This is a genomic window from Streptomyces cinerochromogenes, assembly GCF_014648635.1.
Lineage (GTDB): Bacteria > Actinomycetota > Actinomycetes > Streptomycetales > Streptomycetaceae > Streptomyces > Streptomyces cinerochromogenes.
Genome location: NZ_BMRM01000017.1, coordinates 1 through 216,451, shown reverse-complemented (window position 1 = coordinate 216,451; position 216,451 = coordinate 1). Strand labels below are relative to the sequence as shown.

At 72.1% G+C, this 216,451-nt stretch carries 181 protein-coding genes, 5 tRNA genes and 2 pseudogenes; 129 read left to right on the top strand and 59 right to left on the bottom strand.

Going from position 1 to position 216,451, the window contains the following annotated elements; translation table 11 throughout:
* The 4 genes and pseudogenes from IEZ20_RS29765 to IEZ20_RS29750 all read right to left on the bottom strand — a co-directional run.
* A pseudogene (locus IEZ20_RS29765) lies at positions 1-89 on the bottom strand (ATP-binding protein); the annotation flags it as partial.
* A complete protein-coding gene (locus tag IEZ20_RS29760; protein ID WP_009190816.1) occupies positions 70-468 on the bottom strand; it encodes a DUF742 domain-containing protein in 399 nt (132 codons plus the stop codon). The gene IEZ20_RS29760 and the pseudogene IEZ20_RS29765, both read right to left, overlap by 20 nt.
* A gap of 111 nt (positions 469-579) precedes the next feature.
* Entirely contained in the window at positions 580-993 is a 414-nt protein-coding gene (locus IEZ20_RS29755) for a roadblock/LC7 domain-containing protein (RefSeq protein WP_030346561.1), read from the bottom strand.
* A 9-nt stretch (positions 994-1,002) separates the two neighbouring features.
* Positions 1,003-4,884, bottom strand: a complete 3,882-nt coding sequence (locus IEZ20_RS29750; protein ID WP_189304354.1) for a sensor histidine kinase — start codon at positions 4,882-4,884, stop codon at positions 1,003-1,005.
* Positions 4,885-5,454: 570 nt separating this feature from the next.
* On the opposite strand from IEZ20_RS29750, the gene IEZ20_RS29745 reads away from it, so the two are divergent.
* From IEZ20_RS29745 to gltX, 3 genes are all read left to right on the top strand, one after another.
* Positions 5,455-5,649: a hypothetical protein gene (locus tag IEZ20_RS29745; RefSeq protein WP_189304352.1), complete on the top strand. Its 195-nt coding sequence runs from the start codon at positions 5,455-5,457 to the stop codon at positions 5,647-5,649.
* A gap of 226 nt (positions 5,650-5,875) precedes the next feature.
* On the top strand, positions 5,876-6,661 hold the full coding sequence (locus IEZ20_RS29740) for a fumarylacetoacetate hydrolase family protein (RefSeq protein WP_189304350.1): 786 nt from the start codon (positions 5,876-5,878) through the stop codon (positions 6,659-6,661).
* On the top strand, positions 6,645-8,129 hold the full coding sequence (gene gltX, locus IEZ20_RS29735) for a glutamate--tRNA ligase (protein WP_189304348.1): 1,485 nt from the start codon (positions 6,645-6,647) through the stop codon (positions 8,127-8,129). Before IEZ20_RS29740 ends, gltX begins: the two co-directional genes overlap by 17 nt.
* 62 nt (positions 8,130-8,191) lie before the next feature.
* Here gltX and IEZ20_RS29730 read toward each other — a convergent pair whose 3' ends face one another.
* Positions 8,192-8,476, bottom strand: a complete 285-nt coding sequence (locus tag IEZ20_RS29730; protein ID WP_189304347.1) for a type II toxin-antitoxin system RelE family toxin — start codon at positions 8,474-8,476, stop codon at positions 8,192-8,194.
* A 42-nt stretch (positions 8,477-8,518) separates the two neighbouring features.
* On the opposite strand from IEZ20_RS29730, the gene IEZ20_RS29725 reads away from it, so the two are divergent.
* The 6 genes from IEZ20_RS29725 to IEZ20_RS29700 all read left to right on the top strand — a co-directional run bounded on the left by IEZ20_RS29725 (position 8,519) and on the right by IEZ20_RS29700 (position 9,802).
* Positions 8,519-9,250 (top strand): HAD family hydrolase, encoded by a 732-nt coding sequence (locus tag IEZ20_RS29725; RefSeq protein WP_189304345.1) that lies wholly within the window; start codon positions 8,519-8,521, stop codon positions 9,248-9,250.
* Positions 9,251-9,340: 90 nt separating this feature from the next.
* Positions 9,341-9,412, top strand: a tRNA-Gln gene (locus IEZ20_RS29720).
* A 21-nt stretch (positions 9,413-9,433) separates the two neighbouring features.
* A tRNA-Glu gene (locus IEZ20_RS29715) sits at positions 9,434-9,506 on the top strand.
* Between the two features lie 29 nt (positions 9,507-9,535).
* A tRNA-Glu gene (locus IEZ20_RS29710) sits at positions 9,536-9,608 on the top strand.
* 21 nt (positions 9,609-9,629) lie between these two features.
* Positions 9,630-9,701 (top strand) — tRNA-Gln (locus IEZ20_RS29705).
* 28 nt (positions 9,702-9,729) lie between these two features.
* Positions 9,730-9,802, top strand: a tRNA-Glu gene (locus IEZ20_RS29700).
* Positions 9,803-9,855: 53 nt separating this feature from the next.
* Here the strand turns inward: IEZ20_RS29700 and IEZ20_RS29695 are convergent.
* A complete protein-coding gene (locus tag IEZ20_RS29695) occupies positions 9,856-10,500 on the bottom strand; it encodes a MerR family transcriptional regulator (RefSeq protein ID WP_189304343.1) in 645 nt (214 codons plus the stop codon).
* Positions 10,501-10,581: 81 nt separating this feature from the next.
* Here IEZ20_RS29695 and IEZ20_RS29690 point away from each other — a divergent pair, with 81 nt between their 5' ends.
* Positions 10,582-11,091 carry a DUF4188 domain-containing protein gene (locus IEZ20_RS29690; protein WP_189304340.1) on the top strand — a complete coding sequence of 170 codons (510 nt, stop codon included), beginning with the start codon at positions 10,582-10,584 and terminating at the stop codon, positions 11,089-11,091.
* A 91-nt stretch (positions 11,092-11,182) separates the two neighbouring features.
* Here the strand turns inward: IEZ20_RS29690 and ndgR are convergent, their stop codons facing one another.
* Positions 11,183-11,899, bottom strand: coding sequence for an IclR family transcriptional regulator NdgR (ndgR, locus tag IEZ20_RS29685; RefSeq protein ID WP_023546516.1), 717 nt, complete (start codon positions 11,897-11,899; stop codon positions 11,183-11,185).
* Positions 11,900-12,106: 207 nt separating this feature from the next.
* Between ndgR and leuC the strand changes: the two genes are divergently transcribed.
* From leuC to IEZ20_RS29665, 4 genes are all read left to right on the top strand, one after another.
* On the top strand, positions 12,107-13,531 hold the full coding sequence (leuC, locus tag IEZ20_RS29680; protein ID WP_189304339.1) for a 3-isopropylmalate dehydratase large subunit: 1,425 nt from the start codon (positions 12,107-12,109) through the stop codon (positions 13,529-13,531).
* Between the two features lie 5 nt (positions 13,532-13,536).
* Positions 13,537-14,130, top strand: coding sequence for a 3-isopropylmalate dehydratase small subunit (gene leuD / locus IEZ20_RS29675; protein ID WP_189304337.1), 594 nt, complete (start codon positions 13,537-13,539; stop codon positions 14,128-14,130).
* 274 nt (positions 14,131-14,404) lie between these two features.
* Positions 14,405-14,635: an SCO5555 family protein gene (locus IEZ20_RS29670; protein ID WP_189304335.1), complete on the top strand. Its 231-nt coding sequence runs from the start codon at positions 14,405-14,407 to the stop codon at positions 14,633-14,635.
* 136 nt (positions 14,636-14,771) lie between these two features.
* Complete coding sequence (locus tag IEZ20_RS29665) at positions 14,772-15,434, top strand: HU family DNA-binding protein (RefSeq protein WP_189304333.1); 663 nt, start codon at positions 14,772-14,774, stop codon at positions 15,432-15,434.
* A 70-nt stretch (positions 15,435-15,504) separates the two neighbouring features.
* Here IEZ20_RS29665 and IEZ20_RS29660 read toward each other — a convergent pair whose 3' ends face one another.
* Both IEZ20_RS29660 and cofC read right to left on the bottom strand, forming a co-directional pair.
* Positions 15,505-15,708: a hypothetical protein gene (locus IEZ20_RS29660; protein ID WP_189304331.1), complete on the bottom strand. Its 204-nt coding sequence runs from the start codon at positions 15,706-15,708 to the stop codon at positions 15,505-15,507.
* Between the two features lie 150 nt (positions 15,709-15,858).
* Entirely contained in the window at positions 15,859-16,497 is a 639-nt protein-coding gene (gene cofC, locus IEZ20_RS29655) for a 2-phospho-L-lactate guanylyltransferase (protein ID WP_189304329.1), read from the bottom strand.
* 153 nt (positions 16,498-16,650) lie between these two features.
* On the opposite strand from cofC, the gene IEZ20_RS29650 reads away from it, so the two are divergent.
* From IEZ20_RS29650 to IEZ20_RS29640, 3 genes are all read left to right on the top strand, one after another.
* The gene (locus IEZ20_RS29650) at positions 16,651-17,457 is read left to right on the top strand and encodes a lysophospholipid acyltransferase family protein (RefSeq protein WP_189304327.1); all 807 of its coding nucleotides are present in this window, start codon (positions 16,651-16,653) and stop codon (positions 17,455-17,457) included.
* Positions 17,454-18,464 carry an NAD(P)H-dependent glycerol-3-phosphate dehydrogenase gene (locus tag IEZ20_RS29645; RefSeq protein ID WP_189304325.1) on the top strand — a complete coding sequence of 337 codons (1,011 nt, stop codon included), beginning with the start codon at positions 17,454-17,456 and terminating at the stop codon, positions 18,462-18,464. Before IEZ20_RS29650 ends, IEZ20_RS29645 begins: the two co-directional genes overlap by 4 nt.
* Before the next feature lie 117 nt (positions 18,465-18,581).
* On the top strand, positions 18,582-19,739 hold the full coding sequence (locus tag IEZ20_RS29640) for a D-alanine--D-alanine ligase family protein (RefSeq protein ID WP_189304323.1): 1,158 nt from the start codon (positions 18,582-18,584) through the stop codon (positions 19,737-19,739).
* 124 nt (positions 19,740-19,863) lie between these two features.
* On the opposite strand, the gene IEZ20_RS29635 is transcribed toward IEZ20_RS29640, so the two are convergent.
* Positions 19,864-20,382, bottom strand: a complete 519-nt coding sequence (locus IEZ20_RS29635) for a DUF3515 domain-containing protein (RefSeq protein ID WP_189304321.1) — start codon at positions 20,380-20,382, stop codon at positions 19,864-19,866.
* A 20-nt stretch (positions 20,383-20,402) separates the two neighbouring features.
* Complete coding sequence (locus tag IEZ20_RS29630) at positions 20,403-20,636, bottom strand: Lrp/AsnC family transcriptional regulator (protein ID WP_189304319.1); 234 nt, start codon at positions 20,634-20,636, stop codon at positions 20,403-20,405.
* Between the two features lie 293 nt (positions 20,637-20,929).
* Here IEZ20_RS29630 and IEZ20_RS29625 point away from each other — a divergent pair, with 293 nt between their 5' ends.
* Both IEZ20_RS29625 and thiD read left to right on the top strand, forming a co-directional pair.
* The gene (locus tag IEZ20_RS29625) at positions 20,930-21,895 is read left to right on the top strand and encodes a thiamine-phosphate kinase (RefSeq protein ID WP_030649164.1); all 966 of its coding nucleotides are present in this window, start codon (positions 20,930-20,932) and stop codon (positions 21,893-21,895) included.
* On the top strand, positions 21,892-22,701 hold the full coding sequence (gene thiD / locus IEZ20_RS29620; RefSeq protein ID WP_189304317.1) for a bifunctional hydroxymethylpyrimidine kinase/phosphomethylpyrimidine kinase: 810 nt from the start codon (positions 21,892-21,894) through the stop codon (positions 22,699-22,701). Before IEZ20_RS29625 ends, thiD begins: the two co-directional genes overlap by 4 nt.
* 33 nt (positions 22,702-22,734) lie before the next feature.
* Here thiD and IEZ20_RS29615 read toward each other — a convergent pair whose 3' ends face one another.
* From IEZ20_RS29615 to rpmB, 3 genes are all read right to left on the bottom strand, one after another.
* Entirely contained in the window at positions 22,735-23,937 is a 1,203-nt protein-coding gene (locus tag IEZ20_RS29615) for an FAD-dependent monooxygenase (RefSeq protein WP_189304315.1), read from the bottom strand.
* A 35-nt stretch (positions 23,938-23,972) separates the two neighbouring features.
* Positions 23,973-27,038, bottom strand: coding sequence for an ATP-binding protein (locus IEZ20_RS29610; RefSeq protein WP_189304313.1), 3,066 nt, complete (start codon positions 27,036-27,038; stop codon positions 23,973-23,975).
* Positions 27,039-27,220: 182 nt separating this feature from the next.
* Positions 27,221-27,406: a 50S ribosomal protein L28 gene (rpmB, locus tag IEZ20_RS29605; protein ID WP_003993230.1), complete on the bottom strand. Its 186-nt coding sequence runs from the start codon at positions 27,404-27,406 to the stop codon at positions 27,221-27,223.
* Between the two features lie 258 nt (positions 27,407-27,664).
* Here rpmB and fakA point away from each other — a divergent pair, with 258 nt between their 5' ends.
* On the top strand, positions 27,665-29,491 hold the full coding sequence (gene fakA / locus IEZ20_RS29600; RefSeq protein WP_189304311.1) for a DAK2 domain-containing protein: 1,827 nt from the start codon (positions 27,665-27,667) through the stop codon (positions 29,489-29,491).
* Positions 29,492-29,561: 70 nt separating this feature from the next.
* Here fakA and IEZ20_RS29595 read toward each other — a convergent pair whose 3' ends face one another.
* Together IEZ20_RS29595 and IEZ20_RS29590 are read right to left on the bottom strand one after the other, a co-directional pair.
* The gene (locus IEZ20_RS29595) at positions 29,562-32,525 is read right to left on the bottom strand and encodes a tetratricopeptide repeat protein (RefSeq protein ID WP_189304309.1); all 2,964 of its coding nucleotides are present in this window, start codon (positions 32,523-32,525) and stop codon (positions 29,562-29,564) included.
* Entirely contained in the window at positions 32,522-34,363 is a 1,842-nt protein-coding gene (locus tag IEZ20_RS29590; RefSeq protein ID WP_189304307.1) for an HSP90 family protein, read from the bottom strand. Before IEZ20_RS29590 ends, IEZ20_RS29595 begins: the two co-directional genes overlap by 4 nt.
* A 198-nt stretch (positions 34,364-34,561) precedes the next feature.
* Between IEZ20_RS29590 and recG the strand changes: the two genes are divergently transcribed.
* The 8 genes from recG to mutM all read left to right on the top strand — a co-directional run bounded on the left by recG (position 34,562) and on the right by mutM (position 42,034).
* Entirely contained in the window at positions 34,562-36,784 is a 2,223-nt protein-coding gene (gene recG, locus IEZ20_RS29585) for an ATP-dependent DNA helicase RecG (protein WP_189304304.1), read from the top strand.
* A 110-nt stretch (positions 36,785-36,894) separates the two neighbouring features.
* Positions 36,895-37,482 carry a 16S rRNA (guanine(966)-N(2))-methyltransferase RsmD gene (rsmD, locus tag IEZ20_RS29580; RefSeq protein ID WP_189304302.1) on the top strand — a complete coding sequence of 196 codons (588 nt, stop codon included), beginning with the start codon at positions 36,895-36,897 and terminating at the stop codon, positions 37,480-37,482.
* A gap of 26 nt (positions 37,483-37,508) precedes the next feature.
* The gene (gene coaD, locus IEZ20_RS29575; protein ID WP_189304383.1) at positions 37,509-37,988 is read left to right on the top strand and encodes a pantetheine-phosphate adenylyltransferase; all 480 of its coding nucleotides are present in this window, start codon (positions 37,509-37,511) and stop codon (positions 37,986-37,988) included.
* A 57-nt stretch (positions 37,989-38,045) separates the two neighbouring features.
* Positions 38,046-39,173 carry a F0F1 ATP synthase subunit B gene (locus IEZ20_RS29570; RefSeq protein WP_189304300.1) on the top strand — a complete coding sequence of 376 codons (1,128 nt, stop codon included), beginning with the start codon at positions 38,046-38,048 and terminating at the stop codon, positions 39,171-39,173.
* 130 nt (positions 39,174-39,303) lie between these two features.
* Entirely contained in the window at positions 39,304-39,948 is a 645-nt protein-coding gene (locus IEZ20_RS29565; RefSeq protein WP_189304381.1) for a YceD family protein, read from the top strand.
* Positions 39,949-39,950: 2 nt separating this feature from the next.
* Positions 39,951-40,124: a 50S ribosomal protein L32 gene (rpmF, locus tag IEZ20_RS29560; protein WP_003951102.1), complete on the top strand. Its 174-nt coding sequence runs from the start codon at positions 39,951-39,953 to the stop codon at positions 40,122-40,124.
* A 19-nt stretch (positions 40,125-40,143) separates the two neighbouring features.
* On the top strand, positions 40,144-40,965 hold the full coding sequence (gene rnc, locus IEZ20_RS29555) for a ribonuclease III (RefSeq protein WP_189304298.1): 822 nt from the start codon (positions 40,144-40,146) through the stop codon (positions 40,963-40,965).
* Positions 40,966-41,173: 208 nt separating this feature from the next.
* Positions 41,174-42,034, top strand: coding sequence for a bifunctional DNA-formamidopyrimidine glycosylase/DNA-(apurinic or apyrimidinic site) lyase (gene mutM / locus IEZ20_RS29550; protein ID WP_189304296.1), 861 nt, complete (start codon positions 41,174-41,176; stop codon positions 42,032-42,034).
* Here mutM and IEZ20_RS29545 read toward each other — a convergent pair.
* Complete coding sequence (locus IEZ20_RS29545; protein WP_189304294.1) at positions 42,007-42,402, bottom strand: winged helix-turn-helix transcriptional regulator; 396 nt, start codon at positions 42,400-42,402, stop codon at positions 42,007-42,009. The genes mutM and IEZ20_RS29545 overlap by 28 nt on opposite strands.
* A 135-nt stretch (positions 42,403-42,537) precedes the next feature.
* Between IEZ20_RS29545 and IEZ20_RS29540 the strand changes: the two genes are divergently transcribed.
* Positions 42,538-43,122, top strand: coding sequence for a flavodoxin family protein (locus tag IEZ20_RS29540; RefSeq protein ID WP_189304292.1), 585 nt, complete (start codon positions 42,538-42,540; stop codon positions 43,120-43,122).
* Between the two features lie 18 nt (positions 43,123-43,140).
* Here IEZ20_RS29540 and IEZ20_RS29535 read toward each other — a convergent pair whose 3' ends face one another.
* On the bottom strand, positions 43,141-44,376 hold the full coding sequence (locus IEZ20_RS29535; protein ID WP_189304289.1) for a CAP domain-containing protein: 1,236 nt from the start codon (positions 44,374-44,376) through the stop codon (positions 43,141-43,143).
* Positions 44,377-44,630: 254 nt separating this feature from the next.
* On the opposite strand from IEZ20_RS29535, the gene IEZ20_RS29530 reads away from it, so the two are divergent.
* The 4 genes from IEZ20_RS29530 (at position 44,631) to IEZ20_RS29515 (ending at position 51,113) form a co-directional block, all read left to right on the top strand.
* Positions 44,631-44,912 (top strand): acylphosphatase, encoded by a 282-nt coding sequence (locus tag IEZ20_RS29530; protein WP_189304287.1) that lies wholly within the window; start codon positions 44,631-44,633, stop codon positions 44,910-44,912.
* Between the two features lie 379 nt (positions 44,913-45,291).
* Entirely contained in the window at positions 45,292-45,495 is a 204-nt protein-coding gene (locus tag IEZ20_RS29525) for a hypothetical protein (protein ID WP_023546484.1), read from the top strand.
* 246 nt (positions 45,496-45,741) lie between these two features.
* Entirely contained in the window at positions 45,742-49,494 is a 3,753-nt protein-coding gene (locus IEZ20_RS29520) for an AAA family ATPase (protein WP_189304285.1), read from the top strand.
* Between the two features lie 200 nt (positions 49,495-49,694).
* Complete coding sequence (locus tag IEZ20_RS29515; RefSeq protein WP_189304283.1) at positions 49,695-51,113, top strand: sugar porter family MFS transporter; 1,419 nt, start codon at positions 49,695-49,697, stop codon at positions 51,111-51,113.
* Between the two features lie 223 nt (positions 51,114-51,336).
* Here the strand turns inward: IEZ20_RS29515 and IEZ20_RS29510 are convergent, their stop codons facing one another.
* Both IEZ20_RS29510 and IEZ20_RS29505 read right to left on the bottom strand, forming a co-directional pair.
* The gene (locus tag IEZ20_RS29510; protein ID WP_189304281.1) at positions 51,337-52,308 is read right to left on the bottom strand and encodes an LLM class flavin-dependent oxidoreductase; all 972 of its coding nucleotides are present in this window, start codon (positions 52,306-52,308) and stop codon (positions 51,337-51,339) included.
* Between the two features lie 54 nt (positions 52,309-52,362).
* Positions 52,363-53,811, bottom strand: coding sequence for a cytosine permease (locus tag IEZ20_RS29505; protein ID WP_189304379.1), 1,449 nt, complete (start codon positions 53,809-53,811; stop codon positions 52,363-52,365).
* A gap of 170 nt (positions 53,812-53,981) precedes the next feature.
* Here IEZ20_RS29505 and ftsY point away from each other — a divergent pair, with 170 nt between their 5' ends.
* Positions 53,982-55,184, top strand: a complete 1,203-nt coding sequence (gene ftsY, locus IEZ20_RS29500; RefSeq protein WP_189304278.1) for a signal recognition particle-docking protein FtsY — start codon at positions 53,982-53,984, stop codon at positions 55,182-55,184.
* A gap of 87 nt (positions 55,185-55,271) precedes the next feature.
* Here the strand turns inward: ftsY and IEZ20_RS29495 are convergent, their stop codons facing one another.
* Positions 55,272-55,928: a bifunctional DNA primase/polymerase gene (locus IEZ20_RS29495; RefSeq protein ID WP_189304276.1), complete on the bottom strand. Its 657-nt coding sequence runs from the start codon at positions 55,926-55,928 to the stop codon at positions 55,272-55,274.
* A gap of 475 nt (positions 55,929-56,403) precedes the next feature.
* Between IEZ20_RS29495 and nsdA the strand changes: the two genes are divergently transcribed.
* The 6 genes from nsdA to ftsH all read left to right on the top strand — a co-directional run bounded on the left by nsdA (position 56,404) and on the right by ftsH (position 66,354).
* Positions 56,404-57,882 carry a transcriptional repressor NsdA gene (gene nsdA, locus IEZ20_RS29490; protein WP_189304274.1) on the top strand — a complete coding sequence of 493 codons (1,479 nt, stop codon included), beginning with the start codon at positions 56,404-56,406 and terminating at the stop codon, positions 57,880-57,882.
* Between the two features lie 389 nt (positions 57,883-58,271).
* On the top strand, positions 58,272-59,609 hold the full coding sequence (locus IEZ20_RS29485; RefSeq protein ID WP_189304272.1) for an ammonium transporter: 1,338 nt from the start codon (positions 58,272-58,274) through the stop codon (positions 59,607-59,609).
* Positions 59,606-59,944 carry a P-II family nitrogen regulator gene (locus IEZ20_RS29480; RefSeq protein WP_030990174.1) on the top strand — a complete coding sequence of 113 codons (339 nt, stop codon included), beginning with the start codon at positions 59,606-59,608 and terminating at the stop codon, positions 59,942-59,944. Before IEZ20_RS29485 ends, IEZ20_RS29480 begins: the two co-directional genes overlap by 4 nt.
* Positions 59,945-60,014: 70 nt before the next feature.
* On the top strand, positions 60,015-62,522 hold the full coding sequence (locus IEZ20_RS29475; RefSeq protein ID WP_189304270.1) for a [protein-PII] uridylyltransferase: 2,508 nt from the start codon (positions 60,015-60,017) through the stop codon (positions 62,520-62,522).
* A 220-nt stretch (positions 62,523-62,742) separates the two neighbouring features.
* Entirely contained in the window at positions 62,743-64,290 is a 1,548-nt protein-coding gene (ffh, locus tag IEZ20_RS29470) for a signal recognition particle protein (protein WP_189304267.1), read from the top strand.
* A gap of 129 nt (positions 64,291-64,419) precedes the next feature.
* Complete coding sequence (gene ftsH, locus IEZ20_RS29465) at positions 64,420-66,354, top strand: ATP-dependent zinc metalloprotease FtsH (RefSeq protein ID WP_189304265.1); 1,935 nt, start codon at positions 64,420-64,422, stop codon at positions 66,352-66,354.
* A 3-nt stretch (positions 66,355-66,357) separates the two neighbouring features.
* Here ftsH and IEZ20_RS29460 read toward each other — a convergent pair whose 3' ends face one another.
* Complete coding sequence (locus IEZ20_RS29460; RefSeq protein WP_189304263.1) at positions 66,358-67,245, bottom strand: class I SAM-dependent methyltransferase; 888 nt, start codon at positions 67,243-67,245, stop codon at positions 66,358-66,360.
* Between the two features lie 556 nt (positions 67,246-67,801).
* Here IEZ20_RS29460 and IEZ20_RS29455 point away from each other — a divergent pair.
* From IEZ20_RS29455 to IEZ20_RS29375, 17 genes are all read left to right on the top strand, one after another.
* Positions 67,802-68,398, top strand: coding sequence for a hypothetical protein (locus IEZ20_RS29455; RefSeq protein WP_184970376.1), 597 nt, complete (start codon positions 67,802-67,804; stop codon positions 68,396-68,398).
* Positions 68,399-68,705: 307 nt separating this feature from the next.
* Positions 68,706-69,125, top strand: coding sequence for a 30S ribosomal protein S16 (gene rpsP, locus IEZ20_RS29450; RefSeq protein WP_189304261.1), 420 nt, complete (start codon positions 68,706-68,708; stop codon positions 69,123-69,125).
* Between the two features lie 5 nt (positions 69,126-69,130).
* Positions 69,131-69,370, top strand: coding sequence for an RNA-binding protein (locus tag IEZ20_RS29445; protein ID WP_003973401.1), 240 nt, complete (start codon positions 69,131-69,133; stop codon positions 69,368-69,370).
* Between the two features lie 103 nt (positions 69,371-69,473).
* On the top strand, positions 69,474-70,019 hold the full coding sequence (gene rimM / locus IEZ20_RS29440) for a ribosome maturation factor RimM (RefSeq protein WP_189304259.1): 546 nt from the start codon (positions 69,474-69,476) through the stop codon (positions 70,017-70,019).
* On the top strand, positions 70,016-70,849 hold the full coding sequence (gene trmD / locus IEZ20_RS29435) for a tRNA (guanosine(37)-N1)-methyltransferase TrmD (RefSeq protein ID WP_189304257.1): 834 nt from the start codon (positions 70,016-70,018) through the stop codon (positions 70,847-70,849). The genes rimM and trmD overlap by 4 nt, the downstream gene beginning before the upstream one ends.
* 136 nt (positions 70,850-70,985) lie before the next feature.
* Positions 70,986-71,336, top strand: a complete 351-nt coding sequence (rplS, locus tag IEZ20_RS29430) for a 50S ribosomal protein L19 (RefSeq protein WP_189304255.1) — start codon at positions 70,986-70,988, stop codon at positions 71,334-71,336.
* 45 nt (positions 71,337-71,381) lie between these two features.
* A complete protein-coding gene (gene lepB / locus IEZ20_RS29425; protein WP_189304253.1) occupies positions 71,382-72,083 on the top strand; it encodes a signal peptidase I in 702 nt (233 codons plus the stop codon).
* Complete coding sequence (lepB, locus tag IEZ20_RS29420; protein ID WP_189304251.1) at positions 72,076-73,167, top strand: signal peptidase I; 1,092 nt, start codon at positions 72,076-72,078, stop codon at positions 73,165-73,167. Before lepB (IEZ20_RS29425) ends, lepB (IEZ20_RS29420) begins: the two co-directional genes overlap by 8 nt.
* Positions 73,055-74,032: a signal peptidase I gene (gene lepB, locus IEZ20_RS29415; protein ID WP_189304249.1), complete on the top strand. Its 978-nt coding sequence runs from the start codon at positions 73,055-73,057 to the stop codon at positions 74,030-74,032. The genes lepB (IEZ20_RS29420) and lepB (IEZ20_RS29415) overlap by 113 nt, the downstream gene beginning before the upstream one ends.
* Positions 74,033-74,097: 65 nt before the next feature.
* Positions 74,098-74,883 (top strand): signal peptidase I, encoded by a 786-nt coding sequence (gene lepB, locus IEZ20_RS29410; protein ID WP_189304247.1) that lies wholly within the window; start codon positions 74,098-74,100, stop codon positions 74,881-74,883.
* A gap of 49 nt (positions 74,884-74,932) precedes the next feature.
* On the top strand, positions 74,933-75,469 hold the full coding sequence (locus IEZ20_RS29405; RefSeq protein WP_189304377.1) for an NUDIX hydrolase: 537 nt from the start codon (positions 74,933-74,935) through the stop codon (positions 75,467-75,469).
* Between the two features lie 56 nt (positions 75,470-75,525).
* The gene (locus IEZ20_RS29400) at positions 75,526-75,834 is read left to right on the top strand and encodes a DUF2469 domain-containing protein (RefSeq protein ID WP_014675276.1); all 309 of its coding nucleotides are present in this window, start codon (positions 75,526-75,528) and stop codon (positions 75,832-75,834) included.
* A gap of 106 nt (positions 75,835-75,940) precedes the next feature.
* Positions 75,941-76,303: a YraN family protein gene (locus IEZ20_RS29395; protein ID WP_189304246.1), complete on the top strand. Its 363-nt coding sequence runs from the start codon at positions 75,941-75,943 to the stop codon at positions 76,301-76,303.
* Positions 76,304-77,929 carry a YifB family Mg chelatase-like AAA ATPase gene (locus IEZ20_RS29390; RefSeq protein ID WP_189304244.1) on the top strand — a complete coding sequence of 542 codons (1,626 nt, stop codon included), beginning with the start codon at positions 76,304-76,306 and terminating at the stop codon, positions 77,927-77,929. It abuts the gene before it with no gap.
* Complete coding sequence (gene dprA, locus IEZ20_RS29385) at positions 77,926-79,086, top strand: DNA-processing protein DprA (RefSeq protein ID WP_189304241.1); 1,161 nt, start codon at positions 77,926-77,928, stop codon at positions 79,084-79,086. Before IEZ20_RS29390 ends, dprA begins: the two co-directional genes overlap by 4 nt.
* A gap of 345 nt (positions 79,087-79,431) precedes the next feature.
* Complete coding sequence (gene whiG, locus IEZ20_RS29380) at positions 79,432-80,274, top strand: RNA polymerase sigma factor WhiG (RefSeq protein ID WP_103811160.1); 843 nt, start codon at positions 79,432-79,434, stop codon at positions 80,272-80,274.
* Between the two features lie 64 nt (positions 80,275-80,338).
* Positions 80,339-80,896 (top strand): TetR/AcrR family transcriptional regulator, encoded by a 558-nt coding sequence (locus tag IEZ20_RS29375; RefSeq protein WP_189304375.1) that lies wholly within the window; start codon positions 80,339-80,341, stop codon positions 80,894-80,896.
* A gap of 38 nt (positions 80,897-80,934) precedes the next feature.
* On the opposite strand, the gene IEZ20_RS29370 is transcribed toward IEZ20_RS29375, so the two are convergent.
* Positions 80,935-81,492, bottom strand: a complete 558-nt coding sequence (locus IEZ20_RS29370) for a M23 family metallopeptidase (RefSeq protein WP_229896305.1) — start codon at positions 81,490-81,492, stop codon at positions 80,935-80,937.
* Positions 81,493-81,766: 274 nt separating this feature from the next.
* Here IEZ20_RS29370 and rpsB point away from each other — a divergent pair, with 274 nt between their 5' ends.
* From rpsB to IEZ20_RS29305, 13 genes are all read left to right on the top strand, one after another.
* Positions 81,767-82,663: a 30S ribosomal protein S2 gene (rpsB, locus tag IEZ20_RS29365; protein WP_189304239.1), complete on the top strand. Its 897-nt coding sequence runs from the start codon at positions 81,767-81,769 to the stop codon at positions 82,661-82,663.
* 159 nt (positions 82,664-82,822) lie between these two features.
* Positions 82,823-83,659, top strand: coding sequence for a translation elongation factor Ts (gene tsf / locus IEZ20_RS29360; RefSeq protein ID WP_189304237.1), 837 nt, complete (start codon positions 82,823-82,825; stop codon positions 83,657-83,659).
* Positions 83,660-83,862: 203 nt separating this feature from the next.
* Entirely contained in the window at positions 83,863-84,621 is a 759-nt protein-coding gene (pyrH, locus tag IEZ20_RS29355; RefSeq protein WP_189304235.1) for a UMP kinase, read from the top strand.
* A gap of 187 nt (positions 84,622-84,808) precedes the next feature.
* Positions 84,809-85,366 (top strand): ribosome recycling factor, encoded by a 558-nt coding sequence (frr, locus tag IEZ20_RS29350; protein WP_014675285.1) that lies wholly within the window; start codon positions 84,809-84,811, stop codon positions 85,364-85,366.
* Positions 85,366-86,508: a phosphatidate cytidylyltransferase gene (locus IEZ20_RS29345; protein WP_189304233.1), complete on the top strand. Its 1,143-nt coding sequence runs from the start codon at positions 85,366-85,368 to the stop codon at positions 86,506-86,508. Before frr ends, IEZ20_RS29345 begins: the two co-directional genes overlap by 1 nt.
* A 216-nt stretch (positions 86,509-86,724) precedes the next feature.
* Positions 86,725-88,014: a cytochrome P450 gene (locus IEZ20_RS29340; RefSeq protein WP_189304231.1), complete on the top strand. Its 1,290-nt coding sequence runs from the start codon at positions 86,725-86,727 to the stop codon at positions 88,012-88,014.
* A gap of 41 nt (positions 88,015-88,055) precedes the next feature.
* Complete coding sequence (locus tag IEZ20_RS29335; RefSeq protein WP_189304229.1) at positions 88,056-88,253, top strand: hypothetical protein; 198 nt, start codon at positions 88,056-88,058, stop codon at positions 88,251-88,253.
* A gap of 273 nt (positions 88,254-88,526) precedes the next feature.
* The gene (locus tag IEZ20_RS29330; RefSeq protein WP_189304227.1) at positions 88,527-88,961 is read left to right on the top strand and encodes a hypothetical protein; all 435 of its coding nucleotides are present in this window, start codon (positions 88,527-88,529) and stop codon (positions 88,959-88,961) included.
* A 143-nt stretch (positions 88,962-89,104) separates the two neighbouring features.
* A complete protein-coding gene (gene rlmN, locus IEZ20_RS29325) occupies positions 89,105-90,211 on the top strand; it encodes a dual-specificity RNA methyltransferase RlmN (RefSeq protein ID WP_189304225.1) in 1,107 nt (368 codons plus the stop codon).
* 200 nt (positions 90,212-90,411) lie between these two features.
* Positions 90,412-91,485, top strand: a complete 1,074-nt coding sequence (locus tag IEZ20_RS29320) for a thiamine ABC transporter substrate-binding protein (protein WP_189304223.1) — start codon at positions 90,412-90,414, stop codon at positions 91,483-91,485.
* Between the two features lie 53 nt (positions 91,486-91,538).
* Positions 91,539-93,140: an ABC transporter permease gene (locus tag IEZ20_RS29315; RefSeq protein WP_189304371.1), complete on the top strand. Its 1,602-nt coding sequence runs from the start codon at positions 91,539-91,541 to the stop codon at positions 93,138-93,140.
* The gene (locus IEZ20_RS29310; RefSeq protein WP_189304221.1) at positions 93,141-94,160 is read left to right on the top strand and encodes an ABC transporter ATP-binding protein; all 1,020 of its coding nucleotides are present in this window, start codon (positions 93,141-93,143) and stop codon (positions 94,158-94,160) included. It begins immediately after the preceding gene.
* A gap of 24 nt (positions 94,161-94,184) precedes the next feature.
* Positions 94,185-94,979: a maleylpyruvate isomerase family mycothiol-dependent enzyme gene (locus IEZ20_RS29305; protein ID WP_189304220.1), complete on the top strand. Its 795-nt coding sequence runs from the start codon at positions 94,185-94,187 to the stop codon at positions 94,977-94,979.
* Between the two features lie 93 nt (positions 94,980-95,072).
* Here IEZ20_RS29305 and IEZ20_RS29300 read toward each other — a convergent pair whose 3' ends face one another.
* The 7 genes from IEZ20_RS29300 to IEZ20_RS29270 all read right to left on the bottom strand — a co-directional run bounded on the left by IEZ20_RS29300 (position 95,073) and on the right by IEZ20_RS29270 (position 101,807).
* Positions 95,073-95,771 (bottom strand): LAETG motif-containing sortase-dependent surface protein, encoded by a 699-nt coding sequence (locus IEZ20_RS29300; protein ID WP_189304218.1) that lies wholly within the window; start codon positions 95,769-95,771, stop codon positions 95,073-95,075.
* A gap of 163 nt (positions 95,772-95,934) precedes the next feature.
* Positions 95,935-97,059, bottom strand: a complete 1,125-nt coding sequence (locus tag IEZ20_RS29295; RefSeq protein WP_189304216.1) for an LOG family protein — start codon at positions 97,057-97,059, stop codon at positions 95,935-95,937.
* A gap of 36 nt (positions 97,060-97,095) precedes the next feature.
* Positions 97,096-97,503: a VOC family protein gene (locus IEZ20_RS29290; RefSeq protein ID WP_189304214.1), complete on the bottom strand. Its 408-nt coding sequence runs from the start codon at positions 97,501-97,503 to the stop codon at positions 97,096-97,098.
* 125 nt (positions 97,504-97,628) lie between these two features.
* On the bottom strand, positions 97,629-98,990 hold the full coding sequence (locus IEZ20_RS29285; protein WP_189304212.1) for a hypothetical protein: 1,362 nt from the start codon (positions 98,988-98,990) through the stop codon (positions 97,629-97,631).
* The gene (locus tag IEZ20_RS29280; protein WP_189304210.1) at positions 98,972-99,712 is read right to left on the bottom strand and encodes an ABC transporter ATP-binding protein; all 741 of its coding nucleotides are present in this window, start codon (positions 99,710-99,712) and stop codon (positions 98,972-98,974) included. Before IEZ20_RS29280 ends, IEZ20_RS29285 begins: the two co-directional genes overlap by 19 nt.
* 189 nt (positions 99,713-99,901) lie before the next feature.
* Entirely contained in the window at positions 99,902-101,266 is a 1,365-nt protein-coding gene (locus IEZ20_RS29275) for an aspartate aminotransferase family protein (RefSeq protein WP_189304208.1), read from the bottom strand.
* Positions 101,267-101,285: 19 nt separating this feature from the next.
* Positions 101,286-101,807, bottom strand: a complete 522-nt coding sequence (locus tag IEZ20_RS29270) for an Lrp/AsnC family transcriptional regulator (RefSeq protein WP_189304206.1) — start codon at positions 101,805-101,807, stop codon at positions 101,286-101,288.
* A gap of 170 nt (positions 101,808-101,977) precedes the next feature.
* Between IEZ20_RS29270 and IEZ20_RS29265 the strand changes: the two genes are divergently transcribed.
* Both IEZ20_RS29265 and IEZ20_RS29260 read left to right on the top strand, forming a co-directional pair.
* The gene (locus IEZ20_RS29265) at positions 101,978-103,417 is read left to right on the top strand and encodes a gamma-aminobutyraldehyde dehydrogenase (RefSeq protein WP_189304204.1); all 1,440 of its coding nucleotides are present in this window, start codon (positions 101,978-101,980) and stop codon (positions 103,415-103,417) included.
* A 187-nt stretch (positions 103,418-103,604) separates the two neighbouring features.
* Complete coding sequence (locus IEZ20_RS29260; protein ID WP_189304202.1) at positions 103,605-104,798, top strand: ABC transporter substrate-binding protein; 1,194 nt, start codon at positions 103,605-103,607, stop codon at positions 104,796-104,798.
* A 12-nt stretch (positions 104,799-104,810) separates the two neighbouring features.
* On the opposite strand, the gene IEZ20_RS29255 is transcribed toward IEZ20_RS29260, so the two are convergent.
* The 5 genes from IEZ20_RS29255 to IEZ20_RS29235 all read right to left on the bottom strand — a co-directional run bounded on the left by IEZ20_RS29255 (position 104,811) and on the right by IEZ20_RS29235 (position 110,267).
* The gene (locus IEZ20_RS29255) at positions 104,811-105,680 is read right to left on the bottom strand and encodes a carbohydrate ABC transporter permease (protein WP_189304200.1); all 870 of its coding nucleotides are present in this window, start codon (positions 105,678-105,680) and stop codon (positions 104,811-104,813) included.
* A 14-nt stretch (positions 105,681-105,694) separates the two neighbouring features.
* Complete coding sequence (locus IEZ20_RS29250) at positions 105,695-106,675, bottom strand: carbohydrate ABC transporter permease (protein WP_189304198.1); 981 nt, start codon at positions 106,673-106,675, stop codon at positions 105,695-105,697.
* Positions 106,669-108,000 (bottom strand): ABC transporter substrate-binding protein, encoded by a 1,332-nt coding sequence (locus IEZ20_RS29245; RefSeq protein WP_229896304.1) that lies wholly within the window; start codon positions 107,998-108,000, stop codon positions 106,669-106,671. Before IEZ20_RS29245 ends, IEZ20_RS29250 begins: the two co-directional genes overlap by 7 nt.
* Positions 107,997-108,977: a GNAT family N-acetyltransferase gene (locus IEZ20_RS29240; protein WP_229896303.1), complete on the bottom strand. Its 981-nt coding sequence runs from the start codon at positions 108,975-108,977 to the stop codon at positions 107,997-107,999. Before IEZ20_RS29240 ends, IEZ20_RS29245 begins: the two co-directional genes overlap by 4 nt.
* Before the next feature lie 93 nt (positions 108,978-109,070).
* On the bottom strand, positions 109,071-110,267 hold the full coding sequence (locus IEZ20_RS29235) for an exo-beta-N-acetylmuramidase NamZ family protein (protein WP_189304194.1): 1,197 nt from the start codon (positions 110,265-110,267) through the stop codon (positions 109,071-109,073).
* 143 nt (positions 110,268-110,410) lie between these two features.
* Here IEZ20_RS29235 and IEZ20_RS29230 point away from each other — a divergent pair, with 143 nt between their 5' ends.
* Entirely contained in the window at positions 110,411-110,944 is a 534-nt protein-coding gene (locus tag IEZ20_RS29230; RefSeq protein WP_189304192.1) for a hypothetical protein, read from the top strand.
* Here the strand turns inward: IEZ20_RS29230 and IEZ20_RS29225 are convergent.
* The 3 genes from IEZ20_RS29225 to IEZ20_RS29215 form a co-directional block, all read right to left on the bottom strand.
* On the bottom strand, positions 110,934-112,070 hold the full coding sequence (locus IEZ20_RS29225; RefSeq protein ID WP_189304190.1) for a serine hydrolase domain-containing protein: 1,137 nt from the start codon (positions 112,068-112,070) through the stop codon (positions 110,934-110,936). The genes IEZ20_RS29230 and IEZ20_RS29225 overlap by 11 nt on opposite strands.
* Before the next feature lie 384 nt (positions 112,071-112,454).
* On the bottom strand, positions 112,455-113,165 hold the full coding sequence (locus IEZ20_RS29220) for a glycerophosphodiester phosphodiesterase (protein ID WP_189304188.1): 711 nt from the start codon (positions 113,163-113,165) through the stop codon (positions 112,455-112,457).
* Between the two features lie 19 nt (positions 113,166-113,184).
* Positions 113,185-114,252, bottom strand: coding sequence for an adenosine deaminase (locus tag IEZ20_RS29215; protein ID WP_189304186.1), 1,068 nt, complete (start codon positions 114,250-114,252; stop codon positions 113,185-113,187).
* Positions 114,253-114,380: 128 nt separating this feature from the next.
* Here IEZ20_RS29215 and IEZ20_RS39920 point away from each other — a divergent pair, with 128 nt between their 5' ends.
* Both IEZ20_RS39920 and IEZ20_RS29205 read left to right on the top strand, forming a co-directional pair.
* Complete coding sequence (locus IEZ20_RS39920) at positions 114,381-115,187, top strand: DUF4190 domain-containing protein (RefSeq protein ID WP_229896302.1); 807 nt, start codon at positions 114,381-114,383, stop codon at positions 115,185-115,187.
* Positions 115,188-115,216: 29 nt separating this feature from the next.
* On the top strand, positions 115,217-116,164 hold the full coding sequence (locus IEZ20_RS29205; protein ID WP_189304184.1) for a hypothetical protein: 948 nt from the start codon (positions 115,217-115,219) through the stop codon (positions 116,162-116,164).
* Between the two features lie 185 nt (positions 116,165-116,349).
* On the opposite strand, the gene ybiA is transcribed toward IEZ20_RS29205, so the two are convergent.
* Positions 116,350-116,913, bottom strand: coding sequence for a riboflavin biosynthesis intermediates N-glycosidase (gene ybiA, locus IEZ20_RS29200; RefSeq protein ID WP_189304182.1), 564 nt, complete (start codon positions 116,911-116,913; stop codon positions 116,350-116,352).
* Positions 116,914-117,121: 208 nt separating this feature from the next.
* Here ybiA and IEZ20_RS29195 point away from each other — a divergent pair, with 208 nt between their 5' ends.
* The 8 genes from IEZ20_RS29195 to IEZ20_RS29160 all read left to right on the top strand — a co-directional run bounded on the left by IEZ20_RS29195 (position 117,122) and on the right by IEZ20_RS29160 (position 126,820).
* The gene (locus IEZ20_RS29195; RefSeq protein ID WP_189304180.1) at positions 117,122-118,657 is read left to right on the top strand and encodes a gamma-aminobutyraldehyde dehydrogenase; all 1,536 of its coding nucleotides are present in this window, start codon (positions 117,122-117,124) and stop codon (positions 118,655-118,657) included.
* 53 nt (positions 118,658-118,710) lie between these two features.
* Positions 118,711-119,958 carry a polyamine ABC transporter substrate-binding protein gene (locus IEZ20_RS29190; RefSeq protein WP_189304178.1) on the top strand — a complete coding sequence of 416 codons (1,248 nt, stop codon included), beginning with the start codon at positions 118,711-118,713 and terminating at the stop codon, positions 119,956-119,958.
* Positions 119,955-121,115 (top strand): ABC transporter ATP-binding protein, encoded by a 1,161-nt coding sequence (locus IEZ20_RS29185; protein ID WP_189304176.1) that lies wholly within the window; start codon positions 119,955-119,957, stop codon positions 121,113-121,115. Before IEZ20_RS29190 ends, IEZ20_RS29185 begins: the two co-directional genes overlap by 4 nt.
* The gene (locus IEZ20_RS29180; protein ID WP_189304174.1) at positions 121,115-122,044 is read left to right on the top strand and encodes an ABC transporter permease; all 930 of its coding nucleotides are present in this window, start codon (positions 121,115-121,117) and stop codon (positions 122,042-122,044) included. The genes IEZ20_RS29185 and IEZ20_RS29180 overlap by 1 nt, the downstream gene beginning before the upstream one ends.
* Positions 122,045-122,845 (top strand): ABC transporter permease, encoded by an 801-nt coding sequence (locus IEZ20_RS29175; protein ID WP_189304172.1) that lies wholly within the window; start codon positions 122,045-122,047, stop codon positions 122,843-122,845. It begins immediately after the preceding gene.
* Positions 122,846-122,878: 33 nt separating this feature from the next.
* The gene (locus IEZ20_RS29170) at positions 122,879-124,309 is read left to right on the top strand and encodes an NAD(P)/FAD-dependent oxidoreductase (protein ID WP_189304170.1); all 1,431 of its coding nucleotides are present in this window, start codon (positions 122,879-122,881) and stop codon (positions 124,307-124,309) included.
* 146 nt (positions 124,310-124,455) lie between these two features.
* Positions 124,456-124,914, top strand: a complete 459-nt coding sequence (locus IEZ20_RS29165) for a hypothetical protein (protein WP_189304168.1) — start codon at positions 124,456-124,458, stop codon at positions 124,912-124,914.
* A gap of 85 nt (positions 124,915-124,999) precedes the next feature.
* Positions 125,000-126,820, top strand: coding sequence for a chitinase (locus IEZ20_RS29160; RefSeq protein WP_189304166.1), 1,821 nt, complete (start codon positions 125,000-125,002; stop codon positions 126,818-126,820).
* Here the strand turns inward: IEZ20_RS29160 and IEZ20_RS40770 are convergent.
* Both IEZ20_RS40770 and gabT read right to left on the bottom strand, forming a co-directional pair.
* A pseudogene (locus tag IEZ20_RS40770) lies at positions 126,783-127,656 on the bottom strand (phosphatase PAP2 family protein); the annotation flags it as partial. The gene IEZ20_RS29160 and the pseudogene IEZ20_RS40770 sit on opposite strands and share 38 nt — an antisense overlap.
* Positions 127,657-127,777: 121 nt before the next feature.
* Positions 127,778-129,112, bottom strand: a complete 1,335-nt coding sequence (gabT, locus tag IEZ20_RS29150; protein ID WP_189304164.1) for a 4-aminobutyrate--2-oxoglutarate transaminase — start codon at positions 129,110-129,112, stop codon at positions 127,778-127,780.
* 290 nt (positions 129,113-129,402) lie between these two features.
* Between gabT and IEZ20_RS29145 the strand changes: the two genes are divergently transcribed.
* From IEZ20_RS29145 to IEZ20_RS29130, 4 genes are all read left to right on the top strand, one after another.
* On the top strand, positions 129,403-131,835 hold the full coding sequence (locus IEZ20_RS29145; protein WP_189304163.1) for a type IV secretory system conjugative DNA transfer family protein: 2,433 nt from the start codon (positions 129,403-129,405) through the stop codon (positions 131,833-131,835).
* Positions 131,836-131,942: 107 nt separating this feature from the next.
* Entirely contained in the window at positions 131,943-133,544 is a 1,602-nt protein-coding gene (locus tag IEZ20_RS29140) for a PucR family transcriptional regulator (RefSeq protein ID WP_189304162.1), read from the top strand.
* A 149-nt stretch (positions 133,545-133,693) separates the two neighbouring features.
* Positions 133,694-135,139: an aldehyde dehydrogenase family protein gene (locus IEZ20_RS29135; protein WP_189304161.1), complete on the top strand. Its 1,446-nt coding sequence runs from the start codon at positions 133,694-133,696 to the stop codon at positions 135,137-135,139.
* A 157-nt stretch (positions 135,140-135,296) separates the two neighbouring features.
* Positions 135,297-135,617: a hypothetical protein gene (locus tag IEZ20_RS29130; RefSeq protein ID WP_189304160.1), complete on the top strand. Its 321-nt coding sequence runs from the start codon at positions 135,297-135,299 to the stop codon at positions 135,615-135,617.
* A 57-nt stretch (positions 135,618-135,674) separates the two neighbouring features.
* On the opposite strand, the gene IEZ20_RS29125 is transcribed toward IEZ20_RS29130, so the two are convergent.
* Entirely contained in the window at positions 135,675-138,509 is a 2,835-nt protein-coding gene (locus IEZ20_RS29125) for a glycoside hydrolase family 3 C-terminal domain-containing protein (RefSeq protein ID WP_189304159.1), read from the bottom strand.
* A 349-nt stretch (positions 138,510-138,858) separates the two neighbouring features.
* On the opposite strand from IEZ20_RS29125, the gene IEZ20_RS29120 reads away from it, so the two are divergent.
* Genes IEZ20_RS29120 through IEZ20_RS29095 form a run of 6 tightly spaced genes read left to right on the top strand, consistent with a single transcriptional unit; the run spans position 138,859 to position 147,482 of the window.
* Positions 138,859-140,571, top strand: coding sequence for an extracellular solute-binding protein (locus IEZ20_RS29120; RefSeq protein WP_189304158.1), 1,713 nt, complete (start codon positions 138,859-138,861; stop codon positions 140,569-140,571).
* Between the two features lie 27 nt (positions 140,572-140,598).
* Positions 140,599-141,633 (top strand): ABC transporter permease, encoded by a 1,035-nt coding sequence (locus IEZ20_RS29115; RefSeq protein ID WP_189304157.1) that lies wholly within the window; start codon positions 140,599-140,601, stop codon positions 141,631-141,633.
* Positions 141,630-142,565 carry a carbohydrate ABC transporter permease gene (locus IEZ20_RS29110; protein WP_189304156.1) on the top strand — a complete coding sequence of 312 codons (936 nt, stop codon included), beginning with the start codon at positions 141,630-141,632 and terminating at the stop codon, positions 142,563-142,565. The genes IEZ20_RS29115 and IEZ20_RS29110 overlap by 4 nt, the downstream gene beginning before the upstream one ends.
* Positions 142,562-144,541 carry a beta-galactosidase gene (locus IEZ20_RS29105; RefSeq protein ID WP_189304155.1) on the top strand — a complete coding sequence of 660 codons (1,980 nt, stop codon included), beginning with the start codon at positions 142,562-142,564 and terminating at the stop codon, positions 144,539-144,541. Before IEZ20_RS29110 ends, IEZ20_RS29105 begins: the two co-directional genes overlap by 4 nt.
* A complete protein-coding gene (locus IEZ20_RS29100) occupies positions 144,538-146,733 on the top strand; it encodes a glycosyl hydrolase family 95 catalytic domain-containing protein (protein ID WP_189304153.1) in 2,196 nt (731 codons plus the stop codon). Before IEZ20_RS29105 ends, IEZ20_RS29100 begins: the two co-directional genes overlap by 4 nt.
* A 35-nt stretch (positions 146,734-146,768) precedes the next feature.
* The gene (locus tag IEZ20_RS29095; RefSeq protein WP_189304151.1) at positions 146,769-147,482 is read left to right on the top strand and encodes a glycoside hydrolase family 12 protein; all 714 of its coding nucleotides are present in this window, start codon (positions 146,769-146,771) and stop codon (positions 147,480-147,482) included.
* A gap of 48 nt (positions 147,483-147,530) precedes the next feature.
* On the opposite strand, the gene IEZ20_RS29090 is transcribed toward IEZ20_RS29095, so the two are convergent.
* A complete protein-coding gene (locus IEZ20_RS29090; RefSeq protein ID WP_189304149.1) occupies positions 147,531-148,544 on the bottom strand; it encodes a LacI family DNA-binding transcriptional regulator in 1,014 nt (337 codons plus the stop codon).
* Between the two features lie 408 nt (positions 148,545-148,952).
* On the opposite strand from IEZ20_RS29090, the gene IEZ20_RS29085 reads away from it, so the two are divergent.
* Positions 148,953-150,920 (top strand): acyl-CoA dehydrogenase family protein, encoded by a 1,968-nt coding sequence (locus tag IEZ20_RS29085; RefSeq protein ID WP_189304147.1) that lies wholly within the window; start codon positions 148,953-148,955, stop codon positions 150,918-150,920.
* On the opposite strand, the gene IEZ20_RS29080 is transcribed toward IEZ20_RS29085, so the two are convergent.
* The gene (locus tag IEZ20_RS29080; protein ID WP_189304145.1) at positions 150,917-151,375 is read right to left on the bottom strand and encodes a lamin tail domain-containing protein; all 459 of its coding nucleotides are present in this window, start codon (positions 151,373-151,375) and stop codon (positions 150,917-150,919) included. The two genes, IEZ20_RS29085 and IEZ20_RS29080, sit on opposite strands and share 4 nt — an antisense overlap.
* A 148-nt stretch (positions 151,376-151,523) precedes the next feature.
* On the opposite strand from IEZ20_RS29080, the gene dxr reads away from it, so the two are divergent.
* The 6 genes from dxr to IEZ20_RS29050 all read left to right on the top strand — a co-directional run bounded on the left by dxr (position 151,524) and on the right by IEZ20_RS29050 (position 158,824).
* Complete coding sequence (gene dxr / locus IEZ20_RS29075) at positions 151,524-152,795, top strand: 1-deoxy-D-xylulose-5-phosphate reductoisomerase (protein ID WP_189304143.1); 1,272 nt, start codon at positions 151,524-151,526, stop codon at positions 152,793-152,795.
* Positions 152,792-154,096 (top strand): M50 family metallopeptidase, encoded by a 1,305-nt coding sequence (locus tag IEZ20_RS29070; protein ID WP_189304141.1) that lies wholly within the window; start codon positions 152,792-152,794, stop codon positions 154,094-154,096. The genes dxr and IEZ20_RS29070 overlap by 4 nt, the downstream gene beginning before the upstream one ends.
* A 169-nt stretch (positions 154,097-154,265) precedes the next feature.
* Positions 154,266-155,423 (top strand): flavodoxin-dependent (E)-4-hydroxy-3-methylbut-2-enyl-diphosphate synthase, encoded by a 1,158-nt coding sequence (gene ispG, locus IEZ20_RS29065; protein ID WP_189304139.1) that lies wholly within the window; start codon positions 154,266-154,268, stop codon positions 155,421-155,423.
* A 223-nt stretch (positions 155,424-155,646) separates the two neighbouring features.
* Positions 155,647-156,495 (top strand): GNAT family N-acetyltransferase, encoded by an 849-nt coding sequence (locus IEZ20_RS29060; protein ID WP_189304137.1) that lies wholly within the window; start codon positions 155,647-155,649, stop codon positions 156,493-156,495.
* Between the two features lie 20 nt (positions 156,496-156,515).
* Positions 156,516-157,046 (top strand): GNAT family N-acetyltransferase, encoded by a 531-nt coding sequence (locus tag IEZ20_RS29055; protein ID WP_189304135.1) that lies wholly within the window; start codon positions 156,516-156,518, stop codon positions 157,044-157,046.
* Between the two features lie 74 nt (positions 157,047-157,120).
* Entirely contained in the window at positions 157,121-158,824 is a 1,704-nt protein-coding gene (locus tag IEZ20_RS29050; RefSeq protein WP_189304132.1) for a proline--tRNA ligase, read from the top strand.
* A 614-nt stretch (positions 158,825-159,438) separates the two neighbouring features.
* Here IEZ20_RS29050 and IEZ20_RS29045 read toward each other — a convergent pair.
* The 3 genes from IEZ20_RS29045 to IEZ20_RS29035 form a co-directional block, all read right to left on the bottom strand.
* Complete coding sequence (locus tag IEZ20_RS29045) at positions 159,439-160,338, bottom strand: aminoglycoside phosphotransferase family protein (RefSeq protein ID WP_189304131.1); 900 nt, start codon at positions 160,336-160,338, stop codon at positions 159,439-159,441.
* A gap of 396 nt (positions 160,339-160,734) precedes the next feature.
* On the bottom strand, positions 160,735-161,247 hold the full coding sequence (locus tag IEZ20_RS29040; RefSeq protein WP_189304129.1) for a ferritin-like domain-containing protein: 513 nt from the start codon (positions 161,245-161,247) through the stop codon (positions 160,735-160,737).
* Entirely contained in the window at positions 161,244-161,744 is a 501-nt protein-coding gene (locus IEZ20_RS29035; RefSeq protein WP_189304127.1) for a hypothetical protein, read from the bottom strand. Before IEZ20_RS29035 ends, IEZ20_RS29040 begins: the two co-directional genes overlap by 4 nt.
* 218 nt (positions 161,745-161,962) lie before the next feature.
* On the opposite strand from IEZ20_RS29035, the gene rimP reads away from it, so the two are divergent.
* The 9 genes from rimP to IEZ20_RS28990 all read left to right on the top strand — a co-directional run bounded on the left by rimP (position 161,963) and on the right by IEZ20_RS28990 (position 174,502).
* Entirely contained in the window at positions 161,963-162,493 is a 531-nt protein-coding gene (gene rimP, locus IEZ20_RS29030) for a ribosome maturation factor RimP (protein ID WP_189304125.1), read from the top strand.
* Between the two features lie 2 nt (positions 162,494-162,495).
* Positions 162,496-163,482, top strand: coding sequence for a transcription termination factor NusA (nusA, locus tag IEZ20_RS29025; RefSeq protein WP_189304122.1), 987 nt, complete (start codon positions 162,496-162,498; stop codon positions 163,480-163,482).
* Positions 163,483-163,604: 122 nt separating this feature from the next.
* Positions 163,605-163,901 carry a YlxR family protein gene (locus tag IEZ20_RS29020; protein WP_189304120.1) on the top strand — a complete coding sequence of 99 codons (297 nt, stop codon included), beginning with the start codon at positions 163,605-163,607 and terminating at the stop codon, positions 163,899-163,901.
* A gap of 145 nt (positions 163,902-164,046) precedes the next feature.
* The gene (gene infB / locus IEZ20_RS29015; protein ID WP_189304118.1) at positions 164,047-167,121 is read left to right on the top strand and encodes a translation initiation factor IF-2; all 3,075 of its coding nucleotides are present in this window, start codon (positions 164,047-164,049) and stop codon (positions 167,119-167,121) included.
* Between the two features lie 164 nt (positions 167,122-167,285).
* The gene (locus tag IEZ20_RS29010; RefSeq protein ID WP_059252917.1) at positions 167,286-167,579 is read left to right on the top strand and encodes a DUF503 domain-containing protein; all 294 of its coding nucleotides are present in this window, start codon (positions 167,286-167,288) and stop codon (positions 167,577-167,579) included.
* Between the two features lie 54 nt (positions 167,580-167,633).
* The gene (gene rbfA / locus IEZ20_RS29005) at positions 167,634-168,089 is read left to right on the top strand and encodes a 30S ribosome-binding factor RbfA (RefSeq protein ID WP_189304115.1); all 456 of its coding nucleotides are present in this window, start codon (positions 167,634-167,636) and stop codon (positions 168,087-168,089) included.
* Entirely contained in the window at positions 168,086-168,991 is a 906-nt protein-coding gene (gene truB, locus IEZ20_RS29000; RefSeq protein ID WP_189304113.1) for a tRNA pseudouridine(55) synthase TruB, read from the top strand. The genes rbfA and truB overlap by 4 nt, the downstream gene beginning before the upstream one ends.
* Before the next feature lie 281 nt (positions 168,992-169,272).
* Complete coding sequence (locus IEZ20_RS28995; protein ID WP_229896301.1) at positions 169,273-173,424, top strand: trypsin-like peptidase domain-containing protein; 4,152 nt, start codon at positions 169,273-169,275, stop codon at positions 173,422-173,424.
* A gap of 130 nt (positions 173,425-173,554) precedes the next feature.
* Positions 173,555-174,502 carry a bifunctional riboflavin kinase/FAD synthetase gene (locus IEZ20_RS28990; protein WP_189304111.1) on the top strand — a complete coding sequence of 316 codons (948 nt, stop codon included), beginning with the start codon at positions 173,555-173,557 and terminating at the stop codon, positions 174,500-174,502.
* A gap of 79 nt (positions 174,503-174,581) precedes the next feature.
* On the opposite strand, the gene IEZ20_RS28985 is transcribed toward IEZ20_RS28990, so the two are convergent.
* The 3 genes from IEZ20_RS28985 to eccE form a co-directional block, all read right to left on the bottom strand.
* Positions 174,582-178,046, bottom strand: coding sequence for an SCO5717 family growth-regulating ATPase (locus IEZ20_RS28985; RefSeq protein WP_229896300.1), 3,465 nt, complete (start codon positions 178,044-178,046; stop codon positions 174,582-174,584).
* Positions 178,047-178,347: 301 nt separating this feature from the next.
* Positions 178,348-179,118, bottom strand: coding sequence for a hypothetical protein (locus tag IEZ20_RS28980; RefSeq protein ID WP_189304109.1), 771 nt, complete (start codon positions 179,116-179,118; stop codon positions 178,348-178,350).
* A gap of 23 nt (positions 179,119-179,141) precedes the next feature.
* Positions 179,142-180,479: a type VII secretion protein EccE gene (gene eccE / locus IEZ20_RS28975; protein ID WP_189304107.1), complete on the bottom strand. Its 1,338-nt coding sequence runs from the start codon at positions 180,477-180,479 to the stop codon at positions 179,142-179,144.
* Positions 180,480-180,676: 197 nt separating this feature from the next.
* Here eccE and eccB point away from each other — a divergent pair, with 197 nt between their 5' ends.
* From eccB to IEZ20_RS28960, 3 genes are all read left to right on the top strand, one after another.
* Positions 180,677-182,206, top strand: coding sequence for a type VII secretion protein EccB (eccB, locus tag IEZ20_RS28970; RefSeq protein ID WP_189304105.1), 1,530 nt, complete (start codon positions 180,677-180,679; stop codon positions 182,204-182,206).
* Positions 182,207-182,325: 119 nt separating this feature from the next.
* Positions 182,326-183,531 carry a type VII secretion-associated serine protease mycosin gene (gene mycP, locus IEZ20_RS28965; RefSeq protein WP_229896306.1) on the top strand — a complete coding sequence of 402 codons (1,206 nt, stop codon included), beginning with the start codon at positions 182,326-182,328 and terminating at the stop codon, positions 183,529-183,531.
* Entirely contained in the window at positions 183,519-184,124 is a 606-nt protein-coding gene (locus tag IEZ20_RS28960; protein WP_189304100.1) for a hypothetical protein, read from the top strand. The genes mycP and IEZ20_RS28960 overlap by 13 nt, the downstream gene beginning before the upstream one ends.
* Positions 184,125-184,184: 60 nt before the next feature.
* Here the strand turns inward: IEZ20_RS28960 and IEZ20_RS28955 are convergent, their stop codons facing one another.
* From IEZ20_RS28955 to IEZ20_RS28935, 5 genes are all read right to left on the bottom strand, one after another.
* Positions 184,185-184,718, bottom strand: coding sequence for a hypothetical protein (locus IEZ20_RS28955; protein ID WP_189304098.1), 534 nt, complete (start codon positions 184,716-184,718; stop codon positions 184,185-184,187).
* 100 nt (positions 184,719-184,818) lie between these two features.
* On the bottom strand, positions 184,819-185,127 hold the full coding sequence (locus tag IEZ20_RS28950; RefSeq protein ID WP_189304096.1) for a hypothetical protein: 309 nt from the start codon (positions 185,125-185,127) through the stop codon (positions 184,819-184,821).
* A 293-nt stretch (positions 185,128-185,420) separates the two neighbouring features.
* Positions 185,421-186,047 carry a hypothetical protein gene (locus tag IEZ20_RS28945; RefSeq protein WP_229896298.1) on the bottom strand — a complete coding sequence of 209 codons (627 nt, stop codon included), beginning with the start codon at positions 186,045-186,047 and terminating at the stop codon, positions 185,421-185,423.
* 4 nt (positions 186,048-186,051) lie between these two features.
* Positions 186,052-188,379, bottom strand: a complete 2,328-nt coding sequence (locus tag IEZ20_RS28940; protein ID WP_189304094.1) for a DUF6571 family protein — start codon at positions 188,377-188,379, stop codon at positions 186,052-186,054.
* 67 nt (positions 188,380-188,446) lie between these two features.
* A complete protein-coding gene (locus IEZ20_RS28935; RefSeq protein WP_189304092.1) occupies positions 188,447-188,965 on the bottom strand; it encodes a hypothetical protein in 519 nt (172 codons plus the stop codon).
* Positions 188,966-189,436: 471 nt separating this feature from the next.
* Between IEZ20_RS28935 and IEZ20_RS28930 the strand changes: the two genes are divergently transcribed.
* From IEZ20_RS28930 to IEZ20_RS28895, 8 genes are all read left to right on the top strand, one after another.
* Positions 189,437-189,904 carry a DUF2563 family protein gene (locus tag IEZ20_RS28930; RefSeq protein WP_229896297.1) on the top strand — a complete coding sequence of 156 codons (468 nt, stop codon included), beginning with the start codon at positions 189,437-189,439 and terminating at the stop codon, positions 189,902-189,904.
* A complete protein-coding gene (locus IEZ20_RS28925) occupies positions 189,897-191,711 on the top strand; it encodes a WXG100 family type VII secretion target (protein ID WP_189304090.1) in 1,815 nt (604 codons plus the stop codon). The genes IEZ20_RS28930 and IEZ20_RS28925 overlap by 8 nt, the downstream gene beginning before the upstream one ends.
* Before the next feature lie 67 nt (positions 191,712-191,778).
* Positions 191,779-193,047 carry a S8 family serine peptidase gene (locus IEZ20_RS28920; protein WP_373303986.1) on the top strand — a complete coding sequence of 423 codons (1,269 nt, stop codon included), beginning with the start codon at positions 191,779-191,781 and terminating at the stop codon, positions 193,045-193,047.
* A gap of 114 nt (positions 193,048-193,161) precedes the next feature.
* Positions 193,162-193,503, top strand: a complete 342-nt coding sequence (locus IEZ20_RS28915; protein ID WP_189304088.1) for a WXG100 family type VII secretion target — start codon at positions 193,162-193,164, stop codon at positions 193,501-193,503.
* 37 nt (positions 193,504-193,540) lie between these two features.
* The gene (locus IEZ20_RS28910; protein ID WP_189304086.1) at positions 193,541-193,843 is read left to right on the top strand and encodes a WXG100 family type VII secretion target; all 303 of its coding nucleotides are present in this window, start codon (positions 193,541-193,543) and stop codon (positions 193,841-193,843) included.
* A 107-nt stretch (positions 193,844-193,950) separates the two neighbouring features.
* The gene (locus IEZ20_RS28905; protein WP_189304084.1) at positions 193,951-194,901 is read left to right on the top strand and encodes a protein kinase family protein; all 951 of its coding nucleotides are present in this window, start codon (positions 193,951-193,953) and stop codon (positions 194,899-194,901) included.
* Between the two features lie 8 nt (positions 194,902-194,909).
* Positions 194,910-197,120, top strand: coding sequence for a serine/threonine-protein kinase (locus IEZ20_RS28900; RefSeq protein ID WP_189304082.1), 2,211 nt, complete (start codon positions 194,910-194,912; stop codon positions 197,118-197,120).
* Positions 197,121-197,172: 52 nt separating this feature from the next.
* Complete coding sequence (locus IEZ20_RS28895; RefSeq protein ID WP_189304080.1) at positions 197,173-199,296, top strand: serine/threonine-protein kinase; 2,124 nt, start codon at positions 197,173-197,175, stop codon at positions 199,294-199,296.
* 118 nt (positions 199,297-199,414) lie between these two features.
* Here the strand turns inward: IEZ20_RS28895 and eccCa are convergent, their stop codons facing one another.
* Positions 199,415-203,380: a type VII secretion protein EccCa gene (gene eccCa / locus IEZ20_RS28890; RefSeq protein WP_189304078.1), complete on the bottom strand. Its 3,966-nt coding sequence runs from the start codon at positions 203,378-203,380 to the stop codon at positions 199,415-199,417.
* Between the two features lie 300 nt (positions 203,381-203,680).
* Here eccCa and eccD point away from each other — a divergent pair, with 300 nt between their 5' ends.
* Positions 203,681-205,183, top strand: a complete 1,503-nt coding sequence (eccD, locus tag IEZ20_RS28885) for a type VII secretion integral membrane protein EccD (protein WP_189304356.1) — start codon at positions 203,681-203,683, stop codon at positions 205,181-205,183.
* 82 nt (positions 205,184-205,265) lie between these two features.
* Here eccD and IEZ20_RS28880 read toward each other — a convergent pair whose 3' ends face one another.
* Positions 205,266-205,559, bottom strand: coding sequence for a DUF397 domain-containing protein (locus IEZ20_RS28880; RefSeq protein ID WP_030657600.1), 294 nt, complete (start codon positions 205,557-205,559; stop codon positions 205,266-205,268).
* A gap of 265 nt (positions 205,560-205,824) precedes the next feature.
* Here IEZ20_RS28880 and rpsO point away from each other — a divergent pair, with 265 nt between their 5' ends.
* The 5 genes from rpsO to IEZ20_RS28855 all read left to right on the top strand — a co-directional run bounded on the left by rpsO (position 205,825) and on the right by IEZ20_RS28855 (position 211,319).
* The gene (rpsO, locus tag IEZ20_RS28875; RefSeq protein ID WP_030177470.1) at positions 205,825-206,112 is read left to right on the top strand and encodes a 30S ribosomal protein S15; all 288 of its coding nucleotides are present in this window, start codon (positions 205,825-205,827) and stop codon (positions 206,110-206,112) included.
* Between the two features lie 366 nt (positions 206,113-206,478).
* A complete protein-coding gene (locus IEZ20_RS28870; protein WP_189304076.1) occupies positions 206,479-208,698 on the top strand; it encodes a polyribonucleotide nucleotidyltransferase in 2,220 nt (739 codons plus the stop codon).
* The gene (locus tag IEZ20_RS28865; RefSeq protein ID WP_189304074.1) at positions 208,695-210,074 is read left to right on the top strand and encodes a M16 family metallopeptidase; all 1,380 of its coding nucleotides are present in this window, start codon (positions 208,695-208,697) and stop codon (positions 210,072-210,074) included. Before IEZ20_RS28870 ends, IEZ20_RS28865 begins: the two co-directional genes overlap by 4 nt.
* Positions 210,075-210,100: 26 nt before the next feature.
* A complete protein-coding gene (gene dapB / locus IEZ20_RS28860; protein ID WP_189304072.1) occupies positions 210,101-210,853 on the top strand; it encodes a 4-hydroxy-tetrahydrodipicolinate reductase in 753 nt (250 codons plus the stop codon).
* Between the two features lie 13 nt (positions 210,854-210,866).
* Entirely contained in the window at positions 210,867-211,319 is a 453-nt protein-coding gene (locus tag IEZ20_RS28855; RefSeq protein WP_189304070.1) for a tetratricopeptide repeat protein, read from the top strand.
* Between the two features lie 84 nt (positions 211,320-211,403).
* Here the strand turns inward: IEZ20_RS28855 and IEZ20_RS28850 are convergent, their stop codons facing one another.
* Together IEZ20_RS28850 and IEZ20_RS28845 are read right to left on the bottom strand one after the other, a co-directional pair.
* Positions 211,404-211,958 carry an SCO5741 family PH domain-containing membrane protein gene (locus IEZ20_RS28850; RefSeq protein ID WP_189304068.1) on the bottom strand — a complete coding sequence of 185 codons (555 nt, stop codon included), beginning with the start codon at positions 211,956-211,958 and terminating at the stop codon, positions 211,404-211,406.
* 102 nt (positions 211,959-212,060) lie between these two features.
* Entirely contained in the window at positions 212,061-212,297 is a 237-nt protein-coding gene (locus IEZ20_RS28845) for a hypothetical protein (protein ID WP_189304066.1), read from the bottom strand.
* Positions 212,298-212,482: 185 nt separating this feature from the next.
* Here IEZ20_RS28845 and thyX point away from each other — a divergent pair, with 185 nt between their 5' ends.
* The 3 genes from thyX to IEZ20_RS28830 all read left to right on the top strand — a co-directional run bounded on the left by thyX (position 212,483) and on the right by IEZ20_RS28830 (position 216,183).
* Positions 212,483-213,232 carry an FAD-dependent thymidylate synthase gene (gene thyX, locus IEZ20_RS28840; RefSeq protein WP_189304064.1) on the top strand — a complete coding sequence of 250 codons (750 nt, stop codon included), beginning with the start codon at positions 212,483-212,485 and terminating at the stop codon, positions 213,230-213,232.
* 209 nt (positions 213,233-213,441) lie between these two features.
* Entirely contained in the window at positions 213,442-214,341 is a 900-nt protein-coding gene (gene dapA / locus IEZ20_RS28835) for a 4-hydroxy-tetrahydrodipicolinate synthase (protein WP_189304062.1), read from the top strand.
* A 156-nt stretch (positions 214,342-214,497) separates the two neighbouring features.
* Positions 214,498-216,183, top strand: coding sequence for a ribonuclease J (locus IEZ20_RS28830; protein ID WP_189304059.1), 1,686 nt, complete (start codon positions 214,498-214,500; stop codon positions 216,181-216,183).
* Positions 216,184-216,451 lie beyond the last annotated feature (268 nt).

Below are 216,451 nucleotides of genomic sequence, written 5' to 3'. Positions count from 1 at the left end.
AACGTGGTCTTGCCCACGCCGAAGCCGCCCGCCACCACGATCTTCGCGGAGGTGGTGGCCCGGCCCGCGTCAGAGCTTGCGAAGTCCACTGAGCACCCTTTCGAGCAGCGTCACATCCGGAGCGCCGCCGTTGTTCTCGTCGCCACCAGGCTGGTGGATGGCGACCAGGCCGGCCTCGGCGAGGTCGGCCACCAGGATCCGGGCCACACCGAGCGGCATGGCCAGCAGAGCCGAGACCTCCGCGACCGACTTGACCTCGCGGCACAGGTGGCAGATGCGCTGGTGCTCGGGAAGCAGCCCCATGAGCGCTGCCGGGTCGGCCGTGGTGCTGATCAGCGCCTCGATGGCGAGCTGGTAGCGGGGCCTGGTCCGGCCGCCGGTCATGGCGTAGGGCCTCACCAGCGGCTGGTCGCCCTCGTCCCCGTACGGCTCCGCGTACGGATCATGATGGGCGGTGGGCGGGGTCATGAATCCTCCGGGCGGGACAGCAAGTCGGTCAGTCAAGCCGTCTGACGGGGCCGGTGGGGGGATTGTGGCGGCCGGACGGTGTTTTCGTGAGGTGGGTGGTGCCGGGGGCGGTCAGTGGAGCAGACTGCCCTGGAGTTCGGCGCGCAGGTCGGGAGTGAGTACCGCCCCCGCGCGGTCGACGAGCAGTGCCATCTCGTAGCCGACGAGACCGATGTCCGCATCGGGGTGGGCCAGGACCGCGAGGGACGACCCGTCCGAGATGGACATGAGGAAGAGGAAGCCGCGCTCCATCTCGACGACCGTCTGCGCCACCGTGCCGCCCTCGAAGATCCGGGACGCCCCGGCCGTCAGGGAGGTCAGTCCGGACGCGACGGCCGCCAGCTGGTCGGCGCGGTCCCGCGGGAAACCTTCGGACATCGCCAGCAGAAGGCCGTCGGCGGAGACCACCACGGTGTGGGACACCCCGGGGGTGTTGTCCACAAAGTTGGTGATCAACCAGTTCAGGTTCTGTGCCGCCTGGCTCATCGGACTCAACTAACGCTCCTGCTGGTGAGTGGGGCTCGGGAAGCTGCCGGTCTGGCCGCTGCCGGCCTGACGGCCCTGAGCGATGCCCCGACGAAGATTGGTCAGCCGTCCGCGCACGTCGTCAGGCGCACGCGAGACCTGCGGACCGGTTTGGTGCTGTTGCTGCTGGGCGGTGCCGGGCACGAGGTTGGCCCGGGGCACCCGGCGCGGGAGGCCGGAGGTGGTGACCCCGCCCGCCGCGGGCTGCCGGACGCGCTCCGCCTGCCGGACGAGTTCGTCGTTCGGCGAGGTGCGCCAGGAGCCGGTGTTGTTGGACGTGGACCGCTGCGGAGCAGCCGGCGCGGGCGCCTGCGGCTGCCGCGGCGCCGGCGCGCCCTCCTGCTGCTGACCGTGGAACCAGTTGGTCTCCAGCGTGTCGTACAGCGGGGTACGGCCGTCACCCGGACCGCTGGCCGGCGGCAGGGCCTCCGGCTGCTGGCGGGCCGGACGCTGTTGCGGCGCCTGCGGGCGCGGGGCGCCGAAGTCGTCGCGGGCGGGCAGCTGCGGGCGCTCGAACTGACCGGTGTGGCCGGGGTCCTGGCGGCCGGGCAGGGCGTGCTGCCCCGTGGAGCCGCTGTCGTAACCGCCGTTGTAACCGTTGTCGCCGTACGCCTGCGGGGCCTGGGGGGCCTGCGGGGCCGGGAACTGGCCGGTGTTCCGGTCGCCGCCGTCCTGCTGTCCGGGCCCCTGCGTGCCGAACACGTCGGAGCGGACGAAGGAGCCGGTGTCCTGCTGGCCGCCGGGACCGTCGAAGCGGCCCTGCTGCTGGGCGAGGTCGGGCTGCGCGAACTGGCCGGTCTGCTGGCCGTTGTCGGGCTGCGCGAACTGGCCGGTCTGCTGGCTGTTGTCGAGGTGCGCGAACTGACCGGTCTGCTGGCCGTTGTCGAGGTGCGCGAACTGGCCCGTGTGCTGGGCGTTGTCCGGGCGGGCGAACTGGCCCGTGTGCGAGGCGCCGTTCAGCTCGGCGCGCGGGAACTCACCCGTCGCGGCCGGTCCCTGGGCGTCGATCCGGGGCATCTCCGCGGTAGAGCCCGGACCCTGCCGGTCGTCCACGCGCGGCATGTGCGCGGTCCGCGCCGGGTCCTGCTCGTCGTGGCCGCGCGGGGTGTCCATCGAGGCACGCGACAGCGGGGCCCGGGCGTCGCTCCAGTCCGGGGTGCGGGACTGCGGGTCACCGCCGGGCAGCTCGGCCCGCGGGCCGCCGCGCGGCGGCAGCTGGGGCTGGCGGCCCTGGTCCGCGGAGGCGCCGGGCCGCTTGCGGCCGCGGCCGCCGCCGAAGGCGTCCTGCTGCGGCCCGCCCTGCTGGGCGGCCTGCTGCAGGCCCTGCGGGGCGCCGGGCGCCTGACCGCCGAAGCCGGCCGGTGCGGGACGGTTCTGCTGGAGGCCGCCGAGGCCGCCGGTACCGCCCTGCGGCCCGCGCGCTCCGCCCGGCGCGCCGGGACGGCCGCCCTGGCCCGTGCCGGGCAGCGCGGCCCGGGGACCCTGGCCGGAGCCGACCTGGCCGCGCGGGCCCGGGCCGGAACCGAGCAGACCGCCGCCGGCCGGACCGGCACCGGGACCACCGGCGTTGTTGCCGTTCTGCCGCCTGGCCGCGGCCGCACCGGCGGCGGCCTGCGCGGCGGCGGGGCCACCGGTCATGCCGGGCCCGCCGGGCTTGCCCGGAGCGGGCTTCTTGCCGCCCTGGGCGACGTCGACGGGCAGCATGACCAGCGCGGTCGTACCACCGGAGTCGGACGGGCGCAGCTGGATGCGGATGCCGTGCCGCTGCGAGAGGCGGCCGACCACGAAGAGGCCCATGCGGCGGGAGACGGAGACGTCCACGGTGGGCGGCGAGGCGAGCCGCTCGTTGATCGCCGCGAGGTCCTCGGGGGAGAGGCCGATACCGGTGTCGTGGATCTCGATCAGCACCCGGCCGTCGGGCAGCGCGTGACCGGTGACCTTGACCTTGGTCTGCGGCGAGGAGAACGACGTCGCGTTCTCCAGCAGCTCGGCGAGCAGGTGCACGAGGTCGTTGACGACCCGGCCGGCGACCTCGGTGGTGGGCACGGCGGCCAGCTCGATGCGCTCGTACTGCTCCACCTCGGACGCGGCGGCGCGGAGCACGTCGACCAGCGGGACCGGGCGGGTCCAGCGGCGGCCGGGCTCTTCACCCGCGAGAACCAGGAGGTTCTCACCGTTACGGCGCATACGGGTGGCGAGGTGGTCGAGCTTGAACAGCGAGGACAGCTGGTCCGGGTCGGCCTCGCGGGACTCCAGCTCGGAGATCAGCGACAGCTGGCGCTGGATCAGACCCTGGGAGCGGCGCGAGAGGTTGGTGAACATCGCGTTGACGTTGCCCCGCAGCAGGGCCTGCTCGGCGGCGAGGCGGACCGCCTCGCGGTGCACGTCGTCGAAGGCCGCGGCCACCTGGCCGATCTCGTCCCGGGAGTGCACACCGACCGACTCCACGGAGGTGTCGACGTCCTGCGGGTCCGACTCCGACAGCTGCTTGACCAGCTCGGGCAGACGGTCCTGGGCGACCTTGGTCGCGGTCTCCTGGAGCCGGCGCAGCGAGCGGATCATGGACCGGGCCACGACGAACGCGCCGACCAGCGACACACCGAGCACGAGGAGGATCAGCGCACCGGAGATGACGGCGTCGCGCTGCGTCTCGCTCTTCAGCTCGCGCGCCTTCTGCTCCATCTCCTCGAGCAGCGTGCGCTCGATCTTCTTCATCTGCTCGATCTTGGTCGAGCTGTCGTCCATCCAGTCCTTGTACGACCGCGCGGGCAGCTGCTGCAGGCCGTCCGGGGAGTCGAAGGAACGCTTGGCGTAGGTGTCCGCGGACTGGATCGTCGCGTTGTTCTCGGTGATCGGCTTGAGCAGGTCCTCGGCGTCGTGGTTGGCGTAGATCTTCCGGAAGATCGCCAGCTCGGAGCCTTCGCTCTCGTACGCCGACTGGCCGTAGAGGCGGTCGTTCTCGGAGAGGTCGCCCTTGGTGTCCGTGGTCGCGGGGAGCGCGGCGGCGATCAGGGCGCGCTGCTCGGAGGCGTACTCCTTGGCGGTGGAGAAGGCCGCCAGGGCACGGGTACGGGAGATCATCTCCGGGTTGCTGGACGCCTCGGCCATGTCCTGGGAGAGGCCGATCAGCTGGGTGATGAGCCGGTGGTACGACTCGACCGTCTGGGTCGAGTTGTCCTTCGACGTGTACGCGGACTTGCGGATCTTGGCCAGGTCGTCGAGCTGGTTGGCGAGACCGACCAGCGCGTCGCGGACACCCTGGAGGTTGCCGTCCTTGCTGGCCGCGTCGATCTGCTCGGAGGCGTCCAGGAAGTTCTCGCGGGCCCGGTCGGTCTTCTCCTGGTAGCCCTTGATCGTGTAGTCGCTGGCCTTCAGGCCGTGCGCCATGGGGCCGGCCGACTGGTCGCGCTCGTCCTGGAGCGCGTGGGCCAGCTCGGTGGCCTGCTTGGTCATGTCCGTCAGCAGCTTCATGTTGTCGAGCTGCTGGATGTCGTCCATGTTCTCGTTGATGCGCAGCGCGCCCAGCGAGGTCGCCGCGACCACGGGCAGCGCGAGCAGCGAGACCAGACGGGTGGAGATGCGCCAGTTGCGCAGGGCCAGTCGCGAACCGGTGGCGGTCGGGCCCTGGGAGGACTTCACCGTGGGCGTGGGGTTGCCCGCGGGCGTCGCGGTCGTGGAGGCCGTCGCGCCGGACGCGCCCGGACGTCCGCCGCGCTCACCGCCGTCTCCGGCCGGGGCCTGGCCCGGGTTCTGGGCGTGCTGGGGCGAGGAGCTGACGGCCATGGGGCCAGTCCCGCCGTGCGGCTCCGGCTCCGCCGAAGCGCTGCCATCCCTCTTGAAACGTCCCTGCACTAGCGTCGCAACCTCTGGACCAGGCGCCCCTCCGCATGAACGGAGGGACACGGTGTCGGCGTCTTGGAGAGCGCCCTGAATACGCCCCCCGTGGTCTGGAGTGACCGGCGCTGGTTCCCCCCTATCTCGCCGCCACTCGGCGCTGCGTTGCGCCCCCTGCGCGCCGGCTCGATCCTGCGGCGGTCCGTGGAATTCCAGCACAGTGCAGGATCTCCAACAAGGGCAGTGCGCCGAGCTGTGACCTCCGTGACGGCGCGTGAGGGGTGGATTACCGGCCGTCTAACCGGTTCTGGGGCATAACGGGCGCATCTCTGCGAGTCGCCGCTCGGTGCCGCGTGTCTGAGTCGCCATGATCAGGAGCGGAATGATGGCTTCAGGGGGTCAATGTCCGTTTCCTCGACGCTGGTTGTCGGCCGGAATTGACCGGTTTGCCCGTGAGTTCGTGAGCAAACTCACATGCTCATCGTGCGGAGTTGGCGGCTCGGCCGGGGAATCGGATGTTTAGCCTGACGCTTTACAGGACGGATGACTCTGCCAACCCGCTCGATCAGAGGGCACAGGACGACAACGGTGAAGACGACGATGATGTTCCGCAAGATAGCCAACCCGCGACGCACGACCCTGGCGCACCTGAAGGACGCCGGCGAGCTGCACACGCCCGAGCTGCCGGAGCACTCCGTCGACCTCCCCGCCCAGACGGCCAACCCCCGCCGCACCGTCCTCATGGACGTCCCGGCCGGCGTGGGTGCCGCGGCGGGCGAGTGACCGACGCTCGAAGCGGGCGCGGCCGGGAGGATCACCTGAGCGGTCCTCCCGGCCGCGCCCGTTCCGTTTCCCCGCGCGGGGAGGCACGCTCTCCGCGCAGAAGGCGCACGATTCCGGTGACCCGCCCCCGACCTGCGGCGATGCCCCCAGAAGCGAACAACTTCGCATAGCTCCGATAACCTGAGGCGTCAGTACGCCGGTTCTCAGTGAGGGGCGCAAGGATCCCGTGCGCATCGCCAGGTTCTCCATCGACGGGAACGTAGCCTTCGGCGCGGTCGAGGGCGACAAGCAGGACGAACTCGTCCTCGACATCATCAAGGGCATCCCGTTCGCGGACTACGAACTGTCCGGGACGAAGGTGCCGCTCAGCAAGGTCAGGCTGCTCCCGCCGGTGCTCCCCAACAAGGTCGTGGCCTTCGCCCGCACCTACCGCGAGCACGCCCAGGAGCTGGGCAACGCGGTCCCCGAGGAGCCGTTCGCCTTCTTCAAGCCCTCCACCTCCGTGATCGGCCCCGGTGACGAGATCCAGTACCCCTCGTTCAGCGAGGAACTGCACCACGAGGCCGAGCTGGCCGTCGTCATCGGCCGCATGTGCCGCGAGGTCCCGCGCGAGCGGGTCAAGGACGTGATCTTCGGCTACACCTGCGCCAACGACATCACCGCCCGCGACGTGCAGAAGCGCGAGAAGCAGTGGGCCCGGGCCAAGGGCTTCGACACCTCCTGCCCGCTCGGCCCCTGGGTGGAGACGGACCTCTCGCTGGAGGCCGCGAACGACCTCACCATCCAGCTCACGGTCAACGGCGAACAGCGCCAGCTGGGCCGCACGAGCGAGATGCTCCAGCCCATCGAGGACCTGATCGTCAACATCTCCGAGGCCATGACGCTGCTCCCCGGCGACGTCATCCTCACCGGCACCCCCGCGGGGGTCGGCCCCCTCGGCGTCGGCGACGAGGTCGCCGTCACCATCGAAGGCATCGGCACTCTCACCAACAAGGTTGTCAAGCGTGGCTAGCGCACCCGTACGCGTCCGTTTCTGTCCCTCGCCCACCGGTAACCCCCACGTGGGCCTGGTCCGCACCGCCCTGTTCAACTGGGCGTTCGCCCGGCACCACCAGGGCACCCTGGTGTTCCGCATCGAGGACACCGACGCGGCCCGCGACTCGGAGGAGTCGTACAACCAGCTGCTGGACGCGATGCGCTGGCTCGGCTTCGACTGGGACGAGGGCCCGGAGGTCGGCGGCCCGCACGCGCCGTACCGCCAGTCGCAGCGCATGGACCTCTACAAGGACGTCGCGCGGAAGCTCCTCGACGGCGGCTACGCCTACCACTGCTACTGCTCCCAGGAGGAGCTGGACACCCGCCGCGAGGCCGCCCGCGCCGCCGGCAAGCCCTCCGGCTACGACGGCCACTGCCGCGAGCTGACCGCCGGGCAGATCGAGGAGTACCAGGCCCAGGGCCGCACCCCGATCGTCCGCTTCCGGATGCCGGACGAGACGATCACCTTCACCGACCTGGTCCGCGGCGAGCTGACCTTCACGCCGGAGAACGTGCCCGACTACGGCATCGTCCGCGCGAACGGCGCCCCGCTGTACACGCTGGTCAACCCGGTCGACGACGCCCTGATGGAGATCACCCACGTCCTGCGCGGCGAGGACCTGCTCTCCTCCACCCCGCGCCAGATCGCCCTGTACAAGGCGCTGATCGAACTGGGCGTCGCGCAGCAGATCCCGCAGTTCGGTCACCTGCCGTACGTCATGGGCGAGGGCAACAAGAAGCTCTCCAAGCGCGACCCGCAGTCCTCCCTCAACCTCTACCGGGAGCGGGGCTTCCTGCCCGAGGGCCTGCTCAACTACCTGTCCCTGCTGGGCTGGTCGCTCTCGGCGGACCAGGACATCTTCACGATCGAGGAGATGGTCGCGGCCTTCGACGTCTCCGACGTGAACCCCAACCCGGCGCGCTTCGACCTGAAGAAGTGCGAGGCGATCAACGGCGACCACATCCGCATGCTGGATGTGAAGGAGTTCACCGAGCGCTGCCGCCCGTGGCTGAAGGCCCCGTTCGCCCCCTGGGCGCCGGAGGACTTCGACGAGGCGCGGTGGCAGTCGATCGCCCCGCACGCCCAGACCCGCCTCAAGGTCCTGTCGGAGATCACCGACAACGTCGACTTCCTCTTCCTCCCGGAGCCGGTCTTCGACGAGGCGTCGTGGACGAAGGCCATGAAGGAGGGCAGCGACGCCCTGCTCCGCACGGCCCGGGAGAAGCTGGAGGCGGCCGACTGGACCTCCGCCGAGTCCCTCAAGGAGGCCGTCCTGGCCGCCGGCGAGGCGCACGGCCTCAAGCTCGGCAAGGCCCAGGCCCCGGTCCGCGTGGCCGTCACCGGCCGCACCGTCGGCCTGCCCCTCTTCGAGTCCCTGGAGATCCTGGGCAAGGAGAAGACGCTGGCCCGCATCGACGCGGCGCTGGCGAAGCTCGCCGCGTAACCCGTTCACCACGCCGACAGGGGCGGCACCCGGAACTCCGGGTGCCGCCCCTGTCGCGTCGGTCACTGGGCGTCGGGCTCGTCGATCAAGTAGTGGCTCTCGTCGAAGATCTCCAGCACGACGATGACCATGATCGCGCCGGCCACCATGTACTCCAGCACCACACCGGGGGCCACGTACGCCTTGCGCAGATGCTCGTCCGGGCCGAGCTGGGCGGTCGAGGTCTTGCGGAACGGGTCGCGGGCCAGTATCCGCAGGGCCCTGTCCAACTGGGCCTGGCGCGAGCCGGGCAGGGTGTCGTACGTCGCACGGGCCTCGACGGTGAACTGGACGCGGTACTCGCTCATGGCCGCCGGTTTGCCAGCCTGCCGGCCGCTACCGTCGTGGGTATGACGATCAGAGCCGTGGTCTGGGACGTGGACGACACGCTGTTCGACTACACGACCGCCGACCGTGAGGGCATGCGGGCGCACCTGGCGGCCGAGGGGCTGCTCGCGGGGTACGACAGCCCCGGGCAGGCCCTCGCGCGGTGGCGGGAGATCACCGAGCGGCAGTGGGCGCGGTACGCGGCGGGGGAGTGCTCCTTCCAGGACCAGCGGCGCGACCGCGTGCGTGTGTTCCTCGGCAGGGACCTGACCGACGCCGAGGCCGACGCCTGGTTCCAGCGGTACGTCGGGCACTACGAGGCCGCCTGGAGCCTCTTCCCGGACGTCCTGCCCGCCCTGGAGGCCCTCTCCGCCAGCCACCGGCACGCGGTGCTGTCCAACTCCAGCATCACCGTCCAGGAGCACAAGCTGCGCACCCTCGGCCTGCTGGACCGCTTCGAGTCCGTGCTGTGCGCCGCCGAGCTGGGCGTCTCCAAGCCGGAGCCGGGCGCCTTCCTGGCGTCCTGCGAGGCCCTGGGCCTGCCGCCGCACGAGGTGGCGTACGTCGGCGACCACCCCGAGATCGACGGGCGGGGCGCCGCCGAGGCCGGACTGCTGTCGGTGTGGATCGACCGCGGGACGGGCGTCGTACAGGCCGTCGGGGAGGTCGTCTGCCGCCGGATCTCGACCCTCGCCGAACTCCCGGCGCTCGTCCGCGCGGATACCCGTTTTGGAGCCCCGTCCACCTTCGGGTAATGTTCTTTCTGCGCCGAGGGGAACGGGCCGAAAGGCCGGAACCCCAAGGAGCAGACTAGAACGAGAACCCCGCAGGGGGTTGAGTTCCAGTGGCCTATGGTGTAATTGGCAGCACGACTGATTCTGGTTCAGTTAGTCTTGGTTCGAGTCCAGGTAGGCCAGCTCGCAGAGCTCATCTGCAAAGCCCCCGTTGTGTAGCGGCCTAGCACGCTGCCCTCTCAAGGCAGTAGCGCCGGTTCGAATCCGGTCGGGGGTACTGATCTCGATCTTGTCGGGATCGCTAGGGCCCCCGTTGTGTAGCGGCCTAGCACGCCGCCCTCTCAAGGCGGTAGCGCCGGTTCGAATCCGGTCGGGGGTACTGACTGGTCTAAACCATCATTGGTCTATGGTGTAATTGGCAGCACGACTGATTCTGGTTCAGTTAGTCTTGGTTCGAGTCCAGGTAGACCAGCTCGGACCTGCGGAAACGCAGTGTCCACGCCCCCGTTGTGTAGCGGCCTAGCACGCCGCCCTCTCAAGGCGGTAGCGCCGGTTCGAATCCGGTCGGGGGTACATCGGGAAGGCCCTCCGCTTCGGCGGAGGGCCTTCGTCGTGCCCGGCTCCGGCTACTCGAAGCCGTACCGCCGGGTCGACTCCTCCTCCTGGGCCAGCCGGCGCAGCGCCTGCAGCATCGGCTCGGTCAGCACCGCGCCGAGCACCGCCGTCTCCACCTTCTCCGCCTCCGACGGATGCGTCTCCACGAAGTCCAGGTCGAGCCTGGCCACCTCGTGCATCAACCGGGCGTACGAGGCGAGCAGTTCGAACCCCCACGCGTAACCGAGCCGGCGGAACGCGGCCACCGCCACCACCAGCGAGCGGTACGCGGGGGAGACGGTCGCCAGCAGCTTGGCGTTCTGCCAGCCGAGCCGGTCCAGGAGCGCGGCGACCTCCCGCTGCGCGGTCCGGACGTACTCGTCCTCCTCGTCCGGCTCCTGCACCTGCGGCAGGGCCCACAGGGCCGCGCCCAGGCGCATCGAGCGGCCCAGGGAGTCGTCGTCCACGTGCCCGAGCACCTCCCGGACCGTGGCCACCGGGAGCCCCCCGACCTGGATCATCGCCCGCACCAGCCGCAGCCTGCGCAAGTGCTCCTCGTCGTACTCCGCCGTCGTCGTGTTGACCTGGCGGCCCGGCGGCAACAGCCCCTCGCGCAGGTAGTACTTGATCGTCGCGGTGGCCACACCGCTGCGTCTGCTCAGCTCGGCAAGCCGCATCCCTTGCGCTCCTCCTTGGATAACGGCACTATCCAAGCATGCGCGCCTTGGATAGCGCCGCTCACCGACGAGGGGGAACTCATGGTGTCCCGAACGACCGCTGACGTGCAGGGCGAGGTCGTCGTTCTGCTGATCGGCATGCGCATCCACCGCTTCCGGGCGGTGCGCCTGTGGCTGCCCGTGATGCTGGCGATGTTCCGCATGCTGCGGGAACTGGAGAAGGACCCGGCGCGGGGGCTGCGCGCCAAGGTGCTGCTGACGGCGTCGCCGCGGAGCTACTACGTCGTCCAGTACTGGGAGTCCAAGGAGAAGCTCTACGCCTACGCGACCGCGCCGGACGCCTTCCACCACAAGGCCTGGGCGCGGCTCAACCGCCAGGAGCGCACCGGGAGGCTGCGCGGGCAGGTGGGGATCTGGCACGAGACGTACGTCGTGCCGGAGGGGTCGTACGAGGCGATCTACGGGGACATGCCCGCGTTCGGGCTCGCGGAGGCGTACGGGCAGGTGCCGCTGGAGAAGCGGGGCCGGTACGCGAAGGACCGGTTCTCGTACCGCTCGCAGCGGGGGCCGGTGGCGGAGAGGACCGGCTGAACCGGGGGATCGGGGAGGGGATCGGGGGAGCAGAGGAGGGCCTGCCGCGGCGTTGGGGCAGGCCCTCCTCGGTGTCCTCGTGCGGCGGAGGTCAGCCGGAGCGGCGCAGCGCCTCCGAGAGGCGGGCCGCGGCGTCGATGACCGCCTGGGCGTGCATACGGCCCGGGTGGCGGGTCAGGCGCTCGATGGGGCCGGAGACGGACACGGCGGCCACCACGCGGTTGGAGGGGCCGCGTACGGGCGCGGAGACGGACGCGACGCCCGGCTCCCGCTCGCCGATGGACTGGGCCCAGCCGCGCCGCCGTACGCCCGACAGCGCCGTCGCGGTGAAGCGGGCGCCCTGCAGGCCCCGGTGCAGGCGCTCGGGCTCCTCCCAGGCCAGGAGGATCTGCGCCGAGGAGCCGGCCTTCATCGTCAGCGTGGAGCCCACCGGGACGGTGTCCCGCAGGCCGGACAGGCGCTCCGCCGCGGCCACGCAGATCCGCATGTCGCCCTGGCGCCGGTAGAGCTGCGCGCTCTCGCCGGTGACATCACGGAGGTGGGTGAGCACGGGGCCCGCCGTCGCGAGCAGGCGGTCCTCGCCCGCCGCCGCCGCGAGCTCCGCGAGGCGCGGTCCGAGGATGAACCGGCCCTGCATGTCGCGTGCCACCATGCGGTGGTGTTCCAGGGCCACGGCCAGGCGGTGGGCCGTGGGTCGTGCCAGTCCGGTCGCTCCGACCAGACCCGCGAGGGTGGCCGGACCCGACTCCAGAGCGCTCAGGACGAGGGCCGCCTTGTCCAGAACGCCGACGCCGCTACTGTTGTCCATGCAACGATACTCACGTCTCACTCTGTGAAACGCAAGTTCAATTTTCCGTGGAACGCGCCACCCTGGAATCACACAGCGGCCCGCAGACCAACGGGCCTGGCGGTGGACGCCCGGAATCACGACGTTCAGGGGCCCCGAGAAGGGCAGCCACCGCTCCTCAAGATCTCTAGTTGGGTCGGTGGACGCTTGCCGGCCGGAGGGAAAGCGATGGGTAGGACACTCGCGGAGAAGGTCTGGGACGACCATGTCGTCCGGCGCGCCGAGGGCGAGCCCGACCTCCTCTACATCGATCTGCACCTGCTGCACGAGGTGACCAGCCCCCAGGCCTTCGACGGGCTCCGCAAGAGCGGCCGCCAGGTGCGCCGTCTCGACCTCACCATCGCGACCGAGGACCACAACACCCCGACCCTCGACATCGACAAGCCCATCGCCGACCCCGTCTCCCGCGCCCAGCTGGAGACCCTGCGCAAGAACTGCGCCGAGTTCGGCGTGCGGCTGCACCCGCTGGGCGACGTCGAGCAGGGCGTCGTGCACGTCGTCGGCCCGCAGCTGGGCCTGACCCAGCCCGGCACGACCGTCGTCTGCGGCGACTCGCACACCTCCACGCACGGCGCCTTCGGCGCGCTGGCGTTCGGCATCGGCACCTCCCAGGTCGAGCACGTGCTGGCCACCCAGACGCTGCCGATGGCGCGCCCCAAGACCATGGCGATCACGGTCGACGGCGAGCTGCCCGACGGCGTCACCGCCAAGGACCTGATCCTGGCGATCATCGCGAAGATCGGCACCGGCGGCGGCCAGGGCTACGTCCTGGAGTACCGCGGCTCCGCCATCGAGAAGCTCTCGATGGAGGCCCGGATGACCATCTGCAACATGTCGATCGAGGCCGGCGCCCGCGCGGGCATGATCGCCCCCGACGAGACCACCTTCGCGTACCTCAAGGGCCGCCCGCACGCCCCCGAGGGCGCCGACTGGGACGCGGCCGTCGCGTACTGGAAGACCCTGAGGACCGACGAGGACGCCGTCTTCGACGCCGAGGTCCGCATCGACGCCGCGTCGCTGTCCCCCTTCGTCACCTGGGGCACCAACCCCGGCCAGGGCGCGCCGCTTTCGGCGGACGTCCCCGACCCGGCTTCGTACGAAGACGCTTCGGAGCGCTTCGCCGCCGAAAAGGCCCTGGAGTACATGGGGTTGGAGGCCGGGCAGCCGCTGCGCTCCATCAAGGTGGACACCGTCTTCGTAGGCTCCTGCACCAACGGCCGCATCGAGGACCTGCGCGCCGCCGCGGACCTGCTGCGGGGCCGCAAAGTCGCCGACGGCGTACGGATGCTGGTCGTCCCGGGCTCCGCGCGGGTGGGCCTCCAGGCCGTCTCGGAGGGCCTGGACGTGGTCTTCAAGGAGGCCGGTGCCGAATGGCGGCACGCCGGCTGCTCGATGTGCCTCGGCATGAACCCCGACCAGCTGGCCCCGGGCGAGCGCTCCGCCTCCACCTCCAACCGCAACTTCGAGGGCCGGCAGGGCAAGGGCGGCCGTACGCACCTGGTGTCGCCGCAGGTCGCGGCCGCGACCGCCGTCCTGGGCCACCTGGCCTCGCCCGCCGACCTGACCGACGCCCCCGCGCCCGCTGGAGTCTGAGAATCATGGAAGCCTTCACCACCCACACCGGCCGGGCCGTCCCGCTGCGCCGCAGCAACGTCGACACCGACCAGATCATCCCTGCTCACTGGCTCAAGAAGGTCACCCGGGACGGCTTCGAGGACGGTCTGTTCGAGGCCTGGCGCAAGGACCCCGAGTTCGTCCTCAACCGCTCCGAGCGGCAGGGCGCCACCGTCCTGGTCGCCGGCCCCGACTTCGGCACCGGCTCCTCCCGCGAGCACGCCGTCTGGGCGCTGCAGAACTACGGCTTCAAGGCCGTGATCTCCTCCCGCTTCGCCGACATCTTCCGGGGCAACTCGCTGAAGAACGGCCTGCTCACGGTGGTCCTGGACCAGAAGATCGTGGACGCGCTGTGGGAGCTGACGGAAGCGGACCCCACGGCTGAGGTCACTGTGGACCTTGAGGCGCGTGAGGTGCGTGCGGAGGGCATCACCGCCTCCTTCGAGCTGGACGAGAACTCCCGCTGGCGGCTGCTGAACGGCCTGGACGACATCTCCATCACGCTCCAGAACGAGGCCGACATCGCCGCCTACGAGGCCGAGCGCCCCGCCTACAAGCCGCGCACCCTCCCGGTCTGATCGATTCGGCCCGGACCCCCTGAACGGGTCGGGTTTCGGCCACCGCGACACCCCGTCTGTACCCCCGATCGCCACGATCGGGGGTACAGCCATGTCTGCACCCGAACGGCCCTGTGCTCCCGCCCAGCTCAGCTCAACTTCCCATGTTAGGGAGGCTGTTGGCCGGGTACGTGAGTGCTGTGTTCGCGTCCGCCGCAAGTGCCTGGAAGGCCATTCGAGGCGGCAGTTACCCCCTGCGCAGGCGACAACTCGCCCCAGATGGCACAATCTGTGCATGGAACACGACGGCCAACTCCAGCTCTACACGGCGGTCGCGAACCAACTCAAGGAAGCGCACGCAAGGGTGCGCGCACTGCAAGTCCCGGAGGGCGTACGGATGGCGCTGACCCGGAAGCTGCTGGTCATTACGGCCGCGGCCAAGCACGATCTCGCCGGTGCGGCAAGGCGGCTCGATCGGTTCACGGCGGATCTCGACGCGGGTCGGATCCCTGACGAGGACCGCTGAACCGTCCGGGACGGCCGAGTCCGCTGCGGCACAAGGGTGATAAGCCCGTTTCGTGTTTGATTTGCGGTATATATCTGCCTAACGTGCGAAAAAGCTTGAACACTTTCGTTCTGGCGATGTCTCCGAAGGGGAAGACGTGAACAAGGCGCAGCTCGTAGAAGCGATTGCCGACAAGGTGGGTGGCCGCCAGCAGGCCGCCGATGCTGTCGATCATGTCCTGGACGCCATCGTCCGCGCGGTCGTCGCGGGCGAGCGGGTCTCGGTCACCGGCTTCGGGTCCTTCGAGAAGGTGGACCGCCCCGCCCGCTACGCCCGCAACCCCCAGACGGGCGAGCGGGTTCGCGTGAAGAAGACCTCCGTCCCGCGCTTCCGTGCCGGTCAGGGCTTCAAGGACCTGGTGAGCGGCTCGAAGAAGCTGCCGCGCGGGGGCGAGGTCTCGGTCAAGAAGGCGCCCAAGGGCAGCCTGTCCGGCGCGCCGGCCACCATCGCCAAGGCCGTCGGCAAGAAGGCCGCCGCGAAGAAGACGGCCGCCGCGGCGAAGAAGACCACCGCGAAGAAGGCGGCTCCGGCGAAGAAGACCACGGCCGCCGCCAAGAAGACCACGGCGAAGAAGGCGCCCGCCGCCAAGAAGACGACCGCGGCGACCGCCAAGGCCGCCGCGACGAAGACCGCCGCGAAGAAGACGACGGCGAAGAAGGCCCCGGCGAAGAAGGTGACCGCCAAGAAGGCCCCGGCCAAGAAGTCGACGGCCCGCAAGACCACCGCCAAGAAGACCACCGCCCGCAAGGCGACGTCGTAGGACCGCCAGGGCATTCACGCGCCGGGCCGGACTCCCCAGGGAGCCCGGCCCGCGGTGTGTACAGGGGCGGTTACAGGGTCTGAAGGGTGACGAGGGTGATCCGCACGGCGCCGCCCTCGCCCTCGGTCTCGATCCGCACGCGCTGTCCGGGGCGCAGCAGCCGCAGGCCTCCGGCGTCGAACGCGGCGGTGTCGAAGGGCACCGGGGTGCCGTCGTCGAGGAGCACCTGCCCGCTGCGGGTCTCGGGGTCGTAGGTGTATGCGGTGGCCTGCATGGCAGCAGCCTACTGGTCGCTCCGGATCCCGCTTCCGCCGTGGGCGCGCAGGGCCGTGGAGCCGGGCGGCCGTGCGACGGTGGGGCGGTGGGGGCGTAAATCCGGAGACCCGTGGGGCCGTGGAGAGTCCTGGGGCCCGCGGGGGTGCCCTCAGGAGCCCGGGATCAGTAAGCCCGCCGATGCCGCCGCCGTGTGCCGGCCCACCCCCAGCCGCAGTGCCGCCCGCAGATCGTCGCCGGTGTCCACGTCCTGGCGCACCGAGTCGACCCCCGTGAGCGCGAGTTCCGCCGCACCGGAGGCGCGGTGGCGGGCGCGGGAATCGATGCCGAACGACGGCTGCAATTCCCGGCCGGGACCCGCGGCCAGCAGTGTCGTACCCCGTTCCGCCGCATCCGCCAGAAATGCCCGGGGGAATTCCGCGGCGGCGGACAGCACCCGGGACAATTCCGCCGGCCGCAGGGCCGGCAGATCGGCGTTCAGGGCCGCCAGCGGCGCACCCGGGCGCAGCGACCGCACGACGGCCGCGCCGTGCGCCAGGGCGGCGTTCAGGCCGCTGCGGGGGGTGTCCGGGACGATGCGCGCGCCCAGCGCGGCCAGCTCCCGGCCGGCCAGCTCGTCGTCCGTGACGACCGCCACATCCGACACCGCCGGGCATGCCAGTGCCGCGCCGACGGTGTCCTGCGCGAACGCCAGTGCCAGCCCAGGGCGCACCCCGTCGTCGGCGGTGTCCGCGAGCCTGCTCTTGGCCCGTGTCAGGGGCTTCAGGGGGATGACCAAGGTCCACTGCACCGGCGTACCGTCCCTCTCTCGTCGCGCTCATTGTCCCCCGCGCCATCTGGCGCGTTCGGCGGCGGGGCGTACGGTGTTCTCGACAGACCGGCGGCCCGGGGCCACACTTGTGCGGCCCCCGCCGGGGTGGCAGTCCTAGAGGAAGGTGTCCTTGTGCCCCGCCGCAGAATCGGCTTCTGGTACCGCTTCGCCGCGGTGATCTGCAAACCGCCGCTGGTGGTTCTGATCAAGCGGGACTGGCGCGGAATGGAGCACATTCCGGCCGAGGGCGGATTTATCACCGTGGTGAACCACAATTCCCACGTGGACCCCTTCGCGTACGCGCACTATCAGTACAACGCCGGACGGGTGCCGCGATTCCTGGCGAAGAGCGGGCTTTTCAAGAAGGGATTCGTCGGTGCCGCGATGCGCGGCACCGGGCAGATCCCCGTCTACCGCGAGTCCACGGACGCCCTGAGCGCCTTCCGGGCCGCGATCGACGCCGTGGAGCGCGGCGAGTGCGTGGCCTTCTACCCCGAGGGCACCCTCACCCGCGACCCGAACGGCTGGCCCATGACCGGCAAGACCGGTGCCGCCCGGGTCGCCCTGCAGACCAAGTGCCCGGTGATCCCGGTCGCCCAGTGGGGTGCCAACGAACTGCTGCCGCCGTACGCCAAGAAGCCGAACCTCTTCCCGCGCAAGACGCACCACGTGCTCGCGGGCCCGCCCGTGGACCTCTCCCGCTTCTACGGCCTGGAGATGACCCCGGAGGTGCTCAAGGAGGCCACCGAGGTCATCATGGCCGCCATCACCCGCCAGCTGGAGCAGATCCGCGGCGAGAAGGCGCCGGAGACGCCGTACGACCCGCGCCGTGAGCGGATCGAGCAGCGGCGCCGCACCCAGGCGCAGACGAAGGCGCAGGCGCAGGTACAGGTGCAGGCGCAGACCGAGGGCCGGCAGGCGGAAGGGCAGAGCAAGTGAGCAAGCCTGTGCGGGCGGCCGTCATGGGCACCGGTTCGTGGGGCACCGCCTTCGGCATGGTCCTCGCCGACGCCGGCTGCGACGTGACCCTGTGGGCCCGCCGCCCGGAGCTGGCCGAAGCGGTCAACTCCACCCGGACCAACCCGGACTACCTGCCCGGCGTGGAACTCCCGGAGACCGTGCGCGCCACCGCGGACGCGGCCGAGGCCCTCAGGGACGCGGACTTCACCGTGCTCGCCGTCCCCTCCCAGACGCTGCGCGCCAACCTCACCGAGTGGGCGCCGCTGCTCGCGCCGGACACCGTGCTCGTCTCCCTGATGAAGGGCGTCGAACTCGGCTCGACCATGCGGATGAGCGAGGTGATCGAGGACGTCGCCAAGGTCGGCGCCGACCGGATCGCGGTCGTCACCGGTCCCAACCTGGCCCGTGAGATCGCCGCCCGTATGCCCGCCCTGGCCGTCGTGGCCTGCACCGACGAGCGGGTCGCCCAGCGTCTCCAGGCGGCCTGCCACACGCCGTACTTCCGGCCGTACACCAACACCGACGTGGTCGGCTGCGAACTCGCCGGTGCGGTCAAGAACGTCATCGGGCTCGCGGTCGGTATCGCCGACGGCATGGGACTCGGCGACAACGCCAAGGGCTCGCTCATCACGCGCGGTCTCGCCGAGACCACCCGGCTCGGCCTCGCGATGGGCGCCGACCCGCTGACCTTCTCCGGACTCGCGGGCCTGGGCGACCTGGTGGCCACCTGCTCCTCGCCGCTGTCCCGCAACCACACCTTCGGCACCAACCTCGGCAAGGGCATGACCCTGGAGGAGACCATCGCGGTCACCCGGCAGACCGCCGAGGGCGTCAAGTCCTGCGAGTCCGTGCTGGATCTGGCCCGCCGGCACGGCGTCGACATGCCCATCACCGAGACGGTCGTCGGCATCGTCCACGAGGGCAAGTCGCCGGTCGTCGCGCTCAAGGAGCTGATGGCCCGCAGCGCCAAGCCCGAAAGGCGCTGAGCCCGACAGGCGCCGGACCCCCGCGCGCGACGCTGAGCGACCGCCCGGGGGACACGCAGTCACCGCCGCCGAGCGGGCGCTGACTCGGGGAATACCAACGGGTACTCTCAACCCGATATGAGCACCGAGAACCTTCCCCAGAGCCCTGAGCAGCCGTCGCGCAAGCCGCGCGTCGCCGTCGTGTTCGGCGGCCGCAGCTCCGAACACGGGATCTCCGTGGTCACCGCCGGCGCCGTCCTCAAGGCCATCGACCGGACGAAGTACGACGTCCTGCCGATCGGCATCACCGCGGACGGCCGCTGGGCGCTGACGGCCGACGAGCCGGAGCGGATGGCCATCACCGACCGCCGTACCCCCAGCGTGGAGGAGCTGGCGGAGTCGCACGAGGGCGGCGTGGTGCTCCCCGTCGACCCCGCGAACCGCGAGGTCGTCTACAGCGAGCCCGGCTCCGTGCCCAAGGCGCTCGGCGAGGTCGACGTGGTCTTCCCGGTGCTCCACGGCCCCTACGGCGAGGACGGCACCCTCCAGGGCCTGCTGGAGCTGTCCGGTGTCCCGTACGTCGGCTCGGGTGTACTCGCCTCGGCCGTCGGCCAGGACAAGGAGTACATGAAGCGGGTGTTCACCTCCTTCGGGCTCAAGGTCGGCCCGTACCTGGTGATCCGGCCCCGCGAGTGGGCGCAGGACGAGTCCGCCGCCCGCAGGAGGATCATCGACTTCGCCGGTGAGCACGGCTGGCCGCTGTTCGTGAAGCCCGCGCGCGCGGGTTCGTCCATCGGCATCACCAAGGTCGACGACCTGTCCGCTCTCGACGAGGCGATCGCCGAGGCGCAGGCGCACGACCCGAAGATCCTCATCGAGGCGGCCGTACGGGGCCGTGAGATCGAGTGCGGCGTCCTGGAGTTCGAGGACGGCCCGCGCGCCTCCGTCCCGGCCGAGATCCCGCCGCCGGACGCGCACGCGTACTACGACTTCGAGGCCAAGTACATCGACTCCACGCCCGGTGTCGTCCCGGCCCCGCTCACCGAGGAGCAGACCGCCGAGGTGCGCCGGCTCGCGGTCAAGGCGTTCGACGCGGCCTCCTGCGAGGGCCTGGTCCGCGCGGACTTCTTCCTCACCGAGGACGGCGAGTTCGTGATCAACGAGATCAACACCATGCCCGGCTTCACGCCGATCTCGATGTACCCGAAGATGTGGCAGGAGACCGGGATCAGCTACCCGGAGCTGGTGGACCGCCTGGTGCAGGCGGCACTGCGCCGCCCGACCGGGCTGCGCTAGCCGCTCGGTCCCCTCCTGGCGTGCGCGCCGGGCGGCGGCCCCCGCAGGACGGCCGGTACGCACGTGCCGGCCGGTCGTGGCCGGTCGCGTGGTTCCCCGCGCCCCCCCGGGCGCGGTCGCACCCTCAGTGCCTCATGGAGGCCATTCCCTCCGGGACCGCCTTCTTGACGGCCGGCGCCAGGTCCATCAGCACCTGGGCGCTGTCGTCCGACCCGGACAGCTCCTTCGGCAGGGTCACCTGCACGTACGCCCGACGCTCGGACGTGGTGAACCGCCACGTCCCGTCGTCCTCCTTCTCCATCAGCCACTCCACCCCGTTGACCCCGCCGCCGATCGCGTCCGGGTCCTGGCCCAGGGCCACCTTGGGGTCGACCATCTTCGGCGGCCGGACGATGCCGCAGCGCAGTATGATCGCCGGGCTTCCCCAGCCCGCCGTGTAGGCGGACCGGGGTTCGGGGTCCTGGCGGCTTCGCCCGTCCACCTTCCGTGGCAGCACCTTGTCCAGCTCACGGCAGAACGGGGCGGTCTTCGCGTCGGGGGTGGGGGCCGCGACGCTGCCGTCGTCCGCGGTGGAGCAGCCCGCGACGGCGATGAGCAGGGCGGGCGCGAACAGGCCGAGAGGCCGGTGACGGAGGAAGTTCACCGGCCCAGCGTAGACGGGGGCTACAGATGGACGACCGGACAGGTCAGGGTGCGCGTGATGCCGTCCACCTGCTGGACCTTCGCGACCACCATGCGGCCGAGTTCGTCGACGGTGTCGGCCTGGGCGCGCACGATCACGTCGTACGGTCCCGTCACGTCCTCCGCCTGGATCACTCCAGGGATCTTGCGGATCGTCTCGGCGACGGTCGACGCCTTGCCGACCTCCGTCTGAATCAGGATGTACGCCTGTACCACGGAACCTCCAGGGCGGCCACGAGGATCATGTGGGGGAAAGGAACGCCACGGTATCGCGTCGCCGCTCCCCGCGGGGAGACCTGCGGGAACCGGGCTTGCGCGCCAGGGTGCGGGCACGACGGACATTGACGGTCACCCGGACCGTACCGACCGTCGTCGACGACCGTACCGACGGTCATCGCCGACCGGGCCGGCGGTCACTCGGGACCGCGACTTACGGTCCTCTCGACCGTATCGGGGACACTGATGACGCGCGACCGGTGCAGGGCACGGCACAGAAGGGGCTTGAGGCAATGAAGGGCACAGTGGGTGAGCTAGGTGAGTTCGGGCTCATCAGGGAGCTGACCTCCCGTCTCACCACCACCCCGGCGGTCCGGGTCGGCCCCGGCGACGACGCCGCGGTGGTGGCCGCCCCCGACCGCCGGGTGGTGGCCAGCACCGACATCCTGCTGGAGGGCCGGCACTTCCGCCGCGACTGGTCCACGGCCTACGACGTCGGCCGCAAGGCCGCCGCGCAGAACCTCGCCGACATCGCCGCCATGGGCGCCGTGCCCACCGCGCTGCTGCTCGGCCTGGTCGTCCCGGCCGAGCTGCCGGTCACCTGGCCCACCGAGCTGATGGACGGACTGCGCGACGAGTGCCAGGTCGCCGGCGCCTCCGTGGTCGGCGGGGACGTCGTACGCGGCGATACGATCATGGTGTCGATCACCGCGCTCGGCGACCTGCGCAACCAGGAGCCCGTCACGCGCGCCGGTGCCCAGCCCGGCGACCTCGTGGCCGTCACCGGCTGGCTGGGCTGGTCCGCGGCCGGGTACGCGGTGCTCGCCCGCGGTTTCCGCTCGCCGCGCGCCTTCGTGGAGGCCCACCGGCGCCCCGAGCCGCCGTACCACGCGGGCCCGGCCGCCGCCGCGCTCGGCGCCACCGCGATGTGCGACGTCAGCGACGGCCTGATCGCCGACCTCGGGCACATCGCCGAGGCCAGCAAGGTCCGCATCGACATCCGCTCCGGCGCGATCGACATCCCCACGCAGATGAACGACATCGGGCAGGCCGTCGGCGTGGATCCGCTCCAGTGGGTGCTGACCGGCGGAGAGGACCACGCGATCGTGGCCACCTTCCCGCCGGACGCCAAGCTCCCGGCCCGGTGGAAGGTCATCGGCGAGGTCCTCAACCCCTCCGCGCTGCCCCAGGTGACGGTCGACGGGGCGCCCTGGACCAGCAAGGGCGGCTGGGACCACTTCGGGGACATCGAGTCATGAGCACCTCCGCGGCGCCGCCCAGGGTGCTCACGGTGGCCGGCTCGGACTCCGGCGGCGGCGCCGGAATCCAGGCCGACCTGAAGACGATGCTCGCGCTCGGCGTGCACGGCATGAGCGTGCTCACCGCGGTGACCGCGCAGAACTCCCTGGGCGTGCAGGGCGCCTGGGAGCTGCCGGTGGAGGCGGTGCGGGCGCAGTACCGCAGCGTCGTGGACGACATCGGCGTCCAGGCCGTGAAGACCGGCATGCTCGCCTCCGCCGAACTGGTCGAGGCGGTCGCCGAGTTGATCTCCGGCACGGACGCGCCGGCCGTGGTCGACCCGGTCGGCGTCTCCAAGCACGGCGACCCGCTGCTGGCCGCCTCCGCGCTGGACTCCGTCCGCACGAAACTGCTCCCGGCCGCCACCGTCGCCACGCCGAACCTGGACGAGGTCGCCCAACTCACCGGCGTCCGCGTCCGGTCGGAGGACGATCTGCGACGGGCCGCCGCGGCCGTGCTGGAGTTCGGTCCGCGGTGGGTGCTGATCAAGGGCGGCCACCTGGCGGGCGACGCCGTGGACCTGCTCACCGACGGCACCGAGGAGCATCTGCTCCGGGCGCCCCGCCACGACAACCGGCACACCCACGGCACCGGCTGCACCCTCGCCTCCGCGATCGCCTGCGGCCTGGCCGGGGGGCGGTCCGTGCCGGAGGCGGTCGCGGCGGCCAAGGAGTACGTCACCGGCGCCATCGCCGCCGGGTTCGCCCTGGGCGCGGGGATCGGGCCCGTGGACCACGGCTGGGCGCTGGGGCGGGACACCCGCTGACCGGGGCCGTCTTCCGGCGGCGTCGGCCGGGGATCAGACCGGGTACTTCCCGAGGTCGACGGCGGTCGCCGCCTTCTCCGTCATCCGCTTGAAGAACCCCGCCAGCATCCGGGAGCCGAGCAGCCGGTACATCCGGTCCCGGTTGCGGATGCGCCGCTCGGTGGCCGGAGCGAAGAACGGTCCCGCGTTGCCGGAGATCTTCTGGCAGCCCTTGGCGAAGTCCCGGATCCGGCTCTCGTAGGCCGGCAGCGCCACCCGGTGGTCGCCGCCCGCCAGGGCCAGTTCACCGGCGAGGACGTGGGCGGCGACGATCGCCACGCCCGTGCCCATGCCGCCCATCGTCGCCCCGTACCCGGCGTCCCCGAGCAGCGCCACCCGCCCCCGGGTGAGACGGTCGATGTGGATCTGCGCGATGGCGTCGAAGTACAGGTCGTCCGTCTCCGCGAGCCCCTCCAGCACGGCCGGTGTCTCCCAGCCCATCCCGGCGAACCGCTCGGTGAGGATCCGCTTCTGCGCCGCGACGTCCCGGCGGTCGTACGCCAGCCGCCCGGACCGGAACACCAGCAGCGCGCCGGCCCGCTCCGGGTCGCCGTCGTAGTTGTTGAGGCCGACACAGCGGCCGGGCTCGCTGTACAGCAGGCCGGTGCGGTTCAGGCCCAGGTGGTTGGGGAGGCTGAAGCCGGCCACGTAGTGGTCGAGGAAGCGCAGGTAGCGGGACTCGTCCCCGAACACCAGGCGGCGGGTGTTCGAGTGCAGGCCGTCGGCGCCGACGACGAGGTCGAAGCGGCGGGGCGCACCCCGCTCGAACGCGACCTCCACGCCCCGCGGGGTGTCGGTCAGCGCCGTGACGGAGTCGCCGAAGACGTACTCCGCCGAGTCCTTCGTCCGCTCGTACATGATCCGCGCGAGGTCGCCGCGGAAGATCTCCACGTCGCCGCTCATCATCTCCGCGGGCAGGTCCACCCGAGGGGTGCCGTCGGCGGCGACGACGCTCTGCGGGCCCATGCGGGTCTGGTGGGCGTGGACGTCGTCCCAGATGCCCATCGCGGTGAGCACCGTACGGTGCACGTGCCCCCGGAAGTCGACCGCGAAGCCGCCGGCGCGCAGGGCGGGCGCCTTCTCCACGACCGTGACCCGGGCGCCGTAGCGGGCCAGGTTCAGGGCGAGGGCGGGGCCGGCGACGCTGGCGCCGGAGATGAGGACGGACAGGTGGCCGAGGTCGTGTGTCTTCGTCATGCCGGCCACGCTCGCGGACGCCGCTTACCGTCCGCCTACCGTTCGCTGACCGCCGCCGACCGCAGCCCGTGGCCCCGCTCGTAGGCCGTGGCGTACGCCTCGGCCGACAGGTACGCGCGCGTGTGCTCCGTCGTCCGCGCGACGTCCGGGTCCCCGTGCAGGGGCGCGCCGCGCAGGGCGGCGGCGGCGCCGAGGAGTTCGGCCGCCCGCTCCGGCCGCGGGGCGGCGGCCGCGAGGGCGTACGCGACGTCGGCGAGCAGGAGCGGGTCGGGCGGGTCCAGGGCCTGCGCGCGGGCCTGGGCGAGCCAGTCCCCGGCGGTGTCCGGGTCGCCCTCGGCGAGGGACGCGCGTCCCAGACCGACGAGGATGCGGGCCGTCTCCCCGACGCTGAACCAGGTGGCCGCGCACGCCTCCAGGGCGTTCTCGTAGTGCACGCGCGCGCGTGCCGCGTCCCCGGCCAGCCGGGCCACGTCCCCCAGGCCGCGCAGCGCCCCGGCCACCTTGTCCGTCGCCCCGGCGGTACGGGCCAGCTCACCGGAGCGCGTGAAGTGCGCGGCGGCCTCCCGCGACGCCCCCTGGGCCAGCAGCACCACCGCCCGGCTGCGCAGCAGGTCGGCGGTCTCCTCCGGCGCGTCCAGCTCGCGGACGTGCACCAGACCCTCGTCCAGCAGGGCCAGCGCCCGCGCGTACTCAGCCCGGCCGTACGCGAAACCGCCCAGCGGATCGAGGCAGTTGGCCATGCCCCAGCGGTCCCCCGTTTCCCGGAAACCCTTCCACGCGCGCGTGAAGCCCGTCTCCGCGGCCGCCGCGCGCCCGGCGAGCAGGTCCTGGTAGGCGAGGCCCAGGTCCAGCAGGGCGAGGCCCCACGGCTCCCGGTCCAACTGCACGCGCACGCGTGTGTCCACGTTCAACCGGGGGCCGCCCGTGAGGGACCACAGGATCACCGTGAACGGCAGCCGCAGCGGACCGTCCAGCGAGGCCATCAGGGCGCCCGCGCGTGCGGTCAGTCCGGCGTCCTCCGGGTCGTCGCCCCGCCCGGAGACCGCGTTCATCACGCACAGCGCGTACTCCTCGGCCAGACCGGGAGGCGGCTCGGCCCCGGCCGCCGCGAGCAGCGCACGGGCGCCGGGCACACGGTCGCCGTGCAGGCCGCGCAGCCGCCGGAACCAGGTCAGCGCGGCCGTCAGCCGCAGCGCGTCCCGCGGCGCGGTCTCCGTCAGGCACCGCAGGGCCGCGTCCAGGTTCTCCTGCTCGGCCGCCAGCCGCTCCAGCCAGGGCAGCTGGTCACCGCCGCGCAGCAGCGGCTCCGCCTGCTCGGCCAGCCGCAGGAAGTACGCGGCGTGGGCGGCCCGCAGCTCCCGCGGCTCCCGGGGGCCGGTGAGGGCCTCGGCGGCGAAGGCGCGGATCGTCTCCAGCATCCGGTAGCGCCCGTCGGACACCTCCAGGAAGGACTTCTCCACCAGGGACGCCAGCGGGTCCTCCGGGTACGGCACCCCGCACACCGCCGCCACGGCGTCCAGGGTGGCCCCGCCCGCGAACACGGTCAGCCTGCTCGCCAGGTCCCGCTCCTGCGCGTCCAGCAGCTCCCAGCTCCACTCCACCACCGCGCGCAGCGTGCGGTGCCGGGGAGCCTTGGCGCGGTCCCCGCGCGCGAGCAGCCGGAACCGGTCGTGCAGCCGGTCCGCCAGCTCGTCCACGGAGAGCGTACGCAGCCGGGCCGCCGCCAGCTCGATCGCCAGCGGCAGCCCGTCCAGCGCCCGGCAGATCTCCGGCACGCGCGCGTGGCCGTCGAAATCGGGCCGCACCGCCCGCGCCCGGTCCAGCAGCAGCCGCACGGCCGGCTCCACGGGCAGCGGCGGCACCGGCACCAGCACCTCGCCCGTGACGCCCAGCGACTCCCGGCTGGTCGCCAGCACGCGCACGTCCGGGCAGGCGCCCAGGAGCAGCGCGACCGTACGCGCGGCGGCCTCGACCAGGTGCTCGCAGTTGTCGAGCACCAGCAGCACCTCACGGTCCGCCAGCGCCTCCAGCAACCGGTCCAGGGCGTCCGTGGCCGGACTCCGGAACCCGTCCCGCACCCCCAGCGCCGCCAGCACCGCGTACGGGATCCGCGAACCGTCGGCGACCGGCGCCAGCTCGACCAGACAGACGTCCGGGACGGCACCCGGGCGGGGCCCGGTGCGGGCGTGGACCGCGACAGAGCCGGTGCGGGCGCGGGCCGCCTCCAGGGCCAGGCGGGTCTTGCCGACGCCGCCGGGGCCGGTCAGGGTGACCAGGCGGGAGTCGGACAGGGCGCGGTCGATCCGGGCCAGTTCCGCCTCGTGGCCCACGAACCGGGTCAGCTGGGCCGGCAGCCGGGGCCGGGCCGGGGGCTCGGTGCCGTCCCGGAGCAGATCGAGGTGGAGCGCGGACAGCTCCGGCGAGGGGTCCGCGCCCAGCTCGTCGGCGAGCGTGCGCCGCGCGTCCTCGAACACCGCCAGCGCCTCGGCGGGCCGCCCGGCCGCGTACAGGGCCCGCATCAGCTGCCCGTACAGCCGCTCGTCCAGCGGGTGCCCCCGGAGCAGCGCCCGCAGCTCGGGCACCAGCTCCGGGCCGCCCCCGGCCCCCAGTTCGGCCTCGATCCGGTCCTGGACGACGGTCAGCCGCTGCTCCTCCAGCCGGGCCCGGTCGGCGTGCGCGTCCGGCAGGTCGGGCAGCGCCGGCCCCCGCCACAGCGCGAGGGCGTCGCGCAGGAGGGCTGCCGCCCGCGGATGGTCGCCGGCGGTGAGCGCCGTACGGCCCTCGGCGGCCAGCCGAGCGAAACGGTGGGCGTCGACCGCGTCAGGGGCGACGGCGAGCACGTATCCGGCGGGGACGGCGTCGACGCCGGCGTGCGGCGCGAGCCGCCGGCGCAGGCGGGAGATCTGCGACTGCAGCGCGCTCACGGCCCCGGCGGGCGGCTCGACGCCGTACAGGCCGTCGAGGAGCCGCTCCACCGGCACGGGGCGGCCGGCGTCGAGCAGCAGCAGCGTGAGCAGGGCCCGGGGCCGGGGCCCGCCGGGGTCGAGCGGGGTGCCGTCGTCGGTGTGGATCTCGACCGGGCCCAGGATGCCGAAGCGCATTCCGTGGATTCTGGCAGGCCACGGCCGGTCATGGGTACGGCCGTGAGCACGGCCCGCGGGCTACGCCGTGGGTACGGCCCGCGGGAACGGTCCGTGGGTACGGCAAAAAGCCGGCCCACCCGGAGGTGGACCGGCTCAGTGCAGCGAACCAGCAGGCAGTGGCCGCGCGCTCAGCTGAAGCGTCAGCGCGAGACCTTGCCGGCCTTGATGCACGAGGTGCAAGCGTTCACGCGCTTCGGCGTCCCGCCGACCACAGTACGCACACGCTGGATGTTCGGGTTCCAGCGACGGGACGTACGGCGGTGCGAGTGCGAGATGTTGTTGCCGAAGCCCGGCCCCTTGCCGCAGACGTCGCAGTTGGCAGCCACGGGTCACTCCAAAGACTTCAGATGCACTTACGGTTAATCCCGGCATGCCGGGATCGAGATCCTAAGACCTGAGATCTTGAGTGGCGTTGCCAGGGGGAATGGCCCGATCGGATCGGGCAACCGGAGCAGCATACAACGGCTGCGTCCGTACAACGAAACTACCATGGCAGATCGGGCCCCCGCCCCGGCCCTCTTCCGGAGTACACCGGTCCGGGGTCTACGCTGCGTCCCACGTACGGCCGGCTCAGGGAGGCGCAGGTGGCGCAGGTGCCGCAGACATTCTTCGATGCTCTCGCGGTGCGCACCTGGTGCGGTCTGGCGCTCCGGGCACTGGGCCGGGCCCGTGAGGAGATCGACGCGATCAACGTCTATCCGGTGGCCGACGGCGACACCGGGACCAATCTCTATCTGACCGTGGAGTCGGCGGCGACGGCCGTGGAGGCGGTGTTCGCCGGGCACGGCACCGGTGCCGGCGAGCCCGCCCTGGCCGACGCCGTGCGGGCCATGGCCCACGGGGCGCTGATCGGGGCCCGGGGCAACTCCGGGACGATCCTCGCGCAACTGCTGCGCGGCATGGCCCAGGTGCTCGCGGATGCCGGTGACTCCCCTCACACCGACGGTTCGGCGCTGCGGCTGGCCCTGCGCCGGGCCGCGGACTCCGCCCGGCAGGCCGTGGCCCACCCCGTCGAGGGCACGGTGCTCACGGTCGCCTCGGCCGCCGCCGACGCCGCCGAGGGGGCCGAGGGCGACTGCGGGACGGTCGCCCGGGCCGCCTACGAGGGCGCGCTGGCGGCGCTGGCCGCGACCCCGGGCCAGCTGGCCGTGCTGGAGCGGGCCGGCGTGGTCGACGCGGGCGGCCGGGGGCTGGTGGCGGTCCTGGGGGCGCTGGTGGAGGCGTTCACGGGGGAGGCGGCGCGCGAGGCTCCGCTGCGTGCCCTCCACGCGCGCGTGGAGGCGCCCGACGCGCACGCGCGCGACGAGGCAGCCGGGACAGGCGCGGGGACGGGCGAAGGGACGCGCGGAGAGACGGGCAAGGGGACGGGCATAGCGGCGGACGAAGAGACGGGCCCGGAGACGGCCGTGGACACGGGCATCGGGACGGCCGTGGACACGGGGATGGGGACGGTCGTGGAGACGGCCCCGGAATGTCCGACCGACGCCGGCGGCCCCGCCTTCGAGGTGATCTACCTCCTGGAGGCCGAGGACGCGGCCGTGGCCCGGCTGCGGGCGCGGCTCGACGCCCTCGGGGACTCCCTCGTCGTGGTCGGCGGCGACGGGCTGTGGAACGTCCATGTGCACGTGGACGACGCGGGCGCCGCCGTGGAGGCGGGTGTGGAGGCGGGGCGGCCGTACCGGATCCGGATCACCCACTTCGGGCTCGGCGACGTGCACACCGGGCGCGAGCGCCCGCCGCGCGAGCGTGCCCAGCGCGCGGTCGTCGCCGTCGTACCGGGCGAGGGACTGGCCGGGCTGTACACCGAGGCGGGCGCGACCACCGTCCTCGCGCGCCCCGGGGAGCCGCCCGCCAGCGGGGAGCTGGTGCAGGCGGTACGGCGCGCCCACGCGCGCGAGGTCGTGCTGCTGCCCAACGACGCCGACCTGCACCACACGGCCGCCGCCGCGGCCGAGCAGGCCCGCACCGAGGGCATTCGCGTCGCCCTGATCCCGACCCGCTCGGCGGTCCAGGGCATCGCCGCGCTCGCGGTGCACGAGCCGGAGCGCCGGTTCGACGAGGACGTGGTCCGGATGACCTCGGCGGCGGGCGCCACCCGCTACGCCGAGGTCGTCGTCGCCGAGCACGAGTCCTGGACCACCGCCGGCATCTGCCAGGCCGGGGACGTGCTCGGCCTGATCGACGGCGACGTCGCGGTGATCGGCGCGGACGTCACCGCCACCGCCCGGACCGTCCTGGACCGCATGCTCCAGGCCGGCGGCGAACTGGTCACGCTCGTCGTCGGCGACGAGGCGCCCGGGGCCGTCGCCGGGCACCTGGAGACCCATGTACGGGAGTCGTACCTGGCGGTGGACACGGTCGCCTACCGCGGCGGGCGGCAGGGCGCGCTGCTGCTCATCGGCGTGGAGTGAGGCGACCGCCGCCCAGTCGCGTGGGAGCGGCGCCTGCGCCGCTCGGTCGCGGCGAGGGAGTGACCGCCGGTCAGTCCCGCTCGGCGTCCTCCCCTTCCCGCGCCGCCTCCAGCATCTGCGCGGCCTCCTCCCGGCGGGCCAGCACGGTCTCGTCGCCGTCGTCCGCGCCCTCGTAGGCCGCGAGCACCGCACGCGCGCGTGCCGCCGCCCCCGCCGGACGGCCCAGGTCGGCCTCCAGCCAGCCCGCGCCCAGTTCGGCGCCGGTACGGCTGTGCAGCCCGGCCGCGCCGAGCCCGGCGAACACCGCCACGGCCCGGGTCATCTGCTCCAGCGCCGCCTCGAACGCGGCCCGGATCGCCGCGTCCTCGGCCTCCTCGGACGCCGAGCGGGCCAGCAGCTCCGCGTACTGCCGGTGGGTGCCGCCGAGTTCCTCGGCCAGTTCCTCCCGGTCCGCCCCCTCGGCCGCCGCCAGCGCCGACGCGCACTCCCGTATCGCCTCCGCCATCAGCGCCCGGGCGTCCGCCGCACCGGACTCCCCGCCCAGCGCCAGCCAGGCCCGGGCGCGCAGCGAGCGGACCAGGAACGGGGCGTTGCCGAGCGCCCGCCACAGCTCGCCCGCGCGCGCGTAGGCCCGGTCCGCCTCCGCCGCCAGCCCCGCGTTGCCCAGCGACTCGGCGGCGAGGTGGGCGAGCGTGGCGTGGTCCTGCTGCTCGGGCCAGTGCCGGGCCAGGTCGGCCGCCTTGAGCCGCTCCTCGGCGGCGGCCCGGTGCTCGCCCAGCTCGCCCAGGCAGTCCCCGAGCCACCAGTGCGCCTGTACGACCACCCCGTCCCCGTGCGTCTCGGCGCTCAGGTCGGCGAGCGCGGACTCCAGCACCTCGGCGGCCTCCGCGTACCGGCCCCGGCGCAGCAGGAAGCCGCCCAGCTGCTGCCGCGCCCAGGCGCCCAGCGTGCCGCTCTCCCCGGCCTCGTCGGCCCAGTGCGCGGCCTGGAGCGCGTGCTCGGCCGCCTCGCCGGGCGCGTCCCGGCCGCCGAGCACCTCCGCCAGCTGGAGGTGCAGCTGGGCCCGCCCCACCGGCTCCACGTACGGGCCGCCGTGCTCCAGGGCCGCCCGCAGCGCCTGCTCGGCCCCGGCCAGGTCACCGGCCTGGTGGGCGAGGGCGGCGACCTGCACCTCGTACTCCACCGCGAACCAGGGCAGCCCGGCCGCCACGTACGCGTCGGCGGAGCACCGGAACAGCTCCGCCGCCCGCTCCGCGTCCCCGGTGAGCGCGGCCAGCTCGGCGAGCATCGCCCGTGCCTCGGCGGCCCGTGCCGCCAGCCGTACGTCGTCCCCGCCGCACCCCTCGACGAGCGCCGGCACCTCCCGCACGGCCGCCTCGGCCTCGGCGACGGCCCGCACGGCGTCCTGACCGCCGCCCGCGGCCGCCTCGTGCACCCGCCGCATCAGCACCCGCGCCCGGCTCATCACCACCGACGCCGTCTGCCGCACCCCGGTGCCCTCGTCGGCGTACAGCGCGAGCACCTCGTCGTACAGCTCCGTGACCGCGGCGAGGGCCGCGTCCACCTCGCCCGCCAGCGCGCGGATGTACGCCGCACGCGCGCGTGCGGCCAGCGCCTCGCCGGGGTCGCCGGCCTCCGCGTACAAGTCAGCCGCCCGCTCGAACAGGGGGAGGCCCTCCGGACCGCGGGCCATCGCCTCGTGGTCGGCGATCTCCGCGCGGTCGCGCGGTTCCAGGCCGGCACCGTCCCCGGCGGCCCGCGCGACCGCCGCCCACGCCTGAAGGGCGTGCGGCCGCAGGGTCTGCGACAGCCGCCGCGCCTCCGCGAGCAGGGCGGGCAGGTCGGGCAGGCCGGGCTCGCCCGGGACGTCCGGGACGTCCGCCACCGGGGCCGCGGCCGGCGCGGGCGCCGGCGCGGGGCGCACCGTACGCACGCCCAGCGGCAGCCGCTCCTCCAGCGGGCGCTGGGCCATCCGCGCCCGGATCCGGTCGCCCACGGCGGACGTGCCGTTGCGGCGGTCGAACCGCTCGGCCAGGTCCGTCGCCTCCGCGCGCGCGTGCGCGGCGAGTTCCCGCGCGGTCCAGGTCCGCCCGGCCGGCCCCGGCACCCGCTGCGCGCCCAGGCCCAGCTCGATCAGCCGGTCCATGAGCAGCGCCACCACGGCCAGGAAGTCCAGCCGGCTGCGCGGATGCCCGGTGTCCGTGAAGTACGCCGGCCGCTCCGCCAGCAGCTCCAGACCGCGCGCCTCGTTCCCGGTCAGCGCGCAGAACTCCACGTGGTCGGCGTACGCGCCCCGCATGCTCTCCATGGACCGCACCAGCCGGAAGCCGCGCAGGTGGTGGGCCCGCGCCTCCTCCAGGCGGCCGAGGCGCAGCAGCGGGGCCAGCGAGGAGGCGAGCACCGTGTGCGGCTCGTGCGCGCAGGTGAACTCGCCCTCCAGCACCGGACGCCACAGCTGGAGCGCCTCCGCGTCCCGCCCGCACCGCACCTGCCAGACGCCCTGCCCGTGCAGCTCGCAGGCGTGGCAGTCGGCCATCGCGTCCCGGTCGGCGGCCAGCCACGCGGCGTACGCCCGCTCCGCGCGCGCGAGGTCCCCGATGTGCGCGGCCACACTGAACTCGGCGCTGCGCACGGCCCGTTCCGAGTGGCCCGCGAGCCGGTAGCGGTGCTCCATCTCGCCGAGCCACTTCTCGATCGAGGCCAGCGGGATGTGCGGCTGGTCCAGCATGCCCGCCGACATCCACTTGAAGACCCAGTGCAGCGAGTGCGTCTCGTACTCGTCGAAGTCCTCCGGCCGTTCGTCCCACATGCGCAGCAGCCGCGCGAACGGGACGAACATCCTGTCCTTCTCGCTGCTGTAGTTGTAGACCTTCAGCTGGTGCCCGAGCGCCTCGATCACGGCCAGCGGGATGTTCAGCTTCTCGGCCTCGGCGAGCAGCTGTTCCGCGCGCGCGTTGCGGGCCGGGCCCTCCGGTTCCTCGGCGTTCTCCGCGAGCGCCCGGCGCAGCGCGTCGAAGTCGGTGATCTCGCTCATCGTCCGTCCCCCTCCCCGTGGGTCGCCCATGCGAGCAGCCCGATGAACGCCCGGTTGAGCAGCGCCGAGTCGGCCGGGCGCAGCGGGCGCTGCGCCATCAGCAGGGCCTGCCCGTACAGTGACTCGGTCGCCGTGCCGATCAGCTCCGGATCGCGGAGCGCGCCGATCCGCCGGACCAGCGGGTTGAGGTGGTTGAGCACCAGACGCGCGCGCGGGGCGCTGCCGCGCAGCGAGCCCAGGATGCCCGCCCACAGGTCGTCGGCCTGCTCCTCGGCCGCCGCCCGGGCCTGCTCGTGCCGGGCGGCCCGGTCGTCCAGGTGCAGCGCGGGCACGGACAGCGGGTGGAAGGCCCGCAGGACGACGTCACAGCCCAGCGGGTCGAGCCGGTCCCGCGCGGCGGCCAGGAAACCGGCCAGCGCCAGCTCCTCGCCCGGGTCGACCGCGTCCAGGTGCGCGGTCACGGTGTCCGCGTCCAGCTCGGCCACGACCGTGCCCGGCCGCACCCGCGGCAGCGCCTCGACCAGCTCGCTGTCGTAGGTGTAGCCGCCGTTGACCACCCCGACGCCCTGCGCCGAGGCGATCGGCGCGACCTGCCGGTACTCCTCGACCGTCCGCGTGAAGTGCACCACCGGGTGCCGTCGCGCGAACTCCTCCAGGGACAGCTGCCCGTCGGTCGTCTCGAACGGCAGCCACGGCAGCATCGTGCGCAGCATCTCCGGGTCGTGCCGGGCCAGGGACTTCACGCCCAGATGGTGCACGGCGAGAAAGGCCGACAGGCGCTCCGGGTCACCGGCCGCGAGCCCGGTCAGCCAGGACCGGATCCTCTGTCCGAGGGCGTCCCGTACGGCGGCGAGGGTCTCGTCCTCGTACAGCGACTCGCGCGAGGCGGTGGGCCGCAGGCTGTCGGTGTCCAGGACGCAGCGCACGAAGAACGCCCAGTCCGGCAGCAGCTGTTCGGCCCGCTCGGTGAGCAGCATGCCCTTCAGGTGCACCCGGTGGGTCGCCCGCTGGGCCGGGCTGACCGCCGACGGCAGCACGTACGCCACCCCGCGGACCCCGGCCAGCGGCACGTCCAGGTCGATCGAGTCCAGCGGGGCGAAACCGAACAGCTCCTGGCAGTGCCGGGCCAGCGCCACCCGCCGGCCGGAGGGACTCGGGTAGGTGCGGTCCCAGGGGGCGGGCAGGTCGGTGACCGGTTCGCCGCCGACCCGGACGTCGTACGGCAGCAGCGAGCCGAAGTCCCGGGCCAGCTCGCGGACCCGCTCCGGCGCCAGCCATTCGGCCGAGCCGGCCCGCGCCGTCAGGTACACGGTCGTACCCGGCTCGGGCCGCTCGGCGTCGGGGAGGGTGCGCACGGTGTACGAGCCGTCGTCGCGCGCCGTCCACTCCACCGGCGGGGCCTTCGGTGTACGGGCGCTGCGGCTGACCACCCGGATCCGCTCGGCGACCACGAAGCAGGCCAGCAGCCCGATGCCGAACTGGCCGAGGAAGTCCGCCCGGGCCTCCTGCAGGCCCTCGGCCCGCTTGGAGCTGCGGCCGATGGTCGCCAGCAGGCTGTGCACGTCCGGCTCGGTGAGCCCGATGCCGGTGTCCTCCACCCGCAGGGCGCCGTCCGCCGCGTGCAGCCGGATCCGCGCCGGGGCGTCCGGCTCGACGGCCCGCCGGGCGGTGACGGCGTCCACGGCGTTCTGCAGCAGCTCGCGCAGGTAGACCCGGGGACTGGAGTAGAGGTGATGGGAGAGCAGGTCCACCAGACCGCGCAGGTCGACCTGGAAAGTGTGAGGTGGATGGGGTGACCGGGATGCCTGGGATGCCTGAGAGGTCTGGGAGGAGTCCATCGTCACTGCGCCGGAGGGGGGAGTGCGCGGCGCGGGGTCGGGCGGTCCCGGCGGGGCGGTGACCGCGAAGGATGGCCGGAGCGCGTCATCCTAGGCCCGGAACAGCCCGCCTGACCAGGAGTTTCCCTGATGTTTACAGCGTCCGGCCCGGAACCTTCCAGGGCGGCGTCTACGGCATTGTCAGTGCCGTGGTGTGCAATGGATCGCGTGCCCGCACTGCAAGAACCGCTCAAGAAGGTGCTCGGCCCCGCCACCGCGAAGGTGATGGCCGAGCACCTCGGCCTGCACACCGTCGGCGACCTGCTGCACCACTACCCCCGCAGATACGAGGAGCGCGGCCAGCTCACCCACCTCGCCGACCTCCCGATGGACGAGCACGTCACGGTGGTCGCCCAGGTCGCCGACGCCCGCCTGCACACCTTCGCCTCGTCCAGGGCCCCGCGCGGCAAGGGCCAGCGCCTCGAGGTCACCATCACCGACGGCAGCGGCCGGCTCCAGCTGGTCTTCTTCGGCAACGGCGTCCACAAACCGCACAAGGAACTGCTGCCGGGCACCCGCGCGATGTTCGCGGGCAAGGTCTCCGTCTTCAACCGCCGCCTCCAACTCGCCCACCCGGCCTACGAGCTGCTCCGAGACGACGGCGAGGAGACGGTCGAGAGCTGGGCCGGCGCGCTGATCCCCCTCTACCCGGCCACCGCCAAGCTGGAGTCCTGGAAGATCGGCAAGGCGGTGCAGACGGTCCTGCCGAGCGTCCAGGAAGCCCTCGACCCGCTGCCCGAGACCCTCCGCGAGGGCCGGGGCCTGCTCCCGCTCCCCGAGGCCCTGCTCAAGATCCACCGCCCGCACACCAAGGCGGACATCGCCGACGCCCGGGCCCGCCTGAAGTGGGACGAGGCCTTCGTCCTCCAGGTCGCCCTGGCCCGCCGCCGGCACGCCGACACCCAGCTCGCCGCCGTCCCCCGCGTCCCCCGGCCGGACGGCCTCCTCGCCGCCTTCGACGACCGCCTCCCCTTCACCCTCACCGAGGGCCAGCGGAAGGTCTCCCAGGAGATCTTCACCGACCTGGCCACCGCCCACCCGATGCACCGCCTGCTGCAGGGGGAGGTCGGCAGTGGAAAGACGATGGTCGCCCTGCGCGCCATGCTCGCCGTGGTCGACGCGGGCGGGCAGGCGGCCATGCTGGCGCCCACCGAGGTCCTCGCCCAGCAGCACCACCGCTCGGTCACCGAGATGATGGGCGAGCTGGCCGAGGGCGGCATGCTGGGCGGTGCCGAGCACGCCACCAAGGTCGTCCTGCTCACCGGCTCCATGGGCGCGGCGGCCCGCCGCCAGGCCCTGCTGGACCTGGTCACCGGCGAGGCGGGCATCGTCATCGGCACCCACGCCCTCATCGAGGACAAGGTCCAGTTCCACGACCTGGGCCTGGTCGTGGTGGACGAACAGCACCGCTTCGGCGTGGAGCAGCGCGACGCCCTGCGCGGCAAGGCGCACTCCCAGGGGGAGAAGCGGTCCCCGCACCTCCTCGTCATGACGGCCACCCCCATCCCGCGCACGGTCGCCATGACCGTCTTCGGCGACCTGGAGACCTCGGTCCTCGACCAGCTCCCGGCCGGCCGCTCCCCGATCGCCACCCATGTCGTCCCGGCCGCCGACAAGCCCCACTTCCTGGCCCGCGCCTGGGAACGCGTCCGCGAGGAGGTCGAGGCCGGCCACCAGGCGTACGTCGTCTGCCCGCGCATCGGGGACGAGGAGGACGACCCGAAGAAGGCGGGCCGGAAGAAGTCCCCGGAGGACGAGGCGGACAAGCGCCCCCCGCTGGCCGTGCTCGACGTCGCCGACCAGCTCGCCCGCGGCCCCCTGAAGGGCCTCGGGGTGGAGGCGCTGCACGGCCGTATGCACCCCGACGACAAGGACGCCGTGATGCGCCGCTTCGCCGCCGGCGAGACGGACGTCCTGGTCGCCACCACCGTCATCGAGGTCGGCGTCAACGTCCCCAACGCCACGGCCATGGTCATCATGGACGCCGACCGCTTCGGTGTCTCCCAGCTCCACCAGCTGCGCGGCCGGGTCGGCCGGGGCTCCGCCCCCGGCCTGTGCCTGCTGGTCACCGAGATGCCCGAGGCCAGCCCCGCCCGCCAGCGCCTGGCCGCCGTCGCCTCCACCCTCGACGGCTTCGAGTTGTCCCGCATCGACCTCGAACAGCGCCGCGAGGGCGACGTCCTCGGCCAGGCACAGTCCGGCGCCCGCTCCAGCCTGCGGGTCCTGGCGGTCATCGAGGACGAGGAGGTCATCGCGGAGGCGAGGGAGGAAGCGGCGGCGGTGGTGGCGGCGGATCCCGAGCTGACCGGCCTCCCGGCCCTGCGGACGGCCCTGGACGCCCTTCTGGACGAGGAGAGAGAGCAGTACCTGGAGAAGGGGTGAGAAGAGCGGTACGTGGACAAGAGGTGAGGCGTCCCGCCCGGGGGCGGCGCACGGAAGTCCGCGAGCAGCCACAATGAACCCGTAAAGCCGCCCACTGAGAAGGACCCCACATGACCCGCGTGATCGCCGGCCGGGCCGGCGGACGGCGCCTGGCAGTACCCCCCGGCACCGGCACCCGCCCCACCTCGGACCGCGCGCGCGAGGGCCTCTTCTCCACCTGGCAGTCCCTCCTCGGCGGTCCGCTGGACGGCGAACGGGTCCTGGACCTCTACGCCGGCTCGGGCGCCGTGGGCCTGGAGGCCCTGTCCCGGGGTGCGAGCCACACCCTGCTGGTCGAGGCGGACGCCCGGGCCGCGCGGATCGTCCGCGAGAACGTGAAGAACCTGGGCCTTCCCGGCGCCGAGGTCAGAACGGGCAAAGCGGAACAGGTGATCAGGCAGCCCGCCCCGGAAGAGCCGTACGACCTGGTCTTCCTCGACCCCCCGTACGCCGTCTCGGACGACGATCTTCGGGAGATTCTGCTCACACTCCGCTCGGAACGCTGGCTCGCTGAGCAAGCGCTCGTCACCGTGGAGCGCAGCACCAGAGGCGGCGAATTCCGCTGGCCGGACGGCTTCGAGGCGATCCGGTCCCGTCGCTACGGCGAGGGAACGTTTTGGTACGGTCGCGCCGCCTCTACGTGCGAAGACGCACGATGACCGGACCGGAGAGCGAGGGATCACAAGTGCGCCGCGCCGTCTGTCCCGGGTCGTTCGACCCGATCACCAACGGACATCTCGACATCATCGCCCGAGCCTCCCGTCTGTACGACGAGGTCTACGTCGCGGTGATGATCAACAAGTCCAAGAAGGGCCTGTTCGACATCGAGGAGCGGATCGACCTGATCCGCCGGGTCACCGCCGAGTACGCCAACGTCCGCGTGGAGGCGCACCACGGCCTCCTCGTCGACTTCTGCAAGCAGCGCGACATCCCCGCCATCGTCAAGGGCCTGCGCGCCGTCAGCGACTTCGACTACGAACTCCAGATGGCCCAGATGAACAACGGCCTGACCGGCGTGGAAACGCTGTTCGTGCCCACCAACCCCACCTACAGCTTCCTCTCCTCCTCCCTCGTCAAGGAGGTCGCGGCCTGGGGCGGCGACGTCTCCCACCTGGTGCCCGCCGAGGTCGTCGAGGCACTGAACAAGCGCTTCGCCAAGGGCTGATGGGGCTACAGTCGTCCCGTCCGTCTCCAACCCGGCTGTAGAGAGTGGCGAGCACAGGTGGACGTGCAGAAGAAGCTCGACGAGATCGTCTCCACGGTCTCCGGCGCCCGGTCCATGCCCATGTCGGCATCGTGCGTGGTCAACCGCGCCGAGCTGCTCGCGATGCTCGAAGAGGTGCGCCAGGCGCTGCCCGGCTCCCTCGCCCAGGCGCAGGAGCTGATCGGCGACCGCGAGCAGATGGTCGAGCAGGCCCGGCTGGAGGCCGAGCGGATCATCGAGAACGCGCACGCCGAGCGCGGCTCGCTGGTCTCCGACACCGAGATCGCCCGCCGCTCCCAGGCCGAGGCCGACCGGATCCTCGCCGAGGCCCGCCAGGAGGCCGAGGAGATCCGCGCCGAGGCCGACGACTACGTCGACTCCAAGCTCGCCAACTTCGAGGTCGTCCTCACCAAGACCCTCGGCTCGGTGGGCCGGGGCCGCGAGAAGCTCCTCGGCACCGGGTCCGGCCTGGACGAGAACGGCTACGAGGACGAGGACGCCCCCGAGCGCAGCCAGGACCCGGAGACCCTGCGCCACAACGCCGACGCCTACGTGGACGCCAAGCTCGGCGCCTTCGAGGCGGTCCTCGCCAAGACCCTGGAGGCCGTCGGCCGGGGCCGGCAGAAGCTGCACGGCCGGATCGCCACCGACGACCTCGGCGCCCTCGCCGACGACACCACGACCTTCCAGCACTCCAGCGACGCCGACTACCTCGCCGACCTCGCGGCCCTCGCTGACAGCGACCGCGCGGACCGGCGGCAGACCGAGCCCCGGGAGCAGGCGCAGCCGCCGCAGCCGTCGTACGAACCGCAGCCGGCCTACCCCTCCGCCCCCGGCTACGTCCCGGCGGGAGGCGCCCCCCTCCAGCAGCAGGACCCGTACGCGGGCTTCCCGCAGCAGCCCGGCTACGCCCCCCAGCAGGACCCGTACGGCTACCAGCAGGCCGACCCCTACGCCTACCAGGGCTACGACGCCCGGCAGAGCGGCTACGACCCCGGGCAGCCCCAGTCCCAGCCCCAGCACCAGCCGCAGCAGCCCGAGCCCCAGGGGCAGCAGGGCTACGCTCTGGACGAGACCAGCCTCTTCGACACCAGCATGATCAGCGCGGAGCAGCTGAGGGCGTACGAGCAGGGCCGGGGCCTGTAGGCACACCGGATTGGGCGCAGAGCGAAAGGTCCAGTATCCTGGCTCTTCGGTCGCGCGTATGTCCGCGATCACCGCTGCCCCGGGACACCGACGGGCGGCGTCCCTCCGAGTTCGTAGATCGAAAGCAGGAATGGCTTCCAACGCCCGCCTCGACCACCGCAACCCCCTCGTGTTCGACACGCACGAGCTGGGTCGGCGTCCTGGCGCGCTCCAGCGCCTGACCCGCACGATCGACGCTCCCGCCGATCTCGGCATCCAGGGGGTCATCGGAGTGCCGGAAGGCGCCCCGGTCGAACTCGAACTCCGGCTGGAGTCGGTCTTGGAAGGGGTGCTCGTCACAGGCACCGCCCGTGCACAGGCCGAGGGGGAGTGCGTAAGGTGTCTGGAGCCGGTCGAGCTGGAGCTCGAAGCGGACTTCCAGGAACTGTTCTCGTACCCTGACGCCGACGACCGGGGCCGTGTGATCGCGGAACCGGGCGACGACGCCGAGGACGACGAGGACAGGTTCTTCCTCGAGGACGGACTCTTCGACCTCGAACCTCTGCTGCGTGATGCGGTGGTGCTCGCACTGCCGATGCAGCCGGTGTGCCAGGAAGGCTGCCCGGGCCTGTGCTCCGAGTGCGGAGCGCGGCTCGCGGACGACCCGGACCACCACCATGACGCCGTCGACATCCGTTGGGCGGCATTGCAGGGACTCGCCGGTTCGATGACGGACGGCGAGAAGGACGAGATGAGCGGCGCCGAAGCGGGCGTCGACGAGAAGCAGGAGAAGTAGCCGTGGCTGTTCCGAAGCGGAAGATGTCGCGCAGCAACACGCGCCACCGCCGGTCGCAGTGGAAGGCTGCGGTCCCCACCCTGGTTGCGTGCGAGCGCTGCCACGAGCCCAAGCAGCAGCACATCGCGTGCCCGTCGTGCGGCACCTACAACAAGCGCCAGGTCCTCGAAGTCTGAGCGGCTGGTGAGAGGCCCGATGACTGACGCGAAAGCAGCTGGTCCCCGCCAGCGCGGGGGTAGTCCGCAGGCCTCGTCCCACACGCTTCTGGAAGGGCGGCTCGGCTACCAGGTCGAGTCCGCCCTTCTGGTGCGAGCGCTGACCCACCGTTCCTACGCGTACGAGAACGGCGGTCTGCCGACGAACGAGCGGCTGGAGTTCCTTGGGGACTCCGTGCTGGGCCTCGTCGTCACGGACACGCTGTACCGCACCCACCCCGACCTGCCCGAAGGCCAGCTGGCCAAGCTGCGGGCCGCGGTGGTCAACTCGCGTGCGCTGGCGGAGGTCGGCCGTGGCCTCGACCTGGGCGCCTTCATCCGGCTCGGCCGTGGTGAAGAGGGCACGGGCGGCCGGGACAAGGCATCCATCCTCGCCGACACCCTGGAAGCGGTGATCGGCGCGGTCTATCTCGACCAGGGCCTCGACGCGGCCTCCGAACTGGTGCACCGCCTGTTCGACCCGCTGATCGAGAAGTCCTCCAACCTCGGTGCCGGCCTGGACTGGAAGACCTCCCTCCAGGAGCTGACCGCGATCGAGGGACTCGGCGTGCCCGAGTACCTGGTCACGGAGACCGGCCCCGACCACGAGAAGACCTTCACTGCTGCCGCCCGCGTCGGAGGCGTCTCGTACGGCACCGGCACCGGCCGCAGCAAGAAGGAGGCGGAGCAGCAGGCCGCCGAGTCCGCCTGGCGTTCCATCCGCGCAGCCGCGGACGAGCGCGCCAAGGTGGCCAAGGAGCCTGTGAAGGAGACGGCCGACGAGGCCGTCAAGGGCGGCGACACGTCGTCCGCCACCGCCTGACCGGAAAAGCACCACCCGAGCGCCCGTCCCGCCCCCGGCGGAGGCGGGCGCTCGGTCCGTTCCCGGGCCGTTCACGGCTCCGTCCACGGGAGCGCGCCGTGGCGGCCGGCCCGGTGGGCCGAGTGGGCCTCGACCGGCCGGGCGGGCCCCGGGATACCCTGCCCTCAGCTTTCCGCAGCCGTCCTCCGCAGTCGCCCGAAGGAGTACCGTGCCCGAGTTGCCCGAGGTCGAGGTCGTCCGGCGGGGCCTGGAGCGCTGGGTCGCCCACCGGACCGTCGCCGAGACCGAGGTGCTGCACCCGCGTGCCGTGCGCCGGCATGTCGCCGGGCCCGACGACTTCGCGCACCGGCTCAAGGGCCACCACATCGGCACGCCCCGCCGGCGCGGCAAGTACCTGTGGCTGCCGCTGGAGGAGACGAACCAGTCCGTCCTCGCCCACCTCGGGATGAGCGGGCAACTGCTGGTCCAGCCGCACGACGCGCCGGACGAGAAGCACCTGCGCATCCGCGTCCGGTTCGCCGACGGCCTCGGCACCGAACTCCGCTTCGTGGACCAGCGCACCTTCGGCGGCCTGTCGCTGCACGACAACACCCTCGACGGCCTGCCCGACGTCATCGCGCACATCGCGCGCGACCCGCTGGACCCGCTCTTCGACGACGACGCCTTCCACCGGGCGCTGCGCCGCAAGCGGACCACCATCAAGCGGGCCCTGCTGGACCAGTCGCTGATCAGCGGGGTCGGCAACATCTACGCGGACGAGGCCCTGTGGCGCACCCGCGTCCACTACGAGCGCCCGACGGCGAACTTCACCCGCTCGGTCACGGCGGAACTCCTCGGCCACGTCCGGGACGTGATGAACGAGGCCCTCGCCGTCGGCGGCACCAGCTTCGACAGCCTGTACGTCAACGTCAACGGCGAGTCCGGCTACTTCGACCGCTCCCTGGACGCGTACGGGCGCGAGGGCCTGCCCTGCAAGCGCTGCGGCACCCCCATGCGCCGCCGCCCCTGGATGAACCGGTCCAGCTACTTCTGCCCGAAGTGTCAGCGGGCGCCGCGCGTCTCGTCGTAACGCGCGCGGGACGCGAGGACGTCGTCCATCGCACCCTCCACGCAGTGGATGAGCGCCAGCAGCCGCTCGGCGACCTGCCGGCCGAGGGGCGTCAGCTCGTAGTCCACGCGGGGCGGGTTGGTCGGCTGGGCATCGCGGAACACCAGGCCGTCGCGCTCCAGCGCGTGCAGCGTCTGGGACAGCATCTTCTCGCTCACCCCGTCCACGCGTCGGCGCAGCTCGTTGAAGCGCAGCGAGCCCTCGTACAGCGCGCCGAGCGTCAGCCCGCCCCAGCGGCCCGTGACGTGCTCCAGCGTGGCACGCGACGGGCATGCCTTGGCGAAGACGTTGTACGCGAGGTCGTCGTGGTCCTGGGTGGTGGCGCTCATAGCAGCAGGGTACGCCCGCACAGCGCTCACTGCCAGGTTGCACTAACCAGAAGTTAGTGCTTTCCTTTGGTTACCGCTTGCGAGCTGCTCGCTCCGTCGAGCCGCCGCCTTCTGCTGCCTTTTCAAGGAGTCCGCATGACCACGCCCGTCGTCTCCATCGCCTACCACTCCGGCTACGGCCACACCGCCGTGCTCGCCGAGGCCGTGCGCGCCGGTGCCCTCGACGCGGGTGCCGAGGTGCACCTGATCAAGGTCGACGAGATCACCGACGAGCAGTGGGAGACGCTGGACCGCTCCGACGCCATCGTCTTCGGCTCGCCCACCTACATGGGCACCGCCTCCGGCGCCTTCCACGCCTTCGCCGAGGCGTCCTCCAAGCGCTGGTTCGGCCAGGACTGGAAGGACAAGCTGGCCGCCGGCTTCACCAACTCCGCCTCCAAGAGCGGCGACAAGCTGCACACCCTGCAGTTCTTCCAGACGCTCGCCGCCCAGCACGGCATGCACTGGGTCAACCTCGGCCTGCTCCCCGGCTGGAACAGCAGCACCGCCTCCGAGAACGACCTCAACCGCCTCGGCTTCTTCGCCGGCGCCGCCGCCCAGAGCAACAACGACCAGGGCCCCGAGGGCGTCCACAAGGCCGACATAGCCACCGCCGAGCACCTGGGCCGCCGGGTGGCCCGGACGGCCACGGTCTTCGCGCGCGGACGCGCCGCGGCGTAAGGCTCCCGCCGGCCGGCCTCAGTACCCGAAGTCCTGCGTCCACCAAGGCCCGCCCGGACCGAAGTGGACACCGACGCCGAGGGTCTTGAAGTCGGCGTTCAGGATGTTGGCGCGGTGGCCGGGGCTGCTCATCCAGGCCTGCACGACGGCCGCCGCGTCGGCCTGGCCACGGGCGATGTTCTCGCCGCCCAGGTCGGTGACACCGGCCGTCGCGGCCCGGTCCCACGGCGACCTGCCGTCCGGGTCGGTGTGGTCGAAGAAGCCCCGCGCGGCCATGTCGTCGCTGAACGACTCCGCCAGCTTCGTCAGCGAGGAGTTCGCCGCCAGCGGGCTGACGCCGGCCTTCGCCCGCTCCTCGTTGACGAGGTTCAGCACCTCGGCCTCGACGGCGGCCTCACGGGACACCGCCACCGGTGTGGAGGCCGGCGCCGGCGCCTTGGTGGCCGTGCGGGACGGGGTGCTCTCCGGCCGGGGCGACGCGGAGGGCTTCGACGGGGTGGTCGCGGAGGGCTTCGACGGGGTGGTCCTGGGGGTGACCCTCGGCACCGGTTTCCTCGCGGGCTTCTTCGACGGGGTCCGGTTCGGGGACGCCGGGTTCGAGACGGAGGCCGAGGGGGAGGGGGACGCCGAGGGGGATGCCGAGGAGGGGGAGGGGGACGCCGACGGGCTCGCGGAGCCGGCGCGGCCGGCGGTCCCCGCGGTGGGCGTCGCGGCGGGGCTGTCGACGCCGCCCGAGGCGCCGCCCTGCTCGCTGGCCGTGTTGCTGGGGGCGCCCGCGGACTGCACCCGGTCCACGCCGGCGGTGTGCGTACTGCCACCGAGCCGGTACTGGTCCAGGCCCGGCACCACGCCCGTGGCCACCGCGACCGTGCCGAGCGCCACGGCCGCGGACACCCCGAGCAGACCCGCGCGCACCGGCCGTCCGGCCCTGCCGCGCCGGTGACGGTCACCGCCGCGCGACGGCCCGCCGCCCGGGGCGGAGGCGTCGGAGCCGGACGGGGACGCGGGGCCGGTGTCGTCCGCGGCGAAAAGATAGGCCTGCGCCTTGGCGGTCGCCTCGGCGTAGGCCTCAGGGTTCAGATAGGGCGCTATGCCCATGGGTATCGGGCGTTCGCCCCCGGACCAGCCCCGGGCGTCCTCGCTCCCGGAGCCGGAGCCGGAGCCGGAGCCGGAGCCGGTGCGCTGCGTCTGTGTGACCCCCGTGGCGCGGCCCGTGGCGGCGCGGCCGGCGGCGGAGCGTCGGTGGCGTCCCATGTCCTTGCCCTCTTCCTCGTGCTCGCGGTCGACCGGTGCCCGCGCGGCGAGCGACTTCCCGGCAAGCGACTCCCCGGCGAGCGACTCCCCAGCGAGCGACGCGCGGCGAGCGACGCGTGGTGAGTGACTCCGTCCGGCCGACCCGACTCACTCGATCGAGTGAGTTTCAGATGGGATTCATTGGGTCCGGACGGTACCTCATGGCGCCGGGGGACGATGTGTCCCGCATGACACCGGCCGGTTAGGTTGCACCCATGAGCGAGGATGTGCGACTGATCGCCTGGGTGCGGGGACACGTGCAGGGCGTGGGTTTCCGCTGGTTCACGCGCGCCAAGGCGCTGGAGATCGGCGGGCTGAGTGGTTTTGCTCTCAATTTGGCCGACGGCCGGGTCCAGGTGGTCGCGGAGGGTCCGCGGGACGGATGCGAGGGGCTGCTGGACTGGCTCCAGGGCAGCGACACGCCCGGGCGCGTGGACGGCGTCACCGAGATCTGGGACACACCGCGCGGCGGCTACGACGGCTTCGCCATCCGCTGATCCCGTGTCCTGAAGCCCCGCGCCCGGGCGCGGGGCAAGCTGCCGGGGGCATGTGCGGAAGCGGAAACGCCCTGGTGGTTGCCAAGACGGGCGTGGCATGGCAGGCTCCGCTGGTACTGCTGGTCGCCACGCCCTGAGGGCCCGGAGGAGTCACAGCGCCGCCGTTTTTCCGGCCGCGCACCCGGTTCGCCCCCCAATACAGGGCGTGATCGTGTTGACCGTCAAACTTTTTGGTGAGACGCTGAAAGCCCCGCGCACCTTAGCTGTTTGGCATGGAACAACAGCAGAGCAACACCCCGATGTGCCAAGCACCGCGGGTGCGAATCCCTCACGACCCACACCGCATCGGTCGGTCACTCATTGTGGAGGACCATCCATCATGGCAAAGGCGCTTCTCGGTTACGTCGGCGGCTCCGACCCTCGACTCCTCGCCGAGATGCGACGGTTGCAGCAGCGTGTGCAGGACCTGGAGTCCGAGCTCGTACGGATCCAGGCGGAGAACGACGCGCTGACGGCTGCCGCCTCTCAGGACAGGATCATGGAGAGCATCGACGCACACCAGGCGGAGCCTGCGCTCACCTGATCGTTGCAACGCTCCACAACAGCAGTCACAGCGATCGGGCTGCCCGTATCAACCGCTCAAGTTGATCGGACGACTGAGATCCAGTCGTCAGAGTTGCAAGGGACGCTTCGGCGTCCCTTCTTTCTTTCCCCCGCACATCCTTTCACTCTCTTCACCATCTGGTGTGCCCTGCCTGTTCAATGACGAAACCGCGGGGTTGCGAGGGTTCATGGAGTGAGATAGCGGCGGCGGGTAGAGTCCAGCGGCGTGCACCTCAAGGCCCTGACCCTCCGCGGGTTCAAGTCGTTCGCCTCCGCGACCACGCTCCGCTTCGAACCGGGGATCACGTGCGTCGTCGGCCCGAACGGCTCGGGCAAGTCCAACGTCGTGGACGCGCTCAGCTGGGTCATGGGCGAACAGGGCGCCAAGTCGCTGCGCGGCGGCAAGATGGAGGACGTCATCTTCGCCGGCACCACCGGCCGCCCGCCGCTCGGCCGCGCCGAGGTGTCGCTGACCATCGACAACTCCGACGGGGCGCTGCCCATCGAGTACGCCGAGGTCACCATCACGCGGATCATGTTCCGCAACGGCGGCAGCGAGTACCAGATCAACGGCGACACCTGCCGTCTGCTGGACATCCAGGAACTGCTCTCCGACTCCGGCATCGGCCGCGAGATGCACGTCATCGTCGGCCAGGGCCAGCTGGACTCCGTCCTGCACGCCGACCCCATGGGCCGCCGCGCCTTCATCGAGGAGGCGGCCGGAGTCCTCAAGCACCGCAAGCGCAAGGAGAAGGCGCTCCGCAAGCTGGACGCGATGCAGGCCAACCTCGCGCGCGTGCAGGACCTCACCGACGAGCTGCGGCGCCAGCTCAAGCCCCTCGGCCGGCAGGCCGCCGTCGCCCGCCGGGCCGCCGTCATCCAGGCCGACCTCCGCGACGCCCGTCTGCGGCTCCTCGCCGACGACCTCGTACGCCTGCGGGAAGCCCTCCAGGCCGAGATCGCCGACGAGGCGGCGCTGAAGGAACGCAAGGAGACCGCCGAGCAGGAGCTGAAGAAGGCCCTCCACCGCGAGGCCCTGCTGGAGGACGAGGTGCGCCGGCTCGCCCCGCGCCTCCAGCGCGCCCAGCAGACCTGGTACGAGCTGTCCCAGCTGGCCGAGCGGGTGCGCGGCACCGTCTCGCTGGCCGACGCCCGGGTCAAGAGCGCCACCTCCGCCCCGCCGGAGGAGCGGCGCGGCCGGGACCCGGAGGAGCTGGAGCGCGAGGCCGCCCGCGTCCGCGAGCAGGAGGCCGAGCTGGAGGCCGCGCTGGAGGCGGCCCAGCGGGCACTGGACGACACGGTCGCCCACCGCGCCGAACTGGAGCGCGAACTGGCGGCCGAGGAACGCCGGCTCAAGGACGTCGCCCGCGCCATCGCCGACCGCCGGGAGGGCCTGGCCCGCCTGTCCGGGCAGGTCAACGCGGCCCGCTCGCGCGCCGCCTCCGCCCAGGCCGAGATCGACCGGCTGGCCACGGCCCGCGACGAGGCGCAGGACCGCGCGGTCCGCGCGCAGGAGGAGTACGAGGCCCTCCAGGCCGAGGTCGACGGCCTCGACGCCGGCGACGCCGACCTGGCCGATCAGCACGAGGCGGCCAAGCGCCGGCTGGCGGAGGCGGAAGCGGCCCTGAGCGCGGCCCGCGAGGCCCTCACCACCGCCGAGCGCAGCCGCGCCGCGACCCAGGCCCGCCACGAGGCACTGGCCCTGGGCCTGCGCCGCAAGGACGGCACCGGCATACTGCTCGGCGCCCGCGACCGCCTCACCGGAGTCCTCGGCCCCGCGGCGGAACTGCTGAGGATCACCCCGGGCTACGAGGTCCCCCTGGCGGCGGCCTTCGGCGCGGCGGCAGACGCCGTCGCCGTGACGACCCCCGCGGCGGCGGCCGAGGCGATCACCCTGCTCCGCAAACAGGACGGGGGCCGAGCGGCCCTGATCCTGACGGGAGCGCCGGAGGAGGAGCCCCGAAGGGACACGGGAACCGGCGCGCCCGACGCCGGTGGGTCGGCGCCCCGCGGGGGCGCGGGGGACGGCGCGCCCGGCGACGACGTACCGTCGGCCGACGCCGGCGGGTCGGCGCCCCGCAGTGCCGCCACCCCCGCGGCCGAAAGCCTCCCCGGCACGTCCCTCCCCGGCATCCCCCTGCCCGGGGCCCCTCTCCCCGGCACCCCCCTGCCCGGCACCCCCCTCCCCGCCGCCGCCCTGGTCAGCGGCCCCGCCGAGCTGATGCCCGCCGTCCGCCGCCTCCTGCGCGGAATCGTCGTCGTCGCGACCCTGGACGACGCCGAGGCCGTCGTCTACTCCCACCCGGAGCTGACCGCCGTCACCGCCGAGGGCGACCTCCTGGGCGCCCACTTCGCGCACGGCGGCTCGGCAGGCGCGCCCAGCCTGCTGGAGGTGCAGGCCTCCGTCGACGAGGCCGCGGCCGAGCTGGCCGACCTGGAGGTCCGCTGCGCGGAGCTGGCCGGGGCCCAGCAGGCCGCGGTCGAGCACCGCCGGCAGGCCGCCGCCCTCGTGGAGGAACTCGCAGAGCGCCGCCGGGCCGCCGACCGGGAGAAGTCCTCCGTGGCCCAGCAGCTCGGCCGGCTCGCCGGGCAGGCGCGCGGCGCCGCCGGGGAGGCCGAACGGTCGGCCGCGGCGGCGGCCCGCGCGCAGGAGGCGTTGGAGAAGGCCGTGCAGGAGGCCGAGGAGCTGGCGGAGCGGCTGGCCGTGGCCGAGGAGATGCCGGTGGAGGAGGAGCCGGACACCTCGGTGCGGGACCGGCTCGCGGCCGACGGGGCCAATGCCCGGCAGACCGAGATGGAGGCACGCCTCCAGGTCCGTACGCACGAGGAGCGGGTCAAGGGGCTCGCCGGCCGCGCCGACTCGCTCGACCGGGCGGCCCGCACCGAACGCGAGGCACGCGCGCGTGCCGAGCAGCGCCGGGCGCGGCTGCGGCACGAGGCGGCGGTCGCTAAAGCCGTCGCCTCCGGTGCCCGGCAGCTGCTCGCGCACGTGGAGGTGTCCCTCGCCCGGGCCGAGCAGGAGCGTTCCGCCGCCGAGGCCGCCAAGGCGCGGGGCGAGCAGGAGCTGGCCGCCGCCCGTACGGCGGGCCGTGAACTGAAGGCCGAACTCGACAAGTTGACGGATTCGGTCCACCGGGGCGAGGTACTCGGCGCCGAGAAGCGGCTGCGCATCGAGCAGCTGGAGACCAGGGCGCTGGAGGAGCTGGGTGTCGAACCGGAGGGGCTGGTGGCGGAGTACGGCCCGCACCAGCCCGTGCCTCCCTCGCCCCCCGCCGACGGCGAGCAGCTGCCCGAGGACCCGGACCACCCGCGCAACCAGCCGCGCCCCTTCGTGCGCGCCGAGCAGGAGAAGCGGCTGAAGGCGGCCGAGCGGGCGTACCAGCAGCTGGGCAAGGTCAACCCGCTGGCGCTGGAGGAGTTCGCGGCGCTGGAGGAGCGGCACAAGTTCCTCAGCGAGCAGCTGGAGGACCTGAAGAAGACCCGCGCCGACCTGCTCCAGGTGGTGAAGGAGGTCGACGAGCGCGTCGAGCAGGTCTTCACCGAGGCCTACCGGGACACGGCCCGGGAGTTCGAGGGCGTCTTCAGCCGGCTGTTCCCGGGCGGTGAGGGCCGCCTGGTGCTGACCGACCCCGACAACATGCTCACCACGGGTGTGGACGTCGAGGCGCGTCCGCCGGGCAAGAAGGTCAAGCGGCTCTCCCTGCTCTCGGGCGGCGAGCGCTCGCTGACGGCCGTCGCGCTGCTGGTGTCGATCTTCAAGGCCCGGCCGAGCCCCTTCTACGTCATGGACGAGGTCGAGGCCGCGCTGGACGACACCAACCTCCAGCGGCTGATCCGGATCATGCAGGAGCTGCAAGAGGCCTCGCAGCTGATCGTGATCACGCACCAGAAGCGCACGATGGAGGTCGCCGACGCGCTCTACGGCGTGTCCATGCAGGGCGACGGTGTGTCGAAGGTCATTTCCCAGCGCCTTCGGTAGCCCCTCCTCAAGATCAACTCACTCTGTGTTCAAAAAGTGAACACGGAGTGCTCGGGCATATCGAAAAACTCACAGCGGTTGAAGTATTGACTTCGAAACTTGAAGGCATAGTCTCTGCAACGTTGCTTTTACCTTCAGGTCTCACCACCTGAGAGGGCTCACCCCACACGGCAGCGTTGCCGTGGCCCGAGGAGATACACGTGACCAGCACAGCGCAGGCACCTCAGTCAGGAGCCAGGACGGCTCAACCCGAACATCTCGGGCACGTCATCTTCATCGCAGCGGCTGCCGCGATGGGCGGCTTCCTCTTCGGCTACGACAGCTCCGTCATCAACGGCGCCGTCGAGGCCATCCGCGACCGCTACGACATCGGATCCGCCGCACTCGCCCAGGTCATCGCGATCGCGCTGATCGGCTGTGCCATCGGCGCCGCCACCGCCGGCCGCATCGCCGACCGGATCGGCCGCATCCGCTGCATGCAGATCGCCGCGGTCCTGTTCACCATCAGCGCCGTCGGCTCCGCGCTGCCCTTCGCGCTGTGGGACCTCGCCTTCTGGCGCATCGTCGGCGGTTTCGCCATCGGCATGGCCTCCGTCATCGGCCCGGCCTACATCGCCGAGGTCGCCCCGCCCGCCTACCGCGGCCGGCTCGGCTCCTTCCAGCAGGCCGCGATCGTCGTCGGCATCGCCATCTCCCAGCTCGTCAACTGGGGCCTGCTCAACGCCTCCGGCGGCGACCAGCGCGGCAAGCTGATGGGCCTGGAGGCCTGGCAGGTCATGCTCGGCGTGATGGTCGTCCCGGCCGTCCTCTACGGCCTGCTGTCCTTCGCGATCCCCGAGTCCCCGCGCTTCCTGCTCTCCGTCGGCAAGCGTGAGCGCGCCCGCGAGATCCTCGCCGAGGTCGAGGGCAAGGAGATCGACCTGGACGCCCGCGTCGCCGAGATCGAGCTGGCGATGAAGAGCGAGCACAAGTCCTCCTTCAAGGACCTGCTCGGCGGCTCCTTCTTCTTCAAGCCGATCGTCTGGGTCGGTATCGGCCTGTCGGTCTTCCAGCAGTTCGTCGGCATCAACGTCGCGTTCTACTACTCCTCGACGCTGTGGCAGTCGGTCGGTGTCGACCCCACGGACTCGTTCTTCTACTCCTTCACGACGTCGATCATCAACATCGTCGGCACCGTGATCGCGATGATCTTCGTGGACCGTGTCGGCCGCAGGCCGCTCGCCCTCATCGGTTCCGTCGGCATGGCCGTCGGCCTCGCGCTGGAGGCCTGGGCGTTCAGCTACGACCTGGTCGACGGCAAGCTGCCGAGCACGCAGGGCTGGACCGCCCTGATCGCCGCCCACGTGTTCGTCCTCTTCTTCGCCCTGTCCTGGGGTGTGGTCGTCTGGGTCATGCTCGGCGAGATGTTCCCGAACAAGATCCGCGCCGCCGCGCTGGGCGTGGCCGCCGCCGCGCAGTGGATCGCCAACTGGGCCATCACCGCGAGCTTCCCGTCGCTGGCCGACTGGAACCTCTCCGGCACCTACGTGATCTACACCGTCTTCGCCGCGCTCTCCGTCCCGTTCGTCCTGAAGTTCGTCAAGGAGACGAAGGGCAAGTCGCTGGAGGAGATGGGCTGAGCCTCGTAGCGAGGCACCCCGAACTCGGGGGGAAGGGCCAAGTCCCCGCTGCCCCTCTCCTCGAACCGTCCGCCGCCCCCGGCCCGGCCACTGCCCGGACCGGGGGCGGCGGTGTCGTATGCCGGGTCCCGGCCGCGGCCGGCGCGCTCGGCGGGACGGGCGGTTCTCCGCCACAGCCGACGGAGAGGAACTCCGGCGGACCGGTCGCCACCCGATGACCGGCTCAGTCCGGCAGTGCCGGGAGAACCCGCTCGGCGAACAGCCTGAGGCTGCGCCAGCCCTCCTCCACCGGCATCCCGCCCGCCAGCGGATGCAGCACCAGACTGTCCAGGCCCTGCGCCACGCACTGCTCCGGGGTGAGGACCCGGTACACGCCCTCCGCGCGCAGCTCCGCCACGGTCGTGGCCGCCGACCGCACCGCCGAGCGGATCCCGCCCGACTGCCACGACGCGTAGGTCCGGGCCTCGTGCAGGAAGTGCCCGCCGTACTCGGCCCACGCCCGGTCCGGGTCCTCGGCGAGGTGGAGGAGGGGGGTCTCGGCGGCCGGCATCATCGTCCAGCCCTCGGTGCCGTACTCGGTCAGCTTCTCCTTGTAGTACGCCTCCAGCTCCGGCAGGTGCGCGCTCGGGAAGAAGGGCAGGCCGAACCGGGCGGCCCGGCGGGCGGCGGCCTCGGAGGAGCCGCCGACCAGCAGCAGCGGATGCGGATCGGTGTACGGCCGCGGGGTGAGCCGCACCCTGCGGCCCCGGTACGTGAACTCCTCCCCGGTCCAGGCCGCGAGCAGCGTCCGGAGCAGCTCGTCCTGGATCCGGCCCCGGCGCCGCCAGTCCACGCCGAAGAGGTCGTACTCCTCCTGCCGGTACCCGATCCCGGCCACCGTCACCAGCCGGCCGCCGCTCAGCAGGTCCAGGACGGCGATCTCCTCGGCCAGCCGCAGCGGGTCGTGCAACGGACCGATCACCGCCGACACCGTCACCGCGATCCGGCGGGTCGCGCCGAACACCGCGCCCGCGAAGGCGAACGGCGAGGGCAGCCAGTTGTCGTCGGCGCCGTGGTGCTCCTCGGTCTGCACGGTGCTGATCCCGTGCTCGTCCGCGTACGCGGCCATCTCCAGGGCGGCCCGGTAGCGGGCGGAGAGGGCGGCCGGAGAGGCGCCGGGAGCGACGAGGTTGAAACGTACGACGGTGACGGGCATGAGAGATCCCCCTCCGGTACGGCTCGGTGGAGGGGGACGGTAGCTGACGCGGCGTCAGACAGCCAGGGTCTCGGGTTCCTCGGCGGGCGCGCCGGCCGCCGGGCGCTCGACCGCCGGCTTCGGCAGCACAAGGTACAGCACGGCCGAGATCACGATCGTGGCGACCCAGCCGAGGCCGTACTCGCCGATCACGTTGTTCGCCGCGAGCGGGCCGGTGAACCAGTCCGAGGTGGTGAACATCAGGCCCGACAGCAGGCCCACCGCCCAGGCGGCCACGGCCGCGGGGGAGAAGCCGCCCCTGTACCAGTAGGCGCTGGTGCGGGTGGTGTCGGCCATCGCCCGGCCGTCGTACTCCGTGCGCCGGAACATGTCCGCGCCGAACACGCCGACCCAGGCGGAGAAGGCGACCGCCAGCAGCGAGAGGAAGGCGATGAACGAGCCCATGAAGCTGGTCGCGACCAGCATCAGCACCCCGCCGAAGATCAGCGAGATCACGGCGTTCACCGAGACCGCCCAGTGCCGGGGCACCTTGAAGCCCAGGGTCTGCGCGGTGAAGCCCGCCGAGTACATCGACATCGAGTTGATCAGCAGCATGCCGATCAGCGCGATGAAGAGGTACGGCACGGCGATCCAGGTCGGCAGGATCTCGCCCAGGAAGGACACCGGGTCGCTCGCCGAGGCCAGGTCCGGCGTGGAGACCGCCATCACCGCGCCCATCAGGACCATGGGCAGCACGACGACACCGGCGCCGCCCACCGCCGTACCCACGATCGCCTTGGAGGAGGCCGTGCGCGGCAGGTAGCGGGTGAAGTCCGGGGCGGACGGGATCCAGCTGACACCGCCCGCGGCGATCATGCCGATGCCGGTGATCACCGCGGCCGTGGAACCGGCGCTGTGGTCCATCACCTTCGACCAGTCGGTGTTCGCCACCAGATAGCCGAGGACGAGCACCGAGAAGACGCCGAAGAAATAGGTCGCGTACTTGTTGCACTTCTGCACGGCGTTGATGCCGAGCCCGGAGATCGCGAAGGTCGAGACGACGAATGCCAGCAGCATCACCATGTCCAGCACGCTGTTCGCCTTGATGCCGAACAGGATGTCCAGGATGGTGAGCATCGCGTACGCGCCGGTCACCGCGTTGATGGTCTCCCAGCCCCAGCGCGCGACCCAGATCAGCGAACCGGGCAGCAGATTGCCGCGCTGACCGAAGACGGCCCGCGACAGCGCCATGCCGGGCGCGCCGCCCCGCTTGCCCGCGATGCCGACCAGACCCACCAGGCCGTACGACACGAGCGGCGCGGCCACCGCGACGACCAGTGCCTGCCAGATGTTCAGGTGGTACGCCACGACCAGGCTCGCGCCCATGGTCAGGAGCAGCACGCTGATGTTGGCGCCGACCCAGGTGGGGAACAGCTCCCGGGTCTTCGCGGTGCGCTCGTGGTCGGGGACCTGCTCGATCCCGCGCGTTTCGAGAGCGCCTTCGGTCTCGACGGATTTGCTCATGGAAGAGGTGCCAGACATGGGGGGACAGGGTGACGTGGGGACTCTACGCGCGTGGATCGCGTGGCCACCATCGTACTTTGCTCCGAGTCCTCATGCTAAGCGTGCTTTGTCTCTCGGACGAACCCACAAACGGGGTCCTGGCGCACCCCATGTCCGATACTGGTCGGGTTATGGAAACCGTCATCCTTCTTGTAGTCATCGCCGTGGTCGTGCTCGGCGCGCTCGGCGGGCTGATCGTGGGCAGCCGGCGCCGGAAGCCGCTGCCCCCGCCGCCCCCGAAGGCACCCGACATCACCGCGCCCCCGGCCGAGCCGCACGTCGGCGACGAGGCCGAGACGCCGCGCGACGAACCGCGCCGGACGATCGAGGAGGTGGATCTCCCCGGCGGCCCCGCACCGGTCGTCGTGGAGGAGCCTCCGACCGTCGAGGCTCCCGAGATCGAGATCCCGGAGCCCACCGCGGGCCGGCTGGTCCGCCTGCGCGCCCGCCTCTCCCGCTCCCAGAACGCCCTGGGCAAGGGCCTGCTCACGCTGCTCTCCCGCGAGCACCTGGACGAGGACACCTGGGAGGAGATCGAGGACACGCTGCTCACCGCCGACGTCGGCGTGCAGCCCACCCAGGAACTCGTCGAGCGACTGCGTGAACGCGTGAGGGTCCTCGGCACCCGCACCCCCGTGGAACTGCGCGGACTGCTCCGCGAGGAGCTGCTCAAGCTGATCGGCACCGATGTCGACCGCACCGTGAAGACCGAGCCGGAGGACCGCAAGCCCGGCATCGTGATGGTCGTCGGCGTCAACGGCACCGGCAAGACCACCACCACCGGCAAGCTCGCCCGGGTGCTCGTCGCCGACGGCCGCAGCGTCGTCCTCGGCGCCGCCGACACCTTCCGGGCCGCCGCCGCCGACCAGCTCCAGACCTGGGGCGAGCGCGTCGGCGCCTACACCGTGCGCGGCCCCGAGGCCGGCGACCCCGCCTCCGTCGCGTTCGACGCGGTCAAGGAGGGCAAGGAGATGGGGGTCGACGTCGTCCTCATCGACACCGCCGGGCGCCTGCACACCAAGACCGGCCTCATGGACGAGCTGGGCAAGGTCAAGCGCGTGGTCGAGAAGCACGCGCCGCTGGACGAGGTGCTGCTCGTCCTGGACGCCACCACCGGCCAGAACGGCCTGGTGCAGGCCCGCGTGTTCGCCGAGGTCGTGGACATCACCGGCATCGTGCTGACCAAGCTGGACGGTACGGCCAAGGGCGGCATCGTGATCGCGGTCCAGCGCGAGCTGGGCGTACCGGTCAAGCTGGTCGGGCTCGGCGAGGGTGCGGACGATCTCGCGCCGTTCGAGCCGGAGGCGTTCGTGGATGCGCTGATCGGAGACTGAACCACCCGGGACGTTCCCGGGTGCTCGACGAGAAGCTCCCGCCCCGAGGTGCAGTCGGGGACGGGAGCTTCGTCATGTCCGGCACGGTCAGGCCCGCGACCGGTGCGCCACGTACGCCAGCGTGCCCAGCAGCAGCCGCGCCGACGGAGGCCTGGTCGCCGAGTCCAGCGCGGGCGGGCGCAGCCAGCGCACCGGGCCCAGGCCGCCCCGGTCGGAGGGCGGTGCGGTGATGTGCGTGCCGGGGCCGAGGCCGCGCAGGTCCAGCGCGGCGGGGTCGTCCCAGCCCATGCGGTACAGCAGCCGGGGGAGGTCGGCGGCGGCTCCGGGCGCGACGAGGAAGCGGGCACGGCCGTCCGGTCCCGCGGTCACCGGGCCGAGGGGGAGGCCCATGCGCTCCAGCCGGACCAGGGCGCGGCGGCCGGCCGGCTCCGAGACCTCGATGACGTCGAACGCCTGACCCACCGGCAGCATCACCGAGGCGCCCGGGAACTCCGACCAGGCCTTGCTCACCTCGTCCAGCGTGGCCCCGGCCGGCACCACGGGGGCGAAGTCCAGCGGGTGCGCGCCCGGCGCCGGGCAGTCGGACCGCCCGCAGGAGCAGACACCCGCGGCGGCGCGCGCCCCCGGCACCGCGTCCCAGCCCCACAGCCCGGTGAACTCGGCCACGGCGGTGCACTCCGCCAGGCGGCCGCGCCGACGCGTGCCGGAGCGGATCTCGCGGATGCCGCCGATCGTGAAGCCCATACCCCCTCCAACGGGTCCAGCGCGCCGGTGGTTACGAAACGGAACGAGATGGAAGCGGAACGTAACGCTACGGCTCCGCCTGCCCACGGCGGTGCGGGGTGAAGGCGGCGCCTTGAAGCGCGACGGGGTGGCGCGCCGGAGGATGCACGCCCCGGCGTGCATCACTCCGCCCGCTTCCGGCCGTCCTATGTCAAGTGAATCGCGGGCGGCCGACCGTGAGTTCATTCGAAGGGGTGGCGAATGGTGGCGTTTCTGGGATCCCCGTGGCTGGACGGGTGATCGTGGGATTACTGTGAGTGTGCGAGTCCCGGGGGCACATGCGCTCGTGGGTATGCCGGAGGCAAGTCGTCAACGCGTTCGAAGGGTGAGAACCAGCGGACGCGGAGCCGTATCAACCGGCATTCTGATAGGGCTTGGCGCACCAGGCGACAAGTGGTCTCAGGGGACAAGTGGTCTCAGGGATGGGGGCGTTCCAGTGGGCGGCAACGGCGGTAGCGGGACACACGCTGACAAGCGCCCCAACGAGCTGCTCGGCTCGTGGTTCGTGCGCAGCGGCTGGTCCAAGGGCGAGCTGGCCCGCCAGGTGAACCGCAGGGCACGCCAGCTGGGTGCCAACCACATCTCCACCGACACCTCGCGGGTGCGCCGCTGGCTGGACGGGGAGAACCCGCGCGAACCGATCCCGCGCATCCTCTCGGAGCTGTTCTCCGAGCGCTTCGGCTGCGTGGTCTCCATCGAGGACCTCGGCCTGCGCGCCGCCCGCCAGTCACCCGCCGCCTCCGGCGTCGACCTGCCCTGGACGGGCCCGCAGACGGTCGCCCTGCTCGGCGAGTTCTCCCGCAGCGACCTGATGCTCGCCCGGCGGGGCTTCCTCGGCACCTCCCTCGCCCTGTCCGCCGGCCCCTCCCTGATCGAGCCGATGCAGCGCTGGCTCGTGCCCTCCCCGGCCTCCCCGGCCCCCTCCGAGCCCCGGCCCGCCCTCGACCCGCGCCGCCCCGGCCGCCTCTCCCAGCCCGAGCTGGATCTGCTGGAGTCCACCACCCGGATGTTCCGCCAGTGGGACGCCCAGTGCGGAGGCGGCCTGCGCCGCAAGGCCGTCGTCGGCCAGCTGCACGAGGTCACCGACCTGCTCCAGGAACCCCAGCCCGAGGCCACCACCCGCAAGCTCTTCCAGGTCGCCGCCGAGCTGGCCGAACTGGCCGGCTGGATGTCGTACGACGTCGGCCTCCAGCCCACCGCGCAGAAGTACTTCGTGCTCGCCCTGCACGCCGCCAAGGAAGCCGGTGACAAACCGCTCGGCTCCTACATCCTCTCCAGCATGAGCCGCCAGATGATCCATCTCGGCCGGCCCGAGGACGCCCTGGAGCTGATCCACCTCGCCCAGTACGGCAGCCGCGACTGCGCGAGCCCGCGCACCCAGTCCATGCTGTATGCGATGGAGGCCCGCGCCTACGCCAACATGGGCCAGCCCGGCAAGACCAAGCGCGCCGTCCGCATGGCCGAGGACACCTTCGCCGAGGCCGACGAGTGGGACGAGCCGGACCCCGACTGGATCCGCTTCTTCTCCGAGGCCGAGCTGTACGGCGAGAACTCCCACTCCTTCCGCGACCTCGCCTACGTCGCCGGGCGCAGCCCCACCTACGCCTCCCTCGCCGAACCGCTCATGCGCCGGGCCGTGGAGCTGTTCGCCAGGGACTCCGAGCACCAGCGGTCGTACGCGCTCAACCTCATCGGCATGGCCACCGTGCACCTGCTCCAGCGCGAGCCCGAGGAGAGCACGGCCTACGCCGCACAGGCCATGGACATCGCCAAGAAGGTGCGCTCCGAGCGTGTGAACACCCGTATCCGAAAGACGGTCGACACGGCCGTCCGTGACCACGGCGACCTCGCCGCCGTGGTCGACCTCTCCGACAAACTCGCCGTCGACCTGCCGGAGAACGCCGAAGCCGTCTGACCACCGCACACCCCCGAACCCCGGCCGCGGCCGGTCCTCCCGAACCGCCCGACTCGGCTCCCCCATGCCAGGTCATCGGAAGGCCCGCCGCGGCCGGTCCGTGTCTTCCCCGGCGTCTCCTGCGGGTCTGCGCAGCGCCTCGTCCGCCCCTGCCCCGGGTCTCCTCCGCCGGAAGATTGCGCCACGATAACGATCGGCGGGCCCGGAATCCGGCGCTTCATCCAGGCGTAACACGCAGGACGCCCTTGTCACCCCGGCGAAACAACGAGGGGCCTCCACCGAAACCGCGCTGCGCCAGTCTCATGGCGCATAACCGGCCCACCCCTCACCCGACCGGACCGCTCAGGCACCGCCCGCACGGAGCCGCACCAACCGACGAGGAGACGCCGATGGCACCAGCCATCATGCTTGCGGCGGACACGAAACTGTCGTCCGCCAACACAGGCTTCATGCTCATCTGTTCCGCCCTGGTGATGCTCATGACCCCGGGACTCGCCTTCTTCTACGGAGGCATGGTCCGCGTCAAGAGCACCCTGAACATGCTGATGATGAGCTTCATCAGCCTCGGGATCGTCACCATCCTGTGGGTGCTCTACGGCTTCTCCCTCGCCTTCGGCACCGGCAACGGTCTCCTCGGCTTCAACGCCGACTGGATCGGGCTCAGCAACGTCGGCCTGACGGAACTCTGGGACGGCTACACCATCCCGGTCTTCGTCTTCATGGTCTTCCAGCTGATGTTCGCGATCATCACGCCGGCCCTGATAAGCGGCGCCCTCGCCGACCGGGTCAAGTTCTCCGCCTGGGCCCTCTTCGTCGCCCTGTGGGCCACGATCGTCTACGTCCCGGTCGCCCACTGGGTCTGGGGCGCCGACGGCTGGGCCTACAAGCTCGGCGTCATCGACTTCGCGGGCGGTACGGCGGTCCACATCAACGCGGGTGCGGCCGCGCTCGGCGTCATCCTCGTCATCGGCAAGCGCGTCGGCTTCAAGCGCGACCCCATGCGCCCGCACAGCCTCCCGCTGGTCATGCTCGGCGCCGGCCTGCTCTGGTTCGGCTGGTTCGGCTTCAACGCCGGCTCCTGGCTCGGCAACGACGACGGCGTGGGCGCGCTGATGTTCGTCAACACCCAGGTCGCCACCGCCGCCGCCATGCTCGCCTGGCTCGCCTACGAGAAGATCCGGCACGGCGCGTTCACCACCCTCGGCGCCGCCTCCGGCGCGGTCGCCGGCCTGGTCGCCATCACCCCGTCCGGCGGCGCGGTCTCCCCGCTCGGCGCGATCGCCGTCGGAGCCGTCGCCGGCGTCGCCTGCGCCGCGGCCGTCGGCCTGAAGTTCAAGTTCGGCTACGACGACTCCCTCGACGTCGTCGGCGTCCACATGGTCGGCGGCATCATCGGCTCCCTGCTGATCGGCTTCTTCGCCACCGGCAAGGGCCAGTCCACCGCCACCGGCGTCTTCTACGGCGACCACACCTGGACCCAGCTGTGGAAGCAGTGCGCCGGCGTCGGCGCGGTCCTCGCCTACTCCCTGGTCGTCTCCGCCGTCCTCGCCTTCCTCCTCGACAAGACCCTCGGCATGCGCGTCACCGAGGACGAGGAGATCTCCGGCATCGACCAGGCCGAGCACGCCGAGACCGCATACGACTTCAGCGGCGCCGGCGGCGGTGTCACCGGGACCCTCGCCGCCCCGGCCCTGGCCGCCGCGCAGAACAAGAAGGTGGACGCATGAAGCTCATCACCGCCGTCGTGAAGCCCCACCGGCTCGACGAGATCAAGGAAGCCCTCCAGGCCTTCGGCGTCCACGGGCTCACGGTCACCGAGGCCAGCGGCTACGGCCGGCAGCGCGGACACACCGAGGTCTACCGGGGAGCCGAGTACACCGTCGACCTCGTCCCCAAGATCCGCATCGAGGTCCTCGCCGAGGACGACGACGCCGAACAGCTGATCGAGGTCATCGTCAAGGCGGCCCGCACCGGCAAGATCGGGGACGGCAAGGTGTGGTCCCTGCCCGTCGAGACCGCCGTACGGGTCCGCACGGGCGAGCGCGGGCCGGACGCCCTCTGACGCACCAGAATCCCCGTCAGGGGCACACCCCCGTCAGGGACACAAGGGGAAACGGAACAGGAGTCGCCGGGTGACCGGAGCGGATGTGCGCGAACAGACGGAAGACTCGGGGCCCGGCGGCTACGCGGCGGCCCGGCTGCGCCTCCTCACCGAGGGGGCGCGGTCCGGGCCGCCGCGCCGTACCGCCCTCGCCGAACTGACCGACGACTGGCTCGCCGGACTGTTCACCGCGGCGGCGGCCGGAACGCGGGGCGTGTCGCTGGTCGCCGTCGGCGGCTACGGCCGCGGGGAACTCTCCCCGCGCAGCGACCTCGACCTCGTCCTGCTGCACGACGGCTCCGCCCCCGACGCGGTCGCCGCCCTCGCCGACCGGCTCTGGTACCCCGTCTGGGACCTCGGCCTCTCCCTCGACCACTCCGTGCGCACCCCCGCCGAGGCCCGCAGAACCGCCGGCGAGGACCTCAAGGTCCACCTCGGCCTGCTGGACGCCCGCCACCTCGCCGGCGACCCCGCCCTCACCGCCGGACTGCGCACCACCGCCCTCGCCGACTGGCGCAACCAGGCCCCCGGACGCCTCCCCGAACTCCAGGAACTGTGCGCCGAACGCGCCGCCCGCCAGGGTGAACTCCAGTACCTGCTGGAACCCGACCTCAAGGAGGCCCGCGGCGGCCTGCGCGACGCCACCGCCCTGCGCGCCGTCGCCGCCTCCTGGCTCGCCGACGCCCCGCGCGAGGGCCTCGCCGACGCCCGCCGCCGCCTCCTCGACGTCCGCGACGCCCTCCACCTGGCCACCGGCCGCGCCACCGACCGGCTCGCCCTCCAGGAGCAGGACCAGGTCGCCGCCGAGCTGGACCTGCTCGACGCCGACACCCTCCTGCGTCAGGTCTACGAAGCGGCCCGCGTCATCGCCTACGCCAGCGACGTCACCTGGCGCGAAGTGGGGCGCGTGCTGCGCTCGCGCGCCGTGCGGCCACGGCTGCGCAAACTGGCGAGGGAGCGAAGCGACTTCCTCAGAAGGGCGGTGGCGGGCGACGGGCGGGCGCTCGGTGGCGGCAAACCGGTCACCGAACGGTCGCCCCTGGCCGAAGGCGTCGTGGAACAGGACGGCGAGGTGGTGCTGGCACGCACCGCACGCCCCGAACGCGACCCCGTGCTCCCGCTGCGTGCCGCGGCCGCCGCCGCCCAGGCCGGCCTCCCGCTCTCCCTGCACGCCGTACGGCGCCTGGCCGCCACCGCCCGCCCCCTGCCCACGCCCTGGCCCGCCGAGGCCCGCGAACAGCTGGTCACGCTCCTCGGCTCCGGCAGCCCCACGGTCGAGGTCTGGGAGGCCCTGGAGGCCGAGGGCCTGGTCAGCCGCCTGCTGCCGGACTGGGAGCGGGTCCGCTGCCGGCCGCAGCGCAACGCCGTGCACGTGTGGACCGTGGACCGCCACCTGATCGAGACCGCGGTCCGCGCCTCCGAGTTCACCCGCCGCGTCAGCCGCCCCGACCTGCTCCTCGTCGCCGCCCTGCTGCACGACATCGGCAAGGGCTGGCCCGGCGACCACTCGGTGGCCGGCGAGATCATCGCCAAGGACGTCGCCGCACGCATCGGCTTCGACCGCTCGGACGTCGCCGTACTGTCCCTCCTGGTCCGCCACCACCTGCTGCTCATCGAGACGGCCACCCGCCGTGACCTGGACGATCCCGCCACCGTCCGCTCCGTCGCCGAGGCCGTCGGCACCCAGAGCACCCTGGAACTGCTGCACGCCCTCACCGAGGCCGACGCCCTCGCCACCGGCCCGGCCGCCTGGTCCTCCTGGCGCGGCTCCCTCGTCGCCGACCTCGTCCGCCGCGTCTCCGCCGTGCTCGCCGGGGACGTCCCCGAGGAGCCCGAGCCGGCCGCGCCCACCGCCGCACAGGAACGCCTCGCCATCGAGGCCTTCCGCACCGGCGGCCCGGTCCTCGCCCTGTCCGCCCAGACCGAACCGGTCACCGGTGAGGAGCCGTCCGGCGATCCGGAGCCCCTCGGCGTCGAACTCCTCATCGCCGTACCCGACCAGCCCGGCGTCCTCCCCGCGGTCGCCGGCGTCCTCGCCGTCCACCGCCTCACCGTCCGCACGGCGGAGCTGCGCGCCCTCAGCCTGCCGCACGACGTGGACGACGACGGCACGGTCCTCCTCCTCAACTGGCGGGTCGCCGCCGAGTACGGCTCCCTGCCCCAGGCGGCCCGGCTGCGCACCGACCTCGTCCGCGCCCTCGACGGCAGCCTCGACATCGCCGGCCGGCTCGCCGAACGCGACGCGGCCTACCCCCGCCGCCGCGGCTGGACGGCCCCGCCCGCGAGGGTCACGGTCGCCCCGGCCGCCTCCCACCACGCCACGGTCATCGAGGTCCGCGCCCAGGACGCCCCGGGCCTGCTCCACCGCATCGGGACGGCCCTGGAGAAGGCGGGCGTACGGGTGCGGAGCATGCACGTGTCGACGCTGGGGGCGAACGCCGTGGACGCGTTCTACGTCACGACCGGCACGGGCGCGCCGCTGCCCCCCGGGGACGCCTCGTCACTGGCGGGGGTGCTGGAGGAGACGCTGCGGGCGTGACCTCCGGGCCGTTGCCGCGGTTGCCCGGTGTGTGGTCTCCGCGGACGCGGAGACGGTCCGGGACGCCTCTTCGAGGCCGCCGCGGACGCTGCGTGGCCCCCGTGCCCGCGGGGAAAGCGCCCCCGCCCGCCGATTGCGGCGGGCGGGGACCGTTACCTTGTCGGGCCAGATACCCTGGAAGACGCTCAGACCGCCCCCGACTCCGAGGACCGAAGCCGCCGTGTTCGATACTCTCTCCGACCGCCTCAGCGCGACTTTCAAAAACCTCCGCGGGAAGGGCCGGCTGAGCGAAGCGGACATCGACGCCACGGCGCGCGAGATCCGTATCGCGCTGCTCGAGGCGGATGTGGCGCTGCCTGTGGTCCGCACGTTCATCAAGAACGTCAAGGAGCGTGCGCTCGGGGCCGAGGTCTCCAAGGCGCTGAACCCCGCCCAGCAGGTTCTCAAGATCGTCAACGACGAGCTGATCACCATCCTGGGCGGCGAGACCCGCCGGCTCCGCTTCGCCAAGCAGCCGCCCACCGTGATCATGCTGGCCGGTCTCCAGGGTGCCGGCAAGACCACCCTCGCGGGCAAGCTCGGCCGGTGGCTGAAGGAGCAGGGCCACTCCCCGCTGCTGGTCGCCGCCGACCTCCAGCGCCCCAACGCCGTGAACCAGCTGAGCGTCGTCGCCGAGCGCGCCGGTGTGGCCGTGTACGCGCCGGAGCCGGGCAACGGCGTCGGCGACCCGGTGAAGGTCGCCAAGGACTCCATCGACTTCGCGAAGTCCAAGGTCCACGACATCGTGATCGTGGACACCGCCGGCCGCCTCGGTATCGACGCCGAGATGATGCAGCAGGCCGCGGACATCCGGGACGCGGTCAGCCCCGACGAGATCCTCTTCGTCGTCGACGCCATGATCGGTCAGGACGCCGTCAACACCGCCGAGGCGTTCCGCGACGGCGTCGGCTTCGACGGCGTGGTCCTCTCCAAGCTCGACGGCGACGCCCGCGGTGGTGCCGCGCTGTCGATCCGGCAGATCACCGGCAAGCCGATCATGTTCGCGTCGAACGGCGAGAAGCTGGACGACTTCGACGCGTTCCACCCGGACCGGATGGCCTCCCGCATCCTCGACATGGGTGACCTGCTCACCCTGATCGAGCAGGCGGAGAAGACGTTCAGCCAGGAAGAGGCCCAGAAGATGGCCTCGAAGCTGGCGTCCAAGAAGGGCCAGGACTTCACCCTGGACGACTTCCTGTCCCAGATGGAGCAGGTCAGGAAGATGGGCAGCATCAGCAAGCTGCTCGGCATGCTCCCGGGCATGGGCCAGATCAAGGACCAGATCGCCAACCTGGACGAGCGGGACGTCGACCGTACCGCCGCGATCATCAAGTCGATGACGCCGGCCGAGCGCCAGGACCCGACGATCATCAACGGCTCCCGCCGTGCACGTATCGCCCGGGGTTCCGGTGTCGAGGTCAGCGCGGTGAAGGGCCTGGTGGAGCGGTTCTTCGAGGCGCGCAAGATGATGTCCCGCATGGCCCAGGGCGGTATGCCGGGCATGCCGGGGCTCCCGGGCATGGGCGGCGGTCCCGGCCGGCAGAAGAAGCAGCAGAAGAAGGGCAAGGGCAAGCAGCGCTCCGGCAACCCGATGAAGCGCAAGCAGCAGGAGCTGGAGGCGGCGCAGCGCCGGGAGGCCGCCGCGCAGGGTGGCGCGCTCGGGCTGCCGGGCCAGCAGGGCGGCCAGGACTTCGAGCTGCCGGACGAGTTCAAGAAGTTCATGGGCTGAGGTCCCGGAGGTTCCCGGGCCGGGTTCCGTTCGTACGACGCCAGGGGCGCTCCCTTCCGCGGGGGCGCCCCTTCGCGTGTGCCGGTCCTTGCGTGTGCCGAGGCCCGCTGTGTGTCGTAACGTCCAGGTATGAGCAATGCGGCGCCACCCCGCAAGGCCCCTGATCAGCCGTGGCGCGCCGAGGGCACCCCGGACGAGGCGCCCCGGCGCGGCGGGGGGCTCCCGGGCGGGAAATGGTGGGGGCTGCTCGCCACCGCGGTGATCGTCTTCGTGCTGGCGTATGTCGGGCTGCACTACTTCGGCCAGGGCAACGAGCCGACGATCTCCTACACGCAGTTCAGCAGGGAGGTCGCCGACGGCAACGTCGCCAAGATCTACTCCAAGGGCGACGCGATCCAGGGCCAGCTGAGAAGTCCCCGCCACGATCCGGAGGGCGGTGGCGAGTACACCAAGTTCAAGACGCAGCGGCCGGCCTTCGCGGACGACAGGCTGTGGCAGAACCTGAGCAGCCACGGTGTCACGGTGACCGCGCGGCCGGTGGTGCAGGAACGCAGTCTGCTGTCCAACGTGCTGATCTCGCTGATCCCGATCGCGGTCCTGGTCGTGGTGTGGGTCCTCGTGCAACGCCGGCTCGGCGGCATGCTGCCCGGTGCGGGCGGTCTGTTCGGCCGCCGGTCGCCGCCGAAGCCGGTCGGGCTGCTGCCGGACACCGAGCGCACGACCTTCGCCGACGTGGCCGGCATCGACGAGGTCAAGGGCGAGCTGGACGACGTCGTGGACTTCCTGGAGCACCCCGACGTCTACCGCAGGATGGGCGCGAAGCTGCCCCGCGGGGTGCTGCTGGCCGGGCCGCCCGGCACCGGCAAGACGCTGCTCGCGCGGGCCGTCGCGGGTGAGGCCGGGGTGCCGTTCTTCTCGGCCTCGGCGTCGGAGTTCATCGAGATGATCGTGGGCGTGGGCGCGTCCCGGGTCCGGGAGCTGTTCGCCGAGGCCCGCAAGGTGGCGCCGTCGATCATCTTCATCGACGAGATCGACACCATCGGCCGCGCGCGGGGCGGGGGCGCGTCGATGAGCGGTCACGACGAGCGTGAGCAGACGCTGAACCAGATCCTCACGGAGATGGACGGCTTCTCGGGGTCCGAGGGTGTGATCGTCATCGCGGCGACCAACCGGGCGGACATCCTGGATCCGGCGCTGACCCGCCCCGGCCGTTTCGACCGGGTGGTCACCGTGGCCCCGCCGGACCGGGCCGGCCGTGAGTCGATCCTGCGGATCCACACCCGGCAGATCCCGCTCGCGCCCGATGTGGACCTGGCCCAGATGGCCCGGGTGACCCCGGGCATGACCGGCGCGGATCTGGCCAATCTCGCCAACGAGGCCGCTCTGCTCGCGGTCAAGCGCAAGCAGCAGGAGGTGACCGGCGCCGACCTGTCGGAGGCGCTGGAGAAGGTGCAGCTGGGTGCCGAGCGGACCCTGGTCATGCCCGAGGACGACCGTCGCCGTACCGCGTACCACGAGAGCGGGCACGCCCTGCTGGGCATGCTGCAGCCGGGCGCCGACCCGGTCCGCAAGATCACGATCGTGCCGCGCGGCCGGGCGCTCGGGGTGACCATGTCCACGCCGGAGGTGGAGCGGTACGCGCACTCCGAGGAGTACCTGCGCGGGCGGATCATCGGCGCCCTGGGCGGGATGGCGGCGGAGGACGTCGTCTACGGGGTCGTGACGACGGGTGCGGAGAACGACCTGGAGCAGGTCACCAATATCGCGCGGGGGATGGTGGCCCGCTGGGGGATGAGCGAACGGGTGGGCCGGCTGTCCGCCCTGCCGAGCGACGCCCAGCAGGCGTACGGGCTGTCGGCCGCGCCGCAGACGCTGGACGTGATCGACGCGGAGATGCGGCGGATCGTGGACGACTGCTACGAGGAGGCGTGCCGCAAGCTCCGCGACCACCGGGACCAGCTGGACGCGCTGGCGCTGGCGCTGCTGGAGCGGGAGACGCTGGAGGAGGCGGACGCGTACCGGATCGCCGGCATCCCCCGCCTGGCCAAGGAACCGGAGCCGTAGGGCTCAGGGCACGCGGGCGATGAGGTAGCGGAAGACGTTCGGCATCCAGACGGTGCCGTCCGGGCGCCGGTGCGGGTGGAGGGCCTCCATAAGCTCCTTGTCGACCTGTTTGGCGTCCGTGGCCGTGATCGCGGCGTCGAACAGGCCGGTGGACAGCAGTCCGCGGACGGCGCTGTCGAGGCCGGCGTACCCGAAGGGGCAGGCGACCCGGCCCGAGCCGTCCGGTTTCAGCCCGGCCCGTGCGGCGACCTTCTCCAGGTCGTCACGCCGGGCGGGCCGCCAGGTGCGCGCGCCGCACACTGGATCGGCCAGTTTGGTGGCTACCCGCAACACCGAGGAGGTGGTGCAGCGCTCCGGTGGTCCCCAGCCGGCCAGCACCACGGCGGCCCCGCGTCCGGCCAGCGGCAGCGCGTCGGCGAGGAGTTCGCCGAGCCCCTCGGAGTCGCCGGCGAGGCCGCCGATCGGCTCGAAGGCGGTCACGAGGGTGTACCCGGCGGGGTCGGTTCCGGCCGCGTCCGCGGGCGGGCCGGCGACGAGCCTCGCGGGGGTACGCGCGCGCGTGCCGCTGCCGCCGCGGCTTCCGGCCCGGCCGGGCGGGGTGTCGGGCAGCAGCCGTTCGCGGGCGAGGGCGAGCCGCTCGGGGGAGGCGCTGTCGACACCGGTGACCGCGGCGCCTCTGGAGGCCGCCATCAGCAGGGCGAGTCCGGAACCGCAGCGCAGGCCGAGCAGCCGGGTGGCGGGGCCCACGTCGAGTCGGTCGTACACGGCTTCGTAGAGCGGTACGAGCATCCGCTCCTGGATCTCGGACCAGTCACGCGCGCGTGCGCTCAGGTCCACGCGGGGTGCCGAGTCCGCGTGAGACGTGTGCTGCCGCACGAGCGTAGGTGTCATAGGTATGCGCCCCAATCCGCCGACAGTTCGCCGCTGCGCCCGGTCGCGTGGCCCCCGTGCCGTGCGCGCGCACTTCCCACGTATGCCACCTAACTCCCGGCTCGCGGTGCCGTCCAGGGGTCGTGGGGCCCGGCTTGGCCCCGGGACGCGGGTGTGGCGAGATTTCACGTGCCCGCAATCCGGACGGCCCTACGGTGTCCGTTCCAGGGGGTGGAGCCCGCGGCGGCGGCCCCGGCAGGCTCGGGCGGGCCGGTGGCGGGGGGTGCGGCCGCAGGCGGTAACGTCACGACGGCCGTGGACGCTGTCCGGGGTGAGGGCCGCGCGTGGATCGCGGCCGAAACACCTCTTGCGCGGCGGCCGGCCGTCGTCGCACCAGGGCTCCGGGGCGAGGCGTAGCGCGGACTACGCACCAGCTTGGTAGGAGCTGTGACGCTTCTCCGCAGATCAGCGCACCCGCCCTCCTCTCCACGCATCAGCGGCAACTGACGGGTACGTGCAAATTATTTGGGATGCCCCGGAATAGGAACACAGCGGCACCCCCGCTCGTTGTCATTACGTGAGCACGACACAGACACCACCTGTTCTCGCCGCAGAGCTGGCACAGGCGTGGGCCGACATCCAGCGGTACCACCCCGAACTGCCGGACCTTGCCGCGCCAGAGTCCCTGATCGGAGAGTCGTCGTCCGCGTGCGGTCACGAGCTCTCCTTCGAACGGCTGCTCCATGAGGCAGTCCACGGCATCGCCGCCGCCCGCGGCATCCGGGACACCTCCCGGGCCGGCCGCTACCACAACCGTCGTTTCCTCGCGATCGCCGAGGAGCTGGGCCTGGACCACCCCGAGGAGCCGCACCCGAGCAGCGGTTTCTCGCTGGTCACGCTCAACGCCGAGGCGAAGCGGCGCTACCGCCCGACGATCGAGCGGCTGCAGCGCGCGCTGAAGGCCCACACGGTGGCCACCTCGGCCGACACCTCCCGCACCTTCCGCGGCCCCGCCGCCCGGCACGGCTCCTCCGGTGGCGGCGTCCGCGTCAAGGCGGTGTGCGACTGCGGCCGCAACGTCCGGGTCGTCCCCTCGGTCCTGGCCCAGGCCCCCATCGTCTGCGGCGGCTGCGGCAAGCCCTTCCGGATCCCGGAGGTCGTGGGGGCGGCGTAGGCGCGGCGCGCGCGTACCGGCATCTCGTGGGTGCCGGGGCTGCCGCCGGCAACTCCACAGCACGGGTCAGCGCACCCGACGTGACCTCACCTCCACGCCGGGTGCCGCTGCAACCTGCCCCGCCGCAGCTCGCGCACCCTCGGCCGAAGGCGACCCGCGGGGTATGGCACAATGGATAGCTGTACTCGACAGCCGCACAGGACCCCTCTCTCCTCCGGCTGACGCGTCCATCGGGCACTCGGGTACCGCAACCCCACGCGGCGTCTCGCCGTGCCCAACCACGTCAAATCCAGGAGAACCCACTCCCGTGGCAGTCAAGATCAAGCTGAAGCGTCTGGGCAAGATCCGTTCGCCTCACTACCGCATCGTCGTCGCCGACTCCCGTACCCGCCGTGACGGCCGGGCCATCGAGGAGATCGGCAAGTACCACCCGACCTACAACCCGTCGGTCATCGAGGTGGACGCCGAGCGTGTGGCGTACTGGCTCGGTGTCGGCGCCCAGCCGACCGAGCCCGTGCTCGCCATCCTGAAGAAGACGGGCGACTGGCAGAAGTTCAAGGGCGAGCCGGCTCCCGCGCCGCTGCTCGTCGCCGAGCCGAAGCCGGCCCGTCCGTCGTTCGAGGCCTTCACCGGTGAGGACGAGGGCAAGGGTGAGGCCATCACCCAGAAGAAGAAGGCTGAGAAGAAGGACGAGGCGGCTGCCGAGTCCCAGTCGACCGAGGCCTGAGCAGCATGCTCGAAGAGGCGCTTGAGCACCTCGTGAAGGGCATCGTCGACAACCCTGACGATGTGCAGGTCGCCTCGCGCAACCTGCGTCGCGGGCGCGTGCTCGAGGTCCGGGTCCACCCGGACGACCTCGGCAAGGTGATCGGCCGCAACGGCCGCACCGCGCGTGCCCTGCGCACCGTCGTGGGCGCCATCGGCGGCCGCGGTGTCCGCGTCGACCTCGTCGACGTGGACCACGTCCGCTGACGCTTCATCGCAACCGGCTCGGGCCGGGGAGGGCCACTGGCCGTCCCCGGCCCGCAGTCGTATGAGCAGGACGCCGGCAGGAGATGACAGGAGAATTGGACACGTGCAGCTGGTAGTCGCACGGATCGGCCGTGCCCACGGCATCAAGGGCGAGGTCACCGTCGAGGTACGTACCGACGAGCCGGAGCTGAGGCTCGCGCCCGGCGCCGTGCTCGCCACGGACCCCGCCTCCGCGGGACCGCTGACCATCGAGACGGGGCGGGTGCACAGCGGCCGCCTCCTGCTGCGCTTCGAGGGCGTCACCGACCGCAACGCCGCCGAGGCCCTGCGCAACACCCTGCTGATCGCCGAGGTGGACCCGGAGGAACTCCCCGAGGGCGAGGACGAGTACTACGACCACCAGCTGGTCGACCTCGACGTGGTCACCGAGGACGGCACGGAGGTCGGCCGGATCACCGAGATCTCGCACCTGCCCACGCAGGACCTGTTCATCGTGGAGCGCCCCGACGGCAGCGAGGTGATGATCCCCTTCGTGGAGGAGATCGTCACGGAGATCGACCTGGAGGAGCAGAAGGCGGTCATCGCGCCCCCGCCGGGCCTGATCGACGACCGCGCCGAGATCGCCTCGTCGAGGGATGAGGACGCATGAGGCTCGACGTCGTCACGATCTTCCCGGAGTACCTCGAGCCCCTGAACGTCTCCCTCGTCGGCAAGGCACGCGCGCGCGGGCAGCTCAACGTCCAGGTGCACGACCTGCGCGCGTGGACGTACGACCGGCACAACACGGTGGACGACACGCCGTACGGCGGCGGCCCCGGCATGGTCATGAAGACCGATCCCTGGGGTGACGCCCTGGACACCGTCCTCGCCGACGGCTACGAGACGGGCGCCCACGCCCCCGCGCTCATCGTCCCCACCCCGAGCGGCCGGCCCTTCACCCAGGAACTGGCCGTCGAACTGTCCGAGCGCCCCTGGCTGATCTTCACGCCGGCCCGCTACGAGGGCATCGACCGGCGGGTCATGGACGAGTACGCGACCCGCATGCCGGTGTACGAGGTGTCCATCGGCGACTACGTCCTCGCCGGCGGTGAGGCGGCCGTCCTCGTCGTCACCGAGGCCGTGGCCCGGCTGCTGCCCGGCGTGCTCGGCAACGCCGAGTCCCACCGCGACGACTCCTTCGCGCCCGGCGCGATGGCCGGCCTCCTCGAAGGCCCCGTGTACACCAAGCCGCCCGTCTGGCGCGGCCGGGACATCCCCGAGGTGCTGCTCAGCGGCCACCACGGCAGGATCGCCCGCTGGCGCCGCGACGAGGCCCTCAGGCGTACGACCGCCAACCGGCCCGACCTGATCGAGCGTTGCGACCCCAAGGCCTTCGACAAGAAGGACCGCGAGATGCTCTCCATCCTGGGCTGGGAACCGGACCCGGCGGGGGAGCCGTACGGCCGATTTTGGCGCCGGGCCGAGGGCGTGGAAGAATAGGCCGCTGTTGTGCGCCCGTCCGGCGTGCGCCCCTGCCACAGGGGGACACGACGCTCGCCCCGACCCGCACGGCAGTCCCCCTGGAACCCCTAGTTTCCGTTGATGACCTGTGGCATCAGCGAAGAAAGCAGACGAAATGTCTCACCTGCTCGACTCCGTCGACGAAGCGTCGCTGCGCAGCGACATCCCGGCCTTCCGCCCGGGTGACACCGTCAACGTCCACGTCCGCGTCATCGAGGGCAACCGCTCCCGTGTGCAGCAGTTCAAGGGCGTTGTGATCCGCCGCCAGGGCTCCGGTGTCCGCGAGACCTTCACGGTCCGCAAGGTCTCGTTCTCCGTCGGCGTCGAGCGCACCTTCCCGGTGCACACCCCGATCGTCGAGAAGATCGAGCTGGTCACCCGGGGTGACGTGCGCCGCGCCAAGCTGTACTACCTCCGTGATCTGCGCGGCAAGGCCGCGAAGATCAAGGAGAAGCGCGAGAGCTGAGCGCTTTCCCGGAGTCACAGCGGAGCCGGATAGCATCTGGCTCCGATGGACACCGAAGCACAGCAGACGGAACGCGACCGCTCCTCCCACCCCGGTACTCCGGGGGCGGAGGGCCGGTCGCGTTTCGCGTTGCTGTCGCGGGTCGCCGACTGGCTCCCGGGCGGCCGGATCACCCTCACCCTCATCGCCGGTCTGGCGTTCCTGCTGCTCCTGAACGCCTTCGTGGTGCAGCCGTTCGAGATTCCGAGCGGTTCCATGGAGCGCGGATTGAGGATCGGGGACCGCGTCCTCGTAAACAAGTTGGCGTACCGTTTCGGTGCCCGGCCCGGCCGCGGTGACGTGGTTGTGTTCGACGGCACCGGGTATTTCGGGGACGCCGACTACATCAAGCGGGTGGTCGGTGTGGGGGGAGACCATGTGGTGTGCTGCGACAAGAACGGGAGGATCGAGGTGAACGGCCGGCCGGTCGACGAGACGGCGTTCCTCTATCCCGGGGACAGCGCCTCCAGCGTGCCCTTCGACGTCGTCGTGCCCCCGGGCCGCCTCTTCGTCCTCGGTGACCACCGCAGCGACTCCAGCGACTCCCGCGACCACCTCGGTTCACCCGGCGGCGGCATGGTCCCCGTCGGCGAGGTCATCGGCCGGGCCGACTGGATCATGTGGCCCTACCGCCACTGGACACGCCTGACCCGCCCCGCCGCCTACGCGCGCGTGCCGGCCGCCCCCGCGGGGGCCGCCCATGGGTAACCGCGGCAAACCGCGCGGGGTGCCCGCCACGCCCGCCGACAACCTGCTGCCCACCGGGGCCCGCCGCACCTCCGCGCCCGGCGGTGGCCGCACGCGCGCGGAACGGCGGAAACTGCAGCGCAAGGTCAAGCGGAAGCGCAGGCGGTCGGCCGTCCGGGAGATCCCGCTGCTGATCGGGGTCGCCGTGCTCATCGCGCTCGTCCTGAAGACGTTCCTCGTCCAGGCCTTCGTGATCCCGTCCGGATCCATGGAGCAGACGATCCGCATCGGCGACCGGGTCCTGGTCGACAAGTTCACCCCGTGGTTCGGCTCCGAGCCGCAGCGCGGGGACGTCGTCGTCTTCCACGACCCGGGCGGCTGGCTCCAGGGCGAGCAGACCACCAAGAAGAAGGACCCCGTCGTCGTCAAGCAGCTCAAGGAAGGCCTCACCTTCATCGGGCTGCTGCCGTCCGACAACGAGAAGGACCTGATCAAACGGGTCATCGGGGTCGGCGGCGACCACGTCAAGTGCTGCGACGCGCAGGGCCACGTCACCGTCAACGGCGTCCCCCTCACCGAGGGCGACTACCTCTATCCGGGGGACGCCCCCTCCACCATGCCCTTCGACATCACCGTCCCCAAGGGCCGGCTGTGGGTCATGGGCGACCACCGGGGCAACTCCGCGGACTCCCGCTTCCACCAGAACACGTCCTACGGCGGCACGGTCTCCGTGGACTCGGTGGTCGGCCGGGCGATGGTCATCGGCTGGCCGGTCGGCCACTGGACGCGCCTGGAGGAACCTAAAACCTTCGCAAGCGTCACCGACTCCGTGTCGGGGACGGCCGCTGCTCCCCAGGCGTCGCATAGGGTTGCCTCCGAGAACCGGAACGGAATGACCCAGCTCCCGACCCCTGCGGAACTCCCGCTCGTTATGGGAGTGGTGGGCCTGCACCGTGTACGGGGCAGGCGGCGGCACAGAGTGAGGAGTTGGCGTGGGGGATGTGGCGGTTGGCGCACGGTCGGGACACGACGGCGAGGAGAACCGCGGGCACCCCGTGGAACCGGACGTTCCCGTACCGGACGGGGCCATGACCTCCGGGAATGACGCGGCCGCGGGCGACGAGGGCGAGCAGCAGCCCCGTACCGCGAGCGCGGCCGCGGACGGGACGGCAGCCCGGCCGAGGAAGCCGCGCTCCTTCTGGAAGGAGCTGCCGATCCTGATCGGCATCGCGCTGGTCCTGGCGCTGCTGATCAAGACCTTCCTGGTGCAGGCGTTCTCGATCCCGTCGGACTCGATGCAGAACACCCTCCAGCAGGGTGACCGGGTGCTGGTCGACAAGCTGACCCCGTGGTTCGGCTCCAAGCCCGAGCGCGGCGAGGTCGTCGTCTTCCACGACCCGGACAACTGGCTCGCGGGTGAGCCGACGCCCACCCCGAACCCGGTGCAGAAGGTTCTCAGCTGGATCGGCCTGATGCCGTCGGCGGAGGAGAAGGACCTGATCAAGCGGGTGATCGGGGTCGGCGGCGACACGGTCGAGTGCAAGGGCAGCGGCCCGCTGAAGGTCAACGGCAAGGCGCTGAACGAGCCGTACGTCTACCCGGGCAACACGCCGTGCAGCGTGGACGAGCAGGGCGGCCAGTTCAAGGTCAAGGTCCCCAAGGGCTACATCTGGGTGATGGGCGACCACCGTCAGAACTCCCGCGACTCCCGGTACAACCAGTCCGACAGGAACCACGGCATGGTTCCCGTCGACAAGGTCGTCGGCCGCGCGATCGTCAAGGCCTGGCCGATCAACCGCTGGGGCACCCTGCCGATCCCGGACACCTTCGACCAGCCCGGCCTCGACCAGCAGTCCTCCGCCGCGGCGCCCCTGACGGCGGCCCCGCAGGGCATCGCCGTCGCGGCGGTCCTCCCGGTGGCGGTGTGGCGGCGCCGGCGCACGGACCGGTCGGCGGCCGGCACCAGGTAAGAGCCTGCCGGGCGGCGAAAGAAGGGGCTGCCCCTGTCCGGTACCGCCGGGTAGGGTGCGGACCCATGGGTGGCGAGAGCATGACGCGTACGGCCCCGCAGGGCGGCGGCACCGGCACGGCACAGGCCGGCGGCAGCCGGCTCGGACAGCGGCTGTCCGGACTGGCCATGGCGCTGGGTCTGGTGCTGTTCCTCGGCGGGTTCGCCTGGGGAGCGCTGGTCTACCGGCCGTACACCGTGCCCACCAGCTCCATGACCCCCACCATCGACGCCGGTGACCGGGTGCTCGCCCAGCGCGTCGACGGGGACGAGGTGCGCCGTGGTGACGTGGTCGTCTTCGAGGACAAGACCTGGGTCAGCAACGCCAAGGTGGTCAAGCGCGTGGTCGCCGTGGGCGGCGACACCGTCTCCTGCTGCACGAACGGCAAGCTGACCGTCAACGGCAAGCAGATCGACGAGCCGTACCTGCCCGAGGGCAGCCTGGCCGAGATCAAGAACTTCGGCACGGTGACCGTCCCGGAGGGCCGGCTGTTCCTGCTCGGCGACGAACGCCAGGGCTCCCTGGACTCCACCGCCCACCTCACCGACGCGGCCCGGGGCACCGTCTCGCGCAGCGCCGTGTCCGCCCGCGTGGAGGCCGTCGTCTGGCCCTGGAAGGGCGCCCTCAAGCGGCCCACCGGCTTCGAGACGCTCGGTGCCCTCTCCCAGCCCGGTCCGCTGCGCACGATCGAGCTGATGGCCGTGGTCGGCGCGGTCCTGGTCCTGGGCGGCGGCGCCTACGGCCCGATCGCGAGCCGCCTGAACCGCTCCCGCGCCCGTACCGCCCGCCCGGAGACGGCCGGTGCCCGCTGAGACCGCACGGCCGGCGGAGGGGCCGTACGGCGACGCCGGCGACGGCGGTGTGTCGTACGCCGGCCCTGACGCGGCTGACGAGGCTGACGAGGGTGCGAGTGAGGGCGGGCTGCGGAAGGTGGCCCGGGTGGTGCTGCTCGACCCCCAGGACCGCATCCTGCTCCTGCACGGCCACGAGCCGGGCGACCCGGCCGACGACTGGTGGTTCACCCCGGGCGGCGGCCTGGAGGGCACCGAGACGCGCGAGGAGGCCGCCCTGCGGGAACTCGCCGAGGAGACCGGCATCACCGATGTCGAACTCGGCCCGGTGCTCTGGCGGCGGCGGTGCTCGTTCCCGTTCGCGGGCCGCCGCTGGGACCAGGACGAGTGGTACTACCTGGCCCGTACGACCCAGACGGCCACGGCTGCGACGGGGCTCACGGAGCTGGAGCGGCGCAGCGTCGCCGGAGCGCGCTGGTGGACGTGTCAGGAACTGACCCGGGCACATGAGACGGTGTATCCGACCAGACTCGCCGAGCTGCTGCGCACGCTGCTCGTCGAAGGTCCCCCGGCCAGGCCCATGACCCTCGACACGGAAATCGTCTGAGGGCACCCGGGACTGGCGCACAATGGGGGGATCGCACGGCTGAAGGGGAACATGCCATGAGCGCCGAGGACCTCGAAAAGTACGAGACCGAGATGGAGCTGAAGCTCTACCGGGAGTACCGAGATGTCGTCGGTCTGTTCAAATACGTGATCGAGACCGAGCGGCGGTTCTACCTCACCAACGACTACGAGATGCAGGTGCACTCGGTTCAGGGCGAGGTGTTCTTCGAGGTCACCATGGCCGACGCCTGGGTCTGGGACATGTATCGCCCGGCCCGCTTCGTCAAGCAGGTGCGCGTCCTGACGTTCAAGGACGTGAACATCGAGGAGCTGAACAAGAGCGACCTGGAACTGCCGGGCGGATGAGGTCCCCCTCCCGGGTGAACGAGTTTTCCACAACCGCCGAGTAGTTCACCAAGATCAACATCTTGGGGCGGAATGCGTGACGGTTGGCGCCGGAGGTGGTGCCGACATGAACGCACGAGAAGCAATCGGCAAGTACGGCGAGGACCTGGCCGCCCGGCGGCTCGCCGAGGCCGGCATGACGATCCTGGAGCGCAACTGGCGCTGCGGACGGGCCGGCGAGATCGACATCGTGGCGCGTGACGGGGACGCGCTCGTCGTCTGCGAGGTCAAGACCCGCACGGGCGGCGGCTACGAACACCCGATGGCCGCGGTGACCCCCGAGAAGGCCGCCCGGCTCCGGGCCCTCGCCGCGCACTGGATCCAGACCCACGGAGGAGCCCCGCCGGGCGGCGTCCGCATCGACCTCGTCGGCGTCCTCCTGCCCCGCCGGGGCGCCCCGGCCGTCGAGCACGCACGGGGGGTGGCCTGAATGGCATTCGCCCGCACGTGCTCCGTGGCCCTGGTCGGCGTCGAGGGCGTGGTCGTCGAGGTCCAGGCCGACCTCGAACCCGGCGTCGCGGCCTTCACCCTGGTGGGCCTCCCGGACAAGAGCCTGACGGAGAGCCGGGACCGGGTCCGGGCGGCGGTGGTGAACTCGGGTGGCGAGTGGCCGCAGAAGAAGCTCACCGTCGGCCTCAGCCCGGCCTCCGTCCCCAAAGCCGGCTCGGGGTTCGACCTGGCCGTCGCCTGCGCGGTTCTCGGAGCCGCCGAGCGCATCGACCCCCGGGTCCTCGCCGACATCGTCATGATCGGAGAGCTGGGGCTGGACGGCCGGGTGCGCCCGGTCCGCGGCATCCTGCCGGCCGTGCTCGCGGCGGCCGACGCGGGTTACGAGCAGGTGGTCGTGCCCGAGTGCGCCGCCGCCGAGGCCTCGCTGGTCCCCGGGGTGTCCGTCCTCGGGGTCCGCAGCCTGCGGCAGCTCATCGCGGTCCTGGCCGAGGAGCCCGTCCCCGACGAGACACCGGACGAACTGGGCCGGCCCGATCCCCTCCTCGCCGGCCTGCGGGTACCCGGCACGGGCGCCGCCACCGGCATGCACAGCATCGGCGCCGCCCAGCACGACCACGACTACGACCTGGCCGACGTCGTGGGACAGACCTGCGCCCGCACGGCCGTCGAGGTGGCGGCGGCCGGCGGACACCACCTGTTCCTGGAGGGCCCGCCCGGCGCGGGCAAGACGATGCTCGCCGAACGTCTTCCCGCCGTCCTCCCCCGGCTCACCCGGGAGGAGTCGCTCGAAGTGACGGCCGTCCACTCGGTCGCCGGGCTGCTTCCCCCCGGCAGGCCCCTCATCGACGTCGCGCCCTACTGCGCCCCGCACCACTCGGCCACGATGCAGTCCCTGGTCGGCGGCGGCCCGGGGGTCGCCCGCCCCGGCGCGGTGTCCCTCGCCCATCGGGGCGTGCTGTTCCTGGACGAGGCGCCCGAGTTCCACAGCCAGACCCTGGACGCCCTGCGACAGCCACTGGAATCCGGGCACGTCGTCATCGCGCGCAGCGCCGGCGTGGTCCGGTTCCCGGCGCGGTTCCTGATGGTCCTGGCAGCCAACCCCTGTCCCTGCGGACGGTTCTCCCTGCGCGACTCGCTGTGCGAGTGCCCGCCGTCCGCGATCCGCCGCTACCAGTCCCGGCTGTCCGGCCCGCTGCTGGACCGGGTGGACCTGCGTGTCGAGGTCGACCCGGTGACCCGGGCCCAGCTCACCGAGCCCGGCGCCCGCGGAGAGTCCACGGCGACCGTGGCCGACCGGGTACGGCAGGCCCGCGAGCGGACCGCGGCCCGGCTCACCGGCACCCCCTGGCGCACCAACAGCGAAGTGCCCGGCCGCGAACTGCGCAGTCGGCACCACGCCGTCGCCGGGGCGATGGACGAGGCAGAACGCAGCCTGGAACGCGGTGTGCTCACCGCCCGTGGGATCGACCGCGTCCTGCGCGTCGCCTGGACCGTCGCCGACCTCGTCGGGCACGACCGCCCGGACGCGACCGACGTCGCCCTGGCCCTGCAACTGCGCACCGGCGTGCCCCGCGGGGTGCCGATGGCCATCGGAGCCCTGACGTGACCGGAGAGGACGATGCCCGCGCCGACCTGCTCGGGCGGGTGTTCCTCGGGCGGGTGATCGAGCCGGGGGACGAGGTCGGGGGACGGTGGGTGCGGGAGTTCGGGGTGGGGGAGGTGGTGCGGCGGCTGCGGTGCGGCCGGGAGGCGTTGCCCGGGGTGAGCGGGACCCGGTGGGCGGGGCTCGTCGCACGGGCCCGGCGGGCCGAGCCGGAGCGGGACCTGGAGCTGGCCCGGGCCGCGGGGGCGCGGTTCGTCCGTCCGGGGGACGGCGAGTGGCCCGGCCAGCTGGACGACCTCGGGGACGGACGGCCCCTCGGGCTGTGGGTGCGGGGCCGGCCCCACCTGCGGATGTGGGCGCTCCGCTCCGTGGCCGTCGTCGGCGCCCGCGCCTGCACCGAGTACGGCACCCACACGGCCGCCACCCTCGCCTCCGGCCTCGCCGAGCGCGGATGGGTCGTCGTGTCGGGCGGTGCCTACGGCATCGACGGCGCCGCCCACCGCGGCACCCTCGCCGCCCACGGCGCCACCATCGCCGTCCTGGCCTGCGGCGTCGACCAGCCCTACCCCCGCGGCCACGCCGCCCTGATCGGCCGGATCGCGGACCAGGGACTGGTCGTGGGCGAGCTGCCGCCGGGGGAGCACCCCACCCCCAGCCGGTTCATCCTCCGCAACCGGGTCATCGCCGCCCTGACCAGGGGCACCGTCGTCGTGGAGGCGGCCTGCCGCAGCGGCTCGCTCTCCACCGCGCGGGCCGCAGGACGCCTCGGCCGCTTCACCATGGGCGTCCCCGGCCCGGTCACCAGCTCCCTCTCCGCCGGCGTGCACGAACTGCTGCGCGGAGAGGCCACCCTGGTCACCGACGCCACGGAGATCATCGAACTCGTGGGCGACATGGGTGACCTCGCGCCGCCCCGCCGCGGCCCGGTCCTCCCGCGTGACCTGCTGGAACCGGCCGCCCGCAGCGTCCTCGCCGCCCTGCCCGGCAACCGCGCCGCCCCCGCCGACGAGATCGCGCTCGGCGCGGGCACCACGCGGGACGAGGCGATCGCGAGGCTGTACGAACTCCGAGCACTTGGTTACGTCGAACGACACGGCGATGGCTGGAAGTTGACACGCCAGGCGATGATCTCGGTCCGCAGTGGCCGCCCGCCATGCTGACCGACCGTGTTCGGCCGTCCGGGGGAACTCCCGACACCCTTGGAGTTTCCCGGAGTTGGCGCCTCGCGTCGGTCACGGAGAGCGAACCGTGGCCCGCGGTCACCCACCCGGCGCGAGCGCCCCGCGCACGGGTGGAGCCCCGGTGTTCGCACACCGCGACTCCTCAGTCACGCTACGCTCACGAAGGCGGCGGCGCAGATGGCGCCAACCCGACATCCGACGTCACCTCACCCAGGCAGCCCACTTCCCCGCATCCCCGCACGAACCCCACCCTCACCGTCACCCACCCCACCCGCTCCGACAGCACTTCACGGCACTTCACGGCAGAACGGCACAAGGCGACGAATGCCCCAGCACACCTCCGGGTCCGACCGGGCGGCGATCCCCCCAGCCGCCCGCGACGGCGGCAGCGTGCGGCCGCCCGCACCCTCGACGCTCGACGAGCTGTGGCGGTCGTACAAGGCGACGGGGGACGACCGGCTGCGGGAGCAGCTGATCCTGCACTACTCGCCGCTGGTCAAGTACGTGGCGGGCCGGGTGAGCGTCGGGCTGCCGCCCAACGTGGAGCAGGCCGACTTCGTCTCCTCCGGGGTGTTCGGGCTGATCGACGCGATCGAGAAGTTCGACATCGACCGGGAGATCAAGTTCGAGACGTACGCGATCACCCGGATCCGCGGCGCGATGATCGACGAGCTGCGGGCGCTGGACTGGATCCCCCGCTCGGTCCGGCAGAAGGCGCGGAACGTCGAGCGTGCCTACGCCACCCTGGAGGCGCGGCTGCGGCGGACGCCCACGGAGGGGGAGGTGGCCGCGGAGCTGGACATGGAGGTGGACGAACTCCACGCGGTCTTCAGCCAGTTGTCGCTGGCCAACGTGGTCGCCCTGGAGGAGCTGCTGCACGTCGGCGGCGAGGGCGGGGACCGGCTCAGCCTGATGGACACGCTGGAGGACACCGCCGCCGACAACCCCGTGGAGGTGGCCGAGGACCGGGAGCTGCGGCGGTTCCTGGCGCGGGCGATCAACACGCTGCCCGAGCGGGAGAAGACCGTGGTCACCCTGTACTACTACGAGGGCCTGACCCTCGCCGAGATCGGCAACGTGCTCGGCGTCACCGAGAGCCGGGTCAGCCAGATCCACACCAAGTCGGTGCTCCAGCTGCGGGCCAAGCTGGCGAGCTTCGGGCGCTGACTCCTCCCTTCCGGGGCGGTGCGTCCGTACAGTGGTCGGCGTGCCAAGGATTCGAGCGGCCTCCGTGGCCGAACACCGGTCGATGCAGCGCGCCGCTCTGCTGGACGCGGCTCGGTCCCTGCTCTCCGAGGGCGGGACGGACGCACTGACCTTTCCGGCGCTGGCCGAGCGGACGGGGCTGGCGCGGTCGTCCGTGTACGAGTACTTCCGGTCCCGGGCCGCCGTGGTCGAGGAGCTGTGCGAGGTCGACTTCCCGGTGTGGGCGGCGGAGGTCGCGGCGGCGATGGAGCGCGCCGAGTCGGCCGAGGGCAAGGTCGAGGCGTATGTGCGGCAGCAGCTGGCGCTGGTCGGGGACCGGCGGCACCGGGCGGTCGTCGCGATCTCCGCGAGCGAGCTGGACGCCGGGGCGCGGGAGAAGATCCGGGCCGCCCACGGGGGACTGGTCGCGATGATCGTCGAGGCGCTTGCGGAGATGGGGCACGGGCAGCCCCGGCTGGCGGCGATGCTGCTGCAGGGGGTGGTGGACGCGGCGGTCCGGCGTATCGAGCTGGGGGCCGCCGAGGATCCCACGGTGGTGACGGACGCGGCCGTGGCCATGGCCCTGCGGGGTGTGAAGGGCTGACCCGAGCCCTGCCGGGGCCGCGGGCGGTCAGGGGGCGGTCACGGCACGACCGGTAGCAGCCTCGACGGTCCCCTGGCCAGCAGCCACGGTGGCAGCAGGGACAAGGGGTTCAGATAGGTCCCGCCCCGCAGCAGGCCCCAGTGCACGCACGCCCTGGGCCCGCAGTGGGAGCCGGTCGGCTCCACCACCCCCACCACCTCACCCGCCGCCACCTCGTCCCCCTTCCGCACCGCGGCCCGCACGGGCTCGTACGTGGTCCGCAGGTCCGTTCCCCCCAGCTCCAGCGAGACCACGCCCCGCCCGGCCACCCGCCCCGCGAACAGCACCCGGCCGGCCGCGACCGCCCGCACCCCGGCGCCGGGCGGGGCGGCGAGGTCGACACCCCGGTGCCCGGGGCCGTACACCGTCGCCGGCGGTTCCCAGCCGCGCAGGACCGGTGGGCGCAGCCCCACGGGCCAGGCGCGGGCGAGGGCGGGGACCCGGGGCTGCGGAGCCTGAGGCGGGGCAGGAGGCGGGGTGCCCGCCCGGGCCGCCGGAGTCAGTGCCGTAGCCGCCGCGACCAGCAGCAGGGTCGTTCGGAGCATCACGTGTCGCATGCCGACACCGTCCCGCAGCCCCGCCGATCATGGCCGGACCCTGTGGACTACTCGCCGGTTGTGGACAGCTGCGTCACCCGGTGCCTCGCCGGTCCCGTACACTTCTTCTGGCGATCCGGGTCACCGGGTCGACTTCGCACGCCCCGGTACGGCTCCCGGCAAGGGTTCGTACCAAGCGCCCCTCGGTCCTTCGCGGCACGGCGCATCGCGGGCGTCAGGCGCGACCGCCGTCCGGCGGACGCGGCACAACCGAGAACACCAAGGAGATACGGCCATGGCCGTCGTCACGATGCGGGAGCTGCTGGAGAGCGGCGTCCACTTCGGTCACCAGACCCGTCGCTGGAACCCGAAGATGAAGCGCTTCATCTTCACCGAGCGCAACGGCATCTACATCATCGACCTGCTCCAGTCGCTGTCGTACATCGACCGCGCCTACGAGTTCGTCAAGGAGACCGTCGCCCACGGCGGCACGGTCATGTTCGTCGGCACGAAGAAGCAGGCGCAGGAGGCCATCGCCGAGCAGGCCACCCGCGTCGGCATGCCCTACGTCAACCAGCGCTGGCTGGGCGGCATGCTCACCAACTTCTCGACCGTCTACAAGCGTCTGCAGCGCCTGAAGGAGCTGGAGCAGATCGACTTCGAGGACGTCGCGTCCTCCGGTCTGACCAAGAAGGAGCTGCTGGTCCTCTCCCGCGAGAAGGCCAAGCTGGAGAAGACCCTCGGCGGTATCCGCGAGATGCAGAAGGTGCCCAGCGCCGTCTGGATCGTGGACACCAAGAAGGAGCACATCGCCGTTGGTGAGGCCCGGAAGCTGAACATTCCGGTCGTCGCGATCCTCGACACCAACTGCGACCCCGACGAGGTCGACTACAAGATCCCGGGCAACGACGACGCGATCCGCTCCGTCACCCTGCTCACCCGTGTGATCGCCGACGCCGTCGCCGAGGGCCTCATCGCCCGCTCCGGCGTCGCCACCGGCGACAAGGGTGAGAAGGCCGCGGGCGAGCCGCTCGCCGAGTGGGAGCGCGACCTGCTCGAGGGTGAGAAGAAGGCCGACGAGGCTGCTCCGGCCGCCGAGGCTCCGGCTGCCGAGGCTCCGGCCGCCGAGGCTCCGGCTGCCGAGGCCGCTCCGGCCGAGGGCGAGAAGGCCGCCGAGGGCGAGCAGGCCTGACGCCGGTCCGTCAGCGTTCGACGGCGGGGGCGGTGACATCCACTCCGCCCCCGCCGTTCACCCGCAGGTCGGCACGAGGTACACGGTCCGCGACTACATGTGGATCGCAACCGTGCGGATCTGAAGATCTTCCAGACTTCGAGAAAGACTCACAGACTCATGGCGAACTACACCGCCGCCGACGTCAAGAAGCTCCGTGAGCTGACCGGCGCCGGCATGATGGACTGCAAGAAGGCGCTGGACGAGGCCGAGGGCAACGTCGACAAGGCCGTCGAGGCGCTGCGCATCAAGGGCCAGAAGGGCGTCGCCAAGCGCGAGGGCCGCTCCGCCGAGAACGGCGCCGTGGTCTCCATCATCGCCGACGACAACTCCTCCGGTGTCCTGGTCGAGCTGAAGTGCGAGACGGACTTCGTCGCCAAGGGCGAGAAGTTCCAGGCCGTGGCCAAGGCCATCGCCGAGCACGTCGCCAAGACGAACCCGGCCGACATCCAGGCCCTGCTCGCCTCCGAGATCGAGGCCGGCAAGACCGTCCAGGCGTTCGTGGACGAGGCCAACGCCAACCTCGGTGAGAAGATCGTCCTGGACCGCTTCGCGCAGTTCGCCGACGGCTACGTCACCGCCTACATGCACCGCACCATGCCCGACCTGCCCCCGCAGATCGGTGTCCTGGTCGAGCTGGACAAGCCGAACGTCGAGGTCGCCAAGGGCGTCGCCCAGCACATCGCCGCCTTCGCGCCGAAGTACCTCTCCAAGGAGGACGTGCCGGCCGACGTCGTCGAGTCCGAGCGCCGCATCGCCGAGGAGACCACCCGCGCCGAGGGCAAGCCCGAGGCCGCGATCGCGAAGATCGTCGAGGGTCGTCTGAACGGCTTCTTCAAGGACGCCACGCTGCTCGGCCAGCCGTACGCGCTGGACAACAAGAAGTCGGTCCAGAAGGTGCTGGACGAGGCCGGTGTCACCCTGAAGCGCTTCTCGCGCATCAAGGTCGGCATCTGAGTCCGTACCGCGATCGACGCGCGACCCGGCGGGAATTCTCGATAGGGTCGACAGCAGTCGTCCGCGCACACCGCCACACCCCGGCGTGAGGCGGACGGCAGCAGATCTGACGAGGAGGCCATTGCCGCGTATGGGAGCGAAAAGCAACCCCATCGGCAATGGCCTTCTTCGTATGTGCAACACGTGAAAGAGTTGGGATCCCCATGACCACCAAGGCCCAGAAGAGCGACGACGGCAAAGTACGCGGCCGGTTTCTGCTGAAGCTGTCCGGAGAGGCGTTCTCCGGTGGCGGGGGCCTGGGCGTCGACCCGGACGTGGTGCACAAGATCGCCCGCGAGATCGCGGCCGTCGTGCGCGACGGCGCCCAGATCGCGGTCGTCATCGGCGGCGGCAACTTCTTCCGCGGCGCCGAACTCCAGCAGCGCGGCATGGACCGCGCCCGCTCCGACTACATGGGCATGCTCGGCACCGTGATGAACTGCCTCGCCCTCCAGGACTTCCTGGAGAAGGAGGGCATCCAGTCCCGCGTGCAGACCGCCATCACCATGGGCCAGGTCGCCGAGCCGTACATCCCGCTGCGCGCCGTGCGCCACCTGGAGAAGGGCCGCGTGGTCATCTTCGGCGCCGGTATGGGCATGCCGTACTTCTCCACCGACACCACCGCCGCCCAGCGCGCCCTGGAGATCGACGCCGAGGCGCTGCTCATGGGCAAGAACGGCGTGGACGGGGTCTACGACTCCGACCCCAAGACCAACCCCGACGCCGTCAAGTTCGACGCCCTCGGCTACGGCGAGGTCATCACCCGCGACCTGAAGGTCGCCGACGCCACCGCCATCACGCTGTGCCGCGACAACAAGCTCCCGATCCTCGTCTTCGAGCTGCTCGCGGAGGGCAATATCGCCCGCGCCGTCAAGGGTGAGAAGATCGGCACCCTGGTGGGTGACGAGGACAGCCGGGACTGACCGGCGTACGCCCCCGTCGTCCGGGGAAAGCCACCTGTCCGAGGGACGGACGGGACGCGCCCTGGCCGGGGGATGGACAATGTCCTGCCGGTCGGGAACCGTGCAGGAAGAAGACGCGACGCAGCCGGCCGCCGACCGACTTCAGGAACCGCAGCCGGGCCTTACTCAAGACACGCAGGAGCAAGTGGTGATCGAAGAGACCCTCCTCGAAGCCGAGGAGAAGATGGAGAAGGCCGTCGTGGTCGCCAAGGAGGACTTCGCCGCGATCCGCACCGGGCGTGCGCACCCGGCGATGTTCAACAAGATCGTGGCCGACTACTACGGTGCCCCGACGCCGATCAACCAGCTGGCCTCGTTCTCCGTGCCGGAGCCGCGCATGGCGGTCGTGACCCCGTTCGACAAGAGCGCGCTGCGCAACATCGAGCAGGCGATCCGCGACTCCGACCTGGGCGTCAACCCCAGCAACGACGGCAACATCATCCGGGTGGTGTTCCCCGAGCTGACCGAGGAGCGCCGCCGCGAGTACATCAAGGTCGCCAAGGGCAAGGGCGAGGACGCCAAGGTGTCCATCCGCTCCGTGCGCCGCAAGGCCAAGGACGCCATCGACAAGCTGATCAAGGACGGCGAGGTCGGCGAGGACGAGGGCCGTCGTGCGGAGAAGGAGCTGGACGACACCACGGCGAAGTACGTCGCCCAGGTGGACGAGCTCCTCAAGCACAAGGAAGCGGAGCTGCTCGAAGTCTGATGAGCGACTCTTCCTGGGGGGCGCCGCCGGCGGCGGGCCAGGCCGGGTACTGGGGGTCCGCCGTGGGCGGGCCCGCCCAGCCCGTCCCGGGCGCCGTCCCGGCGGGTCCCGCGTACGATGCGCCTGAGGCGCAGCAGACTCGCCCCATGCCCATCGTGCCCGACGGACCCGCGTTCGTCGGAGACCAGGACGACGACCGGGGGGCCGCGCGGCTGAGCGGCCCGCTGTTCCGAGACGCGACGTTCCAGACCGGGGAACTCCCGGCCGAGACCCAGAACCCGGAGCCCATGCCCGACGCCCCGCAGCCGGCGCCAGCGCCGCAGAAGAAGAGCGCGGGCCGTGACCTGAGCGCGGCCATAGGCGTCGGTGTCGGGCTCGGTGTGGTCATCGTCGCGTCCCTGTTCGTCGAGAAGGCCGTCTTCGTCGGGGTGATCGCGGTCGCCGTCGTCGTCGGCCTGTGGGAGCTGACCAGCAGGCTCCAGGAGCGCAAGGGCATCAAGGCGCCGCTGGTGCCGCTCGCGCTCGGCGGTGCGGCGATGGTCGTCGCCGGCTATGTGCGCGGAGCCGAGGGCGCGTGGGTCGCCATGGCGCTGACGGCCCTGGCCACGCTGGTCTGGCGGATGACGGAGCCACCGGAGGGCTACCTCAAGGACGTCACGGCCGGTGTCTTCGCCGCGTTCTACGTGCCCTTCCTGGCCACGTTCGTCGCGATGATGCTCACCGCCGACGACGGCCCCTGGCGGGTTCTCACCTTCCTGCTCCTGACGGTCGTCAGCGACACCGGCGCGTACGCGGTCGGCTGGCGCTTCGGCAAGCACAAGCTCGCCCCGCGCATCAGCCCCGGCAAGACCCGCGAGGGCCTGCTGGGCGCGGTGCTGTTCGCGATGGCCGCGGGCGCGCTGTGCATGCAGTTCCTGATCGACGACGGCACCTGGTGGCAGGGGCTGCTGCTGGGCTGCGCGGTCGCGGCCAGCGCCACGCTGGGCGACCTCGGCGAGTCCATGATCAAGCGGGATCTGGGCATCAAGGACATGGGCACCTTGCTCCCCGGCCACGGCGGCATCATGGACCGACTCGACTCGCTGCTGCCCACCGCGCCGGTGGTGTGGCTGCTGATGGTGATCTTCGTCGGCTCGGCCTGAGCGGCAACGCCCGCGGTACCACGGTCCCCGTCCTGGGCACAGGGCGGGGACCGTCGTCGTGTCCCGGGGTCGTGTCCCGCGTCGCCCCGGATGCCGCAGCAGAAGTCGGCGGCCGGGACGCGGGCGCGGCAGACTCCCTGACAGGGCGGCGGTTCCGCCGCCGCCCGGTGACGCAGCAGGCCGCCGCCCGGTGACGCAGCAGGGAGTGAGCCCCCGATGCCCCTCGATCCGGCCCCCACCACGCCCAGCGCAAGCACCACCCCCAGCTCAGCCGCCGCCCCCGCCCCGCCGTCCCCGGCGTCCGCCCCCGCCCCGCCGGTGAGGTTCTGGCCCGTGGAGGACCTGCCCGCGCTCGACCCCGACCCCCTCCTGGACGAGTTGCTGCGCGAGGAGCCGGTCGCCCGGATCAGGCTGCCGTACGGCTCGGGGCACGCCTGGCTCGTCACCCGGTACGAGGACGTCCGCTTCGTCACCTCCGACCCGCGCTTCTCCCGGGAACAGGTGGTCGGCCGCGATGTCACCGCCATGCGCCCGGTGCCGGTGGCCTCCCGGACGGCAGGACTGCAGTACATCGACCCGCCCCGGCACACCCGGCTGCGCCGGGTCGTCGCCCGCGCGTTCACCGGCCGGAGCATGCGCCGGCTGCGCCCGATCGCCGAGCGCAGGGCCGCCGAGCTGCTCGACGGGATGGAACGCGCGGGCGCGCCCGCCGACCTCATGGAGCACCTGCACGGCCCGTTCCCGATCGCCCTGATCCGGGACCTCCTCGGCGTGGACGAGAAGGACTGGCACCGCTGGGCCGAGACGGGCGAGGCCCTGCTGTCCGCGGGCGCCGACTCCGAGGAGCGCGCCCGGGAGGCCGCCCGGACCACCCGGGCCCGGATCACCGAACTGCTCCGGCAGCGCCGTACGGGACCCCGCGACGACCTCGCCGGAGTGCTGGCGCAGGCCGCCGCCGCGGGCGAGACCACCGACGACGAGGCGGTCTCCCTCGCCATCGCCGTGCAGGTCAGCGGCGGTCACGCGGTCCGCAACAACAGCGGTTCGATGATGTACGCGCTGCTCACCCACCCCGCGCAGCTGGACCGGCTGCGCCGCGAACCGGAACTGCTGCCCCAGGCCGTGGAGGAGCTGTTCCGCTACGTCCCGCACCGCAACGGCGTCGGCATCCCCCGGATCGCCACCGAGGACGTGGAGGTGGGCGGCCGGCTGATCCGCGCCGGTGACGTGGTCTACAACGCCTATCTCGCCGCCAACCGCGACCCCGAGGTCTTTCCCGATCCGGACGCCCTGGACTTCGACCGCCAGGGCGCTGCCCACGTGGCCTTCGGTCACGGCCCGCACCACTGCCTGGCCGCCGTCATGGCCCGGATGGAGGCCGAGGTCGTGATCGGTTCGGTCCTCGCCCGCTTCCCCGGCATCCGCCTGGCCGTGCCGCCCGAGCGCGTCGAGTTCCAGCGGCAGGGCCTGATCCGGGGACCGAGGACGCTGCCCGTGACGTGGTGAGCCGGGTCTGTGCGACAGTACGCATGACCACAGGGGGGAACATGATCTTTCTACTGCTCGGTGTCCTGGCGCTCGTCATCGGCGGATGCGTCTGCGTGGTGTGGGCGGAGCGCGGCGGGCCCCGCTGGGTCCGGGTCGTCGCGGTCCTCACCCGCGGGGCGGGCGAACTGGTGAGCAGCGCCCGGAAGAGCGGCCGCAAGAGCGGCTGGGGCAGCCGCGGCGACGACGGCGACGACTAGACCCGGACGGCGACGACTGGACCCGGACGGCGACGACTGGACCCGGACGGCGACGACTGGACCCGGACGGGGCCGCGGAGAACCGGACCGCCACCCGGAGAACCGAACCGGAACGCGGCCCCTCGGTTTCACCGGGGTCACGCACACCCCTTGATCGCGACGATTTCCGTGTGAGAGCGTACGCGGAATACCACGCGCTGCGTAAATACGCCGGTTGAGAAGTAAAAAAACGCAGCCGTTCCTCCATTTCCTCCAGATCGGACTTCAAGCGAAATGAAGGCAATATCCCGGGGTCGCCTCTCGGTGGTCGCCGCTGCGGCCGCCTGCCTGGTCATCGGCGCCGCGACCACCGCCAGCGCCGGCACGAACTCACCCGTCTCGGACGCGAGCAACGGTGACGGCTACGCGTACTTCGTGGCCGACGGCGACAATTTCCTCATCCACGACAACCTGTGCGACGGCGACACCGTCTGGGCCCAGCTGACGTGGTACAAGTCCGGAGACGGCTGGAATTACCGGACGGTCCGCAACACGTCCGGATGCAACACCACGGACACCAGACACCCCTGGAACATCCCCGAGGGCGCGGACGTGTGGGTGAGAGCCTGCGGCAGCGTGGAGCCCAACTACTCCAACAGCGGCGCCGGCTACCTCAGCGCCGGCCACGACTGCGACTTCACCCAGGGCGGCCAGCACGGCATCGCCTGAACCACCGGCAGGCCCGGCCGGCGTCCTGGCCCACGGGCCCTGGGGCGCCGGCCGGGAACGACGAGGGCCCGGCAGCCGGAGAGCGGCCGTCCCGCAGCCACGGCCGCAGGTCACCCAAGTGGATCTGCGACACTGGTATCGCCATGCCTAAGCCCGGAGAACTCACATTCGTCGCGCCGCGCGGAGCCAAGAAGCCGCCGCGGCATCTCGCCGACCTCACGCCCGCCGAGCGCAAGGACGCGGTGGCCGAGATCGGTGAGAAGCCGTTCCGTGCCAAGCAGCTCTCGCAGCACTACTTCGCGCGGTACGCGCACGACCCGGAGCAGTGGACCGACATCCCCGCCGGTTCGCGCGCCAAGCTCCAGGAAGCTCTGTTCCCGGAGCTGATGACCGTCGTCCGGCACCTGTCCACCGACGAGGGGACCACGCGCAAGACGCTGTGGCGGCTGTTCGACGGCACCCTGGTCGAGTCCGTGCTGATGCGGTACCCGGACCGGGTCACCATGTGCATCAGCTCGCAGGCCGGATGCGGCATGAACTGCCCGTTCTGCGCGACCGGGCAGGCGGGCCTGGACCGGAACCTGTCCACCGCCGAGATCGTCCACCAGATCGTGGACGGGATGCGGGCGCTCCGGGACGGGGAGGTGCCGGGCGGACCCGCGCGGCTGTCCAACATCGTCTTCATGGGCATGGGCGAGCCGCTCGCCAACTACAAGCGCGTCGTGGGCGCCATCCGCGCGCTGACCGACCCGGCCCCGGACGGGCTCGGGCTGTCGCAGCGCGGGATCACCGTCTCCACCGTCGGCCTGGTGCCGGCCATCCACCGGTTCGCCGACGAGGGCTTCAAGTGCCGGCTGGCGATCTCCCTGCACGCCCCCGACGACGAGCTGCGCGACACCCTCGTCCCCGTGAACACGCGGTGGAAGGTGCGCGAGGTCCTCGACGCCGGGTTCGAGTACGTCGAGAAGAGCGGCCGCCGGCTGTCCATCGAGTACGCGCTGATCCGGGACATCAACGACCAGGCCTGGCGGGGGGACCGGCTCGGCCGGCTGCTCAGGGGCAAGCCCGTGCACGTCAACCTCATCCCGCTGAACCCGACGCCGGGTTCGAAGTGGACCGCGTCGCGGCCGGAGGACGAGAAGGCGTTCGTGGAGGCCATCGCGGCCCACGGGGTGCCCGTGACCATCCGGGACACCCGTGGTCAGGAGATCGACGGGGCCTGCGGTCAGCTCGCGGCCACCGAGCGGTAATCTGACCCCGTCCACATATCTTCATATTCCGACAGGGGAGCGCCACAGCGCTGAGAGTGCGGCAACCAGGCCGCAGACCCTCTGAACCTCGCCCAGGTCATTCTGGGTAGGAAGTTCGGTCACCACCTCAAGCTGTCGTGCCCTGCCCGGGTTCCCGGGCGGGGCCGCGTTCTTCCTGGCCCACCCCAGGAGGACATCCAGTGCACCACAAGACCTTCGTGGCCGCGGCGGTCGGCCTCGGCCTCGTCACGCTCTCCGCGTGCGGGTCCACCGACACCGGGGGCGCCACGGACTCCAGGACCGTGACCCTGGTCAGCCACGACTCGTGGGCCGTCTCCAAGGACGTGCTCAAGGCCTTCGAGAAGCAGTCCGGATACAAGGTCAGGGTCCTCAAGGACGGCGACGCCGGGCAGGCCGTCAACAAGGCGATCCTGACCAAGGACAACCCGCAGGGCGACGTCTTCTTCGGCGTCGACAACACCCTGCTGTCCCGGGCCCTCGACAACGGCCTCTTCCAGCCGTACGAGGCGAAGGGGCTGGGCACGGTCGGCGCCGAGTACCAGCTCGACCGGGACGAGCACCGGGTCACGCCCGTCGACCACGGCGACATCTGCGTCAACTACGACAAGGCCTGGTTCAGCGAGCACAGGCTGACCCCGCCGAAGTCCTTCGCCGACCTCGCCAAGCCCGCGTACAAGAACCTCCTCGTCACCGAGAACGCGGCCACCTCCTCCCCGGGCCTCGGCTTCCTGCTGGGCAGCGCCGCGCGGTTCGGCGACGAGGGCTGGCAGGGCTACTGGAAGAAGCTGAAGGCCAACGGCGTCAAGGTCGTCGACGGCTGGGAGCAGGCGTACTACCAGGAGTTCTCCGGCTCGTCCGAGGGCAGGAAAGCCGGCGGCGACCGGCCGCTCGTCGTGTCGTACGCCTCCTCCCCGCCGGCCGAGGTGATCTACGCCAAGAAGCGGCCCGGCACCGCCCCGACCGGGGTGTCGTACGGCACCTGCTTCCGGCAGATCGAGTTCGCCGGGCTGCTGAGCAACGCGAAGAACACCAAGGGCGGCAAGGCGTTCATCGACTTCCTGGTCTCCAAGCGGTTCCAGGAGGACATGCCGCTGAACATGTTCGTCTACCCGGTCGCGAAGGGGGCCGCCGTCCCCGCCGACTTCACGAAGTACGGGCCGGCCGCCAAGGACCCCGAGACGATGGCCCCCGGCAGGATCGCCGCCAACCGTGACCAGTGGGTCAGGTCGTGGACCTCGCTCGTACTGAAGTAGCCGACGTGGCCCCGCGCAAGAACCGCGCGGGGAACGCGGCGCGGCTCGGGCTGATGGCCCTGCCCGTCGCGTTCTTCGCGCTGTTCTTCGCCTGGCCCGTGGCCGCGATCGTCACGCGCGGGCTGAGGACGGACGGCACCTGGCACTTCGGGCGGATCGCGGACGTCGTCACCCAGCCGGACCTCCGGCACGTGCTGTGGTTCACCACCTGGCAGGCGCTCGCGTCCACCGGGCTCACCCTGCTGCTCGCCCTGCCCGCCGCCTATGCCGTCGCCCGCCTCGACTTCCCGGGCCGGCAGCTGCTGCGGGCCGTCGTCACCGTGCCGTTCGTGCTGCCGACCGTCGTCGCCGGCAGCGCCTTCCTGGCCCTGGTCGGCCACCACGGGCTGCTCGACCAGCTGTGGGGGGTACGGCTGGACACCACGGTGTGGGCGATCCTGCTGGCCCACGTCTTCTTCAACTACGCGGTCGTCGTGCGCACGGTCGGCGGGCTGTGGGCCCAGCTCGACCCCCGGCAGGAGGAGGCCGCGCGGATGCTGGGCGCCTCCCCGCTCACGGCCTGGCGGAAGGTCACCCTGCCCGCGCTCGCGCCCGCCGTGGCCGCCGCCGCCCTGATGGTCTTCCTGTTCACCTTCACCTCCTTCGGCGTCGTACAGATCCTCGGCGGACCCACCTTCTCCACCCTCGAAGTGGAGATCTACCGGCAGACCTCCGAGGTCTTCGACCTGTCCACGGCCGCCGTGCTCACCCTCGTCCAGTTCGCGGCCGTCGGCGCGATCCTCGCCGTGCACGCCTGGACGGTACGGCGCAGGGAGACCGCCCTGCGGCTCGTGGACCCGGGGACCACCGCCCGGCGCCCGCGCGGCGCCGGCCAGTGGGCGCTGCTCGCCGGCGTCCTCGTCACCGTCGCCCTGCTGCTGGTCCTGCCGCTCGCCGTGCTCGTCCGCCGCTCCCTCGACGCGCCGGGCCTCGGCTACTACCGGGCGCTGGCCGACACGGACGGCGGTACGTTCCTGGTGGCGCCCGTGCACGCGGTGTGGACCTCGCTGGAGTACGCCGTCGCCGCCACCGCCATCGCCGTCGTGGTCGGAGGTCTCGCCGCCGCCGCGCTGGCCCGCCGGGACGCGGGACGGCTGGTACGGGGCTTCGACGCGCTGCTGATGCTGCCGCTCGGCGTCTCCGCCGTGACCGTCGGCTTCGGCTTCCTGATCGCGCTCGACAAGCCGCCGCTGGACCTGCGCCAGTCCTGGATCCTGGTGCCGCTCGCCCAGGCGCTGGTGGGCGCCCCCTTCGTCGTACGGACCATGCTGCCCGTGCTGCGCGCGGTCGACGTCCGGCTCAGGGAGGCGGCGGCCGTGCTCGGCGCCTCGCCCTGGCGGGTGTGGCGGGAGGTGGACCTGCCGCTGGTGCGGCGGGCGCTGCTGGTCGCGGCCGGGTTCGCGTTCGCCGTGTCGCTCGGCGAGTTCGGGGCGACCGTGTTCATCGCCCGGCCCGACAACCCCACGCTGCCGGTCGCCGTGGCCCGGCTGCTGAGCCGGCCCGGTGACCTCAACTACGGCCAGGCGATGGCCCTTTCGACGATTCTGATGGTGGTGTGCGCCGTCGCGCTGCTCGTGCTGGAGCGGCTGCGCACCGACCGGACCGGGGAGTTCTAGATGCTGCTCAGCCTGGACGCCGCGACCGTGCGCTTCGGCGGGCGGGCCGTGCTCGACGCCGTCGGCCTGGACGTCGCCGAGCACGAGGTGGTGTGCGTCCTGGGGCCCAGCGGCAGCGGCAAGTCGACCCTGCTGCGGGCCGTGGCCGGACTCCAGCCCCTCGCGGGCGGGCGGGTGCTGCTCGACGGCCGCGACCAGGCGGGCGTACCCGCGCACCGGCGGGGCGTCGGGCTGATGTTCCAGGACCACCAGCTGTTCCCGCAGCGGGACGTCGGCGCGAACGTCGCCTTCGGGCTGCGCATGCACGGCGTCGCCAAGGGCGAACGGGACGCCGAGGTCGGCCGGTTGCTGGAGCTGGTCGGGCTGCCGGGGGCCGCACGGCGGGCCGTGGCCTCGCTGTCCGGCGGCGAGCAGCAGCGCGTGGCCCTCGCCCGGGCGCTCGCCCCCCGGCCCCGGCTGCTCATGCTGGACGAGCCGCTCGGCCAGCTCGACCGTTCGCTCAGGGAGCGGCTGGTGGTCGAGCTGCGGGAGCTGTTCGGCCGGCTGGGGACGACGGTGCTCGCCGTCACCCACGACCAGGGCGAGGCGTTCGCGCTGGCCGACCGGGTGGTGGTGATGCGGGACGGGCGCATCGCGCAGTCCGGGACACCGCTCGACGTGTGGCAGCGGCCCGCCGACGCGTTCGTGGCCCGCTTCCTCGGCTTCGAGAACCTGGTCCCGGCGACCGTCGCCGGGACGGCGGCCGACAGCCCGTGGGGCAAGCTGCCGGTGCCGGACGGCTCCGCGCAGGGCGAGCGCACGGTCCTCGTCCGCCCGGCCGGCGTCCGGCTGGTCCCGGCCGACCAGGGACTGCCCTGCACGGTGACCGCCCGCACCTTCAAGGGCACCCATGTGGCCCTCCGCCTCCAGCCGGCGGACGGCCCGCGCCTGGAGGCGGCCTGTGCGCTGCGGGACGCACCGGACCCCGGCACCCCGGTCGGCGTGGCGTTCGACGTGACCGAAACCCTCGTGCTGGACTGATCATCCCGCCCGTAGGGTGACGTCATGCCTTTGCTCACACATGACCGTTACTGCGACGAAATCGCCCACCAGGTCGAGCAGTTGAGAGCCGTGGTGACCTCCGGCGCCGACCTGTCCGCGACCGTGCCGACCTGCCCCGACTGGTCGCTGGAAGACCTCGTGCGCCACATGGGCGGCGCCCTGCGCTGGGTGGACGCCCTGGTGCGCACCCGGGCCAAGGAGAACATCCCGCCGGAGCAGGTGCCGCTGGGCGCCGGCCCGCAGGAGCGCGGGGACGCGGCGGCCCTGGACAAGTGGCTCGCCGACACCGGCGAACTGGTCGTCGGCGCGCTGCGCGAGGCCGGCCCGGACACCGAGGTGTGGGCGTGGACCGGGATGCTGCACACCGGTTTCTGGGCCCGCCGCATGGCCTGCGAGATCACCGTGCACCGGGCCGACGCCGCGCTCGCCGCCGGGCTGCCCTACGAGGTGGCGCCGGACATCGCGGCGGACGCGCTGGACGAGTGGCTGCAGCTCGTGGAGTGGGCGCAGCGCAACCTGCCCGACAAGGCGAGGGATCTGCGCGGCCCGCAGCGCTCGATCCACCTGCACGCCACCGACACCGACCCCGGCCTGAACGCCGAGTGGATCGTCGAGCTGGGCGAGGAGGGCGTCGGCTGGCGGCGCGGGCACGAGAAGGCCACGGTCGCCCTGCGCGGCCCGCTCACCCCGCTGCTGCTCGCCTTCTACCGCCGGCTGCCGCTGGACGCGCCCGGCCTCGAGGTGCTCGGCGAGCGGGAGGTGCTGGAGTTCTGGCTGGAGCGGACCTCGTTCGGCTGACGCACACCGGCCCGCCCCCCGGTGGCGGGAGGCGGGCCGGGGCACGCCACGACGGACGGTGCGGGTTCGGCCGTGACGGCACGCCCCGGCGGCTCAGCCGTTGCGGCTCGCCCCCCGGCGGCGCATGCCGAACCAGACCGCGCCGCCGCCGACGACGACCAGGAGTGCCGCGACCCCGGCGATCAGGCCGGTGTTGGAGCTCGCACCGGTCTCCGCGAGGTTGGAGTCGCCGACCGCCGGGGACGGCGCGTTCTCGGAGGTGCCCGCCGGGGCGGTGCTCGACTGCGAGGCCGACGGGACCGGGCTGGCCGGCTCGGCCGGGGCGGAGCTGGACGTGGACGGGGACGGGGACGGCGACGGGGTGGTGCTGGCCGAGGGCGTCGGGGTCCGGCTCTCGGTCGTGCAGGCGGTGGCCGGGGTCACGAGGTCCGGCTGGATGTCCTCGTCGACGGCCTGGTCGGCCTTGACGTGGATCCGGTAGGTGGCGCTGGGCTTCCAGTCCTCCGCGAAGGTGATCCGGGCGCCCTCCTTCGACCCCTTGACCGGCTGCTCGCCGATCCTGGTCTCGACGCCGCCGGCGCCCTTGAGGAAGACGGTGACGGTGGCGTCCTTGGCGGAGGCGTCCGTGTCGGTGACGACGATGACGCCCTTGTCGCCGTCGCACTTGGCTTCGGCGGAGAAGTCCTTGATGTTGCACGCGAGAGCGGAGCCGGCCAGGCCCAGTACCAGGGCCGCCGATCCGGAGGCGACACCCAGCACGCGCACGGAACGGCGTACGCTACGGCGAGTCATGGACAACGTTTGTCCTTTACAGAGAGCAATTGCGGGGGGTGGGAGGGGAGTTGGGGCGACGGATGAGGTGAGGCCCCTGTGTCCCCGGAGGCTCAGGTTTATAAGCGCTCCGTAAGTAGTGTCAACGCGTCGGCCGTCAACGGCCGTTGACTTTGCCCTCTTATTAACCACCCAGGCGTTTGATCGCCTCCGGAGCCTGCTCGATCCGGTCGACAAGGGCGATACGGGACTCCATCGCCCTGTCCCGGGCCAGCGATCGCAGCAGCGGCCAGGCGGGCAGCTCCCGCGTCCAGTGCCCGCTGTCCACCAGCACCATCGGGGTCGGCTCACCGCGCGACTCGTAGTAGTTGGGCGTCGCGTTGTCGAAGATCTCCTGGACGGTCCCGGCGGCACCCGGCAGGAACACCACCCCGGCGGTGGAGCGGGCCAGCAGGCCGTCCTCGCGGGTGGCGTTGGCGAAGTACTTGGCGATGTGCGCGGCGAAGGCGTTCGGTGGCTCGTGGCCGTAGAACCAGGTGGGGATGCCCACCGAGGCCCCGCCGTCCGGCCAGCGTTCGCGCACCTCGAACGCGGTGCGCGCCCAGTCGGTGACCGACGGCCGGAACGAGGGCGCCTTGGCGAGCAGCCGGAGCGCGTCGTCCAGCATGCCGTCGGCGAACGGGGCGGCGTACGCGCCGAGGTTGGCCGCCTCCATCGCGCCCGGTCCGCCGCCGGTGGCGACCGTGAACCCGGCGCGGGTCAGCGCGCGGCCGAGCCGGGCGGCACCGGCGTACGCGTCGGTCCCGCGCGCCATCGCGTGGCCGCCCATGACGCCCACCACCCGGGTCCCGACGAGGAGTTCGTCGAGGGCGTCGGAGACGGCGTCGTCGTGGACCGCGCGGAGCATCGAGGCGAAGACGTCACCGTCGGCCCTCGTCCGCTGGAACCAGGCGTAGGCCCGCGCGTCCGGCGTCGCCTCGTACCCCGCTTCCAGCGACTCGAACAACTCGTCGGGCGTGTAGGCGAAGGCGCGGTACGGGTCGAACGGGAGCCCCGGTATGGGCGGGAACACCAGGGCCCCGGCGGCCCCGACCCGGGTGGCGGCCTCGGGGGTCATCGAGCAGCCGAGGAAGACGGCGCCCGTGGTGTCGAGGCGGAGCAGGACATCGGTACGGTCCGTCAGATCGACGGCCTGTACACGGAACCGGGCGAGCGAGCCGTGCTCGGCGACCACCTCGTCGAACTCGGCGAGGGACTCGATCTCGCGGTCGTGGGCGGCACGGGGCGGCTGGGCGGGTGTCGGTTGCACCCGCCCATGCTGGCACGGACGTTCGGGTCGCGGGGGTCAGCCCTGGACGGCGGCCGGGTCCATCCACACGACCTCCCAGGTGTGGCCGTCGAGGTCGTCGAAGGCGCGGCCGTACATGAAGCCGTGGTCCTGGGTCTCGCCGCTCGCCGTGCCGCCCGCCGCGACGGCCTTGTCGACCAGCTCGTCCACCTTCTCGCGGCTCTCGGCGCTCAGACAGATCAGCACCTCGCTGGTCGTCGTCGCGTCGGCGATCTCCTTCTTGGTGAAGGTCGCGTAGAACGGCTTGGTCAGCAGCATCGCGACGATGGTGTCGCTGATCACCACGGAGGCCGCCTTCTCGTCGCTGAACTGCGGGTTGATCGTGTAGCCGAGTTCGGTGAAGAACTTCTTCGAGGCGTCCAGGTCGTTCACGGGCAGGTTCACGAAGATCATCTGCTGGTACATGCGGGCCTCTCCCGTCGGGGTCGTGCGCGGTACGTCCGTCGCGTTCGGGGGGTAGACCGGGGCCCCGCCCCGAACTCATCGGCGATCGGCGTACTTTTTTCCGCGACCGTGCGGGCGGGCCGCCCTCAGCGGGTCAGGGGCAGAACCGACAGCGCGGCGATCGCCAGGGTGAGCGGGGCGAACAGGGCCAGCAGGGCGGCGGCGCGGAGGGCGGCCGCCACGCGCAGCGTGCCCGCGGGCGCGCCCAGGCGGAGCAGGGCGGCGGTGGTGCCGGCACGGCACTGGCGGGCCTCCACGGCCGCGGTGAGGAGGGTGGCGACCGTGGAGCCGGCGACGACGAGCGCGCCGAGGGCGGACAGCGGGCCGAAGGCGGGGGCCGGGCCGTCGTACAGGGCGGTCGTGGCACAGCCGGCCGACGCCACCGCGCAGACCACGCCGAGCGGACGGCCGATCCGGGCGGCCTCCGTCGTCAGCGCCCGGCCGGCGAGCAGCCTCAGCGCGCCCGGCCGGCAGGCCTGGAGCAGCAGCCCGCACAGGTGGGTGAGGCCGGGGGAGGCCACGACGAGACCGGTGGCGGTGACCAGCCAGCCGAGGAGTACGACGAGGGAGGGCGCGGGGTCCGAGCGGCCGGCGTAGGCGTGGGCGGTGAGGCCGGCGGCGACGAGGGCGACGCCCCAGGGGAGGCCGGCGGGGGTTCCGGCGGGGGCCGGTGGTGCGGCACCCGGAGCCGGGGTCCCGGCGCCGGGTCCGCCGCCCGGTGCCGCCTCGTGGCCGTCCGTACCGGCGGCGCCGCCGCCCGCCGGGAGCGGTGCCGTCGCGTGGGCGTCCGTACCGGCGGCGCCGCCGTCCGCCGGGAGCGGTTTCGCCGCCGGGCGTGCCCTGAAGCGTCCGTACGTCCCGGGCGTCTCCCGCTTCGCCGCGTCGCCGTACGCCCCGAAGCGTCCGGCCCTCCGCCCGCCCCGGGCCGGCGGCCGGGGGTCCTTCGGGCGGAGGGCCACGGCCACCGTGGTGGTCGCCGTGGCCGGCAGGACGGCCAGGAGGGTCGCCGTGGCCGGGACCGGGAGCGGAACGCCCGCGGCCAGGACGTCGGCCGCCGCGCCGTCGAACGGCATGCCGGTGAGGTCGCCGCGCAGGTGCAGGAAGAAGAGGAGCGCCAGCGCCGAGCCGAGGGCGCAGGACAGGGCCGTGGTCAGGGCGGAGACAGCCATGAGCCGGGCCGGGCCCAGGCCCACCGCGGACAGGCCGGGGCGCGGCCGGGTTCCCGGGTCGGTGCGGGCGACGGCGAGCGCGAGGTACACCGTGGCGGCCAGCGGCAGCGCGCACCAGGCCAGGCGCAGCGCGGCGGCGTCCGCGGCCTCGGGGTGGTTCAGGGCGTAGCCGAGGCAGGACAGCAGCAGGAAGCCGGTGCCCGCCGAGGCCGCCGCCACCAGCAGGCGGCGCAGCTGGACGGCGGGCCGGGCGGCACGGGTCAGGCGGAGAGCGAGCACGCGGCCCGGCCTTCCGCATCGGGGCTGTCCGGCAGGTGCACGGTGCGCACCCGGCGCCCGTCCAGCAGGGCCACCGTGCGGTCGGCGAGGGCGGCGGTGTCGGGGTCGTGCGTGGCGAGCACGACGGTGATGCCGTGCGAGCGGGCCGCCGCGGTGAGGGTGCGCAGCACGTGGGCGCGGTCCGCGCGGTGCAGGGGCGCCGTGGGCTCGTCGGCGAAGAGGACCGCGGGTGCCGGGGCGAGCGCGCGGGCGATGGCGACGCGCTGGCGCTCGGCGTGCTGGAGCTCGTGCGGGCGGCTGCGGGCCCGGTCGCCGACGTCCAGCCGCTCCAGCCACTCCAGCGCGGCCACCTTGGCCCGGCGCCGGCCGGTGCCGCGCAGCATCAGCGGGAGCGCGGCGTTCTCCCACACGTTCAGCTCGGGGACCAGGAGCGGCTCGGGGTCGATCCAGCCGAAGCGGTCCCGGCGCAGCCGCTCGCGGGCCATCGGGCCGAGGGTGTGCACGGGGGAGCTGTTGAACCAGACCTCCCCGCTGTGCACCGGCACCAGGCCGGACAGGCAGCGCAGCAGGGTCGTCTTGCCGCTGCCGCGCGGGCCGCTGACGGCGAGGATCTCGCCCTCCCGTACGCCGAGCGAGACCCCGGCGAGTCCGGGGGAGCCGTCGCGGTGGCTGAAGTGCAGGGAGCGTGCCCAGAGCACGTCGTTGTCCGGCGGGGCCTCCATGGGCGTACACCTCGGTTCTGATCCGTTTTCCCGTATCCGATCCCCCGTCCGGGGGAACGAAAGCCGGGCCGGTCGGTCACTGGAACGCTAGGCAGCCGGTGCGGGGAGGCCGGACAGCACACGGCCCCGGGCCCCCGTTCTCACTCGAACGGAGGGCGCCGGGGCCGGGCCGGTCATCCGTGCGGATGATCAGAGCTTCGTCCACGCCTCGGTGAGGGTGGCGCGCAGGATCTGCTCGATCTCGTCGAAGGTCTCCTGGTTGGAGATCAGCGGCGGGGCGAGCTGGATGACCGGGTCGCCGCGGTCGTCGGCACGGCAGTACAGGCCGTTGTCGAAGAGGGCCTTGGAGAGGAAGCCGTACAGGACGCGCTCGGTCTCCTCGTCGTTGAAGGACTCCTTGGTGTGCTTGTCCTTCACCAGCTCGATGCCGTAGAAGAAGCCGTTGCCGCGGACGTCGCCGACGATCGGCAGGTCGTGCAGCTTCTGCAGGGTCTGCAGGAAGGCGCCCTCGTTGTCCAGCACGTGCTGGGTGAGGTTCTCGCGCTCGAACAGGTCGAGGTTGGCGAGGCCCACCGCGGCCGACACGGGGTGGCCGCCGAAGGTGTAGCCGTGCAGGAAGGTGTTGTCGCCCTTGTAGAACGGCTCGGCGATGCGGTCGGAGACGATGCACGCGCCGATCGGGGAGTAGCCCGAGGTCATGCCCTTGGCGCAGGTGATCATGTCCGGGACGTAGCCGAACTTGTCGCAGGCGAACATCGTGCCGAGGCGGCCGAAGGCGCAGATGACCTCGTCCGAGACGAGCAGCACGTCGTACTTGTCGCAGATCTCACGCACCCGCTGGAAGTAGCCGGGGGGCGGCGGGAAGCAGCCGCCGGCGTTCTGCACCGGCTCCAGGAAGACCGCGGCGACGGTGTCCGGGCCCTCGAAGAGGATCTGCTGCTCGATCTGGTCGGCGGCCCAGCGGCCGAAGGCCTCCGGGTCGTCACCGAAGATCGGCGCGCGGTAGATGTTGGTGTTCGGCACCTTGTGCGCGCCCGGCACGAGCGGCTCGAACGGCGCCTTCAGGGCCGGCAGACCCGTGATGGACAGGGCGCCCTGCGGGGTGCCGTGGTAGGCGACCGCGCGGGAGATGACCTTGTACTTGGTCGGCTTGCCCTGGAGCTTGAAGTACTGCTTGGCGAGCTTCCAGGCGGTCTCGACGGCCTCGCCGCCGCCGGTGGTGAAGAAGACCTTGTTCAGGTCGCCCGGGGCGTAGTCGGCGAGGCGCTCGGCCAGCTCGACGGCCTTCGGGTGGGCGTACGACCAGACGGGGAAGAAGGCCAGCTCCTGGGCCTGCTTGAACGCGGTCTCGGCGAGTTCCGTGCGGCCGTGACCGGCCTGGACCACGAACAGACCCGCGAGACCGTCCAGGTAGCGCTTGCCCTTGTCGTCGTAGATGTAGGTGCCCTCACCCCGGACGATGGTCGGGACCGGGGAGTTCTCGTACGAGGACATGCGGGTGAAGTGCATCCACAGGTGGTCGTACGCGGTGCGGCTGAGGTCCTTGGTGCTCACGGTTATCGGGTCCTCACGGTTATCGGGTTCCCCACATGTAGGTCTGCTTCTTCAGCTTCAGGTAGACGAAGCTTTCGGTGGAGCGCACTCCGGGCAGGGACCGGATGCGTTTGTTGATGACGTCCAGCAGGTGGTCGTCGTCCTCGCAGACGATCTCGGCGAGGATGTCGAACGAGCCCGCGGTCATCACCACGTACTCGACTTCCGACATGTCAGTGAGCGCGTCCGCGATCGACTCGACATCGCCCTCGACGTTGATCCCGACCATCGCCTGCCGGCGGAAGCCCACGGTGAGCGGGTCCGTGACGGCGACGATCTGCATCACGCCCTGGTCCAGCAGCTTCTGCACGCGCTGGCGCACGGCCGCCTCGGACAGGCCGACGGCCTTGCCGATCGCGGCGTACGGCCGGCGGCCGTCCTCCTGGAGCTGCTGGATGATGGCGAGGGAGACGGCGTCCAGCTGGGGACTGTTGCCGTTCCTGGACTCGCGGGACGAGTCCCTCTGGTCTGCGCTTCGACTGGCCACGACCTCACTGTGCACGACGTCTCGATAGTTTCGCAAGGCCCGAGCGATGAAATCCGTTGTTTCTGAGACGACACCTTGCGGATTTCGCAGATGTGACGGCGGCAGGGGTGTTGAAAACGTGGGTTCGCCGACTAGGGTGGGTGTCTCAGAGATCGGACAGTTTGAACCAGATCAGGAGGCCGGCAGTGAGCACCGAGCTGCGTCGTCTGCGCAACTACATCGACGGTGAGTTCCGGGACGCCGCCGACGGACGGACCACCGAGGTGGTCAACCCCGCGACGGGCGAGGCGTACGCCACCGCGCCGCTGTCGGGGCAGGCGGACGTGGACGCCGCCATGGAGGCCGCCGCCCGCGCATTCCCGGGCTGGCGCGACACCACGCCGGCCGAGCGGCAGAAGGCCCTCCTGAAGATCGCCGACGCCTTCGAGGAGCGGGCCGAGGAGCTGATCGCGGCCGAGGTGGAGAACACCGGCAAGCCGGTCGGGCTCACCCGCTCCGAGGAGATCCCGCCGATGGTCGACCAGATCCGCTTCTTCGCGGGTGCGGCCCGGATGCTGGAGGGCCGCTCGGCCGGCGAGTACATGGACGGGATGACCTCGATCATCCGCCGCGAGCCGGTCGGCGTCTGCGCCCAGGTCGCCCCGTGGAACTACCCGATGATGATGGCCGTGTGGAAGTTCGCCCCGGCCATCGCCGCGGGCAACACGGTCGTCCTGAAGCCCTCGGACACCACCCCGGCCTCCACCGTCCTCATGGCCGACATCATCGGCTCGATCCTGCCCAAGGGCGTCTTCAACGTCATCTGCGGCGACCGCGAGACCGGCCGCATGATGGTCGAGCACGAGACCCCGGCGATGGCCTCCATCACCGGCTCCGTACGCGCCGGCATGTCCGTCGCCGAGTCCGCCGCCAAGGACGTCAAGCGGGTCCACCTGGAGCTGGGCGGCAAGGCCCCGGTCGTCGTCTTCGAGGACACCGACATCGCCAAGGCCGTCGAGGACATCTCCGTGGCGGGCTTCTTCAACGCCGGCCAGGACTGTACGGCCGCGACCCGCGTCCTCGTCCACGAGTCCATCCACGACGAGTTCGTGGCCGCGCTCGCCAAGGCCGCGTCCGAGACCAAGACCGGCCAGCCGGACGACGAGGACGTCCTCTTCGGCCCGCTGAACAACCCGAACCAGCTCAAGCAGGTCTCCGGCTTCATCGACCGCCTGCCGGCCCACGCCAAGGTCGAGGCGGGCGGCCACCAGGTCGGCGACAAGGGCTACTTCTACGCCCCGACCGTCGTCTCCGGCCTGAAGCAGGACGACGAGATCGTCCAGAACGAGGTCTTCGGCCCGGTCATCACCGTCCAGTCCTTCACCGATGAGGACCAGGCCGTCGCGTACGCCAACGGCGTCGAGTACGCCCTGGCCTCCTCGGTGTGGACCAAGGACCACGCCCGCGCGATGCGCATGTCCAAGAAGCTCGACTTCGGCTGCGTGTGGATCAACACCCACATCCCGCTGGTCGCGGAGATGCCGCACGGCGGCTTCAAGAAGTCCGGCTACGGCAAGGACCTGTCGGCGTACGGCTTCGAGGACTACACGCGGATCAAGCACGTGATGACGTCGCTGGACGCGTAGGCACTCCGCCGGTTCCGGCCTTCACGCGGCGCGGCACCCGGGCGGGTCACCTCCCCGTCCGGGTGCCGCGCTGTCCCGTTCCCCCGCTTTCCCGGCACGGCTTGATCGACAAGGTGTCGGGCGGGCGGCGGGGTGCTCGACGCAGCGTCGATTGTCCCTTCGCGCGGCGGACCGGCATGCTTCCCGGGTGCCCCAGACTTCGACCCGTACCTCCGCGCTGTCCCGACGTTCCCTCCTGGCCGCCCTCGGCGGCACCGCCGCGCTCGGTGCCCTGGCCGGATGCGGGGTGCCCGCCGCCTACGTCCGGCCGGGGGACCGGGCCGTGGCCGACGAGTCCGCGGCCGACAAGAAGCTGACCTGGGCCAACTGGCCGCTGTACATCGACACCGACGACGACAACCCCGGCCGGCGGCCCACACTGCGGGCGTTCGAGAAGCGCACCGGGATCTCCGTGGACTACGTCGAGGAGATCAACGACAACGACGAGTTCTTCGGCAAGATCAGCCCCGCGCTGACGAACCACCAGTCCACCGGCCGCGATCTGATCGTCATCAGCGACTGGATGTGCGCCCGGTACGTCCGGCTGGGCTGGGTGCAGGAGATGGACCGCGCCCGCCAGCCGAACGTGGCGCACCACCTCGACCCGCTGCTCCGCTCGCCCGCCTTCGACCCGGGCCGCCGCTTCACCGTGCCGTGGCAGTCCGGCATCACCGGCATCGCCTACAACCACCGCAAGCTCGGCCGCGAGATCCGCGCCGTGTCCGACCTGTGGGCGAACGACCTCAAGGGCCGCGTGACCCTGCTGTCCGGTCTGGACGAGTCGTTCGCGCTGCTCATGCAGGGCAACGGCGTGGACATCACCCGCTGGACCGCCGACGACTTCCACCGGGTGTGCGACCAGGTGGAGCGGGAGGTCCGCCGCGGCCAGATCCGCCGCTTCACCGGCAACGACTACACCAAGGACCTGGTCAGCGGGGACGTACTGGCCTGCCAGGCGTACTCCGGCGACGTCATCCAGCTCCAGGCGGACAACCCCGACATCCGCTTCGTCGTGCCCGAGGAGGGCGCCGAGCTGTGGTCGGACTCCCTGATGGTCCCCGACCGGGCCCGGCACAAGGCCAACGCCGAGCGGCTGGTCGACTACTACTACGACCCCGAGGTCGCCGCGCGGCTCGCCGCCTGGGTGAACTACGTCTGCCCGGTGCCGGCGGCCCGGGAGGTCCTCGCCCGCGCCCGGGACAAGGACACCGCGGCCCTCGCCGACAACCCCCTGGTCTTCCCCGACGGCACGATGCGCGAGCGGCTCGCCGTCGCCCGGGACATCACCTCCACCGAACGGACCCAGTTCGCCCGGCGCTGGAACAGGATCGCGGGCCTGTGACCTCCTCGGGGCTCACTTGAGGCCGCTGAGCATGACTCCCCGGACGTAGTGCTTCTGCAGCAGCAGGAAGAGGACCAGGACCGGAAGGACGCTCAGGACCAGGCCGGCCATGACGATCGGCGTCGTGCGGGCCGGGTCGACGTGGTCCTGCAGGAGCTGGATGCCGACGGGCAGGGTCATCACCTCCGGGTGGGCGGTCGAGACCAGCAGCGCCCAGATGTACTCGTTCCAGGCGTCCACGAAGGTCAGCAGCCCCAGCGTCACCAGCACCGGCTTGGTCTGCGGCACCACGATCCGCCACCACACGGCGAACTCACCGGCCCCGTCGATGCGCGCGGCCTCCAGGACCTCGTCCGGGATCGCGACCATGAACTGGCGCATCAGGAAGATCCCGAAGCCGTTGACGAGGAACGGCATGGCGAGCGCGACGATGCTGACGGTCAGCCCCGCACCGCCCCGCCCGAACAGGTCGTTGCCGCCCGCCAGCGGCCAGTGCACCAGGATCAGGAAGCGCGGGACGAAGAACAGGAACGGCGGGAACATCATCGTCGCCAGCACCAGACGGAAGACGAGGTCCCGGCCGGGGAAGCGCAGTTTGGCGAGCGCGTAGCCGGCGAGCGAGGAGGTGAGCAGCACCGAGCCGGTGATGACCGCCGTCGCGACGACGCTGTTGCGGAAGAGCAGGGGAAGGTCCAACTGGTCCATCGCGGCCCGGTAGTTGGACAGGTCGAACGCCTTCGGCAGGAAGCGGTACGGCAGCGTGCCGGCCTCGCCGGGCCCCTTGAAGGACGTCATCACCATGTCGAGGAACGGCACCACCGTGAGCACGGCACCGGTGACGACCACCAGGTACGACAGCCACGGCACACGGCGACCGGTCACGCGCCTTGTCCCCTTCACGCGTCCTCCCCCTTGCGCCGGAAGAACCACAACTGGGCGAGGGTGACCGCGAGGACCACCAGGAACAGCACGAAGGCGGCGGCGCTCGCGGTGCCCCACTCGCCGTAGCTGAAGGCCTGCCGGTACATCTCCAGCGCGGCCACGTCGGTCGCGTCGCCCGGACCGCCCCCGGTCATCACGATGATCAGCGCGAAGGACTGCAGGCCGGTGAGGAACTGGGTGACGCACACGAACAGCAGGGACGGCCGCAGCAGCGGCAGGGTGATCCTCCAGAACACGGTGACGGGCCCGGCCCCGTCGAGCGCGGCGGCCTCGTAGTACGACTCGGGAACGGACTTCAGCCCGGCGGTCAGGACGAGGATCGCCGAGCCCAGCGAGGCCCAGGCCTGGACGACCACCAGCGACGGCAGCGCGGTGTCCGCGTCCTGGAGGAACGCCACCGAGCCGAGTCCCAGCGCGTTGAGCACGCCGTTGACCAGGCCGCCCGGCTCGTACATGTACTTCCACACGTTGCCGACGGCGACGACGGTCGTGAGGATCGGCAGGAAGTACAGGGTGCGCCACAGCCCCTGCCGGCGCAGTTTCTCGATGCAGGTCGCGACGAGCACGGAGCCGGCGAGTGCCAGCGCCACGGTGCCGAGCGCGAACAGCAGCGTGTTGCTCAGGACCGGCACCAGGAAGGTCGACCCGTCCGCGAACAGGCCGGCGAAGTTGTCCAGGCCGGCGGGCTCGATGTCGCCGAGGTCGAAACCGGCCCAGCGGGACAGCGACAGCAGCAGCGCGAAACCGAGCGGCAGGGCCAGGAAGACTACGTAGAACAGCAGTGTCGGCGCGAGGAACAGACAGGCGACGACGGCCTGCCGGTGCCGGTGCCGGTGCCGGATCCGCCCGCTGCCGCCCCCGGCGGACCCGGAGGCCCCGGCGGACCGCGGGACGGGCGCCCGCCCGGTCGGCTCCGGCGCCAGGGTGTTCACCATGAGCGCGCCACCTCCTGATCGACCTGCCGGCGGATGGCGCGCAGGGCCTCGGTGACCGACTGCTGACCGGTCCACAGCGCCTCGATGTTCTTGCGCAGCAGCGACTTGGCCGCTTGCGCGCCCGGCCCGTTGGGCTCCGGCACCGCGTACGCCAGCGCGTCCAGGAACGGGTGCAGGTTCGGGTCACCGCCCGTGCCCAGCAGCGTCCGCATGTCGTCGGCGCGGGCGGTCAGGGAGCCGGCCGCCACCTGCAGGGCGCTCATCCGGGTCGCCGGGGTGCCCCTCTTCCCGCGCGTCTTCTCGGTGTTGAGCCAGCGCAGGAACTCCCAGGCCTCCCGCGGGTGTGCGCTGGCGGTGTTGACCCCCAGCATGAAACCGGTGGAGAGCGTGGCCCGCGGGTCACCGGCCCGGGGGACGGGCACGGGCGCGACACCGACGTCCCGGTAGGCCCCGCCCATCACGGCCCGCAGGCTCCCGGTCCACCAGCCGGCACTGATCACCATGGCCACCCGCCCGGACGCGAACGCCTGGTAGACGTTGACGCCGGGATCGCTCGCCCCCTCCGCGACCAGGCGCCGCTCCAGGCCGAACACCGCCCGGCCGGCGGGGGAGTCGAGGGCGGTGCTCCTGCCGTCCGCGGACACGAACCGCCCGCCCGCCGCGTTGAGCAGGGCGAGGGTCTGGCCGACGGTGGTGGAGTCGTCGTACACCGACAGGCCGAACCCCTGGACCAGCGTGTTGCCGTACCGGTCCCGCCGGGTGGTGCGGTACGCCGTGTCCTCCAGCTCGCGCCAGGTGCGCGGCGGGCCGTCCACGCCGGCCGCGCGCAGCAGCCGCTTGTTGTAGTAGAGGGCGTACGTCTGCGCCTCGGTCGGGTAGCCGTAGACGGTGCCGCCCACCGACGCGGCGCCGACCGCCGCCTCGCCGTAGCCGCGCCGGATCTCCTCGGCGTGCTCGGGCGGGGCGGGCCGCAGGACGCCGGCCCGCACGAGCTGGCCGTTCCACAGGCAGTACGGGTGGACGATGTCGGCGCCCTGCCCGGCGGCCTGCCGGACCATGAACGTGGTCAGCAGGTCCGTGAACTCCACGGCCAGCGTCCGCACCTTGACCCGGTCGTGCGTGGCGTTCCACTCGTCCACCGGGCCCTGGAGCGCCTCCCGGAGCACCCCGCTCGCGTAGTGCGAGAGCAGCGTCAGCACGATCGGATCCCCGGGCCGCCCGGTGCCCCGGTGCGGTGCGGCGCACCCGGAGACGAGCAGCGCCGCAGGGAGCGCGAGCGCGAGGCGACGGCTCAGGCGGCCGGTGCCGCGGGGCGGTGGCGTCATCGGGCGGCCTCCCGGCGCAGCACGCGGAACACCCGGGTCGTGCGGAAACCCGCCGCGCGGTACAGGTGGCCCGCCGGGGACTGCTCGCCGGTCCACAGGAACCACGCGGAGTGCGCGCCGCGCGCCCGCATCCGCTCCAGGACCAGATGGAGCAGGACCTTGCCGAGCCCGGTGCCGCGCATCTCCTCCAGCACCCCGAACGGCCCGAACCGCTCGTCCGCACGGTCGTACGCGCCGTGCATCGCCCAGCCGGCCAGGCGGCCCGCGGGCTCCCGGACGACCACGATCCGGTCCAGCGGGGTGCCCGCGGCCAGACACGTCCGGATCGCCCGTGCCCAGTCGGCGTTGAAGTGGTCCCCGGCGAGCGCGAGCAGGTCCACCAGGTCGTCGTCGGACGGGGTGCCGAACCGGTGACCCCGTGCCGTCAGGTCCTCGGCGCGGCGGGCGACCTCCTCCGGGAGGCGGTAGCCGACCAGGCCGCGGTCCATCGCCGCCGCCTCGTACAGCGTGCGGAACCCCAGCGAGCCGAGCAGCCCGGCGGCCTCCGGGTAGGCCTCGGCGTCCAGGCCGGGGAGGACGTAGTGCGGGGTGTACGAGGAGAAGTCCACCCGGGTGCGGCCGTGGCCGTGCAGCCAGTCGAGGGCCTCGGTCAGCAGCCGGCGGCCGAGGCCGCGCCCGCGGGCGGCCGGGTCCACGAAGAAGAACGGGATCCAGCCCTGCTCCCGTTCCAGGTCGGTCCCGGCCAGCGGGGTCAGCCGGCGGACCGCGTAGGCGGCGCCGACGACCCGGTCCCCGTCGACGGCCACCCGCAGCCCCTCCGGGTCGAAGTTGGCGTCGAGCAGCACCAGGGAGCGGAAGCGGTCCGGGGTGATCGGGTCGGCCGGCGCGCTCCGGCGCCACGTCTCCACCAGCCGCGGGCCGTCGCCGACGCGGAAGCCACGGATGCCGGCCCGGGGCGGGGTCGTACGAGCGGTCACTGACGGGTCGTCCTTCCCGGTCTCGGGCGGTCCGGTCCTCGGGGGTCGGGTAGCGGGATCCGGTCTCATACTTCCGGTCTCATGCGTCCGGTCTCAGTCGTAGAGCAGCACGTCGTCGCCGGCCCACCGGCCGGGCGGTGCCGGGGGGTCGCACAGCGGCAGCGGGTCCTCGCCCGCGTCCACGGCGTGCCGCAGCCGGTCGGACCCCCACAGCAGGTCGATGAAGTGCCGCCGGCCGGCCCCCGGCACGCCACCGTTCGCGGTGTGCCAGGCGAAGTCGTCCGGGTACAGCCGCCGCACGGTGGCGAGCATCAGGGCGGCGGTGCGTACGGGAGCGAACGCCTCGCGGTCGGTGATGTGCAACTGGACCCCGCGCAGCGGCCGTCCGGCGTGCTTGTGGAAGGTGGGGACGTACCACAGGTCGCGGAAGTGCACCCCGGGCAGGGCGAGTTCGGTGAGCGCGGGGCCGAAGCGGTCGTCGAGGTAGGGGGCGCCGACGATCTCGAAGGGCTGGGTGGTGCCGCGGCCCTCCGAGAGGTTCGTCCCCTCGAACAGGCAGGTGCCGGGGTAGACGCGGGCGGTGGCCGGCGTCGGGATGTTCGGCGAGGGCGCGATCCAGGGCAGACGGGTGGCCTCCGCGTCCATGGCCCGCCGCCAGCCGGTCATCTCGATCACCGTCAGCTCGGCGGCGCGCCCGGCCACTTCGGGGACGGCGGAGGCGTTCAGCCACCGGGCGAGTTCGCCGCAGGTGAGGCCGTGCCGGACGGGCAGCGGGGCGCGCCCGACGAAGCTGGCCCAGGCCGGGTCGAGCAGCGGGCCCTCGCCGACGAGTCCGCCCAGGGGGTTCGGCCGGTCGGCGACCACGAACCGCACGTCCGTACGGGCCGCCGAGACCATCAGGTCGAACATGGTCCAGACGTAGGTGTAGAACCGGGCCCCGATGTCCTGGAGGTCGTACACGAGGGCGTCCACACCGCTGTCGATGAGCAGTTTGTCGAGGCGCTCGCCGTCGCACCGGTAGGTGTCGTGGACCGGCAGTCCGGTGGCGGGGTCCGTCCGGGCGGCCTCGCTCTCGCCGGCCTGGCCGCTGCCGTGCAGTCCGTGTTCGGGGCCGAACAGGGCGACCAGCCGTACGCCGGCGTCGAGCAGCGCGGGCGCGGCGGGCCGCAGGTCGGGGAGGACACCGGTGTGGTTGGTCACCAGCCCCAGCCGGCCGGGGCCGGCGAGTGCCGGTGACGCGTGCAGCCGTGCGATCCCGGGCGTCACCCTGACGCGGTCGTCCGTGCCCATGCCTTGCCCCCGTCTGCCGGTGAGCGCTCGAAGCGGTGGGCGGAAATTTACGCGTATGTCCGAGAATTGTGAAATGACTCACCGGAAGTCGGTGCCGGGAAAGGAGTTTTGAACATGTTCAATTCCCGGCGTACGCTCCTGTCATGAGCGACAGAGCCGCCCTGCTCAAGGGCATCCGTGTCTGGCTGGCCCTCTTCGTCGTGTGCCTCGTCCTGAGCGGGGCCACCGCCTTTCCGCTGGTGCACGAACTGCACTGGACCGAGAGCGCGTTGCGCGCGCTGTCCGTGCCGGACCACCTGCCCGGGCTGATGTCGTGGATCTCCCGGGTGCGGGACGGGCTGGACGCCGTCGACGCCGAGTACCCCTTCGTCCTGTACGGCACCGACTGGCTGGCCTTCGCCCACCTCGTCATCGCGGTCGCGTTCTACGGCCCGTACCGCGACCCCGTCCGCAACATCTGGGTGGTCGAGTTCGGCATGATCGCCTGCGCCGGGATCATCCCGCTCGCCCTGATCTGCGGGCCCGTCCGCGGCATCCCGTTCTGGTGGAGCGTCATCGACATGTCGTTCGGGGTCGTCGGGGTCGTCCCGCTGTACGTCGTACGGAAGAAGACCAAGCGGCTGGAGGCGCTCGGCATGCCGTCGGCGCCCCCGGCCGCCGCCACCGTCAGCGGTTGAACGCCGGGAACGCGAAGCGCTGGGCGACGGACAGGCCGTCGCCCTTCGCGTCCGTGGAGTCGACCGAGTAGACCAGCGTGCGGGACAGGTCCCGGGTCGCGGCGATCACCGCGGTGTAGCCCGGCCGCGAGCCGGTCTTGCCCCAGATCACCTTGCCGTTCACCTCGAACCGCTCCAGCGCCGCGCCGTACCGCGCCCCGGGCACGTCCGGCAGCGTGAACATCTCCTCCAGCTGCGGCTCGGGCACCACCCGGCCGCGGAACAGCCCCACCAGCAGCCGCTCCAGGTCGGCGGTCGTGGAGATCAGGTCGCCCGCCGCGAACCGGTCGGTCATGTTCCAGTCGGTCACGTCGACCAGCCGCCCGTCGATCCAGTCGTAGCCCCGGTTGTGGGGGCCGTGGATCCGGGGGTCCCCGCCGACGGGGAAGGAGCTGTGCCGCATGCCGAGCGGCCGGAAGATCCGCACCTCGGCCTGGTGCGCGTACGAGTCGCCGGTCACCTTCTCGATGAGCATGCCCAGCACGGTGTAGTGGATGTTGCCGTAGGTCTGCCGCGTGCCCGGCGCGTACGCCGGGCCCTGCGCCACGGAGTCCGCCACGACCTGCCGGGGCGTCAGCGTCTCGAAGCGGTGCGCGTACCCCTCCTCCACCGTGTCGCCGAGGGACGAGCCCGGGCGCAGGCCGCTGGTGTAGTTCAGCAGCTGCCGTACGGTGATCGGGGCGAAGTCCTGGCTGAGCAGGCCCGGCAGATAGTGCTGCACGGTGCCGTCCAGGTCGATCCGGCCCTCCGCGGCCAGCTGCAGCACGATCGACGCGGTCACCACCTTCGTCACCGAACCCGCCCGGAACCGCCCGTTCTCCAGTGCCGGCGCCCCGCTGCGCATGTCCCGCACCCCGGCCGTCCCGCGCCAGCTCCCGTCACCGCCGACCCGCAGCAGCGCGGCGGTGACGTCGTGGTCGGGCAGGCCGGCGATCGCGGCGGAGAGGGCCTCGGTGTCCGGGCCGGTGGTCGTGCGGGCCGACGCCGCGGGCGCGGGCGCGGCGAACGCGGGCGCCGCCAGCGGACCGGCGGCCAGCGCGGTGACGACGGCGGTGGCCAGGAGGAGGGAACGACGGGTGCGGCGCATGCGAGGGCTCCTTGAGGACGTCTCGGCGTTCGGAAGGCGGTTCGTGATCATCTTCCGGCGCCGGTACGGGACACGGATCCTCACCGAGGAGGGCGGAGGACCCTTAACCGGCCCGGACCAACCGGCCCCAGAGATAGGGGAGTTCTCGGGGGCGGCCCCTACGGGTGGGGGCGGCGGCGCGACAACCCGTTATCGCCGCGGCACCCGCTCCGTCCCCTCCCACGCCCCCTCCCTCACGTACCGAGCCACCCCACACCCACCAGCACACACGCCCGCGCCAACAGGCACCGCCTCGCTCGCCGGGGCCTGTTCACCCTCGGCGGCGGACGCCTCCGTCCCGCAGGACGCCACCCGCGCCACCCCGGCCGACCCGGCGGCGGTGGCTCAGCGCTCCCGGGTGTGGTCCCGCGGGGCCGCGGTGCGCAGGGCGTGCAGGACGTCGATCCGGTTCGTGGTGATCGAGTCGACGCCCAGGTCCAGCAGACGGCTCATGGAGCGGCGGGTGTCCGGGGTCCACACCGACAGCAGACAGCCGTCGTGGTGGACGCGGGCCGCCAGCTCCCGGCTCACCAGGGAGAAGCGGTAGTTGAGCCAGCGCGGCCGGATGGCGGCCAGCACCGCGGGCCGGGGCGGGGCCAGGCTCGTCCAGGTCAGGGCGATCTCGGCGGCCGGGTCGGCGGCGCGGACGGCGAGCATCGCCTCGGCGTGCGCGGAGTAGTAGACGCGGTCCCGGGCCCCGCTCTGCCGGACCACGTCCAGGGTCCGCTCGACCGTACGGCGCCCGACCGGCCCGCACAGATCCAGCATCACCCTGCTGTCCCCGGTCGCGGCCAGCGCCTCCGCGAGCGTCGGCACCCCGCCCGCCGTCAGCCCGCGCAGCTCCTCGGCGGAGAGCGCGGACAGTGGCCGGCCGACCTCCCACAGCCGTTGCAGCGTCTCGTCGTGCAGCAGCACGGGGACGCCGTCCCGGGTGAGCCGTACGTCGGCCTCGACGGCGTCCGCGCCCTGGTCGAGCGCGGAACGCAGTGAGTCGAGGGTGTTCTCGCGGAAGCGGTAGGGGTCGCCGCGGTGGGCCACGGCGGTCACGGTCTGCATGGGCCCATTGTGGTGGGCGTCAGGAGCCGAGCCAGGCCGAGGTGTAGGAATCGATCTCGGCGGCGAGCCGCGCCTTGCCCTCCGCGTCCAGGAAGGAGGCCTCCACGGCGTTCTTCGCCAGGCCGGCCAGGCCCCGCTCGTCCAGGTCCAGGAGCCGGGCGGCCACCGCGTACTCGTTGTTCAGGTCGGTGCCGAACATGGGCGGGTCGTCGGAGTTGATCGTGACGAGCACCCCGGCCCGGGTGAACTCCCTGAGCGGGTGCTCCTCCAGGGTGCGGACCGCGCGGGTGGCGATGTTGGAGGTCGGACACACCTCCAGCGGGATGCGGTGCTCGGCGAGGTGCGCCAGCAGCTTCGGGTCCTGCGCGGAGCTGGTGCCGTGCCCGATCCGCTCCGCGCCCAGCTCGGTCAGCGCGTCCCACACCGTCTGCGGGCCGGTGGTCTCCCCGGCGTGCGGGACGGAGCGCAGTCCGGCGGCGATGGCCCGGTCGAAGTAGGGCTTGAACTGCGGCCGGGGCACGCCGATCTCCGGCCCGCCGAGCCCGAACGACACCAGACCCTCCGGGCGGATCCGGTCGTCGGTGGCCAGCCTGGCCGTCTCCTCGGCGGACTCCAGGCCCGCCTCGCCGGGAATGTCGAAGCACCAGCGCAGTACGGTCCCGAACTCCGCCTCGGCCGCCTTCCGGGCGTCCTCGATCGCGTCCATGAAGCCCCGCTCGTCGATCCCGCGCCGGGTGGAGGAGAAGGGGGTGATCGTCAGCTCGGCGTACCGCACCTGCTGGCGGGCCATGTCGCGGGCCACCTCGAAGGTGAGCAGCCGGACGTCCTCCGGGGTGCGGATGAGGTCCACGACCGACAGGTACACCTCGATGAAGTGCGCGAAGTCGGTGAACGTGAAGTAGTCGGCCAGGGCCTCGGGGTCGGTGGGAACCTTGGAGTCGGGGTGGCGGGCGGCCAGTTCCGAGACGATGCGGGGGGAGGCGGAGCCGACGTGGTGGACGTGCAGTTCGGCCTTGGGCAGCCCGGCGACGAAGGCGCGCAGATCGCGGTCGGCGGTGCCGGTGGCGGGTACGGAGCTGTCGGTCAAGGGGTCCTCCCCGGGGTGATCGGCTGATCGGCGGCGCGGCGTCCGCGCGGCATCATCGTAGGCCCCGGGTCACGGCCCCCGGCCCGGCCCGTAGCATGGCGGGACGTCCAGCGAGGGGGGCCTTCACCATGTCCGACGACGTGCCGCAGTCCACGCCGCGGGAGCAGACCGCCGCGCACCCGTCCGCGGCTCCCCAGGTGTCCCTGTCCAAGCGCCCGGCTGCGGCGCAGGGTTCTGTTCCGGTTCCGGCGCAGGGCTCCGTCCCGGCACCCGCCTCGGTCCACGACCAGCAGACGCTGACCTCCCTGCCGTCGGCCCCGCCCGCGCCCGCCGACGCCGGCCCCGCGCCCTGGGCCAGCCCGGCCCACGGACACGCGTCCGCGGCTCCCGCCCCCGCCCCCGTCTCCCAGCAGAACCCCTTCGCGCCCCCGGCCCCCGCGCCTGCGGCGAACCCCTTCGCACCCCCGGCCCCCGCACCTCCGGTGAACCCCTTCGCGCCTCCCTCCGCCCCGCACGGCGGACCGGAACCGGTGCCCCCGCCGCCCATCGCGCCCGGCGGCCCCGGCCAGGTGCCCTACGGCTACCCGGGTCCCACGCCGGCCTACGGCTACCCGGGCCCGCAGCAGGCCCCCTACGGCGCCCCCTACCCCGTCGGCGGCGGCTACGCCTGGCCCGGGATGCAGCCGCCGCCGAGCAACGGCATGGGCACCGCCTCCCTGGTGCTCGGCATCATCTCGGCGGTCGGGTTCGTCATGTGGCCCATCGCCCTGGTGCTGGCCGTCCTGGCCCTGGTCTTCGGCGGGATCGGCCGGGGCAGGGCACGCCGCGGCGAGGCGACGAACCCGGGCGTGGCCCTGGCCGGCATCATCTGCGGCGTCGCGGGGATCGTCCTGGTCCTGGGCCTGTTCGCCCTGATCATCGCGACCCGCGGTTGAGCACCCCCGGAGTGAGGTCCGTGCCCCGCATGCGGCGCACGGACCTCACCGGGGACGACGGCACGTGGACGGGCCTGTCCCTGGAGGTGCGGTCCCGGCGACGACCCGGGCTGTGCGTGTTCACCGCGGAACGGCGGCTGCTCCTGGCCCAGGAGTCGCGTCCCGTGCTCCTCGCGACCGTGGAGCGGGACGACGGCGGGGTGGACTTCCGGCGCACCGACGCCTATCGCCCACCCGTCCCGCCGCTGCGGGCGCGGACCGCGCGCGAGCTGGCCGGCGAACCGGCCCGCTGGGCGCACCGCCTCGCGTCGCACCTGCTCGACGCACCGGGCGGCCCGCTCCATGACGGCCGCTGGCTGATCTCGCCCGACAGTCCGCTCCCGCGCGGGAACCACGGCGGTCGGCCGCAGGCCGAGTACTGGCGGGAGATGCTGGTCGAGGGTCACCCCGACGGGTACATCGACTGGTTCGTCCACTCCGGCTCCTGGGAGATCCTCCCGCTGCGCGCGATGCCCGACGCGCGCGACGCCCGGGTCAAGGCGTACCGCAAGCAGGCCCGGGACGGAACGCTCCCGCCCGTGCTGCTGTGGTGGGTCAGCGGCCTGGACTGCCATCTGGTGCTGGACGGTCACGCACGGCTGGCCGCGGCGATCGCCGAGTCGACGGCACCGCCCCTGCTGCATCTGCACCGCACCGCGCCGGGCGACGAGGCGGCCGCGGGCACCGCACGGGCGGTCCAGGCCTACGAGGCCGAGCTGGCCCGCTACGCCGAGCTGCGCGCCGCGCACGGAACCGCCGTCCCCGACGGCGCCGCCCTCGCCGGGCCGGTCCTCGCCCGCCGGCTCCGCGAGCTGCGCACGGCGAAACGGCCCACCTGGGCCTGGCCGCTTCCCGGCGGCGAGGAGGAGTGGCAGCGCGTCGCAGAGGAAGTGACCGGCCCCCACGGCCGACCAGCGGACAGCCGCCCCTCGGCGTAACGGCCGAGGCCCCCGGCACACCGCCCTGGCGAGCGGCACACCGCCCCTCGGTTGACAGCCCAGGCCCCCGTACCTGACGGGCCCAGGCCCCCCGTACCTGACCGGCCCAGGCCCCCCGTACCTGACCGGCCCAGGCCCTCACCCCTGACGAGCCCAGGCCCCCTGCGGAGCCCGCCCCCGCAGGGCTACGCCCCCGCGCCCGCCAGCCGCTCCCGGGCCTCCATCAGGGCGAAGCCCAGCAGGTTCAGCCCCCTCCAGCGCTCCGGGTCGGAGGCCGCCTCGTCGTTCGCGGCGAGGCCGATGCCCCATATCCGGTCCAGCGGGCTCGCCTCCACCAGCACCCGGTCCCCGGTGTTCAGCAGGAACAGGCCGAGGTCGTCATGGGCGGCGAACTTGTGCACACTGCCCTCGACCACCAGCCGGTAGCGCTCCCGCTCCCACACCGTCTCGTCGAAGTCCCGGACCAGCCGGCCCGCCTTCTTCGCCGCCGCCGGATGCTCCGCGGCCAGCACCTGGCGCTCCGCCTCCGCGTCCCCGAACAGGCGGGCCTTGCCCGCCATCATCCAGTGCTCGGCCGTCGCGTACTCCACCCCGTCCACCGTGAACGGGGCCGGCCACCACTGGCTCAGGCAGCTCGCGCCGACCCGGCCGTCCGGCCGCGGCCGGTGCCCCCAGAAGTGCAGATACCTGATCCGGGACCCCGCCCGGACCTCCCTGATCAGGGCGTCCACCCCGTCGATCTTCCCCATGCACGCGAGTGTGGCACGCACCACTGACACTCCGTCCGCCCTTTTCGGCCCCGACTCGACACCTGGTCGACAGATTCCGTCGCGTAACCAAAAGGCAACAACGGAATCACTTGTTGGAGTCCTATGGCTCTGTCAGGATCGGCACTCAAATCGAGCTGGAGCTACGCCACCCGCCCCCTGGGACGGGCGCACGGCGGAGGAGAGCGACATGCACAACCCGGGCACCGCCACCCCGGACCGATTCCCCGCACAGGACCGCTTCGCGGACGGCGCGCAGTTCATCGCGGGCCGTCCCGCCCAGGGCACCTCGGGCCGTCACCACGCCGTGGTCGACCCCGCGACCGGTGCGGAGGTGTACACGTACGAGCTGGCCGGCACCGACGACGTCGACGCGGCCGTCGCCGCCGCGCGCGCCGCCTTCCCGGCCTGGGCGGCCGCCACGCCGGGCGAGCGCTCGGACGCCCTGCACCGGTTCGCCGCCGTGCTCGCCGACCGCGCCGAGGACCTCGCCCGCGCGGAGTCCCTCCAGTGCGGCAAGCCGCTCAAGCTCGCCCGCGAGTTCGACGTGCCGGGCACGATCGACAACACCGCCTTCTTCGCGGGCGCGGCCCGGCATCTGCAGGGGCAGTCCGCCGGTGAGTACTCCGGTGACCACACGTCGTACGTCCGGCGGGAACCCATCGGCGTCGTCGGGTCCATCGCGCCCTGGAACTATCCCCTCCAGATGGCCGCCTGGAAGATCCTCCCGGCGATCGCCGCGGGCAACACGATCGTGCTGAAGCCCGCCGAGCTGACCCCGCTGACCTCGCTGCTGTTCGCCCAGGCCGCCACGGACGCGGGCATCCCGGACGGTGTGATCAACATCGTCACCGGGACCGGGAGGGAGGCGGGCGAGCGCCTGGTCGGGCACCCGGACGTCGCCATGACCTCGTTCACCGGGTCCACCGCCGTCGGCAAGCGCGTCGCCGAGATCGCCACCGCCACCGTCAAGCGGCTGCACCTGGAGCTGGGCGGCAAGGCGCCCTTCGTCGTCTTCGACGACGCCGACCTGGAGGCCGCCGTGCACGGCGCGGTCGCGGGCGCCCTCATCAACACCGGGCAGGACTGCACGGCCGCCACGCGCGCGTACGTGCAGCGCCCCCTGTACGAGGCGTTCGTGGAGCGGACCGCCGCGCTGATGGAGACCGTCCGGCTGGGCGACCCCTTCGCGCCCGGCACCGACCTCGGCCCGCTGATCTCGCACGCCCAGCGCGACCGGGTCGCCGCATTCGTGGACCGCGCGCGGGGCTACGCGCGCGTGGTGACCGGCGGCGAGGCCCCCCAGGGCGAGCTGAAGGACGGCGCCTTCTACCGGCCCACCCTGGTCGCCGACGCGGCCCAGGACAGCGAGATCGTCCAGTCGGAGATCTTCGGCCCGGTGCTGGTGGCGCTTCCGTTCGACAGCGATGATGAGGGAATCGGGCTGGCCAACGACACCCCGTACGGACTCGCCGCCTCCGCGTGGAGCAGCAACGTCTACCGCGCGAACCGCGCCACCCGCGAGATCAAGGCGGGCTGCGTCTGGGTCAACGACCACATCCCGATCATCAGCGAGATGCCGCACGGCGGCTACAAGGCCTCCGGCTTCGGCAAGGACATGTCGGCGTACTCCTTCGAGGAATACACGCAGGTCAAGCACGTAATGTTCGACAACACGGCGGTGGCCAGGAAGGACTGGCACCGCACGATCTTCGGGGACCGCTAGAGACCGACCAGGCCGTCGACCAGGCCGATCCCTCCCGAAAGGGCACCACGCGCATGGAGCAGTACGAGCCCGAACGCCTCACCCCGCCCCAAGTGGCCGCCGTGCGGCGCAGCCTCCTGCGGGGCAGGGCCGCCCTGACCCGCCGGTCGCTGCTGCGGGCCTCCGCCGGCGGCGCGCTCGCGGCCGGCGGCCTCGGCGCGCTGAGCGGCTGCGGGATCCCCGCGGCGGGCAAGACCCAGGGCGGCACCTCCGCCCAGGACCACTCGGCGCGGGAGAAGGTCGTGAACTTCTCCAACTGGACCGAGTACATCGACGTCGACGACAGCGGCAAGCACCACCCCACCCTGGAGACGTTCCGCAGGCGGACCGGGATCACGGTCAACTACACCGAGGACATCAACGACAACAACGAGTTCTTCGGCAAGATCAAGCCGCAGCTCGCCGCGGGCCAGGACACCGGCCGGGACATCATCGTCCTGACCGACTGGCTGGCCGCCCGGCTGATCCGCCTGGGCTGGGTGCAGAAACTGGACCCGTCCCACCTCCCGCACGCGTACACGAACCTCTCGCCCCAGTTCCGCAACCCCGACTGGGACCCGGGGCGGGCGTACTCGTACCCCTGGCAGGGCATCTCGACGGTGATCGCCTACAACAAGAAGGCCCTCGACGGCATCGAGGTGAAGTCGGTCTCCGACCTGCTCGACAACCCCCGGCTGAAGGGGCGCGTCGGTTTCCTGTCGGAGATGCGGGACTCCGTCGGCATGACCCTGCTCGACATGGGCAAGGACCCGGCGCGTTTCACCGACGACGACTTCGACGCCGCGATCGCCCGCCTCCAGAAGGCCGTCGACAAGGGCCAGATCCGCCGCTTCACCGGCAACGACTACACCTCCGACCTGACCAAGGGGGACTTCGCGGCCTGCATCGCCTGGGCCGGTGACGTGGTCCAGCTCAAGGCGGACAGCCCGGACGTCGACTTCGTCATCCCGGACAGCGGCTATGTGACGTCGACCGACAACATGTGCGTCCCGAACAGGGCCCGGCACAAGACGAACGCCGAGCGGCTCATCGACTTCTTCTACGAACCCGAGCAGGCCGCCGCGCTCGCCGCCTACATCAACTACGTGACGCCGGTCGACGGTGTGAAGCCGTACCTTGCGAAGATCGACAAGGACGCCGCGGACAACCCGCTGATCGTCCCCGACAAGGCCATGCAGGCGAAGTCCCATGCCTTCCGCTCCCTGAGCCAGAAGGAAGAGACGGCCTACGAAGAGAAGTTCGCGAAGCTCACAGGGGCGTGACGACGATGAAGACGACACCAGACAACAGCGGCGACGTCCGCCTCTCCGGCATCTCCAAGACCTACGGCTCCTTCACCGCCGTGCACCCCCTGGACCTGACCGTGCCCGAGGGCTCCTTCTTCGCCCTGCTCGGCGCCTCCGGCTGCGGCAAGACCACCACCCTGCGCATGATCGCCGGCCTGGAGGAGCCCACGACCGGCACGGTCCGGCTCGGCGACCAGGACGTCACGAACCTGCCGCCGTACAAACGGCCGGTCAACACGGTCTTCCAGTCCTACGCCCTCTTCCCCCACCTGGACATCTTCGAGAACGTCGCCTTCGGCCTGCGCCGGCGCGGCATCAAGAGCGTCAAGAAGCAGGTCGAGGACATGCTGGAACTGGTCCAGCTGGGCGAGCAGGCGCGCAAGAGGCCGCACCAGCTCTCCGGCGGCCAGCAGCAGCGGGTCGCCGTGGCCCGCGCGCTGATCAACCACCCCAGGGTGCTCCTGCTCGACGAGCCGCTCGGCGCTCTCGACCTCAAGCTGCGCCGCCAGATGCAGCTGGAGCTGAAGCGCATCCAGACCGAGGTCGGCATCACCTTCGTCCACGTCACGCACGACCAGGAGGAGGCCATGACCATGGCCGACACGGTCGCCGTGATGAACGGCGGCCGGGTCGAGCAGCTCGGCTCGCCCGCGGACCTGTACGAGAACCCGCAGAGCACGTTCGTCGCCAACTTCCTCGGCACCTCCAACCTCATCGAGGCCGAGGTCGACACCAAGAACGGCGACGACATCGTGCTCAAGGCGGCCGGCGGCAAGCTGGTGCTGCCCCAGGCGCGATGTTCCGCCCCGACGACGGCCGGCGGCAGGGTGCTGGTCGGCATCCGCCCGGAGAAGATCTCGCTCACGCACGCCGACGACGCGGGCCGGATCCCGGAAGGCCGCAACCGCCTCACCGGCAAGATCGCCGACGCCAGTTTCATCGGCGTCTCCACGCAGTACGTCATCGACAGCCCCGTCTGCGACGGACTGGCGGTGTACGTGCAGAACGTCGAGCGCGACGGCCGGCTCGTCCCCGGCGCCGACGTCGTCCTGCACTGGAGTCCGGCGCACACCTTCGGCCTGGACGCGGCGCAGCGCATCGACGCGGGCACCGAGGAAGAGGTCGCCGCCTGATGTCCACGCTCACCGAGGCGCCCCCGCCCCTCGCACCCGCGGCACCCGAGAAGAAGCCCCCGCGCAGGCGTGGCCGGTTCACCCCGTACTGGCTGCTGCTGCCCGGCATCCTCTGGCTGATCGTCTTCTTCGCGCTGCCGATGGTCTACCAGGCCTCCACCTCCGTGCAGCAGGGCTCCCTGGAGGAGGGCTACAAGGTCACCTGGCACTTCGCCACCTACTGGGACGCGCTGGCCGAGTACTGGCCGCAGTTCCTGCGGTCCGTCTTCTACGCCGCCGCCGCGACCGTGCTGTGCCTGCTGCTCGGCTACCCGCTGGCCTACCTGATCGCCTTCCGCGCGGGCCGCTGGAAGAACCTGATCATGATCCTGGTGATCGCGCCGTTCTTCACCAGCTTCCTGATCCGCACCCTGGCCTGGAAGACGATCCTCGCGGACAACGGCGTGGTCGTGCACACCCTGAACTCGCTGCACGTCCTGGACCTCACCGACTGGCTCGGCTGGACGGCCGGCGACCGCGTCCTCGCCACCCCGCTCGCGGTGGTGTGCGGTCTGACGTACAACTTCCTGCCGTTCATGATCCTGCCCCTGTACACCTCGCTGGAGCGGATCGACGGCCGGCTGCACGAGGCCGCCGGCGACCTGTACGCCAGGCCGTGGACCACCTTCCGCAAGGTCACCTTCCCGCTGTCCATGCCGGGCGTGGTCTCCGGGACGCTGCTGACCTTCATCCCGGCGGCCGGTGACTACGTCAACGCCGAACTCCTCGGCTCCACCGACACCCGCATGATCGGCAATGTCATCCAGACGCAGTTCCTGCGCATTCTGGACTATCCGACGGCCGCGGCCCTCTCCTTCATCCTCATGGCCGCGATCCTGGCCATGGTCACGTTCTACATCCGCCGGTCCGGGACGGAGGATCTGGTCTAAATGCCCTTCGTCAACTGGCTCAAGCGCCGTCTCGTCGTCATCGCCGGACTGCTCACACTCGCCTATCTCCTGCTGCCCAACATCGTCGTCACGGTGTTCTCCTTCAACCAACCGAAGGGGCGCTTCAACTACGAATGGCAGCAGTTCTCCACCGCCGCCTGGAAGGACCCGTGCGGTGTCGCCGACATGTGCGGCTCGCTGTCCATCAGCCTCCAGATCGCCGTGTGGGCCACGGTCGGCGCGACGATCCTCGGCACGATGATCTCCTTCGCGCTGGTCCGCTACCGCTTCCGCGCCCGCGGCGCCGTGAACTCGCTGATCTTCCTGCCGATGGCGATGCCGGAGGTCGTCATGGCCGCCTCGCTGCTCACCCTGTTCCTCAACATGGGCGCGCAGCTCGGCTTCTGGACGATCCTGATCGCCCACATCATGTTCTGCCTGAGTTTCGTCGTCACCGCGGTCAAGGCGCGCGTGATGTCGATGGACCCGCGACTGGAGGAGGCCGCCCGGGACCTGTACGCCGGTCCCGTGCAGACCTTCCTGCGGGTCACCCTGCCCATCGCGGCACCCGGAATCGCCGCGGGCGCGCTGCTGTCGTTCGCGCTCTCCTTCGACGATTTCATCATCACCAATTTCAACGCCGGTTCGACCGTCACGTTCCCCATGTTCGTGTGGGGTTCGGCGCAGCGCGGAACGCCCGTGCAGATCAACGTCATCGGTACGGCGATGTTCCTCGTCGCCGTCTTCTTCGTGCTGACGTCGATGGTCGTCGGAAATCGCCGGAACAAGCACAAGGCATAGGCCTTCACGCAGCCTCTGTAGGGAGTTGAAATCATGGCCCCAAGCGCCATGAGCCGTGGCACAGACACCTGGATCGCCTCTCTCTCCGAAGCCCAGCCGGTCCCGTACTGGCTGGAAGACCCCGGCAAGCCGCCCGCCGAGCCCGCGCTGACCGCCGCCGAGACCTGCGACCTGCTCGTCGTCGGCGGCGGCTACAGCGGGCTGTGGACCGCGCTCAACGCCAAGGAGCGCGACCCGCAGCGCGATGTGGTCCTGCTGGAGGGCCGCGAGGTGGGCTGGGCCGCCTCCGGCCGCAACGGCGGCTTCTGTGCCGCCTCCCTGACGCACGGCCTGCCCAACGGCCTGTCCCGCTGGCCGGGCGAGATCCACAAGCTGGAGGAGCTCGGCCGGCGCAACCTCGACGAGATCGAGGCGGCGGTCGCCCGGCACGGCATCGACTGCGACTTCGAGCGCACCGGCGAGATCGACGTCGCGACCGAGACCTACCAGGCCTGGGAGCTGCGCGACTGGCACCGCCGACTGGAGGAGAAGGGCCTCGCGGACGGCGTCGAGTTCCTGGACGCCGACGCCGTGCGCGAACAGGTGAACTCGCCCACCTTCGAGGCGGGCCTGTGGGACCGCCGGGGCGTGGCCATGCTGCACCCCGCCAAGCTGGCCTGGGGCCTGAAGAAGGCCTGCCTGGCGCTCGGGGTGCGGGTGTACGAGCACACTCCCGCCCTCACCCTGAAGAGTTACGGCGCCGGGATGGCCGTACGCACCCCGTACGGCACCGTCCGCGCGCGCAGGGTCGCGCTCGGCACGAACATCTTCCCGAGCCTGCTGCGCCGCGTGCGGTCGTACACCGTCCCGGTCTACGACTACGCGCTGATGACCGAGCCGCTGACCGCCGACCAGCTGGCGGAGATCGGCTGGAAGAACCGGCAGGGCCTCGGCGACTCGGCCAACCAGTTCCACTACTTCCGGCTGTCCGCCGACAACCGCGTCCTGTGGGGCGGATACGACGCGATCTACCCCTACGGCGGCCGGGTCCGCGCCGAGTACGACGACCGGCCCGAGACCTACGCCAAGCTCGCGGGTCACTTCTTCACGTGCTTCCCGCAGCTGGAGGGCGTCCGCTTCACCCACGCCTGGGGCGGCGCGATCGACACCTGCTCCCGCTTCTCGGCGTTCTTCGGCACCGCCCACCAGGGCCGGGTGGCCTACGCGGCGGGCTACACCGGCCTCGGTGTCGGCGCGACCCGGTTCGGCGCGGACGTGATGCTGGACCTGCTGGACGGGGAACGCACCGAGCGGACCGAGCTGGAGATGGTCCGCAAGAAGCCGCTGCCGTTCCCGCCGGAGCCGTTCGCCTGGACCGGCATCGCCCTCACCAAGTGGTCCCTGGCCCGCGCGGATGCCCACGGCGGCCGCCGCAACCTGTGGCTGCGGGCGATGGACAGACTGGGGCTGGGCTTCGACAGCTGACGCGGCCGGCCCGGCCGCGGGTGTCCCCGCCCGCCGTGGTGAGCCGGTTCACCCCGACGAGTCGGGCGAACCCGCGTAATGCCCCCGGAGGACCTCCCTCTCCCTTGTGACGCGACCGCGTCCACGAGAGAAAGGGAGGTCTTTCCATGACTGGGGCGAAGACGGCGGTCGAATGGCTGGCATCCGTCGCACCGGATCCCGAGGCCTGCCGCCGGGAGTGGGAACGCGACCCCCTGGGGGTCGCCCTGCTGCCCGCCGGCAAGGCGTGGGACGTCCTGATCCTGCCGGGGCACCTCGGCTATCCGACCCTGGACGTGCTCACCCGCATCCTCGACCAGCCCGGTCCGGTGCTCGTCGGCTCCGGCGACAACCGGGTCGGCTTCCTCGTGCCCCCGGGCACCGCGGCCCGCTGGCTCGGCACCGGGGTCCGTACCGCCGGGGCCGGCACCTGGATCGTCGTGCCGTATCCCGGCCGGGCGACCCGCGGGGTGCGCTGGCTGGTGCCGCCGGACGGCTCGGGGACGCTGACCGATCCGGCGCTGCTGGAACTGGCGATGCACGAGGCCGCGGCCGGGCCGGCCAGGCGACCGGACGAGGACGGGTAGCGGCCCGACACCTTGACAACAGGATTGGTCTGGACCAAGTTGTGTGCGCTCCGCCCCTCCAACTCCCCCGATCCCGGAGGCCCTTGTGGACCGCGCCCGACGTCCCAGACCCGTCCTCACCGCGCTCACCGCGCTCACGGCCGCCCTGCTGGCCGTGCCCGGCATCACCGCGCTCTCGTCGGCCGCCCGTGCGGCCGACGCGGACGTCGCGGTCAACGGCGGCTTCGAGTCCGGCCTGACCGGCTGGACCTGCACGGCCGGTACGACCGTCACCTCACCCGTGCACAGCGGGCGTTCCGCGCTCCAGGCCACCCCGGCCGGCGGCGACAACGCCCAGTGCTCCCAGACGGTGACCGTCCAGCCGAACGCGCAGTACACCCTGTCCGGTTACGTCCGCGGCTCCTACGTCTACCTCGGCGCGAGCGGCACCGGCACCACCGACGTCTCCGCCTGGACCCAGTCCGCCCCCGACTGGCAGCAGCTGAGCACCACCTTCCGCACCGGGGCGACCACCACCAAGGTCACGATCTACACGCACGGCTGGTACGGCACCGGCGCCTACTTCGCCGACGACCTCACCCTCACGGGCCCCGGCGGCAGCGGCACCGGGCAGCCGCCCGCCGCGCCGGCCGGCCTGAGGACCACCACCGTGACCGCGTCCTCCGTCGGCCTGTCCTGGTCCGCGGTGACCGGCGCGACCGGCTACGCGGTCTACCGCGACGGCACCAGGGTCCAGACGGTGACCGGCACCTCGGCGACCGTCTCCGGCCTCGCGGCCTCGACGGCGTACAGCTTCCAGGTCACGGCCGTGAACGACGCCGGCGAGTCCGCGAGGTCCGCCGTCGTGACCGCCACGACCAGCCCCGGCGGCGGTGGCGGCGGCTCGTCCGACCTGCCCGCCCACGCCCTCGTCGGCTACCTGCACGCGAGCTTCGCCAACGGCGCCGGCTACACCCGGCTCGCCGACGTCCCCGACAGCTGGGACGTGATCGACCTGGCCTTCGGCGAGCCCACCTCGGCCACGTCCGGGGACATCCGCTTCAACCGCTGCCCGGTCACCGAATGCCCGAACGTGGAGAGCGACGCCGAGTTCAAGGCGGCGATCAAGGCCAAGCAGGCCGCCGGAAAGAAGGTGCTGATCTCCATCGGCGGCCAGAACGGCCAGGTCCAGCTCACCACGACGGCCGCCCGGGACGCCTTCGTCTCCTCGGTCTCCAGGATCATCGACACCTACGGCCTCGACGGCCTCGACATCGACTTCGAGGGCCACTCGCTGTCCCTGAACGCCGACGACACGGACTTCAGGAACCCGACCACCCCTGTGATCGTGAACCTCATCTCGGCGCTGAAGACCCTGAAGGCCAGGTACGGCGCGGCCTTCGTGCTGACGATGGCGCCGGAGACCTTCTTCGTGCAGAACGGCTACCAGTACTACGGCACCGGCAAGTGGGGCGGCCAGGACCCGCGCTGCGGCGCCTACCTCCCGGTCATCCACGCCCTGCGCGACGACCTGACCCTGCTGCACGTCCAGGACTACAACTCGGGTCCCATCATGGGCCTGGACAACCAGTACCACTCCATGGGCGGCGCCGACTTCCACATCGCCATGACCGACATGCTGCTCACCGGCTTCCCGGTGGCCGGCGACCCGGGCAACGTCTTCCCGCCGCTGCGCCCCGACCAGGTCGCGATCGGCATGCCGGCGTCGACGAACGCGGGCAACGGCTACGTCTCCCCGGCCGAGGTCACCAAGACCCTGGACTGCCTGACGAAGAGGACGAACTGCGGCTCGTACGCCCCGCACGGGACCTGGCCCGCGCTGCGCGGACTGATGACGTGGTCGGTGAACTGGGACCGGTACGCGAACGGGGAGTTCCAGCAGAACTTCGACCGCTACTTCGGCTGAGACCCGGCACGCGGGACAGGGCGGCCAGCAGCACCGTGCCCAGGCACCAGCCGGCCGCCACGTCCAGCGGCCAGTGCCAGCCGTGGCGGACCAGGCCGTACGACACCCCGAGGACGAGGGCCAGGCACCCGGCGACCAGGGCGCGGCGGGCGGCGGGGGAGCGCAGCCAGGGCAGCAGGAGCAGGGTCGCCGAGCCGTACGCGACCGCCGCCGTCGCCGTGTGACCGGACGGGAAGTAGCCGGTCCCCGGGGGCACCACCGGTGTCCCCGGCCGGGCCGTCCACTCCTTCAGCGGTACGACGACCGCCGGGACCAGTGCCATCACCGCGGCCGCGGCGAGCGGCGGCAGCCACCACCGCCCGGTACCGGCACTCCGGCCCCGCCAGGCCGCGTAACCGAGGGCCGCGGCGAGCACGGGGAGCGCCACCTGGACGTTGCCGAGATCGGAGAGGAGCTGGGAGAGGCGGTCCGGGTGGACGAGGGCCCGGCTGGCGTCCGCGTCCAGCCGGAGCAGCGGCCCGTCGACGAGGACCTGCCAGGTGACGAGGGCCAGGACGACCGCCGGGAGGACCAGGAGCAGCATGGGCCCAGCTTGGCAGAGAGCCGGCGGGAAGGAGGTCGGCCGCCCCGGAACAGGGGGGGTGGTTCCGAGGCGGCCGTCCGGACCGGAACGTCGCGCGCCCCGGGGGGTTTGGGGCGGCGACCGTCCGATCGGTGAGGAGATCCCGGAGCCGTCAGGCGCCGGTTGTGTGCGCGAGGGCACGACCAGGTCGAAGCTGGGGAGGCCTCGGCCCGGTGTCCGTCCGCAGTCCCCTGTGGACGGGTGTATCTCTCATCTGGAGAGAACCTACGGCAGGCCGGGGCGCTTGGGCAGACGGAACCCGCTCCCGTCATCCACCCCGCACACCTTCTTCACACGGCCTGCCGCAGGCGTCCCTCCTCCGGGAGAGGACCCGCTCAGATGCGCGCGAACGCCTGCTCGATGATGTCGAGGCCCTCGTTCAGCAGGTCCTCGCCGATCACCAGCGGGGGCAGGAAGCGGAGCACGTTGCCGTAGGTGCCGCAGGTCAGGACCAGCAGGCCCTCGGCGTGGCAGGCCTTGGCGAGCGCGGCGGTGGCCTCGGGGTTCGGCTGCTTGGTGGCCCGGTCCTTGACCAGCTCGATGGCGATCATCGCGCCGCGCCCGCGCACGTCACCGATGATGTCGAACTTCTCGGCCATCGCGGCGAGGCGGCCCTTCATGACCTCCTCGATGCGCTTGGCCTTGCCGTTGAGGTCCTGCTCCTTCATGGTCTCGATGGCACCGAGCGCACCCGCGCAGGCGACGGGGTTGCCGCCGTAGGTACCACCCAGCCCACCGGCGTGCGCGGCGTCCATGATCTCGGCGCGCCCGGTGACGGCGGCGAGCGGCAGACCGCCGGCGATGCCCTTGGCGGTGGTGATGAGGTCCGGGACGATGCCCTCGTCCTCGCAGGCGAACCACTGCCCGGTCCGGCAGAAACCGGACTGGATCTCGTCGGCGACGAAGACGATGCCGTTGTCGGCGGCGAACTGGCGGATCGCCGGCAGGAAGCCCTTGGCGGGCTCGATGAAGCCGCCCTCGCCGAGGACCGGCTCGATGATGATCGCGGCGACGTTGTCCGGGCCGACCTGCTTGGTGATCTGGTCGATGGCCTGCGCGGCGGCCTCGGGGCCGGCGTTCTCCGGGCCGGTCGGCCAGCGGTAGCCGTACGCCACCGGCACGCGGTACACCTCGGGGGCGAACGGCCCGAAGCCGTGCTTGTACGGCATGTTCTTGGCGGTGAGCGCCATGGTCAGGTTGGTCCGCCCGTGGTACCCGTGGTCGAAGACCACCACGGCCTGCCGCTTGGTGTACGCACGCGCGATCTTGACGGCGTTCTCGACGGCCTCGGCGCCGGAGTTGAACAGCGCGGACTTCTTGGCGTGGTCACCCGGGGTCAGCTCGGCCAGCGCCTCCGCGACCTCCACGTAGCCCTCGTACGGGGTGACCATGAAACAGGTGTGGGTGAAGTCGGCGAGCTGGGCGCTCGCCCGCCGGACGACGGCCTCGGCGGAGGCGCCGACGGAGGTCACGGCGATACCGGAACCGAAGTCGATGAGCCGGTTGCCGTCGACGTCCTCGATGATGCCGCCGCCCGCGCGCGTGGTGAACACGGGCAGCACGGAGCCCACGCCCTGTGCGACCGCGGCGGTACGGCGGGCCTGAAGCTCCTGCGACTTCGGGCCGGGGATGGCGGTGACGACGCGGCGCTCCTGCGGAAGTGCGGTCATGGGGGCTCCCTGATGATCTTGCGTACCGGGCGGTCCCGGGGTGTTCCGGGCGGTGCGTTTTCGGACGCATACCTTCTTTTCTCGCAGGCTAAGACCGCTTCTGGGGGGTGGGCATGCTCCATGTGGGCGTTGTCGACGGCTCCCGTTGTCCGCCGTGGACATAGCCCACCCGGGCGCCCCCTGCCGCTTCCGGGCATGTAAGCGGTGAACTCCCCTTCCCGGGGCGTTAGATTGACTCGCTGATGACGGACGGAACGGCGGACGGACTCGCTGGTCAGGGGGCAGGCTCGATGAACAGCGACAGCACGCGGGACCCACGCGGCACGCACCCGAACCCTGTACCACGGCCCATGGCTTCGACGGAGGGGGTGGGGGTGCCGCCGATGCCGACGCGGGCCCCTGACCTGCCGGGCTCGGCCGTCCAGCCCCCGGCCGCCCACCCCCCGTACGCCCCCCCGCCTCCCCGCTCGCCCGTCGCCGACTGGGTGGACGAGCCGCGCCCGGCCGTCCAGCCCGGTATCTGGCGCTTCGGCTACCGCCCGGCCAAGGTCCCGCCGGGCGGGGAGCGCCTGGCTCCCGTCACGATCGTCGGCTTCGTCGTCCCGCTGGTGGTGGGGCTCCTTCTGTGGTCGCTGTGGCGGCACGGCAGCGTGCCCTACCAGTGGGCCGTCCTGCAGCTGCTCACCCCGGACGACTGGTGGTGGGCGGGAACGACGTCACCGAAGGGCTACCAGGGCGTAGAGGCCATCACGGTCGCCGACGGTGTGGTCTTCGCGATCCTCGTCTTCGCCATGGCGCGCCTCGGCAGCTGGCCCGACATCATTCGGCATGTCGTCACTCGCCGCGCACAGCCCGCTCGCGCCCTGATCGCCGCTCTGGGCGCACTCGTGGCTCTGGCCTTCGTCTTCCCCGGCGCCTTCGGCCTCGGCTGGGACGCCCTGCCCGTGCAGGATCCACTGTTCTCCCTCATCGTTCTGGTCACCGGCGACTACGCGGTGTTCGGGTCGGAGCTGCTCACGGACGGGCTGTACGCGCTCATCACGCTGCTGGTGCTGTGGCCGTTCGCCCGGATCGGGGGCTGGCTGCCCTTCGTCAAGGAGGCGATCGCCGCGCGCGGGCGGGCCAAGCCGGTCCAGGTCGTCGAGCCGGCCGTCGACCGGCGGCCGTCGCACTGGCCTCAGCTGCGGGACGCAGGCCAGCACCAGGCCGCTGACCTGCTCACCGCCGAGCTGTGCGCCGGACGGATGAACGATGTGGACTGTGCGCGGGTCGGTCACATGTGGACCGTGGCCCAGGGCCGTGTGCGACTCTCCTCCTTCACCGAGACGGTGCTCCGCGAGGGCGCTGCCGCCTGGACCCACCCTTCCGGCGCCCGCGACCTGCCGGGCCGGTCCGCCCGGCACGACCTGCTGGCCCGGGAGGTACGCATCGGCCAGTGGGCCGCCGGCGACCGCACGCCGCCGGCCTACGCCGGAGCCGGTGCGGCGCTCGGACCCGACACCCTCGGCACCTCGCTGCTGGCCGTGGGGCCCTCCGGGTCCGGCAAGACGGCTCACCTCATCCGGCCCGTCGTCGAGTCGCTCGGCCTGCAGGCCCTCGCCGGGCAGTGCGCGGTCGTCACCGTCTGCGCGGCCGGGACGCCCCTGGGCCCTGACTCCTCGTACGACGTCGTCGTGAGGCTCGGAGACCCTGCGTCCGTGTACGACCTGGACCCCTATGCGGACTCCGAGGACCCGGACGAGGTGGCGGCCTTCCTCGCGGAGGGGCTGGCCGGCGATCTGGACACGATCAGCGGACAGCGGGCCGCCACCGCGCTGGCCCAGCTCCTCGGGCCGTACCGGGCCGCGTTCGGACGCTTCCCGACCCTGCCCCAGCTCAGGGAGCTGCTGGAAGGCGAGCCCTCGGCCCTGTCCGCGCTGCGCGCTGCGCTGGCGGGGGAGGAGCACACCGTGATGCGCCGCGAGCTGGACGCGCGCGCCCGGCAGTCGGGCAGTGCGGGCGATCCAGGCCCGGTTCTGGCCGACCGCCTGGCCGCGCTGGACCGGCCGGCGTTCGCCGAGTTCTTCGGCGCGGACCAGGGGCAGGCCCGGCCGTTCTCGCTGCGCGCCGTCGCCCACCATCCGCTGCGCGTCCGGATCGACCTACCCGACCGCGGCCACGACGAGGCGTCCCGGCTGATCACCCGCCTTCTGCTCGCCCAGTTCACCGCCGTGGCCACGGCGGGCGAACGGACCCACTTCGTCTGTCTCGTCCTGGACGACGCCACCAGTGCCGTGACAGCGGAGTCGGTCCGACGCATTCAACGCCTGCGCTCCCGTAACGCGGGTGTGGTGCTCGCCCTGCGCACCGTCGGTGACGTCCCCGAGGCGCTGCACGGGCCTCTGTACGCGGCCGTGGGCTGTCGCATGGCCTTCTCCGGCGTGACCACCTGGGACGGCAGCCGGTTCGCGGAGGCCTGGGGCACGCAGTGGGTGGAGACCCGGGACGTGGCCCGGCACACGGTCTTCGCGGACCAGCCGATGACCCGCGCGATCCATGCCCTGCGCAAGCTGGTCACCGGGAAGGCGGTGACCACGGAGGCCGTCACCGTCCGCCAGGTCGAGCGGGAGCGTTGGTCGGCTTCCGAGTTGGCTCATGGGGTGCCGCCGGGGCATGCCGTGTTGTCGTTGACCACCGTGCAGGGGGAGCACGCGCCGCCGTTGCTGGTGGATCTGCGGGGGTGAGGGGCCAGCGTGGGGTCGTACGGTGAGGCAGAATCGGGGTAGGCCGTTCATACACGGCGGCCAAAAGATCACCGCGATCGCCGGATCTCCCTCACCGTGAAGGCCCCATGCCCCCGACTCTCGCCTCGCTCGTCCACCACTCCGCGCTGAAGCTGACCGTGCGCGCGGGCGAGGACCGCCTGGACGTGCCCGTCCGCTGGGCGCACGTCAGTGAGCTGGCCGATCCCGTGCCGTACATGGAGGGCGGCGAGCTGCTGCTGATCACCGCGCTCAAGCTGGACGCGGAGGATCCGGAGGCCATGCGGCGGTACGTGCGGCGGCTGGCCGGCGCCGGCGTGGTCGGGCTCGGGTTCGCCGTGGGGGTCAATTACGAGGAGATCCCGAAGGCTCTCGTCGACGCCTGCGCCGAGGAGGGGCTGCCGTTGCTGGAGGTGCCCCGCCGCACCCCCTTCCTCGCCATCAGCAAGGCCGTCTCCGCCGCCATCGCCGCCGACCAGTACCGGGCGGTCACGGCGGGCTTCGCCGCCCAGCGCGAGCTGACGAAGCAGGCGCTGAACACCGGCCCGGAGGGGGTGCTCGGCGCGCTCGCCGCCCAGGTCGACGGCTGGGCCGCGCTGTACGACGCCTCGGGCGCCGTCGTCGCCGCCGCGCCGGAGTGGGCCGGCCGCCGTGCCGCCCGGCTCACCGCCGAGGTGGAGCGGCTGCGGGAGCGGCCCGCCCCCGCCTCCTCCGTCGTCGGCGGCCCGGACCACGAGGACCGGGTGGAGCTGCACAGCCTAGGCACCGGCCGCCGCCCGCGGGCCGCGCTCGCCGTGGGGACGGCCGCCGCGCTCGGCACCGCCGAACGGTACGCCGTCCACTCCGCCATCGCCCTGCTCACCCTCACCACCGAACGCTCCCGCTCCCTGCACGCGGCCGAGCAGCGCGTCGGCGCGGCGGTGCTGCGCATGCTCCTCGCCGGGGAGCCCGACCACGCCCGGGCGGTCGCCGGGGACCTGTACGGCGGGCTGCTGGACGCCCCGTTCCGGATGATCGTCGCCGAGTCCGAGTCCGGGTCCGGCGCGGCGGGCGAGGCGCTGGGCGAACTCGCGGAGAGCATGGAGTCCGCGGCGGCGCGGGCCGGGGAGGCCGTGCTGGTCGTGCCGGAGGGCGAGCGGCTGGTGGTGCTGGCCGCCGACGAGGGCGCCGCGGTCTCCGCGTGCTCCGCGTACGCGGCGGCGCTGGAGGCGGGGCGGACGGCGAGCGCGGGGCGGACGGCGAGCGAGCAGGGGCGGGCGGACGAGGGCGAACTGGTCGTCGGCCTGTCGGCGCCCGCGGGGCCGATCGCGGCGTCGGCGGCGTACAAGCAGGCCGAGCAGGCGCTGTCGGTGGCGCGGCGGCGGGGGCGGGTGTTCGTGGAGCACGAGCAGCTGGCCGCCGGGTCGGTCCTGCCGCTGCTGGCCGACGACGCGGTGAAGGCCTTCGCCGACGGGCTCCTGCGGGCGCTGCACGAGCACGACGCCACGGGACGCGGTGACCTCGTCGCCTCGCTGCGGGCGTGGCTGTCCCGGCACGGCCAGTGGGACGCCGCCGCGGCCGACCTGGGCGTGCACCGGCACACCCTGCGGTACCGGATGCGCCGGGTCGAGGAGATCCTCGGACGGAGCCTGGACGACCCCGACGTCCGGATGGAGCTGTGGCTCGCCCTGAAGGCGACGTCGGCCGAGTGACCGACGCGGGCGGCCCATCTCGCCAATCCGTAGTGCCCCCCACCGAAACTGCTACGACTCGGATAAACGACCCCCGGTCCGCCCCGCCCTACCGTGGAGCACGCAAGCCAAGCAGTACACCTCCAACGCGGAAGGGCCGGGACTCGTACATGACTTCCACCCATGCCTTCTGGCTCGCCGGCCGCCAGGTCACCGGCGAGGACACCTTCGACGTCACCTCCCCGTGGGACGGCCGGCTCGTCGGCAAGGTCAGCGTGCCGGACGACGCCCAGGTCGAGGAGGCCGTGGCCGCCGCGTACGCCGTCCGCGACGAGTTCGCCGGCACCCCGGCGCACGTGCGTGCCGCCGCGCTCGACCACGTCAGCAAGCGGCTGGCGGAGCGCACCGAGGAGATCGCCCGGCTGATCTCCGCCGAGAACGGCAAGCCGATCAAGTGGGCCCGGGGCGAGGTCGGCCGCGCGGTCTCCGTGTTCCGGTTCGCCGCCGAGGAGGCCCGCCGGTTCAACGGCGGCGAGGCCCAGCGCCTCGACACCGACGCCGGCGGCCAGGGCCGGCTCGGGCTGACCCGCCGCTTCCCGAAGGGTGTCGTGCTCGGCATCGCGCCCTTCAACTTCCCGCTGAACCTGTGCGCGCACAAGGTCGCCCCGGCGATCGCCGCCGGCGCCCCGATCATCCTGAAGCCGGCCCCCGCCACCCCGCTGTCCGGTCTGATCCTCGGCGAGCTGCTCGCCGAGACCGACCTGCCGGCCGGGTCGTGGAGCATCCTCCCGGTGCCGAACGACAAGATGCCCGCCCTCGTCCAGGACGAGCGTCTGCCGGTCATCTCCTTCACCGGTTCCGAGAAGGTCGGCTACGCGATCATGGACTCGGTGCCGCGCAAGCACTGCACCCTGGAGCTGGGCGGCAACGGCGCCGCGGTCGTCCTCGGCGACTTCGCCTCCGACGCCGACCTGGACTGGGCCGCGACCCGCATCGCGACCTTCTCCAACTACCAGGGCGGCCAGTCCTGCATCTCGGTGCAGCGCGTCATCGCCGACGCGTCCGTGTACGACCGGCTGCTGCCGCGCATCGTCGCCGCCGTCGAGGCGCAGGTCACCGGTGACCCGTCCGACGACAAGACCGACGTCGGCCCGCTGGTCAGCGAGGACGCCGCCAAGCGCGTCGAGTCCTGGGTGAAGGAGGCCGTCGAGGCCGGCGCCACCCTGCTCACCGGCGGCGACCGGGACGGTGCCTCCTACGCGCCGACCGTGCTCGCCGACGTGCCGGCGGGCACCACCCTGGCCTGCGAGGAGGTCTTCGGGCCGGTCCTCACCGTGCAGAAGGTGGACGGCGAGGCCGAGGCGTTCGCCGCGGTCAACGACTCCAAGTACGGCCTCCAGGCGGGCGTGTTCACCCACGACCTGCAGGTCGCCTTCCGTGCCCACCGCGCCCTGGAGGTCGGCGGTGTGGTGATCGGCGACGTCCCGTCCTACCGCGCCGACCAGATGCCGTACGGCGGTGCCAAGCAGTCCGGTGTGGGCCGCGAGGGCGTGCGGTTCGCGATGGAGGACTACACCTACGAGCGCGTGCTGGTCCTGACCGGCCTCGCGCTCTGACCTGCCACGGACAGGTCGGGAACAGAACGGCCGCAGCCCACTGTGCGGGGGCTGCGGCCGTTCGCCGTTCCCTCTCGCTCTCGCTGAGGCAATCCGGAAGGGCTCCGCGGACGTACCCACACTGGGGCCGCACCCCAGAGGAAGAAGGAGGGCCGTCATGCGAGCAACACGCGCGAGGCGCCTCTTCGCGGTGTCCGCGGCGGCCGGCCTGCTGATGGCCGGCGGCGCCGCGATCGGTGCAGCGGGCACGGCCTCGGCGGCTGCCCCTGCCGCGCCCACCCAGGTCACCGACGACTGGTGCTGGGGCGCTCACGACTGGCGCTGCTCCGACCACCGCTTCGACCACCGCTTCGACCACCGCTTCGACCACCGCTTCGACCACCGGTTTGACGACCGGTTTGACCATCGCTTCGATCACCGGTTCGATCACCGCTTCGACAACGGATCCGTCGTGATCATCGTGGTTCGCCAGCGGTGACGGAGCCGCTGCCTTCCGGTGCCGGGTCCCTTCCCGGTGCCGGGCTTCTCCGGACCCTCAACCGGAGAAGCCGACGTGCGCCAGCCGCAGGGGGCCGCGCAGCGCGAGGCGGACGTCGTGGACGCCCTCGGCGACCAGGGCGGCGGTCACCCTGGTGTAGGAGTACGGGCCGGCCGTGGGGGTGTCCGGCGTGAGGGTGGCGAGGACCGGGCCGCCGTCCAGGGAGAGTTCCAGGGTGCCCTCGCCCGCCAGATCGGCCGACACCTCGCTCACGCCCGCGCCGAAGTCGCAGGCACGGTAGACCAGTTCGGCCGTCCCGCCGTGGGCCGGGGTCACCGCGTCGCCCGCCGCCTTCGTCCGGTCCACGATCGCGATGCCGGACTGCTCGTCGAAGCCGGCACCGGCCAGGCCGCGCTCCCGTGCCCTGCGCGGCGCCGGCGGCGGGCCGTCCAGGTGCACGGTCGTCCGCAGCCGCACGTCCGCGCTGGACGCGCCCAGCAGGAGTTCGTACGGTCCCCCCTCCAGGTGCCAGCCGCCCTGCCGCACGTCCCAGAACTCCAGCGCCGACAGCGGGACCTCGAAGGAGACGGCGGCCGTCTCGCCGGGCGCGAGGGTGATCCGGCGGTGGTCCAGCAGCTCGCGGCGCGGGCGGGCCGCCGAGGGCTCCACCGCCCGGCCGTACAGCTGCACCACCTCGTCCGCCGTCCGGTCCCCGGTGTTGGTGACCGTGCAGCTCACCAGCACCGAGTCCGCCTCCACCCGGGCCGCCGGGCCGGCGTACGCGAACGACGCGTACGACAGGCCGTGACCGAAGGGGAAGAGCGGGGTGCCGTCGAAGTAGAGATAGGTCTGGCGGCTGCCGATCACGTCGTAGTCCAGCAGGTCGGGCAGGTCGGCGTCGGAGGCGTACCAGGTCTGGGGGAGGCGGCCGGCGGGGGAGACGTCGCCGGCCAGCACCCGGGCCAGGGCCGTGCCCGCCGCCTGGCCGCCGTGCGCGGTCCAGAGCGCGGCCGGCAGCCGGACCGTGTCCACCGCGTACGGGTACGCCGACACCAGTACCAGCACGGTGCGCGGGTTGGCGGCCCGGGCCGCGTGCAGCAGCCGCCGCTGGTGCTCCGGCAGCAGCAGGGTCGTACGGTCCTCGGTCTCGCGGCCGTTGATGTGCGGGTCGTTGCCCGCCACCACCACGACGACGTCGGCCCCGGCCGCCGCCCGGGCCACGGCCTCCTCGCCCCGCTCGACCGTGACCACCTCGAAGACGTCGCCCGTGTCGGCAACCTTCACGCCGTCGGCGGCGACCCGCACATGACGGCCCGTGCCCAGGTGCTCGAGGAGGTGACCCCCGCGGTGCGGTTCCAGACGGAACGTCTCCTGGACGACCCAGCCGCCGGGCTGGTCGGCGGAGGCACGCAGGTACCCGTCCTCGGCGACCGAGAGATAGCGGCCGTCGGGGGCGCGCAGCGTCAGCACCCCCTCGCCCCAGTCGGCCAGCGCGAACTCGGTGCCGGTCGCGTCCGTGGTCAGCGGCGGCAGGTCGGTGCGTCCGGACAGCAGCGCGGGGTCCAGCGCGCCCTCGGCGGCACGGGCCCGGTCCGGGGCCTCGGCCGGCGGCACGGACAGGAACGCGCCGGCCGCCGTCCGCAGCCGGACCCGGTCCACGCCCTCGGCGAACTCCACGTGCTCCGCGCCGAACCGCTCGTACAGGCCCTCCAGGGGGGTCGAGCGATGGATGAGGGTGCCGCTGTACCAGTCGAGCTTGCACTCGTCGGCGAGCGGCCCGACGACCGCGATCCGGGTGCCCGGGGCGAGGGGCAGCAGGTCGTCGTCGTTCTTCAGCAGCACGATCGCCTGCTCGGCGGCCTCCCGCGCGAGCTCCCGGTGGGCCGGGGTGTCGAACTCGCCGGTGCCCGCGTGCGGGTCGTAGTGCGGGTCGAACTCACCGAGCCGGAAGCGGACCGAGAGCTGGCGGCGCACGGCGGTGTCGATGTCCGCCTCGGTCAGCAGGCCCTGCTCCACCGCCCCCCTGACCCGCGCGGTGATCGGCGAGGAGTCCGTGCCGTGGTCCGTGAAGCTGTCCACGCCGGCCAGCAGCGCCGCCGCGGTGGCCTCCTCGTGGGTGTCGAAGTAGTGCTCGGCGTCGACCAGGTTGGAGGGCGCGCCCGCGTCCGAGCAGACCAGGAGCTCCTCGTCGGTCCAGGTGCGCAACTGCTCGCGCAGGTACGGGGAGACGTGGTTGGGGCGGCCGTTGACCAGGTTGTAGGCGGGCATCACCCCCGCCACCGCCCCCGCCTCGACGGTCTCCCGGAAGGCGCGCAGGTCGTATTCGTGCAGCACCCGGGGGCGTACGGAGGCCGAGGAGGTGGCCCGGTCCGTCTCGTTGTTGTGCGCCAGCCAGTGCTTCAGCACGGGCGCGGTGCGCCAGTACACCGGGTGGTCGCCGCGCAGGCCCCGCGTGTACGCCGTGGCGATGGCCGAGGTCAGCTTCGGGTCCTCCGCGTAGCCCTCCTCGTTGCGGCCCCACAGGGGGTGGCGCAGCAGGTTCACCGTCGGGGACCAGACGTTGAGGCCGACCCGGTCGTCCCGGGCGCGCATCGCCCGCGCCTCCTTGGAGACCGCCTCGCCGATCCGGCGCACCAGCTCCGGGTTCCAGGTCGCGCCGAGACCGACCGCCTGCGGGAACACCGTCGCCGGGCCCATCCAGGCCACGCCGTGCAGGGCCTCCTGTCCGGTGCGCCAGGCGGCGATGCCGAGCCGCTCCACGGCGGGCGCGAACTGGTGCAGGAAGGAGATCTTCTCGTCCAGGGTGAGGCGCGCCAGCAGATCGTCGATGCGCTTCGCGAACGGCAGGTGCGGATCGCGGAAAGGCGGTGTGGACGGCGAGTCAACGGTCACGGGCGGTTCCCCTTGCGCATGGAGCGAGATGGCTCATTCGAAGCGCTTCGATGCTCGGTTGACCGGCGTCGGGGTGTCAAGGTGTCGGGCCGAAAGACGGCCGACTTTCCACCACCGTCACAAGGCCCGGCCGACTCCGTCCGAGCCTGTCGGGGAACGGAGGAATCTTGGGAACGACCCTTGTGCGCCCCCACGTGTTCACTTAACCTCGCAGCAACTTCGAAGCGCTTCGACTGCTCTGCTCTGCTCTGTCCCGGCAGTCGCGCTTCCGCTCAGCCGGATCCACTGAAGACACCGCAGCCGACGGCCCACCGCCGGGTGTCCTGGTGCGCCATGAAGGGTTGACGCAATGACGCCGAACGCCGCCTCCGCCTCCTCCGCGCCCAGCCGGAGAGGCTCCCCGAGCAGGAGGAGCTTCCTCGCCTCCACCGCGGTCGCCGCCGCGGCGGTCGCCGGCGGGACGCCGCTGCTCACCGCCTGCGGCGGCTCGGACAAGGGCGCGCGGGAGGGCACCACCTCGGGCAAGGCGGCGAGGAAGATCCTGCCGGCCTACGTGGCCAGCAGCGTGGTGACGCCGGACATCCCGTCCAGGAACGGCTCGTCCATGGGCTTCACCGGCAGGCTCGACGTCGCCACCCTCAAGACCTCGGTCCCGAAGAAGCTCGGCAAGGGCGGGCAGGTCACCGTCATGTCGCCGTTCTGGGGCTCACCGCCGAAGCAGAACAACCCCTACTACACGTCGATGAACGACCTGATCGGCGTCGACGTCCGGTGGCGCAACCAGGACGGCAACACCTACGACCAGAAGCTCGGCGCGGTCCTCGCCTCCAGCGACGTCCCGGACGTGGTCGTCGTCCCCAGCTGGAACATGATGGGCAAGATCCCGAGCGCCATCATCAGCAAGTTCGCCGACCTCGGCCCGTACCTGTCCGGGGACCGGGCCAAGGAGTACCCCAACCTCGCGGCGATCCCCAGCGACGCCTGGCAGCGCTCCATCTTCGGCGGCAGGCTGATGGGCCTGCCCCAGCCCGCCCCGTCCGTCCAGACCATCGTGCCCCTCTACCGCCGGGACGTCTTCGACAAGGAGGGCTACGAGATCCCGCACTCCGCCGACGAGTTCATGGCCCTGTGCAAGGACATCACCAACGCCAGGGCCAAGCGGTGGGCCTGCGGTGACATGAAGTGGACCGCGATGAACACCTTCGGCGTGCTCGGGGGCGGGGAGAAGCCGCTGTGGTGGAACCTGGTCGACGGCAAGCTGATCAACCGCATCGAGACCCCGGAGTACCTCGAGGCCATCGAGTGGACGCGCAAGCTGTTCGCCGCCGGAGTCGTCCACCCCGACTTCAGGCTGGGCAAGAGCCAGGCGACCGACCCCGCCCCCAAGTTCGCCGCCGGCGAGTTCCTCATCTGGAACAACAACATCGTCCACTGGTACGGCCAGCAGGCCTCCCAGGCCACCCAGAACCCCGACTTCAAGATCTGGGGCATGGACATCTGGAACCACGACGGCGGTGACCCGACGCTGTACGCCCAGAACCCGGCCGGCATCTTCGCCTTCGTCAACAAGAAGGCCTCCGAGTCCGTCATCCGCGATGTGCTGGCGGTCGCCAACGTCACCGCGGCGCCCTACGGCACCAAGGAGTGGATGATGACCAACTACGGTGTCGAGGGCACCCACTACACGATCAGGAACGGCGTCCCCGTCAAGAACGACAAGGGCAACAACGAGGTCAACAACGCCTACGTCATGGTGGCGAGCCCCGCCGCCACCACCGCCCACCCCGACCTGCCGGACTACACCAAGGCCATGGTCGAGTGGGAGCAGCGGATGGGCGCCTTCACCAAGAAGTCCTCGTTCTGGGGCCTGCAGATCACCGAGCCCTCCCGCTACACCAACCTCGCCAACGACTTCGAGCAGCTGGAAGACGACATCATCCGCGGCCACAAGAAGATCGGCGACATGCAGCAGGCCGTCTCCGACTGGAAGACCAAGGGCGGCGACAAGCTGCGCGACTGGTACAAGAAGCTTCTCGACGAGAACGGTCCGGCGGCGAGCTGACCGGGTTCCGAGGCAAGGAGAACAGCCGTGTCCCACAGCACGGTGCCTCGGAGCGGCGCCGAGGCCGGCACGCCGGTGAAGACCCCGGTGGCATCCGCCGACGCCACCGGCACGCGGAAGGAACGAGGCTCGGGGAAGCAGGGCCTCCGGCACAGGTTCCGACGCGACCGCGCCCTGATCCTCATGACGGTACCGGCCGTCGTACTCGTCCTGGTCTTCAACTACCTGCCGATCCTCGGCAACGTCGTCGCCTTCCAGGACTACGACCCCTACATCAGCGACAACGGCATCGTCTCCATACTGAACAGCCCCTTCGTGGGGACGGAGAACTTCCAGCGGATCTTCGAGGACGCGGCGTTCTGGAACGCCGTCGAGAACACGCTGGTGCTGTTCCTCGTCCAGCTCGTGCTGTTCTTCCCGATCCCGGTCCTGCTCGCGCTGCTCATCAACAGCGTGGTCAGGCCGCGGGTGCGGGCGGTGGCGCAGGCCGTGCTCTACCTGCCGCACTTCTTCTCCTGGGTGCTGGTCATCGCCGTCTTCCAGCAGATGTTCGGCGGCGCCGGGATGCTCTCCCAGCTGCTGCGGCAGCACGGGTACGACGGCCTCGACATCATGACCGACCCGAACACCTTCCCGTTCCTGATCACCGCCCAGAGCGTGTGGAAGGACGCCGGGTGGGGGATCATCGTCTTCCTCGCCGCGCTGGCCTCGGTGCCCACCGACCTGTACGAGGCCGCCGCGATGGACGGCGCCGGACGCTGGCGCCGCATGTGGCACGTCACGCTGCCCGCCCTGCGCCCGGTGATCGCCCTCCTCCTCGTGCTGCGCGTCGGTGACGCCCTGACCGTCGGGTTCGAGCAGATCCTGCTGCAACGCGACGGCGTCGGAACGGACGCGGGCGAGGTCCTCGACACCTTCGTCTGGTGGAACGGCGTGCGCAACCAGGACTTCGGCTACGCGGCCGCCGCCGGACTGATCAAGGGCGTGGTCAGCATCGGCCTCGTCCTCACCGCGAACAAGGTGGCCCACCTCATGGGCGAGCAGGGGGTGTACAAGAAGTGACCGCCGTCATCGACGAACCGGCGCGCCGGCCGAACCGGTGGGCCGCGCCTCCCCGCCCGGCCTGGGAGGAGGAGCCCTCGAAGGCCGGCCTCGCCGGCAAGGGCATCGCCCTGTCGTTCGCCTGCCTGGCGATCCTCTTCCCGCTGTGGATCGTGATCGTCACCAGCCTCTCCTCGCGGAAGACCATCGACGAGGCGGGCGGCCTGGTGATCGTGCCCAAGGGCATCACCTTCATCGCCTACCAGGAACTGCTCAGCGGCGGCCAGGTCACCCGGGCCGCGGTCATCAGCATCCTCGTCACGCTGGTCGGCACGCTGTTCTCGATGACGGTGTCCGTCCTGTGCGCCTACGGCCTGTCCCGCACGGGGTCCCTCGGCCACCGCTGGATCCTGATGACGCTGCTGGCGACCATGTTCTTCAGCGCCGGCCTCATCCCCACCTACCTGCTGGTGCAGTCCCTGGGGCTGACGGACACCTATCTCGCGCTGATCCTGCCGAGCGCGGTCAGTGTCTTCAACATCCTGGTGCTGCGCGGCTTCTTCATGGGGATCTCCCCGGAACTCATCGACAGCGCGCGCATCGACGGCGCCGGGGACCTGCGGATCCTCCGGCAGATCATCATGCCCCTGTCGCGGGCCGTCCTCGCGGTGATCACGCTGTTCTACGCCGTCGGGTACTGGAGCGCCTGGTTCAACGCGTCGCTGTACCTGAACGAGCAGGACATGATGCCGCTGCAGAACGTCATGATCCAGCTCGTGCAGAAGCAGGAGGCACCGGTCGGTCTGGGCCAGGCCATCAGGACCGGTCAGCTGTCGGGGCTGTCCATCCAGATGGCGGTCATGGTGATGGCGCTGCTGCCGGTCGCCGTGCTGTCGCCGTTCGTCCAGAAGCACTTCAGGAAGGGAATGCTGACCGGGGCGGTGAAGGGATGAGCGGCACGGAACCGGCCCTCGCCGACGCCACCCGGGGCCGCATCCTCTTCGGCGGCGACTACAACCCCGAGCAGTGGCCGGAGGAGACCTGGCGGGACGACGTACGGCTGATGAAGGACGCCCGCGTCAACTCGGTCACGCTCGGCGTGTTCTCCTGGGCGAGACTCGAACCCGAGCCGGGAGCACGGGACTTCGGCTGGCTGGACCGGCTGATGGACCTCCTGCACGCCCACGGCATCGGCGTCGTCCTCGCCACGCCCACCTCCTCCCCGCCGCCCTGGATGGGGCGGCTGCACCCCGACACCCTGCCCCGGGACGCCGACGGGCGGACCGAGTGGTGGGGCGGGCGCCAGCACTTCTCGCACTCCAGCGCCACCTACCGCCGGTACGCCGCCGCCATCACCGAGGACCTGGCCGCCCGCTACGGCGGCCACCCGGCCCTCACCATGTGGCACATCAACAACGAGTACTGCACCTTCGACTACGGCGACGAGGCCGCCGCCGCCTTCCGCCGCTGGCTGCGCGAGAGGTACGGCACCCTCGACGCCCTCAACTCCGCCTGGGGCACCGCCTTCTGGAGCCAGGCGTACGACACCTGGGACGGCATCCTGCCGCCGCGCCACGCCCACTACCTGAAGAACCCCGGCCAGGTGCTGGACTTCCGGCGGTTCACCTCCGACATGCTCCTGGAGTGCTACACCGCCGAGCGGGACATCGTCCGCCGGTACAGCCCGCACCTCCCGGTCACCACCAACTTCATGCCGCTGTGGACCGGCCAGGACGGCTGGCGCTGGGCCGAGGAGGAGGACGTCGTCTCCGTCGACCTCTATCCCGACCCGCGCGATCCGCTGGGCGGGCAGCGCGGTGCCCTCGTGCAGGACCTCACCCGGTCACAGGCGCGCGGGCCGTGGATGCTGATGGAACAGGCCGCCGGCCCGGTCAACTGGCGGGGCGTGAACCACCCCAAGCCGCGCGGCCTCAACCGCCTGTGGTCCTTCCAGGCCGTCGCCCGCGGCGCCGACGCCGTCTGCTACTTCCAGTGGCGCCAGTCCCGGCAGGGCGCCGAGAAGTTCCACTCCGGGATGGTCGGGCACGCGGGGGAGGAGGGCCGTACCTTCCAGGAGGTCAGGCGGCTCGGGGACGAACTCGCCCGGATCGGGGGCCGGGTGTCGGGCAGCCGCGTCACCGCCGATGTGGCCGTGCTGCACGACTGGCACTCCTGGTGGGCCGGTGACCACGAGGGCCGGCTGTCGACGCTGGTGGACCTGCCGGAGGTGCTCACCGCCTGGCACCGGGCCCTGTGGGAGGCCCACCTCACCACCGACTTCGCCCACCCGGAACACGACCTGTCCGGCTACCGGCTGGTCGTCGCCCCGCAGCTGTACCTGCTCACCGACGCCGCCGTCACCAACCTCCTCGCCTACGTCCGTGGCGGCGGCACCCTGGTCTGCGGCTTCCTCACCGGGGTCGCCGACGAGGACGACCGGATCCGGCCCGGCGGCATGGACGCCCGGCTGCGCGAACTGTTCGGCATCCGCACCCTGCACGAGTGGTGGCCGCTGGAGGCGGGCGAGACCGTGGCCTGCGAGGGCTTTCGCGGGACGCTGTGGTCGGAGGAGATCGAGCCGGAGCCCGGCGCCGCCGGGACCGTGCCGTACCGGGGCGGCGAGCTGGACGGGCTGCCCGCCGTGCTGCACCGGGGCCGCGCCTGGTACCTCTCCACGCTGCCCGAGCCCGAGGCGCTGCGCTCCCTGCTGACCGGCATCGCCGACGGGGCGGGCGTACGGCCGGTGCTGGACGGGCTGCCCACGGGCGTGGAGGCGGTGCGCCGGGGCGAGCTGCTGTTCCTGCTCAACCACGGCCGGGAACCAGTCACCGTCCAGGTCCCCGGACCCCATCGTGACCTGCTCGGCGGCACGGACGTCACGGACGAGGTCACCCTCGGCCGCTACGGCGTGGCGGTGCTGCGGTCATGAGCCGGACGCCGGTCCACGGCACCTGGGAACCCGCCCCGGCCGCCCGCTGGGAGGACGCCTTCCTGAGCGGGAACGGCCACCACGGCGCCCTGGTGTCCGGTGACCCGAACGATGAGCGGGTGGTCGTCACCCATCACAGCCTGGTGCGTCCCAACGGCGGCGAGCACGCCCGCCCGCCCCGGCTGGCCGCCGGGCTCCCCGCGCTCCAGGACCGGCTGCTCGCCGGCGACCTCACCGCCGCCGAGAGCTTCACCGACGGCCGCCCGCTGCAGTGGGTGCAGCCCTTCCACCCCGCCTTCCGGATCCGGGTGCGCACAGCGGCCGGCGGTGACGGCGGCGGCTTCCGCCGGGCCCTCGACTTCACCAGCGGCGAGGCCACCGCGGTCCGCGCCGGCGCAGGCAGCCGTGTCTTCGTCTCCCGCGCGGACGACGTGATCGTGCACGAGGTCACCGGCGGCGACCTCGACATCCGCCTGGACCACCGGCTGCCGGGCGCCCCGGCCGGGCTGCGGGTCGGCCACGGCACCCTGCTCACCCCCGAGGGCGCCCTGCTCAGCCTGCGCGCCCGCTACCCGGCCGGCGACCGCGCCTACACCGGCGTGACCCTGGTCGCCGTCTTCGGCGGCCGCACCGAACTCGTCCCGCCGGGCGTCCGCGTCACCGGCGCCCGCTCGGTGCTGCTGCTCACCCGGGTGCGCCGGCACACCGGCGAGGCGGACGTGGTCGCCGAGGCCCGGCAGCTCCAGGCCCTGCTCGACGGCACCGACCGGCCGTACGACGGCCTGCTCGCCCGCCATCTGGACCGGCACCGCACCGCCTACCTCCGGGTCTCGCTCGACCTCGGCGCCGACCCGGCCGAGCGCGCCCTGCCCGGCTCCGAGCTGCTGAGGCGCCCGCACAGCCCGGCCCTGCTGGAGCGGCTGTTCGCCGCGGGCCGCTACCACCTGCTCTCCAGCAGCGGCCTGCTGCCGCCCCGGCTCACCGGACTGTGGACCGGCGACTGGGACACGGCCTGGTCGGGCGCGTTCACCACGAACGCCAACCTCAACCTCCAGACCGCCTCCGCGCCCGCCGCCGCCCTGCCCGAGGTCACCGAGGCGCTGGCCGCGCTGGTCGAGCGGCAGCTGCCGGACTGGCGGGCCAACGCCCGCGCGATCTTCGGCACCCGGGGCGCCGTCGCGCCCTCGCACACCGACGGCGAGTCCGGGCTGACGTACCACTTCAGCCGCGAGTACCCGCTGCACCTGTGGACCGCCGGCGCGGACTGGCTGCTCAAACCGCTGGTCGACCACGACGAGATCCGCGGCGAACAGGACCCGCGCACCGCCGCCGCCCTCGCCGAGGCGGCCCTCTTCTACGAGGACTTCCTCACCCGCACCGACCAGGACGGCCACCTGGTCGTCGTCCCCTCCTACTCGCCGGAGAACCGCCCGGCAGGCGGCAGCTGGGGCGCGGTCAACGCGGCCATGGACCTCTCCGCCGCCCGCCACACCCTGCTCACCGCCGCCCGCTACCACCCGGGGCACGCGGGCAGGTGGCGGGCGATCGCCGACCGGCTGCCCCCGCACCGGGTCAACGCCGACGGCGCCCTCGCCGAATGGGCCTGGCCCGGACTGGACGACACCTACGACCACCGCCACCTCAGCCATCTGTACGGCGTGTGGCCGCTGGAGGAGATCACCCCCCACGACACCCCGCGCCTGGCCGCCGCCGCCCGCCGGGCGCTCGCCCTGCGCGGCACCGAGAACGGCTCCGCCCACGGCCACCTCCACCACGCCCTGGTCGCCGCCCGCCTCGGGGACCGGGACCGGGCCGCCGCCGCGCTGCGCAGGGTGCTCGACGGCGACTACTTCCACGCCTCACTGATGAGCGCCCACTACCCGCGCCGGGACGTCTACAACGCGGACGCCGCGCACACCCTGCCCGGTGTGCTGATCGAGCTGCTCGTCCAGTCCACCCCGGACCGGCTCGTCCTGCTGCCCGCCGCCCTGGACGGCTGCCCGCGCGGCGAACTGCGCGGGGTGCGCACCCGGTTCGGCGCGGAGATCGACCTCGCCTGGGACCCGGACGGCGCCCGGGTCGTCGTACGCCCCCACCGCACCGGCCGCGTCGAACTGCGGACTTCCTCCGGCGCCGAGCCGCTCGACCTCGTCGCCGGAGAAGACCGCGTCCTCGTCCTGGGGGCGCGGTGACCGGATCGACTCCCCCCACCCATGGAAGGGACACCATGGCAACACGCACGCCGAGCAGGGTCGCCACGGCCCTGCTGGCCCCCGCCCTCGCCCTCGGCGCCACCGTCGGCCTGGCCTCGGCGCCCGCCTCCGCCGCCGTCTGGAACTCCTGCGACCAGTGGGGCAACACCACGCTGAACGGCTACACCCTCTACAACAACATCTGGGGCTCCGGCGCCGGCAGCCAGTGCGTCTGGGCGAACTCCGGCACCAACTGGGGCGTGTGGGCGAACCACCCGGGCACCGGCGGGATCAAGTCCTACCCCAACGCCACGAAGGCGATCAACAAGCCGATCACCTCGCTGGCCTCGCTGACCAGCAGCTACAACGTCACCGTCCCGTCGTCCGGCGCGTACAACACGTCGTACGACATCTGGGACACCGACCACGACTACGAGATCATGCTCTGGGTCAACAAGACCGGGGCCGTCGGCCCGCTCGGCACCTCGCAGGGCAACGTGACGCTGGGCGGCCACACCTGGACCGTCTACAAGGGCAACAACGGCGCGAACGAGGTCTTCTCCTTCGTCCGCACCTCCAACTCCAGCTCCGGCACGGTCGACATCCTGCCGATCCTGAAGTGGATCAAGGACACCAAGGGCTGGTTCGGCAACGAGACCATCGGTGACGTCCAGTTCGGCTACGAGATCACGTCCTCGTCCGGCGGCCTGAACTTCACCACCAACAACCTCACCGTCGGCAGCAGCTGATCCGGTCCGGGCCGGCTCCCTCGCGGGGCCGGCCCCGGCAGGGGGACGTCAGGGCGCGGCCGGCGCCGGTCCCGAACTCGCCCGGACGGTCAGCTCGGGCGCGAGCAGCACGACCTCGTCGCCGTCCCGCCCCTCCAGCTTGGCCACCAGGCGCTCCACGGCGTGCCGGCCCATCTCCTGGGCCGGGATGGCCACCGAGGTCAGCCGCACCGAGGCCTGCACCGCGACCTGGTCCGGGCAGATCGCGACCACCGACACGTCCTCCGGCACCGCCCGGCCCTGCTGGCGCAGCAGCGCGAGCAGCGGCTCCACCGCCGACTCGTTCTGCACCACGAACCCGGTCGTCCCCGGCCGTTCGTCGAAGATCCGGGACAGGGTGAGGGCCATCGCGTCGTACCCGCCCTCGCACGGCCGGTGCAGCACCCGCAGGTCCGCCGCGCGGGCCCGGGCGCGCAGTCCGTCCAGGGTGCGCTCGGCGAAACCGGTGTGCCGCTCGTAGACCGCCGGGGCCTCGCCGATGACCGCGATGTCACGGTGACCGAGCCCCGCGAGGTGCTCCACGCACAGCGCCCCGGTCGCGCTCCAGTCCAGGTCCACACAGGTCAGACCGGTGGTGTCGGCGGGCAGGCCGATGAGGACGGAGGGCTGCCAGGTCTCCCGCAACAGCGGCAGCCGCTCGTCCTCCAGCTCGACGTCCATCAGGATCATCGCGTCGGCCAGCCCGCTGCCGGTGACCCGGCGCACCGCGTCCGGGCCCTCCTCACCGGTGAGCAGCAGGACGTCGTACCCGTGCGTCCGGGCGGTGGTGGCCACCGCGATGGCGATCTCCATCATCACCGGCACGTACATGTCGGTGCGCAGCGGGACCATCAGCGCGATGATGTTGGACCGCTTGCCGGCCAGGGCGCGGGCGCCCGCGTTCGGGTGGTAGCCCAGCTCCCGGATGCTCTCCTCGACCCGTTGCCGGGTGGTCGCGGAGATGGACCGCTTGCCGCTGAGGACATAGCTCACCGTGCTCGCCGAGACTCCGGCGTGCTGGGCGACCTCGGCGAGGGTGACCATCCGGCTCTCCAAGCTGTGTGAAGCGCTTCGACTCTGCGCGTTTCCGACAGGGGTGCGTGAGGGTGGATCCGACAGTAGCCTCAGCCAGGGTGGGTGTCCAGGGGAGTCGAAGCGCTTCGACACCTCTCCTCGCCTCCGGGGTGTCGGAACCGCCCCCTGCCAAGGATCCCCGACACCCGTTCGGCCCAAGGAGCCGGGCGAGGACCCCTGTGCCCGTGCAGCCGGGGCGGGCGCCGAGGCCTTGCGGGGTGTCCGGGCGCCCCGGCACCGCGTCCCGCCCGGGCGTCGCGGGCCGGGCGCGTGCGCGAGGGGTGGTGGGATCGCCCCGTTTCGGGTACCAACGATCCAGTAGCACTGGTCGGTAATGAACGGTCCCAGTCGTCCCCCTTCGCGGCGAGGTGAGGCTCCATGTCCGCCACCACCACCCCACGCACCACCGTCACCGAGCGCGAGTCCCGCCAGGTGGCGGAGGCCGCCCGGGAACAGGACTGGCGCAAGCCCAGCTTCGCCAAGGAACTGTTCCTCGGGCGCTTCCGGCTCGACCTCATCCACCCCCACCCGCTGCCCGACGACGAGTCCGTCCGGCGCGGCGAGGAGTTCCTGGCGAAGCTGCGCGCCTTCTGCGAGACGGCGATCGACCCCGCCCGCATCGAACGCGAGGCCCGCATCCCCGACGAGGTCGTGGCGGGCCTGAAGGAACTCGGCGCCCTCGGCATGAAGATCGACCCCGGGTACGGCGGTCTCGGCCTCACCCAGCTCTACTACAACAAGGCGCTCGCCCTGGTCGGCTCCGTCAGCCCCGCCGTCGGCGCGCTGCTCTCCGCCCACCAGTCGATCGGCGTACCGCAGCCGCTGAAGATGTTCGGCACCCAGGAGCAGAAGGACGCCTTCCTGCCCCGCTGCGCCCGCACCGACATCTCCGCGTTCCTGCTCACCGAGCCGGACGTGGGCTCCGACCCGGCCCGCCTCGCCACCACGGCCGTCCCCGACGGCGACGACTACGTCCTCGACGGCGTGAAGCTGTGGACCACCAACGGGGTGGTCGCCGACCTGCTCGTGGTCATGGCGCGGGTGCCGAAGTCCGAGGGCCACAAGGGCGGCATCACCGCGTTCGTGGTGGAGGCCACCGCCGAGGGCGTCACCGTCGAGAACCGCAACGCCTTCATGGGCCTGCGCGGCATCGAGAACGGCGTGACCCGCTTCCACCGGGTCCGGGTCCCCGCCGCCAACCGGATCGGCCCCGAGGGCGCGGGCCTGAAGATCGCGCTGACGACGCTGAACACCGGGCGGCTGTCGCTGCCCGCGATGTGCGCCGGCGCCGGCAAGTGGTGCCTGAAGATCGCCCGCGAGTGGGCGGCCGAGCGCGAGCAGTGGGGCAAGCCGGTCGCGCTGCACGAGGCCGTCGGCTCCAAGATCGCGTTCATCGCGGCCACGACCTTCGCCCTGGAGGCCGTCCTCGACCTGTCCTCCCAGATGGCCGACGAGGACCGCAACGACATCCGCATCGAGGCCGCCCTCGCCAAGCTGTACGGCTCCGAGATGGCCTGGAAGATGGCCGACGAACTGGTCCAGATCCGCGGCGGACGCGGCTACGAGACGGCCGAGTCGCTGCGGGCGCGCGGCGAGCGCCCCGTCCCGGCCGAGCAGATCCTGCGCGACCTGCGCATCAACCGCATCTTCGAGGGCTCGACCGAGATCATGCACCTGCTGATCGCACGGGAGGCCGTGGACGCCCACCTGTCGGTCGCCGGCGACCTCATCGACCCCGACAAGCCGCTGTCCGCCAAGGCGAGGGCGGGCGCGAACGCGGGCGTGTTCTACGCCAAGTGGCTGCCGAAGCTGGTCGCGGGACCCGGCCAGCTGCCCCTGGCCTACGGCGAGTTCAAGCACGGCATCGACCTGTCCGGGCACCTCCGCTACGTCGAGCGCACGGCCCGCAAACTCGCCCGCTCCACCTTCTACGCCATGTCCCGCTGGCAGGGCCGGATGGAGACCAAGCAGGGCTTCCTCGGCCGGATCGTGGACATCGGCGCCGAACTGTTCGCGATGAGCGCGGCCTGCGTCCGCGCCGAGCGGCTGTGGCGGGAGGGCGAGCACGGCCGCGAGGCCTACCAGCTCGCCGACGCCTTCTGCCGCCAGGCCCGCATCCGGGCGGAGGAACTCTTCGACCGCCTGTGGACCAACACCGACGAACTGGACCGCAAGGTGGTGCGGGGCGTCCTCGGCGGGGCCTACACCTGGCTGGAGGAGGGCATCCTCGACCCCTCGGGGGAGGGCCCGTGGATCGCCGACGCGACCCCCGGCCCCTCCACCCACGAGAACGCCCGCCGTCCGTTCGCGAGCCGGTCCGGCCGTCCGGACGGCGACGGGCACTAGCAGTACTTGTCGCTCGGGTCCCGCGTCGTCCAGGAGCAGCTGTCGACCTTGCTGCCGCTCGCCCTGGTCAGGGTGGCCGTGTCCCTGTCGTTGTTCCAGACGTAGGCGCGGCGGTCCTGGTACTTGTCGGACGCGGTGTCCGAGCCGCTGCCGGTGTGGATCTTCAGGTACTTCCCGGCGCCGATCTTGACGTTCGGGAAGACGTACTTGTGGTTGGAGGCGTCCTTCAGGACCCAGCCCTTGAGCGAGACCGCCGAGCCGCTGGTGTTCCTGAGCTGCACCCACTCGGCGTTCAGGCTCTTGTTCGAGCGGTTGTCCGAGCCGGGGCTGTCGAACCACACGTGGTGGATGCTCACGCCCCCGGCGGCCTCGGCCGGGGTGCTGAGCAGGGTGCCGGTGAGCAGGGCAGCTCCGGCGAGAGCGGGCAGGGCCGCGCGTATGCGCACAGTATGCATGGAGATATCCCCCCAGGATGTCGTCCGCGAATCGTGTGGAACGAAGTGTTATCACACGATCTTCACCGGGGGTCCACATCTCGCGGAACCCGCCCCGCCCGAGGGACGCGCTGTCCGGAGCGGCGGCGCGTGCGGCCACAATGGGGGGATGACCGACAGTCCCGCCCATCCGGCCCCTCTCGCCGACCCGCACCTCGTCTACGACCCCGTCGCCGGCGACGGCCCCAAGGACGTGGTGATCCTCGGCTCCACCGGATCCATCGGCACCCAGGCCATCGACCTCGTGCTGCGCAACCCCGACCGCTTCCGGGTGACCGCCCTGTCCGCGAACGGCGGCCGGGTCGCCCTCCTCGCCGAGCAGGCGCACCGGCTGCGGGTGCGGACCGTCGCGGTCGCCCGCGAGGACGTCGTACCCGCGCTGCGCGAGGCGCTCGCCGCGGCGTACGGCGCGGGGGAGCCGCTGCCCGAGATCCTCGCCGGACCCGACGCGGCCACCCGGGTCGCCGCCTCGGACTGCCACACCGTGCTCAACGGCATCACCGGCTCCATCGGCCTCGCGCCGACCCTCGCCGCCCTGGAGGCGGGCCGCACCCTCGCCCTCGCCAACAAGGAGTCGCTGATCGTCGGCGGCCCGCTGGTCACCGCGCTCGCCAAGCCCGGCCAGATCATCCCGGTGGACTCCGAGCACGCCGCCCTCTTCCAGGCGCTGGCGGCCGGCACCCGGGCCGACGTCCGCAAGCTCGTCGTCACCGCCTCCGGCGGCCCCTTCCGCGGCCGGACCCGGGCCGAGCTGGCGCACGTCACCGTCGCGGACGCCCTCGCCCACCCCACCTGGGCCATGGGCCCGGTGATCACGGTGAACTCCGCGACCCTGGTCAACAAGGGACTGGAGGTCATCGAGGCACACCTCCTCTACGACATTCCCTTCGACCGCATTGAGGTGGTCGTGCATCCCCAGTCGTATGTCCACTCGATGGTCGAGTTCACCGACGGATCCACGATCGCCCAGGCGACGCCCCCCGACATGCGCGGGCCGATCGCCATCGGCCTGGGCTGGCCCGAACGCGTCCCCGACGCCGCGCCCGCCTTCGACTGGAGCAAGGCCTCCACCTGGGAGTTCTTCCCGCTGGACAACGAGGCCTTCCCCTCGGTGGACCTCGCCCGGCATGTGGGGCGGCTCGCGGGCACGGCCCCGGCGGTGTTCAATGCCGCCAACGAGGAGTGCGTCGCGGCCTTCCTGAGCGGCGCGCTGCCCTTCAACGGGATCATGGAGACCGTCACCCGGGTGGTGGAGGAGCACGGCACCCCGGTCACGGGAACCTCACTCACGGTGTCGGACGTCCTCGAAGCGGAGACCTGGGCCAGGGCCCGGGCCCGCGAACTCACAGCCACGACGGCGACCGCGGAGGCGCGTGCATGACGACCTTGATGTTCATCCTCGGCATAGTGGTCTTCGCGGTGGGCCTGCTCGTCTCGATCGCGTGGCACGAGCTGGGGCACCTGTCCACGGCCAAGCTCTTCGGCATCCGCGTCCCGCAGTACATGGTCGGCTTCGGCCCGACCATCTGGTCGCGGAAGAAGGGCGAGACCGAGTACGGCATCAAGGCGATCCCGCTCGGCGGCTACATCCGCATGATCGGGATGTTCCCGCCCGACGACTCCGGCCGGATCACCGCCCGCTCCACCTCCCCGTGGCGCGGCATGATCGAGGACGCCCGCTCGGCGGCCTTCGAGGAACTCCAGCCGGGTGACGAGACGCGCATGTTCTACACGCGCAAGCCGTGGAAGCGGGTCATCGTCATGTTCGCGGGCCCCTTCATGAACCTGGTGCTCGCGGTCGGCCTCTTCCTCACCGTGCTGATGGGCTTCGGCATCCAGCAGGAGACCACCACCGTCGAGTCCGTCTCGCCCTGCGTCATCGCGCAGAGCCAGCACCGCGACAGCTGCAGGAAGTCCGACCCGGCCTCCCCGGCCGCGGACGCCGGCATGAAGGCGGGCGACCGGATCGTCTCCTTCGACGGCGTGCCCACCGAGAACTGGAACGCCCTGTCGGACCTGATCCGCGGACACGCCGGCAAGGACGTGCCGATCGTGGTCGACCGCCACGGCCGGCAGGTGACCCTGCACGCGAAGATCGCCACCAACCAGGTCGCCAAGAAGGACTCCAGCGGCGCCTACGTCCAGGGCGAGTACGTCAAGGCCGGGTTCCTCGGCTTCAGCCCGGCCCGCGGCGTCGTCAAACAGGACTTCGGCCAGTCCGTGACCTGGATGACCGACCGGGTCGGCGACGCCGTCGACTCCCTCGTGGACCTGCCCGGCAAGATCCCCGCCCTGTGGGACGCCGCCTTCGGCGACGGACCGCGCGAACCGGACTCCCCGATGGGCATCGTCGGCGCGGCCCGGGTCACCGGCGAGATCGCCACGCTGGACATCCCGGCCTCGCAGCAGCTGGCCATGGCCGTGTTCGTGGTCGCCGGGTTCAACCTCTCCCTGTTCCTGTTCAACATGCTCCCGCTGCTCCCGCTCGACGGCGGGCACATCGCGGGCGCCCTGTGGGAGTCGCTCCGGCGGAACGTGGCCCGGGTGCTGCGCCGGCCCGACCCCGGCCCGTTCGACGTCGCCAAGCTGATGCCGGTGGCGTACGTGGTGGCCGGGATCTTCGTCTGCTTCACCGTCCTGGTGCTGATCGCCGACGTGGTCAACCCGGTGAAAATCTCCTAGCAACCCGGCGTTCAACGCGGCCCGGAACCCCCTGGTTCCGGGCCGCGTCCCATCGGGTGTGTTTGCGGGAGGGATGTGCTGACGCCCGGCCCCGTGCCGTAATCTCGAAGCCTGGAGCCCGCCGTTCACGGGACCGGACCTTGATCCACGACTTGGGGTTGCACAGCAGATGACTGCGATTTCTCTCGGCATGCCGTCCGTTCCGACCAAGCTCGCCGAGCGCCGCAAGAGCCGGCAGATCCAGGTCGGAAGCGTGGCGGTCGGCGGGGACGCGCCGGTCTCGGTCCAGTCGATGACCACGACCCGTACGTCCGACATCGGCGCCACCCTCCAGCAGATCGCCGAGCTGACCGCCTCCGGCTGCCAGATCGTCCGCGTGGCCTGCCCCACCCAGGACGACGCCGACGCCCTCGCCACCATCGCGAGGAAGTCCCAGATCCCGGTGATCGCCGACATCCACTTCCAGCCCAAGTACGTCTTCGCCGCCATCGAGGCCGGCTGCGCCGCGGTCCGCGTGAACCCCGGCAACATCAAGCAGTTCGACGACAAGGTCAAGGAGATCGCGCGGGCCGCCAAGGACCACGGCACCCCGATCCGCATCGGCGTCAACGCCGGCTCCCTGGACCGCCGCCTGCTGCAGAAGTACGGCAAGGCGACCCCGGAGGCGCTGGTCGAGTCCGCCCTGTGGGAGGCCTCGCTGTTCGAGGAGCACGGCTTCCGGGACATCAAGATCTCCGTCAAGCACAACGACCCGGTCGTGATGATCGAGGCCTACCGCCAGCTCGCCGAGCAGTGCGACTACCCCCTCCACCTCGGCGTGACGGAGGCCGGCCCCGCCTTCCAGGGCACGATCAAGTCGGCGGTCGCCTTCGGCGCCCTGCTCTCCCAGGGCATCGGCGACACCATCCGGGTCTCGCTGAGCGCCCCGCCCGCCGAGGAGGTCAAGGTCGGCATCCAGATCCTGGAGTCCCTGAACCTCCGCCAGCGCGGCCTGGAGATCGTCTCCTGCCCCTCCTGCGGCCGCGCCCAGGTCGACGTCTACAAGCTCGCCGAGGAGGTCACCGCAGGCCTCACCGGCATGGAGGTCCCCCTCCGCGTCGCCGTCATGGGCTGCGTCGTCAACGGCCCCGGCGAGGCCCGCGAGGCGGACCTCGGCGTCGCCTCCGGCAACGGCAAGGGCCAGATCTTCGTCAAGGGCGAGGTCATCAAGACCGTCCCCGAGTCCAAGATCGTGGAGACCCTCATCGAGGAGGCCATGAAGCTGGCGGAGCAGATGGAGGCCGAGGGCGTCGCCTCCGGCGATCCGCAGGTCTCCGTAGCGGGCTGACCCCTCCGGCGCCGGAGGAGCCGCGCCCCGGAAGGGGCGCGGGGCCGTATCCGACGCACGGCTCCGCCGCGCGGGCGCGACCAGCCGCCTCCCATTCGCAGCCGAGCCGCCTCCCACCCGCAGCCGCCCGGGAACCGGAGCCCCTCGAGCTGGAGGGCGCCCGGCGAGGCGGCGCGGCTATAGTGCGGGGACCAGCAGAACCCCCGTCGTGAGGCCCCGCCACGTGTTGACCCAGACCACCTCACGGGTGCTCGAACCGAGCGACCTGGACGCCGCGCTCGCCGTTCTCGACCGCGATCCGGTCGCCAACGCCTTCGTGACGTCCCGGGTGCAGGTCGCGGGCCTGGACCCGTGGCGGCTCGGCGGCGAGATGTGGGGCTGGTACGAGGACGGCATGCTCACGTCCCTGTGCTACGCGGGCGCCAACCTCGTCCCCATCTGCGCCACCCCCCGCGCGGTCCGCGCCTTCGCCGACCGCGCCCGCCGGGCCGGACGCCGCTGCTCCTCCATCGTCGGCCCGGCCGAACCCACCGCCCAGCTGTGGCGGCTGCTCGAGCCGCACTGGGGCCCGGCCCGCGAGGTCCGCGCCCACCAGCCGCTCATGGTCACCGACCGCATGCCGGCCGACATCGCCCCGGACCCGTACGTCCGCCGCGTCCGCAAGGACGAGATGGAGACGATCATGCCGGCCTGTGTGGCGATGTTCACCGAGGAGGTCGGCGTCTCCCCGCTGGCCGGCGACGGCGGCCTGCTCTACCAGGCCCGGATCGCCGAGCTCGTCGGCTCCGGCCGCTCCTTCGCCCGCGTCGACGACCAGGGCCGGGTCGTCTTCAAGGCGGAGATCGGCGCCGCGACCCCCCACGCCTGCCAGATCCAGGGCGTGTGGGTGGCCCCCGAGTACCGGGGCAGGGGCCTCGCGGCCCCCGGCATGGCGGCCGTACTGCGCTACGCCCTCGCGGACGTCGCGCCCGTGGTCAGCCTGTACGTGAACGACTTCAACACGGCGGCGCGCAGGACGTACCGCAGGGTCGGCTTCCACGAGGTGGGAGCCTTCATGAGCGTCCTGTTCTGACCGCCCTGTACGCTCCCCGCATGGACGTCGTGATCGGCCCCCTGGACCTCGCAGCCCACGTCGACGAGGCCCTGGCCGTCCAGGCCGTCGCCTTCGGACTCGGACCCGACGAAGTCGCCGTACGCCGCCAGATCGTCCAGCGCCACATGCAGTACAACGGCGCGCGGGCCCTCGGCGCCACCAGCGGCGGCCGGCTGGTCGGCTTCGTCTACGGCATGCCCAACAGCCGCACCCACTGGTGGTCCACCGTCGTGGAGCCCTACCTGCGCGCGGCCGGCAACGACTTCTGGCTGGACGACTCCTTCGTCATCACCGAACTGCACGTCCACCCCGGCCACCAGAACCGCGGCATCGGCCGGCGCCTGATCACCACCATCACCGACACCGCCGCCGAACCCCGCTCGATCCTCTCCGCGATCGACACCGACAGCCCCGCCCGCGGCCTCTACCACTCCCTCGGCTACGTCGACCTCGCCCGCCAGGTCCACTTCCCGAGCGCAGCACGGCCGTACGCCGTGATGGGCGCCCCTCTGCCGCTGCGCAGGCGTTAACCGATTTCCACCGGCGCGGGCAGCCCGGCTAACCTCCTGTGCCATCACCCTTACCCGGCAGGAGTACGAGAACCATGGCCAACGCACCGGTCCAGCGCATGTCCCAGTTGATGGCGAAGACGCTGCGCGACGACCCGGCGGACGCCGAGGTCCTCAGCCACAAGCTCCTCGTCCGCGCCGGCTACGTCCGCCGCACGGCCGCCGGCATCTGGAGCTGGCTGCCCCTCGGCAAGAAGGTCCTCGCCAACGTCGAGCGCATCGTGCGCGAGGAGATGGACGCCATCGGCGCCCAGGAGGTCTCGCTGCCCGCCCTGCTGCCGCGCGAGCCCTACGAGGCCACCGGCCGCTGGGACGAGTACGGTCAGGAGCTGTTCCGGCTCAAGGACCGCAAGGGCGGCGACTACCTCCTCGGCCCCACCCACGAGGAGATCTTCACCCTCCTGGTCAAGGACCAGTGCACGTCCTACAAGGACATGCCGGTGATCCTCTACCAGATCCAGACCAAGTTCCGCGACGAGGCCCGCCCCCGCGCCGGCATCCTGCGCGGCCGCGAGTTCCTGATGAAGGACTCGTACTCCTTCGACCTGGACGACGAGGGCCTCGGCACCTCCTACGCCCTGCACCGCGAGGCCTACCAGCGCGTCTTCGCACGCCTCGGCCTCGACTACCGCATCGTCGCCGCCACCGCCGGCGCCATGGGCGGCTCCAAGTCCGAGGAGTTCCTGGCCCCCGCCGAGGCCGGCGAGGACACCTTCGTGGACTGCCCCCACTGCGACTTCGCCGCGAACACGGAGGCGGTCACCTACGAGCTGAAGCCGGCCGACGGCTCGGCCCTGCCGGCGCTGGAGGAGATCCCCACCCCGGACACCCCGACCATCGAGACGCTCGCCGAGGCGCTCGGCGTCCCGGCCTCCGCCACGCTGAAGAACCTGCTGGTCAAGGTCGACGGCGAGATCGTCGCCGTGGGCGTGCCCGGTGACCGCGAGGTGGACCTGGACAAGGTCGAGGCGCACTTCGCGCCGGCCGCCGTCGAGATGGTCACCGAGGCGGACTTCGCCGGCCGCCCCGACCTGGTCCGCGGCTACGTCGGCCCGCAGGGCCTCGGCGAGAAGGTCACGTACATCGCCGACCCGCGCGTGGCCCCCGGCACCGCCTGGATCACCGGAGCCAACAAGGAGCACACGCACGCGAAGAACGTCGTCGCCGGCCGTGACTTCGAGGTCGACGCCTACGTCGACGTCGTGGTGGTCCAGGAGGGCGACCCCTGCCCGAAGTGCGGCACCGGCCTGAAGCTGGACCGCGCCATCGAGATCGGCCACATCTTCCAGCTGGGCCGCAAGTACGCCGACGCCCTCAAGCTGGACGTCCTCGGCCAGAACGGCAAGCCGGTCCGCGTCACCATGGGCTCCTACGGCATCGGCGTCTCCCGTGCCGTCGCCGCGCTCGCCGAGCAGACCGCCGACGAGCACGGCCTGGTCTGGCCCAAGGAGGTCGCCCCGGCCGACGTGCACGTGGTGGCCGCCGGCAAGGCGCTCCAGACCGAGCTGGCGCTGGACGTCGCCGAGAAGCTCGCCGCCGCGGGCGTCCGCGTCCTGGTGGACGACCGGGCCGGCGTCTCCCCGGGCGTGAAGTTCACCGACGCCGAGCTGATCGGCGTCCCGCAGATCCTGGTGGCCGGCCGCCGCGCCGGCGAGGGCGTCCTGGAACTGAAGGACCGCAAGACCGGCGAGCGCGAGGAACTGACGGTCGAGGACGCGATCGCCCGTCTGACCGCCTGACACCGGGCAAGCCGGAGAGCGGCGGCCACACCCCGCCACGCCGCCGCTCACCCCCCCCGGGCGGGGCGCTCATGTGCCGGCGTGCTGCTGCCCGCCCCGGGTGAGGCGGGCACGTCCTGGCGTGCTGCTGCCCGCCCCGGGTGAGGCGGGCACGTCCTGGCGTGCTGCTGCCCGCCCCGGGTGAGGCGGGCACGTCCTGGCGTGCTGCCGCTCGTCCCCGGGTGGGGCGGTCATGTGCCGGCGTGCTGCCGCTCGTCCCCGGGTGGGGCGGTCATGTGCCGGCGTGCTGCCGCTCGTCCTCGGGTGGGGCGGTCATGTGCCGGCGTGCTGCCGCTCGTCCTCGGGTGGGGCGGGCACGTCCTGGCGTGCCGTCGCTCACTCGCGGGCGGGGCGCTCATGTCCTGGCGTGCCGCCGCTCACCCGTGGGCGGGGCGGTGATGTCCGGCCGTCCTGCCAGTCCTCGCGGGAGACCGTGCAGGAGGGGTGCTCCGGTCGGCGCCGGCACCGTCGGCAGCGCTCCGCGTCCCGATCCGTTCAGCGGCCGAGTCCCTCCGGCCGCGCTCCCCGTCCGGCACGGGCGCCCTACCCAGCCGGCCGAGTACGCCTGCTCGTGCCTACAGCCAGGCCGCGAACTCCAGCAGCAGCTCCGCGTCCTTCTCCCGGCCGACCCGCCGGGCCCGCACCCCCGACTCCACCGCCCGGAACAGCGTCCAGCCGCGCAGCCGCTCCTGGTCGACCTCCAGGGACTCCGCGAGCCGCTTGATGCGGCGCCGGGTGGTGGACGGGCCGGACGAGGTCGCGATCAGGTCCTCCACCCGGTCCCGGACCAGCCGGGCCAGGTCGAAGGCGCTCTCGCCGACGACCGGGTCCGGGCCGACCGCGAGCCAGGGCATCCGCTCCCCGGCGAGCACCTTGCTCTGCCGGAACGTGCCGTGCAGCAGCAGCTGCTCGGGCGGTGCGGCCAGCAGTTCCTCGCGGGCGGCGAGCGCCGCGTCCACCAGGGGCGCCGCCTCGGGGTCGGCCTCGGCGCTCGCGCGCATCGCCGCCGCCTGCCGCCCGGTGCGCTCGGCGACCGTCTCGAAGGCGTGCCCGGCAGGCGGCGTCACCCACAGCCGGCGCAGCGTCCCCGCCGCCTCCAGCAGGGCCCTGGCCTCCGGCAGCGACCGCACCGACACATCCGGGTGCAGCCGCTCCAGCAGCAGCGCCCCGTCCTCCGCCGCGCCCTCCAGCAGCTGTACGGCGCCCAGCCCGCCCCAGTGCGCCAGCGCCGCGCGCTCGCTCTCCGGGCGGGCCCGGGGCGGCGCGAGCTTCAGCACGGCCGGGGTGCCGTCCGCCCGCCGTACCAGCACCACCAGGCTGCTGCGCCCGCCGGGCACCTGCACCCGCTCGACGGTCAACTCGCGCCGGGCGACGGCTTCCTCGGCCATCGCGGGCAGCCGCGCCAGCCAGTCGTCCCCGGCCGGTGCCGTCTCACCGAGCGCCCGCTCCAGGCGCCGCGGCGCTTCGAAAGCCATGCGCGAGTCGTTCCCTTCCTGTCGCCTGCTGCCGGGCCTGCCCGCCCCGGGTTCCCCGTCCGGGCCTGTCGTCAGCCTCTCGCGGGTCCTGTCCTGCCCGGTGCCTTCCTGCGGCCCCGCCGTCAGCGGCCGCTGCCGCCGTCCTTGCCGCCAGCGCCTGCCCGCCGTCGTTGCCGTGCTCGCCCGCTTGCCGTTCTCGCCGTGCTCGCCTGCTCGCCGTCCCTGCCGTGCGGGCCGCCCGGCGGCCGCCGTACCGGCGCCGGACCGGGCCGCCCTCCCCGCAGCCGAGCGGGACCTGCGGCCGAGCGGGACCTGCGGCCGAGCGGGACCTGCGGCCGAGCGGGACCTGCGGCCGAGCGGGACCCGCGGTCAAGCGGGACCCGCGGCCAACCATGGCTAACGCGTCGCCGGTGCCGAGGCCGACGGGGTCGTGCCGGCCGCGCCCGCCTGCTCGTCCGCCCGGTCGCCGGACCGCTCGGCGAGCCCAGGGAAGGCTACGCTCCCCCCGCTCCAGCGCACCGCCCGCACCGCGGCCTCCCGCAGCGCCCCGGCCGCGTCCTCCCGGCGCGCGCCGCTCGCCGCCCGCACCAGGTCCGAGTACACCCCGGCCACCCGCTCCTCCAGCCGCGCGGCCAGCCGCACCGCCGCCGCGCCGTCCTGCACCGGGAACGGCAGCGCGTACCCGGCGCTCGCGGCGACCGGGGTGCCGCCCAGGTCCCGCACGGCACGCACCAGCGTGTCCCGGCGCGCCCGGTGGGCGTCGTACGCCGTCCGCGCCTCGGCCCGGCGCCGCTCGCCGATCCGGCCGCCGACGACGCCGTACCCGTACACCGCCGCGTGCTCCGCGGCCAGCGCCGCCTGCAGCGCGGCCAGCTCGGCCTTCGCCGCCTGCTCCGTGCCCTCGCTCACCTGGCTCCCTCCGTCAGCAGGTACGCGTGCGCGGCCCCGGCCGCCGCGACCGACGCCAGCAGCCGCGCCAGCTCGCCCGGCACCTCCAGAAGCTCCTCCGCGCGCCGGTCGGCCAGCGCGCGCTCGGCGGCGGCCAGCCCCGCCACGGCGTCCTTCTCACCGGCCGGCACGGGAGCCGGTGCGGCCGAGGACCTCGCCGGCGTGGGCGTCGTCGTGCCGTCCTCGAACGCCGCCGCGTGCGCCGCGACCTGCTCCCGCAGCGGGCGCAGCCGCCCCGCCAGCCCGGGATGCGCGGCGAGCACGGCGTCGTAGCGCTCCAGCAGCCCCCGGCTGTCCCGCGCGGCACGCGCGCGTGCCCGCTCGGTGGCCGACGGCCCGTCGTCGCCGGACCCCGCCCCGTCCGAACAGCCCGCCAGCAGGGCGACTCCGGCGGCCGAGGCGAGCAGGGATCTTCTGCGCGGCCCCGAGGGCAGGCGCGGGGGTGGGGGGTACGGCACGGCTGACGTCCTCGGGGCTCGTACGAACACACAGGCGGGAACGCCACCCGCCGCTGATCACGGTACCCGCGCATCCGCTCGCCTCATGTCACCGGCTCAGTGGAGCCGCCCCCGGGGCGCGGGGCTCTCCTGCGAACCGCCCACCTCCGGAGGCAGTACCCTTTGACCAGACACGCGACCCATCCCACAACAGCACACGCGGCCGAGGAGTCACCCGGATGAGCACCACCCAGAGCGAGAGGCTGCGAGAGCTGCTGGAACCGCTCGTCACCTCCCATGGGCTGGATCTCGAAGAGATCGCCGTGGACTCCGTCGGACGCAAGCGGGTGCTGCGCGTCGTCGTGGACTCCGACACCGGAGCCGACCTGGATGCCATCGCCGATGTGAGCCGCGCGCTCTCGGCGAAGCTGGACGAGACGAACGCGATGGGTGACGCGGCCTACGACCTGGAGGTCGGAACCCCCGGCGCGGAGCGCCTCCTCACCGAGCACCGGCACTTCGTGCGCGCCACCGACCGGCTCGTGAAGTTCCAGCTCACCGAGGGCGGCGAGCTGGTCGCGCGGATCCTGGAGGTCGACGACGAGGGCATCGACGTGGAGGTGCCCGGGGTGAAGGGCCGCAAGGCCACCGCCCGCAGACTGGGCTTCCCGGAGATCGCCAGGGCGCGCGTGCAGGTCGAGTTCAACCGTAAGGACAGCGCCGGCGGCACGGCCGGCACGAAGGACAAGAAGGAAGCGGAGGAGGCGTAGCCGTGGACATCGACATGAGTGCCCTGCGGGGCTTGGTTCGGGAGAAGGAGATCTCCTTCGACCTGCTGGTCGAGGCGATCGAGTCGGCCCTCCTCATCGCCTACCACCGCACCGAGGGAAGCCGCCGACACGCGCGCGTGGAGCTCAACCGGGAGACCGGGCATGTGACCGTGTGGGCGAAGGAGGACCCCGAGGACCTCGCGGACGGCCAGGAGGTCCGTGAGTTCGACGACACCCCGTCCGGCTTCGGCCGTATCGCCGCCACCACCGCCAAGCAGGTGATCCTGCAGCGGCTGCGCGACGCCGAGGACGACGCGACGCTCGGCGAGTACGCCGGCCGCGAGGGCGACATCGTCACCGGCGTGGTCCAGCAGGGCCGCGACCCGAAGAACGTGCTGGTGGACATCGGCAAGCTGGAGGCCATCCTGCCGGTGCAGGAGCAGGTGCCCGGCGAGACCTACCCGCACGGCATGCGCATCAGGTCGTACGTCGTCCGGGTGGCCAAGGGCGTGCGCGGGCCGTCCGTCACGCTCTCCCGTACGCACCCCAACCTGGTGAAGAAGCTCTTCGCCCTGGAGGTGCCGGAGATCGCCGACGGCTCGGTCGAGATCGCGGCCATCGCCCGTGAGGCCGGTCACCGCACGAAGATCGCCGTACGGTCCACCCGTTCGGGCCTGAACGCCAAGGGCGCCTGCATCGGCCCCATGGGCGGCCGGGTGCGCAACGTCATGGGCGAGCTGAACGGCGAGAAGATCGACATCGTCGACTGGTCGGACGACCCGGCCGAGATGGTGGCGAACGCACTGTCACCCGCCCGGGTGAGCAAGGTGGAGGTCGTGGACATGGCCTCCCGCTCCGCACGGGTGACCGTGCCGGACTACCAGCTGTCGCTGGCGATCGGCAAGGAGGGCCAGAACGCCCGCCTCGCCGCCCGGCTCACCGGCTGGCGCATCGACATCCGGCCCGACACCGAGCAGGCCGGGGAGTAGACCGGGGGCAGCTCCGGGCGCCGGGGGAATAGATCCAGGCCGCCCGGCGCTGAGATCACGACAACAGCCGTTCGATTTTTGCCCCAAAGGGGTGAGGTCGGTGCGGGGAGGTAGACTTAACTGTGTCTGGCCGGACGCACACCCGAGCATGCCCTGAACGCACCTGTGTGGGGTGTCGGGAGCGGGCGGCCAAGAACGATCTCCTGCGGATCGTGGAGAGCGGGGACGCATGCGTCCCCGATCCTCGCGGTACGCTGCCCGGCCGGGGTGCCTACGTACACCCCGCCCTGGTCTGTCTCGACCAGGCGGTACGCCGCCGGGCGTTCCCGCGGGCACTGCGCGTCCCGGGAGCGCTCGACACAAAGGCGTTGCGCCAGTACGTCGAGCAGACAACAGTTGCCGAGCAGGCAACGACGTAAGACATGCCGTACGGAACCCCGTGCGGTCTGGTACCTCGCGAGTCGAAAGCAGGTCGAGATTGCGATGAGCACTCGATGAGTACGCGATGAGTACGCCCATGAACTAGCGACGGTCCGGCTTCAACCCGGACCTCAAAGGAGCGAAGTGGCTAAGGTCCGGGTATACGAACTCGCCAAGGAGTTCGGTGTCGAGAGCAAGGTCGTCATGGCCAAGCTCCAGGAACTCGGTGAATTCGTCCGTTCGGCGTCTTCGACCATCGAAGCGCCGGTTGTACGCAAGCTGACCGACGCCTTCCAGGGCGGTGGCAGCGGCAAGTCCGCGAAGCCCGCCCCGCGCAAGGCCGCCCCCAAGCCCGCCGCGCCCTCTCCGGCGCAGGCGGCACGTCCGGCTGCCCCGGCCCCCCGGCCGGCTGCCCCCAAGCCTCCGACGGCGCCCGCTGCCCAGCAGCCGGCCGCCCCGTCGGCCCCCGCGGCACCCGCGCCGGCCCCCGGCCCGCGTCCGGTGCCCGGTCCCAAGCCCGCGCCGCGCCCGGCCCCGGCCGCCCCGGAGTTCACCGCTCCGCCGGCTGCCCCGGCCGCGCAGACCCCGCAGGCTCCGGCCGCCCAGGGTCCGCGTACCGGCGGCGCCCGTCCCGGTGCCCCGAAGCCCGGCGGTTCCCGTCCGGCTCCCGGCCAGGGCCAGGCGCCCCGTCCGGGTCAGGGCGGTCAGCGTCCCGGCGGCCAGGCCGCGCGTCCGGGCGCCCGTCCGGCCGGTCCGCGCCCGGGCAACAACCCCTTCACCTCCGGCGGCAACGCCGGCATGGCCCGCCCGCAGGCCCCGCGCCCGCAGGGCGGTCCGCGTCCCGGCCCCGGCGGTCCCGGCGGCGCCCCGCGTCCGCAGGCGACCGGCGCCCAGGGCGGCGGTCCGCGTCCGCAGGCTCCGGGCGGTCCCCGTCCGACCCCGGGCTCGATGCCGCGTCCGCAGGCCGGTCCCCGTCCCGGCGGCGGCCCCGGCGGCCCGCGTCCGAACCCCGGCATGATGCCGCAGCGTCCCGCTGCGGGCCCGCGTCCGGGCGGTGGCCCCGGCGGCCGTGGCCCCGGTGGCGGCGGTCGTCCCGGTGGCGGCGGCGGTCGTCCGGGCGGCGGCGGCTTCGCCGGTCGTCCGGGTGGCGGTGGCGGCGGCTTCGCCGGCCGTCCTGCCGGTCCCGGTGGCGGTGGCGGCGGCTTCGCCGGCCGTCCGGGTGGTCCCGGCGGTGGCGGCGGTGGCCGTCCCGGCTTCGGTGGCCGTCCCGGCGGTCCCGGTGGCCGCGGTGGCACGCAGGGTGCCTTCGGCCGTCCCGGCGGTCCCGCGCGTCGTGGCCGCAAGTCGAAGCGGCAGAGGCGCCAGGAGTACGAGGCCATGCAGGCCCCGAGCGTCGGCGGCGTGATGCTGCCGCGCGGCAACGGCGAGACCATCCGTCTCTCCCGCGGCGCGTCGCTCACCGACTTCGCGGAGAAGATCAACGCCAACCCGGCGTCGCTCGTCGCGGTCATGATGAACCTCGGCGAGATGGTCACCGCGACCCAGTCCGTCTCCGACGAGACCCTCCAGCTCCTCGCCGGCGAGATGAACTACTCGGTTCAGATCGTCAGCCCGGAGGAGGAGGACCGCGAGCTGCTGGAGTCCTTCGACATCGAGTTCGGCGAGGACGAGGGCGACGAGGAGGACCTGGTGGTCCGTCCGCCGGTCGTCACCGTCATGGGTCACGTCGACCACGGTAAGACCCGACTGCTCGACGCCATCCGCAAGACGAACGTCATCGCGGGCGAGGCCGGCGGCATCACCCAGCACATCGGTGCCTACCAGGTCGCGACCGAGGTCAACGACGAAGAGCGCAAGATCACCTTCATCGACACCCCGGGTCACGAGGCGTTCACCGCCATGCGTGCCCGTGGTGCGAAGTCGACCGACATCGCGATCCTGGTCGTCGCGGCCAACGACGGCGTCATGCCGCAGACGGTCGAGGCGCTCAACCACGCCAAGGCGGCCGACGTGCCGATCGTCGTCGCGGTCAACAAGATCGACGTCGAGGGCGCCGACCCGACCAAGGTGCGCGGTCAGCTGACCGAGTACGGCCTGGTGGCCGAGGAGTACGGCGGCGACACCATGTTCGTCGACATCTCCGCCAAGCAGGGTCTGCACATCGACTCGCTGCTGGAGGCCGTGATCCTCACGGCCGACGCCTCGCTCGACCTGCGGGCCAACCCGAACCAGGACGCGCAGGGCATCTCGATCGAGTCCCGTCTCGACCGCGGCCGCGGTGCCGTGGCGACGGTCCTCGTCCAGCGAGGCACGCTGCGGGTCGGCGACACGATGGTCGTGGGCGACGCCTACGGTCGCGTGCGCGCCATGCTCGACGACAACGGCAACAACGTCGCCGAGGCCGGCCCCTCGACGCCGGTCCAGGTCCTGGGCCTGACCAACGTCCCGGGTGCGGGCGACAACTTCCTGGTGGTGGACGAGGACCGTACGGCCCGTCAGATCGCCGAGAAGCGCGCCGCCCGCGAGCGGAACGCCGCCTTCGCCAAGCGCACGCGCCGCGTGTCGCTGGAGGACCTGGACAAGGTGCTCAAGGCCGGCGAGGTCCAGCAGCTGAACCTGATCATCAAGGGTGACGCTTCTGGTTCGGTCGAGGCCCTGGAGTCCTCCCTGCTCCAGCTGGACGTCGGCGAAGAGGTCGACATCCGCGTCCTGCACCGCGGCGTCGGTGCGGTCACGGAGTCCGACATCGACCTGGCGATGGGCTCCGACGCCATCGTGATCGGCTTCAACGTCCGCGCGGCCGGCCGCGCGGCGCAGATGGCCGAGCGCGAGGGCGTGGACGTCCGGTACTACTCGGTCATCTACCAGGCGATCGAGGAGATCGAGGCGGCCCTGAAGGGCATGCTCAAGCCGGAGTACGAAGAGGTCGAGCTGGGTACGGCGGAGATCCGCGAGGTCTTCAAGTCGTCCAAGCTGGGCAACATCGCCGGTGTGCTCATCCGCTCCGGCGAGGTCAAGCGCAACACCAAGGCCCGCCTCATCCGCGACGGCAAGGTGGTCGCGGAGAACCTCAACATCGAGGGTCTGCGTCGCTTCAAGGACGACGTCACCGAGATCCGCGAAGGCTACGAGGGTGGTATCAACCTCGGAAACTTCAACGACATCAAGGTCGACGACGTCATCGCGACGTACGAGATGCGGGAGAAGCCGCGGGCGTAACGCCTGGGGTTCGTGCTGGCCGGCGGGACTGCGGTCCTGCCGGCCAGCGCGCCGTTTTCCGCCCCCGGCCGGAGCGCCGGGAAACCCGGTCGAGCCGCCGGCGGGCAAGCGGTACGGTGGCTCCAGGCCATCGATCCCGTACCGGCGGGTAAACCGGCACAAACATGTACGTGGGGACTCTGTCCTTCGACCTCCTCCTCGGTGACGTCCACTCGCTGAAGGAGAAACGCTCCGTCGTCCGCCCGATCGTCGCCGAACTCCAACGGAAGTACGCGGTGAGCGCGGCCGAGGTGGACCACATGGACCTCCACCGGCGAGCGATCATCGGCCTCGCCATGGTCTCCGGCGACGCGGCGCACCTCACCGACGTACTGGACCGGTGTGAACGGCTGGTCGCCGCCCGCCCGGAGGTGGAGCTGCTGTCGGTCCGACGCCGCTTCCACGGCGAGGACGACTGACCACGACCAGACCACAGAACGACACAAGCAAGAGAAAGAACGGGAGACGGACCAGTGGCCGACAACGCGCGGGCGAAAAGGCTGGCGGACCTCATCCGAGAGGTGGTGGCCCAGAAGCTGCAGCGCGGGATCAAGGACCCGCGGCTCGGCTCACACGTCACCATCACGGACACCCGGGTCACGGGTGACCTGCGGGAGGCGACCGTCTTCTACACGGTCTACGGCGACGACGAGGAGCGGAAGGCCGCGGCCGCCGGCCTGGAGAGCGCCAAGGGCATCCTGCGCTCCGAGGTGGGCCGTGCGGCCGGGGTAAAGTTCACCCCGACCCTGACCTTCGTCGCGGACGCCCTGCCGGACACCGCCCGGACCATCGAGGACCTCCTCGACAAGGCCCGGCAGTCCGACGAGAAGGTGCGCGAGGCGGCCACGGGCGCCGCGTACGCCGCCGGCGCCGACCCCTACCGGAAGCCGGCCGAGGACACCGACACGGACGGCGACGCCACCGAATGACCCAGAAGCACACCACGCCCGACGGCCTCGTCATCGTCGACAAGCCGTCGGGCTTCACTTCGCACGACGTGGTCGCCAAGATGCGTGGGATCGCCAGGACCCGCCGCGTCGGCCACGCCGGCACCCTCGACCCCATGGCGACCGGCGTCCTGGTCCTCGGCATCGAGCGCGCCACCAAGCTCCTCGGGCACCTCGCGCTCACCGAGAAGGAGTACCTGGGCACCATCCGCCTGGGCCAGAACACCCTCACCGACGACGCCGAGGGCGAGATCACCTCGTCCACCGACGCCTCCAAGGTGACCCGGGACGCCATCGACGCCGGCATCGCCAAGCTCACCGGCGACATCATGCAGGTGCCGTCCAAGGTCAGCGCCATCAAGATCGACGGCGTGCGGTCGTACAAGCGGGCCCGCGAGGGCGAGGAATTCGAGATCCCCGCCCGGCCCGTGACGATCACCTCCTTCGCGGTGTACGACGTCCGGGACGCGGTCGCCGAGGACGGCACGCCCGTGCTCGACCTGGTGGTGTCGGTGGTCTGCTCCTCCGGCACCTACATCCGCGCCCTCGCCCGCGACCTGGGCGCCGGCCTCGGCGTCGGCGGCCACCTCACCGCGCTGCGCCGGACGCGCGTCGGGCCGTACAAGCTGGACGCGGCCAGGACGCTGGACCAGCTCCAGCAGGAGCTGACCGTGATGCCGATCGCCGAGGCGGCCGCCGCCGCGTTCCCGCAGTGGCAGGTCGACGCCCGGCGCGCCCGGCTGCTGCTGAACGGCGTCCGGCTGGACATGCCCGACGAGTACGCGGGCGCCGGCCCCGTGGCCGTCTTCGGCACCGACGGCGGCTTCCTCGCGCTCGTCGAGCAGCACAAGGGCAAGGCGAAGAGCCTGGCCGTTTTCGGCTGAGGCGGGGCGGGAGCCTGACTGTCTTCGGGTGAGGCGGGGCCCCGTCTGCCGTGGAGCGGCGGCCGGGCACGGGTCGTGCCCCTGCCGCCGCTCCACGGTCCCCCCTCGGTTCCCCACCTCTAGGGTTATCCAGCAGCCCCCGCCCATTCACCCGACCGGGCAGGCGCTCGGAGTGAACCGGGGGAGCGGAAGGGGGCGCGTTCCGCACGTGTCCTGTCCCGCCGATCATCCCGCGCCTACCGTCGAGGACAGGGCACGGGGACGGGCGGGGAGGTACGGCCATGGAAGAACGGGGCCCCCGCAGCGGAGGCGGGCACCAGGAGCGGGAACAGGCGAACGGCGGACCGGGCGCCGGCGGCACCGACGCCGGTCGCGCCGAGGCAGCGCTCGTCCGGATCCGGGACCTGACCGGGCGCCCGCGCGGGGTCGGCTTCCTCGCCGACCACGAGGGCACCCTGCTCACCAGCCACGAGTCGGTCGACGGCCTGTCCCGGCTGGTGCTGCACGCCCCCGGGGACGGTACGCGCGGGGACCGCACCCGCGTCGTCCCGGCCGACGCGGTCACCCCGCTGCCCGCCCTCGACCTCGCCCTGGTGCACACCGAGGGCCTGGGCGTGGACCCGCTGCCGCTGACCGTACGGGAGCGGATCCCCGCCGGTACGTACGTCCGGCTCGCCGCCGGCTGCTGGCGCGAGGCGCGGGTGCTGGCCGCCACCGAGGCGACGTACACCGCCACGGACGGATTCCACCGGCTGGAGGACGTGCTGGAGCTGGCCATCGGCACGGCGGGCCGCGACGCGCTCCGGATCGGCGGAGCGGCCGGGGGACCGGTGCTCGACGCCCGCACCGGCGCCGTCCTCGGCGTCCTCGGCACCGCCCTGCACACCGCCGAACGCGACGCGGGCTTCGCGGTGCCGCTGCGGCCCGCCGACGGCGCCCTCGCCGCCCTGCTCACCCGCAACGCGACCACCGTGCCCGCCTACGGCGCCGACCTCAACCTCGCCGGCATCCTCCAGCTGGCCGCCACCTCGGTGGGCCAGGACGGCCCCCCGAGCGCCCCGGAGCCGCTCGAACGCGCCGGCGTCACCCGGGAGCTGGCCGCCTTCACCACCGGCGACCGGCCGGTGCTCGGCCTCGTCGGCGCCCCGGGCAGCGGCCGTACGACGGAACTCGCGGCCCTCGCCGCCCGCCGCGCCCTGGGTGAGCGCCCCGCCCCCACCCTGTGGCTGCGCGGCGCCGACCTCAAGGACACCGACGACTCGCTGGCCGACGCCGCCCGCCGGGCCCTGCAGCGTGCCGCCCGGATCGTCGCCGCGTCCCGCCGCGTCCAGCCCGAGGACCTCGGCGATCTCACCCCCGAACACCTGGCCCGCCTCGCCGCCCGGGCCGGCCGCCCGCTGCTGCTGCTCCTCGACGCCCCCGAGGAGATGCCCCCCGCCCTGGCCCACCGCCTCCCCGCCTGGGCCCAGGCCACGGCCACCTGGCTGGGCGAAACCGGCACCCGCCTGGTGACGGCCTGCCGCGAGGAGCACTGGGAGCGCGCGGGCAGGGCGTTCCCCGAGCACCTGCTCCACATCCCAGGCGGCCCCGTCACTCCGGCGACCACCGGCATCGAGCCGAAGCGCACGCCGACCGGCCCTGACATCCCGGCCGCCGATGCCTGCCCGGACCGCGGTCAGGGCGCGCCCGCGGCTCCGGCGGCCTGCCCGCACCCCGGCCCGGGCGCCCTCGCGGCGGCGGGCTCGGCGGCTGGTGACGAGCCGACGCGCCCGCCGGTCGGTGAGCCGGGCCGAGCACCGGCCGGCCCGGTCGCCCCGGCGCACGCGGACCACCCGGTCCGCCCGGCCGCCGACCCGGCCTCCTCCACCTCCTCCGCCTCCTCCGCGTCCTCCGCCTTCTTCGCCTCCGTCGCGGTGGAGGGACGCGGGCCCGTTCACGCCCCGGTCGCCGTCCCCGCCCTCGGCCGTCCCGCCGCAGCGTCCGGTGGTCCCAGCGGTGGCCGTTCCGCCGCGGCGTCCGGTGTTCCGAGCGGTGGCCGTAATGCCGCAGCCCCCGCTGCCCCCACCGGCGGCCACCCCACCGCATCGCCCCGCACCCCGGCCTCCCACGCCCCGGCCTCCCACACCCCGGCCTCCCACACCCCGGCTCCCTGCACCTCAGCCCCCGGCACTCCCGGCGACCCCCTGCCCCCCTGTCTGCGGATCGGTGACCTGACCGTCGATGAGGCGCGGCGGGCTCGGGAGCGGTACGGGGTTCCGGAGGGGGTGCTCGGTGACCGGGATGCGCGGCACCCGCTCGCGCTTCGGTTGCTGGGTGAGGTGCGGGCGGCCGTCCCCGGCGCGCCGGTGGCCGGGACTCTCGGCCGGGACGACGTGTTCGCGGCGTACCTCGATTTGATGTGCCTGCGCATCGCGGTCCGCCTCGCCGCCGCGGGCGGCCTGCGCGGCACGGCCGTACGGCGGTTGGCCGCGCGCGTGGCCGGCCAGGTGCACGAGGCCGCCCGGCGCAGCCTCGGCCAGGGGCAGGGGGAACTGGACCGGGAGTCGTTCGAGACCCTGTTCCCCTGGGGACCCGCCTCCGCCCGGCTCGGCGGCGGCACCGGCTGGGCCTCCGCCGTGCTCACCGAGGGCCTCCTCGTGCCGGCCGGCGGCGGCTACCGCTTCGCCCACGAGGAACTGGCCGACTGGATCCAGGGCATGCACCTGGACCTGGACGAGGCCCTGCGCGCCCTGGTGCACCACCCCTGCGAGCCGCGCGGGACCCGCCGTACCGCCCCCGTGGCCCACCACCGCGTCGGTCCCGTCGTCCAGGCCCTGCTGCTCCTCGCCCGCCAGCACGGCCCCCGTCAACTGTCGCTGCGTCTACGGGAGTTGGTGGAGGCCCTGGACCGCGACACCGGCTCCTGGTGGGCCGCCCGGCTGCTCGCCCGCACCCTGCTCCAGGTCCCGGACGCGACGCCGTACACCGAGGTGCTGCGCCTCCTCGCCGACCGTGTCGTCACCTGGCACCGCACCCGGCGGCCCGTACCGGCCGACTTCCGCCCCGCCTTCTGGACCGCCCTGCCCGTCTCCGACGCCGAGCGCCTGGAACTGCTGCGCCGGCTGGTGCTGGCCGACCCGGCGCCGCCCGCGGCCGGCGACCGCTACCTGGATGCCGTGGCCGGTCTGCTCGTCGCCGCCCCCACCGCCGTACAGCCCCTGCTCACCGGCTGGTTCGCCGACGAGCGGCCGCTCCCCGCGACCCCGCACGCCACCGTGGCCACCGCCGCGCAGGCGCTGCTGCACACGCACCGGCACGCCGCCCTGGACCACCTCGTCGAGGCGCTGGTGGCCTGCGCGCACCGCCGCGCCGACGAACTGCTCGCCGTGCTCGCCGAGGAGGAGCCGCCGGCCGTCTGCCGGGCCGTCGACCGCTGGGCGCACGACGAGCGCCCCGTCCGCCGGGTGGCGGCGGTGACCTTCGGGCTGCGCGCCGCCCCCTGTGTCCGCTCGGACCCGGACCGCCGGCTGCTGCGCTACGCCGCCCTCACCCTCCTCGCCCGCCCCGCCGACCGCACCCTGCACGGCGGCGCCCTCGCCCTCCTGGTCCGCGACCCGGACACCCGCGACCGCTACCTGCCCGCGGCCCTGCGCCACTTCGCCGACGGCGACCCGCAGCTCCCGCCCAGCGCCCTGCTCCCGGCCCTGATCACACACCCGGAGCAGGTCCTGGAGGCCCTCCAGGACAGGCTGCGCGCGCCGGGCGCCGACGGGCCGGACACCGCCGCTGTCCTGCGCGGGCTCGCGGAGGCCACCACCCCGGCCCTGGCCCGCCGGGTCGCCGCCCTCGCCCGGGAAGCGGTGCGGCTGCGCCCGGAGACCGCCGGGCCCCTCGCCGGTGGCATCGACCGCCGCCTCGCCCAGGGCCCCACCGCCCGCCCGGTCCTGTTGCCCCTGGTCACCGGCCTGCTCGACGGCGGTCCGGAACCCCTGCGGGCGGCCCTCGCCACCGTCCTCGCCGCCCCCGGTACGGCCGCCTCCCGCCCGCTCCGCCGTGAGCTGCTGGAGGTGCTGCTCGCGGGGGAGCAGGCCCCGGCCGTCCTGGAGGCCGTCCTGCACGCGGTGGTGGAGCGGGGCGCGGTGGGGGAGGAACCCGGGGAAGGAGACGACGCGGGGGCGCAGTCCCGGGAAGAGGGGGCGGTGGAGTCCCGGGGCGAGGCGGGGGAGGCGGAGGTCCGCGGGCTGGTGCACCGTACCGGGCTGCTCCTCGTCCGCACGCCCGAGGGCGCCACCCGCTTCGACCGCGGCCTGGTCGACCTCGGCCGTCACGTGCCCGGCTTCGCCGCCCGCATGGCCCGCTGGCTGACCGACGCCCCGGAGGAGTGGGCCGCCGTGGTCGGCCCCAGCACCCGTCGCATGATCGAGAACCTTGCGGGCGTCCGCGTACCGGCCTGAGCGGCGCCGAGAACGTGCGCCCCGTCACAGCCCCCATGCCGATGCTGGCGCCGGGCACCCGGCATGGCACCCTTAGACCTGCACAAGAGGTCAACGATAGACACGGACACGGGTTCGAGGAGCGGTCACAGTGCAGCGCTGGCGTGGCTTGGAGGACATCCCCCAGGACTGGGGGCGCAGCGTCGTCACCATCGGTTCCTACGACGGCGTCCACCGCGGCCACCAGCTGATCATCAAGCACGCCGTCGACCGCGCCCGCGAACTGGGCGTCCCCGCCGTCGTCGTCACCTTCGACCCGCACCCCAGCGAGGTCGTCCGCCCCGGCAGCCACCCGCCGCTGCTCGCCCCGCACCACCGCCGTGCCGAACTCATGGGCGAGCTGGGCGTCGACGCGGTCCTCATCCTCCCCTTCACCACCGAGTTCTCCAAGCTCTCGCCCGCCGAGTTCGTGGTGAAGGTCCTGGTGGACAAGCTGCACGCCAAGGCGGTCGTGGAGGGCCCGAACTTCCGCTTCGGCCACAAGGCGGCCGGGAACGTCGAGTTCCTCGCCGAGCAGGGCAAGGTCTACGACTTCGAGGTCGAGATCGTCGATCTGTACGTCACCGGTGAGGCCGGCGGCGGCGAACCGTTCTCCTCCACGCTGACCCGCCGCCTGGTCGCCGAGGGCGACGTCGAGGGCGCCCGCGAGATCCTGGGCCGCCCGCACCGTGTGGAGGGCGTCGTCGTCCGCGGCGCCCAGCGCGGCCGGGAACTGGGCTTCCCGACGGCCAACGTCGAGACGCTCCCGCACACCGCGATCCCCGCCGACGGCGTGTACGCCGGGTACCTGCACGCGCAGGACGAGGTCATGCCGGCCGCCATCTCCGTCGGCACGAACCCGCAGTTCGACGGCACCGAACGCACGGTGGAGGCGTACGCCATCGACCGCGTCGGCCTCGACCTGTACGGCCTGCACGTCGCCGTCGACTTCCTCGCCTACGTGCGCGGCCAGGCGAAGTTCGACTCGCTGGAGGCCCTGCTGGAGCAGATGGCCGCGGATGTGAAGCGGTGCCGGCAGATCGTGGCGGCGGAGGAGTAGGTCCGCTCACGGTTCTGTCGCTCTCCGACACGAAAGGGCGGCCGGTGCGAGGAGCACCGGCCGCCCTTTGCCGTGGAACCTACTGCTGGGGCGGAGCCTGCGGGGGCTGCTGGCCCGGCTGGCCCGGCTGGCCCGGCTGGCCCGGCTCAGGCTGGGGCTGCGGGTAGCCGGGCGGCTGGTGCTGTGCCGGATGCTGCGCCGGGTACGGCTGCGGCTGACCCTGCTGCGGCGGGTACGGCTGCTGCGCCGGGGCGTACGGCTGGCCGGGGGCCTGCGGGTACGGCTGCCCGTACAGCTGCTGGCCGGGCATCGGCTGGCCCGGCATGGGCTGGCCGGGCATCTGCTGACCCGGCATGGGCGGCGCGGCCACCGGCGGCGGGTTGCCGTCGCTCGTCCACAGGCCATGCGCCTGCTGGTGGCGGGTGAAGTCCTCGGCGACCATCGCGGCGAGGTTGAAGTACGCCTCGCGCGTCTTCGGCCGCATCATGTCGAGGTCGACCTCGGCACCGGCGGCCAGATGCTCGTCGAAGGGCACGACGATGACCCCGCGGGTGCGGGTCTCGAAGTGCGCCACGATGTCCTCGACCTTGATCATCTTGCCGGTCTCGCGGACCCCGGAGATCACGGTGAGGGACCGGGAGACCAGGTCGGCGTACCCGTGCGCGGACAGCCAGTCCAGCGTCGTACTGGCGCTGCTCGCACCGTCCACGGACGGCGTGGAGATGATGATGAGCTGGTCGGCGAGGTCCAGCACCCCGCGCATGGCGCTGTACAGCAGGCCGGTGCCCGAGTCGGTCAGGATGACGGGGTACTGCCGGCCGAGCACGTCGATCGCGCGGCGGTAGTCCTCGTCGTTGAACGTGGTCGAGACGGCCGGGTCCACGTCGTTGGCGATGATCTCCAGACCGGAGGGAGCCTGGGAGGTGAACCGCCGGATGTCCATGTACGAGTTCAGGTACGGGATGGCCTGGACGAGGTCACGGATGGTGGCCCCGGTCTCCCGGCGCACCCGCCGCCCGAGCGTACCGGCGTCCGGGTTGGCGTCGATGGCGAGGATCTTGTCCTGCCGCTCGGTGGCGAGCGTGGAGCCGAGCGCGGTGGTGGTCGTGGTCTTCCCGACACCGCCCTTGAGGCTGATGACCGCGATCCGGTAGCAGGACAGCACCGGCGTACGGATCAGCTCCAGCTTGCGCTGCCGCTCGGCCTCCTCCTTCCTGCCGCCGAGCTTGAACCGGCCGGCCGCCGCCGTGGGCCGCCCGCTCTTCGCCTTCTGCCTCTTGTTGTTGAGCAGCCGGTCCGAGGACAGCTCGACGGCGGCGGTGTAACCGAGCGGCGCGGCACCGGGGTTGGTCGGCTGCCGCTGGTCGTGCCGGACGGGCTGCGGCCAGGCGGCCCCCGACCGGGGGTCGACCGGAGCCTGGGGCACCTGCGGGGCCTGCGGGGCGCCGGGGGCGGCGTCCGGGGACTGCGGGGGCTGCGGGGTCTGCGCGTTCTGCGGGTTCTGCGGAGACTGGGGGAAGCCGTAACCGCCGGGCTGTACCGGTGCGTTGGGCGCGCCGGTCTGCGGGAAGCCGTAACCGCTCTGCTGCGCCTGCGGGTTGGGTGCACCCGGCTGGGGGAATCCGTAACCGCTCGGCGGGGTCGGCCCGTTGGGGGCCGGCTGGGCCCCCGGAGCCTGCGGGAAGCCGTAACCGCCGGGGGCCGGCTGCGGTGCCGGTGCCGGTGCGGCGGGCGCCCCCGGCTGGTTGGGCTGGTGGGGCTGACCGTCCTGGTGGGGCTGGTGGGGCTGACCGTCCTGGTGGGGCTGGTGGGGCTGGTTCCATGCGGCGGGCGCGGCCTGCGGGGCCTGCGGCTGGAACGGCGGCTGCTGACCGGGCATACCGGGCGGGACCTGGCCGCTCGCCTGCTGCGGCTGCTCACCCGGCATCGGCCCGGGCTGCTGCGGGGCACCCTGCGGGGTTCCGGGCTGCGCGGGCCACTGGGCCGCGGCGGCCGGCGCGGCGGGCTGGTACGACGGCGGCAGCGGCGGCAGCCCGTTCTGCGGCGGGGGCGGCGGGGTCCAGCCGGGCTGGGCACCCTGGGGGACCGGGGCAGCGGGCGGCACGACGGGCTGCGGCGCACCGGTGCCGGGCTGGGGGAAGCCGTAGCCGCCGGGCTGGGCGGGGTGGGGCTGTCCCGGGGTGGGCTGCTGGGTGTCGGCGTGGACCGGAGCGGGCTGCGGCGCGCCGGTGCCGGGCTGGGGGAAGCCGTAGCCGCCGGGCTGGGCGGGATGGGGCTGCTCCGGCGTGGGCTGCTGGGTGTCCGCGGTGGGCGCGGCCGGCTGCGGGGCGACGTTGTCCGAGGGGCCGTTGTCCGAGGGACCGTTGCCCGATGCGGCGCTGTCCGAGGGGCCGTTGCCCGGGACGCTGCCCTCGGGCGTGCCCTCCTGCGACGCGCTGCCCTGGACCTCGGCGTCGGGGACGGCGTCCGCGGGAACGGCGTCCGCGGGGACGGCGTCCGTCACGGCGGCCTCCGCGGACACGGCGTCTCCTGCGCCGGCCCCCGAGATCTCCGCCGCGTCGGACTGCGCGGCGGCGTCGGCGGCACCTTCCTCACCGGTGTCCTGGCCGGCAGCACCGTCCTGCGCCGAAGCCTCCGCGGCGCCGGCCGAAGCGTTCTCCGCGTCGGTCGAGTCGGTGGCACCCTGCGCGACCGAGCCCTCGCCCTGCTCCACCCCGTCGGCAGCGGAGCCGGCCGAGGCGTCGGTGTCGGCCACCGCTCCCTCCTGCGCGGCAGCCTCGCCACCGGCCTCCTCGGCACGGTCCGCGGGGCCCTCGGCGCCGGACGAGGCCCGCACGACCTCCGTACCCGCCGTGCCCTCCGCGGAGCCCTCGCTCCCGGGCTCGGCCGGTGTCCCGGTGGCAGCTGCCGCGCGCTCGGCGATCTCGGCCATCTGGCGCTTCAGGGCGACGGCGGAGAACCGCATGGTCGCCCCGCTCTCCAGGTCACCGTTGTCGGTCTCCGGCTGGACCGCGGCCGGGGCGGCCGGTGTCTCCTGCGCGGCGGGCTGGGGCTGCTGCGGCTCGAACCCCTCGGGCAGCCGCGGCACGGGAACGGGGCTGTCGGCCGGCGGCGCGGGCTGCGCTGCCGGGGCAGCCGGGGGAGCCGGGGGAGCCGGGGGAGCGTACGGGGTGCCCTGCGGCGGAGTGAACGGCGCGCCCTGCGGCGGAGCGTACGGAGTCCCCTGGGGCGGCGTGCCCGTCGGCTGGGCGGCCGGCGGGGGCGGCGTCGGACCCGGAACCGGCGCGCCCGTGGGGAACGGCACCGCGGGGGCGGCCGGGGCGCCCGCGTCACCGCCGGAGCCGGAGCCGCCGGCCCCGGCGAAACCGCCGGCCCCGCCCACTCCGCCCGGGCCTCCCGCCGTACCGGACGCGTTCTGCGTGTACCAGGCGGGGGGAGCGTAGTCGATGGTGAACTCGCCGGTGGTCTCGATGGCCTCCGCGTCGGGCTGGTCATCGCCGGGTGTGTCCCAGCCCCCGCGCATCCCGTCCCGATCGCTGCTCACAGTTCCTCCTGGTGTGGTCGAGCACCCTCATGCCGTGCCGGGGCGACCATGTCGTGTCGTACGAGTCGTCCGTAGTCGTTCGGGGCAGTCCGATGCACCGGCCCTCCCCCCGGGACACCGACGCCCGGTCCACGGGTCCTGCCATCGCGCCCGCTCCCAGCCTAATCACCAGGAGCCACCCCTCGGCAGGCCCGCCCACCTCTCCGCGCCCGCCCACCAGGTCAGAGCCGGCCCGGAAACGCCCCGCGCGCCCCGCACAGCCACCGTCACACGGCGAACAAAAGGGACAGGCGAGGGCAGTTCAGTCCATCCGTCGGGGCGTGCCCAACAATCCGATCTCGGCGTCGGTGGGTTGGGTCAGCACATACTGCCGGTCACGGTCGGTACACCACAGGGTGACGCCGTCGGGCAGCGCCGGCAGCGACTCCACCTCGGTCCGCGACAGCCCCATGGTGCGCCCCAGTTCGGCCGCCTCGTCCGGCGAGACCCGCTGGATACCGGCGAGCCGGGCCTGCCGCAGCAGCCGGGGCGCGATCGGGCTGAGATACGGCAGCAGCGTCAGCACGGACTGCCAGGGCCCGGACACCACCCGCCCGCGCGGGGGCCGCATACCGCAGTCCCGCACCACCAGCACCGGCGTACCCGCGGAGGCACCCTGCGGCGGCACCCGCCCCACGTCGTACACGGACAGCCCGTTCTGCCCACCGCCCATGGCGTGCACCATCTGCATCCACGCCTGCGGCCGCCCGGTCTCCACCGCGACCCGGGCGCCGGTGGCGGCGGAGCGCAGCGCGAGGACCTGGGCCGTCCACAGGCCGCCGATCAGGACGACGTCGTACGGCGTGGGCCGGTTGATGCCCAGGACGGCCGGCTGCCCCTCGGCGTCGACACCGGCCACCACCCCGTCGTCCCCGATGGGCAGCGCGAGCGCGTCCAACTGCTGCACGGGCAGCCCGTGCCGGCCGTGCCGGGGCCCGATCAGGCCGAGCCCGTTCCGCAGCCGTTCGCCCATCCGCCGCGGCCCCGACGGCTCCTGCGGGCCCCGCGTGGCCGTGCCCGGTGCCGGCGCCATCGTCGGACTCGTCGGACTCGTCGTCACCGCGTACCTCCGAGGGGAAGAGTGGCCAGCATGCCGGGCAGTTGCTCACGGTCCAGGCGGGCCAGGCCGGCCCCGGACTGCCGGGCCGCCGCCTGCAGCGCGCGCCGCGCCGCCACGAGTTCGTCGTCGCTGCGCCCGGTCACCCGCAGGTGCCCGCACAACGTCACCTCCTGCCGCTCGCCCTGCGCGAGAGTGAGGCTGAAGGTGGTGGCCAGGGCCGGGACGGCGGTGACCCGGGCGAGGAACTGGGGCAGTGATTCGGCCCGGTCGCCGCCCAGTTGGGGCCAGCGCCGGATCCAGTACGTCGTGTGCCGCCGGTTGTCACAGCGCCAGCTGCGCCCGGACTCCTCGGTGCGCCGCTCCCGGGTCTCGCTGCGTCCCGCCTCGGCGGTGACCAGCGGGTTGGCGCAGGCCGAGGTGGCGAGCGCGGCGACCAGCTCCTCCTCGTCCAGCAGCCGGGCCCGGAATCCGGCGCCGGTCAGCCGGCTCGCCAGGTGGTCCGCCGCCCGGACCACGCACTTCTGCGCGCCGGTCAGCCCGCCGCCGCGGGCGGCCACGGCCTCCGCGCACAGCTCCGGGTCCAGCTTCAGCGCGATCCAGGTGATGCGCACGGCCGGGGCGCCGGTCTGCTCCTGGAGCGGGAGGTAGTTGGCCACGGCCACGGACTGCTGGGGCAGGTGCAGCGCGGGCGCCGGCTGGGTGTGCAGCACGATCTGCGCCGACTCCAGGCGGATCTCGTCCACCTCCAGCGCGTCCCGCACCAGCCCCAGCGGCAGCGGCTGCCGGGTCCGTTCGGCCCGCAGCGCGGTCGCGTCGGCCTCCACCTGGAGGACGGCCGTGACGAACGTGCCGTCGCCGACGATCCCCACCGGCCGGCGGTCACGCGCGTTGTAGGAGTACGTCCGCAGGGCGGGCTCGCACTCCACCGCCGGGACCAGACCCGGCTCCGTGCCCGGCGGTATCGGGGTGCTGTCGGCCCGCTTCTGCCGCGCCCGCAGCTCCCGGGCGGTGGCCAGCCACTCCGGCAGGGAGCGCCCCCGCCGCCGTACGAAGGCCAGCAGGACCAGGGCCAGGGCGACCACCGCGGCCGGCACCAGGGCCGCCATCCCGACGGCCCAGCCGACGAGCAGTACGGCCGCCGCCAGCTCCACCAGCATGAGCCGTTGCAAACGGAACGAGCCGGCCTGGCCCGGCCGCTGCCTGAGGCCGAGCGTGACCTGCTGCCGCTCCGTGCCGCGCCGGGCGGCCGTTCCGCGTGGCGGCGTGTCGGACCCGGCCGTGCGACCTCGTGCCGCCGACCGGCCGCGCGCTCGCGTCCGCGTACCGGAAGCCATCACTCCATCCCCCCGTTTTGCTCACAACTCGCTGGAATCAGGCCACTGCACAAGGCCCTTGAGGGCCCAGGTACCCTACCCGCTCCACGAGACCCGCTCCGTACCAGGCATAGTAGGGGCCGGGTCCGACAACGGAGGGCGGGGGAGCGGGATCCCCGGGCGCGCTCCGCGTGAGACACGGGGAGAAACGGGCACAGATGGCATCTCGGCGGGATCAACTCAACGCCTACACCTTCGCGAAGCGACGCATGCTCGCGTCCTTCGTGCAGTCGTCACCGGATGCCTCCGACGAGGGGGCACCCCGGCCGCTGCGCGCCGTCCTGCCCAGCGCGGTCGTGGGTGTCGTCGTCCTCGCGGCGTTCGGCGCCTGGGGCATGTTCAAGCCGACGGCCCCGCAGGGCTGGGACGACCCCGGACAGAAGGTGATCATCGCCAGCAAGTCCACCACCCGGTACGTGGTCCTGAAGACCAAGGGCAAGGTCCAGCTCCACCCGGTACTGAACATGGCGTCCGCCAAGCTCGTCCTCGACACCCAGAGCGACGTCGACGTCGTCACCGTCGACGAGTCGATCCTCGACAACGGCAAGATCCCGCACGGCGTCACCATCGGCATCCCCTACGCCCCCGACCGGCTGCCCTCCGGCAAGGAGGCCGGCACGGCCAAGGAGTGGGCCGTCTGCGAACGCCCGAACGGCAGCGGCAGCTCCATCCAGAAGGCCGCCTTCGTGCTGGCCGAGCGCGACCAGGACAAGCTGGCCGCCACCAAGGAGAAGCTGCACGGCGGCGAACTCCTCTACGTCACCACCCCGGACAAGAAGCAGTACGTGGTCGACGCGCACGGCCGGGCATACCCGGTGGACGCCTCCAACCGCCTGCTGCTGCAGACCATCGTGGGTCCGGACCGCACCCCGCAGCGGGTGACGAAGGAATGGATCGACACCCTGCACCCGGGCGACCCGATCAGCTTCCCGCGGATCGACGGCGTCCCGAGCGCCCCCGCGGGCGCCCCCGGCCAGCTGGACGCCCAGACCAACCGCGTCGGCATGGTGCTCAAGGCGCCGGTGAACGGGCAGGAGCAGTACTTCGTCGTCCTGCCCGGCCGGGTCGCCCCCGTCTCCGACTTCGTCGCCCAGCTCCTCCTCGTCAGTGAGGACCTGGTGAAGCTCGGCCAGGCCGGGCACCCGAAGGAGGTCAGCGCGGGCGCCATCGAGCGGGGCGAGCCGTTCGCGGCCGACCACAAGTGGCCCACCGAGAAGCCCAGCGCGGTCAACAACCCCTCCACGGGCGACGGCAGCCGCAACACGGTCTGCACCGTCCTGAACCACGTCGACCCCGACAACGGCGCCACCACGCTGAGCACCTGGGCCGGCACCGACTTCCCGGCCGTCCTGCCCACCGGATCCTCCAGCGCCTACGTCACCGCGGGCTCCGGCCAGCTCTACCGTCAGTTCCAGGGCAGCGAGACCAAGGCCGGCCCCCTCTTCCTGGTCACCGACACCGGTCTGCGGTACGCCATGCAGTCCAACGACGACAGCGCCAGTGACGACAAGGGGATCGGGATCTCCGGCAAGCAGCTCAAGCAGCTCCAGCAGGAGGCCAAGCTGGCGCAGACCCGCCTCGGCTACGCCGACGTGAACCCCGCGCCCATCCCCGCCGCCTGGTCGAAGTTCCTGCCGACCGGCCCCCGCCTGTCCACCGCGGCGGCCCGCCAGCCGCAGGGCTCGTGAGGGGTACGACGATGACGCCCACCCCCCGGACCCGCACGACCCCGCCGACGGCCCTCGGAACCCGTACGACCCCGCCGCCGCCCCTCCGGACCCGCACCACCCTGCTGGCGGCCCTCACCATGGCCGCCACCCTGCTGGCCGCGCCGGTGGCCGCCGCGGACTCCGCCTCCGACCAGTGCACGTTCTCGAAGACCAACCACAAGTACTCCGGCACGCCCTGGGCCCTGCAGCGCGTCAACCTCGATCAGCTGTGGAGCGAGTCGAAGGGCAGGAACGTCAGGGTCGCCGTCATCGACACGGGCGTCGACACGGCCAACCCGCAGCTCGCCCACGCCGTCGACGCCTCCCTCGGCGCGAACTTCCTCCCCCCCAAGGACGACAAGGGACAGGAGATCGACCGCGGCAACGCCAAGGGCACGACGGACACGGTCGGCCACGGCACGCGCGTGGCGGGCATCATCGCCGCCCGCCCCATGGAGGGCACCGGCTTCGTCGGACTCGCCCCCCAGGCCACGATCATCCCGATCAAGCAGAACGACGCGGAGGGGCACGGCACGGCCCGCACCCTCGCGCGGGCGATCCGGCACGCGATCACGGTCAAGGCCGACGTCATCAACATCTCCCAGGACACCGCCAACGCCATCCCGCCGGACGAGGACCTGCACCGGGCGGTCGACGAGGCACTGGCGGCCAAGATCGTCGTGGTCGCCTCGGCGGGCAACGACGGACTGGGCGGCAATGTGAAGAAGACGTACCCGGCGTCGTACCCGGGAGTCCTCGCGGTGGCGGCGTCCGACCGCAACAACGAACGCGCGGCCTTCTCCCAGTCGGGCGACTTCGTCGGTGTGGCGGCCCCCGGAGTCGACATGATCTCCACGGTCCCGAAGGGCGGCCACTGCCCGGACAACGGAACGAGCTTCTCCGCGCCCTACGTCGCCGGTGTGGCCGCACTCATCAAGGCCAAGCACAAGGACTGGACGCCCCGTCAGGTCGTGGCCCAGATCGAGCAGACCGCCGAACGCTCCATCGCCGGCTACGACATCCGGGTCGGCTGGGGCGTCGTCGACCCGGTCCGCGCCCTCACGGAGGACGATCACCCGATCGAGTCCCCCCACCCGGACGCGGGCCTCACCCACGCGGAGGCTCCCACCCCCGCCAAGCTCACCCTCGGCGAAACCCCCCAGGAACGCACGGCCCGCATAGCGACCTACGTCGCGATCGGCGTGGCGGTCCTGGTGGCGGGCCTGGGCGGCGGAGCGGTGGCCCTGCGCGACGCCCGCCGCAAGCGACGTGGACGTGCGGGGACCAGCTCATGGACGCACTGACCCAACTGAACGTGCTGGGCCTGGTCCTGGCCGCCGTACTGGTGGCCATGGCCTGCGTGAAGGCGGACCGGGTACGCGCCTGGCGCACCAGCCTCAACCCCTCGGCCCCGGACCTCCCCGACTCCGCCTTCGTCGCCGCCCGCGTCCTCTTCCTCAGCCTCGCGGGCATCGGCGTCTACATGGCCGTCCACGGCTTCGGTGTCTCCGACGACGTCTCCTGGAGCGACGACGAGCTGACCAGCGCGGTCCAGCAGGCAACCGACGACCTCGACGGCTACACCTTCCAGGCCGACGACTCGGGTCCCCTCTCCTTCACCGACTACGAGTCCCTGATCAAGGACAAGGTGACCGAGTACGGCGGCGGCGACGCACCGGGCTACGGGGTGACGGTCGAACCCGCCGACGGCAACACGGACGACACCGCGTCCTTCACGGTCACCGCGGACGGCGCGGACAACGCCTTCTGCACCCACATCCAGCGAACCCGCTCGAAGAAGGACGACTACACACCACCGGGCATCGCCGGCGGGGAGGGAACGCTGACGTACCTGGGCTACCGGATCAGCGCGTCGGAACGAGAGGGGGAGTGCTGACCGGCTCCGGCCGACGCGGTGCACCTCGTACGCCGGTGCGCGGGGAGCGCGGAGCTCCGGCTAGGAGGACGCCTCGATCCCGGCCGACGGCTCCTTGCCCGCCTGAGCCTCCTCCGCCCGCTGGGTGAAAACATCGGCGAACCGGGTGAGGAAGGAATCCGGCATGTCGACGTACTTACCGGACTCGGCCATGGACAGCATGATGACGCTGCCTTCTCGCACCACGATCATCAGGCCCTTGGACCCCTTGACCCCCGATGCACCCAGTCCGACCACGGCATTCCGCTGATCGCCGAGTTCCCCGACCGCCATGGCCTTCGGAGCTGGAACCCATCGCTTCCACGTCTTCCAGACGGTTCCGTACGCCGCTCGGGCTGTGGCCGGGTCGAGGTACGTCTGGACGATGAAGGAGACGACCGGCTTCTTCTGCTGGTGAAAACCCGAAGCGCCGATGAAGCGGACCCGCGAGCACGAATCCTGCTCGACATCTTTGAAACACCGGGCGAGCCCCAGCCTCGTGGCCTTCTCCAGCGGATAGGCGACCGGCTCGAGGGTGGCTTCCCAACCCGGCACGGACGCGGCATCCGGCAGCACCGCCCGCGTCCGAGCGGCATCGAGAGAGACAGGTTCTCCGGAGCCCCCGCCACCGCATCCGCTCAGCAGCGTGAGAGAGGCGGCGACGGCCCAGGCCGTCCTACGGGCATTCACCGGACCGCCCAACGGCCTCGGTGTACGTGGTCGCCAACTTCTTCATGGCGGAGACGTCACCGAGATCCGAGTTGTGGACCTGCAACGAGGTGTACAGCAGATGCCGGGCGTGGTCGGGGTTCTTGCAGTTCTTGACCAGCTTCACGGCTCCGGTGCCGGTGTAGAAGAAGTCGTCGCCGGACGACTGCGGGGACTTGTCCGTCTCAGGGTTGGCGGTCACGACGGTAGCGATGGACACGTCCTCCTCCCACCACTGGAGATTTGCCATCAGCGCCCAGTGGCCGTCGATGTCCACCCGGCAGAGTTTCCGGGAAGGCACCGGACGCGTTTCCTGGACTTTGATCTTCTCGCCCGCCGGAAGGAAGGGAGAGAGGAGGCCAGAATCCACTGGCACCCCGCACAGCGCTCTGGGTACGTCGTAATCCTTCTTGTCATCGGATGTCGAGCAACCGACGATCAGGCCTAGCGCCGCGAGTGCCGCAGTGGCTGCCACAAGGCGTCGAGCCATCGAATACCCAGCCTCCTCCGACCGCCCCCCCTGACGGCAAGCCGGCAGCCGCTTCCCGGCGGCCGGCTCACCGGACCGGCTCAGGACGTCACCTTGGACGGCGCGTCGCACTTCGCTTCGTCGTGGGCGAAGAGCGCGGCGTTGCGGGCGAGGGAGATCAGGCCCTCCCGCAGCTGACCGTCGGAAGCGCTGCCGCGCTGCTTGAGCTGCACGACGACACTCAGATGCCGGCCGAAGCCGCGGGCCGTACAAGGAAGGTAGACGGCGGCGACCCTGTCGGAAGCGATCGCCTTGTCACCGGCAGGGAACGGCTTCACCGAGGAGGCCGGCACGTGGTTCTCGACCACGTCCTTCACCCAGTCATCGGCTTTGTCGTACCGCACCATCTCGGCGGTGGCCGCGACGAGTTGCTTTCCGTCCCCATTGACGAAGCAGGACGTCTCGTAGCTGAAGTCCGTGTCGTCGTAACGCCTGTCGGTGATGTCGTCGTCGAACGAGTACGAGGACTTGTCGGGCAGGACGCGCTTCAGCGCGGCGGTGCTGTCGGCCGGGGAGCCCAGGGTCCGGCACACCTCGGAGGCCTTGATCTCGCCCTTCTTCTCTTCGAAGGGCGGAACTCCCAGGGCGTAGAGGACACCCACGACGAGGCAGAGCAACAACAGCGCCGCTCCACCGGCGAGCAGGGATCTGGTACGAGTGGATGCCAACGTCTCAGTCTTCCGTGTCGAGTTGCCGGGGAATTCCCTCCCCGTCAAGGTACTTGTGCACCTTGGTCCCGGCGGTGTCGAATCCGTCCTCCGCCGCTGTGGCCACGGAAGCCTCGATCAGCGGGTAGCGGTGGCCGGAATTCTCGCCCGCCTTCCTGGCCGCGAGTTCGACCAGCTTGTAGGTCGAATCGGAAGTGTCCTCGAACTTCTCGCCGTTGCGGTAGATGATCTCGCCGGAGCTGTCCCGCATGGCTCCTTCGGTGATCTTGCCGATGATTTCGTCGGCCGCCGTACCGGCCACGTCACCGATGATGGCACCGCCGGGGCCGGTCATCGGTTCCGTGGCCATACCGATGCCGATGCCGATGGCCGTACCGCCCCAGCTCCCGGCGCTCTCGATGGCGGCGTTGTATTCGGCGTCCTTCGCACCGCCCTCCAGTTCGCCCTGATAGGCGCGGCCGGCGCCGATGATGCCCTCGATCTCGCCCGCTTTACGAGCGATCTGTTCGGTTCCCTGCTTGAGGTTCTCGGCCTCGGAGAAGGCGGGATCCCCGACGTACGCCGAAGGATGCTCGAAGTGGTACTGCATCAACTGCGTCGTGTAGCTGTGCTGACCGAGGCTGACCGCGGCGTAACCCTCGGGATTCTGGCCGACCGCGTACAGGAACCTCGTGATGTCCCGCTCGTTGAGATTGGCCGCCGTGCCCGCCACGGGGAAGAGCGTCTTCTCGCCGGAGCCGCCTGCGTGCAGCTCACGATGGATGTCGGGCATGTACTCGGCAGCGATCTGCCCCATGCTGTCCGACATGTAGCTGTGGCCGGTGAGCCGGTCCGGGCTCTCCGACACCGAACGGAAGAGGCTCTCGACGAGCTTCGCCTGGCCCGCGTTGTGGGGAGGGGTGTCCACCGTGGGCATCTCGCCGGCCGGGTGCCCGGTCGTGGCGGCCTCCAGGGCCAGGGCCAGGTTGTTCTGGCCGGTGACCAGGTCCTCGCCGTGGGCGTCCGTCTCCTTGGGCCAGTCCCGCTCCTCGAACAGGTACTGGAAGTTGGACAGGGACACCTTGCCCTTCTTGCCGTTGCCGTCGGTGTCCCGCTCGAAGGGGTTGTCCGGGTCGTCCTTGGAGATGTACTGCTCGTTGAGGAAGTCGGTGGCCGCGTCGGGGCTGTTGGACAGCCCCTTGAGGTAGCCGGTGAGGGGATCGTTGCCGCTGTCGTCGCCGATCCGGTTCAGCCAGGAACTCGCGCCCGTGAGTCGCCACATGGTGTTCTCGTGGTCGCCGTTGCCCGTGAGCTTCCGCTCGGTGGCCATGAGCTGGGTGCCGTAGTCCTTCAGGAACTGGTCGTCGTAGTCCCCGGTCCGCATGAGGTTGCTCATGACCTGGAAGCCCATGGGGCCGCCCCGGTCGCCGTGGATCGGCTGGTCGCCGATGTCGATCATCTTGCGCTTCCACTCGGCCATCGCCGTGGAATCGCTCTGCGTGGCGTGGGCCAGCGTCAGACCCAGGTTGCGCTGGAGGTCGTCGAACTGGTCGAGACGCTTCTGCCCCAGCTCGTAGTTGCCGCTGTGGGGATCGCTGATCCCGGTCCAGAACTCCAGGGCCTTCTGCGGTCCAAGGCCGGTGGCGAAGCGCTCGGAGAACAGCGGGTCGTTCGCGTACTTCTTCAGGCCGTCATTGATCTTGTCGAAGTCCGCGACCGACAGCTCGGAGGGATCCTTCTTGGCGAGCTTCGCCAGCTCGTCGGCCTTCTCGACGGCTTCCGCCGCGGCGTCCCGGTCCTTGTAGCTGGCGTCCGAGAACCCCATCTTCGTCTGGTCGACGAGCGCCATCAGCACGGTCTTGGCCGTGTTGTCGCTCTCCGTGGCCTTGCTGAGGATGCCCTGGATCTCGTCCCGGAGGTCGTCGACGTCCTTCTGGTTGGTGGCGCTGGTCTTGCCACTCGGGTCGGAGGCCCAGTCCGGTCGGGTGTTGCCCATGACCGTGAAGCCGCCCTTGCCGGTGTCCGTGACGGTCAGGTGCTTCTTCTGCCCGCGCGAGACGGCGTCGGTCAACTGCTGGTGGTAGTTCTTCAGCTCGTTCCGGGTGTCACGCAGGATGTTGCGGATCGAGGTCGCCTGCGTGTGGGCGTCGCCGAACTCGCCGGCCGTCTTGCCGATGAACTCCCTGGAGACCTGCGCGTTCACCCCCGCCCAGTTGGCCTTGAGCGCAGCCTTGTGCAGGCCGTCCTCCGCGTCCTTCTTCAGGTCTTCGAGGTGTTTCGCGAGCGTCGACCAGTCGGTGACGGCGTCGTCGAGCAGCTTGAAGTTGGCGTGGTACAGGGCGTTGAAGTCCATTGGTGATCGTCCCAGGGGTGCGGTGCCGGATGGCGCGGTCGTCTACGTCGTCAGCAGCCCGACGCCGCTAGTCCTTCTTGTCGCCCTTGCTCTTCTCGCCGTAGACGGAGTTCTTCTTGCCCGGCGCCCCCACCCGTTCGTCGAACCCGTCGTCCAGTGCGTCGATGCTGCTCATCTGCCGCTGGATGTAGTTCTCGTCGTTCTGGTGCACGGACTTGGTGACCTGCATGTGGTTGGAGATCTGGGCGCAGGCGTCCATCAGGGACTTCAACTGCTCCTCCCAGCGGTTCGAGACGTGCTGCAACCCGGCGCCGAGGGCGAAGCCCTGCTGGGAGAGGTCGCCGGCCGCGCTGTCGCTGCTGGGGGTCGCCACGCGGGCCTTGTTCCAGAGCTGGTCGTACAGGTGGTGGGCGGCGCTGCCGATCTTCACCAGGTCGCCGTGGCCCACCTTGAGGTCACCGGTCTTGCCGGGCAGGACGTAGGGGCCGTAGGTGCCGCCGCCCCCGTCGACATGGTTGAGCTGCATGTGTGCCGACTGCCCCCCGGCAGCCTGCGCCTTCAAGTGCTCCCATTCGTCCCATGCCATGGAAGGGCCCCTTCCCCCGTGGTTACTCCGCTGCCGGCTCAAGCTAGCAACCGCTGCTGAGGAAAATTTGCACCATGTCCACTATGTGCGTTGTGTCGGGCGTGAATATTCAGGGGAGGTGCACCACGGCCGGTGTCAGCCCGAACTGTTCGGCAATGCCGGGTCGGCACCGCAGGGTGAGCTTTTGTGGTTGCAAAGCGCCGCCCTGAGCTGCCTCCAGCGCTCCTTCGCCCCCTCTCATGTGAAGCTTCTGCGCAGATGCCTGACTGCTTCTGTCACTATTGACCGTATTGCCGTTCTTGGGTGGTCGTGAGTCGGTCACTTCGGGACACCATTGCAACTGAACCGTCGCAGAGTTCAGTTGGCCGCCATGTGCGCAGTGACTACAGTGGTTGGCGATAGATCGGGGGTACGACCTGTGCTGCCCGGTCTCTCTGGCTCTACCAACGGGGAAACGGGGAAGGGGTCGCGGTGAGCGGCGGTGGCGGCTCGGGCATGCGGCGCGGTATCGATGCGCTGGCGAAGTTCAAGACGGCGGTGGACAAAGCGCTGACGGCCTTCGAGGGTGCTCCTGGCAGCCCTTCCAGGCTGGCGGAACACAAGCTCAGCGCCAGTTCGTTCAGCGGCTCGAACATTCCTTTCCACGAGGCGACCGAGTTGCACGGCAAGTACGAGCAGGTGCACGAACGCCTCACCACGCTGTCGCAGAACCTGGGTATGCAGATCGAGGCGCTGACGCTCGCGGCGCACGCCGCCGATGTCACGTACGACAGCACGGAGGACGAGGTGCGGCGCCGGTTCTGGCAGATCCGCTCGCACCTCGCCGAGCAGCATCACGAGGCGACACAGTCGAAGGGTGAGCACGCCGACCACAAGCCTGCCAAGGCTGCTGAGCACGGCGGCGACGACAAGTCCGCGGGGGCGGGTTCCATTGACTGACAACTGGCAGCAGAAGCCCGAGTACAAGGCCGACGTGGAGCAGGCCAACCGCCAGGTCGGCTTCGTCAACACGCTCAGCCGTCTGCAGAACGGGTTCAGGGGCACGCCGATGGGGGCGGCCCTGTCCGCGGGCCGGACCGACTTCGAGGGCCACAAGCTCAACGAGATGCTCGACCTGGTCCACCACTCCAACCCCGAGCACCTGGAGACGGCCAGCAAGGCCCTGTGGGACGCCCGTACGGCCATCCACGACGCGGCGACGGACCTGGAGACCAATCTCAAGGGCGTCGACTGGGAGGGCGACGGCGCGGAGCAGTTCCACACCTGGACCAAAGGTCTGATCGACTGGACCAAGGGACTCGCGACCTTCGCCGACGTCGCCGCCACCGAGATCTCCGCCGCCGCCACGGGGCTGGCCTCGGTGCGCAACTCCATGCCGAAGGAACGGGACCCCCGGCCCGCGCACGAGCAGAAGCACCCCGAGGACCTGCCCAAGTCCAAGCAGGTCGACGGCGACCCTGACTACGCCGTCGCGCTGAAGGTCGAGAAGAACCGGCAAGAGGCGATCAACCAGATGAACCGGTTGGCGTCGTTCTACTCGGTGTCCGCGACCGCGTTGGGCATGGCGATGGAGACCGACCCGAAGCCGTACACGCCTATTCCGGATTTGGGGGTGCCCCAGCCGTCGGGGCGTGAAAGAGGATGGGGGCAGGGCGGCTCGGGAGCGTCCACACCTTCCTCCATGCGGCAGGGTGTGGTGAGGGGCCACGGAAGCGCGACCGGAGGCCACGCCGAGTCGGCTACCTCCAGCACGACAGGGGGCGGTGGTCACGTACCGCCCCTGAAAGAGGCCCACGAGCCCGGCGCACCTTCCGGCCACGAGGTCGGCACAGAGATCAACACCACATCCACGCTGCCGCCCCAGGCGCCCACGACACCACCCAACTCGCCGACGCCGACTCTGCCGACCACCAGCGGTGGCGGCCCGATGCCCCCGCTGCCCACGGGGCCGATGACGCCTCCCGTCGTGCCGACCACCGGTCGTACCCCCGGCTACGGCCCGAGCGGCCGGTTGCCGGTCTCGGCACAGGGGCGCACCGGTCCGTCGGGTACCGCCGGCGGTCGAGCGCCGCAGGGGCCGACCGGCCAGCCGGGTCGCCCCGTCGCCGGTGGCCGCGTGCCGCAGGGTCCGATCGGGCAGGCAGGGCGTTCCGTCGCCGGCGGTCGAGTGCCGCAGGGCCCGATGGGACAGCCGCCCGCGCGTGCCACGGGCCGTGCGACCCCGGCCGGTCAGCCGGGTGCGCGGGGTCCCGTCCAGTCCGGCCGTGCGCCGGTGGGGCGTCCTGTCACCGGCGGAACGCCGAGGACGACCAACACGCCCGGCGGGCGTACGGGAGTGACTGGTCCCACCGCTTCGGCGCGTAACGGTGTCGTGGGCGGGAAGCCCGTTACGGGCCCTGGCTCCGGAGGGACGGCCAACCCTCGCGTGCCGCGCGGCATGGTCGTCGGCGCCGAGGAACCGTCCTCCGCCACGCCCGCGAAGGGCGCCCTGGGCCAGCGAGGCGTGGTGGGTGCCCCTACGGCGAAGGCGGAACCCGGTGCGGGTCAGGCGGTTCTGCGCTCGGCGAGCAACCCGGAGGGCGTGATCGGCGCGCCTCGCAACACTGCTGGTTCCCCGCTCAACTCCGAGGCAGGATCCAAGGGACTCGGCCGCGGAACGGTGGGCGGACGCGCTGGTGGGACTGCCGAGACACGCCAGCAGCGCCCGTCGCAGCAGCGGCGTGACGAGCCCCAGAAGAGCGACTGAACGAGCGAGGACGTACACAGGCATGAAGCCAGGGACCGGCCGGCGCGGTACGAGGACTGCCCTCCTGATGAGGCGCAACGCGAGACGGCTGTCTGCTGTCTGCTCGGTACTGGGCGCGCTGGCCATCGCATCGGCAGGACTTGCCCCCGGGGCCGTGGCCGCGGACGGCGTTCAGTCCAAGCAGTGGTATCTCGACGCGATGGGCGCCAAGGAGATATGGAAGTACAGCACCGGCAAGGGGGTGAAGGTCGCTGTCATCGATACCGGAGTGAACCCGGACACGCCTTCTCTCAAGGGTCAGGTGCTTGTCGACGAGGTACCCAAAGCCGCTAAATACCACGTCACCCAGGATTATGACGGCCACGGCACCTCGATTGCCGAAGTAATCGCCGGTACAGGAGCCGGTGGCGGCATCAAGGGCCTGGCTCCCGAGGCGAAGATCATCCCCATTCGGGTGGGTCTTGACCAGCTCAAGGATGAGGACGAGCGGGCGAAATCCCTCACCTCTGCCGAGGCCATCAGGGCTGCTGCCGACAGTGACGCCAAGATCATCAACATGTCCTACGGAAGCGAGTACTACGCAGAGGAGGAAGAGGAGGCTCTCAAGTACGCCGCTTCCAAGGGAAAGCTGCTCTTCGCGTCCACGGGTAACACCGGAGACAGGGGAAACAAGCGGAACTATCCGTCCATGGACCCGTATGCCATCGGCGTCGGGGCCATTGACAAGACCGGAACCGTCGGTAATTTCTCCTCCTACGGGAACCAGGTCGACCTCGCAGCGCCGGGCCTCGACGTCCAGGGCTACTGCGACAAGACCTTGACGAAGTACTGCACTCAGTACGGCACCAGCTTCGCCTCCGCCATAGCCTCAGCCTCCGCAGCCCTGGTCTGGTCCGCCCACCCCGACTGGACGGCCAACCAGGTTCTCCGTTCCTTCATCGACACCGCCGGCCGTACCTGGGCCAAGAACAAGCCCAGCAAGTACCTCGGCTACGGCATCATCCGTCCGCGCCGAGTGCTGATCGCCAAGAACATCGATCCGGGACCGGCCAACAGGGACCCCCTCGCCGCCGAGAACGGAGCGGACCCGGACGAGGACATCACGGCCGGTGGGAAGTCCTCGGCCGGTGGGAAGTCCTCGGCCGCGCCCTCCGAGGGAGCGTCGGTGAAGCCGGGTGAGAAGGCCGGTTCCGGCAACGGGTCCACCTCCGCCGCCGCCAAGGACACCACCTCCGGCAGCAGCACCCAGACCTGGGTGATCATCGGCGCCGCGGCAGCCGTACTCATCATCGGAGGCGCCGGCTTCGCCGTGCTGCGCGCACGCCGTAACGCCTGAGCGGTCTCCCGCCTACCTGCTCACCCACCGAGTGGGCAGAAGTCCGCTTGCCACCCGCGCTGAAGCCTGAGTGCAGCGCCCGGCAAGGTCAGTTCACAAAAGAAGGGCACGAAAATGGCGACGCAGCGCCAGAAGGTAAGCGACAAGGACATCATCGTCCTCGAAAAGGAGCTTCTGCACCGTTTCGAGGGCATCAAGGGCCAGCTCAAGGAGCTGCAGGCCATCATCGACAGCCTTGAGGGCCACTGGAAGGGCATCGGTGCCGGCGCGTTCAACGCCAAGCAGACCGAGATCAACGAGCGCATGGTCAAGATCGGGAACATCCTCACCAAGTTCATCGAGGCCATGAGCAACACCCGGAAGATCAAGGACGGCACGGAAGACGAGATCCGCTCGCAGGTCCAGAGCATCGACGTCGACCTCGGCGGGTCGCACTCGGCGCTGTCCAGCTACTGATCCACCCAGGCCACAACCTCTCAGCAACGGAGCAACCATGAGCGTCAACAACAGCGGCGAGCTGGAAGTCACTTACGGCAGCCTCGACGACACCGCCACCCAGCTGGCCAACCACGCGCAGCGGCTGGAGGAGAGCCTGGAGGCCATCAAGCGGAAGGTCGCCGGCGTCGCCAGCATGTGGGAGGGCGAGGCCCACAACACGTACACCGAGCAGCAGGCCGCCTGGGACCGTGAGGCCAACGGCATCCACGAGGCCCTCAAGGCCATCGGCCGGGTCGTGCACGCGGCCGGCGGTGACTACCAGGGCGGCGACCGGAAGGCCGCCAGCTACTTCATGTAAGCGGCCGGACGACCGGCACATCACGACGGCGGGTGGGCACGCACGGGAGGTGCCCACCCCCTGTCGTGCCGGGCGACCTCAGCGAGACGGACACACCAGGACAGGGAATGCAGGCCAACGAGGGCGCCACGGGCGTGGCCGCCGGGGGAGAGCCGGACCGGGCCACCGCGTCACGGCGGCAGGTGGGCCCGTACCGCGTCATCACCGCGCTGGACGACCCGCGGACCAGGATCCCCGTCCCCGAGCGCCGGTACATCGCCCGCAGCGTCGACGGCCGGCACACCGTACTGCTCTCCCTCCCGCACCCGGGCGGTGACCCCCGGCGTTTCCTCGCGGAGGCCGACGGCTCCCGGTATCTCCTGGGCCCGTGCGCGGCGCCGGCCACCGCCCTCGCTGCCTCCGACCGGCCCGCCTGGTACGCCCGGCCCTACCTGCCCGTCCTCCCGCTTCCGACCGCCCTCGCCGTGCACGGCGGTCCGCTGCCCGAACGGACGGTACGCGCGCTCGGCACGGCCCTCGCCGAGACCCTGGCCGTCCTGCACGGGCAGGGCCTGACCTTCGCCGGTGTGTCTCCCGCGGCCGTCCTGCTCGCGGCCGACGGCCCCCGCCTCACCTGCTACGGCGCCGTACGAGCCGCCGCCCCGGACGGCACGCCCCGGTCCGGGCTGCCCGGCCTGGAGCCCGGCAGCCTGCCGCCGGAGCAGGCCTCCGGCGGGCGCCCGCGGCCCCTGGGCGACGTGTACGCCCTCGGAGCGACGCTCGCGTACGCCGCCACCGGCCACACGGCCCCGGAGCGGGACGAACTCCCGGCCGCGTTCCGTACCGCCCTCAGCCGGTGCCTCACCCGCGACCCCGGTGCTCGCCCCTCACTCGCCGAGCTGGCCGACGCGCTGGCCGGCGGTGACCCGTCGGGCTCCGCCACGCTCCTCGCCCCCGGCTGGCTCCCCGGACGGGTGATCGCCGCCCTCGCGCACCAGTCGGCGGCCGTTCTCACGGCGGAGATCCCCGTCGAGGGCGCAGCCGCGCCGGTCACCCCTCCCGTCCCTCAGCCGAACTGACGAGCGCCATGTCCTCCCCCCTGACTCACGACGACCCGGAGACGATCGGCCCGTACCGGCTCGTCGCCCGCCTCGGCAGCGGCGGTATGGGCACCGTCTACCTGGCCCGTACCGCGGGCGGCCGTACCGTCGCGCTCAAGACGATGCACGCCCACATCGCCTCCGACCCGGCCTCCCGCAGCCGCTTCCGGCTGGAGACCGACGCGGCCCGGGTGGTGGGCGAGCGCTTCGGCGCCGGGGTCGTGGACGCGGATCCGCGGGCCGAGACGCCCTGGTTCGCCACCGAGTACGTGCTCGGGCCGCCCCTCGACGAGGCCGTCGACCTGTGCGGCCCGCTGCCCGAAGCCTCCGTACGGGCGCTCGGCGCGGCGCTGTGCGGGGCGCTGGGGCAGTTGCACGCCTCGGACGTCGTCCACCGCGACCTCAAGCCCTCCAACGTCCTCGTCACCGCCTACGGCCCGAAGGTCATCGACTTCGGCATCGCCCGCGCCGCCGGCGACGCGCACCTCACCCGGATCGGGGTCGCGGTCGGCACTCCCGCCTTCATGTCGCCGGAACAGGCGGGCGGGCAGGAGCACTCGGCGGCGGGTGACGTGTTCGCCCTCGCCGGCCTGCTCGTCTTCGCCGCCACCGGGCGTCCGCCGTTCGGCCACGGGCAGGCGGCGGACCTGATCTACCGGGTGCAGTACGCCGAGCCCGACCTGACCGGCGTACCCGACAGCCTGGTGCCCGTCCTCGCGCAGTGCCTGGACAAGAACCCCTTCCGGCGGCCGACGACCGACTGGCTCGCCGCTCGACTGCACGACGGCACCGGGGAGTTCGCCGACCATCTGCCGGACGTGTTGCTGGCCGACATCGCCCGGCGCGCGAGCGAGGTCTGGCAGATCACACCGCGGCGGCTGCCGCGTCCGCCGGAGGAGGAGCACACGGCCGCGCCGACCGCCGTCGCACGCCCTTCCCGCCGGCGGCTGCTGGTCTTCGGCGGGGCCGCTCTGGCCGTCGCGGGCGCCGGGGCCGCGGCCTGGGCCTGGAGCGCGCGGGCCGGTACGGGGCCCGCGCCGCGGCCCACCGGGTCCGGCAGCGGCCGGCTGCCGAGGAAGAAGCTCGACTCCGTCTGGCAGATCCAGGTCGCCGGTCCGCCCGACGACACGGTCCCGGCGCGCCCCCTTGTCGTCGGTGACCTGGTGGTGCTGGTGGCGGGCAAGGGCCTGGGCGGCATCGTCGCCGAGACCGGGCACATCCGGTTCGCCTCGGACCGGATGGAGAACACCTGGCAGGTGGCCACCGACGGCGAACGCCTCATCCGGCTGGTGCAGGCGGACGGCTCCGCGCACAACGCCGGCAAACCGGGCGGGTTCCCGCTGCTGCTCGCGTCCGTCGACCTGGCCACCGGCAAGGCGGCGGAACCGTTCGCGGAGTTCACCGACGTCAACGGTGTCCTCGACCAGAACCAGCTGGTGTGCACCGCGGACGGTGTCGCCTATGTGGCAGCCGGCCGCGGCACGTACTCCATCGACGGCTTCCTCGCCTCGCAGACCTGGTACCTGTTCGCCGTCGACATCTCCTCCGGCAAGCGCCTGTGGACGACCACGCTGCCCGCCCGGCGCGAGGGCTCCAGGCGGCTGTACTTCCTCGGCGCCGCGGTCGCCGGAGGCCGGCTGGTGACCCTCCAGGAGGCGAACGACGGCACCGTGCGGGCGGTCGCCCGCGACACCCGCTCGGGCGCCGTCCGCTGGGACCGGCCGCTCGACGGTGTCCGACCGGACCTGGTCCGCCGGCCGCCGGCCGTCGACGAGGACCATCTGTACGTCGGCTGCGGGCCGCTGCGCGCCCTGCGGCTCAGCGACGGCGAGGTCGCCTGGGACACCGCGTCGGAGCACCCGGGGGCGACGTACGGCCCGCCGGTGGTGAAGGACGACTTCGTGTACGCGGCCCGCAAGGGGCACGGGCTCGTCGGCTTGTCCGGTACGGGCGGCGCCGTCATGTGGGAGGAGCGGGGCGGGCAGGGAGCCGCGGCCGACGTCACCGACCCACCGGTGATCGGCCCCAAGTACATGTACAACAAGCGTGGATCGGAGCTGTGGGCCATCGCCTGGAATTCCACCGGTGCCCCGGTCCGGTCGTTCAGGACCACGGGCGAGGTGTTCATCGCCCACGAGGCATCCGCACACGTCATCGCGCTGGGCGGCAGGTTCCTCGCCGCCTTCCCCCTGCAGTGAGCCGCCCGGTGCGCGGTGGGAAGCGTGTGGCGACAAGAGAAAGAGATCCGCGATGAGACCCCTCGGGACCGGTGACCCGATCCGTCTGGGCCCGTACCGGCTGCTCGGTGTGCTGGGCGAGGGCGGCATGGGCAAGGTCTATGTCGGCCAGGACCACACGGGCGCCGTCGCCGCGGTGAAGGTGCTCCGGCCGGAACTCTCCCAGGACACCGGTCTCGCCCAGCGGTTCGTGCGCGAGGCGCTGGCGGCTCAGGCCGTGCGGAGCCCGGGTGTCGCCGCGGTGCTGGGTGCGCAGACCGAGGGCGGCCGGCCGTGGATCGCCACCGAGTTCCTCGCCGGGCCGACCCTGGACCAGGTCATCGAGCGGTACGGCCCGCTGGACGACGCGAGCCTGCGCGCCCTGGCCGCCTCCGTGGCCCGCACGCTGCGCGACATCCACGCCTCCGGCTTCGTCCACCGCGACCTCAAGCCGCCGAACATCGTGATCACCTCGGACGGCCCGCGGGTCATCGACTTCGGTATCGCTCGCCCCGAGCACGGGCTGACACTCACCACCACCGGGCAGATCCCGGTCACTCCCGGGTACGGCGCGCCGGAACAGGTGCTCGGGCACCGGGTCACCCCGGCAGCCGACGTCTTCTCCCTCGGCGCCGTCCTCGTCCACGCGGCCACCGGTCACCGTGCGTTCGAGGGCGCACATGTGGCCGCCGTCCAGTACGAGGTCGTCCACGGCGAGCCACGCTGGCAGGGCCTGTCACCCGAGCAGTACGCGCTGATCGCGCCCTGCCTGGCGAAGGACGCGGCGGCACGGCCCAGCCCCGAGCAGATCGCCGCCGCCTTCGCCCCACCCAGGAAGGCGGGCGTGGCGTGGAGGCGCGGGCCCGTCACCGAGGCGATCAGGGAGCGGGAGCGTGAGATACGGAATCTCAGCGCTCCGCTGCTGCCCACGGCGGAGACCGAGAGGCCGAGCCGGCGCCGCGTCCTGACCGGCTTCGCGGCCGGGGGGGCCGTGCTCGCGGCGGGCGGTACCGGGACGGGCTGGTGGCTGCTGCGTGGCGGCGGGAGCGAGGGGCGACGGAAGGGCCCGTTCGACTACCCGCCCGCCGCCCGGACACCGGCGGAACGTCTCCTCTCCGCCGACCAGGGTGACTACATCGTCGGGGGCTCTCCCAAGCCGCTGTGGGAGGTGAACGACGTGACGAGCCCCAAGTCCCCGGCGCCGTTGCCGGTACGGGACGTCGTGATCACCGGGCACCCCGTGCGCGGGGTGGTGGCTCTGGACGTCGTCGACGGCAAGCGCCGCTGGAGTGCTCCGGCGATGCGGATGACGTGCCGTTACCTGTCGCTGTCCGACCGGTTGGTCGTGGCCGCCGACGACCACGGCACGCTGCACACCTTCGTCCCGGCCACGGGGGAGCGCAAGTGGACGGCGCGAGCCGATGCCGCGACGCTCCTGACGGCCGACGAGGAAGCGGTCTACCTCGTCACGAAGGACCACCGGCTGCGTGCCGTGGGCCGCTCGGACGCCCGCGTCCGCTGGACGGCACAGCTGCCCGAGGACTTCCGCACGACGATCCTGCCCAGACCGGCCGCCCACCAGGGGCGGCTCGTGGTCACCACCTCCACCGGGCACGCCATGGCGGTGAACACGGCAAGCGGGCGCACGGAGTGGACGGCCCGCGATCTGGCGAAGGAGCGGTACCTCTTCCCGGCCGTCCGCAACGGCCTCGTCATCCTGAACGGCAGGACGCTGTCGGCGCGCCGCATCTCCGACGGCAAGCAGGTGTGGGCGTACACGGAGGAGGCCTACTACGACCACAGCAAGAAGGAGTGGGGCCGGCCCGGCGTCTACGGCGACGTGCTGTACGCGCTGGGCTGTGACACGCAAGGGTACGGATTCCCCATGGCGTTCGACGTCCGGAGCGGGAAGAAACGGTGGGAGGCCGGGGTGGCGGTCACCAGCAACGACCACCCCGTCGTCCGCCAGGGCCACGGTGTCTGGTTCCTGGACCCCGAACCCGTGCCCACGGTGACGACCACGGGCACGGAGAAGGACGCGCGGGAGACCTGGTCCTACAAACTCGGCTCCACGGACGACTCCGCGGCCTTCGCCGCCGCCGGCAACCGCGTCTTCGTGGCGAGCGGCAGCTCCCTGTACGCCCTGCCGGTCTTCTGACCCGGCGATCCGATCCGGGCGCGTGGGACGTCCGGGCCCGTGGAACACCGGATCCGGCGGCCGTACGACCGCCGGATCCGAAGGGTGTCCGTCAGGCGGGCCGGGTCACCCGGCGCCCTCAGTACTCCACGTCCACCAGTCCCGTCTGGACCAGCGGCTTGCCCCGCTTGCGCGACACGAAGACGCCCCGGCCGGCGGGCATCGGCCGCGGCCGGACCCCGGCGAGGAGGTCGCCCTCGGCCGGGTCGCCGGCCAGGACGACGCCCTGGGCGCCGAGCTCCTTCATGCGCTGCATGAACGGCTCGTAGGAGGCGCGGCCCGCGCCCGCGGAGGAGCGGGCGATGATGAAGCGGACGCCGACGTCGCGGGCGAACGGCAGCATCTCCGTGAGTCCGCTCAGCGGGTTGCCGCTGGAGGTGGAGACGAGGTCGTAGTCGTCGATGACGACGAAGACCTGCGGGCCGCGCCACCAGCTCCGCTCCCGCAGCTGCTGCGGGGTGACGTCGGCGGTCGGGGTGCGGCGCTGCATGAGGTCGGCCAGGGCCGCCATGTGGTGGTCCATCTGGCTGGACATGGGGATGTACTCGGCCAGGTGGGACGAGGGCGTGACGTCCAGCAGCGCGCGGCGGTTGTCGACCACGAAGAACTTCGCGTCGTCGCCGCCGTACCGCAGGGACAGCTGCCTGATCAGCAGCCGCAGCAGGTTGGACTTGCCGGACTCGCTCTCGCCGAAGACGAGGAAGAACGGGTCCTGGTCGAAGTCGACGAACACCGGTTCCAGGTTGTCCTCGTCCAGGCCGAAGGCGATGCCCCGCTGGGGGAAGCGGTCGCCCGGCGGCAGCTTGACCGCCTCCAGCTGGCGCGGCAGCAGCCGCACCTGGGGGGCGCCCGGCGCCTGCCAGTGGCGGCCGACGTCGGTGGTCAGCGCGGCCGTGGCCTCGGCCAGGTCCGTGTCGGAGGTCAGGCCGTCGATGCGCGGAACGGCCGCCATGAAGTGCAGCTTCTGCGGGGACAGACCGCGGCCGGGGACGCCCGCGGGGACGTTCGCCGCCACCTTGCGGTCGATCTCCGAGTCCATCACGTCACCCAGGCGCAGCTCCAGGCGGTTCATGAGGTGGTCCTTGAGGTTCGCCCGGACCTCCATCGAGCGCGACGCGGTGATGACGAGGTGGACGCCGTAGCCGAGGCCGCGGGCGGCGATGTCCAGGACCGCCGTCTCCAGGCCCTCGTAGTCCGAGCGGAAGTTGCCCCAGCCGTCGATGACCAGGAAGACGTCGCCCCACGGCTGGTCGGTGACCGAGATCTCGCCGCGGGCGCGCCGGGAGCGGTAGTCGGCGATCGAGGCGATGCCGGCCGTGCGGAAGTACTCCTCGCGGCGGGTCAGGACGCCGTACACCTCGGAGACCGTACGGCGCACCCGCTCCGGGTCCAGGCGCGAGGCGATGCCGCCGACGTGCGGCAGGCCGTCCACCGCGGCCATACCGCCACCACCGAAGTCGAGGCCGTAGAACTGCACCTCGTACGGCGTGTGGGTGAGCGCGAAGGAGCAGATCAGGGAGCGCAGCAGCGTGGACTTGCCGGACTGGGGGCCGCCGATGATCTGCATGTGGCCCGCCGCGCCCGAGAAGTCGAGCATCAGGCGGTCGCGGCGCTGCTCGTACGGCTTGTCGACCAGACCGACCGGGACGACCAGGCGGCCCGCCTCCTCGTAGTTCGGCTGGGTCAGGCCGCGGCCCTGCACCGGCGCCAGGCCCGGCAGCAGCGCGTCCAGCGACGGCGGGCTCTCCAGCGGCGGCAGCCACACCTGGTGCGCCGCCGGGCCCTGCGCCTCCAGCCGGCGCACGATCACGTCCAGGACCGTGTCGGCCAGCGCCTCGTCCACCTCCGGCTCGGACTGCGTGCGCTGCTGCGGGACTGCGGTGTAGTGCACCGGCACCTCGGTGGCCGTGAACAGCACCGGCCGCCGGTCCACGGGCAGCTGTCCGCCGGGCAGGGGGGAGCGCTGCGGCCCCGAGCGGTACACGCCGGAGACGTACGCCGCCTTGAAGCGGACCATCTCGTCCGTGCCGTACTTCAGGAAGCCGGAACCGGGGACGTTCGGCAGCTCGTAGGCGTCGGGCACGCCGAGCGCGGCACGGGACTCGGCCGCGGAGAAGGTACGCAGACCGATCCGGTAGGAGAGGTACGTCTCCAGGCCCCGCAGGCGGCCCTCCTCCAGGCGCTGCGAGGCCAGCAGCAGGTGCACGCCCAGCGAACGGCCGATACGGCCGATCTGCACGAACATCTCGATGAAGTCCGGCTTGGCGGTCAGCAGCTCGCTGAACTCGTCGATCACCAGGACGAGGGAGGGGATCGGCTGCAGCGGGGCACCCGCCGCGCGTGCCTTCTCGTAGTCGTGGATGTTGGCGTAGTTGCCCGCGTCGCGCAGCAGCTCCTGGCGGCGGTTCAGCTCGCCGCGGATCGAGTCGCCCATGCGGTCGACCAGGGTCAGGTCGTCCGCGAGGTTGGTGATGACGGCCGCGACGTGCGGCATCTGCGCCATGCCGGCGAAGGTCGCACCGCCCTTGAAGTCCGCGAGGACGAAGTTCAGGGTCTCCGAGGAGTGGGTGACCGCGAGGCCCAGGACCAGAGTGCGCAGCAGCTCCGACTTGCCGGAACCGGTCGCGCCGACGCACAGGCCGTGCGGGCCCATGCCCTCCTGCGCGGCCTCCTTGAGGTCGAGCATCACGGGCCGGCCGTCCTCGCCGAGACCGATCGGCACCCGCAGCCGTTCCGCGAGCGCGCGGGGGCGCCAGGTCCGCTTGGTGTCGACGGACGCCGCGTCGCCGAGGCCCAGCAGGTCGGTGAACTCCAGGTTGGCCAGGAGCGGTTCGTCGTCGTCACCGCCCGACGCCATGCGCAGCGGCGCCAGCTGCCGGGACAGCGCCTCGGCGGACTCGTAGGAGAGGGCGTCCGGGCTGCCCTCGTACACCTCGCCGTGCCCGGACTCCAGGCGGAGCAGGCCGGGCTGGACGACGACGGACAGGTCGCCGCCCGCCGTCGTGAGGTCGCCCGGCACCACCTCGACCACCGTGACGCCCTGCAGCCCCTCCGGGTTGGCGAGCACCGAGTCCGGCAGCAGGGACAGGTCGTCCAGGACGAGCACGATGTGCGGCTCGTCCAGCAGCGGCGCGGCGCCGGGGTGGAAGCGCGGCCGGCCGGTCAGCCGGGAGGCCAGCAGGTCCTCCAGCTCGCGCGGGTCGGTGCCGATCAGCCGGCGCGAGCCCGCGCCGTCCACGGCACCGGGCGCCTGCACGTGCGGCAGCCACTTCGCCCACTCCCAGTGCGGCAGGGACTCGCGGCCCGCGGCCACCGCGATGATCAGGTCCTCGGGGGAGTGCAGGGAGGCGAGCGAGCCGACGAGCGCGCGGGCCGAGGCCCGTACGGACTGCGGTTCGCCGCTGACCGTGACGTGGTAGAAGGCGCGCAGCGACACCGCCATCGGCAGGTCGCCGACGGTGCCGTGCGCGGCGAGGAAGCGCTGCATCGCGCCCGCGGTCAGCGGCTCCAGCTGTTCGACGGGGCCGGTCTCCGGGGGGACGAGCGGGGTCGCCAGCGGCTGCGGGCCCAGACCGATGCGTACGTGCGCGAAGTCCTCGTCGCCGGGCCGCCGTTCCCAGACCCGGCTGCCCTCGGCGACCAGCGCCCAGAGCTGCTCGGGGGAGGGGTGCAGGTAGTACTGCGCGTCCCGCTGTGCCTTCGCCGCCGTCACCGCGGACTTGCGCGCCTGGGACAGGTAGCTCAGGTAGTCGCGGCGCATGTCGGCCAGCTGGCCCTGGGAGCCGCGGCGGAAGCGGACCACCATCGCGATGGACATGGCCACCGTCGAGGCGATCATGATCATGCCCATGATCTTCATGAACGGCTGGCCGTTCGTGAAGAAGAAGACCACCGAACCGCCCATGCCCAGCGTGGGCAGCAGCTGCATCAGGACGCTCTCCTGATGCCCCCGCGGCAATTCGGGCGGCGGTTGGACAATGACCTCTTCCGCGGGCACTTCGGACGGCAGCGCCCTAGGCGGGCGCTTCACGACAATCTGGCTCACTGCTCACCAATTCCCTTGCCCGACCCAGGCGTTCCGCCCGCCGCCCCGTGTCCGGCGAGCGCAGGCCGCCGCGTGATCCTACTGAGTTCACGCGACACGGGTGAGCGGTAGGGTGCCGAATGTTCGCGTGAGCACACGCCGAGCAGCCCGGACAAAACGGGGCAACCATCTCGATGCCGAGGCGGGAAGTCCCCGGGATCCCGGCGCACGGCACCTCTGCCGGCACGCAGGGGGCAAACGGGCACCGGACCTTCACGACATAGACGCACCACCACCACTGAGGGGGAGCAGCAGGTGAGCATGACGGCCGCCGCCACCGGCGGACCCGGGACGGGAGCCCCTTCCGGGTCCGGCACCGGACTCGGCTTCTGCCGGGTCACCATCGTCGCGCCGGACAGCCGCATCGACGTGGCACTGCCCGACGACGTCCCGGTCGCCGACCTCTATCCGGAGATCCTCCGGCTGTCCCAGCAGAGCCCCGCGGCGGGCGCCCCGGTCGGCTACCACCTCGTCCGCACCGACGGCACCGTGCTGGACAGCGCCCGCTCCTTCGCCGCCCAGCGCATCCTCGACGGCGAACTCCTCACCCTGCGCCCGTTCGCGGAGTCCCTGCCGCCGGCGGTCTTCGACGACGTCGCCGAGGCGGTCGCCTCCGCCGTCACCAAGCAGCACCGGCTGTGGAGCGGCGACCTGACCCGGGCCGCGGGCCTCGTCGGCGGGGGCGTACTGCCCGCGCTGCTCGCGTTCGTCGCCTGGACCTCCGATCCGCTGCACGACATGCACGGCCTGGCCGGCATCCTCGCCGCCGTCACCGGCGTCCTGCTGGTCGTGCTCTCCGCGGTCCGCGCCCGCGTCTACGACGACCGCGGCTCCTCCGTCGCCCTGGGCCTCGGCGCGCTGCCCAACATCGGTGTCGCCGGCAGCGGACTGCTCCCGCTGAGCGGCGGAGAGGGCATCGGCAGACTCCAGTTCCTGCTGGCGTGCGCGGCCGTCCTCGTCGCCGCCCTGATCCTCACCCTGTGCGCACCCCACGGTGACGGCCCCTTCGTCGCCTTCGTGTTCGCCTCGACGGTCGCCCTGATCGTCGTCTTCGTCGCGACCCTCACCGACTGGGCGCCCACGGAGATGGCCGGCCTGTGCGCACCCGTCGCCGTCGGCGCCCTCGCCTTCCTGCCCGGCATGTCCATGCGCTTCGCCCGACTGCCGATCGGCTTCGAGAACCCGAGCAGCGGCGCCCCCCGCCCCGCCTACGGCGCCGACTCCACCGCGCAGGAGCCGGTGGACACCGAGCGCATCGAGGCACAGGCCCGGCGCGGCCACGAACTCCTCGTCGGCCTGGTCGGCGGCTGCGCGCTGGTCGCCGTCGGCGCGTCGGCCGTGCTCGGCTTCTCGGACGACATCTGGGCCCAGCTGCTCGCGCTCGCCACCGGCGTCGCCATGCTCATGCGCGCGAGCCTCTTCCGCTACACCGCCCAGGTCGCCTCCGTACTGGCCGCCGGCCTGGCCTCGCTGGTCCTGCTGGGCCTCGGCCTCGCCCTCAACCCGCCGCAGCACATCATGCGCGCGGCCCTGGCCGGTGACCGCACCGACCTCGAGATCCGCACCATCTGGCTGATCGCGGTGATCGCCCTGGCCACCGCCCTGGTGACGGCCCTGGGCCTGATCCTGTCCCGCGGCGGGCTGACCCCCTTCTGGGGCCGCTTCCTGGAGATCTGCGAGGGCTTCGTCCTGCTCACCCTGATCCCGCTGACCCTGGCGGTCTTCGACGTGTACGCCACCGCGCGCGCCATGACCAGCTCATAACCCCCAGGTGCGACACCGGGCCCCGGCTCCACACGGAGCCGGGGCCCGGTTCGTCGTCACCGGCGCCGTGCGCCGGTGCGGCTCACTGCACGTCCAGGCCCCCGTTGTGAGCCATGGGCTTCAGGTCGAACTCGCCGTCCCGGGCCCCCAGCACGAACGCCCGCCACTCGGCCTCGGTGTAGCGGAGCACGGTGTCCGGGTCGAGGGAGGAACGCATCGCGACCGCTCCGCCGGGCAGGTACGCGATCTCGACCCGCTCCTCGTGCTCCTCCGTGCCCGGCGCGCAGTGCCACTCGACGCCCGAGATGTCGAGCGCGTACAGCTCGTCCCGCTCCCGCTCCTTGCGTGCCTTGATCTCCGCTTCCGTCTCCGCCATCGTGCAGCGAACCCCTTCCCGCGCTAGGTACGGTCCCGCGCTCACCCTAGTGGCCGGTGCGGCCGCACCAGGCGGGTTCGGCCACCCGTCGTAAGACCCCCGCCATGTCCTGGTACCCTGAGTGACGGCCGTTTGTGTACGCACCCCCGGAACCGCGTGTTCTGGAGGCCGCGCCCAGCGGATCCCGCCTCCCGAGTAACGGAAGCTCCCCCGAGACGTAGACCGGGGGCACTCGGTGGCACTCAACAGACTATGAGGAGTACGCGTGTCGCTCGACGCCGCTACGAAGAAGCAGATCATCGGCGAGTTCGGTACCAAGGAGGGTGACACCGGCTCCCCCGAGGTCCAGGTCGCTCTGCTCTCCCGTCGGATCTCCGACCTGACGGAGCACCTCAAGACCCACAAGCACGACCACCACTCCCGCCGTGGCCTGCTGATCCTCGTCGGTCAGCGCCGCCGTCTTCTCCAGTACCTGGCGAAGAAGGACATCCAGCGCTTCCGTGCGCTGGTCGACCGCCTCGGCATCCGCCGCGGTGCGGCGGGCGCCAAGTAAGACGCCGTGAGGGGAGCGGTTCCCGGGAGGACTCGGGGACCGCTCCCTTCGTCGTACGTGCGGAACGTGCGGAGTGTCACTCACGCTTTGTAGTGTGGTAGCACAACGCAGTACGCACGACACGGAACGCCGTACGGCGCAGCACGGCGACGTACGGCACAGCACGAAGAGCACGACAGAACGACAGAACGAGGAGGAGCGCACCTAGCCGCCGCCGGTCCTCGGTAGTGGCCCCCGGGGGGAAGCGAGCCCCGGGTGCTTCGATCGAAGACCGGCCCGCACCGCACGGAGCGCTTCTCCGCCACCGTCCCCCTGCCACACGGGCAGCCAAGGGACGAAAGACGATAAGTAACGGAGAAAACGCTAGTGGAGAACGAGACCCACTACGCCGAGGCCGTCATTGACAACGGTCCCTTCGGCACCCGCACCATCCGCTTCGAGACGGGCCGCCTGGCCAAGCAGGCCGCCGGCTCCGCCGTGGCGTACCTGGACGACGACACCATGGTGCTGTCGGCCACCACCGCCTCCAAGCAGCCCAAGGACCAGCTCGACTTCTTCCCGCTGACGGTGGACGTCGAGGAGCGGATGTACGCCGCCGGCAAGATCCCCGGCAGCTTCTTCCGCCGTGAGGGCCGGCCGTCCGAGGACGCCATCCTCACCTGCCGCCTCATCGACCGCCCGCTGCGCCCGTCCTTCAAGAAGGGCCTGCGCAACGAGATCCAGGTCGTCGCCACGATCATGGCGCTCAACCCCGACCACCTGTACGACGTCGTGGCGATCAACGCCGCGTCCGCGTCCACGCAGCTGGCCGGTCTGCCCTTCTCCGGCCCGATCGGCGGCGTCCGCGTCGCGCTGATCCGCGGCCAGTGGGTCGCCTTCCCGACCCACACCGAGCTGGAGGACGCCGTCTTCGACATGGTCGTCGCCGGCCGTGTCCTGGAGGACGGCGACGTCGCGATCATGATGGTCGAGGCCGAGGCCACCGAGAAGACCATCAAGCTGGTCGAGGGCGGCGCCGACGCGCCGACCGAGGAGGTCGTCGCCGCCGGTCTGGAGGCCGCCAAGCCCTTCATCAAGGTCCTGTGCCGCGCCCAGGCCGACCTCGCCGCCAAGGCCGCCAAGCCGACCGCCGAGTTCCCGATCTTCCTGGACTACCAGGACGACGTGTTCGAGGCCCTGACCGCCGCCGTCCGCCCCGAGCTGGCCCAGGCGCTCACCATCGCCGGCAAGCAGGAGCGCGAGGCCGAGCTGGACCGCGTCAAGGCTCTGGCCGCCGAGAAGCTCCTGCCGGAGTTCGAGGGCCGCGAGAAGGAGATCTCCGCCGCGTACCGCTCGCTCACCAAGCAGCTGGTCCGCGAGCGCGTGATCAAGGAGAAGAAGCGCATCGACGGCCGCGGTGTCACCGACATCCGCACCCTGGCCGCCGAGGTCGAGGCGATCCCGCGGGTGCACGGCTCCGCGGTGTTCGAGCGTGGCGAGACCCAGATCCTGGGCGTCACCACCCTCAACATGCTCCGCATGGAGCAGCAGCTGGACACCCTCTCCCCGGTGACCCGCAAGCGCTACATGCACAACTACAACTTCCCGCCGTACTCCACCGGCGAGACCGGCCGCGTCGGCTCCCCGAAGCGCCGCGAGATCGGCCACGGCGCCCTCGCCGAGCGCGCTCTGGTGCCGGTGCTGCCCACGCGCGAGGAGTTCCCCTACGCGATCCGCCAGGTCTCCGAGGCGCTGAGCTCCAACGGCTCGACGTCCATGGGCTCGGTCTGCGCCTCCACCATGTCGCTGCTGAACGCCGGTGTGCCGCTGAAGGCCCCGGTCGCCGGTATCGCCATGGGCCTGATCTCCCAGGAGATCGACGGCGAGACGCACTACGTCACCCTCACCGACATCCTCGGTGCGGAGGACGCCTTCGGCGACATGGACTTCAAGGTCGCCGGCACCAAGGAGTTCGTGACCGCCCTCCAGCTCGACACCAAGCTGGACGGCATCCCGGCCTCCGTCCTGGCCGCGGCCCTCAAGCAGGCCCGCGACGCCCGCCTCCACATCCTCGACGTGATGATGGAGGCCATCGACCGGCCCGACGAGATGAGCCCGCACGCCCCGCGGATCATCACCGTCAAGATCCCGGTCGACAAGATCGGTGAGGTCATCGGCCCCAAGGGCAAGATGATCAACCAGATCCAGGAGGACACGGGCGCCGAGATCACCATCGAGGACGACGGCACGATCTACATCGGTGCCGCCGACGGTCCCTCGGCGGAGGCCGCCCGCGCCACGATCAACGGCATCGCCAACCCGACGATGCCGGAGGTCGGCGAGCGCTACCTGGGTACGGTCGTGAAGACGACCACCTTCGGTGCGTTCGTCTCCCTGCTGCCCGGCAAGGACGGTCTGCTGCACATCTCGCAGATCCGCAAGCTGGCCGGCGGCAAGCGCGTGGAGAACGTCGAGGACGTCCTCGGCGTGGGCCAGAAGGTCCAGGTCGAGATCGCCGAGATCGACTCCCGCGGCAAGCTCTCCCTCGTTCCGGTGATCGAGGGCGAGGAAGGCGACGAGACCTCGAAGGACGACGCCGAGCAGTGACGTCCCGTAGCTCGAAGGTGACGGCCCGCCCCTCCTCGGAGGCGCGGGCCGTCGCCCGTACCCAAACCCTCATCAAGGGCCGCAACGGCATCGGCACGGTCCGCAAGACGACCCTCCCGGGCGGCCTGCGCATCGTCACCGAGACCCTGCCCTCGGTCCGCTCCGCGACCTTCGGCATCTGGGCGCACGTCGGCTCCCGCGACGAGACCCGGGCCCTGAACGGCGCCACGCACTACCTGGAGCACCTGCTCTTCAAGGGCACCCGCAAGCGCAGCGCCCTGGACATCTCCTCCGCGCTCGACGCGGTCGGCGGGGAGATGAACGCGTTCACGGCCAAGGAGTACACGTGCTACTACGCGCGCGTGCTCGACGCCGACCTGCCCCTCGCCATCGACGTCGTCTGCGACATGCTGACCGGCTCGCTGATCCTCGAAGAGGACGTCGACGTCGAGCGGGGCGCGATCCTCGAAGAGATCGCCATGACCGAGGACGACCCCGGCGACTGCGTGCACGACCTGTTCGCGCACACCATGTTCGGCGACAACGCCCTCGGCCGCCCGGTCCTCGGCACGGTCGACACGGTCAACGCCCTCACGGCCGACCGCATCCGCCGCTTCTACAAGAAGCACTACGACCCCACCCACCTGGTGGTCGCCTGCGCCGGCAACATCGACCACAACAAGGTCGTACGACAGGTCCGCGCGGCCTTCGAGAAGGCGGGCGCCCTCACCGACCAGGCCGCCCGGCCCATCGCCCCGCGCGACGGCAGCCGTACGATCCGCACCTTCGGCAAGGTCGAGCTGCTGGCCCGCAAGACCGAGCAGGCGCACGTCGTCCTCGGCATGCCCGGCCTCGCCCGCACCGACGACCGCCGCTGGGCCATGGGCGTGCTCAACACCGCCCTCGGCGGCGGCATGTCCTCCCGCCTCTTCCAGGAGGTCCGGGAGAAGCGCGGCCTCGCCTACAGCGTGTACTCGTACACCTCCGCCTTCGCCGACTGCGGCCTGTTCGGCGTCTACGCCGGCTGCCGGCCCAGCCAGGTCCACGACGTGCTGCGGATCTGCCGCGACGAACTCGACCACGTCGCGCAGAACGGCCTGACCGACGACGAGATCGCCCGCGCCATCGGCCAGCTGAGGGGCTCCACGGTCCTGGGCCTGGAGGACACCGGCGCGCTGATGAACCGTATCGGCAAGAGCGAGCTGTGCTGGGGCGAGCAGATGTCCGTGGACGACATGCTGGCGAAGATAGCCGCGGTCTCCCCCGACGAGGTCCGCTCCGTCGCCCGCGACATCCTGGGACAGCGTCCGTCGCTGTCGGTCATCGGCCCGCTCAAGGACAAGCAGGCCTCCCGGCTGCACGACGCGGTCGCCTGAAACACCACCGGTTAGGAAGCAGGAACATGAGCAAGCTGCGCGTGGCGGTCCTCGGTGCCAAGGGCCGGATCGGGTCCGAGGCGGTCAAGGCGGTCGAGGCCGCGGAGGACATGGAGCTGGTCGCCGCCCTCGGCCGCGGCGACAAGCTGGAGACGCTGGCGGACACCGGCGCCCAGGTCGCCGTGGAACTGACCACCCCCGCCTCGGTCATGGGCAACCTCGACTTCTGCGTGCGCCACGGCATCCACGCCGTGGTCGGCACGACGGGCTGGACCGACGACCGCCTCGCGCAGCTGAGGGGCTGGCTGGCCCAGTCCCCGGAGACCGGCGTGCTCATCGCGCCGAACTTCTCCATCGGGGCCGTGCTGACGATGAAGTTCGCGCAGATCGCCGCGCCGTACTTCGAATCGGTGGAGGTGATCGAGCTGCACCACCCGAAGAAGGTGGACGCCCCCTCCGGCACCGCCACGCGCACGGCCCAGCTCATCGCCGAGGCCCGCCGGACGGCCGGCACGGCACCGGCGCCGGACGCCACCGTCACCGCCCTGGACGGCGCCCGCGGCGCCAGCGTGGACGGCGTCCCGGTCCACTCCGTCCGCCTGCGCGGCCTCCTGGCCCACCAGGAGGTGCTGCTCGGCGGCGAGGGCGAGACCCTGACCGTCCGGCACGACTCGCTGCACCACAGCAGCTTCATGCCGGGCATCCTGCTCGGCGCGCGCCGCGTGGTGACCACTCCGGGCCTCACCTTCGGCCTGGAACACTTCCTGGACCTGAGCTGAGCCCGGCGACGTCATGCGCGCGAAGATCACCTATCTCGTCACGGCCGCCGTCCTGGTCTTCTACTTCGTCCTGGTCGGCAGCCGCGGCGTGATGCTCATCCAGTCCGGCACGCTCCTCACCGTCACCTTCGGGGTGGCGGTGCTGATCCTGCCGGTCATCGGCCTGTGGTTCCTGTGGAAGAACACCCAGTTCGTCCGCAGGGCCAACGCCCTCGCCGAGGAACTGGAGGCCGAGGGCGGCCTCCCGGTCGACGAACTGAAGCGCCTGCCCAGCGGCCGGATCGACCGCGACTCGGCCGACGAGGTCTTCGCCAAGCGCAAGGCCGAGACGGAGGCGTCCCCCGACGACTGGCGCTGCTGGTTCCGCCTCGCCGTCGCCTACCACGACGCCCGGGACACCCCCCGCGCCCGCAAGGCGATGCAACGCGCCATCGCCCTGCACGACGGCCGCCCCGTCAGCGCCTGAGGCGAACCGGCGCGCGCCTGAGGCGAACGGGCGCACACCACCTGAGGTGAAGGGGCGCGCCCCGCTCCGGCGGGGCGCGCCCCTTCAGCCGCGGTGGTTCTCCGCGGCCCACGCCTCTACCGTGTCCGCCGCCCGGTCGAAGGCCACCGGCCGGCCCAGGAAGTCCAGGCTGTGCGTGGTGAGCAGCGGCGGGGTGTCCTCGGCGGGCCGGTCCTTGCGTACGAGCGCCAGCGCCTGCCCCTGCACCGTCCGCGGCAGCCCGAGCCAGCGCACCGGCTGCTGCACCGTCCGCACGGAGACGACCCGCGCCCACGGCACCGTCCGCGTCACCAGGAAGCCGGTGCGGCGCAGCCCGCGCCCGCTCACCCACACGCCCATGCGCAGCAGCCGCAGCGCGCCGGCGACGATCGCCAGACCCGCGCCGAGCACCACCGCGGCGGTGGAAGGAGAGCCGGTCAGCGCGGTGAGAACCGCCGCGAACAGCACGAACGAGGCGAGCAGCAGCACCAGCGCCGACACACCCACCCGCCAGGGACCGGGCCGGTAGGGGCGGCGCCAGCGGTCGGGGTCGTCGTACGGCAGCGCACTCTCGGCCGCCGAATCAAAGGTGCGGTCGGCCGTCAGGAAGGGCAGGGGCACGGCTGGTCCTCACTCGGTCCTCACGGGAGCTGTGCCGTGAGGCTATCCGGCCCCGTTGTCGCCCACCAGCCGTGGGCGTCCGGAAGAGTAAGGGCCTCCGCCTCAGTGCCCCTGGGACGCCTGGGACTGCTGAGCCGGTGTACCGGACTGCGTGGAGAGCGCCGGCATGCCGAGGACCAGGGCTCCCACGAGCCCGGCGACGAGGGTGAGGCCCAGCAGCCAGCGCCCGGCTATCTCACCGACGGACGCCCGCCGACGGGGCGGGGGAGTGACATTACTGCGGAACCTTTCCGCCTCGGCCAGGAAGGCGAAGGGTACGGGCTCGCGCCGACGGAACATCGTGGTCGCCGCTCCTCTCGGGGTCGAAGATCGAACGTGCATGCCTCACCGGTACAGACGCGTGAGTGACACAAAAGGTGCCCATGTCCGAAAAAATCGCGGGTGCGTTTTTTGGGGCGAGGCGCCGAGGCAGCGCCCCGGGCCGCGCCGGGTGCCCCGTAAGGTGGTCGGCAACCACAGAAGTAATGGGAAGGACCCCTACCCCCGTGACCACCCCCGAGTCGCTCACGTTCCGCAGTGACGTCACCGTCGAGCTGGTGAAGTCCAGCGCTTCCGACGCCGACGTGCTCTTCGCCGCCCGTGTCTCCACCGCCGGCGAGCAGTCCCTGGACGAGCTGAAGAAGGACCCCGAGCGCTCCAAGGGCCTGATCAACTTCCTGATGCGCGACCGGCACGGCAGCCCGTTCGAGCACAACTCGATGACGTTCTTCATCAGCGCCCCGATCTTCGTCTTCCGCGAGTTCATGCGGCACCGCGTCGGCTGGTCCTACAACGAGGAGTCCGGCCGCTACCGCGAGCTGCAGCCGGTCTTCTACGTGCCCGACGAGTCCCGCAAGCTCGTCCAGGAGGGCCGCCCGGGCAAGTACGTCTTCGTGGAGGGCACGCCCGCCCAGCACGAGGCGGTCACCGGCGCCCTGCGCGAGTCGTACGAGCAGGCGTACACGGCCTACCAGAAGATGCTCGCCGACGGCGTCGCCCGCGAGGTCGCCCGCGCCGCCCTCCCCGTCGGCCTCTACTCCTCGATGTACGCCACCTGCAACGCCCGCTCCCTGATGCACTTCCTCGGCCTGCGCACCCAGCACGAACTGGCCAAGGTGCCGTCCTTCCCGCAGCGGGAGATCGAGATGGTGGGCGAGAAGATGGAGGCGGAGTGGGCGAAGCTCATGCCGCTCACGTACGCCGCCTTCAACGCGAACGGGCGTGTGGCCCCGTAGCGAAGCCTTGTTCCCCTGTCGGAACGGATGTACGGGTCAGCCTCGCGAAGTGTCCGTATTGCGGCATTTAGAGAAGTTCATCTAGCCTGATCAAACGGACCCGGCACTGCTTGAACCCCCGAGCAGGCAGTGCCGGGCTCCACTTTGTCCTGACTTTCCCGGCACCCCAAGGGCACACCTCGTATCGAGCACCGAGTAGCGTGTTACCCATGGCTCCGACCTCCACTCCGCAGACCCCCTTCGGGCGGGTCCTCACCGCCATGGTCACGCCCTTCACGGCGGACGGCGCACTCGACCTCGACGGCGCGCAGCGGCTCGCCGCCCACCTGGTGGACGCAGGCAACGACGGCCTGATCGTCAACGGCACCACCGGCGAGTCCCCCACCACCAGCGACGCGGAGAAATCGGACCTCGTACGAGCCGTCCTGGAGGCCGTCGGCGACCGTGCCCACGTCGTCGCCGGCGTCGGCACCAACGACACCCACCACAGCATCGAGCTGGCCCGCCAGGCCGAACGCGACGGCGCGCACGGCCTCCTGGTCGTCACGCCGTACTACAACAAGCCCCCGCAGGAGGGCCTGTACCGGCACTTCACGGCCGTCGCCGACGCCACCGGCCTGCCCGTCATGCTCTACGACATCCCCGGCCGCAGCGGCGTCCCGATCAGCACCGAGACCCTCGTCCGGCTCGCCGAGCACCCCCGGATCGTCGCGAACAAGGACGCCAAGGGCGACCTCGGCCGCGCCAGCTGGGCCATCGCCCAGTCCAGCCTCGCCTGGTACTCCGGCGACGACATGCTCAACCTCCCGCTGCTCTCCGTCGGCGCGGTCGGCTTCGTCTCGGTCGTCGGCCACCTGGTCACCCCCGACCTGCGCGCCCTGGTCGACGCGTACGTCTCCGGTGACGTCGTCAAGGCCACCGAGATCCACCAGAAGCTGCTCCCGGTCTACACCGGCATGTTCCGCACGCAGGGCGTCATGACCACCAAGGCCGCCCTCGCCCTCCAGGGCCTGCCCGCCGGACCGCTGCGCTCACCCATGGTCGAGTGCTCGCCCGAGGAGATCGCCCAGCTCAAGATCGATCTTGCTGCCGGCGGGGTACAGCTCTGATTAAAGACTTGGCACCACAGGGGCTTCACAACTGAAGAACAACAGAACACGCAGGCCACCGGTGCCTGCACCCCACAACGACAACTGCTTCCGCACGAAACGTCATGCGCGCCACGTGCCGTACCGGTACGTGGCGCGCGTGCTGAGGAGAGTCTTTTGAGTCATCCGCATCCTGAACTCGGCCCGCCGCCGCCGCTCCCCAAGGGCGGCCTGCGCGTTACCCCGCTCGGCGGCCTCGGTGAGATCGGCCGGAACATGACGGTCTTCGAGTACGGCGGCCGCCTGCTGATCGTCGACTGCGGAGTGCTCTTCCCGGAGGAGGAGCAGCCCGGAATCGACCTGATCCTGCCGGACTTCTCGTCCATCCGGGACCGTCTGGACGACATCGAGGGCATCGTCCTCACCCACGGCCACGAGGACCACATCGGCGGTGTCCCCTTCCTGCTCCGCGAGAAGCCGGACATCCCGCTGATCGGCTCCAAGCTCACGCTGGCCCTCATCGAGGCCAAGCTGCAGGAGCACCGGATCCGGCCGTACACCCTGGAGGTGGCGGAGGGCAACCGCGAGCGCATCGGCCCCTTCGACTGCGAGTTCATCGCCGTCAACCACTCCATCCCGGACGCCCTGGCCGTCGCCATCCGCACCCCCGCCGGCATGGTGGTCCACACCGGCGACTTCAAGATGGACCAGCTCCCGCTGGACAACCGCCTCACCGACCTGCACGCCTTCGCGCGGCTGAGCGAGGAGGGCATCGACCTCCTCCTCACCGACTCCACGAACGCCGAGGTCCCCGGGTTCACCCCGCACGAGCGCGACATCTCCAACGTCCTGCGGCAGGTCTTCGCCGGCGCCCGCAAGCGGATCATCGTGGCGAGCTTCGCCAGCCACGTCCACCGCATCCAGCAGATCCTGGACGCGGCCCACGAGTACGGCCGCCGGGTCGCCTTCGTCGGCCGGTCCATGGTCCGCAACATGGGCATCGCCCGGGACCTCGGCTACCTGAAGGTGCCGCCGGGCCTGGTGGTCGACGTCAAGACGCTGGACGACCTGCCCGACCACGAGGTGGTCCTGGTCTGCACGGGCTCCCAGGGCGAGCCGATGGCGGCCCTGTCCCGCATGGCCAACAGGGACCACCAGATCCGGATCGTCGACGGCGACACGGTCATCCTGGCCTCGTCCCTCATCCCCGGGAACGAGAACGCGGTCTACCGCGTGATCAACGGCCTGACCCGCTGGGGCGCCAACGTCGTCCACAAGGGCAACGCCAAGGTGCACGTCTCCGGCCACGCGTCGGCGGGCGAGCTGCTGTACTTCTACAACATCTGCCGCCCGAAGAACCTCATGCCGGTCCACGGCGAGTGGCGCCACCTGCGGGCCAACGCCGAGCTGGGTGCCCTGACCGGCGTCCCGCACGACCGGATCGTCATCGCCGAGGACGGCGTGGCGGTCGACCTGGTCGAGGGCAAGGCCAAGATCTCCGGCAAGGTCCAGGCCGGTTACGTCTACGTCGACGGCCTCTCGGTCGGCGACGTCGGCGAGCCGGCACTGAAGGACCGCAAGATCCTCGGCGACGAGGGCATCATCTCGGTCTTCGTGGTCATGGACGCCTCCACCGGCAAGATCACCGGCGGCCCGCACGTCCAGGCGCGCGGCTCCGGCATCGAGGACTCGGCCTTCACCGACGTCATTCCGAAGATCACCGAGGTCCTGGAGAGATCTGCCCAGGACGGCGTCGTGGAGCCCCACCAGCTCCAGCAACTCGTCCGCCGGACCCTCGGCAAGTGGGTCTCGGACACCTATCGCCGCAGGCCGATGATCCTGCCCGTGGTCGTCGAGGTCTGACGCACCGGCGGTGTACGTCCGGAGCGGGGCCCCTCGATTTGCATCGGGGCGCCCCGCTCCAGTACGTTTACGGCTCCGCCCGACCGGGAACCCCAGCACTTCACGCGCTGGACACGGATGCCCGGAGCGGGTGGGAAAACCGACTCAGTACTTCTGATAAAGTCGGAACCGCCGGAAAGGGAAACGCGAGAGCGGGAACCTGGAAAGCATCGAGGAAATCGGATCGAGAAAAGATCTGATAGAGTCGGAAACGCAAGACCGAAGGGAA

What these genes read in the sequence shown, in the direction of transcription:
- IEZ20_RS29760 (WP_009190816.1), bottom strand. Translation starts at nt 468, where the DNA reads ATGACCCCGCCCACCGCCCATCATGATCCGTACGCGGAGCCGTACGGG.
- IEZ20_RS29755 (WP_030346561.1), bottom strand. Translation starts at nt 993, where the DNA reads ATGAGCCAGGCGGCACAGAACCTGAACTGGTTGATCACCAACTTTGTG.
- IEZ20_RS29730 (WP_189304347.1), bottom strand. Translation starts at nt 8,476, where the DNA reads ATGAGCGAGTACCGCGTCCAGTTCACCGTCGAGGCCCGTGCGACGTAC.
- IEZ20_RS29725 (WP_189304345.1), top strand. Translation starts at nt 8,519, where the DNA reads ATGACGATCAGAGCCGTGGTCTGGGACGTGGACGACACGCTGTTCGAC.
- IEZ20_RS29695 (WP_189304343.1), bottom strand. Translation starts at nt 10,500, where the DNA reads ATGCGGCTTGCCGAGCTGAGCAGACGCAGCGGTGTGGCCACCGCGACG.
- IEZ20_RS29690 (WP_189304340.1), top strand. Translation starts at nt 10,582, where the DNA reads ATGGTGTCCCGAACGACCGCTGACGTGCAGGGCGAGGTCGTCGTTCTG.
- ndgR (WP_023546516.1), bottom strand. Translation starts at nt 11,899, where the DNA reads ATGGACAACAGTAGCGGCGTCGGCGTTCTGGACAAGGCGGCCCTCGTC.
- leuC (WP_189304339.1), top strand. Translation starts at nt 12,107, where the DNA reads ATGGGTAGGACACTCGCGGAGAAGGTCTGGGACGACCATGTCGTCCGG.
- leuD (WP_189304337.1), top strand. Translation starts at nt 13,537, where the DNA reads ATGGAAGCCTTCACCACCCACACCGGCCGGGCCGTCCCGCTGCGCCGC.
- IEZ20_RS29670 (WP_189304335.1), top strand. Translation starts at nt 14,405, where the DNA reads ATGGAACACGACGGCCAACTCCAGCTCTACACGGCGGTCGCGAACCAA.
- IEZ20_RS29660 (WP_189304331.1), bottom strand. Translation starts at nt 15,708, where the DNA reads ATGCAGGCCACCGCATACACCTACGACCCCGAGACCCGCAGCGGGCAG.
- IEZ20_RS29640 (WP_189304323.1), top strand. Translation starts at nt 18,582, where the DNA reads ATGAGCACCGAGAACCTTCCCCAGAGCCCTGAGCAGCCGTCGCGCAAG.
- IEZ20_RS29625 (WP_030649164.1), top strand. Translation starts at nt 20,930, where the DNA reads ATGAAGGGCACAGTGGGTGAGCTAGGTGAGTTCGGGCTCATCAGGGAG.
- thiD (WP_189304317.1), top strand. Translation starts at nt 21,892, where the DNA reads ATGAGCACCTCCGCGGCGCCGCCCAGGGTGCTCACGGTGGCCGGCTCG.
- IEZ20_RS29615 (WP_189304315.1), bottom strand. Translation starts at nt 23,937, where the DNA reads ATGACGAAGACACACGACCTCGGCCACCTGTCCGTCCTCATCTCCGGC.
- IEZ20_RS29610 (WP_189304313.1), bottom strand. Translation starts at nt 27,038, where the DNA reads ATGCGCTTCGGCATCCTGGGCCCGGTCGAGATCCACACCGACGACGGC.
- IEZ20_RS29595 (WP_189304309.1), bottom strand. Translation starts at nt 32,525, where the DNA reads ATGAGCGAGATCACCGACTTCGACGCGCTGCGCCGGGCGCTCGCGGAG.
- IEZ20_RS29590 (WP_189304307.1), bottom strand. Translation starts at nt 34,363, where the DNA reads ATGGACTCCTCCCAGACCTCTCAGGCATCCCAGGCATCCCGGTCACCC.
- recG (WP_189304304.1), top strand. Translation starts at nt 34,562, where the DNA reads ATGGATCGCGTGCCCGCACTGCAAGAACCGCTCAAGAAGGTGCTCGGC.
- rsmD (WP_189304302.1), top strand. Translation starts at nt 36,895, where the DNA reads ATGACCCGCGTGATCGCCGGCCGGGCCGGCGGACGGCGCCTGGCAGTA.
- IEZ20_RS29565 (WP_189304381.1), top strand. Translation starts at nt 39,304, where the DNA reads ATGGCTTCCAACGCCCGCCTCGACCACCGCAACCCCCTCGTGTTCGAC.
- rnc (WP_189304298.1), top strand. Translation starts at nt 40,144, where the DNA reads ATGACTGACGCGAAAGCAGCTGGTCCCCGCCAGCGCGGGGGTAGTCCG.
- IEZ20_RS29545 (WP_189304294.1), bottom strand. Translation starts at nt 42,402, where the DNA reads ATGAGCGCCACCACCCAGGACCACGACGACCTCGCGTACAACGTCTTC.
- IEZ20_RS29540 (WP_189304292.1), top strand. Translation starts at nt 42,538, where the DNA reads ATGACCACGCCCGTCGTCTCCATCGCCTACCACTCCGGCTACGGCCAC.
- IEZ20_RS29535 (WP_189304289.1), bottom strand. Translation starts at nt 44,376, where the DNA reads ATGGGACGCCACCGACGCTCCGCCGCCGGCCGCGCCGCCACGGGCCGC.
- IEZ20_RS29530 (WP_189304287.1), top strand. Translation starts at nt 44,631, where the DNA reads ATGAGCGAGGATGTGCGACTGATCGCCTGGGTGCGGGGACACGTGCAG.
- IEZ20_RS29525 (WP_023546484.1), top strand. Translation starts at nt 45,292, where the DNA reads ATGGCAAAGGCGCTTCTCGGTTACGTCGGCGGCTCCGACCCTCGACTC.
- IEZ20_RS29510 (WP_189304281.1), bottom strand. Translation starts at nt 52,308, where the DNA reads ATGCCCGTCACCGTCGTACGTTTCAACCTCGTCGCTCCCGGCGCCTCT.
- IEZ20_RS29505 (WP_189304379.1), bottom strand. Translation starts at nt 53,811, where the DNA reads ATGAGCAAATCCGTCGAGACCGAAGGCGCTCTCGAAACGCGCGGGATC.
- ftsY (WP_189304278.1), top strand. Translation starts at nt 53,982, where the DNA reads ATGGAAACCGTCATCCTTCTTGTAGTCATCGCCGTGGTCGTGCTCGGC.
- IEZ20_RS29495 (WP_189304276.1), bottom strand. Translation starts at nt 55,928, where the DNA reads ATGGGCTTCACGATCGGCGGCATCCGCGAGATCCGCTCCGGCACGCGT.
- IEZ20_RS29485 (WP_189304272.1), top strand. Translation starts at nt 58,272, where the DNA reads ATGGCACCAGCCATCATGCTTGCGGCGGACACGAAACTGTCGTCCGCC.
- IEZ20_RS29480 (WP_030990174.1), top strand. Translation starts at nt 59,606, where the DNA reads ATGAAGCTCATCACCGCCGTCGTGAAGCCCCACCGGCTCGACGAGATC.
- ftsH (WP_189304265.1), top strand. Translation starts at nt 64,420, where the DNA reads ATGAGCAATGCGGCGCCACCCCGCAAGGCCCCTGATCAGCCGTGGCGC.
- IEZ20_RS29460 (WP_189304263.1), bottom strand. Translation starts at nt 67,245, where the DNA reads ATGACACCTACGCTCGTGCGGCAGCACACGTCTCACGCGGACTCGGCA.
- IEZ20_RS29445 (WP_003973401.1), top strand. Translation starts at nt 69,131, where the DNA reads ATGCTCGAAGAGGCGCTTGAGCACCTCGTGAAGGGCATCGTCGACAAC.
- trmD (WP_189304257.1), top strand. Translation starts at nt 70,016, where the DNA reads ATGAGGCTCGACGTCGTCACGATCTTCCCGGAGTACCTCGAGCCCCTG.
- rplS (WP_189304255.1), top strand. Translation starts at nt 70,986, where the DNA reads ATGTCTCACCTGCTCGACTCCGTCGACGAAGCGTCGCTGCGCAGCGAC.
- lepB (WP_189304253.1), top strand. Translation starts at nt 71,382, where the DNA reads ATGGACACCGAAGCACAGCAGACGGAACGCGACCGCTCCTCCCACCCC.
- lepB (WP_189304251.1), top strand. Translation starts at nt 72,076, where the DNA reads ATGGGTAACCGCGGCAAACCGCGCGGGGTGCCCGCCACGCCCGCCGAC.
- lepB (WP_189304247.1), top strand. Translation starts at nt 74,098, where the DNA reads ATGGGTGGCGAGAGCATGACGCGTACGGCCCCGCAGGGCGGCGGCACC.
- IEZ20_RS29400 (WP_014675276.1), top strand. Translation starts at nt 75,526, where the DNA reads ATGAGCGCCGAGGACCTCGAAAAGTACGAGACCGAGATGGAGCTGAAG.
- IEZ20_RS29395 (WP_189304246.1), top strand. Translation starts at nt 75,941, where the DNA reads ATGAACGCACGAGAAGCAATCGGCAAGTACGGCGAGGACCTGGCCGCC.
- IEZ20_RS29390 (WP_189304244.1), top strand. Translation starts at nt 76,304, where the DNA reads ATGGCATTCGCCCGCACGTGCTCCGTGGCCCTGGTCGGCGTCGAGGGC.
- whiG (WP_103811160.1), top strand. Translation starts at nt 79,432, where the DNA reads ATGCCCCAGCACACCTCCGGGTCCGACCGGGCGGCGATCCCCCCAGCC.
- IEZ20_RS29370 (WP_229896305.1), bottom strand. Translation starts at nt 81,492, where the DNA reads ATGCGACACGTGATGCTCCGAACGACCCTGCTGCTGGTCGCGGCGGCT.
- rpsB (WP_189304239.1), top strand. Translation starts at nt 81,767, where the DNA reads ATGGCCGTCGTCACGATGCGGGAGCTGCTGGAGAGCGGCGTCCACTTC.
- tsf (WP_189304237.1), top strand. Translation starts at nt 82,823, where the DNA reads ATGGCGAACTACACCGCCGCCGACGTCAAGAAGCTCCGTGAGCTGACC.
- pyrH (WP_189304235.1), top strand. Translation starts at nt 83,863, where the DNA reads ATGACCACCAAGGCCCAGAAGAGCGACGACGGCAAAGTACGCGGCCGG.
- IEZ20_RS29345 (WP_189304233.1), top strand. Translation starts at nt 85,366, where the DNA reads ATGAGCGACTCTTCCTGGGGGGCGCCGCCGGCGGCGGGCCAGGCCGGG.
- IEZ20_RS29340 (WP_189304231.1), top strand. Translation starts at nt 86,725, where the DNA reads ATGCCCCTCGATCCGGCCCCCACCACGCCCAGCGCAAGCACCACCCCC.
- IEZ20_RS29335 (WP_189304229.1), top strand. Translation starts at nt 88,056, where the DNA reads ATGATCTTTCTACTGCTCGGTGTCCTGGCGCTCGTCATCGGCGGATGC.
- IEZ20_RS29330 (WP_189304227.1), top strand. Translation starts at nt 88,527, where the DNA reads ATGAAGGCAATATCCCGGGGTCGCCTCTCGGTGGTCGCCGCTGCGGCC.
- rlmN (WP_189304225.1), top strand. Translation starts at nt 89,105, where the DNA reads ATGCCTAAGCCCGGAGAACTCACATTCGTCGCGCCGCGCGGAGCCAAG.
- IEZ20_RS29315 (WP_189304371.1), top strand. Translation starts at nt 91,539, where the DNA reads ATGGCCCTGCCCGTCGCGTTCTTCGCGCTGTTCTTCGCCTGGCCCGTG.
- IEZ20_RS29310 (WP_189304221.1), top strand. Translation starts at nt 93,141, where the DNA reads ATGCTGCTCAGCCTGGACGCCGCGACCGTGCGCTTCGGCGGGCGGGCC.
- IEZ20_RS29305 (WP_189304220.1), top strand. Translation starts at nt 94,185, where the DNA reads ATGCCTTTGCTCACACATGACCGTTACTGCGACGAAATCGCCCACCAG.
- IEZ20_RS29300 (WP_189304218.1), bottom strand. Translation starts at nt 95,771, where the DNA reads ATGACTCGCCGTAGCGTACGCCGTTCCGTGCGCGTGCTGGGTGTCGCC.
- IEZ20_RS29290 (WP_189304214.1), bottom strand. Translation starts at nt 97,503, where the DNA reads ATGTACCAGCAGATGATCTTCGTGAACCTGCCCGTGAACGACCTGGAC.
- IEZ20_RS29280 (WP_189304210.1), bottom strand. Translation starts at nt 99,712, where the DNA reads ATGGAGGCCCCGCCGGACAACGACGTGCTCTGGGCACGCTCCCTGCAC.
- IEZ20_RS29250 (WP_189304198.1), bottom strand. Translation starts at nt 106,675, where the DNA reads ATGGTGAACACCCTGGCGCCGGAGCCGACCGGGCGGGCGCCCGTCCCG.
- IEZ20_RS29245 (WP_229896304.1), bottom strand. Translation starts at nt 108,000, where the DNA reads ATGACGCCACCGCCCCGCGGCACCGGCCGCCTGAGCCGTCGCCTCGCG.
- IEZ20_RS29235 (WP_189304194.1), bottom strand. Translation starts at nt 110,267, where the DNA reads ATGGGCACGGACGACCGCGTCAGGGTGACGCCCGGGATCGCACGGCTG.
- IEZ20_RS29230 (WP_189304192.1), top strand. Translation starts at nt 110,411, where the DNA reads ATGAGCGACAGAGCCGCCCTGCTCAAGGGCATCCGTGTCTGGCTGGCC.
- IEZ20_RS29225 (WP_189304190.1), bottom strand. Translation starts at nt 112,070, where the DNA reads ATGCGCCGCACCCGTCGTTCCCTCCTCCTGGCCACCGCCGTCGTCACC.
- IEZ20_RS29220 (WP_189304188.1), bottom strand. Translation starts at nt 113,165, where the DNA reads ATGCAGACCGTGACCGCCGTGGCCCACCGCGGCGACCCCTACCGCTTC.
- IEZ20_RS39920 (WP_229896302.1), top strand. Translation starts at nt 114,381, where the DNA reads ATGTCCGACGACGTGCCGCAGTCCACGCCGCGGGAGCAGACCGCCGCG.
- IEZ20_RS29205 (WP_189304184.1), top strand. Translation starts at nt 115,217, where the DNA reads ATGCGGCGCACGGACCTCACCGGGGACGACGGCACGTGGACGGGCCTG.
- ybiA (WP_189304182.1), bottom strand. Translation starts at nt 116,913, where the DNA reads ATGGGGAAGATCGACGGGGTGGACGCCCTGATCAGGGAGGTCCGGGCG.
- IEZ20_RS29195 (WP_189304180.1), top strand. Translation starts at nt 117,122, where the DNA reads ATGCACAACCCGGGCACCGCCACCCCGGACCGATTCCCCGCACAGGAC.
- IEZ20_RS29190 (WP_189304178.1), top strand. Translation starts at nt 118,711, where the DNA reads ATGGAGCAGTACGAGCCCGAACGCCTCACCCCGCCCCAAGTGGCCGCC.
- IEZ20_RS29180 (WP_189304174.1), top strand. Translation starts at nt 121,115, where the DNA reads ATGTCCACGCTCACCGAGGCGCCCCCGCCCCTCGCACCCGCGGCACCC.
- IEZ20_RS29175 (WP_189304172.1), top strand. Translation starts at nt 122,045, where the DNA reads ATGCCCTTCGTCAACTGGCTCAAGCGCCGTCTCGTCGTCATCGCCGGA.
- IEZ20_RS29170 (WP_189304170.1), top strand. Translation starts at nt 122,879, where the DNA reads ATGGCCCCAAGCGCCATGAGCCGTGGCACAGACACCTGGATCGCCTCT.
- IEZ20_RS29165 (WP_189304168.1), top strand. Translation starts at nt 124,456, where the DNA reads ATGACTGGGGCGAAGACGGCGGTCGAATGGCTGGCATCCGTCGCACCG.
- gabT (WP_189304164.1), bottom strand. Translation starts at nt 129,112, where the DNA reads ATGACCGCACTTCCGCAGGAGCGCCGCGTCGTCACCGCCATCCCCGGC.
- IEZ20_RS29145 (WP_189304163.1), top strand. Translation starts at nt 129,403, where the DNA reads ATGAACAGCGACAGCACGCGGGACCCACGCGGCACGCACCCGAACCCT.
- IEZ20_RS29140 (WP_189304162.1), top strand. Translation starts at nt 131,943, where the DNA reads ATGCCCCCGACTCTCGCCTCGCTCGTCCACCACTCCGCGCTGAAGCTG.
- IEZ20_RS29135 (WP_189304161.1), top strand. Translation starts at nt 133,694, where the DNA reads ATGACTTCCACCCATGCCTTCTGGCTCGCCGGCCGCCAGGTCACCGGC.
- IEZ20_RS29130 (WP_189304160.1), top strand. Translation starts at nt 135,297, where the DNA reads ATGCGAGCAACACGCGCGAGGCGCCTCTTCGCGGTGTCCGCGGCGGCC.
- IEZ20_RS29120 (WP_189304158.1), top strand. Translation starts at nt 138,859, where the DNA reads ATGACGCCGAACGCCGCCTCCGCCTCCTCCGCGCCCAGCCGGAGAGGC.
- IEZ20_RS29105 (WP_189304155.1), top strand. Translation starts at nt 142,562, where the DNA reads ATGAGCGGCACGGAACCGGCCCTCGCCGACGCCACCCGGGGCCGCATC.
- IEZ20_RS29100 (WP_189304153.1), top strand. Translation starts at nt 144,538, where the DNA reads ATGAGCCGGACGCCGGTCCACGGCACCTGGGAACCCGCCCCGGCCGCC.
- IEZ20_RS29095 (WP_189304151.1), top strand. Translation starts at nt 146,769, where the DNA reads ATGGCAACACGCACGCCGAGCAGGGTCGCCACGGCCCTGCTGGCCCCC.
- IEZ20_RS29090 (WP_189304149.1), bottom strand. Translation starts at nt 148,544, where the DNA reads ATGGTCACCCTCGCCGAGGTCGCCCAGCACGCCGGAGTCTCGGCGAGC.
- IEZ20_RS29085 (WP_189304147.1), top strand. Translation starts at nt 148,953, where the DNA reads ATGTCCGCCACCACCACCCCACGCACCACCGTCACCGAGCGCGAGTCC.
- IEZ20_RS29080 (WP_189304145.1), bottom strand. Translation starts at nt 151,375, where the DNA reads ATGCATACTGTGCGCATACGCGCGGCCCTGCCCGCTCTCGCCGGAGCT.
- dxr (WP_189304143.1), top strand. Translation starts at nt 151,524, where the DNA reads ATGACCGACAGTCCCGCCCATCCGGCCCCTCTCGCCGACCCGCACCTC.
- IEZ20_RS29070 (WP_189304141.1), top strand. Translation starts at nt 152,792, where the DNA reads ATGACGACCTTGATGTTCATCCTCGGCATAGTGGTCTTCGCGGTGGGC.
- ispG (WP_189304139.1), top strand. Translation starts at nt 154,266, where the DNA reads ATGACTGCGATTTCTCTCGGCATGCCGTCCGTTCCGACCAAGCTCGCC.
- IEZ20_RS29055 (WP_189304135.1), top strand. Translation starts at nt 156,516, where the DNA reads ATGGACGTCGTGATCGGCCCCCTGGACCTCGCAGCCCACGTCGACGAG.
- IEZ20_RS29050 (WP_189304132.1), top strand. Translation starts at nt 157,121, where the DNA reads ATGGCCAACGCACCGGTCCAGCGCATGTCCCAGTTGATGGCGAAGACG.
- IEZ20_RS29045 (WP_189304131.1), bottom strand. Translation starts at nt 160,338, where the DNA reads ATGGCTTTCGAAGCGCCGCGGCGCCTGGAGCGGGCGCTCGGTGAGACG.
- rimP (WP_189304125.1), top strand. Translation starts at nt 161,963, where the DNA reads ATGAGCACCACCCAGAGCGAGAGGCTGCGAGAGCTGCTGGAACCGCTC.
- IEZ20_RS29010 (WP_059252917.1), top strand. Translation starts at nt 167,286, where the DNA reads ATGTACGTGGGGACTCTGTCCTTCGACCTCCTCCTCGGTGACGTCCAC.
- truB (WP_189304113.1), top strand. Translation starts at nt 168,086, where the DNA reads ATGACCCAGAAGCACACCACGCCCGACGGCCTCGTCATCGTCGACAAG.
- IEZ20_RS28995 (WP_229896301.1), top strand. Translation starts at nt 169,273, where the DNA reads ATGGAAGAACGGGGCCCCCGCAGCGGAGGCGGGCACCAGGAGCGGGAA.
- IEZ20_RS28980 (WP_189304109.1), bottom strand. Translation starts at nt 179,118, where the DNA reads ATGGCGCCGGCACCGGGCACGGCCACGCGGGGCCCGCAGGAGCCGTCG.
- eccE (WP_189304107.1), bottom strand. Translation starts at nt 180,479, where the DNA reads ATGGCTTCCGGTACGCGGACGCGAGCGCGCGGCCGGTCGGCGGCACGA.
- eccB (WP_189304105.1), top strand. Translation starts at nt 180,677, where the DNA reads ATGGCATCTCGGCGGGATCAACTCAACGCCTACACCTTCGCGAAGCGA.
- mycP (WP_229896306.1), top strand. Translation starts at nt 182,326, where the DNA reads ATGGCCGCCACCCTGCTGGCCGCGCCGGTGGCCGCCGCGGACTCCGCC.
- IEZ20_RS28960 (WP_189304100.1), top strand. Translation starts at nt 183,519, where the DNA reads ATGGACGCACTGACCCAACTGAACGTGCTGGGCCTGGTCCTGGCCGCC.
- IEZ20_RS28940 (WP_189304094.1), bottom strand. Translation starts at nt 188,379, where the DNA reads ATGGACTTCAACGCCCTGTACCACGCCAACTTCAAGCTGCTCGACGAC.
- IEZ20_RS28935 (WP_189304092.1), bottom strand. Translation starts at nt 188,965, where the DNA reads ATGGCATGGGACGAATGGGAGCACTTGAAGGCGCAGGCTGCCGGGGGG.
- IEZ20_RS28920 (WP_373303986.1), top strand. Translation starts at nt 191,779, where the DNA reads ATGAGGCGCAACGCGAGACGGCTGTCTGCTGTCTGCTCGGTACTGGGC.
- IEZ20_RS28915 (WP_189304088.1), top strand. Translation starts at nt 193,162, where the DNA reads ATGGCGACGCAGCGCCAGAAGGTAAGCGACAAGGACATCATCGTCCTC.
- IEZ20_RS28910 (WP_189304086.1), top strand. Translation starts at nt 193,541, where the DNA reads ATGAGCGTCAACAACAGCGGCGAGCTGGAAGTCACTTACGGCAGCCTC.
- IEZ20_RS28905 (WP_189304084.1), top strand. Translation starts at nt 193,951, where the DNA reads ATGCAGGCCAACGAGGGCGCCACGGGCGTGGCCGCCGGGGGAGAGCCG.
- IEZ20_RS28900 (WP_189304082.1), top strand. Translation starts at nt 194,910, where the DNA reads ATGTCCTCCCCCCTGACTCACGACGACCCGGAGACGATCGGCCCGTAC.
- IEZ20_RS28895 (WP_189304080.1), top strand. Translation starts at nt 197,173, where the DNA reads ATGAGACCCCTCGGGACCGGTGACCCGATCCGTCTGGGCCCGTACCGG.
- eccD (WP_189304356.1), top strand. Translation starts at nt 203,681, where the DNA reads ATGACGGCCGCCGCCACCGGCGGACCCGGGACGGGAGCCCCTTCCGGG.
- IEZ20_RS28880 (WP_030657600.1), bottom strand. Translation starts at nt 205,559, where the DNA reads ATGGCGGAGACGGAAGCGGAGATCAAGGCACGCAAGGAGCGGGAGCGG.
- dapB (WP_189304072.1), top strand. Translation starts at nt 210,101, where the DNA reads ATGAGCAAGCTGCGCGTGGCGGTCCTCGGTGCCAAGGGCCGGATCGGG.
- IEZ20_RS28855 (WP_189304070.1), top strand. Translation starts at nt 210,867, where the DNA reads ATGCGCGCGAAGATCACCTATCTCGTCACGGCCGCCGTCCTGGTCTTC.
- IEZ20_RS28845 (WP_189304066.1), bottom strand. Translation starts at nt 212,297, where the DNA reads ATGTTCCGTCGGCGCGAGCCCGTACCCTTCGCCTTCCTGGCCGAGGCG.
- thyX (WP_189304064.1), top strand. Translation starts at nt 212,483, where the DNA reads ATGGGAAGGACCCCTACCCCCGTGACCACCCCCGAGTCGCTCACGTTC.
- dapA (WP_189304062.1), top strand. Translation starts at nt 213,442, where the DNA reads ATGGCTCCGACCTCCACTCCGCAGACCCCCTTCGGGCGGGTCCTCACC.